Annotated in this window: 221 protein-coding genes, 4 tRNA genes, 3 pseudogenes and 1 riboswitch (2 of these 229 running past the window's edge); of the genes and pseudogenes, 117 read left to right on the top strand and 111 right to left on the bottom strand. The window is 62.6% G+C overall.

All coding sequences use genetic code 11. The annotated features are described in order from the left end of the window. The 4 genes from E5X88_RS03865 to E5X88_RS03880 form a co-directional block, all read left to right on the top strand. Window positions 1-45 carry the 3' portion of an ABC transporter ATP-binding protein gene (locus tag E5X88_RS03865; protein ID WP_292158441.1) on the top strand. The gene continues 894 nt to the left of window position 1, outside the view, so only the last 45 of its 939 coding nucleotides appear in the window; its start codon lies beyond the left edge, outside the window; it ends in the stop codon at window positions 43-45. Next, window positions 42-791, top strand: coding sequence for an ABC transporter permease (locus E5X88_RS03870; protein ID WP_292158443.1), 750 nt, complete (start codon window positions 42-44; stop codon window positions 789-791). The genes E5X88_RS03865 and E5X88_RS03870 overlap by 4 nt, the downstream gene beginning before the upstream one ends. A 49-nt stretch (window positions 792-840) precedes the next feature. Further along, window positions 841-1,245: a DUF2165 domain-containing protein gene (locus E5X88_RS03875; RefSeq protein WP_292158445.1), complete on the top strand. Its 405-nt coding sequence runs from the start codon at window positions 841-843 to the stop codon at window positions 1,243-1,245. A 221-nt stretch (window positions 1,246-1,466) separates the two neighbouring features. Further along, complete coding sequence (locus tag E5X88_RS03880) at window positions 1,467-3,608, top strand: sodium-translocating pyrophosphatase (protein ID WP_292158447.1); 2,142 nt, start codon at window positions 1,467-1,469, stop codon at window positions 3,606-3,608. A 254-nt stretch (window positions 3,609-3,862) separates the two neighbouring features. Here the strand turns inward: E5X88_RS03880 and E5X88_RS03885 are convergent, their stop codons facing one another. Then, window positions 3,863-4,393 (bottom strand): outer membrane protein assembly factor BamE, encoded by a 531-nt coding sequence (locus tag E5X88_RS03885; protein WP_292158449.1) that lies wholly within the window; start codon window positions 4,391-4,393, stop codon window positions 3,863-3,865. Between the two features lie 114 nt (window positions 4,394-4,507). Between E5X88_RS03885 and E5X88_RS03890 the strand changes: the two genes are divergently transcribed. From E5X88_RS03890 to E5X88_RS03920, 7 genes are all read left to right on the top strand, one after another. Continuing rightward, on the top strand, window positions 4,508-5,050 hold the full coding sequence (locus E5X88_RS03890; RefSeq protein ID WP_292158451.1) for a ubiquinol-cytochrome C chaperone family protein: 543 nt from the start codon (window positions 4,508-4,510) through the stop codon (window positions 5,048-5,050). A gap of 26 nt (window positions 5,051-5,076) precedes the next feature. Further along, complete coding sequence (locus tag E5X88_RS03895; protein ID WP_292158452.1) at window positions 5,077-5,625, top strand: DUF177 domain-containing protein; 549 nt, start codon at window positions 5,077-5,079, stop codon at window positions 5,623-5,625. Between the two features lie 130 nt (window positions 5,626-5,755). Further along, the gene (gene plsX, locus E5X88_RS03900; RefSeq protein WP_292158454.1) at window positions 5,756-6,826 is read left to right on the top strand and encodes a phosphate acyltransferase PlsX; all 1,071 of its coding nucleotides are present in this window, start codon (window positions 5,756-5,758) and stop codon (window positions 6,824-6,826) included. A gap of 9 nt (window positions 6,827-6,835) precedes the next feature. Beyond that, window positions 6,836-7,807, top strand: coding sequence for a beta-ketoacyl-ACP synthase III (locus tag E5X88_RS03905; RefSeq protein ID WP_292158456.1), 972 nt, complete (start codon window positions 6,836-6,838; stop codon window positions 7,805-7,807). 103 nt (window positions 7,808-7,910) lie between these two features. After that, window positions 7,911-8,234: an integration host factor subunit alpha gene (locus E5X88_RS03910; RefSeq protein WP_126041188.1), complete on the top strand. Its 324-nt coding sequence runs from the start codon at window positions 7,911-7,913 to the stop codon at window positions 8,232-8,234. A gap of 194 nt (window positions 8,235-8,428) precedes the next feature. Further along, a complete protein-coding gene (locus E5X88_RS03915) occupies window positions 8,429-8,971 on the top strand; it encodes a MerR family transcriptional regulator (protein ID WP_126041190.1) in 543 nt (180 codons plus the stop codon). 260 nt (window positions 8,972-9,231) lie between these two features. Continuing rightward, entirely contained in the window at window positions 9,232-9,570 is a 339-nt protein-coding gene (locus E5X88_RS03920) for a hypothetical protein (protein WP_292158458.1), read from the top strand. Between the two features lie 60 nt (window positions 9,571-9,630). Here the strand turns inward: E5X88_RS03920 and E5X88_RS03925 are convergent, their stop codons facing one another. Then, window positions 9,631-9,909 carry a hypothetical protein gene (locus E5X88_RS03925; protein ID WP_292158459.1) on the bottom strand — a complete coding sequence of 93 codons (279 nt, stop codon included), beginning with the start codon at window positions 9,907-9,909 and terminating at the stop codon, window positions 9,631-9,633. Window positions 9,910-10,254: 345 nt separating this feature from the next. On the opposite strand from E5X88_RS03925, the gene E5X88_RS03930 reads away from it, so the two are divergent. After that, window positions 10,255-10,572 carry a helix-turn-helix transcriptional regulator gene (locus tag E5X88_RS03930; RefSeq protein WP_292158461.1) on the top strand — a complete coding sequence of 106 codons (318 nt, stop codon included), beginning with the start codon at window positions 10,255-10,257 and terminating at the stop codon, window positions 10,570-10,572. A 779-nt stretch (window positions 10,573-11,351) separates the two neighbouring features. Here E5X88_RS03930 and E5X88_RS03935 read toward each other — a convergent pair. The 5 genes from E5X88_RS03935 to E5X88_RS03955 form a co-directional block, all read right to left on the bottom strand. After that, window positions 11,352-11,428: transfer RNA gene (locus tag E5X88_RS03935), tRNA-Pro, on the bottom strand. 36 nt (window positions 11,429-11,464) lie between these two features. Then, window positions 11,465-12,754 (bottom strand): O-antigen ligase family protein, encoded by a 1,290-nt coding sequence (locus E5X88_RS03940; protein WP_292158463.1) that lies wholly within the window; start codon window positions 12,752-12,754, stop codon window positions 11,465-11,467. Continuing rightward, window positions 12,751-14,286, bottom strand: coding sequence for an undecaprenyl-phosphate glucose phosphotransferase (locus E5X88_RS03945; RefSeq protein WP_292158465.1), 1,536 nt, complete (start codon window positions 14,284-14,286; stop codon window positions 12,751-12,753). The genes E5X88_RS03940 and E5X88_RS03945 overlap by 4 nt, the downstream gene beginning before the upstream one ends. 89 nt (window positions 14,287-14,375) lie before the next feature. Next, window positions 14,376-15,506 (bottom strand): glycosyltransferase family 4 protein, encoded by a 1,131-nt coding sequence (locus E5X88_RS03950; protein WP_292158468.1) that lies wholly within the window; start codon window positions 15,504-15,506, stop codon window positions 14,376-14,378. A gap of 5 nt (window positions 15,507-15,511) precedes the next feature. Further along, the gene (locus tag E5X88_RS03955; protein ID WP_292158470.1) at window positions 15,512-16,075 is read right to left on the bottom strand and encodes a polysaccharide biosynthesis/export family protein; all 564 of its coding nucleotides are present in this window, start codon (window positions 16,073-16,075) and stop codon (window positions 15,512-15,514) included. Between the two features lie 362 nt (window positions 16,076-16,437). Here E5X88_RS03955 and E5X88_RS03960 point away from each other — a divergent pair, with 362 nt between their 5' ends. Further along, window positions 16,438-18,684 (top strand): exopolysaccharide transport family protein, encoded by a 2,247-nt coding sequence (locus E5X88_RS03960; RefSeq protein ID WP_292158472.1) that lies wholly within the window; start codon window positions 16,438-16,440, stop codon window positions 18,682-18,684. A 46-nt stretch (window positions 18,685-18,730) separates the two neighbouring features. Here E5X88_RS03960 and E5X88_RS03965 read toward each other — a convergent pair whose 3' ends face one another. Beyond that, window positions 18,731-19,957 carry a GNAT family N-acetyltransferase gene (locus tag E5X88_RS03965; RefSeq protein ID WP_292158474.1) on the bottom strand — a complete coding sequence of 409 codons (1,227 nt, stop codon included), beginning with the start codon at window positions 19,955-19,957 and terminating at the stop codon, window positions 18,731-18,733. A 91-nt stretch (window positions 19,958-20,048) separates the two neighbouring features. On the opposite strand from E5X88_RS03965, the gene E5X88_RS03970 reads away from it, so the two are divergent. Next, a complete protein-coding gene (locus E5X88_RS03970; protein WP_292158476.1) occupies window positions 20,049-21,107 on the top strand; it encodes a polysaccharide deacetylase family protein in 1,059 nt (352 codons plus the stop codon). A gap of 9 nt (window positions 21,108-21,116) precedes the next feature. On the opposite strand, the gene E5X88_RS03975 is transcribed toward E5X88_RS03970, so the two are convergent. Further along, the gene (locus E5X88_RS03975; protein ID WP_292158478.1) at window positions 21,117-21,335 is read right to left on the bottom strand and encodes a DUF2842 domain-containing protein; all 219 of its coding nucleotides are present in this window, start codon (window positions 21,333-21,335) and stop codon (window positions 21,117-21,119) included. A gap of 152 nt (window positions 21,336-21,487) precedes the next feature. Between E5X88_RS03975 and E5X88_RS03980 the strand changes: the two genes are divergently transcribed. Further along, the gene (locus tag E5X88_RS03980; protein ID WP_292158480.1) at window positions 21,488-22,576 is read left to right on the top strand and encodes a COX15/CtaA family protein; all 1,089 of its coding nucleotides are present in this window, start codon (window positions 21,488-21,490) and stop codon (window positions 22,574-22,576) included. On the opposite strand, the gene E5X88_RS03985 is transcribed toward E5X88_RS03980, so the two are convergent. From E5X88_RS03985 to speB, 3 genes are read right to left on the bottom strand one after another with little or no spacing between them, the layout of a single operon-like run. Next, complete coding sequence (locus tag E5X88_RS03985; RefSeq protein ID WP_292158482.1) at window positions 22,566-23,405, bottom strand: aminoglycoside phosphotransferase family protein; 840 nt, start codon at window positions 23,403-23,405, stop codon at window positions 22,566-22,568. The two genes, E5X88_RS03980 and E5X88_RS03985, sit on opposite strands and share 11 nt — an antisense overlap. After that, window positions 23,406-24,338: an N-acetyl-gamma-glutamyl-phosphate reductase gene (gene argC, locus E5X88_RS03990; RefSeq protein WP_292158485.1), complete on the bottom strand. Its 933-nt coding sequence runs from the start codon at window positions 24,336-24,338 to the stop codon at window positions 23,406-23,408. Between the two features lie 30 nt (window positions 24,339-24,368). Next, window positions 24,369-25,376 carry an agmatinase gene (gene speB, locus E5X88_RS03995; RefSeq protein ID WP_292158487.1) on the bottom strand — a complete coding sequence of 336 codons (1,008 nt, stop codon included), beginning with the start codon at window positions 25,374-25,376 and terminating at the stop codon, window positions 24,369-24,371. A gap of 123 nt (window positions 25,377-25,499) precedes the next feature. Between speB and E5X88_RS04000 the strand changes: the two genes are divergently transcribed. Together E5X88_RS04000 and E5X88_RS04005 are read left to right on the top strand one after the other, a co-directional pair. Beyond that, window positions 25,500-25,691, top strand: coding sequence for a hypothetical protein (locus tag E5X88_RS04000; protein WP_292158489.1), 192 nt, complete (start codon window positions 25,500-25,502; stop codon window positions 25,689-25,691). Window positions 25,692-25,806: 115 nt separating this feature from the next. Next, window positions 25,807-26,856 (top strand): glycerophosphodiester phosphodiesterase family protein, encoded by a 1,050-nt coding sequence (locus tag E5X88_RS04005; RefSeq protein WP_292158492.1) that lies wholly within the window; start codon window positions 25,807-25,809, stop codon window positions 26,854-26,856. Window positions 26,857-26,907: 51 nt separating this feature from the next. Here E5X88_RS04005 and E5X88_RS04010 read toward each other — a convergent pair whose 3' ends face one another. Further along, the gene (locus E5X88_RS04010; RefSeq protein ID WP_292158494.1) at window positions 26,908-27,780 is read right to left on the bottom strand and encodes an aldo/keto reductase family oxidoreductase; all 873 of its coding nucleotides are present in this window, start codon (window positions 27,778-27,780) and stop codon (window positions 26,908-26,910) included. Between the two features lie 93 nt (window positions 27,781-27,873). Here E5X88_RS04010 and E5X88_RS04015 point away from each other — a divergent pair, with 93 nt between their 5' ends. Beyond that, window positions 27,874-28,782, top strand: a complete 909-nt coding sequence (locus E5X88_RS04015) for a LysR family transcriptional regulator (RefSeq protein WP_292158496.1) — start codon at window positions 27,874-27,876, stop codon at window positions 28,780-28,782. A gap of 107 nt (window positions 28,783-28,889) precedes the next feature. Here the strand turns inward: E5X88_RS04015 and rpsI are convergent, their stop codons facing one another. From rpsI to E5X88_RS04030, 3 genes are all read right to left on the bottom strand, one after another. After that, window positions 28,890-29,372: a 30S ribosomal protein S9 gene (gene rpsI / locus E5X88_RS04020; protein ID WP_292158498.1), complete on the bottom strand. Its 483-nt coding sequence runs from the start codon at window positions 29,370-29,372 to the stop codon at window positions 28,890-28,892. A 1-nt stretch (window position 29,373) separates the two neighbouring features. Then, entirely contained in the window at window positions 29,374-29,838 is a 465-nt protein-coding gene (gene rplM / locus E5X88_RS04025) for a 50S ribosomal protein L13 (protein ID WP_292158500.1), read from the bottom strand. A gap of 231 nt (window positions 29,839-30,069) precedes the next feature. Further along, the gene (locus tag E5X88_RS04030) at window positions 30,070-30,534 is read right to left on the bottom strand and encodes a PaaI family thioesterase (RefSeq protein ID WP_292158502.1); all 465 of its coding nucleotides are present in this window, start codon (window positions 30,532-30,534) and stop codon (window positions 30,070-30,072) included. A gap of 185 nt (window positions 30,535-30,719) precedes the next feature. On the opposite strand from E5X88_RS04030, the gene E5X88_RS04035 reads away from it, so the two are divergent. The 6 genes from E5X88_RS04035 to E5X88_RS04060 all read left to right on the top strand — a co-directional run bounded on the left by E5X88_RS04035 (window position 30,720) and on the right by E5X88_RS04060 (window position 35,078). Beyond that, window positions 30,720-31,541, top strand: coding sequence for an enoyl-CoA hydratase (locus tag E5X88_RS04035; protein ID WP_292158504.1), 822 nt, complete (start codon window positions 30,720-30,722; stop codon window positions 31,539-31,541). Between the two features lie 2 nt (window positions 31,542-31,543). Then, window positions 31,544-31,966 carry a VOC family protein gene (locus E5X88_RS04040; RefSeq protein WP_292158506.1) on the top strand — a complete coding sequence of 141 codons (423 nt, stop codon included), beginning with the start codon at window positions 31,544-31,546 and terminating at the stop codon, window positions 31,964-31,966. A gap of 12 nt (window positions 31,967-31,978) precedes the next feature. Next, complete coding sequence (locus tag E5X88_RS04045) at window positions 31,979-32,761, top strand: AAA family ATPase (RefSeq protein WP_292158508.1); 783 nt, start codon at window positions 31,979-31,981, stop codon at window positions 32,759-32,761. Then, the gene (locus tag E5X88_RS04050) at window positions 32,758-33,279 is read left to right on the top strand and encodes a CoA-binding protein (protein WP_292158510.1); all 522 of its coding nucleotides are present in this window, start codon (window positions 32,758-32,760) and stop codon (window positions 33,277-33,279) included. Before E5X88_RS04045 ends, E5X88_RS04050 begins: the two co-directional genes overlap by 4 nt. 146 nt (window positions 33,280-33,425) lie before the next feature. Next, window positions 33,426-34,706, top strand: coding sequence for an O-acetylhomoserine aminocarboxypropyltransferase (locus E5X88_RS04055; protein ID WP_292158513.1), 1,281 nt, complete (start codon window positions 33,426-33,428; stop codon window positions 34,704-34,706). 21 nt (window positions 34,707-34,727) lie between these two features. Continuing rightward, window positions 34,728-35,078 carry a cupin domain-containing protein gene (locus E5X88_RS04060; protein ID WP_292158515.1) on the top strand — a complete coding sequence of 117 codons (351 nt, stop codon included), beginning with the start codon at window positions 34,728-34,730 and terminating at the stop codon, window positions 35,076-35,078. Between the two features lie 11 nt (window positions 35,079-35,089). Here E5X88_RS04060 and E5X88_RS04065 read toward each other — a convergent pair whose 3' ends face one another. Together E5X88_RS04065 and E5X88_RS04070 are read right to left on the bottom strand one after the other, a co-directional pair. Continuing rightward, window positions 35,090-35,809 carry a transporter substrate-binding domain-containing protein gene (locus E5X88_RS04065; protein WP_292158517.1) on the bottom strand — a complete coding sequence of 240 codons (720 nt, stop codon included), beginning with the start codon at window positions 35,807-35,809 and terminating at the stop codon, window positions 35,090-35,092. A gap of 27 nt (window positions 35,810-35,836) precedes the next feature. Beyond that, a complete protein-coding gene (locus E5X88_RS04070; RefSeq protein WP_292158519.1) occupies window positions 35,837-37,084 on the bottom strand; it encodes a cytochrome P450 in 1,248 nt (415 codons plus the stop codon). A gap of 204 nt (window positions 37,085-37,288) precedes the next feature. Here E5X88_RS04070 and E5X88_RS04075 point away from each other — a divergent pair, with 204 nt between their 5' ends. Beyond that, window positions 37,289-38,392, top strand: a complete 1,104-nt coding sequence (locus E5X88_RS04075) for an FAD-dependent oxidoreductase (protein WP_292158954.1) — start codon at window positions 37,289-37,291, stop codon at window positions 38,390-38,392. A gap of 1 nt (window position 38,393) precedes the next feature. On the opposite strand, the gene E5X88_RS04080 is transcribed toward E5X88_RS04075, so the two are convergent. Further along, window positions 38,394-38,984 (bottom strand): hypothetical protein, encoded by a 591-nt coding sequence (locus E5X88_RS04080; RefSeq protein ID WP_292158521.1) that lies wholly within the window; start codon window positions 38,982-38,984, stop codon window positions 38,394-38,396. A 334-nt stretch (window positions 38,985-39,318) separates the two neighbouring features. On the opposite strand from E5X88_RS04080, the gene clpP reads away from it, so the two are divergent. The 4 genes from clpP to E5X88_RS04100 all read left to right on the top strand — a co-directional run bounded on the left by clpP (window position 39,319) and on the right by E5X88_RS04100 (window position 44,783). After that, entirely contained in the window at window positions 39,319-39,948 is a 630-nt protein-coding gene (gene clpP / locus E5X88_RS04085; protein ID WP_126041257.1) for an ATP-dependent Clp endopeptidase proteolytic subunit ClpP, read from the top strand. 293 nt (window positions 39,949-40,241) lie between these two features. Continuing rightward, window positions 40,242-41,516: an ATP-dependent Clp protease ATP-binding subunit ClpX gene (gene clpX / locus E5X88_RS04090; protein ID WP_292158525.1), complete on the top strand. Its 1,275-nt coding sequence runs from the start codon at window positions 40,242-40,244 to the stop codon at window positions 41,514-41,516. A gap of 282 nt (window positions 41,517-41,798) precedes the next feature. Beyond that, window positions 41,799-44,210: an endopeptidase La gene (lon, locus tag E5X88_RS04095; RefSeq protein WP_292158527.1), complete on the top strand. Its 2,412-nt coding sequence runs from the start codon at window positions 41,799-41,801 to the stop codon at window positions 44,208-44,210. A 300-nt stretch (window positions 44,211-44,510) separates the two neighbouring features. Beyond that, complete coding sequence (locus tag E5X88_RS04100; protein WP_006201846.1) at window positions 44,511-44,783, top strand: HU family DNA-binding protein; 273 nt, start codon at window positions 44,511-44,513, stop codon at window positions 44,781-44,783. 224 nt (window positions 44,784-45,007) lie between these two features. On the opposite strand, the gene E5X88_RS04105 is transcribed toward E5X88_RS04100, so the two are convergent. Then, window positions 45,008-46,030, bottom strand: coding sequence for an aldo/keto reductase (locus E5X88_RS04105; protein WP_292158529.1), 1,023 nt, complete (start codon window positions 46,028-46,030; stop codon window positions 45,008-45,010). A gap of 219 nt (window positions 46,031-46,249) precedes the next feature. Here E5X88_RS04105 and E5X88_RS04110 point away from each other — a divergent pair, with 219 nt between their 5' ends. Continuing rightward, complete coding sequence (locus E5X88_RS04110; RefSeq protein ID WP_292158960.1) at window positions 46,250-46,987, top strand: creatininase family protein; 738 nt, start codon at window positions 46,250-46,252, stop codon at window positions 46,985-46,987. 169 nt (window positions 46,988-47,156) lie between these two features. Here E5X88_RS04110 and E5X88_RS04115 read toward each other — a convergent pair whose 3' ends face one another. From E5X88_RS04115 to E5X88_RS04125, 3 genes are all read right to left on the bottom strand, one after another. After that, on the bottom strand, window positions 47,157-48,074 hold the full coding sequence (locus E5X88_RS04115) for a carbohydrate ABC transporter permease (protein WP_292158531.1): 918 nt from the start codon (window positions 48,072-48,074) through the stop codon (window positions 47,157-47,159). Window positions 48,075-48,087: 13 nt separating this feature from the next. Beyond that, complete coding sequence (locus E5X88_RS04120; protein ID WP_292158533.1) at window positions 48,088-49,209, bottom strand: carbohydrate ABC transporter permease; 1,122 nt, start codon at window positions 49,207-49,209, stop codon at window positions 48,088-48,090. A 101-nt stretch (window positions 49,210-49,310) separates the two neighbouring features. Then, window positions 49,311-50,975, bottom strand: a complete 1,665-nt coding sequence (locus E5X88_RS04125; RefSeq protein ID WP_292158535.1) for a sugar ABC transporter substrate-binding protein — start codon at window positions 50,973-50,975, stop codon at window positions 49,311-49,313. 291 nt (window positions 50,976-51,266) lie between these two features. Here E5X88_RS04125 and ugpC (E5X88_RS04130) point away from each other — a divergent pair, with 291 nt between their 5' ends. Genes ugpC (E5X88_RS04130) through rbsK form a run of 3 tightly spaced genes read left to right on the top strand, consistent with a single transcriptional unit; the run spans window position 51,267 to window position 53,745 of the window. After that, window positions 51,267-52,325 carry a sn-glycerol-3-phosphate ABC transporter ATP-binding protein UgpC gene (gene ugpC / locus E5X88_RS04130; protein WP_292158537.1) on the top strand — a complete coding sequence of 353 codons (1,059 nt, stop codon included), beginning with the start codon at window positions 51,267-51,269 and terminating at the stop codon, window positions 52,323-52,325. Window positions 52,326-52,358: 33 nt separating this feature from the next. Further along, on the top strand, window positions 52,359-52,811 hold the full coding sequence (locus E5X88_RS04135; protein WP_145720793.1) for an RbsD/FucU family protein: 453 nt from the start codon (window positions 52,359-52,361) through the stop codon (window positions 52,809-52,811). Window positions 52,812-52,815: 4 nt separating this feature from the next. Continuing rightward, the gene (gene rbsK, locus E5X88_RS04140) at window positions 52,816-53,745 is read left to right on the top strand and encodes a ribokinase (RefSeq protein WP_292158541.1); all 930 of its coding nucleotides are present in this window, start codon (window positions 52,816-52,818) and stop codon (window positions 53,743-53,745) included. A gap of 98 nt (window positions 53,746-53,843) precedes the next feature. Here rbsK and E5X88_RS04145 read toward each other — a convergent pair whose 3' ends face one another. The 4 genes from E5X88_RS04145 to E5X88_RS04160 all read right to left on the bottom strand — a co-directional run bounded on the left by E5X88_RS04145 (window position 53,844) and on the right by E5X88_RS04160 (window position 55,526). Further along, complete coding sequence (locus E5X88_RS04145; protein ID WP_292158543.1) at window positions 53,844-54,182, bottom strand: DUF190 domain-containing protein; 339 nt, start codon at window positions 54,180-54,182, stop codon at window positions 53,844-53,846. Window positions 54,183-54,185: 3 nt separating this feature from the next. Beyond that, window positions 54,186-54,674 carry a fluoride efflux transporter CrcB gene (gene crcB, locus E5X88_RS04150; RefSeq protein ID WP_292158545.1) on the bottom strand — a complete coding sequence of 163 codons (489 nt, stop codon included), beginning with the start codon at window positions 54,672-54,674 and terminating at the stop codon, window positions 54,186-54,188. Further along, the gene (gene crcB, locus E5X88_RS04155; protein ID WP_292158547.1) at window positions 54,671-55,072 is read right to left on the bottom strand and encodes a fluoride efflux transporter CrcB; all 402 of its coding nucleotides are present in this window, start codon (window positions 55,070-55,072) and stop codon (window positions 54,671-54,673) included. The genes crcB (E5X88_RS04150) and crcB (E5X88_RS04155) overlap by 4 nt, the downstream gene beginning before the upstream one ends. Before the next feature lie 189 nt (window positions 55,073-55,261). Continuing rightward, a riboswitch (Fluoride riboswitch) is annotated at window positions 55,262-55,323 on the bottom strand. Window positions 55,324-55,449: 126 nt separating this feature from the next. Then, window positions 55,450-55,526: transfer RNA gene (locus tag E5X88_RS04160), tRNA-Asp, on the bottom strand. Window positions 55,527-55,741: 215 nt separating this feature from the next. Between E5X88_RS04160 and E5X88_RS04165 the strand changes: the two genes are divergently transcribed. Further along, window positions 55,742-55,817 (top strand) — tRNA-Val (locus tag E5X88_RS04165). Between the two features lie 48 nt (window positions 55,818-55,865). Here E5X88_RS04165 and E5X88_RS04170 read toward each other — a convergent pair. From E5X88_RS04170 to E5X88_RS04205, 8 genes are all read right to left on the bottom strand, one after another. Then, entirely contained in the window at window positions 55,866-56,345 is a 480-nt protein-coding gene (locus E5X88_RS04170; RefSeq protein ID WP_292158549.1) for a gamma-glutamylcyclotransferase family protein, read from the bottom strand. Between the two features lie 323 nt (window positions 56,346-56,668). Further along, window positions 56,669-57,454 carry an SDR family NAD(P)-dependent oxidoreductase gene (locus E5X88_RS04175; RefSeq protein WP_292158552.1) on the bottom strand — a complete coding sequence of 262 codons (786 nt, stop codon included), beginning with the start codon at window positions 57,452-57,454 and terminating at the stop codon, window positions 56,669-56,671. Further along, the gene (locus E5X88_RS04180) at window positions 57,451-58,446 is read right to left on the bottom strand and encodes an ABC transporter permease (RefSeq protein WP_292158554.1); all 996 of its coding nucleotides are present in this window, start codon (window positions 58,444-58,446) and stop codon (window positions 57,451-57,453) included. Before E5X88_RS04180 ends, E5X88_RS04175 begins: the two co-directional genes overlap by 4 nt. Window positions 58,447-58,609: 163 nt before the next feature. After that, window positions 58,610-59,650, bottom strand: coding sequence for a sugar ABC transporter substrate-binding protein (locus tag E5X88_RS04185; protein ID WP_292158555.1), 1,041 nt, complete (start codon window positions 59,648-59,650; stop codon window positions 58,610-58,612). A gap of 40 nt (window positions 59,651-59,690) precedes the next feature. After that, entirely contained in the window at window positions 59,691-60,455 is a 765-nt protein-coding gene (locus tag E5X88_RS04190) for an ATP-binding cassette domain-containing protein (RefSeq protein ID WP_292158556.1), read from the bottom strand. Between the two features lie 17 nt (window positions 60,456-60,472). Further along, a complete protein-coding gene (locus E5X88_RS04195; RefSeq protein WP_292158557.1) occupies window positions 60,473-61,639 on the bottom strand; it encodes an ROK family transcriptional regulator in 1,167 nt (388 codons plus the stop codon). A gap of 326 nt (window positions 61,640-61,965) precedes the next feature. Continuing rightward, window positions 61,966-63,252 (bottom strand): M23 family metallopeptidase, encoded by a 1,287-nt coding sequence (locus E5X88_RS04200; RefSeq protein WP_292158558.1) that lies wholly within the window; start codon window positions 63,250-63,252, stop codon window positions 61,966-61,968. A 188-nt stretch (window positions 63,253-63,440) separates the two neighbouring features. Next, window positions 63,441-63,908 (bottom strand): peroxiredoxin, encoded by a 468-nt coding sequence (locus tag E5X88_RS04205; protein ID WP_292158559.1) that lies wholly within the window; start codon window positions 63,906-63,908, stop codon window positions 63,441-63,443. Between the two features lie 95 nt (window positions 63,909-64,003). Between E5X88_RS04205 and E5X88_RS04210 the strand changes: the two genes are divergently transcribed. After that, on the top strand, window positions 64,004-67,390 hold the full coding sequence (locus E5X88_RS04210; protein WP_292158560.1) for a DUF3971 domain-containing protein: 3,387 nt from the start codon (window positions 64,004-64,006) through the stop codon (window positions 67,388-67,390). A 93-nt stretch (window positions 67,391-67,483) separates the two neighbouring features. Here E5X88_RS04210 and tyrS read toward each other — a convergent pair whose 3' ends face one another. After that, window positions 67,484-68,737: a tyrosine--tRNA ligase gene (gene tyrS / locus E5X88_RS04215; protein WP_292158561.1), complete on the bottom strand. Its 1,254-nt coding sequence runs from the start codon at window positions 68,735-68,737 to the stop codon at window positions 67,484-67,486. Between tyrS and E5X88_RS04220 the strand changes: the two genes are divergently transcribed. The 5 genes from E5X88_RS04220 to E5X88_RS04240 all read left to right on the top strand — a co-directional run bounded on the left by E5X88_RS04220 (window position 68,724) and on the right by E5X88_RS04240 (window position 72,640). Beyond that, complete coding sequence (locus E5X88_RS04220; protein ID WP_292158562.1) at window positions 68,724-68,984, top strand: hypothetical protein; 261 nt, start codon at window positions 68,724-68,726, stop codon at window positions 68,982-68,984. The two genes, tyrS and E5X88_RS04220, sit on opposite strands and share 14 nt — an antisense overlap. Window positions 68,985-69,000: 16 nt before the next feature. Further along, window positions 69,001-69,729, top strand: a complete 729-nt coding sequence (locus tag E5X88_RS04225) for a glycosyltransferase family 2 protein (RefSeq protein ID WP_292158564.1) — start codon at window positions 69,001-69,003, stop codon at window positions 69,727-69,729. After that, entirely contained in the window at window positions 69,722-70,054 is a 333-nt protein-coding gene (locus tag E5X88_RS04230; protein ID WP_292158565.1) for a lipid-A-disaccharide synthase N-terminal domain-containing protein, read from the top strand. The genes E5X88_RS04225 and E5X88_RS04230 overlap by 8 nt, the downstream gene beginning before the upstream one ends. A gap of 84 nt (window positions 70,055-70,138) precedes the next feature. Continuing rightward, window positions 70,139-71,740, top strand: coding sequence for a glycosyltransferase family 39 protein (locus E5X88_RS04235; protein WP_292158963.1), 1,602 nt, complete (start codon window positions 70,139-70,141; stop codon window positions 71,738-71,740). A gap of 93 nt (window positions 71,741-71,833) precedes the next feature. Next, window positions 71,834-72,640, top strand: coding sequence for a phosphatase PAP2 family protein (locus tag E5X88_RS04240; protein WP_292158566.1), 807 nt, complete (start codon window positions 71,834-71,836; stop codon window positions 72,638-72,640). 6 nt (window positions 72,641-72,646) lie between these two features. On the opposite strand, the gene E5X88_RS04245 is transcribed toward E5X88_RS04240, so the two are convergent. Together E5X88_RS04245 and E5X88_RS04250 are read right to left on the bottom strand one after the other, a co-directional pair. Next, window positions 72,647-73,294, bottom strand: a complete 648-nt coding sequence (locus tag E5X88_RS04245) for an FMN-binding negative transcriptional regulator (protein WP_292158567.1) — start codon at window positions 73,292-73,294, stop codon at window positions 72,647-72,649. Window positions 73,295-73,306: 12 nt separating this feature from the next. Next, window positions 73,307-73,981: an alpha/beta hydrolase gene (locus tag E5X88_RS04250; protein ID WP_027154148.1), complete on the bottom strand. Its 675-nt coding sequence runs from the start codon at window positions 73,979-73,981 to the stop codon at window positions 73,307-73,309. A gap of 242 nt (window positions 73,982-74,223) precedes the next feature. Between E5X88_RS04250 and E5X88_RS04255 the strand changes: the two genes are divergently transcribed. From E5X88_RS04255 to sufA, 8 genes are all read left to right on the top strand, one after another. Next, window positions 74,224-75,402, top strand: coding sequence for a cysteine desulfurase family protein (locus E5X88_RS04255; protein ID WP_292158569.1), 1,179 nt, complete (start codon window positions 74,224-74,226; stop codon window positions 75,400-75,402). Between the two features lie 234 nt (window positions 75,403-75,636). Then, window positions 75,637-77,154: a Fe-S cluster assembly protein SufB gene (gene sufB / locus E5X88_RS04260; protein WP_292158570.1), complete on the top strand. Its 1,518-nt coding sequence runs from the start codon at window positions 75,637-75,639 to the stop codon at window positions 77,152-77,154. After that, window positions 77,154-77,324, top strand: a complete 171-nt coding sequence (locus tag E5X88_RS04265) for a hypothetical protein (RefSeq protein WP_292158571.1) — start codon at window positions 77,154-77,156, stop codon at window positions 77,322-77,324. The genes sufB and E5X88_RS04265 overlap by 1 nt, the downstream gene beginning before the upstream one ends. Before the next feature lie 37 nt (window positions 77,325-77,361). Further along, entirely contained in the window at window positions 77,362-78,117 is a 756-nt protein-coding gene (sufC, locus tag E5X88_RS04270) for a Fe-S cluster assembly ATPase SufC (RefSeq protein ID WP_292158572.1), read from the top strand. Window positions 78,118-78,142: 25 nt separating this feature from the next. Next, entirely contained in the window at window positions 78,143-79,411 is a 1,269-nt protein-coding gene (sufD, locus tag E5X88_RS04275) for a Fe-S cluster assembly protein SufD (RefSeq protein WP_292158573.1), read from the top strand. 105 nt (window positions 79,412-79,516) lie between these two features. Beyond that, window positions 79,517-80,758, top strand: coding sequence for a cysteine desulfurase (locus E5X88_RS04280; protein WP_292158575.1), 1,242 nt, complete (start codon window positions 79,517-79,519; stop codon window positions 80,756-80,758). Between the two features lie 5 nt (window positions 80,759-80,763). Next, the gene (locus E5X88_RS04285) at window positions 80,764-81,156 is read left to right on the top strand and encodes an SUF system Fe-S cluster assembly protein (protein ID WP_292158576.1); all 393 of its coding nucleotides are present in this window, start codon (window positions 80,764-80,766) and stop codon (window positions 81,154-81,156) included. 90 nt (window positions 81,157-81,246) lie between these two features. After that, window positions 81,247-81,627 (top strand): Fe-S cluster assembly scaffold SufA, encoded by a 381-nt coding sequence (gene sufA / locus E5X88_RS04290; RefSeq protein WP_006206001.1) that lies wholly within the window; start codon window positions 81,247-81,249, stop codon window positions 81,625-81,627. Window positions 81,628-81,647: 20 nt separating this feature from the next. Here the strand turns inward: sufA and E5X88_RS04295 are convergent. Then, window positions 81,648-82,144 (bottom strand): annotated as a pseudogene (locus tag E5X88_RS04295) (GFA family protein). 92 nt (window positions 82,145-82,236) lie between these two features. On the opposite strand from E5X88_RS04295, the gene E5X88_RS04300 reads away from it, so the two are divergent. Then, the gene (locus E5X88_RS04300; protein ID WP_292158577.1) at window positions 82,237-82,560 is read left to right on the top strand and encodes a TfoX/Sxy family protein; all 324 of its coding nucleotides are present in this window, start codon (window positions 82,237-82,239) and stop codon (window positions 82,558-82,560) included. A 24-nt stretch (window positions 82,561-82,584) separates the two neighbouring features. On the opposite strand, the gene E5X88_RS04305 is transcribed toward E5X88_RS04300, so the two are convergent. Next, entirely contained in the window at window positions 82,585-83,511 is a 927-nt protein-coding gene (locus E5X88_RS04305; RefSeq protein WP_292158578.1) for a carbohydrate kinase family protein, read from the bottom strand. A 276-nt stretch (window positions 83,512-83,787) separates the two neighbouring features. Here E5X88_RS04305 and recA point away from each other — a divergent pair, with 276 nt between their 5' ends. Continuing rightward, window positions 83,788-84,885 carry a recombinase RecA gene (gene recA, locus E5X88_RS04310; RefSeq protein ID WP_292158579.1) on the top strand — a complete coding sequence of 366 codons (1,098 nt, stop codon included), beginning with the start codon at window positions 83,788-83,790 and terminating at the stop codon, window positions 84,883-84,885. Between the two features lie 248 nt (window positions 84,886-85,133). Further along, entirely contained in the window at window positions 85,134-87,800 is a 2,667-nt protein-coding gene (gene alaS, locus E5X88_RS04315; RefSeq protein ID WP_292158580.1) for an alanine--tRNA ligase, read from the top strand. 288 nt (window positions 87,801-88,088) lie between these two features. Here alaS and E5X88_RS04320 read toward each other — a convergent pair whose 3' ends face one another. Together E5X88_RS04320 and E5X88_RS04325 are read right to left on the bottom strand one after the other, a co-directional pair. Further along, window positions 88,089-88,715 (bottom strand): glutathione S-transferase family protein, encoded by a 627-nt coding sequence (locus tag E5X88_RS04320; protein WP_292158581.1) that lies wholly within the window; start codon window positions 88,713-88,715, stop codon window positions 88,089-88,091. A 30-nt stretch (window positions 88,716-88,745) separates the two neighbouring features. Further along, the gene (locus tag E5X88_RS04325; RefSeq protein WP_292158582.1) at window positions 88,746-89,957 is read right to left on the bottom strand and encodes an NADP-dependent isocitrate dehydrogenase; all 1,212 of its coding nucleotides are present in this window, start codon (window positions 89,955-89,957) and stop codon (window positions 88,746-88,748) included. Window positions 89,958-90,176: 219 nt separating this feature from the next. On the opposite strand from E5X88_RS04325, the gene E5X88_RS04330 reads away from it, so the two are divergent. The 6 genes from E5X88_RS04330 (at window position 90,177) to E5X88_RS04355 (ending at window position 95,349) form a co-directional block, all read left to right on the top strand. Then, complete coding sequence (locus tag E5X88_RS04330; RefSeq protein ID WP_292158583.1) at window positions 90,177-91,019, top strand: RNA methyltransferase; 843 nt, start codon at window positions 90,177-90,179, stop codon at window positions 91,017-91,019. Between the two features lie 152 nt (window positions 91,020-91,171). Further along, window positions 91,172-91,984, top strand: a complete 813-nt coding sequence (murI, locus tag E5X88_RS04335; protein WP_292158584.1) for a glutamate racemase — start codon at window positions 91,172-91,174, stop codon at window positions 91,982-91,984. 115 nt (window positions 91,985-92,099) lie between these two features. Beyond that, on the top strand, window positions 92,100-92,288 hold the full coding sequence (locus E5X88_RS04340) for a DUF3008 family protein (protein WP_292158585.1): 189 nt from the start codon (window positions 92,100-92,102) through the stop codon (window positions 92,286-92,288). A 522-nt stretch (window positions 92,289-92,810) separates the two neighbouring features. After that, window positions 92,811-93,428 carry a 30S ribosomal protein S4 gene (gene rpsD / locus E5X88_RS04345; protein WP_127317332.1) on the top strand — a complete coding sequence of 206 codons (618 nt, stop codon included), beginning with the start codon at window positions 92,811-92,813 and terminating at the stop codon, window positions 93,426-93,428. A 210-nt stretch (window positions 93,429-93,638) separates the two neighbouring features. Beyond that, window positions 93,639-94,532 (top strand): tRNA 2-thiocytidine(32) synthetase TtcA, encoded by an 894-nt coding sequence (ttcA, locus tag E5X88_RS04350; RefSeq protein ID WP_292158586.1) that lies wholly within the window; start codon window positions 93,639-93,641, stop codon window positions 94,530-94,532. Beyond that, window positions 94,522-95,349 carry an inositol monophosphatase family protein gene (locus E5X88_RS04355; protein ID WP_292158587.1) on the top strand — a complete coding sequence of 276 codons (828 nt, stop codon included), beginning with the start codon at window positions 94,522-94,524 and terminating at the stop codon, window positions 95,347-95,349. Before ttcA ends, E5X88_RS04355 begins: the two co-directional genes overlap by 11 nt. Window positions 95,350-95,368: 19 nt before the next feature. Here E5X88_RS04355 and E5X88_RS04360 read toward each other — a convergent pair whose 3' ends face one another. Beyond that, window positions 95,369-96,901: a GMC family oxidoreductase N-terminal domain-containing protein gene (locus tag E5X88_RS04360; RefSeq protein WP_292158588.1), complete on the bottom strand. Its 1,533-nt coding sequence runs from the start codon at window positions 96,899-96,901 to the stop codon at window positions 95,369-95,371. 49 nt (window positions 96,902-96,950) lie between these two features. Beyond that, window positions 96,951-97,628 carry an FCD domain-containing protein gene (locus tag E5X88_RS04365; protein ID WP_292158589.1) on the bottom strand — a complete coding sequence of 226 codons (678 nt, stop codon included), beginning with the start codon at window positions 97,626-97,628 and terminating at the stop codon, window positions 96,951-96,953. Between the two features lie 205 nt (window positions 97,629-97,833). Here E5X88_RS04365 and E5X88_RS04370 point away from each other — a divergent pair, with 205 nt between their 5' ends. From E5X88_RS04370 to E5X88_RS04410, 9 genes are all read left to right on the top strand, one after another. Beyond that, the gene (locus tag E5X88_RS04370; RefSeq protein WP_292158591.1) at window positions 97,834-99,462 is read left to right on the top strand and encodes a choline dehydrogenase; all 1,629 of its coding nucleotides are present in this window, start codon (window positions 97,834-97,836) and stop codon (window positions 99,460-99,462) included. A gap of 291 nt (window positions 99,463-99,753) precedes the next feature. Then, on the top strand, window positions 99,754-100,905 hold the full coding sequence (locus tag E5X88_RS04375; protein WP_292158593.1) for a cupin domain-containing protein: 1,152 nt from the start codon (window positions 99,754-99,756) through the stop codon (window positions 100,903-100,905). Between the two features lie 80 nt (window positions 100,906-100,985). Continuing rightward, window positions 100,986-102,113 carry a hypothetical protein gene (locus E5X88_RS04380; protein WP_292158595.1) on the top strand — a complete coding sequence of 376 codons (1,128 nt, stop codon included), beginning with the start codon at window positions 100,986-100,988 and terminating at the stop codon, window positions 102,111-102,113. Window positions 102,114-102,120: 7 nt separating this feature from the next. Beyond that, complete coding sequence (locus E5X88_RS04385) at window positions 102,121-102,531, top strand: RidA family protein (protein ID WP_292158597.1); 411 nt, start codon at window positions 102,121-102,123, stop codon at window positions 102,529-102,531. A 25-nt stretch (window positions 102,532-102,556) separates the two neighbouring features. Then, window positions 102,557-103,177 (top strand): glutathione S-transferase family protein, encoded by a 621-nt coding sequence (locus tag E5X88_RS04390; RefSeq protein WP_292158599.1) that lies wholly within the window; start codon window positions 102,557-102,559, stop codon window positions 103,175-103,177. Continuing rightward, window positions 103,177-104,106, top strand: coding sequence for a 5-formyl-3-hydroxy-2-methylpyridine 4-carboxylate 5-dehydrogenase (fhmpcd1, locus tag E5X88_RS04395; protein ID WP_366664755.1), 930 nt, complete (start codon window positions 103,177-103,179; stop codon window positions 104,104-104,106). Before E5X88_RS04390 ends, fhmpcd1 begins: the two co-directional genes overlap by 1 nt. Window positions 104,107-104,230: 124 nt before the next feature. Continuing rightward, a complete protein-coding gene (locus tag E5X88_RS04400) occupies window positions 104,231-105,073 on the top strand; it encodes an ABC transporter ATP-binding protein (RefSeq protein WP_292158604.1) in 843 nt (280 codons plus the stop codon). Further along, entirely contained in the window at window positions 105,070-105,885 is an 816-nt protein-coding gene (locus E5X88_RS04405; RefSeq protein WP_292158606.1) for an ABC transporter permease, read from the top strand. The genes E5X88_RS04400 and E5X88_RS04405 overlap by 4 nt, the downstream gene beginning before the upstream one ends. A 29-nt stretch (window positions 105,886-105,914) precedes the next feature. Next, window positions 105,915-106,925 carry an ABC transporter substrate-binding protein gene (locus E5X88_RS04410; protein ID WP_292158608.1) on the top strand — a complete coding sequence of 337 codons (1,011 nt, stop codon included), beginning with the start codon at window positions 105,915-105,917 and terminating at the stop codon, window positions 106,923-106,925. 39 nt (window positions 106,926-106,964) lie between these two features. On the opposite strand, the gene E5X88_RS04415 is transcribed toward E5X88_RS04410, so the two are convergent. Next, complete coding sequence (locus E5X88_RS04415) at window positions 106,965-107,390, bottom strand: hypothetical protein (RefSeq protein WP_292158610.1); 426 nt, start codon at window positions 107,388-107,390, stop codon at window positions 106,965-106,967. A 98-nt stretch (window positions 107,391-107,488) separates the two neighbouring features. Between E5X88_RS04415 and E5X88_RS04420 the strand changes: the two genes are divergently transcribed. The 7 genes from E5X88_RS04420 (at window position 107,489) to E5X88_RS04450 (ending at window position 115,044) form a co-directional block, all read left to right on the top strand. Continuing rightward, entirely contained in the window at window positions 107,489-108,517 is a 1,029-nt protein-coding gene (locus E5X88_RS04420) for a BMP family protein (protein ID WP_292158612.1), read from the top strand. 80 nt (window positions 108,518-108,597) lie between these two features. After that, window positions 108,598-110,166 (top strand): ABC transporter ATP-binding protein, encoded by a 1,569-nt coding sequence (locus tag E5X88_RS04425; protein WP_292158614.1) that lies wholly within the window; start codon window positions 108,598-108,600, stop codon window positions 110,164-110,166. Then, entirely contained in the window at window positions 110,163-111,260 is a 1,098-nt protein-coding gene (locus E5X88_RS04430; RefSeq protein ID WP_292158617.1) for an ABC transporter permease, read from the top strand. The genes E5X88_RS04425 and E5X88_RS04430 overlap by 4 nt, the downstream gene beginning before the upstream one ends. Before the next feature lie 4 nt (window positions 111,261-111,264). Beyond that, window positions 111,265-112,200: an ABC transporter permease gene (locus tag E5X88_RS04435; protein WP_292158619.1), complete on the top strand. Its 936-nt coding sequence runs from the start codon at window positions 111,265-111,267 to the stop codon at window positions 112,198-112,200. A gap of 49 nt (window positions 112,201-112,249) precedes the next feature. Next, window positions 112,250-113,056 (top strand): 4-pyridoxolactonase, encoded by an 807-nt coding sequence (locus tag E5X88_RS04440; protein ID WP_292158621.1) that lies wholly within the window; start codon window positions 112,250-112,252, stop codon window positions 113,054-113,056. A gap of 24 nt (window positions 113,057-113,080) precedes the next feature. Next, the gene (gene ppaT, locus E5X88_RS04445; RefSeq protein WP_292158622.1) at window positions 113,081-114,259 is read left to right on the top strand and encodes a pyridoxamine--pyruvate transaminase; all 1,179 of its coding nucleotides are present in this window, start codon (window positions 113,081-113,083) and stop codon (window positions 114,257-114,259) included. A gap of 38 nt (window positions 114,260-114,297) precedes the next feature. Continuing rightward, the gene (locus E5X88_RS04450; RefSeq protein WP_292158625.1) at window positions 114,298-115,044 is read left to right on the top strand and encodes an SDR family NAD(P)-dependent oxidoreductase; all 747 of its coding nucleotides are present in this window, start codon (window positions 114,298-114,300) and stop codon (window positions 115,042-115,044) included. A gap of 7 nt (window positions 115,045-115,051) precedes the next feature. Here the strand turns inward: E5X88_RS04450 and E5X88_RS04455 are convergent, their stop codons facing one another. The 3 genes from E5X88_RS04455 to grxD all read right to left on the bottom strand — a co-directional run bounded on the left by E5X88_RS04455 (window position 115,052) and on the right by grxD (window position 117,397). Further along, on the bottom strand, window positions 115,052-115,450 hold the full coding sequence (locus E5X88_RS04455; RefSeq protein WP_292158627.1) for a hypothetical protein: 399 nt from the start codon (window positions 115,448-115,450) through the stop codon (window positions 115,052-115,054). 250 nt (window positions 115,451-115,700) lie between these two features. Continuing rightward, window positions 115,701-116,945, bottom strand: coding sequence for a multidrug effflux MFS transporter (locus E5X88_RS04460; RefSeq protein WP_292158630.1), 1,245 nt, complete (start codon window positions 116,943-116,945; stop codon window positions 115,701-115,703). A 116-nt stretch (window positions 116,946-117,061) separates the two neighbouring features. Continuing rightward, on the bottom strand, window positions 117,062-117,397 hold the full coding sequence (grxD, locus tag E5X88_RS04465) for a Grx4 family monothiol glutaredoxin (protein WP_292158632.1): 336 nt from the start codon (window positions 117,395-117,397) through the stop codon (window positions 117,062-117,064). A gap of 193 nt (window positions 117,398-117,590) precedes the next feature. On the opposite strand from grxD, the gene E5X88_RS04470 reads away from it, so the two are divergent. After that, window positions 117,591-118,352 carry a phosphodiester glycosidase family protein gene (locus E5X88_RS04470; RefSeq protein ID WP_292158634.1) on the top strand — a complete coding sequence of 254 codons (762 nt, stop codon included), beginning with the start codon at window positions 117,591-117,593 and terminating at the stop codon, window positions 118,350-118,352. Between the two features lie 21 nt (window positions 118,353-118,373). Here E5X88_RS04470 and E5X88_RS04475 read toward each other — a convergent pair whose 3' ends face one another. From E5X88_RS04475 to E5X88_RS04485, 3 genes are all read right to left on the bottom strand, one after another. Then, window positions 118,374-118,607 carry a BolA/IbaG family iron-sulfur metabolism protein gene (locus E5X88_RS04475; protein WP_023674714.1) on the bottom strand — a complete coding sequence of 78 codons (234 nt, stop codon included), beginning with the start codon at window positions 118,605-118,607 and terminating at the stop codon, window positions 118,374-118,376. Between the two features lie 86 nt (window positions 118,608-118,693). Then, window positions 118,694-120,934: a phosphoribosylformylglycinamidine synthase subunit PurL gene (gene purL, locus E5X88_RS04480; RefSeq protein WP_292158637.1), complete on the bottom strand. Its 2,241-nt coding sequence runs from the start codon at window positions 120,932-120,934 to the stop codon at window positions 118,694-118,696. A 149-nt stretch (window positions 120,935-121,083) separates the two neighbouring features. After that, window positions 121,084-122,493 carry a PLP-dependent aminotransferase family protein gene (locus tag E5X88_RS04485; protein ID WP_292158640.1) on the bottom strand — a complete coding sequence of 470 codons (1,410 nt, stop codon included), beginning with the start codon at window positions 122,491-122,493 and terminating at the stop codon, window positions 121,084-121,086. Between the two features lie 92 nt (window positions 122,494-122,585). Here E5X88_RS04485 and E5X88_RS04490 point away from each other — a divergent pair, with 92 nt between their 5' ends. Further along, window positions 122,586-122,831, top strand: a complete 246-nt coding sequence (locus E5X88_RS04490; protein WP_292158642.1) for a DUF1127 domain-containing protein — start codon at window positions 122,586-122,588, stop codon at window positions 122,829-122,831. 41 nt (window positions 122,832-122,872) lie between these two features. Here the strand turns inward: E5X88_RS04490 and E5X88_RS04495 are convergent, their stop codons facing one another. Genes E5X88_RS04495 through purC form a run of 6 tightly spaced genes read right to left on the bottom strand, consistent with a single transcriptional unit; the run spans window position 122,873 to window position 126,016 of the window. Then, window positions 122,873-123,535: a Pr6Pr family membrane protein gene (locus E5X88_RS04495; protein WP_292158644.1), complete on the bottom strand. Its 663-nt coding sequence runs from the start codon at window positions 123,533-123,535 to the stop codon at window positions 122,873-122,875. 4 nt (window positions 123,536-123,539) lie between these two features. Continuing rightward, the gene (locus E5X88_RS04500; protein WP_292158646.1) at window positions 123,540-123,956 is read right to left on the bottom strand and encodes a hypothetical protein; all 417 of its coding nucleotides are present in this window, start codon (window positions 123,954-123,956) and stop codon (window positions 123,540-123,542) included. A 43-nt stretch (window positions 123,957-123,999) separates the two neighbouring features. After that, on the bottom strand, window positions 124,000-124,668 hold the full coding sequence (gene purQ, locus E5X88_RS04505) for a phosphoribosylformylglycinamidine synthase subunit PurQ (protein ID WP_292158648.1): 669 nt from the start codon (window positions 124,666-124,668) through the stop codon (window positions 124,000-124,002). Continuing rightward, window positions 124,665-124,919 carry a hypothetical protein gene (locus tag E5X88_RS04510; protein ID WP_091591367.1) on the bottom strand — a complete coding sequence of 85 codons (255 nt, stop codon included), beginning with the start codon at window positions 124,917-124,919 and terminating at the stop codon, window positions 124,665-124,667. Before E5X88_RS04510 ends, purQ begins: the two co-directional genes overlap by 4 nt. An 18-nt stretch (window positions 124,920-124,937) precedes the next feature. After that, the gene (purS, locus tag E5X88_RS04515; protein ID WP_127852307.1) at window positions 124,938-125,180 is read right to left on the bottom strand and encodes a phosphoribosylformylglycinamidine synthase subunit PurS; all 243 of its coding nucleotides are present in this window, start codon (window positions 125,178-125,180) and stop codon (window positions 124,938-124,940) included. Window positions 125,181-125,221: 41 nt separating this feature from the next. Next, window positions 125,222-126,016, bottom strand: a complete 795-nt coding sequence (purC, locus tag E5X88_RS04520) for a phosphoribosylaminoimidazolesuccinocarboxamide synthase (RefSeq protein WP_126041403.1) — start codon at window positions 126,014-126,016, stop codon at window positions 125,222-125,224. A 275-nt stretch (window positions 126,017-126,291) separates the two neighbouring features. Between purC and E5X88_RS04525 the strand changes: the two genes are divergently transcribed. Both E5X88_RS04525 and E5X88_RS04530 read left to right on the top strand, forming a co-directional pair. After that, entirely contained in the window at window positions 126,292-126,612 is a 321-nt protein-coding gene (locus E5X88_RS04525; protein ID WP_292158654.1) for a DUF1476 domain-containing protein, read from the top strand. 222 nt (window positions 126,613-126,834) lie between these two features. Beyond that, the gene (locus E5X88_RS04530; protein WP_292158656.1) at window positions 126,835-127,608 is read left to right on the top strand and encodes an HpcH/HpaI aldolase/citrate lyase family protein; all 774 of its coding nucleotides are present in this window, start codon (window positions 126,835-126,837) and stop codon (window positions 127,606-127,608) included. Here the strand turns inward: E5X88_RS04530 and E5X88_RS04535 are convergent. Next, entirely contained in the window at window positions 127,605-128,153 is a 549-nt protein-coding gene (locus E5X88_RS04535; protein WP_292158658.1) for an alpha/beta hydrolase, read from the bottom strand. The two genes, E5X88_RS04530 and E5X88_RS04535, sit on opposite strands and share 4 nt — an antisense overlap. A 300-nt stretch (window positions 128,154-128,453) precedes the next feature. Between E5X88_RS04535 and E5X88_RS04540 the strand changes: the two genes are divergently transcribed. After that, window positions 128,454-129,266 carry a VOC family protein gene (locus E5X88_RS04540; RefSeq protein WP_292158662.1) on the top strand — a complete coding sequence of 271 codons (813 nt, stop codon included), beginning with the start codon at window positions 128,454-128,456 and terminating at the stop codon, window positions 129,264-129,266. A 16-nt stretch (window positions 129,267-129,282) separates the two neighbouring features. Here E5X88_RS04540 and E5X88_RS04545 read toward each other — a convergent pair whose 3' ends face one another. The 4 genes from E5X88_RS04545 to E5X88_RS04560 are packed head-to-tail and all read right to left on the bottom strand — an operon-like array spanning window position 129,283 to window position 132,462. Further along, a complete protein-coding gene (locus tag E5X88_RS04545; protein ID WP_292158664.1) occupies window positions 129,283-129,855 on the bottom strand; it encodes an alpha/beta hydrolase in 573 nt (190 codons plus the stop codon). Next, window positions 129,855-131,162, bottom strand: coding sequence for an adenylosuccinate lyase (gene purB, locus E5X88_RS04550; protein WP_292158666.1), 1,308 nt, complete (start codon window positions 131,160-131,162; stop codon window positions 129,855-129,857). The genes E5X88_RS04545 and purB overlap by 1 nt, the downstream gene beginning before the upstream one ends. Before the next feature lie 59 nt (window positions 131,163-131,221). After that, complete coding sequence (locus E5X88_RS04555; RefSeq protein ID WP_292158668.1) at window positions 131,222-131,740, bottom strand: hypothetical protein; 519 nt, start codon at window positions 131,738-131,740, stop codon at window positions 131,222-131,224. After that, a complete protein-coding gene (locus E5X88_RS04560; RefSeq protein ID WP_292158670.1) occupies window positions 131,737-132,462 on the bottom strand; it encodes a DUF2259 domain-containing protein in 726 nt (241 codons plus the stop codon). The genes E5X88_RS04555 and E5X88_RS04560 overlap by 4 nt, the downstream gene beginning before the upstream one ends. A 145-nt stretch (window positions 132,463-132,607) precedes the next feature. Between E5X88_RS04560 and E5X88_RS04565 the strand changes: the two genes are divergently transcribed. Further along, window positions 132,608-132,862 (top strand): DUF2171 domain-containing protein, encoded by a 255-nt coding sequence (locus tag E5X88_RS04565; RefSeq protein ID WP_029353687.1) that lies wholly within the window; start codon window positions 132,608-132,610, stop codon window positions 132,860-132,862. Between the two features lie 31 nt (window positions 132,863-132,893). On the opposite strand, the gene E5X88_RS04570 is transcribed toward E5X88_RS04565, so the two are convergent. Continuing rightward, the gene (locus E5X88_RS04570; RefSeq protein ID WP_292158965.1) at window positions 132,894-133,895 is read right to left on the bottom strand and encodes a P1 family peptidase; all 1,002 of its coding nucleotides are present in this window, start codon (window positions 133,893-133,895) and stop codon (window positions 132,894-132,896) included. After that, window positions 133,895-134,968: a branched-chain amino acid ABC transporter substrate-binding protein gene (locus E5X88_RS04575; RefSeq protein ID WP_292158673.1), complete on the bottom strand. Its 1,074-nt coding sequence runs from the start codon at window positions 134,966-134,968 to the stop codon at window positions 133,895-133,897. Before E5X88_RS04575 ends, E5X88_RS04570 begins: the two co-directional genes overlap by 1 nt. A 189-nt stretch (window positions 134,969-135,157) precedes the next feature. Between E5X88_RS04575 and E5X88_RS04580 the strand changes: the two genes are divergently transcribed. From E5X88_RS04580 to E5X88_RS04610, 7 genes are all read left to right on the top strand, one after another. Further along, window positions 135,158-135,652, top strand: coding sequence for a flavin reductase (locus E5X88_RS04580; RefSeq protein ID WP_292158675.1), 495 nt, complete (start codon window positions 135,158-135,160; stop codon window positions 135,650-135,652). A gap of 28 nt (window positions 135,653-135,680) precedes the next feature. Continuing rightward, window positions 135,681-136,610, top strand: a complete 930-nt coding sequence (locus E5X88_RS04585) for a MoxR family ATPase (protein WP_292158677.1) — start codon at window positions 135,681-135,683, stop codon at window positions 136,608-136,610. 4 nt (window positions 136,611-136,614) lie between these two features. Continuing rightward, window positions 136,615-137,865, top strand: a complete 1,251-nt coding sequence (locus E5X88_RS04590) for a VWA domain-containing protein (protein WP_292158679.1) — start codon at window positions 136,615-136,617, stop codon at window positions 137,863-137,865. A gap of 28 nt (window positions 137,866-137,893) precedes the next feature. Beyond that, window positions 137,894-138,232 carry an XdhC family protein gene (locus E5X88_RS04595; RefSeq protein WP_292158681.1) on the top strand — a complete coding sequence of 113 codons (339 nt, stop codon included), beginning with the start codon at window positions 137,894-137,896 and terminating at the stop codon, window positions 138,230-138,232. Between the two features lie 6 nt (window positions 138,233-138,238). Continuing rightward, window positions 138,239-138,976 (top strand): XdhC family protein, encoded by a 738-nt coding sequence (locus E5X88_RS04600; RefSeq protein WP_292158682.1) that lies wholly within the window; start codon window positions 138,239-138,241, stop codon window positions 138,974-138,976. A 66-nt stretch (window positions 138,977-139,042) separates the two neighbouring features. Beyond that, complete coding sequence (locus E5X88_RS04605; protein ID WP_292158684.1) at window positions 139,043-140,653, top strand: molybdopterin-binding/glycosyltransferase family 2 protein; 1,611 nt, start codon at window positions 139,043-139,045, stop codon at window positions 140,651-140,653. A 103-nt stretch (window positions 140,654-140,756) separates the two neighbouring features. Then, complete coding sequence (locus tag E5X88_RS04610) at window positions 140,757-141,608, top strand: alpha/beta hydrolase (protein ID WP_292158967.1); 852 nt, start codon at window positions 140,757-140,759, stop codon at window positions 141,606-141,608. On the opposite strand, the gene E5X88_RS04615 is transcribed toward E5X88_RS04610, so the two are convergent. Then, a complete protein-coding gene (locus E5X88_RS04615; RefSeq protein ID WP_292158686.1) occupies window positions 141,605-142,654 on the bottom strand; it encodes a DUF1176 domain-containing protein in 1,050 nt (349 codons plus the stop codon). The two genes, E5X88_RS04610 and E5X88_RS04615, sit on opposite strands and share 4 nt — an antisense overlap. A 123-nt stretch (window positions 142,655-142,777) precedes the next feature. Here E5X88_RS04615 and E5X88_RS04620 point away from each other — a divergent pair, with 123 nt between their 5' ends. Then, window positions 142,778-143,284 (top strand): DUF1993 family protein, encoded by a 507-nt coding sequence (locus tag E5X88_RS04620; RefSeq protein ID WP_292158688.1) that lies wholly within the window; start codon window positions 142,778-142,780, stop codon window positions 143,282-143,284. A 50-nt stretch (window positions 143,285-143,334) separates the two neighbouring features. Here E5X88_RS04620 and E5X88_RS04625 read toward each other — a convergent pair whose 3' ends face one another. After that, window positions 143,335-143,499, bottom strand: a complete 165-nt coding sequence (locus E5X88_RS04625) for a hypothetical protein (protein WP_023798224.1) — start codon at window positions 143,497-143,499, stop codon at window positions 143,335-143,337. A gap of 243 nt (window positions 143,500-143,742) precedes the next feature. Here E5X88_RS04625 and E5X88_RS04630 point away from each other — a divergent pair, with 243 nt between their 5' ends. Both E5X88_RS04630 and E5X88_RS04635 read left to right on the top strand, forming a co-directional pair. Further along, a complete protein-coding gene (locus E5X88_RS04630) occupies window positions 143,743-144,810 on the top strand; it encodes an aldo/keto reductase (RefSeq protein WP_292158690.1) in 1,068 nt (355 codons plus the stop codon). Window positions 144,811-144,864: 54 nt separating this feature from the next. Then, a complete protein-coding gene (locus E5X88_RS04635) occupies window positions 144,865-146,130 on the top strand; it encodes a cysteine desulfurase-like protein (protein ID WP_292158692.1) in 1,266 nt (421 codons plus the stop codon). A gap of 18 nt (window positions 146,131-146,148) precedes the next feature. On the opposite strand, the pseudogene E5X88_RS04640 reads toward E5X88_RS04635, so the two are convergent. From E5X88_RS04640 to E5X88_RS04680, 9 genes and pseudogenes are all read right to left on the bottom strand, one after another. Next, window positions 146,149-147,179: pseudogene (locus E5X88_RS04640) on the bottom strand (histone deacetylase family protein). Further along, the gene (locus E5X88_RS04645; RefSeq protein ID WP_292158694.1) at window positions 147,179-147,700 is read right to left on the bottom strand and encodes a GNAT family N-acetyltransferase; all 522 of its coding nucleotides are present in this window, start codon (window positions 147,698-147,700) and stop codon (window positions 147,179-147,181) included. Before E5X88_RS04645 ends, E5X88_RS04640 begins: the two are co-directional and overlap by 1 nt. A gap of 45 nt (window positions 147,701-147,745) precedes the next feature. Beyond that, a complete protein-coding gene (locus E5X88_RS04650) occupies window positions 147,746-148,675 on the bottom strand; it encodes a 3-keto-5-aminohexanoate cleavage protein (RefSeq protein WP_292158696.1) in 930 nt (309 codons plus the stop codon). Between the two features lie 2 nt (window positions 148,676-148,677). Next, entirely contained in the window at window positions 148,678-150,057 is a 1,380-nt protein-coding gene (locus E5X88_RS04655; protein WP_292158698.1) for an aspartate aminotransferase family protein, read from the bottom strand. Between the two features lies 1 nt (window position 150,058). After that, window positions 150,059-151,699: a N,N-dimethylformamidase beta subunit family domain-containing protein gene (locus E5X88_RS04660; RefSeq protein WP_292158700.1), complete on the bottom strand. Its 1,641-nt coding sequence runs from the start codon at window positions 151,697-151,699 to the stop codon at window positions 150,059-150,061. 8 nt (window positions 151,700-151,707) lie between these two features. Continuing rightward, entirely contained in the window at window positions 151,708-152,472 is a 765-nt protein-coding gene (locus E5X88_RS04665; protein ID WP_292158702.1) for an amino acid ABC transporter ATP-binding protein, read from the bottom strand. Further along, complete coding sequence (locus tag E5X88_RS04670) at window positions 152,469-153,128, bottom strand: amino acid ABC transporter permease (RefSeq protein ID WP_292158704.1); 660 nt, start codon at window positions 153,126-153,128, stop codon at window positions 152,469-152,471. The genes E5X88_RS04665 and E5X88_RS04670 overlap by 4 nt, the downstream gene beginning before the upstream one ends. 12 nt (window positions 153,129-153,140) lie before the next feature. Next, window positions 153,141-153,788, bottom strand: coding sequence for an amino acid ABC transporter permease (locus tag E5X88_RS04675; protein WP_292158706.1), 648 nt, complete (start codon window positions 153,786-153,788; stop codon window positions 153,141-153,143). A 71-nt stretch (window positions 153,789-153,859) separates the two neighbouring features. Then, on the bottom strand, window positions 153,860-154,642 hold the full coding sequence (locus E5X88_RS04680) for an ABC transporter substrate-binding protein (protein ID WP_292158708.1): 783 nt from the start codon (window positions 154,640-154,642) through the stop codon (window positions 153,860-153,862). 135 nt (window positions 154,643-154,777) lie between these two features. Between E5X88_RS04680 and E5X88_RS04685 the strand changes: the two genes are divergently transcribed. From E5X88_RS04685 to E5X88_RS04720, 8 genes are all read left to right on the top strand, one after another. After that, a complete protein-coding gene (locus E5X88_RS04685) occupies window positions 154,778-155,737 on the top strand; it encodes a LysR family transcriptional regulator (protein WP_292158710.1) in 960 nt (319 codons plus the stop codon). 66 nt (window positions 155,738-155,803) lie between these two features. Continuing rightward, window positions 155,804-156,052 (top strand): ParB N-terminal domain-containing protein, encoded by a 249-nt coding sequence (locus E5X88_RS04690; RefSeq protein ID WP_292158712.1) that lies wholly within the window; start codon window positions 155,804-155,806, stop codon window positions 156,050-156,052. Window positions 156,053-156,295: 243 nt separating this feature from the next. Then, a complete protein-coding gene (locus tag E5X88_RS04695; RefSeq protein WP_292158714.1) occupies window positions 156,296-156,781 on the top strand; it encodes an SRPBCC family protein in 486 nt (161 codons plus the stop codon). A gap of 26 nt (window positions 156,782-156,807) precedes the next feature. Then, window positions 156,808-157,764: an alpha/beta hydrolase gene (locus tag E5X88_RS04700; RefSeq protein WP_292158716.1), complete on the top strand. Its 957-nt coding sequence runs from the start codon at window positions 156,808-156,810 to the stop codon at window positions 157,762-157,764. Window positions 157,765-157,944: 180 nt separating this feature from the next. Beyond that, window positions 157,945-158,343: a GFA family protein gene (locus tag E5X88_RS04705; RefSeq protein WP_292158718.1), complete on the top strand. Its 399-nt coding sequence runs from the start codon at window positions 157,945-157,947 to the stop codon at window positions 158,341-158,343. A 117-nt stretch (window positions 158,344-158,460) separates the two neighbouring features. After that, window positions 158,461-158,682: a hypothetical protein gene (locus tag E5X88_RS04710; RefSeq protein ID WP_292158720.1), complete on the top strand. Its 222-nt coding sequence runs from the start codon at window positions 158,461-158,463 to the stop codon at window positions 158,680-158,682. Window positions 158,683-158,908: 226 nt separating this feature from the next. Beyond that, window positions 158,909-159,925, top strand: a complete 1,017-nt coding sequence (locus tag E5X88_RS04715; protein WP_292158722.1) for a GH25 family lysozyme — start codon at window positions 158,909-158,911, stop codon at window positions 159,923-159,925. Window positions 159,926-160,200: 275 nt separating this feature from the next. Continuing rightward, on the top strand, window positions 160,201-162,399 hold the full coding sequence (locus tag E5X88_RS04720) for an esterase-like activity of phytase family protein (RefSeq protein ID WP_292158724.1): 2,199 nt from the start codon (window positions 160,201-160,203) through the stop codon (window positions 162,397-162,399). A gap of 407 nt (window positions 162,400-162,806) precedes the next feature. Here E5X88_RS04720 and E5X88_RS04725 read toward each other — a convergent pair whose 3' ends face one another. The 13 genes from E5X88_RS04725 to E5X88_RS04785 form a co-directional block, all read right to left on the bottom strand. Then, window positions 162,807-163,577 carry a hypothetical protein gene (locus tag E5X88_RS04725; protein ID WP_292158725.1) on the bottom strand — a complete coding sequence of 257 codons (771 nt, stop codon included), beginning with the start codon at window positions 163,575-163,577 and terminating at the stop codon, window positions 162,807-162,809. A gap of 111 nt (window positions 163,578-163,688) precedes the next feature. After that, a complete protein-coding gene (locus E5X88_RS04730; RefSeq protein WP_292158727.1) occupies window positions 163,689-167,477 on the bottom strand; it encodes a vitamin B12-dependent ribonucleotide reductase in 3,789 nt (1,262 codons plus the stop codon). A 754-nt stretch (window positions 167,478-168,231) separates the two neighbouring features. Further along, window positions 168,232-168,720, bottom strand: a complete 489-nt coding sequence (locus E5X88_RS04735; protein ID WP_292158731.1) for an NUDIX hydrolase — start codon at window positions 168,718-168,720, stop codon at window positions 168,232-168,234. Between the two features lie 230 nt (window positions 168,721-168,950). Further along, window positions 168,951-169,451 (bottom strand): xanthine phosphoribosyltransferase, encoded by a 501-nt coding sequence (gene gpt, locus E5X88_RS04740; protein ID WP_292158733.1) that lies wholly within the window; start codon window positions 169,449-169,451, stop codon window positions 168,951-168,953. A gap of 145 nt (window positions 169,452-169,596) precedes the next feature. Continuing rightward, the gene (locus E5X88_RS04745; protein WP_292158735.1) at window positions 169,597-170,430 is read right to left on the bottom strand and encodes a universal stress protein; all 834 of its coding nucleotides are present in this window, start codon (window positions 170,428-170,430) and stop codon (window positions 169,597-169,599) included. A gap of 76 nt (window positions 170,431-170,506) precedes the next feature. After that, window positions 170,507-171,250, bottom strand: coding sequence for a competence/damage-inducible protein A (locus tag E5X88_RS04750; RefSeq protein ID WP_292158736.1), 744 nt, complete (start codon window positions 171,248-171,250; stop codon window positions 170,507-170,509). A 135-nt stretch (window positions 171,251-171,385) separates the two neighbouring features. Further along, on the bottom strand, window positions 171,386-172,294 hold the full coding sequence (locus E5X88_RS04755) for a carbohydrate ABC transporter permease (RefSeq protein ID WP_292158738.1): 909 nt from the start codon (window positions 172,292-172,294) through the stop codon (window positions 171,386-171,388). Between the two features lies 1 nt (window position 172,295). After that, window positions 172,296-173,234 (bottom strand): carbohydrate ABC transporter permease, encoded by a 939-nt coding sequence (locus E5X88_RS04760; RefSeq protein ID WP_292158740.1) that lies wholly within the window; start codon window positions 173,232-173,234, stop codon window positions 172,296-172,298. 105 nt (window positions 173,235-173,339) lie between these two features. Further along, a complete protein-coding gene (locus tag E5X88_RS04765) occupies window positions 173,340-174,665 on the bottom strand; it encodes an ABC transporter substrate-binding protein (protein ID WP_292158742.1) in 1,326 nt (441 codons plus the stop codon). Between the two features lie 38 nt (window positions 174,666-174,703). Continuing rightward, window positions 174,704-175,789, bottom strand: a complete 1,086-nt coding sequence (gene ugpC, locus E5X88_RS04770) for a sn-glycerol-3-phosphate ABC transporter ATP-binding protein UgpC (protein WP_292158744.1) — start codon at window positions 175,787-175,789, stop codon at window positions 174,704-174,706. Between the two features lie 404 nt (window positions 175,790-176,193). Then, window positions 176,194-176,433 carry a DUF2188 domain-containing protein gene (locus E5X88_RS04775; protein ID WP_292158746.1) on the bottom strand — a complete coding sequence of 80 codons (240 nt, stop codon included), beginning with the start codon at window positions 176,431-176,433 and terminating at the stop codon, window positions 176,194-176,196. A 31-nt stretch (window positions 176,434-176,464) separates the two neighbouring features. Further along, window positions 176,465-176,758 (bottom strand): DUF982 domain-containing protein, encoded by a 294-nt coding sequence (locus E5X88_RS04780; protein ID WP_292240919.1) that lies wholly within the window; start codon window positions 176,756-176,758, stop codon window positions 176,465-176,467. A 115-nt stretch (window positions 176,759-176,873) separates the two neighbouring features. Next, window positions 176,874-177,977: an NADH:flavin oxidoreductase/NADH oxidase gene (locus tag E5X88_RS04785; protein ID WP_292158750.1), complete on the bottom strand. Its 1,104-nt coding sequence runs from the start codon at window positions 177,975-177,977 to the stop codon at window positions 176,874-176,876. 470 nt (window positions 177,978-178,447) lie between these two features. Between E5X88_RS04785 and E5X88_RS04790 the strand changes: the two genes are divergently transcribed. Further along, entirely contained in the window at window positions 178,448-179,026 is a 579-nt protein-coding gene (locus tag E5X88_RS04790; protein ID WP_292158969.1) for an NUDIX domain-containing protein, read from the top strand. 344 nt (window positions 179,027-179,370) lie between these two features. Here the strand turns inward: E5X88_RS04790 and E5X88_RS04795 are convergent. Both E5X88_RS04795 and E5X88_RS04800 read right to left on the bottom strand, forming a co-directional pair. Beyond that, a tRNA-Leu gene (locus E5X88_RS04795) sits at window positions 179,371-179,456 on the bottom strand. Between the two features lie 73 nt (window positions 179,457-179,529). Continuing rightward, window positions 179,530-180,381 carry an alpha/beta fold hydrolase gene (locus tag E5X88_RS04800; RefSeq protein WP_292158752.1) on the bottom strand — a complete coding sequence of 284 codons (852 nt, stop codon included), beginning with the start codon at window positions 180,379-180,381 and terminating at the stop codon, window positions 179,530-179,532. 319 nt (window positions 180,382-180,700) lie between these two features. Here E5X88_RS04800 and ade point away from each other — a divergent pair, with 319 nt between their 5' ends. Beyond that, window positions 180,701-182,518: an adenine deaminase gene (gene ade, locus E5X88_RS04805; protein ID WP_292158755.1), complete on the top strand. Its 1,818-nt coding sequence runs from the start codon at window positions 180,701-180,703 to the stop codon at window positions 182,516-182,518. A gap of 31 nt (window positions 182,519-182,549) precedes the next feature. On the opposite strand, the gene E5X88_RS04810 is transcribed toward ade, so the two are convergent. The 3 genes from E5X88_RS04810 to E5X88_RS04820 all read right to left on the bottom strand — a co-directional run bounded on the left by E5X88_RS04810 (window position 182,550) and on the right by E5X88_RS04820 (window position 185,349). Further along, window positions 182,550-183,716 carry an alpha/beta hydrolase gene (locus E5X88_RS04810; RefSeq protein ID WP_292158757.1) on the bottom strand — a complete coding sequence of 389 codons (1,167 nt, stop codon included), beginning with the start codon at window positions 183,714-183,716 and terminating at the stop codon, window positions 182,550-182,552. A 125-nt stretch (window positions 183,717-183,841) separates the two neighbouring features. Continuing rightward, window positions 183,842-184,909: an alpha/beta hydrolase gene (locus E5X88_RS04815; RefSeq protein WP_292158759.1), complete on the bottom strand. Its 1,068-nt coding sequence runs from the start codon at window positions 184,907-184,909 to the stop codon at window positions 183,842-183,844. 248 nt (window positions 184,910-185,157) lie between these two features. Then, window positions 185,158-185,349, bottom strand: coding sequence for a hypothetical protein (locus E5X88_RS04820; RefSeq protein ID WP_292158761.1), 192 nt, complete (start codon window positions 185,347-185,349; stop codon window positions 185,158-185,160). Between the two features lie 22 nt (window positions 185,350-185,371). Between E5X88_RS04820 and ilvA the strand changes: the two genes are divergently transcribed. Next, the gene (gene ilvA / locus E5X88_RS04825; RefSeq protein ID WP_292158763.1) at window positions 185,372-186,628 is read left to right on the top strand and encodes a threonine ammonia-lyase IlvA; all 1,257 of its coding nucleotides are present in this window, start codon (window positions 185,372-185,374) and stop codon (window positions 186,626-186,628) included. Window positions 186,629-186,638: 10 nt separating this feature from the next. After that, window positions 186,639-187,193: a DUF1697 domain-containing protein gene (locus E5X88_RS04830; RefSeq protein ID WP_292158765.1), complete on the top strand. Its 555-nt coding sequence runs from the start codon at window positions 186,639-186,641 to the stop codon at window positions 187,191-187,193. A 10-nt stretch (window positions 187,194-187,203) separates the two neighbouring features. Here the strand turns inward: E5X88_RS04830 and E5X88_RS04835 are convergent. Together E5X88_RS04835 and gloA are read right to left on the bottom strand one after the other, a co-directional pair. Beyond that, window positions 187,204-187,497: pseudogene (locus tag E5X88_RS04835) on the bottom strand (DUF2218 domain-containing protein). A 29-nt stretch (window positions 187,498-187,526) separates the two neighbouring features. After that, window positions 187,527-187,967 (bottom strand): lactoylglutathione lyase, encoded by a 441-nt coding sequence (gene gloA / locus E5X88_RS04840; protein WP_292158766.1) that lies wholly within the window; start codon window positions 187,965-187,967, stop codon window positions 187,527-187,529. Window positions 187,968-188,206: 239 nt separating this feature from the next. On the opposite strand from gloA, the gene E5X88_RS04845 reads away from it, so the two are divergent. The 3 genes from E5X88_RS04845 (at window position 188,207) to E5X88_RS04855 (ending at window position 190,198) form a co-directional block, all read left to right on the top strand. Then, window positions 188,207-188,779, top strand: a complete 573-nt coding sequence (locus E5X88_RS04845; protein ID WP_366664750.1) for a cold-shock protein — start codon at window positions 188,207-188,209, stop codon at window positions 188,777-188,779. 112 nt (window positions 188,780-188,891) lie between these two features. After that, window positions 188,892-189,404 carry a DUF192 domain-containing protein gene (locus E5X88_RS04850; protein WP_292158769.1) on the top strand — a complete coding sequence of 171 codons (513 nt, stop codon included), beginning with the start codon at window positions 188,892-188,894 and terminating at the stop codon, window positions 189,402-189,404. A 20-nt stretch (window positions 189,405-189,424) separates the two neighbouring features. Continuing rightward, entirely contained in the window at window positions 189,425-190,198 is a 774-nt protein-coding gene (locus E5X88_RS04855) for an alpha/beta hydrolase (RefSeq protein ID WP_292158773.1), read from the top strand. Window positions 190,199-190,366: 168 nt separating this feature from the next. On the opposite strand, the gene E5X88_RS04860 is transcribed toward E5X88_RS04855, so the two are convergent. Next, window positions 190,367-190,966 carry a hypothetical protein gene (locus E5X88_RS04860; protein ID WP_292158776.1) on the bottom strand — a complete coding sequence of 200 codons (600 nt, stop codon included), beginning with the start codon at window positions 190,964-190,966 and terminating at the stop codon, window positions 190,367-190,369. A gap of 246 nt (window positions 190,967-191,212) precedes the next feature. On the opposite strand from E5X88_RS04860, the gene cysE reads away from it, so the two are divergent. After that, entirely contained in the window at window positions 191,213-192,061 is an 849-nt protein-coding gene (cysE, locus tag E5X88_RS04865) for a serine O-acetyltransferase (protein WP_292158777.1), read from the top strand. A 249-nt stretch (window positions 192,062-192,310) separates the two neighbouring features. Further along, window positions 192,311-192,514 (top strand): DUF3126 family protein, encoded by a 204-nt coding sequence (locus E5X88_RS04870; protein ID WP_019857879.1) that lies wholly within the window; start codon window positions 192,311-192,313, stop codon window positions 192,512-192,514. A gap of 56 nt (window positions 192,515-192,570) precedes the next feature. On the opposite strand, the gene E5X88_RS04875 is transcribed toward E5X88_RS04870, so the two are convergent. After that, window positions 192,571-193,302 carry a hypothetical protein gene (locus E5X88_RS04875; RefSeq protein ID WP_292158781.1) on the bottom strand — a complete coding sequence of 244 codons (732 nt, stop codon included), beginning with the start codon at window positions 193,300-193,302 and terminating at the stop codon, window positions 192,571-192,573. Window positions 193,303-193,452: 150 nt separating this feature from the next. On the opposite strand from E5X88_RS04875, the gene E5X88_RS04880 reads away from it, so the two are divergent. Next, window positions 193,453-193,797, top strand: a complete 345-nt coding sequence (locus tag E5X88_RS04880) for a hypothetical protein (protein ID WP_292158971.1) — start codon at window positions 193,453-193,455, stop codon at window positions 193,795-193,797. Window positions 193,798-193,816: 19 nt separating this feature from the next. Then, window positions 193,817-194,344, top strand: coding sequence for a gamma carbonic anhydrase family protein (locus tag E5X88_RS04885; RefSeq protein WP_292158783.1), 528 nt, complete (start codon window positions 193,817-193,819; stop codon window positions 194,342-194,344). A gap of 80 nt (window positions 194,345-194,424) precedes the next feature. On the opposite strand, the gene E5X88_RS04890 is transcribed toward E5X88_RS04885, so the two are convergent. After that, entirely contained in the window at window positions 194,425-194,667 is a 243-nt protein-coding gene (locus tag E5X88_RS04890; RefSeq protein ID WP_292236391.1) for a DUF1127 domain-containing protein, read from the bottom strand. Window positions 194,668-194,831: 164 nt separating this feature from the next. Here E5X88_RS04890 and E5X88_RS04895 point away from each other — a divergent pair, with 164 nt between their 5' ends. Next, window positions 194,832-196,844 (top strand): BTAD domain-containing putative transcriptional regulator, encoded by a 2,013-nt coding sequence (locus E5X88_RS04895; RefSeq protein WP_292158785.1) that lies wholly within the window; start codon window positions 194,832-194,834, stop codon window positions 196,842-196,844. 144 nt (window positions 196,845-196,988) lie between these two features. Here E5X88_RS04895 and E5X88_RS04900 read toward each other — a convergent pair whose 3' ends face one another. The 4 genes from E5X88_RS04900 to E5X88_RS04915 form a co-directional block, all read right to left on the bottom strand. Continuing rightward, on the bottom strand, window positions 196,989-197,549 hold the full coding sequence (locus E5X88_RS04900) for an ankyrin repeat domain-containing protein (RefSeq protein ID WP_292158787.1): 561 nt from the start codon (window positions 197,547-197,549) through the stop codon (window positions 196,989-196,991). A gap of 345 nt (window positions 197,550-197,894) precedes the next feature. Then, entirely contained in the window at window positions 197,895-199,130 is a 1,236-nt protein-coding gene (locus E5X88_RS04905; protein ID WP_292158789.1) for an MFS transporter, read from the bottom strand. 246 nt (window positions 199,131-199,376) lie between these two features. Beyond that, window positions 199,377-200,075 carry an amino acid racemase gene (locus tag E5X88_RS04910; RefSeq protein WP_292158791.1) on the bottom strand — a complete coding sequence of 233 codons (699 nt, stop codon included), beginning with the start codon at window positions 200,073-200,075 and terminating at the stop codon, window positions 199,377-199,379. 127 nt (window positions 200,076-200,202) lie between these two features. Further along, window positions 200,203-200,961: an SDR family oxidoreductase gene (locus E5X88_RS04915; protein ID WP_292158793.1), complete on the bottom strand. Its 759-nt coding sequence runs from the start codon at window positions 200,959-200,961 to the stop codon at window positions 200,203-200,205. A gap of 264 nt (window positions 200,962-201,225) precedes the next feature. On the opposite strand from E5X88_RS04915, the gene E5X88_RS04920 reads away from it, so the two are divergent. Genes E5X88_RS04920 through E5X88_RS04945 form a run of 6 tightly spaced genes read left to right on the top strand, consistent with a single transcriptional unit; the run spans window position 201,226 to window position 207,043 of the window. Continuing rightward, window positions 201,226-202,479 (top strand): sarcosine oxidase subunit beta, encoded by a 1,254-nt coding sequence (locus tag E5X88_RS04920; protein WP_292158795.1) that lies wholly within the window; start codon window positions 201,226-201,228, stop codon window positions 202,477-202,479. Further along, on the top strand, window positions 202,479-202,901 hold the full coding sequence (locus E5X88_RS04925; RefSeq protein WP_292158797.1) for a hypothetical protein: 423 nt from the start codon (window positions 202,479-202,481) through the stop codon (window positions 202,899-202,901). Before E5X88_RS04920 ends, E5X88_RS04925 begins: the two co-directional genes overlap by 1 nt. A 7-nt stretch (window positions 202,902-202,908) precedes the next feature. Continuing rightward, window positions 202,909-203,205, top strand: coding sequence for a sarcosine oxidase subunit delta (locus E5X88_RS04930; RefSeq protein ID WP_292158799.1), 297 nt, complete (start codon window positions 202,909-202,911; stop codon window positions 203,203-203,205). Then, a complete protein-coding gene (locus tag E5X88_RS04935) occupies window positions 203,202-206,195 on the top strand; it encodes a sarcosine oxidase subunit alpha (protein ID WP_292158802.1) in 2,994 nt (997 codons plus the stop codon). The genes E5X88_RS04930 and E5X88_RS04935 overlap by 4 nt, the downstream gene beginning before the upstream one ends. After that, on the top strand, window positions 206,188-206,760 hold the full coding sequence (locus tag E5X88_RS04940; RefSeq protein ID WP_292158804.1) for a sarcosine oxidase subunit gamma: 573 nt from the start codon (window positions 206,188-206,190) through the stop codon (window positions 206,758-206,760). Before E5X88_RS04935 ends, E5X88_RS04940 begins: the two co-directional genes overlap by 8 nt. Window positions 206,761-206,812: 52 nt before the next feature. After that, the gene (locus tag E5X88_RS04945; protein WP_292158806.1) at window positions 206,813-207,043 is read left to right on the top strand and encodes a hypothetical protein; all 231 of its coding nucleotides are present in this window, start codon (window positions 206,813-206,815) and stop codon (window positions 207,041-207,043) included. Between the two features lie 83 nt (window positions 207,044-207,126). Here the strand turns inward: E5X88_RS04945 and E5X88_RS04950 are convergent, their stop codons facing one another. The 4 genes from E5X88_RS04950 to E5X88_RS04965 form a co-directional block, all read right to left on the bottom strand. Beyond that, window positions 207,127-207,366, bottom strand: a complete 240-nt coding sequence (locus E5X88_RS04950; protein WP_292158809.1) for a DUF680 domain-containing protein — start codon at window positions 207,364-207,366, stop codon at window positions 207,127-207,129. 212 nt (window positions 207,367-207,578) lie between these two features. Beyond that, window positions 207,579-208,229, bottom strand: coding sequence for a TetR/AcrR family transcriptional regulator (locus E5X88_RS04955; protein WP_292158811.1), 651 nt, complete (start codon window positions 208,227-208,229; stop codon window positions 207,579-207,581). A 182-nt stretch (window positions 208,230-208,411) separates the two neighbouring features. Beyond that, entirely contained in the window at window positions 208,412-208,906 is a 495-nt protein-coding gene (locus tag E5X88_RS04960) for a MaoC family dehydratase (protein WP_280954153.1), read from the bottom strand. Window positions 208,907-208,935: 29 nt separating this feature from the next. Then, on the bottom strand, window positions 208,936-209,751 hold the full coding sequence (locus E5X88_RS04965; protein WP_292158815.1) for an SDR family oxidoreductase: 816 nt from the start codon (window positions 209,749-209,751) through the stop codon (window positions 208,936-208,938). Between the two features lie 121 nt (window positions 209,752-209,872). On the opposite strand from E5X88_RS04965, the gene E5X88_RS04970 reads away from it, so the two are divergent. Together E5X88_RS04970 and E5X88_RS04975 are read left to right on the top strand one after the other, a co-directional pair. Next, entirely contained in the window at window positions 209,873-210,910 is a 1,038-nt protein-coding gene (locus E5X88_RS04970) for a zinc-binding dehydrogenase (protein WP_292158817.1), read from the top strand. Window positions 210,911-210,974: 64 nt separating this feature from the next. Continuing rightward, a complete protein-coding gene (locus E5X88_RS04975) occupies window positions 210,975-211,433 on the top strand; it encodes a hypothetical protein (protein WP_292158819.1) in 459 nt (152 codons plus the stop codon). Between the two features lie 32 nt (window positions 211,434-211,465). Here the strand turns inward: E5X88_RS04975 and E5X88_RS04980 are convergent, their stop codons facing one another. The 5 genes from E5X88_RS04980 to E5X88_RS05000 all read right to left on the bottom strand — a co-directional run. Further along, window positions 211,466-214,597 (bottom strand): efflux RND transporter permease subunit, encoded by a 3,132-nt coding sequence (locus E5X88_RS04980; protein ID WP_292158821.1) that lies wholly within the window; start codon window positions 214,595-214,597, stop codon window positions 211,466-211,468. Further along, complete coding sequence (locus E5X88_RS04985) at window positions 214,597-215,751, bottom strand: efflux RND transporter periplasmic adaptor subunit (RefSeq protein ID WP_292158823.1); 1,155 nt, start codon at window positions 215,749-215,751, stop codon at window positions 214,597-214,599. Before E5X88_RS04985 ends, E5X88_RS04980 begins: the two co-directional genes overlap by 1 nt. Window positions 215,752-216,160: 409 nt before the next feature. Further along, window positions 216,161-220,852, bottom strand: a complete 4,692-nt coding sequence (locus tag E5X88_RS04990; protein WP_292158825.1) for an alpha/beta fold hydrolase — start codon at window positions 220,850-220,852, stop codon at window positions 216,161-216,163. A 417-nt stretch (window positions 220,853-221,269) separates the two neighbouring features. Next, entirely contained in the window at window positions 221,270-221,716 is a 447-nt protein-coding gene (locus E5X88_RS04995; protein ID WP_292158827.1) for a MaoC family dehydratase, read from the bottom strand. A 22-nt stretch (window positions 221,717-221,738) separates the two neighbouring features. After that, window positions 221,739-222,256, bottom strand: partial view of an NAD(P)/FAD-dependent oxidoreductase gene (locus tag E5X88_RS05000; RefSeq protein ID WP_292158829.1) — the end only. It continues 694 nt past the right edge of the window; only the last 518 of its 1,212 coding nucleotides appear in the window; its start codon lies off the right edge, out of view; it ends in the stop codon at window positions 221,739-221,741.

Below are 222,256 nucleotides of genomic sequence, written 5' to 3' on the forward strand. Positions count from 1 at the left end.
GTGACGGTGAACGGGCTGGTGAAACGCGCGGCGAGGCCGGCATGAAAGCCTGGCTTCCGTCGCTGCTCAGGCTTGTTCTGGTGGGGCTGCTGGTTGCCTTCGTGACCAATCCCGGCTGGTTCGAACCGCTGCTAAAGCCGCTGACCGAGAACAACGCGCCGGCGATCTACAACCAGGGCAGCCTGCTGACGCTGACGCTGCTGCATCTGAGGACCGTGCTGATCGCCACCGTGGCCGCCACCATCGTTGCCGTGGCGCTCGCCATCCTGGTCACCAGGCCGGCCGGCGTCGAATTCCTGCCGCTGTCGCGCAGCCTGGTCAATATCGGCCAGACCTTTCCGCCGGTGGCGGTGCTGGCTGTGGCCGTGCCGGCCGTCGGCTTCGGCGAGAAGCCGACTCTGATCGCGCTGTTTCTCTATGGCCTGCTGCCGATCTTCGAGAACGCGCTGACCGGCCTGACGACGCTGCCGGTCAATGTGGTCGAGGCGGCGCGCGGCGCCGGCATGACCGGCTGGCAAAGGCTGGTCAAGGTCGAGCTGCCGCTCAGTATGCCGATCATTCTCGCCGGCATCCGGCTGTCGGTGGTCATCGGCCTCGCCACCGCCACGATCGGCTCGACCGTGGCGGCCAAAACGCTGGGCGAAGTGATCATCGCCGGTCTGCTGTCGAACAACCTCGCCTTCGTCCTGCAGGGCGGCCTGATCGTCGCGGCCCTTGCCGTGCTGATCTATGACGGGCTGTCGGCGATCGAGCGCTACACGGCGCGCCGCATGGGGCGGGAGACGCGATAGCGTCTCGGGCGAAGTTCTCTGGTTTTCAGTGTCCGCCCGAACGGGCCGGGTGGTCGAGCGTCAGTTCGAGCTTGGTGCCCGTCTCGCCCGCGATCCAGCGGCGGCGGATCACTGCAAAATCATACTGTCTTCCAGCTTTCACAAAAGAAACCAGATCACCCACGGCGCAACCACTGTCGAGATCGAGGGCTTCGACAGTCTCCGCAATGCCTTGTGGCAGGCGCGCAATGCCAGCGGACAGGCTTTCAACGACGCCAAGAAGTTCGCGGTGATCGCCACCACCTTGGGTTTCCTGATCTGGTACTTTGGTTTCATGGTGGTGGGCGGCGAATGGTTCGCTATGTGGCAGTCCAGCGTCTGGAATGGTCAGCAAAAGGCATTCATGTTCTACATGACCATGCTGGCGGTGCTGATCTTCGTTGTCCAGCCTGACGGCGACCTGCGCAAAAGCTGACGACCGCCAGCCGATTTCAATCGATCTAATTAGGCGGCGGCGCTGGCGCACATAGCTTTTAGGCGAAAGCCGGGCAAAAACCGAACAATATCTTGACGTTCGCAACCCTGTTTCGCATAAGCCGGTGCGAAGGAAGCGGATTCCGCTTGGCGGAATCCGCTTCCCGTCTCAACGGCCCAGGGAGGGGTTCTTTTGGGCCATCAAGCGAGGAAAATTCGGCAATGACCATAATTTCCGCTGTCATCGCCTGCGGCCTGCTTTCAGTCCTTTACGCCATCTGGGCAACACGTTCGGTCCTTGCGGCCGATCAGGGCAATCAGCGTATGCAGGAAATCTCCGCGGCCATCCGCGAAGGCGCGCAGGCCTATCTGGCGCGCCAGTACACCACCATCGCCATCGTCGGCGTCGTGGTGCTGCTGCTCGCCTGGTGGCTGCTTTCGATCACCGCCGCCATCGGCTTCCTGATCGGCGCCGTTTTGTCGGGCGCCGCCGGCTTCATCGGCATGCACGTCTCGGTGCGCGCCAATGTCCGCACCGCGCAGGCGGCTTCCAACAGCCTCGCGGCCGGCCTCGAGATCGCCTTCAAGTCGGGCGCCATCACCGGCATGCTGGTCGCTGGCCTGGCCCTGCTCGGCGTCTCGATCTACTACATGATCCTGACCCAGTTCATGGGCCTTCAGCCCAACGACCGTGTCGTCATCGACGCGCTGGTTTCGCTCGGCTTCGGCGCCTCGCTGATCTCGATCTTCGCCCGTCTCGGCGGCGGTATCTTCACCAAGGGCGCCGACGTCGGCGGTGATCTCGTCGGCAAGGTCGAAGCCGGCATTCCCGAAGACGATCCACGCAATCCGGCCACGATCGCCGACAATGTCGGCGACAATGTCGGCGACTGCGCCGGCATGGCCGCCGACCTGTTCGAGACCTATGCGGTGACCGTCGTCGCCACCATGGTCCTTGCTGCCATCTTCTTCGGCGGCACCGCCGTTCTCGATGCCACGATGCTCTATCCGCTGGCCATCTGCGGCGCCTGCATCCTGACGTCCATCGTCGGCACCTTCTTCGTCAAGCTCGGCTCCAACGGCTCGATCATGGGCGCACTCTACAAGGGCCTGATCGTCACCGGCCTGCTGTCGATCGTCGGGCTCGGCGCCGCCACCTCGTTAACGCTGGGCTGGGGCGAGATCGGCACGGTCGCCGGCATGGCCATCAACGGCACGAACCTGTTCATCTGCGGCCTGATCGGTCTCGCGGTAACCGGCTTCATCGTGGTGATCACCGAATACTATACCGGCACCGACAAGCGCCCGGTGAACTCCATCGCCCAGGCTTCGGTCACCGGTCACGGCACCAACGTCATCCAGGGCCTTGCGGTCTCGCTGGAATCGACGGCGCTTCCGGCGATCGTCATCGTCGGCGGTATCATATCGACCTACCAACTCGCCGGCCTCTACGGCACGGCGATCGCAGTCACCACGATGCTCGGCCTCGCCGGCATGATCGTCGCGCTCGACGCCTTCGGCCCTGTCACCGATAATGCCGGCGGCATTGCCGAAATGGCTGGCTTGCCCAAGGAAGTGCGCCAGTCCACCGACGCTCTCGACGCCGTCGGTAATACCACCAAGGCGGTGACCAAGGGGTACGCCATCGGTTCAGCCGGTCTCGGCGCGCTGGTGCTGTTCGCGGCCTACTCCAACGACCTGAAGTTCTTTGCTGCCAATGGCGACAAATATCCTTACTTCCAGGGTATGGGCGAAGTCTCTTTCGACCTCTCCAACCCTTACGTCGTCGCCGGTCTTATCTTCGGCGGCCTGATCCCGTATCTGTTCGGCGGCATCGCCATGACGGCCGTCGGCCGCGCGGCGGGCGCGATCGTCGAGGAGGTGCGCAAGCAGTTCCGCGAGGATCCGGGCATCATGGCCGGCACCTCAAAGCCGAACTACGCGCGTGCGGTCGACCTTCTGACTAAGGCGGCGATCCGGGAAATGATCATTCCGTCGCTGCTGCCGGTGCTGGCGCCGCTGGTCGTCTATTTCGGCGTGCTGCTGATCTCGGGCTCGAAGGCGTCCGCCTTTGCAGCACTTGGCGCCTCGCTGCTCGGCGTCATCGTCAACGGCCTGTTCGTCGCCATCTCGATGACCTCTGGCGGCGGCGCCTGGGACAACGCGAAAAAATCGTTCGAGGACGGTTTCACGGACAAGGACGGCGTCAAGCACCTCAAGGGCTCCGAGGCGCACAAGGCCTCGGTGACCGGTGACACGGTCGGCGATCCCTACAAGGACACCGCTGGTCCAGCAGTCAACCCGGCGATCAAGATCACCAACATCGTCGCCCTGCTGCTGCTGGCCGTGCTCGCGCACGGCTGAGGCCGCTCGGCCTTTCCGGGGCCGAAATCCACAAACCAAACCCGCGGGAGAGATCCCGCGGGTTTTGTTTTTGATGCCTGTGATGGGTCCGGGCTGCATTCAAGCGTGCGAGGTCGAAACCTGCGGTGCTGCTGCTGTCTCAAAACAAAAACCCGCAGGATCGCTCCTGCGGGTTTTCGGTCGCCTGAGATGGGCACTGCTTCCAGCGAAGCAGGAAAGGAGAAGGGAAGAGGAGCCGATTCTGCCCGGATGGATCAGGTGCCGCCGGGCGTGCTGCCGCCGCCACCGGGGAGGCCGGGGGCCAGCTTGCTGGCGCCGTTGATGATCTGGCTGAGGAAGTTCTGGTCCTTGCCGCCGGTCGGCGTGGTCCGTGAGATGAAGTCGAACACCTTGCCGTCCTTCAAGCCGTAATTGGCGATCTGGCTGACGCGCCCATCCTCGCCGAAATAGACGGCGAGCACCTTCTGGTCGACCAGCCTCGGCTTGTCGAAGGCGACGTAGCGCTTGCGCGTCTGCGATATGTAATAGAAAGCCTCATTGTCGAACGTCGCCTTCGTCGACGGGGTGCCGAGCGCCAGAAGCACCTGTTCGCGGCTCGAGCCGACCGGCACCAGGTCGATCGCCTGCTGGTCGATGACATAGCCCTGCGTCAGCGTCTCGCTCGGATTGAGATCGCCGATCATCTTGGATGAGTTGCAGGCGGAAAGCGCCGAAGCGACCACCAGCAGCGAGACGACGCCGGCGGACCCGGGCAGAAAAGTCGATTTGAATTTCAGCGCGCGCAACTACAACTCCATTAGCTGGCCGCAACTTGCGCTGGGCCGCAAAACCGGTAAACCAGCTTGCTCGCCGATGCAACAAGGCCAATTCAACAAACGGTCCCCAGGAGACCACCCTCAATGTTCCAGCGCCTTTTCGGCCGCGAACGTCACGCCAACCGCGCTATCACCGAGGCGCTTTACGCACAAATCGTGGCAGCGGCGCGGCAAACTTTGTTTTATTCCGAGTGGAATGTACCGGACACCCCGCTTGGCCGCTTCGAGATGCTGTCGCTGCACATGTTCCTGTTCCAGCACCGGCTGCGTGGGGAGGGCGGTGTTGCCGGGGAGGTCGCGCAGGTGCTGATCGACGAGTTCTTCACGGATGTCGAGCATTCGCTGCGGGAACTGGGCATCGGCGACGTCGGCGTGCCGAAGCGCATGAAGAAACTGGCGAAGATGTTCTATGGCCGCACCGCCGCCTATGACGATGCGCTGGAACGACATGACCACGATGCACTCGCCGCTGCTCTTGCCCGCAATGTCAGGCCCGATGCCGGCGCCTGGCCGCAGGCCAAGCATCTGGCAGGCTACGTCGCCGACGCCTCCAGGCAACTCGCGGAACAGCCGACCGAATCGATTGTTTCCGGCACAGTGGCATTCCCCGTCGCCAAGACTATTTAGGGAAAACAAGACTATTTAAGGAAAAGATGAAACACGCCGATCTCAAAAGCCCCGTGTCCTTCGCGGCCAATGTCGCCCGGCTTCCGCAAAATGGGCTGCCGGTGGTGATCGAGGCCGACGCCGCGCAGCGTGCCGCGCTGGCAAGCGAGCACGAGTTGCTTTCGGTCGAGAGCTACCGCGCCGAACTGCTGGTGGCGCCATGGAAGCGCAACGGCGTCAAGGTCAGCGGCCGTGTCGAAGCCGACATCACCCAGGCCTGCATCGTCACCCTCGACCCGGTCGAGGCACATATCGACGAAGCGGTCGACGGGCTGTTCCTGCCGGAGCAGTCCAAGCTTGGGCGGCAGGGTTTCGAGGGCGGCGGCGAGATTCTGCTCGATGCCGAAGGGCCGGACAGCCCGGAGACATTTTCCGGCAATACGATCGATGTCGGGGCGCTCGCCGAACAGTTCTTTGGACTGGCGATCGATCCCTATCCGCGCAAGCAAGGCGTTTCGATGGAGGCTGCCGACGATGCCGGGACTGCGGAAAGCGAATTCCAGCAAAAGCTGCGTTCCCTGCTGGGAAAATCCTGAAACCCGACCCAATCGGAGAAAAGCCGGTTGTGCGGCAGCCCAAAACCGCTATTTTCGCCGAACCTTCGCGAGCCCCGAACCGTCGCAAGCGCCAAGCGCTCGCTCAAGCAAACTGTGAGATGATTACCGCGTGATCAGGATTTCCATCGATGCCATGGGCGGCGATCACGGACCAAGCGTGGTCATCCCGGCGCTCATGACGGTCGCGACCCGGCGTCCCGACATCCGCTTCGTCATATATGGTCGCGAGGAGGCGGTGCGCCCCGAGCTCGCAAAACTCCCCAAGCTGGCGGCAGTGAGCGAGTTCATCCACTGCGAGATAGCGGTCAGTATGGACGACAAGCCGAGCCAGGCGCTGCGCCATGGCCGCTGGAAGTCGTCCATGTGGAAAGCGGTCGAGGCAGTCAAGGCAGGCACTGCCGATGCCTGCGTCTCGGCCGGCAACACCGGTGCTTTGATGGCGATGTCGAAATTCTGCCTTCGCACCATGGCGACCATCGATCGCCCGGCGATCGCAGCACTCTGGCCGACATTGCGCGGCGAGAGCGTGGTGCTGGACGTCGGCGCCACCATCGGTGCGGATGCGCATCAGCTGATTGATTTCGCCATTCTGGGCACCGGCATGGCGCGCTCGGTTTTCGGCATCGAACGGCCGAGTGTCGGCCTGCTCAATGTCGGCGTCGAGGAGATCAAGGGCCAGGAAGAGGTCAAGGAGGCGGGCCGCATGTTGCGCGAGGCCAACATGGCCTCGATGAACTACCACGGTTTCGTCGAGGGCGACGATATCGGCAAGGGCGCTGTCGACGTGGTCGTCACCGAAGGATTTGCCGGCAATATCGCGCTGAAGACGGCGGAAGGCACGGTAAGACAGATCGCCAGTTACTTGCGCGCCGCGATGAACCGGACGCTGATGGCCAGGATCGGCTATATATTCGCCAAGGGCGCCTTCGATCGCCTGCGCGAAAAGATGGATGTCGGCCGCTCCAACGGCGGTGTTTTCCTGGGTCTGAACGGCATCGTGGTGAAAAGCCATGGCGGGGCTGATTCGGATGGCTTCGCGGCGGCGATCGAGCTTGGCTACGACATGGTGCGTAACAATCTGCTCGATCGCATCGAAGCCGATCTCGACCTGTTCCATGCGCGCAATCCGCATGCCCAGACATCCAGGAAATCCGACGTCGTTGCCGACGCAAAGGAATAGGAAAGAGCCTTGATCAGATCAGTCGTGCGCGGCACAGGCGCCGCGCTGCCCCGCCGCATCATGAAGAATGCCGATTTCGAAGGCATGGTCGAGACCTCCGACGAGTGGATCGCCCAGCGCACCGGAATCCGCCAGCGTCATATCGCTGCCGACGACGAGACGACGGCTTCGCTCGGCGAGGCGGCGGCGCGCGCAGCCCTAGACAATGCCGGCCTGACGCCTGATGACATCGATCTGATCGTGCTGGCGACCTCGACGCCCAACAACACGTTTCCGGCCACCGCCGTCGACATCCAGAACCGGCTCGGCATGCATCACGGCTTCGCCTTCGACCTGCAGGCGGTGTGCTCGGGCTTTGTCTACGCGGTGACGACCGCCGACCTCTATATCCGTGGCGGCCTGGCCAAACGCGTGCTGGTGATCGGCTCGGAAACCTTCTCGCGCATCCTCGACTGGAGCGATCGTTCGACCTGCGTCCTGTTTGGCGACGGCGCCGGCGCGATGGTGCTGGAAGCAGGAGAGGGGACGGGCAGCATTGCCGACCGCGGCGTGCTGGCGGCCAGCCTGCGCTCCGACGGGACCCACAAGGACAAGCTGTTCGTCGATGGCGGACCATCGACCACCGGAACGGTGGGCTATCTCAGGATGGAAGGCCGCGAAGTGTTCAAGCACGCGGTCGGCATGATCACCGACGTCATCGAGGCGACGTTCTCGGCTGCCGGCATCACCGCTGAGGATCTCGACTGGTTCGTGCCGCATCAGGCCAACAAACGAATTATCGACGCTTCCGCCAAGAAGCTCGGAATAGCAGAGCAAAAAGTGGTGGTTACGGTCGATTTGCACGGCAACACCTCGGCTGCTTCCGTGCCGCTGGCTCTGTCGGTGGCCGTCGCCGATGGCCGCATCAAGAAGGGTGACTTGGTGCTGCTCGAGGCGATGGGCGGGGGCTTCACCTGGGGTGCGGTTTTGGTTCGCTGGTAAGTGCCGAACTGACAGGTTCGGTCCTTGACCTTGCCGGATCAATTACTTAGGTTCTGCCTTTGCTTGTATCGATTTATGTTTTTGAGCTGATGGGACGGTTCGCATGGGGGGAAAGACACTTACGCGCGCCGACCTTGCAGAAGCCGTTTACCGCAAGGTTGGCCTGTCGCGTACTGAATCGGCGGAACTCGTCGAAGCGGTTCTGGACGAGATTTGCGAAGCGATCGTTCGCGGCGAGACGGTGAAACTGTCGTCGTTCGCGACGTTCCATGTCCGTTCCAAGAACGAGCGCATCGGGCGCAACCCCAAAACCGGTGAGGAAGTGCCGATCCTGCCCCGCCGCGTGATGACCTTCAAGTCGTCGAATGTGCTGAAGAACCGCATCCTGCGCGCCCATCAGAACAGCAAGGCCAAGGGCGGTAAGTAGCGCTTGCTTCAAGGCTTCGGTTGAAAACCGCCGCCCCCTTTGACGCCGGGCTTGAATATTGTTTCATAAACCGCTGAAATAAAGCCCGATTCGGCAGGACAGGCCGGATCGGAATGACTCTTTGTTGAGCGTGATCTTGTCCGAAAACCGATTCCCACTTTTCGGGATCATGCTCCAGCGTGAGGATTTCGCCCATGGACAAGAGCCCCGATGCTTTCCGCACCATCAGTGAGGTCGCAGAAGATCTCGACCTGCCGCAGCACGTGCTGCGTTTCTGGGAAACGCGTTTCAATCAGATCAAGCCGATGAAGCGCGGCGGCGGCCGCCGCTACTACCGGCCGCAGGATGTCGAACTGATCAAGGGCATCCGCCACATGCTCTACGACCAGGGCTATACGATCAAGGGCGTGCAGAAGCTGCTGCGCGAGAACGGCAACCATTTCCTGGTCGCCATCGGCAATGGCGACATGGCGGCCGTCGAAGCGATCGCGCAACGCCGGCAGGCCGATGCGGTGCCGCTGACGCCAGCTGCCCAGCCGCGCGGCGCGGATGACGAGATGCTGGTTGGCGAGCCCAAGGTGAAACCCAGTCGGCGCTTTTTCGGCATCGGCAAGACCGACGACGAAGGCCCGGTGCAACCGGGCACGTCGAAACTTTCGCGCGACAATCGCGCTTTGCTGCAGGAGGCGCTGTTCGACCTTCTGGAATGCAAGCGCCTGCTCGATCAGGTGCGCTAGCGCATGACCCCGAAATCGGAATCGATTTTCGGAAAGGATCATGCACGCGCGGCGCTGTAGTGCATGTCGCCCAAAAGCATGCCCTTTCTTGAACCGGGGTGCGCAGCGGTTTTGGGGCAACGACATGCATGAAACAAGAACTTAAAGCGGTCGCATGAATTTGTTCAGACGCGACACGCTTTAAGGGCCGATCGATCGCCGGCGGAAACCGGAACTGCTTTGGGAATCATGCGTTCTTCCGCAAAGGAAGGACGTACATCATGGCATTATTTTCGACCCTCTCCGACATCGACCTTGAAAAGCAGGTCGCGGCCCTTTCCAGGGAACTGGCGGCGCTGAGGAAAGCCGTGTCCAGGCGGGGCGGCTCCTACTACGAGGATGGGCGTGACGCCGCATCGGATTATTACTCGGATATTGCAGAGCGCTTCAGTGATGCTCTGCCTGCGATCAGAAGGCAAGGCAGGGCGATCGAGAAGACGGCGCGCGATCATCCGGCGACAGCGGCCGCTGTCGGGCTGGTTGTGGTCGGGCTTGTCGCAAGCCTGTTGCTCAGCCGCCAGCAGAAAACGTCGCGAGCGACATCGAAGTCAGCACGTTGAGACAAAAGAAAATGACGGTCGTCCCGCGGACGACCGCCGTTTCTTGTCAATGACAATTGATCAGCGCGCGAGCTTGAGCTTGTTTTTCGGGCTGACCTGCGCGGTCTGGCTGCATTTGCCGTAGACGGTGCCGTTGGAGTCGGTGGCGTCCGTGTATGTGCCCTTGCAGTCGAGTTGCAGCACCAGGCAGTGACCCGCGCCCTTACAAACCGCGCCGCCGTCACCGGTGGGATGCGTGCCGTTGGCGAAGGCCGAGCTCGGAGCGGAAATCGAGCCGAATGCCGAGACGACGATGGCAGCGGCGAGCGAAAGGCGCTTGAAGTTCGAGATATTGGTCATGTGAGCATTTCCTTCTCTGGATCGAGGATCGCCGTTCTGGCGTCCTTCTGGTTGGGGATCGCCTTCTTGGCGTCCATGCCATCTTGGTGCGGCTCACAGAGGAAAAGTTCACACGTGGGTTCAAAAAAATTTGCGACCCCCTGATACGTTTGCGCTTACATCAAGTTCCAGCCGCTGGTCCCTCAAAGCGGCTGGCGGCCAGTGACAGTCACTTGACGAGCGAGCGGCTCGGAACCGTCGAACAGGTCGACGATCAGCCAGTCGAAAGAACCTGGTCGGAATGGCATCCCGCGCCGGCGTCGCCGCGGCCCATGCCAAGCCTGCGCCGGTCGGTATCACGATGCCGTGACGGTTTTTTTGGTGCTTGGCAAATCGTTAATGACCGGGCATTCTCGCAACCGTCCCAGGCAACATCATTATTTGATCAAACTCTTTCAGCCCATGGAGTTGCCAATGCCCCACTTAGCAAAAAAAGAACCCTTCTCCGAACTGGCGGCAATCGAAGCTGCGCCTGATCAAAGCGCCCTCAGAGCCATGCGGGAAACCAGGGGATACAGCATGGAAGAGCTGTCTTTGACGTGCGGCCTGGCGGTCGATGAGATCGCGGACATCGAAAACGGGAAAACGGGAAGAATGCCGACCCGTCGAAGCTTCGGCGAATAGCCTCTGCGCTTCGGCTTCCGGAAAGCGCGTTGATCGATACAGCCGTGCTCGCACAATCCGCGGAAAATCGACCCGTCTCCTAGCCGCGGCACCCAAGAGTATCTGCTCAACACGGTCGGAGCGGCCGAATTCAAGCCGGCGCGCTCTCGACCCAAGCTCATGGCCGTTTTTTGTGGCCGGTCCGACGGCGGGGGCCGCCTTCGAGAAGGAGGCGGCCTGCGCGCCATGTCGATGGGATTGTGCTGCAGGTGAACCGGTACCGACAGCAAGCGAAATGGCGGAGAACGATGCGGTATCAAATCGCCGGGGTTCGAAACCGCGCGGCTCGAGCACCGATTCCTTGACTGCAGCGCATCCGTGTCCTCCACGCCCCTGGAAGCCCATGGGAAGCGAGAACAGCGGGTGACCGGCGCTGCAGGTGTAGGGGATGCCTGGCGGCGCCGGTCAAGCGAAAGTTAGACACTCCCGCGCCTAAAATGATAGCTGAGTCCTGACGTGCGTCATGCGTGCTCATGGGAGTATCTGCCGGCTACATTCGATGCCGGTTTCGAAGGGCCACCGCACCTCATCCCCCATTTGGTGTGTGGTATCGATCGGGTGTTGTATCAAAAAGACTGAGCTGGTGCTGGGCTTGACGCGAACTGATCGGCTGGAGGGCACGGCCCCAAAAAGTCACGGTGGCCGCAAAAGGAAAAGGCCCCCGAAAGGCCCCAATTTCCCGATCTCGCGTTGTTCCTAGTTCCCCGGATTTCAATAAGCCTTGGACTTCAAGGACTTAATGGTCGGAGTGGCCGGATTCGAACCGACGACCCCTTGACCCCCAGTCAAGTGCGCTACCGGGCTGCGCTACACTCCGGACCGGTCGCGATGTATCGTGATAACCCGGTTCCGGTCAACCGAATTCGGCGGCTTTTCTTCCAGATGGAATCGCAGCCGCCGGCATGGGCTGCGCCGCCGGCCGCAACTGCCGCTGATGGCGGTATTCGAGCGCGATGGCGCCCCAGATCAGTCCGAGCAGCAGATAGACATGGCGCCAGTGGTCGATGTCGATGAAGGTGCCCAGCCCGATATTGCCGATGAAGGCGACATAGGCGCACAGAAGATAGGGCTGCCACGGCCTGTCGCGCAGGAGAATGCGGAAACCAGCTGCTATCGTCCAGCAGGTCAGCGTCAGGAACGACACGAAGCCGAGCCAGCCATAGTCCATCAGCATCTTCAGCCAGATGTCGTGCGTGTCCTCGCCGAAGATCGTGCCGAAGACGAGCGGACCGATGCCGAGCGGATGCTCCAGCGCCATCTGGAAACCGATCGTATAGCGGGCGAAGCGGCCGAGGCGGGCCGTGTCATAGCTCTGCTCCAGCTGGGCGCGGCTGGAAAACATCTCCGAAACGCCCGGAAGCTGCAGGATGACAAGCATTGCGATGACCAGCAGCGAGACGGCAGCGATGGTCATGACGACGACGCGCAGCCGGAACTTGCCGCTGGCGCTCTGCAGGAACAGGGAGCCGGTGAGCAGGATTGCCGCAACGCCGAACATACCCCAGGCGCCACGCGAGAACGAGAAGAAGATGCCGGCCGTGATGATCAGCAGCGGCACCGCCAGCAACGGCATGCGTGAGACGGGGCCTGTCAGCAGGAGATAGAGCAGGTAGATGCCGGGCAGCACCAGGAACGGTCCGAACACGTTCGGATCCTGGAAGGCGCCGGCGGCGCGGTCGTATTTGGTGAAGATCTCCGCCCCCGGGAAGGCATGGAAATAGCCTGCTATGCCGAGCAGCGAGGTCAGCACCGCCGACATCACATAGGCCAGGAAGATCAGCCGGTAGAGATTGGGCTGGACTGATGTCACCGAGGCGAAGAACACCGCGGTGAAGGCAAGGAACAGCGACACGGAGAGATAGAGCGGGGTGCTGGCAATATCCGACATCTGGGTCATCGCGATCATGCCGCCGATGTTCATGATCACCAGCAGCACCAGCAGCGGTGCTGCCGCGCGCGATATGCGCAGGCCGAACAAGGCCCACACTGCCATCAGCCCGGCCATGTAGAGGTCGTATGGCGCCGGCTCGTCGATGACAAAACCGGACAGGAAGACGCCGAGGAAAACCGCGCCCGACGCAATCAGCGCGATCAGCTTGGCGTTGACCGCGGCCGGCGGCAGTTCACGCGTGACGGCGCTCAATAGGCATTTTCCGTGTTGAGCAGCCGGATCGGTGTCAGGAGCAGGATCCTCAGATCGAACAGCAGCGACCAGTTCTCGATATAGTAGAGGTCGTACTCCGTTCGCATGCGGATCTTCTCGTTGGTGTCCATCTCGCCGCGCCAGCCATTGATCTGCGCCCAGCCGGTGACGCCGGGCTTGACCTTGTGGCGTGCGAAATAGCCGTCGACCACCTCATTGTAGAGGAGGTTATGCGACTGGGCGGCAATGGCGTGCGGGCGCGGGCCGACCAGCGACAGCGAACCGAAAAGCGAATTGAAGAACTGCGGCAATTCGTCGATCGAGGTCTTGCGGATGAAGCGGCCGACTCGGGTGACGCGCGGGTCGTTCTTGGTTACCGTCTGCTTGGCCGTCGGGTCTGCCTTGTCCGTGTACATCGAACGGAACTTGTAGACCTCGATGATCTCGTTGTTGAAGCCATGCCGCTTCTGGTGGAACAGCACCGGTCCCTTGCTGTCGAGCTTGATGGCGATTGCGGTCACCAGCATGACCGGCGAGAACACGATGATGCCGATGATCGAGAAGACGATGTCGAAGGCGCGCTTGGCGACCGAATCCCAGTCGTTGATCGGTTTGTCGAAGATATCGAGCATCGGCACGGAGCCGATGTAGGAATAGGAGCGCGGCCGGAACTGCAGCGCGTTCGAATGCGCCGAGAGCCGGATATCGACCGGCAGCACCCACAGCTTCTTCAAAAGCTGCAGGACGCGCGATTCGGCGGTCAGTGGCAGCGACACGATCAGCATGTCGATGCGGGCGATTCGGGCGAACTCGATGAGCTCGGAAACGGTGCCGAGCTTCGGATAGCCGGCGACGATAGGTGGCGAGCGCTTGTCGCCGCGGTCGTCGAAGATGCCGCAGATGCGGATGTCGTTGTAGGGCTGCTTTTCGACGGAGCGTATCAGGACTTCCGCCGCCGTGCCGCCGCCGACGATGACGGCGCGGCGCTCCATGCGCCCGTCGCGCGCCCAGCGCTGGATCAGCTTGGACATCATGAGCCTGAGACCGAAGATCAGCACGAAACCGACGACGAACCAGGTGCCGAAAAGCAGGCGCGAGTAATCCTCCGACATCTTCATGATGAATGCCGTGAGCGCCATCAAGGCAAAGGTGCCGGCCCAGACCAGCAAGAGACGGCCGAAACTGGCGATCGGCCGCAGCAGCGAAACGATCTGGTAGCAGTCGGTGACGTCGAACAGCACCACGGCGAGGAACGAGGCGGCGGCGATCGTCAGCGGATATTGCCAGGCGAGATGGTTGAAGAAGCCGACATAATGGAAATAGAGGCTGAGACCGGACAGGAACAACAGCGCGAATTCGACCATGCGCAAGACGCCGCTGACCATGATCGGCGACATGGTATCGCGCCGGTACTGCGTCGCGACCTGACGGGCGACGTCATTCATGCCGCCGGACGTCGGGCTCTCGGCAGGACCGTCGAATTTGCGCACCGCGTCTATCGAAAAGCGGCGCGCGGGGTCGATTTCGTTCATGATGTATCCGCAAAGCTTCCCTCAGGTGAGTAGCAAAAGAGAGCTAAGAAACCCTTGAAACAACTGGTGGCTTTGGAGAAGCTTTGGGGTTAGCGCTTGAGCGCGGCGAAATAGGCCGTCTCGATCGCGCCGGCCATCACGTCGGCGCCGAATCGTGCCTTGAGGTCGATGGTATCGGGCATCAGCTTGCCGTAGCCCTTGAGGTCGGCCAGCGCCGCGCTCATCTTGTCGCCGAGTTCGCGCGGATCGGGCCGGATCAGCGCGGGAGAACCGATGCCTAGGATTTCGGGTATGCCGCCGACCGCGGTGGCGATCATCGATTTGCCGGCGGCGAGCGTCTCCAGCACGATATAGGGCATGGCTTCCGCGCGCGAGGGGACGACGACCAGTTCGGCCAGCGCGAAGGCTTCGCGCGCCGGCATCGGCGGCAGGAAGCGCATATGGCCTTCGAGCCCGAGCCGCTTCACTTGTGCATGGTAGCGCGGCAGGTCGTCGCCGTCTCCGACCATCACCGCTTTCAACGGGCGGCCAAGCCGCGTTCCGGCAAGGACCAGCGCGTCGATGAAGATGTCCGGTCCCTTGAGGTCGCGCATCATGCCGATATAGAGGACATCGGCCGCATTCTGCTCGACCCGCACCGGCTCGAACTCGGCGGCGCGCAGGCCGTTGTAGACAAGGTTGTTCGGGATGGGCGGTTCGCCGATCTTCCTGCGATATGTCTGCCTCTCATAATCGGAGACAAACAGAAGATAGTCGGTGAAACACGCCATGAACCGTTCGAGCGCGAAGAACAGCTTCCCCATGGCGGTCGTCTCGTCATAGTGAAGAGAGCCGCCATGAGGCGAATAAAGGCGGGCTACGCGAGACCTTGATACCCGCAACAATGAGCCGAACAGGCGGGCATAGGCGCCACCCTTGGCGCCGTGCCCGTGGAGCACGTCCGGCCGCAATTCCTTGATGATCCCAAAGGTGCGCCAGGCCGAGGCGAGGTCGCCCGGCCCGACATGTCGCTGCATCGGCGTGCGATGGATGCCGAGCGCCATTCTGCCTTTCATCTGTTCGAACAGGTGTTCCTCGAAGTCGCCTCCCGTCGTCGAATCGCAGACGATGCCGACGGAATGCCCGGCGGCGACCTGCGCCTCGGTCAGGTCGCGCACGTGACGAAAAATCCCTCCGACAGGTGAGCGAAAGCAGTGGACGATCCTGAGTGTGTCCGCCACGTGGTCTAGAACAGGCGTTCGCGAACGTAGATCGTGTCGCCGGGTAGAAGCGGGTCGGAGGTGGGCACGCGACCGGTCATGACCTTGCCGTTGATGTCGCGGGTGATGTCGACGCTTTCCTGGTTGGCGCGCGGGCTGAACCCGCCAGCGATCGCAATCGCCTTTTGCACGGTCAGGCCGGGAACATAGGAGTATTGGCCAGCGGCACCGACTTCGCCCATGATGAAGATCGGTCGGTACCGGTCGATCTCGACCGAAACGTCCGGGTCGCGCAGGTAACCCTGGCGCAATTTGTCGGCGATCTCGCCTTCGAGTTGCTGGGCGGTGTGGCCGCGCGCCGGCACGGCGCCGACGAGCGGGATGGACAGGTAGCCGGATTGGTCGACGCTGTAGATGTTGGTCAATCCTTCCTGCTCGAACACGGTGACGCGGACCCGGTCGCCGGCGCCGAGGCGATAGGGCTGGTCGAGCGTTTTATGAAAGGCTGCCGGCGCCGGCCGGTAGCTGGAGCAGCCGGCAAGCAACGACACGGCGAGCAGCGCGCGGAAGAGGGAAGCAGTGCTTTTCATGACCGGACACGTACCTTCGACTGGCCGCCGTTACACCGCGGCAAACGCTGAGGGATCGAGGTCCGTTATCATCCCGTTAGGGTTAATGGCCGGTAAAGGCACGCTGCCGAAGTGGCGGCAATGGACAAAAGATGGCCGGTTCTGGTGCTTTTGTTGCCACCTTGCGAATAAACCCTAACGGATGCTTACCGCGATATTAACGGCTGAGTTACCATAGTTGTTTACGGTGCAACCTGACCAATGCATGCCGCCCAAAAGTGCATAGCGGTTTTGGGACAACGACATGCAGGAAAACAAGAACTTAAAGCGCGTCGCATGAATCTGTTCAAACGCGACGCGCTTTAAGTACCGGAGCAGGATGCATGTCCGTTCAATCCGCGGCCGCAGATGTCGACGTCGATCTCAGGCAACTCTTCGCAAGCCTTGCGAGGAACTGGCTTCGCATTCTTGTCGTCGCGCTGGTGATAACCGGCCTGGCGTTAGCGCTCGCCTGGCTCGCCACGCCGCATTACAAGGCCGAAACACGGCTTTTGATCGAAACGCGTGAGTCGGTTTACACGCGCCCCGACGGCACCAACGACAACGATAAGCCGATTCTGGATGAGGAAGGCGTGACCAGTCAGGTCGAGGTCATTTCCTCGACCGATATCCTCAAGCAGGTGGCGCAGAAGCTCAATTTGTCGCGGCTTCCCGAGTTCGACGAGACGGCTGACATGCCGATGTTGAGCCGTCTGCTGGTCATCGCCGGCCTGAAAAGCGACCCCAACGAGATCCCGCCGGAAGAACGCGTGCTGAAGACGATGCGCGAGAAGCTCAACGTCTACCGCGTTGAAAAGTCTCGCGTTATCGTCATCGAATTCTCCTCGGAAAATCCCAGGCTCGCCGCCGAAATTCCGAACGCCATCGCCGACGCCTACATCTCCGTCCAGGGCAATGCCAAGACCGAATCGAATTCCGCCGCAACCGACTGGCTGGCGCCTGAGATCGCCGACCTGTCGAAGCGGGTAAAAGATGCCGAGGCCAAGGTGGCAAGCTATCGCGCCCAGTCCGATCTCCTGATGGGCGGCAACAATTCGGTGCTCGCCACGCAACAGCTGTCCGAACTGTCGAGCGAACTGTCGCGGGTGCGCGCCAATCGCGCCTCGGCGGAAGCGACTGCCGACAGCGTGCGCAGGGCGCTGCAAAATGGCGGCTCGCTGGATGCGGTGCCGGAGGTGCTGTCTTCCGATCTCATCCAGCGCCTGCGCGAGCGGCAGGTCGAGCTCAAGACCAACATCGCCGATCTTTCGACCTCCTTGCTCGACAACCATCCGCGCATCCGGGCGCTGAAGTCGCAGCTTGTCGATCTCGATCGCCAGATCCGCAACGAGGCGGAGAAGATCATGAAGGGGCTGATGACGCAGGCGCAGACCGCCCAGGCCCGCGAGAACCAGCTTGTCGCCGACGTCAACACGCTCAAGGCCGCATCGGCGCGCGCCGGCGACCAGCAGGTCGAACTGGACGCGCTGCAGCGCGAGGCGACCGCTCAGCGCCAGCTGCTCGAATCTTACCTGACCCGCTACCGTGAAGCGTCCTCGCGCAAGGACAGCAACTATCTGCCGGTCGACGCTCGTGTCTTTTCCCGCGCGGTGGCGCCGTCGGAGCCCTATTTCCCGAAGATCCTGCCGATTACCGGTGCGGCCTTCGTTGGCTCGTTGCTGCTCATGGCGATCGTGACGCTTCTGCAAGAACTGTTTTCGGGTCGCGCCATGCGGCCGGCCGCCGGCGCCCGCTTCGAGCGGATCGAACAGGTCGCGATGCCGGTCGTCCGCCAGGAACCTGCCGTCTTCCAGGAGACGGGGGAGCGTCAGGCTGAACCGGAGGCGGAACCCTACACCGCCGCGAGAGCCTATGGTGCCGCGGCGCCTGATACGGTCGCGACGGCCGAAGAGCCGAGCCCCCAAGAGTCGACTCCCGAAGAGCCGACAGAAGAGCGGGAGGTCGCCGAGCCAGAACCGGCGCGTGCCACCCTGGGCGAGATCGACATCGAGAATGCCGCTGAAAAACTGATCGCCAGTGGTGCCGCACGCGCCATATTTGTCTCGCCGGAAGGCGATGAGGCTGCCGCCTCGGCGGTCCTGGTGGCGCGCGAGGCCTCGGACGCCGGCCTGCGTGTGCTGTTGCTCGATCTTACCGCCTCCGGAGCTGCCTCGCGGCCGATGCTGGACAGCAGGCTTTTCCCGGGCATTACCAATCTGCTCGCCTCCGAAGCGGTGTTCAGCGACGTGATCCATCCCGATCTCTATTCGGACTGCCACGTCATTCCCGTCGGCACCGCCGATCCGGTCCGCGCCATGCGCGCCGCCGACCGGCTGCCGATCATCATGCAATCGTTGACCACCGCCTACGATCTGGTCGTGGTCGAATGCGGACCCACCGACGCGCAAGGCATCAGCCGCCTGGTGGGCGAGGGCACCGAGGTCTTCCTGTCGATGCTGGAGCCGGACGACGAGGTGGCGCAGGCCGCGATCGAGCTGATCGAGAGCGGCTATCCCGACCTGACACTGGTGACGCCGATCGGCCATCAGACGCCAGGGACGCCGGTGCCCGGGCGGCGCTCCGCCGCCTGAGACGGCTCGACAATTCTCTCAGAGGTCCCGGAATCCCGACAACCCGTCAGCTGTCGTCTTCGCCCGCGGCAGGTGTTGCCTGTCCGGCCGTCTTGCGGCGCAGCATCTTGGTCAGCTTCCAGATTGTCGGGCTGTTCTTGATGAAGGCTTTCAGGCGCGCGCCTTGGCGCAGGACAAGCGCCAGCGCGCGGCCCTTCATCGTCAGCGGAATCAGGAGCTCGAAATGCTGGGTCTCGATATCGCACCACAGCCGTTTGTAGGGTTCGTCGCCGACCGAGAAATCATAGACATCGAACCCCCTCTCGCACGCCTCCTGGATGTTGTCGAAGAACAGGAAGTCGCCGGGGCTGGTATGGGTGAGATCGTCCTCGGCGATCGCCCCGAACTCGCAGATCAGCCGCTTGCCGCAACGGCTCGATCCGGTAACGGCACGAAGCTTGCCCGCGACCTCGAGCCCATGCAGCAAAAAGGGCGGCTTGTCGTCGGAAAGCGCTTCGACGAACAACGCGCGGAAGAAAGCACGAACCTCCGGCTCGCCGAAGACATTGGCGATGCCCATTTTGCGGAAGCGGAATTCCTTCATCTCGAAAAACGCATCGAGCAGTCGGTTGACCTCGTCCGCCGTCCGGGCCTCGATGCGGCGATGGCTGCCGACGGCCTCGAACTTGCGCGTCTGCGAGCGGTGCTTCTTGCGCTTGCGCTTGCCGCTCGCGCGCGACAGCAGCGCATCGAAGCCTCCCGCCAAGTCGACGGCCAGCGACAGATTGGGGCTCGGAAAATGCGGAAGCGAGGCAAGCGGATTGGCGATGCCGTCGAGATCGGGCAGCAGCCGTTCCAGTGCGACGAGGTCGATGTCCGGCCGCGCCTTGGCGATCACCGCCAGGGTCGAGCGGATCGCCGCACCATCCGCCTTGGTCAGCCAAAGCGGGTCGGCGGCGGCGAAATTGCCGTTGGCATGGCGGCCGCCCATGAAACGGGCGACGCGGAACGGACCACTGCGGGTGACTTCCAGCACCAGCGAAAAAACCGGCCGGCCTTCGGCGTTCAGTGTCGCCAAAACGGCGTCCGCTTCGGCATGTCTGGCCCAGTTCAGGATCCAGGCCGGGCTCTGTGCGGGCGCGAACAGCGCCGAACGACAGAACTCGGCATAGGCTGCAAATGCCGCGCCGTCGGCGACCGAGACCGACAGGCCCGCGTGACCCGCAGGCAACGCGCGTGGCGCCTCCATGGCTTCGAGCTGATTGCCGTCAAATGACACGATGGCGTCAACCATACCTCAATCCTTTAGGGCGTATTCACCGCGATTGGGGGCTCGCCTAGGCGCATTCCATGCTTGAATGAGCCTAGGCGCAAAAGGTGAATGAATGATCGACGGGGGCGAGGCAATCCGGAAACTGGCGCTCAACGTCGTCCGCTATACCGGCCTTGCCCCGCTGGCAAAGCCGTTTGTCGGCGGCATCGGCGCCATCCTGATGCTGCACCGGGTCACCGCCACGCCGGAAAAACCCGATAGCGTCAACCGGCATCTCACCATCGCGCCTGAGTTCCTTGACGCTGTGATCGCCGACATGAAGGCGAACGGCTATGCATTCGTCACGCTGGACGAGGCGATCGAGCGCGTCAAGGCCGGCGGCAAGGGCGGTCAGTTCGCGGCGATCACCGCCGACGACGCATACCGCGATAACATGACCGAGGCGCTACCGGTGCTGGAAAAGCACGGCGCGCCGGTCACCATCTATGTCGCTCCGGGGCTGATAAACGGCGCCGCCGATCTCTGGTGGGAGGCGGTCGAGGACATCGTCAACGCGCGCGATGAGTTGACCCTGCCGACGCCGCAAGGCCGCATCAAGATCGACTGCTCGACCCCGGGCAAGAAACTCCAGGCCATTGCGCGCCTGCAGGCTTATCTGACGCTGGAGGTCCGCGAGGAGGACCAGCGGGCGGCGCTGCGTGAATTGGCACGGTCGAACGGTATCGAGTTGGACGGGCCGCGCCAGAGCACGCTGATGAACTGGGACGAGATCCGCGCCATGGCCGGGCATCCGCTGGTGACGATCGGCGCCCATACGGTCAACCATCGCAATCTGAAGCGGCTTTCCGAAGCCGATGCACGTCACGAGGTCGACGACGTCAGGCGCATGTTGCAGGCGGAACTCGGCGAGGAGCCGCGCCATTTCGCCTACCCCTATGGCTATGCCAGCGCCGTCGGCGGCCGCGAAGTCGGCTTTGCCCGCGACGCCGGCTATGCCTCGGCGGTGACGACACGCCACGGCGTGCTGCGCGCCGAACACGCCGGCTTCCTGCATGCGCTGCCGCGCATTTCGGTCAACGGCCGCTATCAGAGCGTTGCCTATATCCGCACGATGCTGTCGGGTGTGACGACGCCGCTGGCCAACGCCGGCAAGATGGTCGTCACCATTTGACGGCGAGCCTCAGTCCTTCGGCCGCGGGGGCTCCAGGATCAGCCATTTGATGATGCCCATGGCCGGCAGCACCCAGAGCATGCCGCTGAGAAGGAAGAACAGGAAATGCGTCCACGGTCCCGATTCCGCCAGTTGCGCAACCGCCACGACCGATGCGACCAGCGCATAGACGATGACCAGCGCCACCAGCAGGAACGTTCCGATCAGCTTCTTCAGGCGAATGGGCATTTCGCGATCTCGTTGATTGCTACCGCTTAGGCCCAACGGAAGAGGCACGCAACCCGCCAGATGCGGCGCGACGGCGTGCCGCGCTGGCCGGTCTTGCCAGTTGGGTTGCGATGGTTCACCAATCCGCGACACCAACCCGCCGGGACGAACCCATGGCTGCCATATCCGCTGCGCCTTATCTGGCCCGCGACCGCGACCTTCACAACCGGGCGCTGGTGCGCGGCTGGCTCTACGTCGTGCTTCTGGTGCTGGTTGCGCTGGTGCTGGTCGGCGGCGCTACCAGGCTCACCGAGTCCGGCCTGTCGATCACTGAATGGAAGCCGATCCACGGCATCGTCCCGCCGCTCAACGATGCCGAGTGGCAGGAGGAGTTCCAGCGCTACCAGCAGATCCCGCAATACGCCGAGCTCAACGAGGGCATGAGCATCGAAGCGTTCAAGTCGATCTTCTGGTGGGAATGGGTGCACCGGATCCTGGCGCGCGGTATCGGCGTGGTTTTTGCCTTGCCGTTGGTGTTTTTCTGGGCGACGCGCCGCATCGAACGCGGGCTTGGCCCAAAGCTGGTCGGTATCCTCGTTCTCGGCGGCCTGCAGGGCGCGATCGGCTGGTGGATGGTCGCGTCGGGGCTGGTCGACCGGGTCTCCGTCAGCCAGTACCGGCTGGCTATGCATCTGACGCTGGCCGCGCTGATCTTCACCGCGATCATGGTGGTCGCGCGAGGGCTGGCTCCCCATTCCGAGCCCGCCGCCGATCGTTCGACGCAGCGTGTGGCGGGCTTTCTGGTGCTGTTAGCGCTGATCCAGATCTATCTCGGCGGGCTGGTCGCCGGACTCGATGCCGGCCTGAGCTACAACACCTGGCCGCTGATGGACGGCAAGCTCATCCCCGGCGATCTGATGGTGCTCGAGCCGGCATGGCGCAACTTTTTCGAGAGCCCGAAGACGGTTCAGTTCATCCACCGGCTCGGCGCCTACATCATCTTCGTCACCGCACTTTGGCACATGATCGCGACACACCGCCACCAGCCCCAGACAACGCATGCGCGCCGCGCGACGTTGCTGTTTCTGCTGGTGCTGGTGCAGGCCGTGATCGGCATCGGCACGCTGCTGATGCACGTGCCGCTGCACATGGCGCTGACGCATCAGGCGTTCGCGCTTGTCCTGCTGGGTTTTGCCGCGGCGCATTGGCGGGCTACCCGAGGCCCGTATCCGCTGCCCAACGAGATCGCCGTCAGAGACTGAACCGCACCGTCCGGATCGCCATGGCGACGGATAATTCGCGGCTTTCCTCGACCGCGTTGGCATCCTCGTGATGCCATGAAGCCGACAGGCAGCCATAGGCGATGGCGTGATCCAGAATGGCGGACGGCGTCTGGCGGAGCGTCTTGGCGAAGATCTCGGCCATGTGGGCAATCCGCGGCGGATCACGGCAAAGGTCGTCGCGGTCGAGCGGATTGTAGAACATGTTCGCCGCATCGAAGCCGGGATCGCCGAGAACGCCCTTCGGGTCGATCGCCAGCCAGCCGCGCGGTCCGTGCATGATGTTGTCGTGATGCAGGTCGCCATGCAGCGGCAGCACGTCGACAGGATCGGCCAACAACCGTTCCGCTGTCGCAGCCGCTTCGACATAGAGGCTCTTTTCGCCGGCGTCGCAATCGGTCTTCGCCTTCTTGAACAGGCTGGAAAACCGTGCCCGCAGCGGCTGAAGATCAGATGGGGCAGGGTGCTTCGACGGCGAAAACAGCTTTGCCATCACCTCGGCCGCGATCTCGGTCGACGCAGTGTCGCCATGTTCGGCAAGGTCGTGCGACAGCATCCTGTCGCCGGCGTATTCGAGCAGCATGCGATTGCCGTCGCGGCCAAGCAGGCGGACGGCACCTTCGCCGCGCCGCCAGGCGAGAAAATGCTCGCCGCGCAGATCGTCTTCGACGTCATCGAAAGGTTTGAGCGCCTTGACGATCGCCGGCGAGCCGTCGTCGCGAAAAACCTTCCAGATGCGGCTGCTGAAGGTCTCTGCAATCAGTTCTGGCGCGCTGACTTTCCAGCGTTTTGGAAATGCCGGGACGTTCATTCAGGGCTTGAGGCCGAGCATCAAATCCATGTTCTGTACGGCCGCCCCCGAGGCGCCCTTGCCGAGATTGTCGTAGACGGCGAGCAGCAGCGCCTGGGCTCTGTCGTCATTGGCGAAGACATAGACCTTCATCCGGTTGGTGCCGTTGTAGATTTCGGGATCGATCTCCGGCACGCGCTCCAGATGCGCATAGGGCGCCACTTCGACCACGCCGCCCTCGATGGCGGCGAAATGGTCGGCAATCGCCGCATGAAGCTCGGCGCCGGTCGGCACATAGTCGAGGCCGCCGAGTTGCAGCGGCACCACCGTGATCATGCCTTGCGCGAAATTGCCGACCGCCGGCTGCATGATCGGATCATGCGACAGCTTCGCATAGGTCCTGAGCTCCGGCACATGCTTGTGCTGCAGGGTCAGCCCGTAGGGCAGGAATTCCGGCGCATCCTCGCCCTTGGCGACATAGTCCTCGATCATTGGGCGGCCGCCGCCCGAATAGCCCGAAATGCCGTTGACGGTGACTGGAAAATCCGGCGGCAACAGCCCAGCCGCCACCAGCGGCCTGAGCGTCGCGATCGGACCTTGCGGCCAGCAGCCCGGATTGGCGACGCGCTTCGCGTTGGCGATTGCCTTCGCCTGGTGCTTGTCCATTTCGGCAAAGCCATATTCCCAGCCTTCGGCCACGCGATGCGCGGTCGAGGCGTCGATGACCTTGGTGGTGTCGCTGGTGATCAGCGAAACGCTCTCTTTCGCGGCTGCGTCCGGCAGGCACAGGATCGCGATATCGGCAGCGTTGAGGAATTCCGCTCTAGCTGCCGTTTCCTTGCGGCGCTCAGTCGGAATGGAGATGATCTCCACGTCGCTGCGGTCGGCAAGCAGCGTCCTGATCTGGAGACCGGTGGTTCCGTGTTCGCCGTCGATGAAGATTTTCGGTTTCATTGGCTGCCTGAATTCCCTGGTATTTCAAATCTATATGCCGCTTGCCTGATTCAATCCGGCAGCACTGTGATTGCCGTTGTTCAGCTCTTCGAGCCGGGCCTTTCGTTCCGCCAGAAGCCCGAGATAGTGCATGGCCACCATCGAGCCGGCAATTGCCGTTATATCGGCGTGATCGTAGGCGGGTGCAACCTCGACGACGTCGGCGCCGACGATGTCGATCTGGGTAAGCTGGCGCAGCACCGACAGGATTCTTGCCGAAGACGGCCCGCCGGCGACCGGTGTACCGGTGCCGGGCGCGAAAGCGGGGTCCAGGCAATCGATGTCGAAGGTGAGATAAGTCTTCCTGCCGCCGGTGCGGTCGACGATGGCATAGGCGATGTCCGACGCTCGCATCTCCTCCACTTCGTGGCCGTAGATGATCTTGATGCCAAACGTGTCAGGCGCATGGGTGCGGATGCCGATCTGGATCGAACGGTCGGGGTCGATTATGCCCTCCTTGACCGCGCGGCCGACAAAGGAGCCGTGATCGATGCGCTTGCCGTCGTCCGGCCAGGTGTCCTGGTGGGCGTCGAACTGCACCAGGGCCAGCGGCCCATGAATGGCGGCATGCGCCTTGAGCAGCGGCCAGGTGACGAAATGGTCGCCGCCGAGCGACAGCAGGAAGGCGCCTGACTTCAGGATTCTTGCCGCTTCGCGCTCGATCGTCCCGGGCGTCTTCTGGTGATTGCCGCTGTCGAGCAGACAATCGCCATAGTCGACCACGGCGAGATGTTCGAACAGATCGCGCGAAAACGGATATTGCGGATCGTTGTCGAGGATGGTCGACGCACGGCGAATCGCCTGCGGCCCGAAGCGCGCACCCGGACGGTTGGTGACCGCGGCGTCGAACGGGATGCCCCAGACCACCGCATCCGCGCCCTTCACGTCCTTCGTGTATTTGCGTCGCATGAACGACAGCGCGCCGGCATAGGTCGGCTCGAAGGAAGCGCCCGTCTTGGAGCGGGCGGTGAAGGCGTGGTCGATGTTCCTATTCGGCATGAAGCGATCTCCTGTGCGTCGACGCGCAACCTTATTGGACATAATTCTCAGAAATGCGACCCCTTCCGAGGAGCATGGCCATTCGGGCCCGGTCACAAATTCTTGCTTGCCGGGCGAGCCCGCATGGCGGGCCCGGCAATTGCGCAGATAAGCACGAATACAACCGAAAGTAGCCAGCCGCCCCGCGAGCGGGGCCAGGTGTCGGCCGGGGAGCGGAACAGATATGGGCGCCAGGTCGGCCACATCGACCGCTACAGCGGCATCAATTTCGGCAATCTGATTGCCGGCAACCTGCCGATTGCCTTTATCGTGTGAGGTTCAGAAATGGCCGCAGTGACCTGACTTTCCGGCGTTTACGAAGCCGGCTTCGTTCACTGGGCTGTCACGTGCGTCGCTTAACCGGGTGTCGATCCGGTACGGAGCGATTCTCATGCGAACGACCTGGCTGAGCCTTCTGCTTTCCGCCGCGCTGACGGTTTCCCTTGGCCATGCATCGGCAGGTGAAACACGCGCCGGACAGATTCTCGACCGTTTCGAGCATGCCAACCAGTGGCGCGACCATGTGATGGTGGTGGCACACCGCGCCGGCAGCATGCAGGCCGGCAAGACGCTCTATGCGGAGAACTCGATCGCCGCCGTCGAGGCATCGATCGTGCTTGGTGCCGAAATCGTCGAGGTCGACGTCAGGCGGTCGAAGGACGGCCAGTACGTCGTCATGCATGACAGCTGGCTCGACCGCACGACGAATTGCAAGGGCGAGGTGATCAAGCGCACGCTGGCCGAACTCAAGACCTGCAGGCTTGTGATCGAAGGTACCGGCGCCGTCACCGATGAGCCGGTTTCGACACTGCGCGAGATGCTGATGGCGACCAAAGACAGGATTCTCGTCAACATCGACAACAAGCTCGACGTCGATAGCCTGGCCGGCATGATTGCGGTCGCCCGCGACCTCGGCATGGCCGAACAGGTGATCGTCAAGGAGAATCTATGGAATCCTGAGAGGATTGCCGCGGTAAAAGCCGCCATGAGCGCGATCGGCAGCGGTTTCCAGTTCATGCCGATCATCGCCGACGATGCGGTGCGCGACGCCGGTTTCGCCGAGAAAGTCGGCGGAGCCTTTTCGGCGCCCGCGATCGAATTGATCAACTGGCGGGCCGGGGCGGAGACGCTGACCGAGACCGGCGGGCCGCTGTTCAGCCCCCGCATGCGCGCGGCGGCGATAAGGGGCGACTGGCACATCTGGGCCAACACCTATGCCATCGTCAACAAGCCGGGCGGCTTCATCGCCGGCGGTCGCGGCGACGAACTGGCGGTGCTCGCCAGTCTACCGCGCGAGACCTATGGCTTCTGGGCCGAGCGAGGCGCCACCATCATCCAGACCGACGAGCCGAAATTGGCCATCGACTGGCTGGCGGCGAACGGCTATCGCGTGCCTTATCCTGATGAGGCGCGGCCGGCGAACACCGCAAGCATCAACTAGATGCGGTTTCCAGCGGGCGTGGGGATGCCCGCTACCTCGAATGTTGCGCCGTCAGGCGGCCATCGCCATGCCGTCCAGTTCCCTGACGGCGTCCTCCGGCAGATCGAGTTCGACTGCGGCGAGGTTCTCCCTGAGATGCGCGACGGACGAGGTGCCGGGGATAAGCAGGATATTGGGCGCGCGGCGAAGCAGCCAAGCCAGCGCGACCTGCATGGGCGTGGCGCCGAGGCGCAGAGCGACGCCGGATAGGGTGGACGACTGTAGCGGGTTGAAGCCGCCGAGCGGAAAGAACGGCACGTAGGCGATGCCGTCACGCGCAAGTTCGTCGATCAGGGCATCGTCGCTCCTGTGCGCCAGATTGTATTGGTTCTGCACGCAAACGATCTCGATGATCCGCCGTGCTTCTTTTATCTGCGCCGACGTGGCGTTGCTCAGCCCGATATGACGCACCAGGCCTTTTTGCTGCAGCTCGGCCAGCGCGGCGAGCTGTTCTTCGATCGACCCTTCGGCGGGGCCATGCACGTCGAACATGATCCTGAAGTTGACCACGTCCAGCACGTCGAGGCCGAGATTGCGCAGATTATCGTGCACCGCCTGGGTCAGCTCTTCGGGAGAGAAGGCCGGAAGCCAGGAGCCATCGACGCCGCGGCGGGCGCCGATCTTGGTGACGATGGTGAGGTCGTCGGAATAGGGCGCGAGCGCTTCACGGATGACCTGGTTGGTAACGTGCGGGCCGTAGAAGTCGCTGGTGTCGATGTGGTTCACCCCCTGCGCAACGGCTTCGCGCAGCACGGCCAAGGCTGCGTCGCGATCCTTGGGCGGGCCGAAGACGCCTGGTCCCGCGAGCTGCATAGCGCCGTAGCCGAGCCGCTTCACGGTGCGGTCGCCGAGAGTGAATGTGCCGGACTGGTCGATGCTGGACATGATCTTTCTCCTGAATGATGGGGAAGAAATAGACGCTGTCCGCTGTCCCGATAACCCGCTACTATCTGCACAGGTTGTGCAGGATAGCGAACAGTGAGTATCGAACTGGGTGATCTCAACGCCTTCCTGGCGGTGGCGCGTGCCGGTGGTTTTCGCGGGGGTGCGCGCGCAAGCGGCGGGAGTGCATCAGGTTTGAGCGAAGCCGTCCGCCGCCTCGAGACGCAGCTCGGTGTCAGGCTGCTCAACCGGACGACGCGCAGTGTCTCTCCGACCGAAGCGGGTGCGAGCTTGCTGGTCCGGCTCGGCCCAGCGTTGACCGAAGTCGAGGCAGCACTTGACGTGGTGAACGGCTTCCGCGATCGGCCGGCAGGTACGTTGCGCCTCAACGTGCCGGTCAGCGCGGCGCGGCTCGTCCTCCCCAGCATCGTCCCGAGGTTTCTCGCCGCCTATCCCGGCATCCGGCTGGAGGTGATCGCCGAGGAGAGCTTTGTCGATGTACTGGCGGAAGGGTGCGACGCTGGCATCCGCTACGACGAGCGGCTGGAGCAGGACATGATCGCGGTGCCGATCGGACCGCGCGTGCAACGCTTCGCCACCGCCGCCAGCCCTGCTTACCTCGATCGCCATGGCCGGCCTCAACATCCGCGCGACCTGCTCGGCCACGCCTGCCTGCGCGGCCGCTTCTCTGGCCGTACGCCACCGCCGTGGGAATTTGAGCGCGACGGCGAGGTTGTGCTGATCGATCCGACGGGGCCGCTTCTTGTGACCCTCGGCGGCGCGGCCGATCTCGCCGTCGATGCGGCCATCGCGGGCACCGGGATCGTCTGCCTGTTCGAAGACTGGCTTCGCCCTCACTTCGAGAGCGGTGCGCTCGAACCCATCCTCGAACCCTGGTGGCAGAGCTTCTCGGGACCGTTCCTCTATTATCCCGGCCGGCGCCTCGTGCCGGCGCCGTTGCGCGCGTTTATCGACTTCATCAAGATACCGGCCGATCACGCCTGATGCCTGTGTGAAGTCGCCAAAAGAAAAAGGCCGCCCGGAGGCGGCCTTTTCGATTGTGGGGAACTCGCAAACGCGTAGCGCTTCGAGAACTTGGCCCCAAGCGCTGTTTAGCGCTTGGAAAACTGGAAGCTGCGGCGGGCCTTCGCCTTGCCGTACTTCTTGCGTTCGACGACGCGGCTGTCGCGGGTCAGGAAGCCGCCCTTCTTGAGCACGGCGCGCAGCTCCGGCTCGTAGTAGGTCAGCGCCTTGGAGATGCCGTGGCGCACGGCACCGGCCTGGCCGGAAAGGCCGCCGCCGATGACCGTGGCGACGATGTCGTACTGGCCGGCGCGGTTGGTGGCGATGATCGGCTGGTTGAGGATCATCTGCAGGACCGGACGCGCGAAATATTCGGCGAACACCTTGTCGTTGACGACGATCTTGCCGGAACCGGGCTTCACCCAGACGCGGGCGATGGCGTTCTTGCGCTTGCCGGTGGCATAGGCGCGGCCCGACTTGTCGAGCTTCTGGACATGGACGGGTGCAGCCGGCTGCGCGTTGGTGTTGCCGGTGGCAGTTCCGAGTTCTGCGAGCGAGGAAAGCTCAGCCATTTTACGAAACCTTCTTGTTCTTGGCGTTCAGCTTGGCCACGTCGAGCACGACGGGCTGCTGGGCGACATGCGGATGTTCCGTGCCTGCATAGACGCGGAGATTCTTCATCTGGCGACGGCCGAGCGGGCCGCGCGGGATCATGCGTTCGACGGCCTTCTCGACGACACGCTCGGGGAAACGGCCTTCGAGCAGCTGGCGCGCGGTGCGCTGCTTGATGCCACCGGGGTGGCCGGTGTGCCAGTAATAGACCTTGTCGGTGAATTTCTTGCCGGTGAACACCACCTTGTCGGCGTTGATGACGATGACGTTGTCGCCGTCGTCGACATGCGGGGTGAAGGTGGGCTTGTGCTTGCCGCGAAGATGATTGGCGATGACAGTGGCGAGACGGCCGACGACGAGACCCTCGGCGTCGATCAGCACCCACTTCTTCACCACATCCGCAGGCTTCTGCGAAAAGGTTGCCATGGATTTCTGCTTTCGGTTCGGACCTTCCCCATTTCGAACAATAGGAGAAAGGCGTTTCTTGTTGCTTGGATTGAGGGAGAGCGCCTGCCCGCCGCCAATAACAAAACGGCGGCCTTTGCGGGCCGCTGCTTCGTGACGGCTTATAGGCGAAGGGGAGCTATGGCGTCAAGGCTGGTGAAAAGCCAGACGACAGGTAAAGTGAAGTAAAAACAAAGCTTTAGGTAAAAGGTATTATTTTACCACACTGTCGGCTCGCTTCGGTGGGATCGAATAGGTTCCCGTGGCGTGCGCTACGGTATGTCCCGCCGGTCCGGCGACGATGTCGATATCGAACACCATCAGGCTCTTGCCCAACTTCAGGATGCGGCAATGGCCGTCGATCGGCCCGGCCTCGGCCTTGCGGACAAAATTGATGTTGAGATTGGTGGTGACCGAAAGCGCATCCGGCCCGGCATGCGAAAGCACGCAGACATAGCCGCCAATGTCGGCAAGCGTGAACAGCGACGAGCCTGACACGGTTCCGCCGGGGCGCAAATGCCGCTCGCCGGCATTCAGGCGCACAGTGCAGCCGCCCGGGAACACGTCGATCGCCTCATAGAAGGTGAACTGGTCATTGAGCTGGGGATAGACGGTGGCCATCAAGGCGTTGACCTCCGCGGCAGTCAGCACCGGCTTGAGATTGTCTTGGGCGGGCATAGGCGGTTTCCTGTATATGGCGCCGGCATGGCCGGCGGTCTCAAGGCGGACGCGCTTGGCTGAGGTCGCGCCGCCGAGAAAACACGTCTCAAGGCTGTTCTTCAATCGGCAGCGTGCTAGTTCTTTTGTTCCATGGCCCGCGAATCCGATGCCGCCGGCCGATGAAGAGGTTGGAGAAACGACCCATGGCTGAAATCGTCGCCATCAAGCCGGCTGTTGCCGAAGGTCCGGTTGTCGCAAGGCTGGACGCGGGCGTCCTGCGCCTCACGCTCTCCAACCCGCCGGCCAATGCCCTGTCGCTGGCGGTCATGGCGGCTCTGACGGCGGAGCTTGACCGCGCGAAAGCCGACAGATCCGTCCGCGTCATCATCTTGGCGGCGGCCGGAAAGGTGTTCTGCGCCGGACACGACCTCAAGGAAATGACCGCGCGCCGCGCCGACGCCGACCGCGGCAGGGCATTTTTCGAGGAGACGTTTTCCGCTTGCGCGGCGCTGATGCAGGCGATCGTGCGTCACCCCAGGCCCGTGATTGCCGAGGTCGATGGGCTGGCAACGGCGGCCGGGGCGCAACTGGTCGCGAGCTGCGATCTGGCGATCGCCTCGCATGAGGCGACCTTCTGCACGCCGGGCGTCAACATCGGCCTGTTCTGCTCGACGCCGATGGTGGCGCTGTCGCGCAACGTCTCGCGCAAGCATGCGATGGAGATGCTTTTGACCGGCGAGACGATCGATGCGGCGACGGCCAAGGAGTTTGGCCTCATCAATCGTGTGGTGCCGCGCGAATATCTGAATCAGATTGTCACCAAATACGCGCAAACCATTGCTGCCAAGTCGTCTTTGGTCGTGAAGACCGGCAAGGAAGCCTTCTACGCGCAGGCCGAAATGGGGCTCGCCGAGGCCTATGCCTACACCGGCCGCGTCATGGTCGACAACATGCTGGCGCGCGACGCGGAAGAAGGCATCGGCGCCTTCATCGGCAAGCGCAAGCCGGAATGGACCGAGGAATAGACATGGAGCCCCGCGTCTCCATCATCACCATCGCCGTCGACGATCTTGAGCGTGCCACACGCTTCTACGAGGCGATGGGTCTGAGCCGGTATGCCGGGATCACCGACGGCGTTGCCTTCTTCCAGATGGGCGGTGTCATTCTCGGGCTGTTTCCGCGCGAAAGCGCCGAAGCGGATTCAGGCATCACTTTCGGCACGGCGCCGTCTGCCGTCTACCTTGCCTACAACACCCGCTCCGACAGAGAGGTCGATGACGTGCTCGCGATGGCCGAGAAGGCCGGTGGTCGTATCGTCAAGCCGGCCGGCCGTGCCTTCTGGGGCGGCTGGTACGGCTATTTCGCCGATACCGAAGGACATATCTGGGAAGTGGCGCACAATCCGGCTTTTCCGATTGCGGAAGACGGCAGCATCTCGCTGCCGGACTGATCCTTCTTCCAGATGGCATATCGCAAGCAACTGACGCGACTGAAGGCTCCCTATCTCAAGCGCATCCTGATCGAGCCAGCGCGGGTCGCGGATTGGGAAAAATATCCCTGGAATCTGCCGATCTTCCGCAGCCACGATTTCGGACTCGAATTCACCACGCCGATCACCATCATCGTCGGTGAGAACGGTACCGGAAAGTCGACGTTGCTCGAGGCGATCGGTGCTCTGGCCGGATACGATGAGGCCGGCGGCGGCAAGGGCTACATGCCCATCGACCACTCCCGCGCCATCGACAGGAGCGGCGCGGCATTGGCGGAAACGCTGCGCGGCCACTGGCTGCCGAAAGTCACCGCCGGCTGGTTCTTCCGCGCCGAATCTTTTTATTCCGTGGCCCGTTACCTTGACCAGGCGGCGCTGGAAGATCCCTTCAGGCCGCCGCCGCCCGATTTCCTGTCCTGGTCGCATGGCGAGGGCTTCATCCGCTTCTTCGAGGAACGCTGCCGCCGGCAAGGCATCTACATTCTGGACGAACCCGAAAGCGCTTTGTCGCCGACGCGCCAGATCGCGCTTCTCAAGATGCTGCGGCGGATGGATCTATCAGGCATGGCGCAAGTGATCATGGCGACGCATTCGCCGCTGCTGATGGCCTGTCCCGGCGCGCGGCTGTTTCGCATCAGCCGGTTCGGGCTCGACCCGACCGATTTCCATGACACCGATCATTTCCGCATGATGCGCAATTTCTGCAGCGATCCGGATGGTTTTCTCGCCGAAGCGCTGTATGAGGACGAGGCATGAATCACGACGCCTACGACAATGCCTATATCACCGGCATCCTCAATTCGGTGAAGACCATCGCCATGGTCGGCGCATCCGCCAACGATGTGCGGCCGAGTTACTTCGTGCTGAAGTACCTGCTGGGCAAGGGGTTTTCGGTGTTCCCGATCAACCCCGGCCAGGCCGGCAAGGAAATCCTTGGCCGGATGACCTATGCCCGCCTCGCCGATGTTCCCGAGCCGATCGACATGATCGATGTTTTTCGCAATCCTGCGGCAGCTCCGGCCATTGTTGACGAGGCTTTGCGGCTCGATCCGTTGCCGAAAGTCATCTGGATGCAGCTTGGCGTGCGCCATGACGAGGCCGCCGCGCGCGCCGAAGCCGCCGGCATCAAGGTGGTGATGAACCGCTGCCCCAAGATCGAGTATGGCAAGCTGTCGGGCGAAATCGGCTGGACCGGCGTCAATTCCGGCGTGCTGTCGTCGAAGAAGCCGCTGATGCGGCCGGGATTCCAGAGTTTCGGCGTTCGCCAGAAGTAGACGGAAAGTTTTTCCGGTAACCGGCACATTTTCTCGTGCCTCGATCACAGATCGTGCACTGAAGGGCATTTTCTTCTTTGCATTCGCGACCGGGCTTCGCCAAGAATGCCCGGCGCTTTTCAGAAGGTTCAAAAGGGAGGTATTCGATGACCCGCACGCCCGGTTTCAACACGCTCGCCATCCATGCCGGCGCCAAGCCAGATCCGGCGACGGGCGCGCGTGCCACGCCGATCTACCAGACGACCTCCTTTGTCTTCGATGATACCGACCATGCCGCCTCGCTGTTCGGGCTGAAAGCCTTCGGCAACATCTACACCCGCATCATGAACCCGACGCAGGCGGTGCTGGAAGAGCGCATCGCGGCACTCGAAGGCGGCACGGCAGCACTGGCCGTTGCGTCGGGCCATGCCGCGCAGGTGCTCGTCTTCCACAATCTGATGCAGCCCGGCGACAATTTCGTTGCCGCAACGAGGCTTTACGGCGGCTCGATCAACCAGTTCGGCCACGCTTTCAAGAATTTCGGCTGGCAGGTGCGCTGGGCCGATACCAATGACATCTCGACCTTCGAAAGCCAGATCGACGAAAAGACCAAGGCGATCTTCATCGAGAGCCTGGCCAATCCGGGCGGCGTCTTCGTCGACATCGAGAAGATCGGCGACATCGCCCGCAAGCACGGTCTGCCGCTGATCGTCGACAACACGCTGGCCTCGCCCTATCTGGTGCGGCCGATCGAGCATGGCGCCGACATCGTCGTGCATTCGCTGACCAAGTTCATCGGCGGCCACGGCAATTCGATCGGCGGCGCCATTGTCGACGGCGGCACCTTCGACTGGTCGAAATCCGGCAAGTATCCGATGCTGTCGGAGCCGCGCCCCGAATATGGCGGCCTCGTCCTGCACGAGACCTTCGGCAATTTCGCTTTCGCCATTGCCGCGCGCGTGCTCGGCCTGCGCGACATGGGCCCGGCGATCTCGCCCTTCAATGCGTTCCTCATCCTGACCGGACTGGAAACCTTGCCGCTCAGGATGCAGCGCCACTGCGACAATGCGGTCACCGTCGCCGCCTGGCTGTCCAATCACCCCAAGGTCGCCTGGGTGTCCTATCCCGGCCTGCCCAGCGACAAGAACAACGCGCTGCAGAAGAAATACGCTCCGCTTGGCGCGGGTGCGGTGTTCACCTTCGGCCTGAAGGGCGGCTATGCGGCGGGTATCAAATTCGTCGAGGCGCTCGAACTGTTCTCCCACCTCGCCAATGTCGGCGACACCAAATCGCTGGTCATCCACCCGGCATCGACCACGCACCGGCAACTGTCCGACGAGCAGAAGGTCGCGGCCGGAGCAGGGCCGGATACGGTCAGGCTTTCGGTCGGCATCGAGGATGTCAACGACATCGTTGCCGATCTGGAACAGGCCCTCGCCAAGGTTTGATCCATGCTGGAAGGAGCTTCCATGAGCGCGCCAAGATTTCTCTCCGTCGACGTCGGCAGCGTCGAACCGGAACTTGGCGCACCGGCGCCGGATCGTCTGATTTCAGGCGATCCGGTGTTCCGTACCTGGAATATCGAGGAACGCGACGGCGGGCTCTATGCCGGCATCTGGGAGGCGACGCCGGGCAAATGGCGCATTGAGTATGACGAGTGGGAGTTCTGTCACATCCTGTCCGGCGTCTCGGTGATATCAGAAGACGGCGGCGAGGCGCGCACCGTCAGGGCGGGTGACAGTTTCGTGCTCAGGCCAGGCTTCAAGGGAATCTGGGAAGTGCTTGAAACGACTCGCAAGGAGTATGTGATCCGCCTCTAGAGCCTCGGGCTTCACAGAAGGCGGTCGATGTCGGTACCGGAAAATCCGTATCCGCTCATCATGTCCCTGTGCCAGGGACTTCCAAGCAAACCATCGAGGCATGAATCGATGCGCTGCCGCAGGATCGCGTTGCCTTTGGCGAGCGCGAACGCGCCGGCTGCTGGCTGTCTTTCGGCTGCCGGAACGTCGATGACCTCAAGCGGTGCGTCGGGCCGCTCGGTCAGATAGCCTCGATGCGCCATGGCGACACTAGCATAGGCATGCACCACACCGGCAGCGACGGCATCGGCCGCGCCTCCTTGCGTGGCGAATATCCTTATCCGCTCGGGCGGAACGCCATTTTGCAGAGCCGTCTGATGTTGGATCTGGCCCGATATGACGCCGATCAAGGCCTCCTTATCTGCGGCGATGGATCGATAGCCCTTGAATTCGCGCGGATTGCCTTCCGCGACCAGCAACCCGTCCTGCAGCACCCAGATCGGTCGCGTGAAGTCGACGGATTTCTTGCGTTCGTCCGAAACGAACAGGCCGGTGGTCATGTCCCACTGACCCTTGGCCAACCCGGGAAGCAGTTTGGCGAACTCGGTTTTGATGGGCGAAAAGGCCCCCAGCCCCAACATTTCGCAAACCTTCCGCGCGAGCTCGACGTCGCAGCCTGAGACATCTCCGGAAGCGTCGGTGAAGCAGAAAGGAGGCTCCTGCAAGAAAGCGAATGTCATCTTTTCGGTCATGCGAACTCGGCCTGATGTCCGCTGTTCTCAAACGTGCACGGCGAGCGTTTCCAGCCCGTGGAAATGATAGGTGTCGCGGAAGCGCGGCTGTTCGGCAAGACGCAGCTGCGGCAGCCGGTCGAACAGGGTTTTCAGCGACACCTGCAATTCGAGCCGGGCGAGCGGCGCGCCGATGCAGAAATGAATGCCGGCGCCGAACGAGACGTTCTTCTGGTCCGCGCGATCCGGCCTGAAGGCGAGGGGTTCGGCAAAAGCCGCCGGGTCGTGGTTGGCCATGCCGAGCAGCAGGCCGACCGTCTCGCCGGGGTGCACGAGAATGCCTGGAGAGACCTCGATCTCTTCATAGGCATATCGCGTGAACATGTGCAGCGGCGCGTCGAAGCGCAGGCACTCCTCGACGGTCGCCGCGGTCGTTTCCGGCGCGGTGAAGAAGCGGCGCGGGTCGCCCCCTTGCGCGAGGATCGAGCGCACGGCATTGCCGGTCTGGTGGACTGTCGCCTCGTGGCCGGCATTGAGCAGCAGAATGGCCGAGGACACCAGCTCGTCCTCTGAGAGCTTCTGGCCGCCCTCCTGCGCCGCGATCAGCAGCGACAAAAGATCATCGCCGGGTTTTTTGCGCCGATCGGCAACATAGCCGCGCAAGAAGTCCGAGAAATCCTGTGCTGCGCGATTGGCCGTCTCTTCGGTCTCGCGTGTGCGGCCATACATGTACATGGCGACCATCCGATGCGACCAGTCGAGCAGTTGCGGCCCCATCTCGACCGGCACGCCGAGCATTTCGGCAATGATGGTGATCGGCAAAGGCGAGGCGAAAGCCGGCAGCAGGTCGACCTGGTCCGGTTCGAAACGGTCGATCAGTTCATTGGCGAGTGCCTCGACGCGCGGCCGCAGCCGCTCGACCTGGCGCGAGACGAAGGCGCGGTTGACCAGCGTCCTGAGCCTGGTGTGCACGGGCGGTTCCAGCTCCAGCATCGAATTGGCCTCGATGCCGTCGAACGCCTGGAGATGCGTGCGGTCCTGGCCGATGCCTCGACTGTCGGGGATGCCGGCCGGGTTCTGGCGGCCGAAGCGGCGGTCGCGCAGCAGCCGGTTGACGTCGTCGAAGCCGCCAAAGCAGCAGAAGCCGAACTCTTCCCAGAAGAAGGCGCTCGATGCGCCGTGCATGAAGGCATAGGTCTCGTAAGGATTCTGGAAGAAAGCCGGCTCGTGCGGGTTCAGTCGCAGGCGGCGCGTCGATGGATCGAAGGCAAGATAGGGCGGCATCAATTTGGTCATGCCAGACAATTAACGCATGACCCCGAAAACCGGAATCGGTTTTCGGAAAGGATCATGCGCAGATTCAAAGTGTTGGAGCGTCCTTTACGCGTCCATCGGACGCGCGGCGCTCCAAGGCTTGCCAGCTTGGTGCCAGACCGTATGTTGGCGCGCGACAGCCCAATGAGTTGAGCCAGCCGAAGCGGCTGCGGAAGGACTGACTTGATGAATGTGATTGTGGTTGGCGCAGGCATTGCGGGGCTTTCGACGGCATGGTCGCTGGTCAAGGCCGGGCACCGGGTCTCTATCGTCGAGCAAGGGCCGATACCCAATCCGCTTGCGGCCTCGGGCGATCATCATCGCATCATCCGCCGCGCCTATGGCGCAGCGGCGGGCTATGGCCGCCTGATCACCGAAGCCTATGAAGCCTGGGACGAGATGTGGGCCGATCTCGGCGAAAACCATCTCGATCCACGAGGTTTCATCTGCATTTCGCGCGAGGAGGGGGATGACGCCGAACAGATGCGCGACGGGCTGGTGGCCGGCGGTTTTCCCTTCGAGATGATCGAGCCGGGCGAGGCCGTTGCGCGCTGGCCGTTCCTCGAGACCGGAAGCTTTCGCTACGCTTGCTTCTCGCCGGAGGGCGGCGCGTTGTATTGCCGCAAGATCGCGGCGGGACTCGCCGAATGGCTGCGGGCGAACGGCGCCAATGTCTATGAAAATAGCAAGGTGACGGAAGTCGACGCCGAGGCCGGCCGCATCCTGCTTGAAGGCGGCGAAACGATGCAGGCCGACCGTATCGTCGTCACCGCGGGCGCCTGGGTGCTGAGACTGTTTCCGGAATTGGGCGGCGATCTGAAGACCTATCGCACCGCGCTTGCCTATGTCGAACCGCCGGCGGATCTGAAGGCGGCATGGCAGGCAGCGCCGGTCATCCTCGATGTCGGCGGCGCTGTTGACGGCTACGTGATCCCGCCGTCCGGCGGCGCCGGCATGAAGTTCGGCTCTGGGCTGCACCGGGTGCCGACCAGCGACGCCGACTGGAACCGCCAGCCGGTGGCGGGCGAGGGTGAGGCGATCCGCGACCTGTTTTCTCCGCCGATCGCCCGTGTCGAAGAATACAGGATAACCGAGGTCGTCACCTGCGCTTATACCTTCACCGCCGACGAAAAGTTCCTGGCGCATGAGAAGGGCAAATGCCTTGTTGTCTCGGCCTGCTCCGGCCATGGCTACAAGTTCGGCGCGGCGGTCGGCAGGCGCGTCGCGGCTTGTATCGGCAAGGGCGACGTCGCCGGTTTGAAGGCTTGGCTGCGCGCCGAAACGGCCTGATCTAATACCGGCAATGCCTCGGCATATGCACGCGCCGCCAGCCGGACGAGCCTTCCCGGACCACCACCCGGCGCGCCACTGTCTGGTAGGAGGCGGGAACGTCGATGATCCGCCGATATCCCGGCTTTACCAAAACCTCTTCGGCCACGCTCTCATACTCGGCGGGGATGACGACGCGCCGTCGGCGCTCCGGCTGCACCACCACGGTCTCGGCCACGCGTTCATAGCGCGCCGTGTGCCTGATCTTGCACAGCACCTTGCGGCCATGGATGACGCGCCATTCCCAGGAATAGCCGCCGTCATCGATCTTCACCTTGCGGTAGATGGTTCGGGTGACGGCAGGCACGATCTCGTAGCTGACACGCTGGGGCGCGATCTGCACAACGCGCTCGCGCGTCCCGTAGATCGCGGGATCATACTCCACCTGCTGGCCGGCCGGGCTGACGAGCACGTTTTCGTAGACGGTCTCATACACAGCCGGCCTGTTGACCTGCTGGTAGCATTCGACGGCGCGGCCGCCGGCCGCCGTTTCTGACGCCGTGCCGAGAACGGTCAGGCCGGCAATGGCCAAGGAAGCGGTTTTCCTGATCATGGCACTCCCCCTGTTTGAACTTCAAAACACAAGTTCAACGTTGAATTGTAAGGGAAGCCGGACCAGGGGAAAGCGATTTCAAGACATTTCGTTAAGCGACGCGGTTAAGAAACTGCTAACCGGCAGCGCGGCAGCACCGCTTCAAGAGCAGCCGGTGCCGCTTCGGGCGAATCCTGTGCAGAAGGCTTGATTCGACTTAACCAGATGGCTAGGAGGGGCGGCCTTGCGCTAGGGTGAGCCGACATCCTATTTACAGGACAACGATCCAGAACCGATTCTGCCCGACTTGCTCATCTCCCGGCGCCGGAATCCCACCTTTGAAAAGGGATAGTCCATGAAGAACCCCGTCGAAACCTACATGAACCTCGTTCCGATGGTGGTCGAACAGACCAATCGCGGCGAGCGGGCCTACGACATTTTCTCGCGGCTGCTGAAAGAGCGCATCATTTTCATCACCGGTCCGGTCGAGGACGGCATGGCGACGCTGGTCTGCGCGCAGCTCCTGTTCCTCGAGGCGGAGAATCCGAAGAAGGAAATCAACCTCTACATCAATTCGCCCGGAGGCGTCGTCACCTCGGGCATGGCGATCTACGACACCATGCAGTTCATCAAGCCAGCGGTGTCGACGCTGTGCATCGGCCAGGCGGCCTCGATGGGCTCGCTGCTCCTCACCGCAGGCGAGAAGGGCATGCGTTTCGCCACGCCGAATGCCCGCATCATGGTCCACCAGCCCTCTGGTGGCTTCCAGGGCCAGGCTTCCGACATCGAGCGCCACGCCCAGGACATCATCAAGCTGAAGCGCCGTCTCAACGAGGTCTATGTCAAGCACACCGGCAAGAGCTACGACGAGATCGAGAAGACGCTCGACCGCGACCACTTCATGACCGCTGACGAGGCGAGGGATTTCGGTCTCATCGACAAGGTCATTTCGTCGCGCGAGCCGGCTGAGGTTGCCGCCGCATAAGCCCGGTGGCAGTTGGATGGTGGGAAAACACGCTTTTGGGGCCGCTTGCAGCATTTCGGCCACAATTGGCTGTTCCCTCGACGAGAGCAATTGCCTACGTTAAGCCTATGTTGATTTTCGACGGCTTAGCTTCGTGTGGGGTTGGTGCGAATCATTGCGACGTTTTCTGATATGTGTTTCGTACGGAAGACGTTGCGGGAGCTGGGACACTGGCGGCGGCGATTTCCCGCGATAGATTGAATATGCGCCCTTTCAACCAGACCATCGGCGGGCGGCTATGAAAGGACATGAAAATGAGCAAGGTCGGCAACAACGGCGGTGATTCCAAGAACACGCTTTATTGCTCGTTTTGCGGCAAAAGCCAGCACGAAGTGCGCAAGCTGATCGCCGGCCCGACGGTGTTCATCTGCGACGAATGCGTCGAGCTCTGCATGGACATCATCCGCGAGGAGAACAAGACCTCGATGGTGAAGTCGCGGGAGGGCGTGCCGACCCCGCAGGAGATCCTCAAGGTTCTCGACGATTACGTCATCGGCCAGCCCTACGCCAAGCGCGTGCTGTCGGTGGCCGTTCACAATCACTACAAGCGCCTCGCGCATGCCGGCAAGAACAACGACGTCGAACTGGCGAAATCCAACATTTTGCTGATCGGCCCGACCGGTTGCGGCAAGACGCTGCTTGCGCAGACGCTGGCCCGCATCATCGACGTGCCGTTCACCATGGCCGATGCGACGACGCTGACCGAGGCCGGCTATGTTGGCGAGGATGTCGAGAACATCATCCTGAAGCTCCTGCAGTCGGCCGACTACAATGTCGAGCGCGCCCAGCGCGGCATCGTCTACATCGACGAGATCGACAAGATTTCGCGCAAGTCCGACAATCCTTCGATCACCCGCGACGTGTCGGGCGAAGGCGTGCAGCAGGCGCTGTTGAAGATCATGGAAGGCACGGTCGCTTCCGTGCCGCCGCAGGGCGGCAGGAAGCATCCCCAGCAGGAATTCCTGCAGGTCGACACCGCCAACATCCTGTTCATCTGTGGCGGCGCCTTCGCCGGGCTGGACAAGATCATCTCGGATCGCGGCCGCAAGACCTCGATAGGTTTCGGAGCCATCGTCGCTTCGCCCGAGGATCGCCGCACCGGCGATGTTTTCCGCCTGGTCGAGCCTGAGGATCTGTTGAAGTTCGGCCTCATTCCCGAGTTCGTCGGCCGTCTGCCGGTCCTGGCGACGCTGGAGGATCTCGACGAGCCGGCGCTGATCCAGATCCTGACCGAGCCGAAGAACGCGCTGGTCAAGCAGTATCAGCGGCTGTTCGAGATGGAGAATGTCGACCTGACCTTCCACGAGAACGCACTGTCGGCGATCGCCAAGCGCGCCATCGAGCGCAAGACCGGCGCGCGTGGCCTGCGCTCGATCATGGAAGCGATCCTGCTCGACACGATGTTCGAGCTGCCGGCGCTTGAAGGCGTGCGCGAAGTGGTTATTTCGGAAGAGGTGGTTTCCGGCAACGCCAGGCCGCTCTACATCTATTCCGAGCAGAAGGAAAAGAAAGGCAACGTCAGCGCCTGACGTGAGCCGGCAATGGACTTTGTTGAAACGGCGCCGCGAGGCGCCGTTTTGCTGTTGCGGACATGCCTCGTTGTGATGAACGGATACGGCGATTGGATGAACGGATTCGTGTTGACCCTTGATCTTTGCCCCCCGTGCCTCCAACTAACGGGGGAAGGCCGTGGTGCCGAATTCTGTGCTGTAAAACTCCCGTCACAAACGGTGGTAGGCGGAACGATCCTCGGTCGTTAATATGAGATTCGCGGCTGGCCGATTGGCGGCCGCGATATGAAAGGTTGGACAATGGCCAAAATATCCAAGGCTCCCAGCGACGGCGTTTTCGCAGTCCTCCCACTGCGCGACATCGTGGTGTTCCCGCACATGATCGTTCCGCTCTTTGTCGGGCGTGAAAAGTCGATCAAGGCGCTGGAAGAGGTGATGGGTCAGGAAAAGCAGATCCTGCTCGCGACCCAGATGAATGCCGCCGACGACGATCCCGAGTCCGATGCCATCTTTGACATCGGCACGCTCGCCAACGTGCTGCAGTTGCTGAAACTGCCGGACGGCACCGTGAAGGTGCTGGTCGAAGGCGCCTCGCGCGCGAAGATCGTGTCGTTCACCGACCGTCCCGACTTCCACGAGGCCCGCGCCGCGGTGCTGGTCGAACCGGAGGAGGAGGAGGTCGAGGTCGAGGCTCTGGCCCGGTCCGTCGTCACCGACTTCGAGAACTACGTCAAGCTGAACAAGAAGATCTCGCCCGAAGTGGTGGGTGCCGCCAGCCAGATCGACGACTATTCCAAGCTCGCCGATACGGTTGCGTCGCATCTTGCCATCAAGATCCCCGAGAAGCAGGAGATGCTGGCCACGCTTTCGGTCAAGGAGCGGCTGGAAAAGGCGATGGGCTTCATGGAAGCCGAGATCTCCGTCCTGCAGGTTGAGAAGCGCATCCGTTCGCGCGTCAAGCGCCAGATGGAGAAGACGCAGCGCGAATACTACCTCAACGAGCAGATGAAGGCGATCCAGAAGGAGCTCGGCGAGGGCGAGGACGGCCGCGACGAGGCCGCCGAGATCGAGGCGCGCATCAAGAAGACCAAGCTCTCCAAGGAGGCCCGCGAAAAGGCGGAAGCCGAACTGAAGAAGCTCAGGACGATGTCGCCGATGTCGGCTGAATCGACCGTCGTGCGCAACTATCTCGACTGGATCCTGTCGATACCGTGGGGCAAGAACTCCAAGGTCAAGCAGGATTTGGCCTACGCGCAGAACGTGCTCGACGCCGACCATTTCGGTCTCGACAAGGTCAAGGACCGCATCGTCGAATATCTCGCCGTGCAGAGCCGCCAGAAGAAGCTGAAGGGGCCGATCCTGTGCCTCGTCGGACCTCCCGGCGTCGGCAAGACCTCGCTCGGCAAGTCGATCGCCAAGGCGACCGGCCGCGAGTTCATCCGCATGGCGCTGGGCGGCGTGCGCGACGAGGCCGAGATCCGCGGTCACCGGCGCACCTATATCGGCTCGATGCCCGGCAAGGTCATCCAGTCGATGAAGAAGGCGAAGAAGTCCAACCCGCTCTTCCTGCTCGACGAGATCGACAAGATGGGCCAGGATTTCCGAGGCGACCCGTCGTCGGCCTTGCTCGAGGTGCTCGATCCCGAGCAGAACTCGACGTTCATGGATCACTACCTCGAGGTCGAATACGACCTGTCGAGCGTGATGTTCGTGACGACGGCGAACACGTTGAACATCCCTGCGCCCCTGATGGACCGCATGGAGATCATCCGTATCGCCGGCTACACCGAGGACGAGAAGGTCGAGATCGCCAAGCGCCATCTGATGCCCAAGGTGATCCGCGATCACGCGCTGCAGCCGAAGGAGTTCTCCGTCGGCGAGGACGCGATCCGTGGCATCATCCAGACCTACACCCGTGAAGCGGGCGTCAGGAGCCTGGAGCGCGAGCTGATGAAGCTCGGCCGTAAGGCGGTGACTGAGATCCTGAAGACGAAGAAGAAGACGATCAACATCACGGCGGACAATCTCGCCGATTACCTTGGTGTTCCGCGCTTCCGCTTCGGTCAGGTCGAGGCGGACGATCAGGTCGGTGTTGTCACCGGGCTTGCCTGGACGGAAGTCGGCGGCGAGTTGCTGACGGTGGAAGGCGTCATGATGCCCGGCAAGGGCCGCATGACGGTGACCGGCAATCTGCGCGACGTGATGAAGGAATCGATCTCGGCGGCGGCCTCCTATGTCCGCTCGCGGGCTATCGATTTCGGCGTCGAGCCGCCGCTGTTCGACAAGCGCGACATCCACGTCCACGTGCCGGAGGGGGCTACCCCCAAGGACGGACCGTCGGCGGGTGTGGCGATGGCGACGGCGATCGTCTCGGTGCTGACCGGCATCCCGGTCAAGGCCGATGTCGCGATGACCGGCGAGATCACGCTGCGCGGCAGGGTGTTGCCGATCGGCGGGCTCAAGGAGAAGCTGCTTGCAGCACTTCGCGGCGGCATCAAGAAGGTGCTGATCCCGGAAGAGAACGCCAAGGATCTGGCGGAGATTCCGGACAACGTGAAGAGCGGCATGGAGATCATTCCGGTCTCGCGAGTCGGCGAGGTGCTGCGTCATGCGCTGGTGCGTATGCCGGAGCCGATCGAGTGGGTCGAACCGGTCAATGCGCCGGCTACCGTGGACGCCGGAGATGACGCCGGCAAGTCGCTTGCTCATTAGAGCGCCGCGCGTCCAATTGGACGCGCAAAGGACGCTCTAACGCCTTTGGGTCTGCGCATGATCCTTTCCGAAAACCGAAACCGGTTTTCGGGGTCATGCGTTAGTTATTGCTAAAGTTGCAATGCACAAAGAGAGAGCCGGGCCCTGAGCCCGGCTTTTTCATGTGAAAAACCCCAGAATTCCGGGGTTTTTTCGATTTTTTTGACGCTTTTCGACTTGGTTGCAGAAGCGCTTCTTTCTAAAGTCCGTTTCCTGCCGGATGAGTCGTACGTTCCGGTTTTCTCATGGAAGGGAATTTTTATGAACAAGAACGAACTGGTGTCCGCTGTCGCCGATGCCGCGAGTATTTCGAAGGGTGACGCGCAGTCGGCGGTCGATGCGGTGTTTTCCGTGATCACCGGCGAACTGAAGAAGGGCGGCGATGTCCGGCTTGTCGGCTTCGGAAATTTCACCGTGTCAAAACGCGCCGCGTCGACCGGACGCAACCCGCAGACCGGTGCGGAAGTGAAGATTCCGGCGCGCACCGTGCCGAAGTTTTCGGCCGGCAAGGGCCTCAAGGACGCAGTAAACTAAGCGCCTTCTCACCCTTTTCAGAGATAAGGAAAGCCGGGCATGCCCGGCTTTTCTTTGCGTCCGTTCTGGGTGCTCGCAGTGTCGAGACGGGAGCGGCGGCTCTAAAGCGCGTCGCATCCAATGAGATTCACGCGACGCGCTTTTTGTTCTGACGCATGTCATTATCCCAAAACCGCTGCGCACCCTCGGTTCAAGACCGAGGGCATGCTTATGGGCGGCAGGCATCATGCCGTCGGCGCATCCGCGCGCATCAGCCCTTCCTTCTTGAGATCGGCCCAGAGTTCCGATGGCAGCTTTGCGTCGAGCAGCGACCGGTTGCTTTCGACCTCGCTCGGCCGCTGGCCGCCGGGGATCACCGACACGACCGACGGGTGCAGCAACGGAAATTGCAGCGCCGCCTCGATCAGGCGCACGCCGTGGCGTTTGCAGACGGCCTCGATGCGCGTGACGCGGTCGATAATGTCCTGCGGCGCTTCGGAATAATTGTAGAAGGCCCCGGGTTTCGGCCCGGTTGCCAGGATGCCGGAATTATACGGTCCGCCGAGAACGATGCCGATGCCGCGCTTCTGGCATAGCGGCAGGAAGGATTGCAGCGCTTCCTGCTCCAGCAGCGTATAACGCCCGGCAAGCAGGAAAAGGTCGAAGTCGCCACGCTCGGCAAGTGTCTGGGCAACGGGCCATTCGTTGATGCCGCCGCCGAACGCCTTGATGACGCCCTGGTCACGCAGGGCCAGCAGCCCATAATAGCCAGAGCGCATGAACTCTTCGATGCGTTGATCCGAGGCCTCCTTGCTGCCGTGAGTGAAGATGTCGACGTCATGCACGAACAGGATGTCGATGCGATCGACGCCAAGGCGTTCCAGAGAGGCTTCGAAGGAGCGCATGACGCCGTCATAGCCGTAGTCGTAGACCTCGCGGCGCGACGGCGTGTCGAAGAATTTGCCAATGCCTGTGCGTTCGTCCGGCGGGCAGGCGCGCATGATGCGGCCGACCTTGCTCGACAGCACATAGTCGTCGCGCTTTTTCGAGCGCAGGAACGGATTGAGCCGTGTTTCCGACAGGCCGAGCCCGTAGAGCGGCGCGGTGTCGTAGTAACGGCAGCCGACCCGCCATGCCGCCTCCAGCGTGGCATTGGCATCCTCGTCGGAGACGGCGCGGTAGAGGTTGCCGAGCGGCGCCGTGCCGAAGCCGAGTTCCGTGAACGCGATGCCGCCATTGCCGATGCGGTCGAAATGCCGTGTCTTCATGTCCTGCCGTTTCCTCATTTGCATTTGCCCCGACACTATCATGCCTGTGGCACATCAAAAGCATTCGCGGCCGTTGGACACGGATTTTCGCGGTGATAGCATGAGCAAAAACAAGCTGTTCGGGGAAGATGTGACCAAACAATCCAGATGGGTTTTGATGCCGGCAAGCTGGTGGCCTGCCATGACGAATACCAGCACAAGTCTGTTCAGGATTATGCCATGCGCTATGAACTGATGCTGCCGCACCAGATCCGCAAGGCGATCGCCGAGAATTGGCCGGTCGTGCTCCCGCTCGGCGTGCTCGAATACCATGGCGAGCACATGGCAGTCGGCATGGATACGCTGGCGGTCGCCAAGATGCTGGAGCTGTTCGAAAAGCAAGCCGACATCGTCATCCTGCCGCCGTTCTATTACGGCGCGGCGAGCTACGCGGTGGCGGTGCCGGAAGGCAACGGGTCGGTTCAGGTCGGCGGCAATGCGCTGGCGCCGTTCGGCGAAGAGCTGTTCTACAGCCTGCTGCGCATCGGCTTTCGCAACATCCACGCCATCATCCACCACCAGACCGAGAATTTTGCCGCCGGCATGCCGACCGACCTCGCCTTCAAGACCGCCGGCCGCCAGGCGATCTTCCGCTTCCTCGAGAAGGAGCGCGGCGAGGGCTGGTGGGGCTCGGAGACGATGGCCGACTACTATGCCGAGCTGGGCGCCAATTTCTTCAACTGGGTGCAGGTGCATCCGTTGATGCCGGCCGCGATGAACGGCCAGTATCCGTTCGATCATGCCGGCATCGGCGAGACGTCGCTGATGCTGGCGCTGTGCCCCGAAGCGGTGGATGCCGCTCATTTCGCAGACAACAAGAGCTGGTACACGGCGAGCGCGCCGGAAGCCTCGGCTGAACTTGGGCAAAAGGGCGTCGCCAGGATCCTCGAGCATTTGCGGGCGATATTGACGGCCTAGCGCGGTTGTTCCTTCTCCCCTTGTGGGAGAAGGTGGCCGAGCGAAGCTCGGTTGGATGAGGGGTGTTCCAGCTTGGCGCCATCACACCCCGTCCAGAACCCCTCAACCGTCTTGGCGCTACGCGCCAATCCACCTTCTCCCACAAGGGGAGAAGGGAAGGCCAGACCTGCTACTTCACCGCACCCGCGGTCATGCCCATGATCAGATAGCGCTCCAGCGCGATGCCGATGACGGCGAGCGGCGTGATCGCGGCGGTGGCAAGGGCGGCCATCGACCACCAGTTGATGCCTTGCGAGCCGGTCTGGCTCGCCACCATGACAGGAATGGTCTTGGCGTCGGTCGAGGTCAGCAGGGCGGCGAAGAAATACTCGTTCCAGCACAGCACCATTGCCAGGATGAAGGCGGCGACCATGCCCGGCAGCGCGATCGGCATGACGATGCGGAAGAAGGCCCCCCAGATCGACAGGCCGTCGACGAGGGCTGCTTCCTCCAGCTCGACCGGGATCGAATTGAACTGGTCGCGCATGATCCAGATGACGATCGGCAGCACCATCAGCGTGTAGAGCAGGATCAGCCCGATGCGTGTGTCGAGCATGCCGACTTCGCGGTACAGCACGAGGAAGGGCAGGGCGAGCACGACCGGCGGCAGGATCAGCTGCGACAGGAAGAAGAAGGAAATATCCTGGTTCTTGAACCAGCCGAATTTGTAGCGATAGCGGGTAAGGCCGTAGGCGGCGAGGCTACCTATGACGATGGCGAGGCTCGATGCGCCGACCGAGGTGATGACTGAGTTCATGAAGCGTTTGATGAACTCGTCGCGCACCGTCGAGGTCCTGAAGATCGAGTCCGGCGACAGGCCGAGCGAGCGCCAGCCTTTCCAGTCCGGCTGGAAGTCGACGAACGGGATGAGATGGCCCTGGGTGACGTCGACCGCCGTCTTGAACGAAGTGGTTATCGTCCAGTAGATCGGGAACAGGCAGATGAAGGCCCAGAAGACCAGCGCGCCATAGATGAAGACGCGGTTGGCGACAAAGCTCGCCGGCGAGCGGATTTCGGAAGCGGCATAGTCGGTGGTCTGAACACTCATGTCGCCGCCCCAATCAATTGACGTTACGCACGAAGCGGTTGGCTGCTTTCAACAGCCACGTCACGAACACGATGATGATGATGAGGTAGGCCATCGCCAGCATGGTGCCGTAGCCGACATTCGAACGGTCGCGGTACTCGCGGTAAATGAAGCTCGACACGGAATCGGTCGCGCCGCCCGGTCCGCCCGAGGTGACAGTGATGATGATGTCGGCGAGCTTCAGCTTGAAGATGATGCGCAGGATGATCGCCGTCACCGACACCGGCAGCATCAGCGGGAAGGTGACCTGCCAGAAGGTCTGCCAGGCATTGGCGCCGTCCACCCTGGCGGCCTCGAGCACTTCGCGCGACATCGCCTGAAGGCCGGCGAGCAGCATGATCATCATGAACGGGATGAAGGTCCAGGCATCGAGCACCATGATCGAGATACGTGCGGTGATCGGATTCGAGAAGAAGGCCGGGTTTTCCCAGCCAAGCTGGCGCGCCAGCGCCGCGGCCGGCCCGAACCGGTATTCCATCAGCGACTTGCCGATCATCCACGACACCGCGACCGGCGACAGCATCAACGGCATGAGGAAGACCACGCGGAAGAATTTGCGCGCCTTGATCTGTGCATTGAGAAGCAGTGCAAGGCCAAAGGCGATGACGTACTCGACCAGCACGGCGAGCACATAGAGCACCATGTTGAGCAGCGCGTTGCGGTAGTAGGGATCGGCCAGCATCTGCCAGAAATTGTCGAGCCCGTTGAATTTCCGGCCGGAGAAGGAGCTGAGGTTCCAGTCGGTGAGCGCGATGTAGAAGCCGAACAGCGTCGGGAAGATCACCATGGCTATGGTGAACAGCAGCGCCGGCAGCAGGAACAGCGCGCGCTGGCCGTCTTCGCCGCGCGTCAGCACCTGGCCGACGCCGAGCGCAACGCCCCACAGCACATACGCATAGACGACCGGCCGCCAGGTCTCGAAGCCGATGGTGTCGACCTCTGTCTTGTACAGGATCTGGATTGCAATCACCGCCAGCAGGCCGAGCGTCGCAATAGCCATCAACGCCCTGCCGAGCCGCTTGCTGCCCGGCGATATCAGATCGGATGGAGCGGCGTTTGCCGGCCACGCATTCGTGGGCAAAGTCTGGTCAGCCACGCGTCTCGTCCGTTCACTGAAGGCTTCCATGACCGGCTGGTCGGTCAAGCTGCGGTCCGGCGGCTTCGTGTCGCCGGACCACGGTTCACTGCGGTTTCAGCCTACATGCCGAGCGAGGCCTTGTAGAGCTTGATCTGGTTGTCGCGGCCGATCTGGTCGGTCAGCTTCTCCCAGGCGGCTGCGATGGCGTCGGCGCCTTCCTGCGCCGTCATCTTGCCGGCGAATGTGTTGGCAAGGACGTCCTCGGCGGCGCTGTAATATTGGAAGATGCCGGGAATGCGCGGCTCGATCGCGGCGTTCGGATGGTTGTAGCTGTCGGCCTCCGACTTCAGATAGGAGGTGATGAACGCCTCGTCATAACCGGCCGCCACCCATTCCGGAATGTCGAAATGCGAGTTGCGGTAGGGCTGGAAGCCGGACGGGTACATGGCCGTCCAGATCGACAGGTCCTTGCCGCCGAGATGGGCCGCGGCGGACCATGCCGCCTTCTTCTTCTTTTCGTCGCTATCGACGCGCGCCATGACGTAGACGCCCCAGCCGAGATAGGCGCAGTTCGGCGCATAATTCGGGCCGCTGGCGAGCTTGTCCCACTGGCCGGTCTTGGAATTGTAGACGTCGTCCGAGCCCGGCAGGATCGAGAAGCCGGTGACGTCGCCGACGACCGACGAGTCGTTGGTCTTGACGTTGGAACCGACGTCGCCCCACCAGGTGACCATCGAACCGGTGCCGGCCAGGAACTGCTGGAAGGCGGTGGTGTTCGGGTCGGCATTGATCTGGTCGGCAGGCTCGGAGGGCAGGGCGTCGATCACGTCCTGAATCGCCCGCACCCAGGCCGGATTGTTGATGCGCGGCTTCATCGTATCGGCATCGAACAGCCAGGCCTTGTCGTCGGGATGCTTCGCATAGGCGCTGGCGCGGCTGCCGAGGAAGTAGAAGCCGAAGCCGCCCCACGCCTTGGGCGCGTCGAGATAGCCGAAGACGTCCTGGCCCTGGAACTGCTTGCCCTTGAGGAACTTGGTCACGGCCTGCACCTGCTGCCAGGTCTTCGGCACGCCCCATTCACCCCCACCGCCGCTGTCCTTCCACGCCGCGGCGAGGTCGGCATCGGCGAACACGTCGGTGCGGTAGTTGAAGTTGTGCGCGTCGCCGTCGACGGTCACGCGGTACTGCTTGCCGTCCCAGGTGCCGACCGGCGGCTGCAGATAGGCCACGACATCGTTCATGTCGATCTGCTCTTTGACCCAATCCGGCATTTCGGAGGTCAGGCCCTTGCCACAGACGTCGCCTTCGAATGGCGCGCCCATCTCGATGATGTCGAAATCGACGGTGCCGGTGGCGATCGACTGCTGCAGGCGGGCGTTGTAATCCGCCTGTGCCAGGTCGATCCAGTTGATCTTGGCGCCGGTATAGGTCTCCCACGGCTTCAGGAAGCCGCGAAACAGCACATTGTGCAGGTTCTGGTTGTTGAGCCCCATGAAGGTGAGCTGGACGCCGGCGAATTCGCCTTCCTTGACGTTGGCCTTGGTCGCCTCCAGGCAAAGCTCGCCGACCTGCTGGAAGTCGGCATCGGTCGGCTGGCCCTTGCCGACACCGGGGATCTGCAGGATCTGCGCGCGCAGCTCGCTTGCGGCGGAAGCCGGGCGCGTCAGCGCGCCAAGCCCGGCGCCGGATGCCGCTGCGATCGCGGCCATGCTGGCCGCTCCCTTGAGGACATCGCGGCGCGTGGCTCCCGCGCGCATGAATTGGTTGTAAAGGCTGACTTTCATCTCGTTCCTCCCAGAATCTCAATGATGATTGTTTCGGATACAGAAGCGCTGATCGTGTTCCCCAAAAACAGCGGCTCCTGGAAATGGCGGCCCAAACTTTCCTCCCGCGACACTTCGATTTCCCTGTCCGGACAAGCGAGCCGGCGCACGGAACAGGGCCAGAACCTCAGCACTTTTCACTATTCTCACAACCAGGTGCCGTGTCAACGACAATTGGTTTTTTATCTATAAGAGACTGACTTGCCCTAGCCGTTCGCGTTGTTTAGCTTCACCGCAACGAAAGGGGGGCCAATGGCTCAAGTCGCGATCAGCAATGTGGCCAAGGCGTTCGGAACGGTCAAGGTCCTGCACGATGTCAGCGTCGACATCGCCGACGGGCAATTCGTGGTGCTGGTCGGTCCTTCGGGATGCGGCAAGTCCACGCTGCTCAGGATGGTGGCGGGACTGGAAACCGTTTCGGGCGGCACGATCGCCATCGGCGACCGCGTCGTCAACCATCTGCCGCCGGCTAAGCGCGACATCGCCATGGTGTTCCAGAATTATGCGCTTTATCCGCACAAGACGGTCGAGCAGAACATGGCCTTTGCGCTGAAGCTGCGGAAGACCGATCCGGCGGTGGTCAAAGAGCGGGTCAAGCGCGCCGCCGACATCCTCGACCTCAACCCGTATCTCAAGCGCTATCCGCGCCAGCTCTCGGGTGGCCAGCGCCAGCGCGTCGCCATGGGCCGCGCCATCGTGCGCAACCCGCAGGTGTTCCTGTTCGATGAGCCGCTGTCCAATCTCGACGCAAAGCTGCGCGTCCAGATGCGCACCGAGATCAAGGAACTGCACCAGCGGCTGAAGACCACCACCATCTACGTCACGCACGACCAGATCGAAGCCATGACCATGGCCGACAAGATCGTGGTGATGCGCGACGGCCGCATCGAACAGGTCGGCGCCCCGTTGGAACTGTTCGACCGGCCGGCCAATCTGTTCGTCGCCGGCTTCATCGGCTCGCCGTCGATGAACCTGCTCAAGGGTGTCGTGCGCAAGGCCGACAAACCTGTCGTCGAGATATCAGGAACGCCGTTCCCGATTGCCACGAACAGCAAGGTGGAGGACGGGCGCAATGTCGTCTACGGCGTGCGGCCCGAGCATCTCGAAATCCATCCCGACGGCGTGCCTGCGAAGATTTCGGTGGTCGAGCCGACCGGCTCTGAGACGCTGGTGTTCCTGCGCTTCGGCGACGGCGAGATGGTGGCGCTGTTCCGTGAGCGCCACGACTTCAAGCCCGGCGACACGCTGCACCTGAAACCCCGGCTTGACCAGGTCCATCTCTTCGACGCAGAGACCGGCCACCGGCTCTGATTTCACATCAAAAACCCGTTCGGGAGGAATGCCATGCTCAAAGGGATCGATCCGCTGCTCAACGCCGACGTGCTCCAGGCGCTGCGGGCGATGGGCCATGGCGACGATCTGATCATTGCCGACACCAATTTCCCGTCCGATTCGGTGGCGCGCCAGACCGTGCTCGGGCGGCTGCTGCGCATCGACGCGCCGGCCGCGGATGTGGTCAAGGCGGTGCTGTCGCTCTATCCGCTGGACAATTTCGTCGACGACGCAGCCGCCCGCATGGAGATCGTCGGGAAGCCGGACGAGATTCCACCCGTACAGACGGAAGTGCAAAGAGAGATCGACGCCGCGGAGGGCAAGGCCTGGCCGATGATCTCGGTCGAGCGCTACGCCTTCTACGAGCGCGCCAAGAAGGCCTATTGCGTCATCCAGACCGGCGAGCGCCGCTTCTATGGCTGTTTTGCGTTCCGCAAGGGCGTCGTGCCACCGGATGCGGAGTAGGCGCATGGCGTCCGGCAAGCCTGTCGTCATACTGGGCGTCTTCGTCGCCGACACCGCCTATCGCGCTGCCCGGCAGCCGCGCATGGGCGAGACGATCCTTGGCACGTCCTTCACGCTCGGCCCGGGCGGCAAGGGCTCCAACCAGGCGGTCGCGGCCGGCCGGCTCGGCGCCGACATCACCTTCCTGACGCGCCTTGGCGTCGATCCCTTTGCCGAGATGGCCAGGCAAACGTGGGCGCAGGCCGGCGTGAAGAGCGCCGTCATCGACACGCCGGAGAGTTACACGGGTGCGGCTTATATTTTCGTGGAGGAGACGACCGGCAACAACGCCATCATCGTCAGCCCCGGCGCGGCCATGCTGATTTCGCCCGAGGACATCGAGGCCCATGCCGGCCTGATCCGCTCGGCCGGCGTCTTCGTCACCCAGCTCGAACAGCCGATCGAGGCGGCGCTGCGGGCGCTGGAGATCGCGCGCGGGGCAGGGGTGACGACCATCCTCAATCCAGCGCCGGCGGCAAGCCTGCCTGACCGCATCTATCCGCTCTGCGACTACGTCACGCCCAACGAGACCGAGGCTGAGGAACTGACCGGCATCAAGGTGTCCTCCATCGACGACGCCCGCCGCGCCGCCGACAGTCTGCTGAAAAAGGGCGTCGGCGCGGTTATCGTGACGCTCGGCGAGAAGGGCGCGCTGTTGCATGCGGCCCAGCGCTCCGACCATGTCGGCGCGATCAATGCCGGCCCCGTGGTCGAAACAACCGGGGCAGGCGACGCGTTCAATGGCGGCCTGGCCGCAGCACTGGCGAGAGGGGTGGAACCGCTGCAGGCGGTCCGCTTCGCCTGTGCTGTCGCCGGCATTTCGGTCACGCGGCCAGGCACCGCGCCGTCGATGCCGACGCTGGAGGAAGTCGAGGCCTTGCTCGCCAGGGGTTGAGATCGGTCCTGGATCTGAAGCAGCACGGAACCAGTGCGGTCGATAGCGTATCCCGCACTATCGGACCCGAAGGGCACGTCCGCAGGTGCCGGAGCATGTCAATTTTCGTTCACACCATATTGCAGCACCTGGACCTTCTCCAGCGTCACCAGGCCGCTGCTCATGATCGTTTCGAGCACCGGCAGGAAGCCATTGATCTTGTCCTCGCTGTCGACGATCTCGACAATCAGCGGCAGGTCTTCCGAAAGCCTGAGGATTTTTGCCGTGTGCAGCAGGCTCGAATGGCCGAAGCCCATGGCGCCCCGCAACACCGTCGCGCCCGCCAGGTCCATTTCGCGGGCCTTGAGCACAATAGATTCGTAGAGCGGGTGACCGTCGTCCCTGTCATCCTCGCCAATGAAAATGCGCAGAAGCACTGCCTGTCTCGGTATCTGCATGGTTCAAACTCCTCCCAACCGGTTGAGGCGCGATGCGGCTATGTGGCCGAGCCACACTGCAACGAGCCAGGTCGTGATCGAGACGCCGACGTTCAGTCCTGCCATCGGCCAGTCGCCTTTCTGCACGAAGCTGAACGTCTCAAGGCTGAACATCGAAAAAGTGGTGAACCCGCCGCAAATTCCGGTCATGACGAACTGGCGCTGGTGCGTCCCGGCAAAGACACGTCCGCCCGGGCCGGTTAGGGTCGCATAGAAGCCGATGACGAACGAACCGATGACATTCACGAGCAAGGTGCCCCAGGGAAAACCGGGACCAAGCCAGGCAAGGGTACCGATCGAAGCGAGGGCGCGCAGAACACTGCCGATGACGGTGCCGGCGGAAACGATCAGGTAGAGCTTCACGGCCTCAGGGACTGCCCGCCATCGGGCCTTGCCTGGGTGCGATGATGGCAAGGACTGGTTGTCGGCCTGGATCTCCTCGGTTCGCTTCATACGCTGGCACCCAGCATGATAGAGCCGACCGCAGATCCGAGCGCCACCGCAGACAGGCAGAGAACAAGAGACAAGATCACGTTGCCGCCGGCCCGGAGGAATTGGCCATCGCGAACGAGTGCCAGCGTTTGCACGCTGAACGAGGACACGGTGGTGTAGCTGCCAAGAAATCCGGTGACGGCGAACTGCCAGGCGGCAGGCGTCGGCAACGTCCCGCCGATCGCCACTGCGGCGAGCAGCCCGATAGCGAAGGCGCCGCTGACATTGGTCACCATTGTGCCCCAGGGAAACGTCTCGCCGATGTGCCGGCCGACCAAACCGGACACGAAGTACCGGGCCGGACCGCCGATAGCGCTGCCCAGAATGACCCACATCAACCCTTCGAGAATGTCCTTCATGCTTCGGAATACCGATGGCTACGATGGTTTTGCTGGCGGCTCATCGCCGCGCTTCGAAACCAGCCAGACCTTCTCCATTGCGCACTCCTTCCGGCCGGACCGGGCAATTTCGGGTGCGTGGAGTTCGGGCACCAAAAAACCCGCGGCGCGGCGGGTCGGTCCAATCGTCCAACTCCCCCCGCGCGTCTCCACGCGGCAGGAGTCATCAGCCCTTGCGGGCGGTTTTGGGGGACTCCATCCCCTTGCAACTAGACATAAGGAGGTTGTGCGAGATCGGCAAGGCGGACCGGCGGCTGATCGGCAGACAGCAGCACTCCGAATTGCCGGCCCGGCATTCAGACGTCTTCACCCACCCAACTGGCCAAGTGATTGAGAAATGGCGCGAGTGACGGGGCTCGAACCCGCGACCTCCGGCGTGACAGGCCGGCACTCTAACCGACTGAGCTACACCCGCGCACAGACGAGCACGTATTGCCGTGTTCGTCGTTGGGCGGTGGATAAGGGGTTCGCCACTGGGTGTCAAGCGCGCCGTCACAGCATAACAGCAAACAGGAGAAGGTTTTTTGACAAGCCGAACTTTGTTGCCGAAACCAGTCAGCGGCGAGGGCATTGCGTGCTCATTTGGCCTTGCGAAGCCTGCCCTAACTGCTTAAAGGTCCGGCCCGGAGCGGGCGATTAGCTCAGTTGGTAGAGCGCTTCGTTTACACCGAAGATGTCGGCGGTTCGAGCCCGTCATCGCCCACCAATTGCCACCATTATGCGACCGCTTCGGGGCGTTCGCCTGCGTCAGCAGTCAAGCCTCTTGGCTTGAGGCCAGCGTCTCAAGCCAGGCCAAATAGTCATCCGGCAGCTTGTGATGTCTGGCGCCATCCCGAATATGCCGCAGGTAGGCCGTGTCCGGCAAAAACATCCCAGCTTGCGGTTCGGCGACGTAGATCTGCATTTCGGTTGCCACGCCATTCATTGTCACCATTACCGGGAGGCGAGTGTAGCTGTTCAGGTTCCGGTTCCGGCCGGGCTGGTAGCCCTCCTTCTGATCGAGCAGAGCCAGGTCGATGGCCGTCAAGCGGTAGACGGCGCCCCAGACCTCGGCTCCTTCCAGAGGTTCCACCGATGACACTCCGCAATTGCGTTTCACAGACATCCTGGGGAAACACAGGGCATGGCCTGGCAAATAACCCGTGCCCACGACTTCGGCGCCGGGACAGCGCTCCGTCATCTGTCGAATGTCCATGTTTGATCCGTAGGCGAAATAGAGAAACGTCTCGGTCACGCACCACACCTTTCACCGTCGTCAACGCCCAACTCGTCGCCACGGACGAGCCATTTCACGATGCCAATGATTGCAAAGCCGCATCCCAGTCGCGACCTGACGCTTCAAATTGGCCTTGCGGACTATCGATGTTTGGGCAGGGAATTGTCCACCGCTCATCCCAAGGCATCGTCAGGACGTGCAGTGGGTCGATCGCTTCGCTGGCGCAAAGGCAAGCCGCCTGGCGACATAGATGCAATCTCTCGGCAGTTGGGCGCATCGCCGGTCTTGAGGCAGATCAGGCAAGCGCTGCGCGATCGGCCGCCATTGCCTGGCGCAGGAAATCATGGCGGGAGCAACCGAAAATCCTTGCCTTCGGGCAGCAGCTGCCCGCCGTCGACGATGATGGTCGTGCCGGTGATGTAGCTGGCATCGTCCGAGGCGAGGAATAGGAAGGCATTGGCCACGTCGCGAGGACTGCCGAGACGACCGAGCGGGATGGCGTCTTCCATGTTCTTGATGAAGGCCGGGCCGCGATGCAGCTGGATTGCCTCGGTGAGGATATTGCCCGGCTCGACTCCGTTGACGGTGATGCCATAGCCCGAAAATTCGAGAGCGGCCGAGCGGATCAGGCCGTTGATGCCGGCCTTGGTCGCCGAATAATGACCGTGGCCGGGGCTGGTGACGTGCGGACCGGTGATGGAGGAGGTGAACAGCATGCGGCCAAAATGCTGCGTCTTCATCGGCACGAGCGCGGCACGGGCGGCATTGAAAGTGCCGCGCAGATTGACCGCCATGACACGGTCCCAGTCATCCGGACTGGTGTTTTCCAACAACTGCCAGGGGTAGATGCCGGCATTCTGGACCAGGATGTCGAGACGGCCGTGATGTTCGAGCGCCAGGGCGACGGCGGCCTCCGCATCCGCCATCTGCGAGATGTCGGTGCGGATGAAGGCGGCACCGAGCTCGCCCGCGGTCGCTTGCCCGGCCTCGACCTCAGTATCGGCCAGGACCAGCTTCGCACCCTCTTCGGCGAAGCGTTGTGCGATGCCCTTGCCGATGCCGCGGGCACTGCCGACGATCAGCGCGACCTTGTCCGAAAGTCTTCCGATCTCTGGACGGCCGGTCATGCCAGCCTCTGGCGAATGGTTTGCTTGAAAGCGTCGAGCAGCACGGCGGCAAGCACGAGCAGGCCGTGGATCACCTGGGTGAAGTTGGCCGGAAGGCCCATGAGGTTGATCGCCGTGTTGATGGCCGACAGCAACAGCACGCCGGCATAGACGCCGGGCAAGGTGCCGACGCCGCCCTTCAGGCTGACACCGCCGATGACGACGGCGGCGAAGGCGTTGAACAGCAGGCCGACGCCGAGATTGGCGGTGGCGCCGGAGGTGCGGATCGCCAGCAGCCAGCCGGCCAGGCCGGCGATGGCGCCAGCGAGAACGAAGGCAATGACGAGGTTGCGGTTCACGCGGATGCCGGCGCGGAAGGTTGCGGTCTCGTTGCCGCCAATCATGATGAGGTGCCTGCCGAATGGTGTCTTGGCCATGATCAGCGAGAAGATCACGAAACATGCAATGGCGATCCAGGCGGTGAGCGGCAGGCCAAGGAGGCGCTGTATGGCGAACCAGCGGATTGCCGGCGCAAGATCCTGTGCCGAGCGGCCGCCGGAAATAACCAGCACGAGGCCCCGCACCCAGATGTAGGACGCCAGCGTGATGATGAAAGCACTCATCTTCACCTTCACCACCAGGTAGCCGTTGATTACACCGATGATGCCGCCGACGATCAAAGCAATAAGCAGCGAAACCGGGACCATCAGCCATTCCGGGTGCAATTGGACACCAAGGCCGATACCCGACGAGCAGAACAGGATCCCGACCGCCATGGCACTGAGCGCCGCCACGGATTCGACCGACAGGTCCATGTGGCCGGTGATGATGACCAGCGCCAGGCCGATCGACATGACGCCAAGCACGCTCGATGCCTCGATGATGTTGGCGAATATGCCGAGCTGGAAGTAGTTCGGAACGAAGATGGAGAAGACCACCAGCACGAAGACCAGCATGAACCAGACAAGATTGTCGAGGACGAACTCAAGGGCGCGGCGCGTGCGGGGATTCATGTGCTGATCCGGCTGGCGCGTGGCCCCCGAAAATCAATTCGATTCCCGGAGCATCATGCGCGGATTGAAATCGCTGCAGCGTTCCTTGCACGTCCGTTCGGACGTGCTGGGCTGCGGAGGTCGAGCTCCGGGCCGGCGTGGCCCGGAGCCCCAGGCGACTTGGCTATTCGACCGGCTTCACGGTGTCCGAAGGCGGTTTCATATTGCCCCAGAAGGCCGGGTTGTCGACGTTTTCCTTGGTGATTGCAGCGCCGGGGATCTTGATGTTCGGCCCCCAGGCCTCAATGGTCACGGTCGACTTCAGGCCGAGCACGTCGTACTCGCCCGGCTTGATCTCCTGCTTGTTGACGACCTTGTCCATGAACATGGCGACGGCGGCGGCCTGAGCGTAGAGCGGCTGCTCGACTTCGACGTTGAGCCAACCCTTGCGGATCAGGTCGAGGCCGACCGGAGCACCGTTCGAACTCATCAGCATGACATCGCCCGGCTTCTTGCCAGCGGCCTCGAGCGAGGCGACGGCAGCGACCGAGAGATGGGCGGCGTGGCTGAAGATCAGGTCGATATCCGGGTTGGCGAGCATCTGGTCGGCAACGATGGTGCCGGCATTGCTGGCTTCCCATTGCATGGCCGGAACCGAGATGATCGTGACGTCCGGGAACGCCTTCATCTTCTCCTCGAAACCCTTCTGGATGTCGAGCGTGTAGGGGTCGCCGGGATCGCCGAGCACCTGGAGGACCTTGCCTTTCACCGACCCGTTCTTCGCCTTCAAGAGCGTCTCGGTCTGATCGGCGGCGACGTGGCCGATCTCGACGGTTCCCGCCACCGACGTGAAGTCGGAGGGCGTTGAGGTGATCTGGCGGTCGAATTCGACCACCGGGATGCCGGCGGCGCGGGCGGCCTCGATCGACGGCTTGAGCGCATTGAAATCGACGGCTGCGAGAATGATCGCCGACGGCTTCAGCGCGATGACGTCGTTCATCTGCGATTGCTGAGCGTCGGTCTTGTTATCGGCGTTCAGCGTCTTCATCTCGTAGCCGACCTGCTTCAGGAACAATTCCAGAGCGCTCACCGAGCCGGTCTGGAATTCGTCGAGCAGTGTCGGCACCATATAGTAGACGGTGCCCTTGGACTGGGCGAATGCCGGCGTGAGCGTGGCAAAGGCCAGTGCCAGGATACCGAAGACAGCAAGAAGTATTTTCTTCATGTCGTTCGCTCCTTTTGCGCCGGACCCCTCATTTTGTCCCTCAGCTTGCCGGTCCGGCACCGGCGAGCGTCTCGCCGGTGATCATGTCGATCACCGCATCGGGACTTGTTTTGTTGCGCGCGACATCGCCCGCCACGACACCTTGCCGGATCACCACGATCCGGTCGGCGACCTGGAAGGCCTGTTGCATGATATGGGTGATGATGACGACGCCGATGCCCTGGCCCGCCACCTGGCGGATCATGTCGAGGCCGCGCCGCGTCTGCTCGACGCCGAGTGCTGCGAACGGCTCGTCGAGAAGCACGAGCTTGCCGCCAAAATGCACGAACCGGTTGAGCTCGATCGCCTGCCGCTGGCCGCCCGAGAGGTGCTCGACGTTCGTGCGCAACGAGGGGATGCGCGTGCCTGCGCTGGCGAGGGCCTTTTTGACCACGTTCTCCATGGCGGGTTCGTCGAGCACGGGAACGCCAAGAAATTTCCTGGTGATCTCGCGGCCCATGAAGAAATTGGCCACCACGTCGACATTGGTGCAAAGCGAAAGATCCTGGTAGACCGTCTCGATCCCCGCGGCCTTGGCCTCGGCGGGAGACTTGGCCAGGAAGTCCTTCCCCTCGAACAGCATGCGGCCGGAGGTCGGCTCCAGCCCGCCGGCGATGATCTTGACCAATGTGGATTTGCCGGCGCCATTGTCGCCCAGAAGCGCCACCACCTCGCCCTTGCCGATCGAGAAGCTGATCCCCTTGAGCGCTTCGATCGCGCCATAGTTCTTGGTGACGTTGTCGAGCACCAGCAGGGGTTCGCTCATGCCAGGCTGAGCTCCGATCATGCCGCGATCCCCTTGCTATGCAGGAGATCGCGCCCGCGTCCGCGTTCGGTCGTGAATATCTGGCCGAAGCGCGGCGAAAGCACGCCGGAAACAACAAGGGCTGCGGCCCCGCGCAGCACCGCGTGCTGCCCGCCGTGTGCGACGGTGACGCGAGGCGTCGTGCGGTCTCCTCGCGCCGAAACCGAGTTGGGAAGGTTCGCAGCCGAGCCGGCCAGCCGTTCAAGCAGATCGGTGGACGCCAGTCCGCCGAGGATGATGGTTTCGGGGTCGAACAGATTCTCGACGATGGTGATGGCGTTGCGGAAGATCGGCCCGACTTCATCAACCCATTCGGCGTCGCTGACGTTCCGGCGCCGCAGCGCTTCGAGCGAGAGGTATCTTTCGAGGCAGCCGCGATTACCGCAGGGGCAAGGCTCGCCATCCTGCACCACAGGGATGTGTCCGATCTCGCCGGCATTTCCCCAGGCGCCGCGCAAGGCGCTTCCGTCATGAACCATGACGCCGCCAAGACCGACACCGAAATAGAGATAGTAGTATTCGGAATATCCCGCCCCGAGCCCGTACAGGCGCTCGCCCATGGCGGCAGCCGCCATGTCGGTTTCGAAAAACGCCGGCAGTCCGGTCGAGGCTTCCAGCCGTTCCCGAAGCGCCACGTCTTTCCAGCCGGCCATCGTCGTCGGGCCGATAAAGCTCATCGATTCCACGCCGAAAGGGCCGGGCAGCGCCATGCCGATGCCGAGAACGCGACCGCCGGGCCGCAGTCCGGTCAACTCAAGCACCATCGCGCCGATCAGTTTGAAGGCATGATCGGGCGTTGCGTTGAGGGCTTCGCGGTAGGTGCTCTCGATCACGTCTCCGCTCAGATTGATCAGCGCCGCATTGATTCCGAGGGGGGTGACGTGGATGCCGACGGCATAGCCGCCCTCCGGGTTGATCCGGAGGGTCGCCGGAGGCAGCCCGCGTCCTCGCGGCTCTTCGCGCGTGGACAGGACATAGCCGTGCTCCTCCAACTCGCGAACGATGGTCGATACCGTCTGGACGGTGAGCCCGACCCGCCTGGCAATGTCGCCACGGGCGGTCGGACCATGAAGGCGAATGGATTCGAGCACGATGCGCCTGTTGTAAGGTCGCCCGAACTCCTGATTGGTCCCCCGCAGTGCCATCTCTTGCGCCCCTAGGAGACATGAGGTTCGCACCAAAGATTTATTCAGTCAAATGGAATTCAAAAATAATATCGCGCGCGATCACGGTTATGTCGAGATCCTTCACGCCCCCCTCTGTCCTGCCGGACATCTCCCCCACAAGGAGGGAGATTGGCAGCTTTGGCGCGGCGCCCATTCATGAGACGTTGGCAATTGGCGAAAGCCGGGATAACCGCCGATCTCCCCCCCAAGCGGGGAGATGTCCGGCAGGACAGAGGGGGCGCTGTCCCGCCAGCGCCAAAAAAGCAGGTGCAGCCGATAGGCTGCAACTGTGCCAGGAAATTAGATCAAAGGTACTGCGCGACCTTCTTGCCGACTCTCAGGAAACGCAGCGGGTCGATGGCTTCGCCATTGTGGCGGATCTCGTAATGCAGATGCGGACCGGTCGAGCGGCCGCTGCTGCCGGTCTTGCCGATGACGTCGCCGGCGTTGAGCTTCGTGCCGACGGTCACGCTGATTTTGCTGAGATGGCCATAGCGCGTCGCAAAGCCATTGCCATGGTCGACCTCGACCATGCGGCCATAGCCGCCGTTCCAGCCGGCCTTGACGACCACGCCGGGCGCCGTGACCTTGGCAGGCATGCCGGTCGGCGCCCTGAAATCCATCCCCGAATGCAACGCGGCGGTGCCGAGGAGCGGGTCGGTGCGTACGCCAAACGGACTGGTGACGGAGCGGCCGGGGGCGGGATTGGCGAGCGGCAGCCGTCGCGCCTCCGTCTTCAGGCGGTCGAGTGCGTCCAGGGCCTCGTCGAGCTCTCTTACCTTGCTGTCGAACACCATCGAACTGTCGAGCGGTATGAGCGGGCCGCCGGCGTCGCTCCTGCCGAAGTCGCTGTCGACCGGCAGGCCAGCCGACTCGAGCGCCTGTGAAATCGCATCGGCGTTTCTGTAGGCGTTGTCGGCAAGCGCGGTGATGCGGGTGAGCTGCTGGCTTTCAATGGCCTCGAGCGACTCGTTGATCGACACGAAGAGTTTGTCGGCACGATCAGCCGCCGTGTCGCTCGGCGCCGGATCGGAGCGGGTCGACCACAAGGAGAACGGCTTGATATCGCCTGTGCCAAGGGCGCCGACGCTGGCAACCGAATACGCCTGCTGCTGGGCGTCGGTCGCGTCGGCGCGTTGGTCCGGCTTTGCGGACGCAGCGGCACCCGCGGCAGGCGTCGTTCCGACGTCGCTCCCGGCGCGTTCGAGGATCGGGGCGAGGCGGCCATGGCGCAGGCTGAGCTGGCTCTGTCGTTCCAGCAGTTCGCCAACCTTGGTTTCCATGAGCTGCTGGTCAAGGAGCTGGCGGCTGGTGATCCGATCGACCTGGGCTCGCAGTGCGGAGATACGGTCCTCATAGGCTTGCTGCATGCGCGCCTGCCGTGCCGTGGTCGCGCCGATCAGGTCGTCGCGCAGCACGAGGTAGGAGGTCGCCAGCAGATAGCCTATGGCGATCGCCGCCAGCGCGGAGCCGCAAAACGCGGCCACCCATGGCCGTATCGTGAAATGCCTTATCTCGTTGCCCCGGGCGATAATGACCGTGTGGGGCTCCTTGCGCCTGCCAAAGACCGTTGACTGACTGGCTGCGTTCACGGGACCAAGCTTTCGTTACGACATCAACGACAAGCCTCATTACACATCATTAAGGTTAACGGTCGGTTGCTTCAGCGCAATGCCTTGCAGCCCATGGGTTGCAGCCGAATCGGCGTGAGGACACGAGGTGCAGATTTCGGCGCCTGACGATTCACGTGAGGCTTTCAGGGCTTCTGCCGGCGTCACCGTCAAAGCGTGCGGACGGCCTCCAGCACCGCTTCGGCATGGCCCTTGACGCGGACGTTCCGCCAGATCCTGGCAATCCGTCCGTCGCTGCCGATCAGGAAGGTGGCGCGCTCGACGCCCATATAGCGGCGGCCATAGAGCTTCTTCTCGACCCACAGATGGTAGGCTTCGATCACCTTACGCTCCTCATCGGCGGCCAGATCGACGGTGAGGTCATACTTCGCCTTGAATTTGTCGTGTTTTTTGACGCTATCGGGCGAGAGGCCGATCACAATGGCGCCGGCCTTCTCGAATTCCGGCTTCAATTGCGAAAAGCCGATCGCCTCATTGGTGCAGCCTGTGGTGTCGTCCTGCGGATAAAAGTAAAGCACCACCGGCCTTCCCAGCAATGCCGCGAGGCTGAGCGATCCGCCGCCATCGCGGGGAAGGTCGAATTGCGGCGCCAGATCGCCCACGTCGAGATCAGCCATATCGATGCCCTTGTTGGTGGTTACGCGCCAAGCCGCATCGATATAATGTCAAACTGGGATTCGTCCACGGTCGAGTTCGTTCAACGGAAAATTGTGTGGATCAGGAGCAGCCGCAGCACGAGAAGATCAGATTCAGGCGTGATGAGATCACCGACCTGGGGGCCTTCCCGTCCGCGTGCCGCGTACCGCCGCTCGGCCAGGCGTCGATCGGCCGCGGCGTTCGTGTTCTTGCGCGGCTGTCTGCCGGCCTTGTTGCCCTTGTGCTGCTGGCCGCCGTCGCCGTGTATGCGATCGGCATGTCCGGTTTCGGCGCCGAGCGGCTACGGGCCGAAGCGGAAACGGCTATCGAGAAATTGGCCGGCGTCGACGTCGATGTCACGGTCGGACCGGCCGGTCTCACGCTCGACGGATCGAGCTTCATCGCACTACAGGTCAGCGACGTAAGCCTCAAGACCGCCGACGGCAAGCCGATGGCCAATGCCGGACGGGTCCGCTTCGGCATGAGGCTGATCCCGCTGCTTTCGGGCGAGGTGCGGCTCACCAGCGCCAGGATTTCCGACGCGCGCATCGTGATGGCGGCGATGCCGTCGGGCGGCGACTGGACAGTGGCGCTGCGCAATCAAGACGGCCTCATCGATCCGGAACGACTGGCCGATGCTATCTTCGGCAACATCAACCACGCGCTCGATACGGTTCAGGAGGATTCGATGCGCCGGATCGACCTCCGCAATGTCGACCTCGTTCTGCCTGAGGCCGGCTTGGTCGAACTGGTCAGGATCACCGATGCCACCGTTGCCCAGTCGGGACCGGGCGGCCTGAAGTTTTCATCGGATGCGGATGTCGACGGCAGGGCGCTCACCATCGCTGCCTCAGCCACCCGCGATACGACGACCCGACGCGTGGCGGCATTGGACGCCAGCGTCGAGGTAGCGGAGGCCGACGAGACTACGGGAGCTTCAGGCGGAAAAATGGGCGCGATTGCCTTGAAGCTGGCGGGATCGGAAGGATCCGGCGAGAACGCGTCGCGGCTGACGGCGTCGGTGTCGTTTGCCGGTTCCGTGCTCGATCTCGGCCCGCGTGCCGGCGAGCTTTCGGCCGACGTCGATCTCGATGCGACGCTTGTCGCCGGCGCCAACAAGATCCAGGTAGACCGGCTGCAGGTGAGGACGGGTCGCTCGACATTCGATTTCGCCGGTTCGATCGGGCCTAAGCCGGCGACTGGAACAGCGGGCGAGGAGCCGTCCTACCGTTACGACCTGACCAGCGACCGTTCGACGCTGGCACCATCGGAATCGTCCGAACCCGCGCTCAATTTCATCGCCCGCGTCGCCGGTGTCTACCAGACCAGGAGCCATAAGCTCGTGGCCGACCAGATCGGGATCAGGTCCGGGTCCACCAGCGAGGCGCTGGGTACAGCTTCGGTCGAGTTCGTCGAGGGCAAGGTGCCGGGCATATCTGTCGCCTTCAACGTGCACGACATGCCGGTCTCGCATGTCAAGCAGTTGTGGCCCTGGTTTTCCGCGGGCAAGGCCCGCCTTTGGGTGCTGAAAAACCTGTTCGGCGGCCGCGTCGTCGACGCCAGCCTGCAGTTCCAGGTCGTGCCGGGGCGCCTGGGCAATGGGATTCCGCTTTCCGCCGACGAAGTGTTCGGCCGGTTCCAGATCGAAGGATCGCGCTTTGACACGGCCGGCCACATTCCGCCGATACGCGATGCCGTGGGCGTTGTCGAATTCCACGGCAACGATGTCGACATCGCTTTGTCGTCGGGCAGCGTCTATATGGCCAGCGGCCGCACGGTGGCGGCAAGCAATGGCACGATGACGGTCAAGGCGGCAAACCGCCCGCCGGTGATCGGCGCGCTCGACATCGACGTTGCCGGCGAGGCGTCTGCAATCGCCGAGCTTGCCTCCTATGAACCGATCAACGCCATGCGCCATGTCGGCCTGCTGCCGGACGACCTGTCCGGCACGGTGACCGGCCACGTGAGGGCGGACATTCCGCTGCAGTCCGGCGTCGACCCGTCGAAACGAGATTGGCTGGTGGCGCTCGATTACAAGGGCCTGTCGCTGGCCAAGCCGTTCGAAGGACAGACGGTGACGGACGCCGACGGTTCGATCACGGTCGCGCCCGATCAGGCCGTGATCTCCGCCAAGACGCTGCTGAACGGCATTCCAGCCGAGCTCGACCTGATCGAGCCGCTCAACAAGGCCGGGCCGCCACGCAGCCGGAAAGTGGCGCTGGTGCTCGACGACAAGATGCGTGCAACCGCCATGCCTGGCTTGTCGGCCCTGCTTTCCGGAACCGTCAAGGTTGCGATCGACAAGAGCGGCGGCAACAGTGAGACTGTTTCGGCGGACCTGACCAATGCCAGGCTGAACATTCCCTGGGCAGGCTGGAGCAAGGGACCCGGCATTCCCGCCAACGTCACATTTGCCATGACCAAATCCGGCGGCACCACGACGCTGTCCGACTTCGACCTGAATGGGAAGACCTTTTCGATCGACGGCAACGTGGTGCTGGTCAACGGCGCCCTGTCCTCGGCGCGGTTCAGCAAGGTCACGTTGAACCGGGGAGACGACGTTGCCGTGTCGGTGAAACGATCGGGCAAGGGCTACGCGATCGACATCAGCGGCACCGCGCTGGATGCGCGCTCGCTGATCAGGCAATTCACGTCCGACGTCGACACCGCCACCAAGGCCACCGGGTCCGACGCGATTTCCGTCAGCGCCGATGTCAATTCCCTGACCGGCTTCCACAACGAGACACTGTCGAGCCTGAAGCTCGACTACAGCGCCGCCGGCTCCAGGGTGAACGGGCTCAAGGTGAGCGCCACGGCAAGTTCGGGTGCTGCCATAAGCATCAGCAATACGACCGGCGCCGGCAGGCGCGCGCTCAACATGACATCGGCCGATGCCGGCGCCATCCTGCGGTTCCTTAACATCTACGAGCATATGGAGGGCGGTTCGATAACCCTTGCGCTCGTCGGGGCAAGCGATGGGCCGATGAAGGGCCAGGTCGACGCAAGGAATTTCTTTGTGGTCAACGAGCCGAAACTCGCCTCGCTCGTGTCGACGACGCCGGCGGGCGACAGCCGCAGCCTCAACGAAGCTGTCAAAGCCGACATCGACACGTCGAGAGTGAAGTTCGAGCGCGGCTTTACCCAGATCGAGAAGGGCACCGGCTACCTCAAGCTGGCCAATGGCGTGCTGCGCGGCCCACGCATCGGCACCACCTTCCAGGGCACGCTTTACGACCAGGACAACAACATGGACATGACCGGCACGTTCATGCCGGTCTATGGTCTCAACCGCATCTTCGGCGAACTGCCTCTGTTCGGCGCGCTGCTCGGCAACGGTCGCGATGGCGGCCTGATCGGCGTGACCTACCGGCTCAGGGGCGACGCCAACAAGCCGAAACTGGACGTCAATCCACTGTCAGTGATCGCGCCCGGAATTTTCAGGTCGATCTTCGAGTATCGGTAGAACACGATCCCAAAACCTCCGGTTCGGAAAAAGATCATGATCAAACAAAACGGAATTCCATCCCGATTCTATCGGGGATGGGTCGGCCTCTGGTCAGACCGGCCGTACCAGAACGTGTTTTTTCTTGCCCAGTGAAAGCTTTATGACGTTTTCCGGACTCAAATCCTGAAGCGTCACCACCTGGCGGTCGTCGGACACAGGCCGGTCGTTCAGGCGCACGCCGCCGCCCTGGATGTGTCGCCGCGCCTCGCCATTGGACGCGGCAAGCCCGGCGGTGACGAACAGCGACAATATGCCGACGCCGCTTTCCAGATCGGCCTTGCCCACCTCGACGGTCGGCAGCGTTTCGGCGAGCGCGCCTTCCTCGAACGTCTTGCGCGCGGTTTCCTCGGCTTGCTCGGCTGCCTCGCGGCCGTGCACGATGGCCGTCGTTTCCGTTGCCAGGACCTTCTTGGCCTCGTTGATCTCCGAGCCGCCAAGAGCGGCGAGCCGTGCGATCTCGGACAGCGGCAGGCGGGTGAAAATCTTCAGGAAGCGCGTGACGTCGGCGTCCTCGGTGTTGCGCCAGTACTGCCAGAAATCATAAGGCGAAAACAGATCGCCGTTCAGCCAGACCGCGCCCTTGGCCGATTTGCCCATCTTGGCGCCTGACGATGTCGTCAGCAGCGGTGTGGTCAGGGCGTAAAGCTGCGGCGTGCCCATGCGGTGTCCGAGATCGACGCCGTTGATGATATTGCCCCACTGGTCCGATCCGCCCATCTGCAGGCGGCAGCCATATCGCCGGCTGAGCTCGACGAAATCATAACCCTGCAGAATCATGTAATTGAATTCGAGGAACGACAGCGATTGTTCGCGTTCGAGCCTCAGCTTGACGCTATCGAAGGTCAGCATGCGATTGACTGAAAAATGCCGGCCGACATCGCGCAGGAACTCGACATAGTTGAGCTTCATCAGCCAGTCCGCGTTGTTGACCATGATCGCGTCGCCCGCACCGTCGCCAAAACGCAGGATGCGGCCGAAGATGCGCTTGATGCCCTCGATGTTGGTGGCGATCGCCTCCCGCGTCAAAAGCTTGCGCTGCTCGTCGCGGAAGGAAGGATCGCCGATCATCGAGGTGCCGCCGCCCATCAGGGCGATCGGCCGGTGGCCGGTCTCCTGCAGCCAGTAGAGCATGGTCGCCGAAATCAGATTGCCGATATGCAGGCTGGTCGCCGTGGCGTCGTAGCCGACATAGGCGGTCACAGTTTCCTTGGCGAAAAGCTGGTCGAGGCCGGCATCATCCGAAATCTGGTGGATGAAACCGCGCTCGCTCATGATGCGCAGGAAATCGGACTTGAAGGCGGACATTTTATCTTTCCCGAAAGCGCCCCAACCGCTGCGGCTGGGGCGTGGTATGCGTGAACGCGGGCGTTTAGCATCCAAGCGCGATCAGCAAAAGGGGAATCCGGTTTTGCGGGCCTGCGTGGATGACATCCGGCATGCTTGCTTCATCGTTTCGGCTGGCGTAATGAAGCGCCGCGCCAGTGGGTTCTTGCAGCACCTGACCCGCTGGAACGGCACCGCACGGCATCGAATCGAATGCCATATCCTGTGACAGAGCCCGACGCGACATGCCGGAGATATCCATCGTCATCCCTTGCCGGAACGAGGCGGCGAACCTGCCGCTTCTGCTCGACGAGATCGGGGCGGCGATGGCTGGGCGCGATTTCGAGGTGATCGTCGTCGACGATGGTTCGACCGACGACACCGCTTCGGTGCTTGGCGCCCAGGCAGTACTTCACCCTTTTCCGCTTCGCCACCTGCGGCATGAGAAATCCGCGGGCCAGTCTCTCTCGGTGCGTTCGGGGGCATGGGCGGCCCGCGGCAATATCGTCGCCACGATCGATGGCGACGGCCAGAACGATCCTCAATATATTCCGATGCTGGTCGATGCTCTTCGCCAGGCCGGTCCCGGTTTCGGTGTTGCGCAAGGGGAGCGCCTGAAGCGCCGCGACAGCAAGATCAAGCAACTGGCGTCCCGTTTTGCCAACTGGCTGAGAAAGGCCATCCTGCATGACGAGACCCGCGACACGGGCTGCGGCCTGAAGGCGATCCATACCGACATCCTCAGGAAATTACCGTTCTTCGATGGCACGCACCGTTTTGTTCCGGCCCTCGTTATCCAGGAGGGGTACCAGGTCGTGCATTGCGACGTCGTCGACCGCTCCCGCCGCCACGGCAAGTCGAATTACGGGATTTTCGATCGCGGCCTGCAAGGGGTGCTTGATCTCGCCGGCGTCTGGTGGCTGCGCCGAAGGCGCCGGAGAATGCCAAAAACAGAGGAAATCAGGCATGGCTAACGTGCTTCAGGAATTAGCGACCTGGCTTCACGAAGTCTTCGTCAAGCAATTCGATGCGTGGGTTTTGCTCGGCTTCGTCGCCCAGTTCTTTTTTTCGATGCGCTTCGTCGTGCAGTGGGTCGCTTCGGAAAGAGCCAAGCGCAGCGTTGTGCCAATCGCCTTCTGGTTCTTTTCGCTCGGCGGCGGCTGCCTATTGCTGATCTACGCCATCCAGCGACAGGATCCGGTGTTTATCGCCGGCCAAGCCATGGGTCTGTTCATCTATATCCGCAATCTCTGGCTAATCGCCAACGAGCGTAAGGCGGCGATGACAAAGGTCGATTGAGCGCCTGCCTCCATAGCAAGCGAACGGGGAGGGGCCGACGTGGCGAGCAGGAACTACCTTTTTCTCTTCCTGTTCAGCCTGCTGATGACGGTTTCGGGGCTGGCGACCATGCCGCCGCTCGACCGCGATGAGCCGCGCTTCATGCAGGCCACCAAGCAGATGGTCGAGACCGGCGACTATGTCGACATTCGCTTCCAGGAGGGCTCCCGCTACCAGAAGCCGATAGGAATCTACTGGCTGCAATCCGCAGCCGTAGCGCTGAGCGGCGAAGGGCCAACAGCGCCGGTCTGGGTGTATCGGCTCGTCTCGGCCCTTGGCATCGCCATTGCCGTTGTGGCGACGGCGTGGACAGGAGCCAATCTTTTCGGCGCCAGCGCCGGTCTGGCCGCCGGCTTGGTCATGGCCGCGATCTTCGCGACAGCTTTCGAGGGGCGTGACGCCAAGACCGACGCGGTCCTGCTGGCCTGTTGTATCGCGGCGCAAGGCGCTCTGGCGCAGATCTATACGGCCTCGCGCCGGAACGAAGCCTTCGCCGGCCATTTGCCATGGATCTTCTGGGCAGCCCAGGGTGGCGCAATCCTCATCAAGGGACCGATCGCGCCGCTCTTGTCGGCGCTCACGGTCGCCGTGCTGTTCGCGTTCGAGCGGGACTGGCGCTGGCTGTCGAAGCTGAAGGCGGGTCGTGGCCTGGCTCTCGTGTTGCTGATCGTGCTGCCCTGGCTCGCGCTCATCACCTGGAAAAGCGGCGGCACCTTCCTGCAGCAAGCCGTCGGCAAGGATATGCTCGGCAAGGTCGCGGAGGGCAGGGAGTCCCATGGTGCCCCGCCCGGCTTCTATGTCTTGACCTATTCGCTGTTCATGTGGCCCTTCGGCCTGATCGCGCTCGGTGCCGGGCTCCAGGCCCTCAACCGCCTGCGCGACGATCCCCGGCTCCGCTTTTGCCTCGCCTGGTACATCCCGTTCTGGCTTTTGTTCGAGTTGATCCCGACAAAACTGCCGCACTATGTCCTGCCGGCCTATCCCGGCATGGCGCTGCTGGTTGGCTGGCTTTTGACGTTGAATCCAAAGGAGGCGAATGCGCCGCTCCTGCGCTGGCAGAAATGGTTGTGGTGGGCGACCGCCTTTGGCCTCGCTTTGGTCACGATAGGCCTTGCCGTGCTCTGCATTGCCGCGCCGCTCTATTTGAACGGCGCGTTCTCATGGTGGAGCGTTCCAGCGGCCGCCGCCACACTCGCGGCCGGCTATCTCGGCTTCTCGCGCCACCTGCGAGTGCCGCTCGGCCGTATCGGGGCAATCGCGATTTGCGCCGGTGTCACCTACGCTTTGCTGTTCGGTGTCATCGCGCCGTCATTGAAACCGATTTGGATGAGCCGCGAGATCGAGGCTGCGCTTCGCGCCAATCAACCTTGCGAGACGACAGTGCTCGCCTCCGCCGGGTATCACGAACCGAGCCTGGTATTTCTGGTGGGCACAAAAACGATATTGACCAATGTCGATGGTACTGTGCAACATCTGCTTGCCGATCCCGCCTGCGCGTTGGCGCTGGCGCCGGTCGGCGAAGAAAAGAGGCTGGACGACCTGCTGGCAGGGCAGGGCAGGTCGGCGAACCGCATCGCTCGGATCGATGGCGTCAATTATTCGTCGGGGGAGAAAATGTCGCTTGGTCTATACCGGATCGCCGACTGACTTCGGTTTCGCAATGAAAGACCGGGGTTTGGCATGAGCATTGGTCGCGGAGCTCCGGTTCTTGAGTTGCTTCGAAAGCTGCCGGCTCGGTCGGTGGGCAATCTCCAGCAAACGATAGCGATCGTTCGTGCCCGATTTGCGAGGCGACCGGCCAATTATTCCTGGATTCCGTGGCCGGCGTTGGCAGGTGCCTATCTGCTGCTGACGGTTGCTAGCATGGTTTTCCTGGATGGCGCTTTCGTCAGCTGGCGGGCGCACTTGCCGAGCGGGTTTATGGCAGTTGCCAGGGCTTTTACCAATTTCGGGTTGGGCGGGTGGTTTCTCCTCCCGCCCCTGGTGCTGTTCGTGCCGGTCAATCTGCTGGACTGGCAAGCCCTTTCGAGGCGTTGGCGCATGGTTGCATACAATTGGACCTGCTTCGCCTTCTTCATGCTGAGCGCGGTCGGATTGTCAGGGCTGACGGTGACGGTTCTGAAGTACGTCTTCGGCCGGGCGCGGCCAGCCTTGGATATAGGGTTGTTCTCGTTCCACCCATTCAAGTTCGACCCGTATTTCGCCAGTTTTCCCTCCGGCCATGCGACGAATATGGGCGCGGCCGCGGCAATGGTGATGCTTCTTTTCCCATCGTGGGGGAAATACGTTGTTTTGCCCATCACCGTCTGGATAGCGGCGACGCGGGTTGTGGTCGGCGCGCACTATCCAAGCGATACGATCGCGGGCTTCGGCCTCGGCATGGCTTGTGCCGTCATTGTGGCGCTGATCTTTGCCCGGCTCGGTTTCATCTTCCGCCACACGGCGGCGGGATTGCCGATCCGCAAGAAGACATTCAGGCTTCGCGCGACGTGGCGCAAGCCGGCACGCCCGTCGCAGGTGCTTTTCCCGGAGGCAGCCAGGCCCTGAGCGGGACTACTTGCAGTCCAGTCCGCCGTAGGATCGTACCAGCCGGATCATATCGAGTGAGTTCGCTTCGCTCTCGAGCCCTTCGGCAACACCGCTGCGGTCGGCGATGGGCCGATTCTGGCTGACCTTCCACTTGCCTTGCATGTCCGTGATCTCGATTTCCAGCCCGACAATGCCCTTGATCTGCGACTGGATGAAGGTGGCCGGCGCGTCGGTCACCGCCCAGGGTGCTTCGCGAGCGCCTTCCTGAGACACCGTCAAGTCGGAAATCTGCTGGGCCAGCCAGTCCTGGTCCTCGACCACCCTGACGGTGCCGCGCACCTGGACGATGGCGTAGTTCCAGGTCGGCACGACCTTTCCGGTCTCGCGCTTGGTCTCGTACCAGGACGGTGTCACATAGGCATCGGTACCCTGGAAGACGACGAGCACGGGCGATGCCGGGTTGTCGGCCAGCAGGCGCCATTGCGGATTGGCTCTCGCCAGATGAGCGCGCAGCCTGCCGTTCGGCGGTACTTCGGCGTCGAGCAGGAAAGGGATCGCGTTCGCGACCGGCCCCTCGGCTCCATTTGAAATCAGCAGGCCAAGCGGATGCGCCCGGATCAGCCCGTGCAGGACGTCCTGCCGCGTTTCCTGGAAATGAGGGGGCTGGTACATTTCTGTCGCCGGCTATCTCAACCGTTTCGGCCGCGGGTCGGACAATTCGCCGGCCAGACGGCGATCGAGATAGTCCGCGCATTCCTGGAGCAGGAGATCCGCGTCATTGGAGAAGAAATGGTTGGCGCCGGGCAAGGTCTTCTGGGTGATGGTGATGCCCTTTTGCGTGTGCAGCTTGTCGACCAGCCCCTGCACGTCCTTTGGCGGCGCGACCTTGTCGGCATCACCATGGATGATGAGGCCGGACGACGGGCAGGGCGCCAGGAACGAGAAATCATAGGTGTTGGGCTGCGGCGCGATCGAGATGAAGCCTTCGATCTCGGGCCGCCGCATCAGAAGCTGCATGCCGATCCACGAGCCGAACGAATAGCCGGCGACCCAGCAGCTCTTGGAGTCCGGATGCAGCGACTGCACCCAGTCAAGTGCCGCGGCCGCATCCGACAATTCGCCGGTTCCATGGTCGAATTCGCCCTGGCTGCGGCCGATGCCGCGGAAATTGAAGCGAAGCGTGGTGAAATCCCGCTTCTGGAACATGTAGAAGAGGTCGTAGACGATCTTGTTGTTCATCGTGCCGCCGAACTGGGGGTGCGGGTGCAGGATGATGGCAATCGGCGCGCTCTTTTCCTTGGAAGGCTGGTAACGACCCTCCAGGCGGCCGGCCGGACCGGTGAAAATGACCTCAGGCATAAAATACTCCACATGGCATATGAATGCGCGGCGCCCGGAACAACTCTTCCTCTGGCCTTGACGCAGGGCGAGCGTCTTCTTAGAAGCTAGTTTAGAATTGTTCAAAACTGGATGGCCAAAAATGTCATGGCTCGGCCACCCGCGCCGCAAGTGGCGTAAATAGGACGGCTTGCCTTGCAATTTCAAGGAAATAACGCGCTATCCTCGCGGAATGGCTGTTGAAGGGACCGATTGAAACGAAAATGGCCGGAAGACGCGCCTATCTCGACTATAATGCCAGCGCGCCGCTGCTTGCTACGGCACGCGCCGCAATGATTGCCGCGCTCGACGTCGCCGCCAATCCGTCGTCGGTCCATGCCGAGGGGCGCGCCGCGCGGCGGCTGATCGAGAATGCGAGGCGCGATGTCGCGGCGATGGCCAACGCCAGGGCCGAGCATGTCGTGTTCACCTCCGGTGCGACGGAAGCAGCTTCGACGCTGCTGACGCCGGATTGGCAGATGGGGCGCGGCACTGTGCGCATGAGCCGGCTCTATGTGTGCGAAGCCGACCATCCTTGTATGCTGAACGGCGGGCGATTTCCGGCAGCCCAGGTGACGCGCATCGGCGTCGACGCCGATGGCGTCGTCAGGCTGGACGCCTTGGCCGCGGCGCTCGCCGCGCATGACAAGTCGGACGGCCTGCCGCTGGTGGCGATCCATGCCGCCAACAACGAGACCGGCGTCATCCAGCCCGTCGAACGCGTCGCCGAAATCGTCAAGGCGGCGGGCGGCATCCTGATTGTCGACGCCGTGCAGGCAGCCGGTCGCATTCCGCTCGATATGTCGGCAGGTTTCGCCGATTATTTGATTCTGTCTTCGCACAAGATCGGCGGTCCCAAGGGCGTTGGCGCCATCGTCGCCGCCTCGGACCTGATGATGCCAAGGCCCTTGATCGCCGGCGGCGGCCAGGAAAAGGGGCATCGTGGCGGCACCGAAAACCCGGCCGCGCTCGCCGGTTTTGGCGCGGCGGCGCGCGAAGCCCTGATCGGATTGAAGAGCGTCGATGCGGTCGCTCGCCGCCGCGACGAGATCGAGGCCATCGTGAAAATGTTGATGCCGGATGCGGAAATCTTTGGAACCGGCGCGCCGAGGCTTGCCAACACGACATTCTTCGCTATTGCGGGCATCAAGGCTGAGACGGCGCAGATCGCCTTCGATCTGGCCGGCGTGGCGCTGTCGGCTGGGTCCGCCTGTTCGTCGGGCAAGGTCGGCCCGAGCCATGTGCTGAAAGCCATGGGGTACAATGACAGCCTTGGCGCTTTGCGCGTGTCCATCGGCCACGCAACGAGCGCCGAGGACATCGAACTGTTCCGCGCTGCGCTGGCAGATATTGCCTCGCGGCAAGCCGGTAGGGAAAAGGCGGGCAGGGAAGAGGCCGCCTGAGTGCGGCAGGGGCATCGAACCGAAAAGTGTTCGGAAAATTCGATGCTCGAAGAAAAATGAACGCAGGCCTTCTGGCCTGGTAGAGCCGTGCGTTTCATCGTGGCCGGGTGAATTTCCGGTGGGAACGCACTATATGGAACTTACGCCGCCTCGATTGCCTCACGGCTACTCGTTTTGCGGTGCCATAGTTTGAAAACTGCCGGGCCTTGACCCCGGCGTGGATGGAGAACGCCTATGCCTGCTGTGCAGGACACGATCGATCGGGTCCGAAAGATCGACGTCGACCAATACAAATACGGATTCCAGACCGAAATCGCGATGGACAAGGCCCCCAAGGGCCTGAGCGAAGACATTATCCGCTTTATTTCGGCGAAGAAGGACGAGCCGTCCTGGATGCTGGAATGGCGTCTGGAAGCCTATCGGCGCTGGGTGACGCTGGACGAGCCGAAGTGGGCGCGCGTCCATTATCCGAAGATCGACTTCCAGGACCTCTACTACTACGCGGCGCCCAAGAGCACGCCGGGGCCGACCTCGCTCAGCGATGTCGATCCTGAGCTCTTGAGGGTCTACGAAAAGCTCGGCATTCCGCTGAAGGAACAGGAAATCCTCGCCGGCGTGCAGAAGACCGACGCGTCGGAACTCGAGGAACCCAGCGACAATGTCTACAAGTCGGGCCGCGTCGCCGTCGACGCGGTGTTCGATTCGGTGTCCGTCGTCACCACCTTCAAGAAGGAGCTGGCGCAGGCCGGCGTCATCTTCTGCTCGATCTCGGAAGCCATCCGCGAGCATCCGGAACTGGTGCAGAAATATCTCGGTTCGGTCGTGCCGACCTCCGACAATTTCTACGCCACGCTGAATTCCGCCGTGTTCACCGACGGCTCCTTCGTCTTCGTGCCCAAGGGCGTGCGTTGCCCGATGGAACTGTCGACCTATTTCCGCATGAACGAGAAGAACACCGGCCAGTTCGAGCGCACGCTGATCATTGCCGAGGAGGGGGCCTACGTCTCCTATCTCGAAGGCTGCACGGCGCCGCAGCGCGACGAGAACCAGCTTCACGCAGCGGTGGTCGAGCTGATCGCGCTCGACGATGCCGAGATCAAATATTCGACGGTGCAGAACTGGTATCCCGGCGATGCCGAAGGCAAGGGCGGCATCTACAACTTCGTCACCAAGCGCGGCGACTGCCGCGGCGATCGCTCGAAGATTTCGTGGACGCAGGTCGAGACCGGCTCGGCCATCACCTGGAAATATCCAAGTTGCATCCTGCGCGGCGACGATTCCAGCGGCGAGTTTTATTCGATCGCCGTGTCGAACGGCTATCAGCAGGTCGATAGCGGCACCAAGATGATCCATCTCGGCAAGAACACGTCGAGCCGCATCATCTCCAAGGGCATCGCCGCCGGCTTCTCGCAGAATACCTATCGCGGCCAGGTCTCGGCGCACCGCAAGGCGACCAACGCCCGCAACTTCACCAACTGTGACTCGCTGCTGATCGGCGACCAGTGCGGCGCGCACACCGTGCCCTACATGGAAGCCAAGAACGCGACGGCGCAGTTCGAACATGAGGCGACCACCTCGAAGATCTCCGAGGACCAGAAGTTCTACGTCATGCAGCGCGGTATCCCGGAAGAAGAGGCGATCGCGCTGATCGTCAACGGTTTCGTCAAGGACGTCATCCAGCAACTGCCGATGGAATTCGCCGTCGAGGCGCAGAAGCTGATTGGCATCAGCCTCGAGGGGAGTGTCGGCTGATGAGTGCTGCTGAGTTTATCGACAAGGTTCTGACTCCTGTAGGAGGGGGCGTTGGCGTTTTCCTTGCATTTCGCTGGTCGCCGCAACTGAAAACACAGCCAATGTCAGTGGCTTTGCTTGGCGCGGTTTCGGTGGCTTTGATCCTTGCGGCGTTGAAGTGGCTCGCCTGACGGCCGGATAAGACCTCTAGTTTGTTTGGAAGAAAAAATGCTTGAAATCAGAAACCTCCACGCCCGCATCGTCGATGACGGCACCGAGATCATTCGCGGCCTGAACCTGACGGTGAAGGCCGGCGAGGTCGCCGCCATCATGGGACCCAACGGCTCGGGAAAATCGACGCTGTCCTATATTCTCGCCGGGCGCGAGGACTATGAGGTCACCGAAGGCGATATCCTCTACAACGGCCAGTCGATCCTCGAAATGGATCCGGCCGAGCGCGCCACAGCAGGCATCTTTCTCGCCTTCCAGTATCCGATGGAGATACCGGGCGTGGCGACGATGGAATTCCTGAAAGTGGCGATGAACGAGCAGCGCAAGGCGCGCGGCGAGGAGCCGTTGAAGATTCCGGAATTCCTGAAGCGCGTGAAGGACGCCGCCGCCCTGCTCAACATGGATATGGCGATGCTGAAACGGCCGCTCAACGTCGGCTTCTCCGGCGGCGAGAAGAAGCGCGCCGAGATCCTGCAGATGAAGCTTCTGGAGCCGAAGCTGTGCGTGCTCGACGAGACCGATTCCGGCCTCGACATCGATGCGCTGAAGATCGTCTCGGAAGGCGTCAACGCATTGCGCGCGCCAGACCGCGCCATGGTCATCATCACCCACTACCAGCGCCTGCTCGAATACATCGTGCCGGATAGCGTGCACGTGCTCTACAGAGGCCAGGTGGTCAAGTCCGGCGACAAGTCGCTGGCGCTCGACCTCGAAGCCAACGGCTACGCCGGCGTGATCGGCGAAGCCGCGTGAGATGCCAGAAGGCGGGTTGAAACTGATGAATATACACACCACACCCCAGCGAACGCCGGCCGAGACGGCGCTGATCGACGCCTTTGACGACCGGCTGTCGCTGCTGCCGGGCGACGGCACGGTGATGCTGAAGCGCGACGACGCCATCGAGGCGATCAAGGCCGGCCTGCCGACGCGGCGTATCGAATCCTGGCATTACACGGACCTGCGCCGATTGTTGACTTCGGTGCCGGACTTCGATCCCGCAGCCGCCCCGAACGCCATTGCGCCAATCGTCGAAGGCTCCGCCGTCTTGCCGGTCCTGAATGGCGTGTCGAGCACGAAAATGCCCGATATCGAGGGCATCGCCGTGCAGCGCCTGTCGGAAAAGCTGACCGACGGCAGCATCGCGCCGGGGCTCGATCGCTATGGCACCGACGATGCCATCGGCGCGCTGAACACCGCTTTCGTTGCTGACGGCTATTTTGTCGACATCGCCGACGGCACCGAGCTGGACAAGCCGATCGAACTGCAGAACCTGCAATCCGGCGGCCAGACGCATGTGCGGCTGGCTGTGCGCGTCGGTGCCGGCGCCAAGGCTGTGATCGTCGAGCGCCAGACGGGCGAGGGCGCGGCGCTGGTGAGTTCGGTTAGCCAGCTTCTGCTTGGTGAGGGCGCCGACGTGACCTGGCTGATCGTGCAGGAGCAACCGGATACGGCGACGCATCTTGCCCAGTTCAAGGCGCATCTCGGCAAGGGTGCGAAGCTGACGCTGTTCGTGATGAATGCCGGCGGCAAGCTGGTGCGCCAGGAGATCGTGGTGAAGACCACCGGCGAAGGCGCCGACTTCACGCTGCGGGGCATCAACCTGCTTGCCGGCGAGACGCATACGGACGTGACCATGGTGCTCGACCATGCCGTGCCGCACACGGCATCGACGGAAGTGATCCGCAACGTGGTGACCGGAAGGGCGCGCGGCGTCTTCCAGGGGCGCATCAACGTCCACCAATATGCGCAGAAGACCAACGCCAAGATGGCCTGCAACACGCTGCTTCTGTCGGATGATGGCGAGTTCTCGACCAAGCCGGAACTCGAAATCTTCGCCGACGACGTCGTCTGCGGCCACGGCGCGACCGTTACCGAAATCGACCACAGCCATCTGTTCTATCTGATGGCTCGCGGCATCGACGAGAAGACCGCGCGCGGCCTGCTGGTCAAGGCCTTCGTCGCCGAGGTGATCGAGGAGCTGGACGACGAGGCGATCGTCGAGGCGCTGGAAGCAAGGCTCGACGGCTGGTTCGTCGCGCACGGGTAACGCGCTTAACCTTCTCCCTTGTGGGAGAAGGTGGATTGGCGCGAAGCGCCAAGACGGATGAGGGGTGTTGGAACGAACGCGGCACAGTGCGGCAAGGACTTCGAGATGGACCAGAAAGTCGAAAACATCCCCTACGACGTCGAGGCTATCCGCCGCGACTTCCCGATCCTATCGCGGGAGGTCTATGGCAAGCCGCTGGTCTATCTCGACAACGGCGCCTCGGCGCAGAAGCCGCAGGCCGTGCTCGACGCCATCCAGCATGCCTATTCCCAGGAATATGCCAACGTTCATCGCGGCCTGCATTTCCTGTCGAATGCCGCGACCGACGCCTATGAGAAGGCGCGCAAGATCGTACAGAGGTTTCTCAACGCGCCTGATACCGACAACATCGTCTTCACCTCGAACACGACCGCGGCGATCAACACCGTCGCCTATGGCTTCGGCATGCCGAATATCGGCGAGGGCGACGAAATAGTCCTTTCGATCATGGAGCACCATTCCAACATCGTGCCGTGGCATTTCATCCGCGAGCGCCAGGGCGCCAAGCTGGTCTGGGTGCCGGTCGACGATCTCGGCGTCTTCCATATCGAAGAGTTCGAAAAGCGGCTGACTGATCGCACCAAACTGGTCGCCATCACGCACATGTCGAATGCGCTGGGCACGGTGACGCCGATCAAGGAGATCGTCCGCATCGCGCACGCGCGCGGCATTCCGGTGCTGGTCGACGGCAGCCAGAGCGCCGTGCATATGCCTGTTGACGTGCAGGATCTCGACTGCGATTTCTTCGTCTTCACCGGCCATAAGGTCTACGGTCCCTCGGGCATCGGCGTGCTCTACGGCAAGAAGGACATGCTGGAGCGCATGCGACCGTTCATGGGCGGCGGCGAGATGATCGAGGAAGTGACTGAAGACATCGTCACCTACAATGATCCGCCGCACCGCTTCGAGGCCGGAACGCCGCCGATCGTGCAGGCGATCGGGCTCGGTGCTGCGCTCGAATACATGGAAAAGATCGGACGCGAGCGCATTGCCGCCCATGAGGCCGATCTGAAGAATTATGCCCATGAGCGGCTGCGCGCCATCAATTCGCTGCGCATCTTTGGCGATGCGCCTGATAAGGGCGCCATCATCTCCTTCGAGCTGCAGGGCATTCATGCCCATGACGTGTCGATGGTGATAGACAGGCAAGGCGTTGCAGTCCGCGCGGGCACGCATTGCGCGCAGCCGCTGTTGAAACGTTTCGGTGTAACGTCCACATGCAGGGCATCGTTCGGCATGTATAATACCAGGGCCGAAGTCGACGCTTTGGCCGATGCGCTGGAAAAAGCGCGAAAATTCTTCGGGTGACGATCATGGATGATGTAGGCCATACCGCTGAGACCACTTCGGAAACGGCCACCGACGAGGCGGTTTCCGCCTCGGCCATCCCCGCCGACGAACTGGCGCGGCTGACCGACGATATCGTCTCGGCGCTGAAGACGGTCTACGATCCGGAAATCCCGGCCGACATCTACGAGCTTGGCCTCGTCTACAAGATCGACATCGAGGACGACCGTTCGGTCAAGATCGACATGACGCTGACCGCGCCCGGTTGCCCGGTGGCCGGCGAAATGCCCGGCTGGGTGGAGAATGCCGTGGGCGCCGTCGAAGGCGTTTCCGGCGTCGAGGTCAACATGACCTTCGATCCGCCGTGGTCGCCCGACCGCATGTCGGAAGAGGCGCAGGTCGCGGTGGGCTGGTATTGAGGTGCACTTGCGCCAGGCAGAAAACTTCACCATTTTAGGTGAGGAATCATTCGGCAGGCCTTGAACCTGCAGAGAATGGAGAAAGAAAAGATGGGACGCTTCGCCGTCATCACGATGACCGAAAAGGCTGCCGACCGGGTGCGCGAGATCGTCGCGACCCGTGAGAATGCGCACGGCATTCGCCTTGGCATCAAGAAGGGCGGCTGCGCCGGCATGGAATACACGGTCGACCTGGTGACCGAGCCCAACACCAAGGACGACCATATCGAGCGCGACGGCGCCCACGTCTATGTTGCGCCCGAGGCAGCGCTTTTCCTGTTCGGCACCGAGATGGACTTCGAGCAGACGACGCTGCGCACCGGCTTCACCTTCCGCAACCCGAACCAGAGCTCGGCCTGCGGCTGCGGCGAATCGGTCGAACTGAAGCCGGCCGATCTGAAGGCACTGGCCGAGGCGCGCGCGTCGGCCTGACCTTCCGCTTTCCCGTAGATCTAATCCACCCACATTCCCGTTCGTTTGTGCCAACTGGCGATCGAATCCTCGGGATAGAGGTCGAACGTCTTGTCGCCCTCGCCGATTTCGGGCTCGACCCAGTTCGCCTTGTATTTCAGCATGAGATGCACCTTGCTTGGCGGCTTCGGCAGGTCTGTGTCGATCGCCGAGGCGAAGGGATGAACCAACTCCGGCCACGTAGGATCGTAGAGCCAGAGTGCCGATCCGCATTTCCTGCAGAAATTTCGCTCGCCTGACGAGATCTCGCATTGCGGATGCTCGTCGTCCTCGATCTCGGCTGGTAGACGCCAAGATTGCGCTTGCCCTTGATTTTCAGCGTATCGAAATCGGCCCCGAGATTAATGGCGAAGCCGCCGCCGCCCTGCTGCTTGCGGCAGATCGAACAGTAGCAAAGCATGAACGGCACCGGCGTGTGGCTTTCCACCTCGAAGCGGACGGCATTGCACCGGCAGGACCCTTTGAGCAGAAGCGGCATGGAAAAACTCCGACGAATTTGGCTTTTCAACTTGTCAGCATGGTTTTGGTTGCGGCGATGACAAGGGGAAATCCGGATGACATGATCGTGGTATGGACAATGAACGCATCGCTGAACTTTTCGAAGGGCTCGGCCCGGTCAGCATTCGCAAGCTGTTCGGCGGCAAGGGCATCTATTTCGACGGCGTCATCGTCGCGATCGTGCTTCGCGGCGAGCTTTTGCTGAAGGCCGACGCCGAAAGCGCGCCCGAGTTCGAAGCGGCTGGCTGCACGCAGTGGACGTACACCGGCTCGAGGCACGGCAAGCTGGTGTCCATGCCATATTGGAGCATTCCCGACAGCGCTTTCGACGACCCGGACGAGATGGCGGTGTGGGCGCGCCGGGCCTATGAGGCGGGCCTGCGGGCCGGAAAATAAGCTGCCTCTCCGCTGGTCATCGCCTTACGCCACTTGCTGCGCCTCGGGCACAAGCGCCACGGCCTCGCCAAAACTTGCCGATGTGAAGGCTGGCGCAAGCCCTGGACTCTCGAGCATTGCCGCGGCGACGCCTTCGCGCAGTGCCGCCCGCAGCGTCAGGCCGCGCAGCAGGGCGGCGACCGTTGCGCCCGCCAGCGCATCGGCAGTACCGTCCACGACCTTTCCTGGTGGTAGGATCGAGAAGGCGCCAGCTTCGTCGAACCCCAGCACTGGACCGTCATCCGCCGTCACCACACCGCCTTTGAGGCCGGCTCGCCTCAGGCCGTCGACGATAGCTTGCTCCGTGGCGCCGATACCGTCATCGGCGAGTGCAATGGCCTCGCTCCGGTTCATGAAGACCAGCGCCAGATTGCCGAGCACCGGCGCGAGCCGCGCGACCTTGGCCGGCGATATGGCGAGGGCGAAAACCGGCTTGCCGGCGGCGAGCGCCACCAGCCGCTCAAGTGCTGCCGGCGGCAGGTTGGCGTCGCACAGGACCGCGTCGGCAATGCCGATCGCCTCGCGCACCTTGGCACGGCGGATCTGCTTGGGAAGCGCCAGATCGTAGAGCGCCATGTCGGCAAGGCCGATGATCAATTCGCCGTCGCGATCGACCAGCACCGTGTTGGTTGGCGTCGTGCGATCGAGGAACACCACGGAGAGATCGGCAATGCCAGCAGCAAGGATGGCGCGCGCGACCGTGTCGGCCAGAACATCGCCGCCGCGCACCGAAAGCAGCGAGCCGGAGACGCCGCGCCGGACCGCGCTGCGTAGCGCATTGAAGACGCCGCCGCCGACATCCTCGCGCATCGTGCCGGGATTTGACGCCGCCGGCACGAAGGCGCTCGAAACCTGGCCGCGCCGGAATATATAGGTGGCGCCTACGCCCAGGATTGTCGGCGACTTCATCATGCCGGCGAGATGACCTTTGCTGATTGCCCGGGTGGAGCCTAGGTTGTCCGGCGGAACCCGGCAACCGAAGGCGCGATTCGGAAGATGGCAGCACAATCCTGCGAGGGAAGCGGGATATATCTTGGGTTGAAAACGCGAAACAAAAAAAGAACAAATCCGGATATTGTTTGTTTTTCAGGCATTTGTCTCCCCTTGCCAAACGAGAACAAAAAAGGTACAAATTGATAAGGATTACGGATGGTCCGGCCTTCATTGACGACCAAGGGGTGATGTATCATGGCTCAGAACACGTTGCGGCTTGTAGAGGACAAAGCAGTGGACAAATCAAAGGCTCTGGATGCGGCGCTGTCGCAAATCGAGCGCGCCTTCGGCAAGGGCTCGATCATGCGGCTCGGCGCAAACGAGCAGGTCGTCGAGATCGAAACGGTGCCGACGGGTTCGCTTGGCCTCGACATAGCGCTTGGCGTCGGGGGGCTGCCGCGCGGCCGCATCGTCGAGATCTACGGGCCGGAAAGCTCGGGTAAGACGACGCTGGCGCTGCATACGGTGGCGGAAGCCCAAAAGAAGGGTGGCATCTGCGCCTTCGTCGATGCCGAGCACGCGCTCGACCCGGTCTATGCCCGCAAGCTCGGCGTCGATCTCGAAAACCTCTTGATCTCGCAGCCCGATACCGGCGAGCAGGCTCTGGAGATCTGCGACACGCTGGTGCGTTCCGGCGCCATCGACGTGCTGGTGGTCGATTCGGTCGCGGCGCTGACGCCGCGTGCCGAAATCGAGGGCGAAATGGGCGATTCGCTGCCCGGCCTGCAGGCTCGCCTGATGAGCCAGGCGCTGCGCAAGCTGACCGCCTCGATCTCGCGCTCCAACACCATGGTCATCTTCATCAACCAGATCCGCATGAAGATCGGCGTCATGTTCGGCTCGCCCGAGACCACGACCGGCGGCAACGCGCTGAAATTCTATGCTTCGGTGCGCCTCGATATTCGCCGCATCGGCTCGGTCAAGGACCGCGACGAGGTCGTCGGCAACCAGACCCGCGTCAAGGTGGTCAAGAATAAGCTGGCGCCGCCCTTCAAGGTGGTGGAGTTCGACATCATGTATGGCGAGGGCGTGTCCAAGACCGGCGAACTGGTCGACCTCGGCGTCAAGGCCGGCGTGGTCGAAAAGTCGGGCGCCTGGTTCTCCTACAATTCTCAGCGTCTCGGCCAGGGCCGCGAGAACGCAAAATTGTTCCTGCGCGACAATCCTGACACGGCGCGCGAGATCGAGCTGGCGCTGAGGCAGAATGCCGGGCTGATCGCGGAGAAATTCCTCGAGGATGGCGGCGCCGAGAGCAGCGATGACGGTTTCGAGGACGAAGCGGGCGCGATGTAGACTGTGCCAGCCGGAGCACCCGTTTGAATTCGCGTATCCCGAATTGAGTTGGTGTAATCGATGTGTCATGCCGCCGGCCTTGGGCCGGCGGTTTGCTTTTTTGGCGGTGGCTCTGGCCGCCCTGAACAGCCGGCGAACGCCGCGATTTGGACCAATTCCGTGTTTCTGGACAGGGTGCGGTGCGACCGCTAAAAGGCCATGTCTATTTTCCGCCGGCAATCGGCGGTTCTCACGAAAAGGCAGTATTCATGAGTGGCGTCAACGAGATCCGGTCGGCATTTCTCGACTATTTCCGCAAAGAGGGGCATGAGATCGTCGCCTCGAGCCCGCTGGTGCCGCGCAACGACCCGACGCTGATGTTCACCAACGCCGGCATGGTGCAGTTCAAGAACGTCTTCACCGGCTTGGAAAGCCGTCCCTATTCGCGCGCCACGACCTCGCAGAAATGCGTGCGCGCCGGTGGCAAGCACAACGACCTCGACAATGTCGGCTACACTGCCCGTCACCACACCTTCTTCGAGATGCTCGGCAATTTCTCCTTCGGCGATTATTTCAAGGAGCGTGCCATCGAGCTCGCCTGGAACCTGATCACCCGCGAGTTCGGCATCGCCAGGGATAGGCTTCTGGTGACCGTCTACCATACAGACGACGCGGCCGCGGGCTTCTGGAAGAAGATCGCCGGACTGCCGGAGGACAGGATCATCCGCATCGCCACCAGCGACAATTTCTGGGCGATGGGCGATACCGGCCCCTGCGGCCCCTGCTCGGAAATCTTCTACGATCATGGCGACGACATTCCGGGCGGCCCGCCCGGCAGCCCGGACGAGGACGGCGACCGCTTCATCGAGATATGGAACCTCGTCTTCATGCAGTTCGAGCAGGTGACGAAGGCGGAGCGGATCGAATTGCCGCGCCCGTCGATCGATACCGGCATGGGGCTGGAGCGCATCGCCGCCGTGCTGCAAGGCGAGCACGACAATTACGACATCGACCTGTTCAAGGCGCTGATCCGTGCCTCGGAAGAGGCGACCGGCGTCAAGGCGGAAGGCAAGAACCGGGCGAGCCACCGCGTCATTGCCGACCATCTGCGCGCATCGAGCTTCCTCATCGCCGATGGCGTGCTGCCGTCGAACGAAGGTCGCGGCTATGTGCTGCGCCGCATCATGCGCCGCGCCATGCGCCATGCGCAGCTTTTGGGCGCCCGCGATCCGCTGATGTGGCGGCTGGTGCCGGCGCTGGTGCGCGAGATGGGCCAGGCCTATCCCGAACTGGTGCGCGGTCAGCCGCTGATCACCGAGACGCTGAAGCTCGAGGAGACGCGCTTCCGCAAGACGCTGGCGCGCGGCCTCGGCCTGCTTGCCGACGCAACCGAAACGCTCGGCAGCGGCGACCGGCTCGACGGCGAGACGGCGTTCAAGCTCTATGACACCTATGGCTTCCCGCTCGATCTCACCCAGGATGCCTTGCGCCAGCGCGGCGTTTCGGTCGACCTCGACGGCTTCAATGCGGCGATGGAGCGGCAGAAGGCCGAGGCGCGGAAGAGTTGGGCCGGCTCGGGCGATGCGGCCACCGAAACCGTCTGGTTCGCTGTCCGCGAGAAAGCGGGCGCGACCGAGTTTCTGGGCTACGACACCGAGCAAGCGGAGGGTATCGTCCAAGCTCTGGTCAGGGATGGTGCCGCGGTGGAGAGCGCCACTGCCGGCGAGACTGTCGGCGTTGTCGTCAACCAGACGCCATTCTATGGCGAGTCCGGCGGCCAGATGGGCGATACCGGCGTGATTTCGGGCGAAGGTTTTACGATCGACGTCACCGACACGCAGAAGAAGGGTGACGGCGTGTTCGTGCATTTCGGCAAGGTCAGCAAGGGCACCGTCAAGACCGGTGAAGCGGTCGAGCTCAAGGTCGACCATATCAGGCGCACGCGGCTGCGCTCCAACCATTCGGCGACCCATCTTGTCCACGAGGCGCTGCGTGAGGTGCTCGGCACCCATGTCGCGCAGAAGGGCTCGCTGGTTGCGCCGGAACGGCTGCGCTTCGACTTTTCCCACCCGAAGCCGATTTCAGCCGAGGAGTTGGAACGCGTCGAGGCGATGGCCAACGAGATCGTCGTGCAGAACAGCCCGGTGACGACGCGGCTGATGAGCGTTGACGACGCGATCGCCGAGGGCGCCATGGCGCTGTTCGGTGAAAAATATGGCGACGAGGTCCGCGTCGTGTCGATGGGCACCGGGGTTGCCGGTGACAAGGCGGGCAAGCCTTACTCGGTCGAGCTGTGCGGCGGCACCCATGTTGGCGCCACCGGCGATATCGGCCTGGTCCGGCTGGTGTCGGAGGGCGCGGTCGCCGCCGGTGTACGCCGCATCGAGGCGCTGACCGGAGAGGCGGCCAGAAAGCATCTCGACGAGCAGGACAAGCGGCTGAAGGCGGTCGCCGCTACGCTGAAGATTTCGCCGGCCGACGTGCCGGCCCGCGTCGAGGCGCTGCTCGACGAGCGCAAGAAGCTCGAGAAGGAGCTGACCGAAGCGCGCAAGAAGCTGGCGCTGGGTGACCGCTCGCCGACCGGTGTTCCCGCCGAGAACGAGACCATTGCCGGTGTCGGTTTTCTCGGCAAGGCGGTATCGGGCGTCTCGCCAAAGGATTTGAAGCCGCTGGCCGATGCCGGCAAGAAGTCGCTCGGCTCCGGCGTCGTCGTCTTCGTCGGAGCCGGCGAGGACAACAAGGCAAGCGTCGTGGTGGCCGTCACCGACGACCTGACCGGCCGCTTCAACGCCGTCGATCTGGTCCGCGTGGCGTCCGCGGCGTTGGGCGGGCAGGGCGGCGGCGGCCGCCCTGACATGGCCCAGGCCGGCGGCCCGGATGCCTCGAAGGCCGAGGACGCGATTGCTGCGGTGAAGGCGGCTCTGGAAGCTGCCTGATCAGCGCGAGCTTTGTCGGGCAACCGCTTCAGTCAGGATGCTTCTACTTTCTTTTCGAGGGTGGCGCCGCCCCTCATTGTCCTGCCGGACATTTCTCCCCGTATAGCGACGGGGAGAAAGACGCAGCCATCGATGGTTTCGCCAATCGCCGGCGTTGCAGAACAAGCGCCGACGTTGCGGCCAGTCCCTTCTCCCCGTCCCTATACGGGGAGAAGGGACTGGCAGGCGGATGAGGGGCGGCTCCGACATCGACAATTGGTCTCTGGAAGTCTTAGCTAGCGTCGCAGGTCAACCGGCCTGTTCGGTATTGGCGAAGCTCGATCGTCCTGAGACCCGCGTCCACCAAGCATGAATATCGGAGAACTCGGCCAGCAAGTTCCGCCCTTCGGCGACCTTGACGAAATAGCTGATGATCGGCGCGGCGTGCAGGTCGGCCAGCGTCAGCTGATCGCCCAGCAACCACGGCCCGGCGGCTTTCAGCGAGGAGAGCGCCCTCAGCGCCGTGCTCGCCCGCCGAAGCCCGTCGGCAATCAGCGCCTCATCCGGCGCTTCTTTCTCCAGCCGCTCAACGGCGACATCCCAGACCATCGCCCGATAGGCATAGGCGTCGAGCATGCCGATGATCTGGTTCATGGTTGCGCGAGGCCGGACTTCGACCGGTTGCAACGCCGGGCCGTCGAAAGCCTCGTCGACATATCTGGCAATCGCGCTGGTCTCGTAGAGACGAAACCCGTCATGCGCGAAGGCCGGGATGCGGCCGAACGGATGATGCTCGAAATACCAGGCCGGAATGCCGTCCGCCGCAAAGATGTCGACCGGCACAAGTTCGTAGTCGATGCCCTTTTCCTCGAGCGCGAGGCGGACGATGCGCACATAGACGCTGTAGTCCGCCCCGTAGACGACGGGCCTGCTCATGCCGCTCGCCTGATCACTCTACTCGTATGCTCAGGCCATCGCCTTCTGCAGATTCTCGTCGATCTTGTCGAGGAAGCCGGTGGTCGAAAGCCATGGCTGGTCGGGACCGATCAGCAGCGACAGGTCCTTGGTCATGAAGCCGGCCTCGACGGTCTGGATGCAGACCTTTTCCAGCGTGTCGGCAAAACGAGCCAGCTCGGCATTGTCGTCGAGCTTGGCGCGGTGGGCGAGACCGCGGGTCCAGGCGAAGATCGAGGCGATCGAATTGGTCGAGGTTTCCTCGCCCTTCTGGTGCTGGCGATAGTGGCGGGTGACGGTGCCATGCGCGGCTTCCGCCTCCACTGTCTTGCCGTCCGGCGTCATCAGCACCGAGGTCATCAGGCCGAGCGAACCGAAGCCTTGCGCCACCGTGTCGGACTGCACGTCGCCGTCATAGTTCTTGCAGGCCCAGACATAGCCGCCCGACCATTTCAGGCTTGAGGCGACCATGTCATCGATCAGCCGGTGCTCATACCAGAGCTTCTTGGATTTGAACTCGGCTTCGAACTCGGCCTCGTAGACTTCCTGGAAAATGTCCTTGAAGCGGCCGTCATAGGCCTTAAGGATGGTGTTCTTGGTCGAGAGGTAGACCGGATAGTTGCGCAGCAGGCCGTAGTTCAGCGAGGCGCGGGCGAATTCGCGGATCGACTCGTCGAGATTGTACATGGCCATGGCGACGCCGGCGCCTGGCGCATCGTAGACGTCGTGCTCGATAACCGTGCCGTCCTCGCCGACAAACTTGATGGTCAGCTTGCCCTTGCCGGGGAAGCGGAAGTCGGTGGCGCGGTACTGGTCGCCGAAGGCGTGGCGGCCGACGATGATCGGCTTGGTCCAGCCGGGCACCAGCCGCGGCACGTTCTTCATGATGATCGGCTCGCGAAAGATGGTGCCGCCGAGGATGTTGCGGATCGTGCCGTTCGGCGACTTCCACATCTTCTTCAGCTTGAATTCCTCGACGCGCTGCTCGTCGGGCGTGATCGTCGCGCATTTCACGCCGACGCCGTATTTCTTGATGGCATTGGCCGAATCGATGGTCACCTGGTCGTTGGTGGCGTCGCGGTGCTCGATGCCGAGGTCGTAATATTCGAGCTTGAGGTCGAGATAGGGGTGGATCAGCTTATCCTTGATGAACTGCCAGATGATGCGGGTCATCTCGTCGCCGTCGAGTTCGACGACCGGGTTCGCCACCTTGATCTTCGCCATGGAAAGAATGCCTCATTGTTGGGGATCGGAACGGCCTTGCCCGCATGGCTTTCGGCCGGGGATGCGGCCCGTATATCAAAGCATTTTTGGCCGCGCAAACGGCGATCCGCGCGGGCGGGTTCGGCCGTGGCGTTTGGGCGTTCCTTGCGAAAGCTTCATTTTCCCGGCTGGATATGGCAGGGGACGCTGAAATGCCGCAAACAGCAGTTCATTGACGCTATGCAAGCCAGCAACGACGACATCCTTCCCGCCCCTGCGATCATCCTGGTCGAACCGCAGCTCGGCGAGAATATCGGCATGGTCGCGCGCGCCATGGCGAATTTCGGCCTTGCTGAGCTGCGCCTCGTCAATCCGCGCGACGGCTGGCCGAGCGAGAAGGCGCGCGCCGCCGCGAGCCGCGCCGACCACGTCATCGATGCCGCTAGAGTATTCGACGATCTGGCCTCGGCGGTCGCCGACCTGAACTTCGTCTTCGCCACCACGGCGCGCGCGCGCGATAATTTCAAGCCGGTGCGCGGACCGGTCGAGGCGGGCAGGGCGCTGAGAGCGCGCCAGCAAGCCGGACAACGCACCGGCATCCTGTTCGGCCGCGAGCGGTTCGGGCTCTACAATGACGAGGTCGGCCTGGCTGACGAGATCGTCACCTTCCCGGTTGATCCCGCCTTTTCTTCGCTCAACATCGCCCAGGCGGCCCTGCTGATGTCCTATGAATGGATGAAGTCGGGCTTGGAAGATGAGACGAAAACCAATTTTTCCAGCCCTGACATGATGCCGGCGACGAAGGAACAATTGCACGGCCTGTTCGCGTATCTGGAAGGCGCGCTCGAAGCACGCGGCTATTTCCGCCCGGCACCGAAGAAGCCGAAGATGGTCGACAATCTTCGCGCGGTGCTGACGCGCGCCGGCTTTGCTGAGCCGGAGCTCAAGGTGCTGCGTGGTATCATATCATCGTTGGACAGGTTCTCGCCGGCCATGCCGCGCGGCGACGGATCGCCGGGCGATGATCCAAGACGGCTTCCGGCAGCGGCGGCGCGCGCCGGCAAGGCGACAGACAAAGATTAGGACCAATCGTTGGGCAATCACTAGTAACCGAATGTTATTTCGGATGAGTGACCATCTTGTCTCTTCAAGACCATGATGGCGCCAGCATCATTGGCCAAAGCATCAGACAGCCTCCTCACGTGGTCCCGGGCCTCCTCTCGCAATCGATGACAATGACCGACCCCTCAAATGCCCGCCCGATCCTGATGTTCGATTCCGGCATCGGCGGCCTGACGGTGCTGCGCGAAGCGCGCGTGCTGATGCCCGACCGCCGCTTCGTCTATGTCGCCGACGACGCGGCCTTCCCCTATGGTGCTTGGGAAGAACCGGCACTGAGGACACATATACTGGAGCTGTTCGGCAAATTGCTCGACCGGTTTTCACCGGCCATTTCGGTCATCGCCTGCAACACCGCCTCGACGCTGGTCATCGATGCCTTGCGCGAAAGATTTCCCGGCCATCCTTTCGTCGGCACTGTGCCGGCGATCAAGCCGGCGGCGGAACGCACGCGCTCCGGGCTGGTTTCGGTGCTGGCGACGCCAGGTACCGTCAAGCGCCAGTATACGCGCGACCTGATCAGCAAATGGGCTCAGAAATGCCACGTCCGGCTGGTTGGCAGCGACAATCTGGCGGGACTGGCCGAAGTCTATATGCGCGAGGGCTTTGTCGACGAAGAGGCCGTGCGTGCCGAGATCACGCCATGCTTCGTCGAGCATGATGAACTGCGGACCGATATCGTCGTGCTTGCCTGCACTCATTACCCTTTCCTGGCCAACCGCATGCGCAAGACAGCACCCTGGCCGGTCGATTGGCTCGACCCCGCCGAAGCGATCGCGCGGAGGGCGCTCTCGCTTCTCACGGACATCGAGGCCACAGGTCGCGACGAGACGCTGGTGGAAGGCGCCGACCTTGCTGTCTTCACCTCGAAGAGAGCCGATTTTCCGATGCGCCGCCTGATGCAGGGATTTGGGCTGGCGATTTCCTGAAGTCTTTCTTCTGCATGCCGTTGTCCCAAACCGCTGAGCACTTTTGGGCGATATGCATTGGGAACATCAACTGGACCGGTGCGTTTTTCCCTCACTGCAAACGGGAGAAACGATCATGCCAGCCACATCAAAGGCCCAGCAGAAAGCCGCCGGCGCGGCATTGTCCGCCAAGCGTGGCGAGACGAAGAAAAGCGAACTCAAAGGCGCGTCGAAGGGAATGTACGAATCCATGAGCGAAAAGCAACTCGAGGAATTCGCCGAGACCAAGCGCAAGGGCTTGCCCGAGAAGAAGTCGAAGCACTAGCCGCCGCTTCCGACTGGGCATACCCCGCCGGGCGGTCGGTTCCGATTTCGCGCGACCAACAACGGTCACAAAGCCCGCGGCCGAACCGCGAGCTTTGAATAGAAGTGTTGATGTCGCCCCTCGGCAGGCGTGGCGCCGCTGCCAAGCCGCGCGGCAACGCCGTACCTTTAAGCGGATGACCTTGCGATGACCATGCCCCCACACCATCTTCCTCTTGAACGTCGAGGACCGCATCCGTCTGCCGCCACCGACGCCGCCGCAAGCTTGACACCGGCTAAATCTCCGTTTAATCAGCCCATCAACACCGGGCCGCAACGCCCGGTGGTTTCTTTATGTGCGCAAGACGTTTTGGAAGCCGATCTATTCTTCCTCAGGTCTTGTCTAGAATGACGTGTCCCGTGGGTTTTCCGCCGCGTTGCGTGGGAAAACCCTGTCAGGTCTCGAAAACGGAGGCCAGAGGAGGGCGCGTTTCCTTCACCCGGACCATGAGGTTCCGGGTGTGTTGTTTTGAAAGGGAATGCGATGAGCAAGCGCGAATCTGCGAAATACAAGATCGACCGCCGTCTCGGCGAAAACATCTGGGGCCGCCCGAAATCCCCGGTTAACAAGCGCGAATACGGTCCCGGCCAGCACGGCCAGCGCCGCAAGGGCAAGCTTTCCGATTTCGGCCTGCAGCTACGCGCCAAGCAGAAGCTGAAGGGTCACTACGGTGACGTTTCGGAAAAGCAGTTCCGCAAGGTCTATGAAGAGGCGAACCGCCGCAAGGGCGACACCTCGGAGAACCTGATAGGCCTGCTCGAATCGCGTCTCGACGCGGTCGTCTACCGTGCCAAGTTCGTGCCGACCATCTTTGCCGCCCGCCAGTTCGTCAATCACGGTCACATCAATGTCAACGGCAAGCGCGTCAACATCGGCTCGTACCGCTGCAAGCCGGGTGACGTCATCGAAGTGCGCGAAAAGTCGAAGCAACTGGTGATCGTCCTGGAATCGGTGGGCTTGGCCGAGCGCGACGTGCCTGACTACATCGAGGTCGACCATAACAAGATGACTGCGACCTTCGGGCGTATCCCCGGCCTGTCGGATGTTCCCTTCGCCGTGCAGATGGAACCGAACCTGGTCGTCGAATTCTATTCGCGCTGATCGAACGTGTCGTCTGCGATATCATCGAAGGCCGCCCATCGAGGCGGCCTTTTCTTTGTCTGCTACGCTAGAGCGACGTGCGTCCGCTTGGACGCACAAAGTACGCTCTAGTTCTTTCTATTTGCACATCGTGCTTTCGAAAATCGATTTCGATTTTCGGGCCGATGCGCTAATCCGGGGCGGCAACAAGGACTTTGGGGCCGACGCGCCATGAACATGCTGCCGAACGCCGAAACACTTGAACCGATCGCCGATGCCGAAGGCGGCTTTCATCCGCTGTTTGCCGATGTGCCGTCCTCCGTCGAGTTCAACAAGCTGCGCAAGCGGCTGCTGCGGCTCGCCCGTCAGGCGCTCGACGACTTTTCGATGGTGAGGCCTGGCGACCGCTGGCTGGTCGCCTTGTCAGGCGGCAAGGATTCCTACGGCCTGCTCGCCGTGCTGCTCGACCTCAAATGGCGCGGGCTGCTGCCGGTCGAACTGTTGGCCTGCAATCTCGACCAGGGCCAGCCGAATTTTCCGAAACGCATCCTGCCCGACTATCTCAATAGCCACGCCATTCCATACCGCATCGAATATCAGGACACCTACTCGGTGGTGACCGACAAGCTTCCCGAGGGCAGCACCTACTGTTCGCTGTGCTCACGGCTCAGACGCGGTCATCTCTACCGGATCGCCCGGGAGGAGGGCTGCTCGGCTTTGGTGCTCGGTCACCACCGCGAGGACATACTGGAAACCTTCTTCATGAACCTGTTCCACGGCGGTCGCCTCGCTGCCATGCCGCCAAAACTGCTCAACGACGACGGCGACGTCATGGTGCTGCGGCCGCTCGCCTATTGCGCCGAGGCCGATCTCGAAAAATTCGCCGGCGCCATGAAGTTCCCGATCATCCCGTGTGATCTGTGCGGCAGCCAGGATGGGCTGCAGCGCAATGCGATGAAGGCGATGCTCGACGACTTGGAAAAGCGCATGCCCGGCCGCAAGGACACGATGATCCACGCCATGACCAATGTGCGGCCCTCGCACCTGCTCGACAGAAAGCTGTTCGATTTCGCCGCCCTCAACGAGACTCTCACCACAAGGCAAGACATTCCCGATGATATTTGACGATACCGAGATCGACTGGCTTGCCAACCTTCTGTCCGACACCGCCATTGCCGAGATCATGCCGCGCTTTCGCCGGCTGGATGAGGGCGAGGTCCGCCAGAAGACCTCGGCGGCCGACCTGGTGACGGAGGCCGACGTGAATGCCGAGCGGCTGATCACCGTCAGGCTGCGTGAGCGCTACCCCCAGGCGATGATCGTCGGTGAGGAGGCCTGTTCCGACGATCCGGCGCTGCTCCAAGGCCTCGGCGAAGCCGATCTCGCCTTCGTCATCGATCCGGTCGACGGCACCTTCAATTTCGCCTCCGGCGTGCCGCTGTTCGGCGTCATGCTGGGCGTCGTGGTGAAGGGCGAGACCGTCGCCGGCATCATTCACGATCCCATCGGCAAGGACTGGCTGATTAGCGCCAAGGGTGCCGGCAGCCACATACGGCACGCGCATGGCACTCTGGAGAAGGTACATGTCGCCGAGCCTGCACCGATCTCGCAAATGACCGGCGCGGTTTCCTGGCAATACATGCCCGAGCCGGAACGGTCACGGCTGGCGCGCAACCAGACGAAATCCTTGTCGCAGTTCGGCTATCGCTGCGCGGCTCACGAATACCGTCTGCTGGCGAGTGGCCACGCTCATTTCGTCGTCTACAACAAGCTGATGCCGTGGGATCATCTGGCGGGCGTGCTGATCCACGCCGAGGCCGGCGGTTACGCCGCGCATTTCGACGGCAGCGCCTATCTGCCTTCGCACGTCGGAGGTGGCTTGCTGGTCGCACCGGACAAGGAAAGCTGGCGCGAACTGCGCCGTGAACTCTGGGCGGAATAGACCGTCAGGGATTTTCGGGTCATGCGCCGGGTGGAGCTGACGCCCAGCTTTCCGCGATGGCGACTATCGCGGCGTTGATCGGTCCGCTCGGGATCGTCGGCATCACCGACGCGTCGACGATGAAGATGTTGTCGAAGCCGTTCAGCCGCAAATCCGGGTCGACGACGGCGTCTGCATCCCCACCCATCCTGCACGTACCGGCGGGATGATGATGTGTGGAGGCAGCGCTCGCGATGAAAGCGTCGAGGTCGTCGTCCGACTGCACCGGTGGTCCCGGCAGAATTTCGACGTCGCGCCACTCGTCGAGCGCCGCATGATGACCAATCGCGCGCGCCGTCCGCAAGGCCGTCCTGAACACCGCCCGATCGTGTTCGGTTTCGAGGTAATGCGGGTCGATGATGGGCGCATCGCCGCTGTCCGGCCCGCTCGGCGCGATGCGCCCACGGCTGGTTGGGTGGGTGACGCCGCATAGAATCGTGAAAGCCGAGCCGTAGGGCGGTGCCCTCAAGCCATCCGCGGCTGATGGAGCGACGACGCAGGCGAGCACGATGTCGGGGCTTCCCGTCGAACGGGTCGGATCGCTGCCGTGCAGGTACATCAGCGATTCGGAATGCTGCAGGCGGGACGGCGGCACCGGCTTTTTCGTGCTGTAGACGTTTCCAAGAGCCAGCAGATGGTCCTGCAGATTGCGGCCCACATCGCTTCGGTCGGCCAGGCAGCGTATTCTCGCGCGCTTCAGCGTATCCGGATCGCCAACGCCCGACCGCATGAGGATGAGCGGCGAGGTCACCGCGCCGGCGCAAAGAACGATCCTGTCGGCGGAGACCGTTACGGTCTCTCCTTTGCATGTAGCAGTCACACCGGTTGCCCGGTGGCCATCCAGCAGGAGGTGCTCGACCTCATGCGCCGTGAGCAAGGCGAGGTTCGGTCGCACTATCACCTCCGGCGGCAGATAGGCGTCGGCGACGCTCAGGCGCTTGCCATCGCGGATGTTCAGCGAATTGGGGCTTGTGCCGGCCAACTCGCCGCTGTTGTGGTCGGTCAGGACAGGGATGCCGTTGGCCCGCCCGGCAGCCATATAGGCGCGGACGACGGGGCTGACCTCCGCATCGGGCAGATAGACGTCCAGCGGTCCGCTGCGGCCGCGCGACGGCGCGTCGAAGGCCGTGAAAGCTTCGCTGCGGATAAAGCCCGGCAACAGCCCCTGATAGGACCAGCGCTCGCCGCCGGCTGCCGCCCAGGGTTCAAAATCCGCTGGATGACCACGCACATAGGCCATGGCGTGCAGGCAGCTCGAACCGCCGACGATCTTTCCGCGTGGCCATTCATGCACGCGGTTCGCGGTAAAGGGCTGCGGCACCGTCCTGTAAGCCCAGTCATAGGCGCGGCCTTGCAGCATCGTCCATTTCAGCGGGTCGGCGATATCGGGATCGGACGGCATGGTCCCGGCTTCGATCAGGCCGACCTGGCACGATCCGTCCTCGCTTAGCCGGCTGGCCACAACCGAGCCGGCGGATCCTGCGCCGACGACAAGCACGTCGAAATGACGCATCAAATTGAAAGTCCCCACGAGCAGGCAGGCTGGCTAGAACGCGAAACGATCATGCGGCAAAGGCGCCGGCATTAGACCGTTCCGTGATCTGCCTTTGCACGGACAGCAGATGCGCGCGCATAGCCGCCTCGGCTGCTTCCGGGTCGCGGTTCGAGATCGCCTCGGCAATCAGCCGATGTTCGCCGTCGCGCTCGGCGATCCGCTTGGGGCAGGTGGGTGCCGCGGTACGTGCGATCTTCACCCGCGCATCGACCCCGACCTGACGCAGCATCTTGTAGAATTCAGCTGCAAGATGGTTGCGGGCTGCTGCAACGATAGCGAGATGAAAAGCGAAATCGACCGCCCCCGACGAAGCATTCTCCGGCGTGGTTGCCGCATCGAGGATCCGGGCCGTCTCGAACGAGGAGGCGCGCAGCGATGCCAACCGGGCAAGCCCCGGCTCCATGAGCAGGCGCAACTCCAGGACTTCGATGGGGTTGGTTACCCTGACAAGTTCTTCGCCATATCGGGGTAGGGCAGTGGGCGCACGCCTGGCGCGCGCCGGCTTCAAGTCGCCTGACCGACGCAGCAGCTCGAGCGCCTTGCGAAGCTGATGGCGCTTCACGTTCAGATGTTCGGCAAGATCACGCTCGGAAGGAAGCTTGCCGCCGCCCTGCTGCAGCTGGCGGATCGCTGCAATGATGTCATCGAGATCCGATGGTACGATCTGCGGCTCGAATGCGCTCAAAACCAAATCTCCTGTCCGATCGGCAGCGCCGACTCAACGTCCGATTGTCACATTGTGACACGAAACTGCTGGAACGGCACTCAACCAACTCAACCAATTTACATCTGCATGCGATGGTTGACAACATCAGTTGCGCAGTGGTTGAGTGCCGCAGTTGTTTTGACGGCTCTCATGCGGCGGGCCGTCCTTGTCTCGAGGACCGTGCATGCCGTTTGGGGAAACCTTTGACTATGTCATTGTCGGAGCCGGGTCGGCCGGCTGCGTGCTTGCACACCGCCTGAGTGAAGATCCTGCGGTTTCCGTGCTGCTTCTGGAAGCAGGGGATTGGGATCGCGATCCGATGATCCACATCCCGCTCGGCTGGGGCAAGATCCTGACCGAGCGCCGTCACGACTGGATGTATTTCTGCGAGCCCGAGGCCAATGTCGGCGGGCGCAAGGTCGAATGCGCGCGCGGCAAGGTTATCGGCGGCTCCTCCTCCACCAATGCCATGGCCTATGTGCGCGGCAATCGCGGCGACTACGACCGCTGGGCAGCGAGCGGCCTGACCGATTGGTCGTTCGACAAGGTGCTGCCTTATTTCAAGAAGCAGGAGCGCTGGGAAAAGGGCGCGAGCCACTATCGCGGCGGCAGCGGGCCGCTGAACACCCAGTTCTGCCGCTACAAGGACGAACTGATCGATGCCTTCGCCACGGCCAGCCGTGACGCCGGATACCCGCAGACCGACGACTACAATGGCGCCGTGCAGGAAGGCTTTGGCCGCCTGCAAATGACGATCGCCAACGGCCGCCGCTGCTCGACCGCGTCCGCCTATCTGCGTCCCGCCATGCGCCGCAGCAATGTCAAGGTGCTGACAGGCGCGATGGCGACGAGGGTTCTCCTGAAGGATGGGCGCGCGACGGGCATCGCCTACACCAGAGGCGGTGCGGCCCACCAGGTACTGGCGCGGCGTGAGGTTCTGCTTGCCGGCGGCGTCATCAATACGCCTCAGCTGCTGATGCTGTCGGGGATCGGCGATAGTGGCGAGCTCGCGGCGCATGGTATCGGGACGAAAGTCGAGCGTCCGCAGGTCGGCAAGAATCTGCAGGACCACGTTTCGGTCATCTTGATGTATCGGCGCAAGCAGCCGGGACCATTCCTCAAGATGATGCGGGCCGATCGTATTGGGTTGGATTTCGTCAAGACCTATTTCACCGGAAAAGGATTTTCGGGAGATGTGCCTGGCGGGGTCGTGGCGTTCCTGAAAAGCGATGCAAGCCGGCCGTTGCCGGACGTGCAGCTGCTTTTCACGGCTGCACCGCTTGCTGCGTGGCCTTACATGTCGCCATTCAAGGCGCCCTTCGCCGACGGCTTTGCGACCCGCATCGTCGCCGTCCAGCCGGAGAGCAGGGGGAGCGTGAGACTGGCGTCGAACGACCCGTTGGCCGCACCACTGATCCACCAGAATTTCCTGTCTTCGCCACGTGACTGGCAGTCGCTCCGCGCCGGCTTCCGCATTGCCCGAAACCTGGCCGCGCAGCCGTCGATGGCGCCTTTCGTCGGGGCGGAATTCTTCCCAGGCCCCAAATGCGAAAGCGATGACGAGATCGACGAGCATATCCGCAAGACATCGATCACCGTGCATCATCCGGCCGGCACCTGCCGCATGGGTGTCGACGCCGAGTCGGTGGTCGATCCGCAACTGCGGGTGCGCGGCGTTGCCGGCCTTCGCGTGGTGGACGCTTCCGTCATGCCGGATCTCGTCTGCGGCAACATCAATGCGGCGGTCATCATGATCGCCGAAAAGGCCTCGGACCTGATCCGCAGCCATGCCGAACAAAGCATGGTGGCCTGACCGGCGTCGCCCGGGTTCAACCACTAATCCTTTGGTTGAATATAAAAATTCGGGTTTGGTTGGGCTGCCGCGTGCTTGCCGCGGTCGCCGTGGATCGATCTGCACCTGCCGGATTGGGCGGTTTTTCGCACATTTTCGATCCTTTGTGCCATTTTTCAGGGCATTTGCCGTTCAAAAAAGCATCCAACCAAAAACTTCAAAAATTCTCAGTTTTGGGATTGTCGAGCAAAACCAATCCGAATACGGTTGAGTTGGTTAAACGCATTTTCTTCGTGAAGAGGGGTGTCAAACATGTCCGTGGCGCAACCAGCAGACCTTACCGTCACCAACAAGAAGGCGGCGCTGAAGGGCCTTTACGACGCCCTCTACGAAAAGAACATGTTTCCGTTTTGGGCGACGTCGGAAGGCGTTGATCACGACGAGATCAAGCAGCTCATGGCGACGTCAAAAGCAATTCCCTTCGTCTGGTCCTATACCGACATCGAGCCGCTGCTTCAGCGCGCCGCGGAACTGGTGACCATGGACGACAGCGAGCGCCGGTCGCTGATCCTGGTCAATCCGGGCCTCGCGCCCAAGCGCGCATCGGTCAGCACCATGTACACCGCTTACCGCCTGAATGATCCAGACGAGATCATGCCGCCCCACAAGCATTCGCCGAGCGCCATCCGTTTTGGCCTGACAGGCAAGGGCAACTTTACCGGCGTCGAGGGCGAGGATGTGGTTTTCGGCCCTGGCGACATGGTGCTGACGCCCAACGACGCCTGGCACAATCACGGCACGGTCGGCGGCGAACAGGCGGTCAACCTTTCGGTTCTCGACCTGCCGCTGGTGGAGACGCTGCACGCCGTGCATTTCGACCACAAATACACCGAGATGGTCGACGGCAAGGAAGTCGAGAGGAAGGTACAGACCGCCCGTTTCCCGGCCGATTATTCGCAGCGAATCTATGGTGAAGGCGGCCTGATGCCGCGCTTCGTCGATCACAAGCGCGGCGGCGGCCTGTCGTCGCCGATGTATGTCTATCGCTGGGAAAAGATGGAAGCGATCCTTGACGCGCACAAGGATTGGGACGGCGATCCGCACGAAGGCATCGTCATCGACTATGTCGACCCCACCACTGGCGGCCCGGTCTTCCGCACGATCAACTTCTACGTCCAGATGCTGCGGCCGGGCGAAAAGACGCTGCCGCAGCGCGAGACCGCCAGCCTGCTGTTGGCGCCGTTCCGCGGCAATGGCCATTCGATCATCGAGGGCAAGCGCTACGACTGGAACCAGTTCGACACGATCGCCATACCGGGTGGTTCCTGGGTCGAGCATGTCAACGGCTCCTCTACGGAACCGGTCATATTCTTCGGCGCGACCGACGCGCCGACCCAAAAGGCGCTGCTCCTCTACAAGCGCTGGGGCCGCAACCAGGCCGGCGATCTGCTCCGCATCGTCTGATCTCGCGGCGAAGAATGTCCACGCCGCCCCATCGCGGCGTGGACACCGAATAGACCTTTCAGCAGCAAGGGCGTACGCATTTGGTTTCGGCGTTCAACACCAAGCAGATCGGCCATGTCGACTGTCCGGGCGGAGGTCAGGTCTGGGTCGACGGCAATGTCCTCTATATCGGCCATATGCGACCGCCGAGCGGCACGACGCTGGTCGACATTTCAGACCCGCGCAATCCGAAGAAGATCGCGACGATCGACGTTCCGCCGGGCTGGCACTCGCACAAGGTGCGCGCGCAGGACGGCTTGATGATCATCAATCACGAGCGCTTCGGCAATGCGGGCCCGGCCGATTTCGGCGGTGGCCTGGCGCTTTACGACACGACCCGACCGTCGGAGCCGAGGCTCATCTCGAAGTGGATGACCGGCGGTCACGGCGTGCATCGCTATGACTATGACGGTCGTTACGCCTATATCTCGCCAACCGCCGACGGTTATGTCGGCAACATCGTAATGATCCTGGACCTGATCGATCCGGTGAATCCGGTCGAGGTCGGGCGCTGGTGGATCCCAGGCCAGTGGACCGGCGGCGGCGAAGAGTACCCGTGGCATGATTATGTCACGCCGCGCTGCCACCATCCGTTGCGCATGGGCGACCGGCTCTATGTCAGCTACTGGCATCACGGCCTGTTCATCCTCGACATTTCCGACATTTCGAAGCCGAAGCTTGTCTCTCACGTCAATTCGAGCCCGAGCTTTCCGCACCCTACGCATACCTGCCTGCCGATCCCGCAGCCGCTCAAGGGCCGCAAGATCATGGTGGTGGCGGACGAGGATGTAGCCAAACTTCGGCCTTCGCCGCCGGCCTTCACCTGGATCTACGACATCACCGACGACACCAACCCGCTGCCGATCTCGACCTTCCAGGTGCCTGGCCTCGACACCGACGGCGCACCGCAACCGCCGATGACGGGCTGCCATCAGCCCTCCGAGCGGTTCAAGGGCACTATCATTCCCTTTGCTTGGTTCGCTCAAGGGCTGCGGTTGGTCGACATCGCCGACCCGTTCGCACCCAAGGAGGTTGGCCATTTCACGCCCGATGCGCCGGAAGGCGCCGAGCGGTCCTCTTCCAACGACGTCACCATCGACGACCGCGGTATCGTCTACCTGATCGACCGCATCCGTGGCGTCGACATCATCGAAACCAGCGTTCTCTAAGGGGGGCATGTTGAGCGACAGCACGCGAAAATCCGACAGCCATTACGCCATCGGCAAGAAGAATCCGAACCTGCCGTTTCATCCGGCGGTGCGTGCCGGCGATTTCATTTTCGTCTCCGGTCAGGTGCCAAAGGACGAGAACAACAACATGATCAGCGGCACAATTGAGGAAGAAACGCTGGCCACGCTGAAGACCATCGCGCGTGTCATAGCGCATGAGGGCGCGACGCTCTCCGATGTCGTCCGGATTACCACCTATCTCGAGGATACGCGCGACTTCGGCCGCTACAACAAGGCGTTCCTCGAAGGGATCGGCGACGCGGTGCTGGCACGCACGACGGTCGAGGCAAAGGCCGTCATCAACACCAAGATCGAAATGGACGCCATCGTCTACAAGCCGCTGCCGGCCGGCAAGTAGGCCACGACACAATCGAGGAGACGACATGTACAAGCTCTTAGGTCGCCAGACATCGGGCAATGTTCAAAAGGTGCTCTTCATGCTCGAGGAGCTTGGCGCGCCGTACAAGCGCGAGGATTATGGACGTCAGTTCGAAAACACCCAGACGGCTGAATACAAGGCGCTCAATCCGACGTCGAAAGTCCCGACGCTGGTCGACGGCGACACCGTGATCTGGGAGTCCAACACCATCCTGCGCTATCTCGCGGCATCCGGCGGCGAACAGTTGCATGGCGCCACGCCGGCGGAGAAGACCGAGGTCGAGCGCTGGATGGATTTTCTGCTGGCAGCGGTCAATCCCGGTTATCTGGCAGCCTTCAAGGGCGCGAAGCTGGCGCCCGAGGAGCACACCGCCGAATACAAGGAGCAGGTGAAGGATCTGGTGGCGCAGCTCAAGATCGTCGACGGGCATCTGGCCGGCAAGGATTTCCTGGCGCTCGGTAAGCTGACCATAGCCGATATCGCCTGCGCGCCGATCCTGAAACGCTGCATCGATTTCAGGATCGACCGGCCGTCAATGCCTAATCTCGAACGCTGGGTGGCCGCCATCGCGGCGCGCCCGGCCTTCAAGACGGCGACTGCCGCCGCACCCGCAAAGGCCGCATGATGATCAAGCGCGCCGCCCTCATCGGACTGGGAACGATGGGTCCGGGCATCGCCGCGCGGCTGTCGCGCGGTGGGCTCGATGTGGCGGCGTACGATGTTTCCGATGTCGCGGTCGAACGCGCCCGCGGCATGCTCGACATGGCCGGCGGGGTTCTGGACCGCCTCGACATCAAGGCGCCCGCGTCGGGGGTAGGCGCGGTGCGCTTCGTGGGGACCATCGCCGAGGCTGTCGATGCGGCGGAATTGGTCATCGAGAATGTGCCTGAGAATATCGATATCAAGGCCGAGACCTATCGCGCCATCGACCCGCTGATCGGCTCTTCGGTCATCGTCGCCTCCGACACGTCCGGCATCCCGATCACCAGGCTGCAGGCCCATATCTCCCATCCCGAGCGGATGGTCGGCATGCACTGGTCGAACCCGCCGCACATCATTCCGATGATCGAGGTGATCGGCGGCGAGAAGACCGCGCCGGAAACCGTGGCGACGATCCGCGACCTGATCCGCTCGATCGGCCTGTTGCCGGTGGTCGTGAAGAAGGATGTCCCCGGCTTCGTCGAAAATCGCGTGCTCTACGCGCTGCTGCGCGAGGCGGTCGACCTCGTGGAGCGCGGCGTTATCGAACCGGAGGATCTCGACACCTGCGTCTCATGGGGCATCGGTTTCAAGATCGCCGTCATCGGGCCGATGGCGCTGCTCGATATGGCGGGCCTCGATATCTACAAATCCGTCTCTTCGTTCCTGAACGCCGACCTTTCCAATCGGGATGACGTTGCCCCGGTCGTGTTGGAGAAGACCGGGGCGTCGAAGTTCGGCATCAAGTCGGGCGAAGGCATGTTCTCCTACACGCCCGAGCAGATAAAGGCGCTGCAAGGCGAACGGGCGCGCAAGCTCGTCACGGTGCGCCGCATACTCGAGGGCCGGGAATAGACGATGGCACAAGTTGCGCACGAGGCTGGCCGTGTTGGGGATTTCACCCGGTCGGCTGCTTGTGTGGACTGTACCATCAAGACCACGCGGCTGCGGCCAACGACAATGCATGGGGTGACCGACCATGCAGGTTGAAACCATTCGACCCGCCGGTGGCAGACCGGCCCATATGCGCCACGCCGACCTCATCTCCGCCAAAGGCGTTTCGGTGGTCATGGGCACGGATCAGAACCGGCAGCTGATCCTCAGGGATATCGACCTTTCGGTTCCGCAAGGTTCGTTCGTTTCCCTGATCGGCCCTTCGGGTTGTGGCAAGAGTACATTGCTCAAAGTGCTGGCTGGGCTGGTCAGTCCAAGCAGCGGTAGCGTCTCGATCGCCGGAGCTTCGCCAGGCGAGGCGGCGCGCAAGCGGATGATCGGTCTCGTCTTTCAGGATGCCAACCTGCTTCCGTGGAAAAACGCCGTCGACAATGCCTCAATGCTGCTGGGTATCGCCGACAAGTCGATGTCGCGCTCAGCGTTGCGAGCGCGTGGGCAGGAGATGCTGGAGCTGGTGGGACTTGGCGATGCCGCCCACAAGCGCCCAAACGAATTGTCTGGCGGCATGCGTCAGCGGGTCGCCATCGCCCGGGCCCTCGCGCTCGATCCGGCGGTCTTGCTGATGGACGAGCCGTTTGGCGCCCTCGACGCGATCACCCGCGATTCGATGGGCCAATCGCTGCTGGAGATCTGGCAGAGGACCGGCAAGACGATTGTCTTCGTGACGCATTCGATCGACGAAGCCATTCAGTTGTCCCGCCAGGTTCATGTGCTGGGAATCAAACCGGGCCGCATTACGCAAAGCTTGGATGTTCCTCTGCCCTACCCACGCGACGCTTCCGTGGCCGAGATCCCCGAATTTGTCAGGCTGGTGCTTCAGCTTCGAGGGATGCTGCGCTCCAGTCATCAGCCGGGAGACGCGTCTTGAGCAAGCAATCCGTTATCGATACCTCCACGTCGCAGCCCGTTTCCGGCTGGAACGCGGCGACAAGCAGTTGGCTTCCGGCGGTCATCCTTCTGCTGGTGACGATCGTGTTGTGGGAAGCCGCGGTGCGGATATTCTCCATATCCTCGTTTATCGTTCCTGCCCCTTCCGAGATTGCACGATCCCTGGTCGCGCAATGGGACACGCTCGCGCAGGCAACGGTGGTCACGGCAGGCGAAATCCTGTTTGGCTTCCTTGTCTCGGTCGTGGTCGGCATAGCGCTGGCTCTCGTCATCGTGCGTTTCGACTGGCTGGGGCGCGCTCTGTATCCGCTCGTGGTGCTGTTCCAGAACGTTCCGAAGGTCGCGCTCGCTCCGATCTTCATCCTCTGGTTCGGCTATGGGCTCGCACCGAAGATCGGCCTGATCCTGGTCATCGCCTTCTTCCCGGTGACGCTGTCGATGCTGGCCGGCATGCAATCAGTCGACCGTTCGCTTCTTTCGCTGATGCATTCGGTCGGTGCCAGCCCGACCCAGATCCTGTTCAGGATCCGTGTTCCCCACTCTCTGCCGAGCCTGATGGCCGGGACCAAGATAGCCGCGACCCTGAGTGTGATTGGCGCCATCGTCGGCGAATTTGCCGGAGCCTCGGACGGGCTCGGCTACGTGATCCAGTTCGCGTCGACCCAGCTCGACACGCCCCTTGTCTTCGCGGCGCTGCTGCTCGTTTCCGTGCTCGGCATCGCGTTCTACTACGCAGCCGAATTTCTCGAACGCATCGTCGTGCCCTGGGCGCCGAAATTCAGCCAGGCCTAGGACAACCAAGATAAAAGAAGGGAACAACAATGCTGAGACGCTCTCTTATCAAGGCAGCCACTTTTGCGGCGTTTGTCGGCGCGCTTGGCTTCTCGAACGCGTCCCTTGCGGCGGACACCGTCAACGTCCAGCTCGACTGGGTGGTGCGCGGCAATCACGCTATGTTCTTCGTCGGCAAGGAAAAGGGCTTTTTCGCCAAGAATGACATCGATGTGGCGGAGGTCCGCAAGGGGTCCGGTTCGCCGGATGCCATGCGCTTCGTCGGCAACGGTAACGCCGAGTTCGGCTTCGGGGATCTTCCCACGCTTGCCGTGGCAAGGTCGCAGAATGTTCCCGTCGTGGCGCTGGCAGCGGTCAATCAGCAGTCCCCGCTGGGCATTATCTCGCTCGCCAAGACGCTCAAGCTGACCAAGCCTTCCGACCTCAAGGGCCTGACCATCGGCATCCACCCGGCAGGCTCCACTTACATCTTCTTCAGGGGCTTCCTGGCCGCCAACGGCATGAGCGAGAAGGACATGACGCTCAACAGCGTCTCGCCGCCTTACGAGAGCTACCTGCTGCTCGGACGTGTGCAGACGGTGGTCGGTTATCTCGACGCCGAAGTTCCCGAACTTGAAGCCAAGGCCGGCGGTCCCGGCTCCCTGAGCATCATGCTCGGCGCGGATCACGGCTGGAAGGCCTATGGCTCGGGGCTGTTCACTTCTGAAGCGATGATCAAGGACAAGCCCGATGTCGTGCGGCGCTTCGTGAAGGCGTACAGGGAAGCCTTCGACTATGTCGCGGCGCATCCGGAAGAAGCTGCCGAGATCACGGCCAAGGCCGTTCCGGGCTACACGGAAAAGAAGGATGTCCTGCTGGCCCAGCTCAAGGCCGACATCGCCTCGACGTTCAACAGCCCGGCGACGAAGGAACACGGCCTCGGCTGGATGACGAAGGCGCAATGGGAAGAGACCTTGAAGACGTTGACGGACCAGGGCGTGCTCAAAACGGCCCTGTCGGCAGACGACGTCTTCACCGACAAATTCCTGGCGGCAGAGTGAAGGCCGGGGGCGGTGTCTGACTTGGCAAAAAGCGAGCGTCTACTTGCAGGCCAGCCTGTCGTCCGCGCTGCTGCACGTCACGGCCAGATGCCCCTTTGCGGCACTGGCGCGGTCGAGCGCGATCTGCACGCGCGTGGCGTATACCTGGCTGGCCAGGCCGCACCACAGCCGCTCGACGGGCAGGTTTTCGCGCTTGTCGTTGAGGATTGTATACGTCCCGGTTTCGGGATCGAACCACAGCTCGACACGAGCGCTCTTGCCAGGCGCCGCGGAGGCGATCGTGGCCGAATACCAGTGGGCGAAGTCGGCATTGCAGGAAAGCGCCTCGCGCCCGGCATTCGAAATCGTCAGCGGCACGGGATCGAGTCCGTCGGTGCCGGTCCGGACAGTCACGTGCCGCAATTCAACCGCGTTGGCGAACGACGTGAACGCCAGCATTACCGGAAGGATGTATCGCACAACCACCTTGCCTGAAATCCTGATATAATTGTTCAGGTAGTATACCTCGCTTATGCGCAATAACAATAAGAATATATTGGGTCAACCGAACCAGAGAGGGTAACATGTCAAAGTTTCTGAAGAGCAGCGTAAGCGCTTTTATATTAAGCAGTCTCTTGCTTGGCAACGCACTTGCCGCCGAAGTCAAGTCGATTGCCATCCTGGCGCCGGAAGAAGGCACCGACTATGGCTGGAACCAGCAAGGCATCGACGCTGCAAAAGCGGCGGCCAAAGCGGCCGGCATCGAGATCGTGGTGGCGCAGGGGCTCGGCTATGGCGACGTGCGGCCGACATTGCGCGAATTGGCGTCCGACGGCGCCAGCCTGCTGATCGCCCATGCCAGCGGCTACAATACCGCGGCTCCCGAAATCGCCAAGGAAACCAAGGTCCCGGTGGCGATCGTCGACACGCCGACCGGTCTCGAGAAGGGGCTCGTCGCCGACTACACGCTGAGCGGCCACGAAGGTGCGTATCTTGCCGGCCGTCTCGCCGCCAAGATGTCGCGCTCCAAATCTGTCGGCATCGTCGTTTCGGGCGAGCCGCCATCGTGGAACTCGCAGTCGGCGGCGTTCGCGCAGGGCGTGAAGGCCGAGAACCCGGACGTCAAGGTCACCTATGCGGTGATCGGACCGGCCGCCTACAGCGATGCGGCCGGCGGCAAGCGCGTCACTGAAAGCGTGATCGCATCGGGCGCTGACATCATCTTCGGCCAGGGCAACGGCTCGAGCTTCGGAATGCTGCAGGCGGTCGAGACGACCAAGGCCGGTGATGGCGGCAAGGTCTATTTCATCGACGTCATCGGTGACAAGACGCCGATCGACAAAGGCTTTCTGCTGTCGTCGGTGGTCTGGAACATCGAGCCGGTTTATGCGGCGATGATCGCCGACCTGAAGGCGGACACCTTCGGCACCAAGAGCTACTCGATCGGCCTCAAGGACGATTCGGTCAAGCTTCTGAAGACCGCTGCTATCCCGGACGATGTCTGGGCGAAGATCCAGGCGCTGCGCGAGGACGTCATTTCCGGCAAGACCAAGGTCGAGCCGGTCTATGATGCAGCAGCCGTCAGGGCGCTGATGACCAGCGTCGCCCAGTAAGGCGATCAAAGGCAGACTTCCGGAGGGGTGACCAGTTCACCCCTCCGGACCGATTTCATGTTTTCAAGGCCGAGTCTTGCATGAGCATTGCTTCCTCATTGTCGGTCGACAAGCGCGACATCGTCGCGCTTGAGGGCGTGACCAAACGGTTCCCAGGGGTGGTCGCCAATGACGGCGTCGATCTGGCAATCCGCCCCGGCGAGGTGCATGTGCTGCTCGGTGAAAATGGCGCTGGAAAATCCACCTTGATCGGCATGCTGTCGGGCCTGCAGCAGCCGGACGAGGGGCGCATACTGGTCGATGGCGAGCCTACCGCGATCACGTCGCCGCGCCATGCACTGGCGCTCGGCATCGGAACCGTATTTCAGCATATGATGCTGGTGCCGACGCTGACGGTGGCGGAAAACCTGTTGCTCGGTGGACCGTGGTGGCAGCGCCCCAAGACCGAGGAGCTGGAAGCACGCGTTGCCGAAATCACCAGGACGCTCGGCATTACGGTCAGGCTGCATGCTAAAGTGTCCGAGCTTTCGCTCGGCGAGCAGCAGCAGGTCGAGATCCTGCGCGCGATGGTGCGCAACACCCGGCTTCTGATCCTCGACGAATCGACCTCGATGCTGACGCCGAAGGGCATCGAGGAGCTGGGCGCGCTGATGCGCCGCCTGGTCGGGCAGGGGTTGGCGATCGTCTTCATCACCCACAAGCTCAAGGAGGCGGCTGCCTTCGGCGATCGCATCTCGGTGCTGAAACTCGGCCGCAAGGTCGGTGAAATCCCGCCTGAGCGATTTCGCGCGCTGGGCGAGCAGGCGATCATTTCGGAGATCGTGGAATTGATGTTCGGCAAGCGGAAGGACGACCCGGAAGCGGCCGAGCGTCCGGTTCGCGTCATCCACGCCGAAGCGGCTCCGCTGCTTCAGGTCCACGATCTTGCGGTTGCGCCGACAGACGAGGCGCCGTGCCTGTCGTCGATTTCGTTCGATATCCGTCCGGGCGAGATCTTTGGCATCGCCGGCATCGACGGCAATGGCCAGAAGCAACTGGCGGAGGCGCTGGCTGGCCAGCGTGCGACGATGGGCGGTTCGGTGCGGCTGGAGGGAGCGCCCATCGAGGCGCTGAGCGTCGGCGAACGCCGTGAGCGAGGCCTTCGCTACCTGACCGACGACCGGCTCGGCGAGGGCACGGTCGGAACCTTCCCGGTTTCGATCAACTTCTTCCTCAAGCAGGTGGGCGCGGCGCCTTTCTGGCGCAAAGGCGTCGAGCAGCGCGCTGAAATCGACAAGCGCGCCGCTCAAATCGTCCGCGAATATGACGTGCGCACGCCAAGTCTGAAAACGCCGGTCGCCCGGCTCTCCGGCGGCAATATCCAGAAGGTGCTCTTGGCGCGCGAACTTGCCGAAGGCGCAAAGGTGGTGATCTTCAACAAGCCGACATATGGGCTCGATCTCGCCAACACATTGGCTTCGCGCCAGCGAATCCGCGACACGGCGGCACGCGGCCTTGCCGTACTGCTCATCTCCACCGACCTCGAGGAGTTGCTCAGCATGTGCGACCGTATCGCCGTCATCTCGAACGGATCGCTCGTCGGTACCGTCGAGAATGCCGACGATGCCCGCACCAAGGTCGGTCGCTTGATGATTGGGCTCGCCGCATGAGCATCGAGACCGCCCCCTCCGCGGGCGCAACCGCCCTCGACCCCACCGCCGCGGTGGCAACGCGCCGCGATATCCAGCATCGGCTGCTGATGACGCTCGGCCCCATCCTGGCCGCACTGATCATCGCCGGCTGCATCTTGCTTGCTGTCGGCGTCGATCCGCTTGCCTACTACGGCTTTGTCCTCGAGAAAGGGCTTCTCTCGCCGCTCGGCATCCAGCAGACGCTGACGCGCATGGCGCCGCTGCTGTTTCTTGCCGCCGGCCTGATTGTGGCCTTTCGCGCGGGCATGTGGAATCTCGGCGGTGATGGCCAGTTCCTGCTCGGTGCGGTAACGGCCGCTGCCAGCGCTCCGGTTTTCGTGCAGATCATGCCGGCCTGGCTGGCGCTCGTCTGCTCGTTCCTGATCGCCATGGTGGTCGCGATGATCTGGTCGCTGGTGCCGGCCTTGCTGCGCGCCTATCAGGGCGTCAACGAGATCATCACCACGCTGATGATGACGTTTCTGGGCACCTCGCTGGCCAACGTGCTGGTCAAGCTGGTGTTTCGCGATCCGGGCACAACCGTGCCGCAGACCCGCACCTTGCCGGTCGAGGACAGGCTGCCGCGGCTGTTCGAAACGACCATAACCAGCGGCCTGCTTCTGGGATTGGCGGCGATCATCATCGTGCATCTGGTGATGACGCGCACGGCGTTCGGGCTGAAGCTGCGGATCGTCGGCGCAAACCCCCGCGCGGCAATCCATTCGGGACTTGGCGTGCCGAAGCTCACCATTGCCGTCTTCGCCATTTCGGCCGGGCTGGCTGGCCTTGCCGGCGCGGTCGATATTCTCGGCGTCCAAGGTAACGTTCGCGCCGACTGGAACCCTGCCTATGGTCTGGCCGTCATCCCCGTGGTGTTCCTCGCCCGCATGAACGGTTTTGCCGCCATCGGTTTCGTCTTTCTGCTCTCGGTGCTTTCGATCGGCGGCGAGAGTGCGGCCCGACGGCTCGGCGTGCCCAATCATTTCACGCTGGTGCTGGTCTCCATCGTGCTGATCGTGCTCGCGCTCGCCGAATACATTGATCACCGCTACAACCAGTCGCGGAGGGTCTGAAGCCATGACCGGGCTCTTCAGCGAAGTCTTTCTCAGCGCGCTTTTGTTCGGCGCGGTCACCGCGGCGATCCCGCTGCTGCTCGCCGGCCTTGGCGAACAGATGTCGGAAAAGGCCGGCGTGCTCAACATCGGCATCGAAGGCATGATGCTGGCCGGCGCTTATCTCGGCTTCGTCGGCGCCTTCTATTCCGGATCGCTGTGGCTCGGCTTTTTCACCGGCGCTGCCGGCGGCATCGCGGTGGCGCTTGTCATGGCGCTGCTGTGCGTACGCATCGGGCTGAACCAGATCGTCATCGGCATCGCGCTGACCCTAGGACTCGAAGGCCTGACGGCACTGCTCCACCATTTCCAGTTTTCGCGCAGCTATCCCCGCCTGCCGGCGGTGGACGTCACGGTCATTCCGTTGCTGTCGGACATTCCGGTCATCGGCCCGGCGCTGTTCAGGCAGCATTTGATCGTCTATCTGGCGATCGCGCTGGTTTTCGCCATGGGCCACATCTATCGGCGCACGCAGCTCGGCCTCAACCTGCAGGCCGCGGGCGACAAGCCGGCAGCACTCGATGTTGCGGGCATCGACGTCATGCGAACCCGTACCATCGCCGTGCTGACGACCGGAGCGCTGGCCGGACTTGGCGGCGCCTTTCTCGCCAATGTCGGGGCCGGCCTGTTCATTCCCTTCATCACCAATGGAGCGGGCTTTCTCGGCATCGTGCTGGCCATGCTGGCGCGCGGCCGCCCGGTCTGGGTGCTGTTCGGCGCGTTGCTGTTCGGCGTCTGCCTGTCCTTGACGACCGCCATGCAGGTGGCCGGCATCAACATACCAACCGACATCATCCAGATGCTGCCGTTCCTGGCGGTGATGATCATGCTGGTGCTGTTCGGCCGGCGGGCCAGTCTGCCGGCGGCGCTCGGCATTCCATACGAGCGCGGCGCGCGCTGATCACAGTTCAAGCGCGGACGGGACCCGCGCCAAAGAAGAGGAGACAAAAATGTCGGATACCAAAGTCTACCTGCTCGACGGCGGCTCGCTCGTTCTCGACGGCTATCACGTGTTCTGGAATCGCGGCCCCGGCGGCGAAGTGCGCTTTCCCGTCTATTCGATCCTGATCGAGCATGCCGAGGGCCGGTTTCTCATCGACACCGGCTACGACTACGATCACGTGATGAAGGTGCTGCCTTTCGAAAAGCCGATCCAGGAAAAGCACCAGACCATCCCCGGCGCCCTTGCGCTGCTCGGCCTCGAGCCGAAGGATATCGACGTCGTCGTCAACTCGCATTTCCACTTCGACCATTGTGGCGGCAACAAATATTTTCCGCATGCCAAGAAGATCTGCCACCGGACCGAGGTGCCTCAAGCCTGCAATCCCCAGCCTTTCGAGCATCTCGGCTATTCCGATCTGAGCTTCTCGGCGGAAGCTGCCGAAGCGCGTGGCGCGACCGCGCAATTGCTGGAAGGCACGACGCGGGCCAACTCGACCTTCGAGGGCATCGACGGCGATGTCGAGCTTGCCAGGGGCGTCAAGCTGATCTCGACGCCCGGTCACTCGATCGGTCACTACAGCCTGCTGGTGGAGTTCCCCAAGCGCAAGCCGATCATGTTCACGATCGATGCGGCCTACACGCAGAAGAGCCTTGAAACGCTGTGCCAGGCGTCCTTTCACATCGACCCGGTGGCAGGTGTCAACTCGATGCGCAAGGTGAAGAAGCTCGCTGAGGACCATGGCGCCGAGCTGATGTATTCGCACGACATGGAAAACTTCAAAACCTACAAGACCGGCACGCAATTCTACGGCTGATCGCCACCGACCGGAGACAAGACCATGCGCTATTTCGAACATGCCGAACCGGTCATCACGCTGACCGCGGGGCCGGTGAACGCCTATCCCGACGTGCTGCGCGGCCTCGCCCGTACCGTGCTCTACGACTACGACCCAGCGTTCCAGCTCTTCTACGAGGGTGTGGTCGATAAGGCGCAGAAGGCGATGCGGCTGTCGAACAAACCGGTCATTCTTCATGGCGAACCGGTTCTTGGCCTGGAGGCCGCCGCAGCCTCCCTGATCGCGCCCGACGATGTCGTGCTCAACCTTGCCTCCGGAGTCTACGGCAAGGGGTTTGGCTATTGGGCGAAGCGCTATTCGCCGCATCTGCTCGAAATCGAGGTGCCCTACAACGAGGCGATCGACCCGCAGGCGGTTGCGGAGATGCTGAAAGCGCATCCGGAAATCACCATCGTCTCCGTCTGCCACCACGACACCCCGTCGGGCACCATCAACCCGATCGACGCCATCGGCGCGCTGGTTTCGGCGCATGGCGCCTATCTGATCGTCGATGCCGTTTCGTCCTTCGGCGGCATGAAAACGCATCCACAGGACTGCAAGGCCGATATCTATGTCACCGGCCCGAACAAATGCCTGGGTGCGCCTCCCGGCCTCACGATGATGGGCGTCAGCGAGCGGGCCTGGGCCAGGATGAAGGCAAATCCATTGGCGCCGCGCGCGTCGATGCTCAGCATCGTCGACTGGGAACATGCATGGTCGAAGGACCAGCCGTTTCCGTTCACGCCGTCCGTCGCGGAGATGAGCGGGCTCGACGTCGCGCTCGACCTCTACCTCAACGAGGGAGCGGAGGCGGTGTGGGCGCGCCACGCGCTCACCGCCAGGGCCATGCGCGCGGGCGTTGCCGCCTTGGGCCTGTCGATCTGGGCCGCCAGCGACACCATCGCGTCGCCCACCACGACCGCCGTGCGGACGCCCGAAGGCATCGACGAGAAGGCGCTTCGCCAGGCCGCGCGCGCCCGCTACGGCGTGGTGTTTTCGTCTGGCCGCGGCGAAACATTGGGCAAGCTGACGCGCATCGGCCATATGGGCCCTACCGCCCAGCCGATCTATGCGATCGCGGCGCTGACAGCACTTGGCGGCGCGATGAATGCTTTGGGCCAGAAACTCGCGGTCGGCAAAGGTATCGACGCGGCGCTGGCCGTTATCGACGCCGACGATTGAGATGATTTCACAGCATCACAAATCCATGGAGTACGGAAATGACTGAACGGCTTGGGGGAAAGACGGCCCTGGTTACCGGGGCCGCACAGGGCATCGGCAAGGCGATCGCCGCGCGGTTGGCCGCCGATGGCGCGACCGTCATCGTCAGCGACATCAACGCGGAAGGCGCCGAGGCGGCGGCGGCCGCGATCGGCGGAAAGGCGAAGGCGATTGCCGCCGACATTTCCGATCCTGCTTCGGTCAAAGCGCTCTTCGCCGAGATCCAGGCGCTGACCGGGGGCATCGACATTCTGGTCAACAATGCCAGCATCGTGCCGTTCGTCGCTTGGGATGATGTCGATCTCGACCATTGGCGCAAGATCATCGACGTCAATCTGACTGGCACCTTCATCGTCAGCCGCGCGGGAACGGACCAGATGCGTGCAGCCGGCAAGGCCGGACGGGTGATTAACATCGCCTCAAACACCTTCTTTGCCGGCACGCCGAACATGGCCGCCTATGTCGCGGCCAAGGGCGGTGTCATCGGCTTCACCCGGGCACTCGCCACGGAACTCGGCAAATACAACATCACCGCCAATGCGGTGACGCCCGGTCTGATCGAGAGCGACGGCGTCAAGGCGAGCCCGCACAATGAGGCGTTCGGCTTCGTCGAGATGCTTCAGGCGATGAAAGGGAAGGGCCAGCCGGAACATATTGCCGATGTGGTGTCGTTCCTTGCCTCCGACGATGCGCGCTGGATCACAGGCCAGACGCTGAATGTCGACGCCGGCATGGTGCGCCACTAAACCCAAGCTAGCTCGAGCTGCGCTCGATACGCTCGACAAATGAGTCGACCCGGACTGCCAACCATCGCGGACGCGTGGAACCACCATCGCTACCCGCGCCGGCGTTCGAACCTCCCGGAGTTACCGGGCCTGGTCGAGGACCCAGCGGACCGTTGCATCCGCAACGGGCCAGTTTGGAAGGCGTATCCGGCCTTTTGCCTGCCAGCTCTCGTGCCCTGGCCTCGGCGATGGCTCCGATCGACCTGACAGGCTCGAAGCTCATGAGCACTTTATCGCAGCCGTGAGCTCTCAGCTGTTGTTCGACCTCATCCCACAGATTGTACTCTGCGATCACTCTCAGGAATTTGGAGAGCTGGCGCACTGGCACTTCGGCCAGCCCTTCGAGATCCAAGTTTTCTTTCTCCATAATGGCCTCCATGTTCACGACAAGGCTGATCGAAGCTGGCGACCCAGTCGGCGTTGTCAGCTGATTGGGTTGTCAAGATGGAGGTTCTTCGACCGCAGCTTACGGATGGCTTACGGTTAGGAGTTCAGTGCCGTTCTCGGGAACGGCCTCGCCAGGGGCAGGCTGCATCGCGGAGAAGGCAGGTCTTCGCCGTCCGATCGACCGTTCTTTCGCAGCACGAATCGTCTTCTGTCGCCGCCGTCTGCCGGAACTAGACCGGCGGGTTCTGCGGCTGGAAGAATTTGCCGCGCTCGGCGATCAGCACCATCACCAATGCGCCGAGCGACACGCTGCAGAAGCCGGCGGCCAAGGGCGTCACCGTGCCGTTGAAAGCCTGGCCGATCAGCGTGCCGAGCAGGCCGCCGAGGAAGGTCTGCATGAAACCCAGAATGGACGATGCCGTGCCAGCCAGCTGGCCGAGCGGCTCCATGGCAAGCGCGTTAAAATTCGCGCCGAGTGCGCCGAAGGGGACCATCGCGCAGGCAAAGAAGGTGATGAAAAGCCAAAGCGGCATCTTCATTTGGATGGAAACGATCAGCCAGGCGAGACTGATGGCCAGAAACAAGAGCAGCGCGCTCTGCGACAAGCGGCGCATGCCGATGCGGCCGACAAGGCGCGAATTCAGATAGTTGGAAAAAGCAAGCACCCCGGCTATCCCTGCGAAAATCACCGGGAACATCTCGCCGACGCCGAAGACGCCGACATAGATCTGCTGCGCCGAGTTGATGAAGCCGAACATCGCGCCGAAGGCAAAAGTGCTGGCGAAGGCATAGCAAAGCGCCATCCGGTTGGTCAGCACGATGCGGAAACCACCGACGATGGATGAGACCGTCAGCGGCCGGCGATATTCGGGATGCAGCGTTTCGGGCAAGCGTAGCAGCGCCCACGCCGCCACGATCAGGGCTCCTGCCGCCATGGTGATGAAAATCACGTGCCAGGTCGCGAACAGCATGATGAGCTGGCCGATGCCGGGGGCCACCACCGGGATGGCCATGAACACCATGAAGATCAGCGACATGACTTCGGCCATGCGCCGGCCATCGAACGTGTCGCGCACGATCGAGACGGCGATGACGCGTGTGGCCGCGGCGCCGATGCCTTGCACGACCCTGCACAGGATAAGAGTGGCGAAAGTCGGGGCGATTGCCGCAGCACCCGCCGCCGCGACATAGATCACCAGTCCGGCGACGAGCGGAGCACGGCGTCCGAAACGGTCCGAGATTGGTCCGAAGAAGAGCTGCCCGCCGCCAAAGCCCAGAATATAGGCGGCAATCACATATTGGCGGTGGTTCTCATTTTCCACGCCCAGCGAGGCGCCGATCTGCTGCAGCGCCGGCAGCATGATGTCGATGGCCAGCGAGTTGAGCGCCATCAATGCCGCGCACAGCGCGATGAATTCCCAGCGCGGAATAGGCAAGGTGCTTGCCTGTTGCGGCGCTTGTGCATGCTGGTCCACGGCAAAGTCCGATCTTCAAACGAAAATGCGCCGGCGCGCCGGCGCATTCATTCGTCTTGTCTCCCGATACCAGGGAGGAAACTTTTTGCCGAGGTGGGGGCTCCCCGGCGTGTTCGTCAGGCGGCGCCTTTGACGCTCACGCCCTTTTCGATGAGGAACGTCTGAAGTTCGCCTGCCTGGAACATCTCGCGGATGATGTCGCAGCCGCCAACAAACTCACCCTTGACGTAGAGCTGAGGGATCGTCGGCCAGTTGGAGTATTCCTTGATACCTTGCCGCAGCTCGGCCGAGGTCAGCACGTCCACGCCCTTATAGTCGGCCCCGATGTAGTCGAGGATCTGCACGACCTGACCGGAAAATCCGCATTGCGGGAAACCGGGCGTGCCCTTCATGAAGAGAACGACTTCGTTGCCCTTCACTTCGCTGTCGATGTAGTCGTTGATACCGCTCATGGAGAATCCTTTCATGCCCGCGAGAGTCAGGCTCGAAACATACCCTTCAAATAAACCCATAGGTTGCCCGAAACAAGACGTTTGCCGCATCGTCACGCAAATGGCGCAAAGGATGGCCTGATATTGGGCCAAGAGCATCGGCCAGCAAATTCCCCGGGGAGCGATGAAAAGACGACACTGCGCGGCAGTCCTGATGGGTGTCCTGCTTGTTACGCTGGCCTTGATCTGGTGGTTCAGACCATCCGCGCGACCGCCTCTCACCGTCGGCGGCGACCTGCCCGGACCCTGCCGGGATTTCAGCTTCGAGGCGGTTCCCTACGTAGTCTGCGAGATCGATCTTCGCAGTTACGACGTCGCTGTCTTCCACGCCGGCGCAGATGGCAAGGCCTTTGGGTCGCTGGAAAAATTCGACACGGCGATGTCGGGCGAGGGCAGGCCGCTGCTCGCCATGAACGCCGGCATGTATCATGAGGATCTGACGCCGGTCGGGCTTCTCGTCAAAAAGGGTCGCGAGGTGGCGCCACTCAACCTCGCTGACGGCGAAGGCAATTTCTTCCTGAAGCCGAATGGCGTGTTCCTGATCGGCAAGGACGGCAAGGCGGCGATCATGGAAACGAATGCCTATGCCGCCGCAAAGCCGGATGTGGCGTTCGCCACGCAATCCGGCCCGATGCTGGTGATCGACGGAGGAGTTCATCCTCGCTTCGAGGCGAACGGCACCTCGCGCTATGTCCGCAATGGTGCCGGCGTGCGCGATGCCGACACGGTCGTGCTGGCGATCTCACGCTCGGAGGTGAGTCTCGGCAGCTTTGCACGCCTGTTTCGTGATGCGCTGCATTGCCCCAACGCGCTTTTCTTCGACGGGGTGGTCTCGGCGCTGTCGAATGGCGAGAGGATGATCGTCGGTGGAAAATACCCGGCAGGGCCGATCATAGCCGTCTCGGCGAAAAGGTGAGAGAGGGGTGGACGTGGAAGCTCAGTCCGGCACGCTGGTCTGTAAAGCGAGCGCGTGCAGCACGCCGCCCATGTTTCCTTTCAGCGCGTCGTAGACCATCTGATGCTGCTGGACCCGGCTTTTCCCGCGAAAGCTTTCGGCCACTACCTCGGCGGCATAGTGGTCACCGTCGCCAGCCAGGTCGCGAATCGTCACCTTGGCGTCCGGAATGCCTTCCTTGATCAGCCGTTCGATGTCGTGCGCGTCCATTGCCATGCGAGGATTCCTTGTTCCGGTCGTGATCTCATAGATATGGTCGAAATGGCCGATAAACCACAGCGAAACGGCGCAACTCGATCATATCACGGGTCCACGACCTCGTTTGCCATGAAGCGAGGAAACCAGGATTCGTGGGCAGCGGTCAATTCGCCGACAGGGATCGCCCGTGCCTCGCCGAGTTTCAGGTCAGTACCGCCGGTCGAGCCGATCCACGGCGCGAAGATGCCGAGCTTGCTTTGCTGTTCGCGAATGGCGTCCCATTCGTCGCTCTGCGGATCGATCGACAGCGTCAAGAGATAGCGACCCTGATCCTCGCCGAACCAGACCGGGATCGGATCGGTCCCGACCAGGCCGGGGACGGTCGCACCGATGCCGGACGCCATCGCCATTTCGGCCAGCGCGACAGCAATGCCGCCATCGGAAACGTCATGCGCAGCGGTAACGACGCCGGAGTCGATCAGGGCGCGCACATGGTCGCCGACGCGCTTCTCATGGTCGAGGTCGACCGGCGGCGGCGGGCCGTCGGTGCGGCCATGAATGTCGCGCATATAGGCCGACTGGGCGAGATGCGTTCCCCACATTGACGGCGCGCCGACCAGTACAATCATCTGGCCCCCAGCGGCAAAGCCGATCCGCGCCATCTTGGACCAGTCGGCGATCAGTCCGACGCCGCCGATGGTCGGCGTCGGCAAGATGCCTTGTCCGTTGGTTTCGTTGTAGAGCGAGACATTGCCGGAGACGATCGGAAAGCCGAGCGCGCGGCAGGCATCGCCGATGCCTTTCACGGCGCCGACCAACTGGCCCATGATCTCGGGCCGTTCCGGATTGCCGAAATTGAGGTTGTCGGTGGCAGCGAGCGGCAGGGCGCCGGTGGCGGTAAGGTTGCGCCAGCATTCGGCCACCGCCTGCTTGCCGCCTTCGTAAGGGTCGGCCTCGCAATAGCGCGGCGTTACGTCGGAGGAGAAGGCGAGCGCCTTGGTCGGATGACCATCGACGCGCACGACGCCGGCATCGCCGCCCGGAAGCTGCAGCGAATTGCCCTGGATCAGCGTGTCGTATTGCTCCCACACCCAGCGGCGCGACGAAAGGTCCGGTCCGCCAAGCAGTTTCAGCAAGGCCTCGGCGACATCCGCCTGCGGTGCATCGCTGGCCGCCAGCGGCGCCGGCTTCTTCGCCCCGGTCCAGGGGCGGTCATATTCCGGCGCCTGGTCGCCAAGGTCCTTGATCGGCAGGTTGGCGACTTCGTCGCCTTGGTGTAGCACGCGAAAGCGCAGATCGTCGGTGGTCTTGCCGACGATGGCGAAGTCGAGGCCCCATTTGTGGAAGATCGCCTCGGCTTCCTTTTCCTTTTCGGGGCGCAGCACCATCAGCATGCGCTCCTGGCTCTCCGACAGCATCATCTCATAGGCGCTCATGCGCTCCTCGCGCACCGGCACCTTGTCGAGGTCGAGTTCGATGCCGAGATCGCCCTTGGCGCCCATCTCGACCGCCGAGCAGGTGAGGCCGGCAGCCCCCATGTCCTGGATGGCAATGACGGCGCCGGACGCCATCAGTTCGAGGCAGGCTTCAAGCAGGCATTTTTCGGTGAAGGGGTCGCCGACCTGAACGGTAGGCCGCTTCTCGTCGATCTTGTCGTCGAACTCGGCCGAGGCCATGGTGGCGCCGCCGACGCCGTCGCGGCCGGTCTTGGCGCCGAGATAGACGACGGGCAGCCCGACGCCCTTGGCTTCCGACAGGAAGATGGCATCGGTCTTGGCGAGCCCCGCCGCAAAGGCGTTGACCAGGATGTTGCCGTTGTAGCGCGCGTCGAAATTGACCTCGCCGCCGACCGTTGGCACGCCGAAGGAATTACCGTAGCCGCCGACTCCGGAAACGACGCCGGCAACGAGGTGTTTGGTCTTGGGATGGTCCGGCGCACCGAAGCGCAGCGCGTTCATCGCCGCGATCGGCCGCGCGCCCATGGTAAAGACATCGCGCAGGATGCCGCCGACCCCGGTCGCCGCCCCCTGATAGGGTTCGATGTAGGAGGGGTGGTTATGGCTCTCCATCTTGAACACGACACAGTCGCCGTCGCCGATATCGACCACGCCGGCATTCTCGCCCGGACCCTGGATGACCCGGGGCCCGGTGGTCGGCAGCGTGCGCAACCACTTTTTCGAGGATTTGTAGGAGCAATGCTCGTTCCACATCGCCGAGAAGATGCCGAGCTCTGTAAAGCTCGGCTCGCGCCCGACCAGGTCGAGGATGCGCTGATATTCATCGGGCTTCAGCCCGTGCGCGGCGATGAGTTCCGGAGTGATCGGCACGGAATTGGAAATGGTCATGGGCGGCAATTCGTATCCTTGGGATCGAGTCCCCTCTTATCGCAAGCGCGAAGGCCGATACACCCCATCAAGCGACGAAAACGATGGAAAGCCACCGGGTGCAGCAAGTAGCGAAAGATCGCTACGCGACTTGTCGGTTTCAAGTCGGTTCAGGAGAAGCTGTCGTAGCCGGCGCGGCCTTCATCCAGAAGCCGCCGGATTATACCGACACCGCCCGCGATGTCCTCTCGCCGCTGCGGCTGTGAAACGCCAAAACGGACGCCATGGAAAACCTGCTCGGAACGGCCCGCCTTGAACTCGTCCTCGTCGTCGATGAGCACGCCATGCTCGAGACAGGCATTCTTGAAGGTGCCGGAAAGCCATGGATCAGGCAGGGTGAGCCAGACGAAGGGCACATTGTCCACCGCCTTGAAGTCGAACCCGGCCAACGTCGCGCGCACGATTGCGATGCGTGCGTTGATTTCGACGATGCTGCGCTTGCGCATCTCGCTGGCCTGGCCGGACAGCACCAGCCGGGTGCACACTTCCGCCAGGAGGAAGGGCAGGCCGCCCGTCAGCATCTTGTGAGCGACCCGGATCCGGTGGCGATAGGCCGGCGGACAGGCGAGCCAGCCGCCGCGAACACCTGCTGCGACCGACTTCGACAGGCCGCCGGCAACGATGGTCCGCTCCGGGGCATATTCGGCCAATAGCGGCGTCGGGTCGTCGGTCAGATCGCCATAGAGATCGTCCTCGATCAGGACGACATTGTATTCGCGCGCGACCCGCGCGATGGCCTCGCGGCGCGTTGCCGACAGCGTCACCAGTGTGGGGTTCTTGGCGGTCGGCATCAGGAACATCATTTTCGGGTGCTTTTGCGCGCAGACGCGCTCGAAATCCCCTGGATCGATGCCGTCCTCGTCCGACGTCACCAGCGCGGTCCGGCGGCCGATCAGGCCGGCGCTGCGTGAAATCTGCGAGTAGGTGAGGTGCTCGAAGGCGATAGTGTCGCCGGGCGTGGTGAGCGCGGCAATCGCCGCCATAACCGCGGCATGGGTGCCGAGCGTCGGAACGATGCCGTCAGGGGTAGGGCGAAACGAATTGCGCGAGAGCCAGCGGCTGCCGGCTTCGAACCAGCGGTCGGGAAAATCTCGCGTATAGCTTGAAATCTCATAGGGATGGTCCTGCGCCGTACGCGAGAGCACATCGGCGATAATATCGCCCTGGCCGATGTCAGGCGCAGCCGTGCTGTCGAAGCGCAGCTTGCCGCGAGGCGCATCGATATAGCGCGTGCCTTCCACGTGCGGGTCGGATGGCAGCAGATCGGTTTTGGTGTCATGCCGGCCCAGGACATAGGTTCCGCGTCCGACTTCGCCGCTTACCAGCCCCCGCTCGCGCAACAATTGATAGGCCCGACCGACCGTGCCGACGGTCGTGCCGATGTCGTATGCCAGATCACGTTGCGGCGGCAGTTTCGCCCCGGCATCGATCACGCCGCGGTCGATGTCCGTTTCAATCGAATCCGCCAGCCGTTGATAAAGAGGGCCGGAGCCCGTGAGGTCTGGAAGCCAATTTGTCATGGTGACAATTCTCTACATTGCACCGATTTGAGAGTCAATGCATATGAGATGTGCGAAAAAGAGGCACAATTTCGAGTTTTGGCAGCAAGAAAATGAATACAATCGGGTCAATCCACCATTCGAGAGCTGAATTGGTCGGAGCGCGTCCTTCGGGCCGGCGAAGCTATGTCGGGCGCCTGGTGCATATGGTCAGGTCGCTCGCGAGCCGGATTGGCAGCATGCTGGAACGCCGGCGCAGCCGGCTGGCATTGCTGGAGATGACGGACGATCAGCTCAAGGATATCGGGATCTCTCGCTGCGACGCCCATCGTGAAGGGCTGAGGCCGTTCTGGGATTGAAGCCGAGTGCTTGTATGCATCTTTGGGAAGGCGACACGGTTTCAGGGCGCCTTTTTCGTGCCTTGGCGGACGCCGGGACTCCTGATCCGTGAGACGCCGTGGTCTACAGACACGGCGATGATGCACAGCGCGAGAAAAAGCCCGGTGATGCCGAGCGCCGAGACGGCGACGCTGGTCGCGCCGTTCTTGGCGACGTCGAGGAACGGGTAGGGCACTTCGCCTGATATCGGCGCCCGCGCCAGTACGTAGGCGAGGTAGGCGACCGGATAGATCATCCACCAGGAAATATCGCGCCACCGCGTCGAGCCATCGGCGCCTACCACAAGCCACCACAGTACGAACAGAACCGGCGTCACATAGTGCAGCAGGACGTCGCAGAGCAGGAACAAGCCCTGCGGCTGCCAAAGGCGCGCCAGAACCGTCGCGTAGACGATGAAGACCAGGGTTATGGCAACCGCTACGCCCGCCCGCATCCGCGGCCCGGCAAAAGCGGGGAACCAAGCGTAGCCACTGGGTGACAGCAGCGAAACATGCACCAGCACCGCGCCGATGTTGGTCAGGATGGTGAAGAAGCTGAAGTAGAAGACCAGCGAGCCAACAAAACTGCGGCCGGCTTCCATCGATGCCGGAACGGTGATGCAGATTTGCAGGACAAGCGCGGCCAAACCTATGACCAGACCGGCGATCTGCAGGAAGCGGCTCACAGCCCTATGCGGCCGCGCCGCAGGCCGAGTTGCCTGTCTGCCAGCGGGCAATGTCCGAGCTTATGCGCGCGCCAAGCGGCTCGGCCATCAGCGGACCGAACACATCGATGCGGCGTGAATTGCCTTGCGCCTGCACGACCAGCAACGGTTTTCCGCCATAATGCTTGACTGGGACCAATAGGAACCGCGGTGTGCCGGTGAACGAATTCAGCTCATTGGCCATCTGATAGGGCTTGAAGGCAGGGTCCTTGCTGGCGATCCAGCATTTGTGGGCGGCGATTGCCACCTGTTCCATGGCAAGCAGCGCCGCGCTCTTGCCCGAAGGCGTCAGCGCGCTCTTCGGCTTAGATTGGCAGGAGGCGAGCACAAGGCCAGCGGTGGCGACGAGAGCGAGGCGGGCGATCGTCTGTCTCAGGCTCATGCGGCGCCTATTCGAATTCGAAAAAAGATGAGTGCTGAAGATATCAAGCGGCGATGCCGAGAGCACTTTCGAACAGCGCCCGGCCGTCGCTGCCGCCATGTGCTGCTTCGATCAGGTTCTCGGGATGCGGCATCAGGCCGAGCACATTGCCCTGGCTGTTGATGATGCCGGCAATGTCGTTGATCGAGCCGTTGGGATTGGTGCCTTCGGCATAGCGGAACACGACCTGGCCTTCGCCTTCGAGCCTGCGAAGCGTCTCGGCGTCGGCAAAATAATTGCCGTCGTGATGCGCCACCGGCGAGCGGATGATCTGGCCCGGCTGATAGCGGCGGGTGAACATCGTGTTGGCGTTGGTGATTTGCAGCTTGACCTGCCGGCAGACGAATTTCAGCGACGTGTTGCGCATCAGGGCGCCCGGCAAAAGGCCGGCCTCGACCAGGATCTGGAAGCCGTTGCAGACACCGATGACCATGACGCCCTTGGTCGCCTTTTCGGCGACCGCCCGCATAACCGGCATGCGCGCGGCAATGGCGCCGCAGCGCAGATAATCGCCGAAGGAAAAGCCGCCCGGAATGGTGATCAGGTCGACGTCGGGGATTTCGGTGTCGGTCTGCCAGACGGTGATAGGCGGCGTTCCCGAAATCTTGGTCAGCGCCGCGATCATGTCGCGGTCGCGGTTGAGGCCAGGCAAGAGGACGACGGCTGATTTCATTTTGGTTCGTAAGGCCTCTGGGCTTCGGCGAGTTCGCGCAGGTCTAAGCGGCGTTCAATATGTTCCAGGCGCTCGTCCTGGCGAGCCAGTACGCCATAGATGTTCTTCACGTCTCCCTCGGTGGCGATGAGGTGACCACGGATGGAACCCAGCTCGGACTTTACCTCTCCAAGCGTCAAATCCATCCGGTCCAGCCGCGACTGAATGGACTTGAGGACTTCAAATATCAAGCTTCCATCAATCTCGGCCATCTGCCCTCCGGCACAACCTCAGGTAATCGCCACACTATAGTTCTCAATCACCGTATTCGCCAGAAGCTTGTCGCACATCGCTTTAAGGTCGGCCTCGGCCTTGGCCTTGTCGCTCTCCGCAAGTTCGACGTCGAAAACCTTGCCCTGCCGCACCTGGCCGACGCCGCCGAAACCCAGCCCGGACAACGCGTGTTCGATCGCCTTGCCTTGTGGGTCGAGCACGCCGTTCTTGAGGGTTACGGTTATGCGGGCCTTGATCACGCTGAATATGCTCCTGTTGAACGTGTTGAGCGGCACAAACGTCAGTGCGGCTTGCCTCTGACACCATCGGTCGAGGCGACAAGCACTGGCCCGGCGGGCCGCGGCGGCTCATTCTCGTTCATGATGCCGAGGCGGCGGGCGACTTCCTGATAGGCTTCGACCAACCCGCCCATGTCGCGGCGGAACCGGTCCTTGTCGAGCTTATCCTGCGTCGCCACGTCCCACAGCCGGCACGAGTCCGGCGAGATCTCGTCGGCGACGACGATGCGCATCATGTCGCCCTCGAACAGGCGGCCGCACTCGATCTTGAAGTCGACGAGCTGGATGCCGACTCCCATGAACAGGCCGGAAAGGAAGTCGTTGACGCGGATGGCGAGCGCCATGATGTCGTCGATCTCCTGCGGGCTTGCCCAGCCGAAAGCCGTGATGTGCTCCTCCGATACCATCGGATCGTCGAGCGCGTCGGCCTTGTAATAGAACTCGATGATCGAGCGCGGCAGCACGGTGCCTTCCTCGATACCGAGGCGCTTGGCCAGCGAACCGGCGGCGACATTGCGTACCACCACCTCGAGCGGGATGATCTCGACTTCCTTGATCAACTGCTCGCGCATGTTGAGCCGGCGGATGAAGTGGGTCGGAATGCCCATCCGGTTGAGATGGTTGAAGATGTGCTCGGAAATGCGGTTGTTGAGCACGCCCTTGCCATCGACGACTTCGTGCTTTTTCTTGTTGAAAGCGGTCGCGTCGTCCTTGAAGAACTGGATCAGCGTTCCCGGCTCAGGTCCCTCATAGAGGATCTTGGCCTTGCCTTCATAAATGCGGCGGCGATTTTTCATCTGATTTTTTCTCTGGATTTCCGGGCAGGCGGCAAACGACCAGTTCCTGTCCGTCTGCCTAAATTAGTGCGGCAACGGTAGGGTTCAATGCCGGTGTCTATCCCAATCCCACTGTTTGCTCAATCGGCAATCCTTTCAATCAACCGCTTTCCGGAATGAAATGCCGCAGCGCAGCACGCGACGTAGCATATTGACCGGCCTGCGGCCTTTTGGTTTGTGCTGCGGCAACACACATATTCAACTACCAGCGAATCGGAATTGACCGGAGGGATGCCATGAGCAGCATGAAAGATCGCGAAGAGGGCTTCGAGCGCAAATTCGCATTCGACGAGGAACTTCGGTTCAAGGCTTCGGCGCGCCGCAACAAGGCGCTCGGCATGTGGGCCGCCGAAAAGCTGGGCAAGTCTGGTGCCGACGCCGAAGCCTATGCCAAAGAGGTGGTTGTCGCCGACATCGAGGAATCTGGCGATCACGACGTTTTCCGCAAGATCCGCAAGGACTTCGACGAAGCCGGGGTCGAGCAGTCGGACCATCAGATTCGTCGCACCATGGACGATTTGATGGCGCAGGCGATTGAACAGATCAAGAACACCTGATCTTTCTCTGACCCAATCGACTTTCTGGACCAATCGACCGCCCGGCCTATCCGGGCGGTTTTTCTTTGCCTTTGCGGCCGTTTCCGGCTGAAACTGTATTTGAGCGTCGTGCGTCCATTCGAACGCGCATACGCTCCAACACCTTGAGTTTCGCATCGTGCCCTTCCGGAGAATCGATTCCGATTTCCGGGCCGGTGCGAGAGCCAATGAGGAAAGGCGCCCATGTCCCTGAAGTCACGCCTGGCAGCGGATGAAACGCTATGCACCGCATGGTCCGGCGTGCCGGATGCCTTGACTGTGGAAATCCTCGCCAGACAGGGTTTCGACGCCGTCACGCTCGACATGCAGCATGGCGGACACCACGAGGACAGTGTGCTGCGCGGCCTTGGACCTGTGCTGGCCGCCAACAAACCGGCGCTGGTGCGCATTCCGGTCGGCCGCTTCGACATGGCCAGCCGCGCGCTCGACTTCGGCGCCGAGGCAGTGATCGCGCCGATGGTGAATTCGGTGGCGGACGCGCGACTGTTTGCCGCCGCCATGAAGTACCCGCCGCTCGGCGAGCGTTCCTGGGGTCCGACCTATGCCTTTCCGCGCCATGGCAAGGGCGACCATGCCGACTGGCTGCGCGACAGCAACGAGCGCACCATGGCCTTCGCCATGGTCGAGACGCGCGCCGCCCTCGATGCGCTCGACGGCATCCTCGACACGCCGGGCATCGACGGGATATTTGTCGGCCCATCGGATTTCTCGATTGCCTGGTCGAACGGCACCACCGTCAACTCGACGCTGGAAAGCATGATGGAAACTGTCGCCTCGATCGCCGAGCGGACACGCAAGGCCGGCAAGCATGCCGCCATCTACGTCGTCGAGCCAGCCATCGCCGGCCGTGTGGTGTCTATGGGTTATCGGCTGCTGGCCATGGGCTCCGAACACGCGCTGATCGGTCTGGGGGCAAAGACCCTGTTGAAAAGCGTGAGGGACTCGATCGGGTCCTAAAGATCCGTCAGGAACTTGGCGAAGGTCATCGATCCTTCGGGCCACGGGCCGAAGCCGGAATCAGCATTGAGATGGCCGGCCTCGCCGGCGTCGATGAACAGCGAGCCCCAGGCTCCGGCAATGTCCTCGGCAACGTCGAACGTGCAGAACGGGTCGTTGCGGCTGGCGATCACCACGGAAGGAAATGCCAGCGGCTCGCGCGGGTAGGGGCCGAAGGTCATCAGGTGCCTGGGCTTAATCTTGGGATTGGCAACGTCGGGAGGCGCCACGAAGAAGGCTCCGGCGACCGGGCGCTGGAACTGCGGCATTGCCTGGATTGCCGTCGCGACGCCGAGCGAATGCGCGACGATGACGACCGGCCGCTCGGCCTCGTTGACCGCCTTCGCCACGCTCGCCGTCCAGTCCTCGCGCACCGGCTTCGACCATTCCGCCTGCTCGACGCGGCGCGCCGTCGACAATTTCGATTGCCAGCGGCTCTGCCAATGGTCGGGGCCGGAATTGGTGTAGCCCGGCACGATGAGAATGTCTGCATCCCTGACTTTCATGACGCGCATGTAGCGGGCGATGTTATGTGGTGCAACCGCGCATGATCCCAAAAGATGTGAAGCGGTCTTGGCCAGCGCCAGGCGCGATTGGGTCTGATCCGTGCGATTCGCCCAAAATAGTGAACACCATGTTCGCTTCTTGCCATCTTGTGTGAACGATCGCGATCGACGATCTGTCATCGGAAAGAAACAGCCGTGTATGAGAACCAGGACTTGGAACTGACACGACGTACAATGGTAGGTGGCGCCGCGCTCCTGGCTTTGGGGATCTCGTCGAAGGCCGCCCGAACGGAGACTTTGATGAGCGAACTGCCTTTTGCCGCCACGACCCCGGTCAGCGTTGCCCGAGTCGGCTTGCGCGCACGCGACGCCGAAAACCTGGCCGCCTACTATCGCAATGTCGTCGGTCTGCGGGAATTGAGCCGCGCCGGCGGCGCGATCACGTTAGGCGCCGGTAACCGCCCCTTGCTCGACATCGAGGCGGATACCTCGGCGAAACCCGACGATCCGCGCAGCGCCGGCCTCTTCCACACTGCCTTCCTGCTGCCCAGCCGGGCCGATCTCGGCCGCTGGATCAACCACGCCGTCGCCAACAAGATTGGCATCGAGGGCGCGTCCGACCATCTGGTCAGCGAGGCGCTTTACCTGACCGACCCTGAAGGCAACGGCATCGAGATCTATGCCGACCGCCGTCACGAGGACTGGAAGTGGAATGGCGACAAGGTGGCGATGGCGACCGAACGACTGAACATTTCGTCCGTCGTTGCCGAAGTGCCAGCCGGCGATGCCGGTTGGCAGGGCACGCCGGACAACAGCATCATCGGCCACGTCCATCTGCGCGTCGGCAGGCCGGAAGACGCCGAAGCCTGGTGGCATCAGGAATTCGGCTTCGACACGGTGGCGAAATATGGCAGCGCGGCGGTGTTCCTGTCGTCAGGCGGCTACCACCACCACATCGGCGCCAACGCCTGGCAGAGCTCCGGCGCCGGTCGCCGCGATCCTTCCCGATCCGGCCTCGCGTGGGTCGAAATGCGATCGGACAATGTGACCGCGACAACGACCCGCGAAGACCCATGGGGAACAGTGATCAGGACTGTTCCCGGCAAGGCTTGAGCGTTTCGGAAGCCTGTTAGAGGCGGGCCTTTTCCAGCAGGCGGCCGAGCATGAGCAGGCCCGCCGGCCAAAGGCCGAGGCGGGTCTCGTTCCCCATATGGCCGAGGTCGCCGGCGTCGGCGAGGTCCGCGCCCCAGGCCGCTGCGAAGGCAGTCGCCTGGTCGAAGGTGACGCGCGGATCCGTTCGGCTGGCCACCACCAGCGTCGGAAAGGGTAAGCGTTTCAGCGGCATCGGCGCGAAGGGACGAACCAGATCGAAGGACGGATCAGGGTCCTCGACATTGGTCGCCGCAACCAGCAATGCCCCTGCAACCTTGTTGAGTTGGCCTTCGCTGGCACTGGCGGCCCACTTCACCGCCGTCGCCACCGCCAGCGAATGCGCAAGCAGCACCACGCGCCGAGGTGCCCTGGCAATCGCAGCGTCCACCCGGCCAATCCAGTCCTCGGGGTTCGGCCTGTCCCATTCGGCCTGCAGCACGCGGCTCGAATTGGGGAACGCCCGGCACCAGTGCGACATCCAGTGGTCTGGCCCGGAATTGCCACGCCCCGGCAGGGCGAGAAAATCGAAATCTCCGGCTGCCGAAATCATCACGCTTCTCCGAACACGCGCTTGAAGATCGTGTCGACATGCTTGGTATGATAGCCAAGGTCGAACTTCTCACGGATCTCGGCTTCGGGCAAGGCTGCTGTGACCTCCTTGTCGGTGAGCAGTTCCTCAAGGAAATCAGCACCTTGCTCCCATACTTTCATGGCGTTTCGTTGCACCAGCCTGTAGGCGTCCTCACGGCTGACGCCCGCTTGGGTCAGCGCCAGAAGCACGCGCTGCGAATGCACGAGGCCGCGGAACTTGTTCATGTTCTTCAGCATGTTGTCGGGGTAAACGAGCAATCTGTCGACCACGCTGGTCAGCCGCGACAGCGCGAAATCGAGCGTCACCGTGGCATCCGGCCCGATCATGCGCTCGACCGACGAATGCGAAATATCGCGCTCGTGCCAAAGCGCCACATTCTCCATCGCCGGCAGCGCAAAGGACCGCACCATGCGCGCAAGCCCGGTGAGGTTTTCGGTCAGTACCGGGTTGCGCTTGTGCGGCATCGCCGACGAGCCCTTTTGTCCGGGCGAAAAATACTCTTCCGCCTCCAGCACCTCGGTGCGCTGCAAATGGCGGATCTCGATCGCCAGCCGTTCGATCGACGAGGCTATGACACCGAGTGTCGCGAAGAACATCGCATGACGGTCGCGCGGGATCACCTGCGTCGACACCGGCTCCGGCTTCAATCCGAGTTTCTTCGCCACATGCTCTTCGACATAGGGATCGATGTTGGCGAAGGTGCCGACAGCACCGGAGATCGCGCAGGTCGCAATATCCTCTCGCGCATGCACCAGCCGCTCGCGGCAGCGCGAGAATTCGGCATAGGCCTGCGCCAGCTTGACGCCGAAGGTCGTCGGCTCGGCATGGATGCCGTGGCTGCGCCCGATCGTGACAGTGTCCTTGTGTTCGAAGGCACGACGCTTGAGCGCCGCAAGCAGGCCGTCGATGTCGGCCAGAAGGATGTCGCTGGCGCGGGTGAGCTGCACGGCAAAGCAGGTGTCGAGAACGTCCGAGGATGTCATGCCCTGATGGATGAAGCGGGCATCCGGTCCGACGAATTCACTGAGATGGGTGAGGAAGGCGATGACGTCGTGCTTGGTCACGCGCTCGATCTCGTCGATGGCATCCACGTCGAACTTCGCGGCCCCGCCCTTTTCCCAGATGGTCTTGGCGGCCTCCTTCGGGATCACGCCGAGCTCGGCCAGTGCGTCGCAAGCGTAGGCCTCGATCTCGAACCAGATGCGGAACCGGGTTTCGGGCGACCAGATGGCCACCATTTCCGGCCGGGAGTAGCGAGGGATCATCGGTCAGTCCTGACGTGCGAGGGCGTTCGCCCGCGTCCTAACAGAGGCAGACAAAATGCTCAACGCTGCCGCCACGCAAACCAGATGCTGGCGAGAGCGAGCGCGATGAAACCAAGCGGAAAATAAAGCCGGATGCCCAGAACGACGAATTGATAGAACGCTGTCGCCACGGTGTGCACGAACTGGATGGACCAGGCGATGGTCAGTGGAGGTGCATGCCATTGGACATAGTAGGAACGGTAGTGCAGCGCAAAGAGCCCGCCGGTGAAGCCTATCGTAGCGGCGAGAAGGCAGACGAACGCGGCCGCCAAGGCGACCTCCCAATGCCGTCCGACCGAGACGAACCGCGCCAGGAACAGGCCAACCGGAAAGGCGAGCGCACCGCCGGCCGCATAGAGCAACGAGACGAAGCGGATCCTTGCCGGCGTCTCCCAATCGTCCAACAGCAGATTGACAAGCGCGCTGGCGCCCATCGCCGCAGCCCATAACAGGGCGCCGCAAACCGCAGCGCCTGGCGACGGCAAGGCTTTGCGGATACGACCCAGGACCCGGCCGCGTATGACGGGGAGCGGCGTCACAGCCGGCCGGTCACCGCGATCCAGCGATAGTCCGGCCCTTCGAAGCCGTATTGGCGCACCGCGATCAGCACGGCATAGGCGCTGAGGCCCTGCAAGGAGAATGTCTGCACCGCTCCGATCCGATAGCCGTTCGGGCAGCCTCTGCTTTTGGGGATCGACTTGTCTTCATGCAGAAGCTCAGTCTTGCCGCCGTCTTTCGCCTCGATGCGCAGCAGGCGAAAGCCGTTGATCTCGCCCAGGCTCTGGCAGCTTTCGGTGTTGTTCAGGCCGATCTCGTCGAGCCGGAACTCGAGCGGATCGTCGACCGGCGAAAAGATCGGCCGCGGGTTAACCGCCATGCGGAACGGATCGGCCGACAGTTCGGTCACCGGGTTGAAGCCGGCGGTGATGCCGCGGTTCGCGGCCAGTTCCGCCTGTTTGACGATCGCTTCGCCTTTTTGCCGGGCCGCAAGGCGCGCCGCGTCGAGCGTCGCGCTCTCGTCGTCAAGCCGAACCTTGATCGGCGTGCCCTTGAGAAAACTGTCGTTGGTCGTGTCGATATAATAGCGATTGGCGTAGGGAAATCCCGATCCGTCCTGGACGCCATATTCCTCGAAGGCAAAGACGCCGCCATCTCCGGTGAAGCCGAGGATTTCAAGCTCGGCGACATCACCGGCATGGGCGGCGATCGAGGTTGCAAACTGGGCAAGGAGGAAAGCGACAAACAGGACAAGGATTCGCATGCTTTTTTCCAATCCGGCGGCAGAGCTCGTTTCAATCCCCTATCACGATGCGGTCAAAACGTCGTGCGGTATGAAACGCAATGCCGATGCATCCAATCATGCCGTCATTTGTTATTGTCGGCAGCTTCAAATGGAGACCCCACCCATGACCGATGCAGCCAGGATTCGCGAACATATGGAAGTGATCGGCGCCGATGGCGTCCATGTCGGCACCGTCGATAAAGTTGAAGGACAACGAATCAAGTTGACCAAGCGTGACAGCGGCGAGGGCGCTCACAGAGGGCATCACCACTTCATTCCTCTCAGTCTCGTTGCCGAGGTCGAGGGTCAGAAAGTGCGGCTGTCCGCAAACTCGGATGTCGCGGTCACCTTCGAGGAAGAAAAATCCGACCCGACCTGATCACGGCCCATTTGGGTACGGCGTCGCGCATTCAGCGGGACGACCAGACCGGAAACAGGTCGCCGTCGGCTGGCGTCGCGGCAAAGACGCCACGGCTGATGGCGCGCGCCATGGTGGCGCCGGCCGCTGCGTAGAGGTCGATGGCGTCGTTGGGCGCGAGCTCGATGCCGCTCTTGCCCGTCGCCAGCGCGAAAACCAGATCGCCGTCGGCCGGCGTATGCGTCGGCCAAATGGCGCGCACGAAACCGTCATGTGCCGATACGGCAAGGCGTTTTGCGGCGGCCTTGGTGAGAACGGCATCCGTGGCGATGACGGCGATGGTCGTGTTGCCGCCCACCTGCTTGTCGCGGAACTTCAGCAGGATCCTTCTCGCGTCCTCCGGCATCGGAAAGGGATAGCCAAGCCCGCCGAACTCGTCGCCGATCTCGAAGGGCGCCGCCCAGAAGTGCCTGCTACGGGCAATCGTCACCGAGCCGGTCGGATTGACGGCGGCAAGTGCCCCGATGGTGACGCCGCTGTCGAGCACCGTCGAGGCCGAGCCGAGACCGCCCTTCAGGCCGGAACTCAGCGCACCCGTGCCCGCGCCGACCGTGCCCAGCGGAAAGTCGATGCCGACTGCCTGTGCCGCCTCATAACCAAGCTCACGGTATGGCGGATAACGGCCCCAGTCCTTGTCGCCGCCATTGCGAAGGTCGAACAGGATCGCCGCCGGCACGATCGGCACCCGAAAGCCGCCGACTTCGACGCCGATGCCCCTTTCGCGCAGTGCCGCCTGCACGCCGGAGGCGGCGTCGAGGCCGTAGGCCGAGCCGCCGGAAAGCACCACGGCATGGATCGCCTCGATCGAATTGTGCGGCTCGAGCAGGTCGGTTTCGCGGGTGCCCGGCGCGCCGCCCAGGACCTGGACACCAGCCACCGCCGGTTCGTCGCATAATACGGTCGTCACGCCCGACTTCAGCCCCACATCGGAAGCGTTGCCAACACGCAGGCCGGCGACATCGGTTATGAGATTGCGCGGCCCTGTACGAAACATCATCTGGTCTCCGCCGGTACGAATTGCGCGCCGTTGAAACGGAAGACCCGATAGAGGTTTTCGGTCAAGTCTCCCTTGCCGTCAAAGCGGATCGACCCGATAGCGGTGCTGAAGTCATGCGCGGTGAGCGCATCGGCCAGTGGCTTGCCGGAGGTTTCCGCCAGGTCCGCGGCCGCCTTGGCGATCTCGACCGCCGCGTAGGCCGGCAGCGTGTAGCCGTCCGGCTCGATCTTTTGTGCGGCAAAGCTTTCGAGCACTTTGGGTCCGGCAACATCGGCCCATTCGGGCGGCGCAATCATCAGCGTTCCCGTCGCATAGGGCACGTCGCCGGGTGGAGCGCGCAGCGCTTCGCCACCGGCAAAGGTGATGCCGGCATCGAGCTGGGCCGCGTCGCGGCCCATGATGGCGATGTCGTCGCCATCGCCGCCGGCGAAGACATGCGTGGCGCCGGCTCTCTTCAGCCGCCCGATCAGCCCGATCTGGTTGTCGAGCTGCGGCCGGAACGTGTCGACGAACACTGGTTTCAGCGCCGCCTGTTCGGCCGCTGCCCGAAGCGTCTCTGCGATCTCGCGGCCGTAGATCGTGCCGTCGTCGACGATGGCGAACAGGTCGTTCTGCCATTGGCGGGCGAGGATGGAGGCAACGGCGTTCCGTTCGTCATCGCCGCGCGGCCCGAGACGAAAGACCGGCCAGCCGGTCTTGGCGCGGCGGTCGGTCAGGCTTTCGGTGCGCACGCCGACGGTGATGACCGGTATGTTGGCGTCCTTCAGGATCGGAAGCGCCGCCTCGATCGCCTCGGTGCAGAGGAAGCCGACGACCACGCCGACTTTCGCCGCGGCGAATTCCCTCGCTGCGGCAGCGCCGCCATCGGCCGTGCAGGCGTCGTCGACAGTCTTGATCTCGGCGCCGTTCGCCTCTGCCGCCAGGCCGGCGCCCGCCTCGATCTGCTTGCCGAGGAGAGCCGACGGACCGGACAATGGTGCTGCGACGCCGATCAGCAGCGTTTCAGCGCCCGCATTGCCGGCGAGAGACAGCCAGGCCAGCACCGCTATTGTCGTTGTCCTGGGTAGCATGCGAGCGAAGAAATCCTCCGCGCCGGTCGCGTGTTTGCCGGCACTATTTCCCGCCAAGACCTAAAGGCTGGTTAGCTTCCACGCAACACGCGAAATTCAGGATGCATGTCAACCACTTCGCTTGTGCATGCAATATGCCGCCATATATAACGCGTGGGTTCATCTCGCTTCAAACCATGGAAATCGCCGGTGCTGAAGAAGAACGACATAGGGCCGCAGGCCTATCGCGACGCGATGAGCCATTTTGCCGGCCACGTCCATGTGGTCACCACCGATGGTCCCGCCGGCAGGCGTGGTGCGACTGTTATTGCGGCCTGTTCGGTCTCGGACACGCCGCCGACCGTCCTGGTTTGTCTCAATCGCGAAAATCCCAAGAACGAGCCGTTCGTGAAAAACGGCAAGTTCGCCTTGAACACGCTGGCTTCGCATCAGGAGGCGCTGTCGGTCGGCTTTTCCGGCCTCACCGGCCTGCCGGTCGAGGAACGTTTCGCGTTGGGCGAGTGGGATGTGATCTCGACCGGTGCGCCGACGTTGAAAGACGCGCTCGCCGTATTCGACTGCGAACTGGTCGACACCAAGGATCTGGCTACCCATCGTGTGCTTTTTGGCAAGGTGACAGGCCTGCGCATCGGCGATAATTTGCGGCCGCTGATCTATCACGACCGCGGCTACCACGTTCTGTGATAGGTATGGTTGCACTCACGGAGAGAGAATGATCGAGTTGAAACCGCGCCCTGCGCCGCGGACGATCGACGAGACGCTCGATCTCCTGACCGGCGCGGACTATGTGGCGGACCGGTCGCTGGCGACCGTGCTGTTTTTATCGCTGCGCATGAAGCGGCCGCTGTTCCTCGAGGGCGAGGCCGGCGTTGGCAAGACCGAGATCGCCAAGGTGCTGGCGCAAGCGCTCGGCCGCCGGCTGATCCGCCTGCAATGCTATGAAGGTCTCGATGTCTCGTCCGCCGTCTACGAGTGGAACTACGCCGCGCAGATGATCGAGATCCGCATGGAGGAGGCGGCCGGCAAGGTCGATCGCTCCGATATGGAGCGCAACGTATTCTCCGAAAAATATCTGATCCGCCGCCCGGTGCTCGACGCGCTGACCGGCAAGGCGGGCGCCGCCCCGGTCTTCCTGATCGATGAGCTCGATCGCACCGACGAGGCCTTCGAGGCATTCCTGCTCGAAATCCTGTCGGACTTCCAGGTGACGGTGCCCGAACTCGGCACGATCAAGGCGGAGGAGCCGCCGATCGTCATCATCACCACCAACCGTACACGCGAGATCCACGACGCGCTGAAGCGGCGCTGTCTCTATCACTGGGTCGACTATCCGAATGCCGAGCGCGAACTGGAAATCGTGCGCAGAAAGGTGCCGCAGGCCAACAGCCGGCTGTCGGCCGAGGTGGTTTCGTTCATCCAGAAGCTGCGCCAGATCGAGCTGTTCAAGGTCCCGGGCGTCGCCGAGACCATCGACTGGGCCGGCGCGCTGACCGAACTCGACAAGGTGGCGCTCGATCCGGAAACCGTTTCAGACACGATCGGCGTGCTGTTGAAATACCAGGACGATATTGCCCGCATCGAACAGGGCGAAGGCCGGCGCATCCTCAACGAGGTGAAGGCCGAGCTTTCGGCGGCGGAGTAGGGCGATGACAGCGCCGCGTCCCGAACCGAAAGAGGCGACGCCGGACGGGCGGATCGCCGACAACATCGTCTATTTCGCCCGCACCTTGCGCAAGGCCGGCATGCGGGTCGGGCCAGCTACGGTCAAGGATGCGATCGAGGCGGTGCTGGCTGCCGGCATCGGTTCCCGCGACGATTTCTACTGGACGCTGCATGCCGTGCTGGTGTCGCGGCACGAGGACCATCCCACCTTCGACGAGACTTTTCGGCTGTTCTGGAAATCGCACGAGCTGATCGAAAAGATGCTGGCGATGTTTTCGCCGGTGGCGCCCGATAACAAAGAGAAGCAAAAACCCCGCGCTGCCGAAAACCGCGTCAGCCAGGCGATGTTCGAGGGCCATGAGAGAAACCAGCCGGTACGGGAAGTCCCCGAGATCGAGGTCGACGCGCGCTTCACCTTTTCCGGTAACGAGGTGCTGAGGGGCAAGGACTTTGCCCAGATGAATGCCGCCGAGATGGCCGACGCCAAGAAAGCGATCGCCGAGTTGCGACTGCCCTTCGACATGGTCAGGACGCGGCGCTTCAAATCCGACGCGCATGGCCGCCGCATCGATCCGCGCGCCATGATGCGATCCGCCGCGCGCACTGGCGGCGAGCTCATCCTGCCGAAATTCCGGTCGCCGCGCGAGGTTCATCCGCCGCTGGTCGTGCTTGCCGACATTTCCGGCTCGATGAGCCAGTACACGCGCATCTTCCTGCATTTCCTGCATGCGCTGACGGAAAAGCGCCGGCGCGTGCATGCCTTCGTCTTCGGCACCAGGCTCACCAATCTGACGCGGCAGATGCGCCATCGCGATCCCGATGCGGCACTCGCCGACTGTTCGGCAGCGGTGAAGGACTGGTCGGGCGGCACCCGCATTGGCGACACGCTAGCCGAATTCAACCGGCTATGGTCGCGGCGCGTGTTGGGACAGGGCGCCGTGGTTCTCCTGATCACCGATGGGCTGGAGCGCGACGACGTCGCCGGACTGTCGGAGGAAATGGAGCGCCTGCACAAATCCTGCCGGCGGCTGATCTGGCTGAACCCGCTGCTGCGCTTCGATGGCTTCGAGGCCCGCGCCCGAGGCGTCAAGGCAATGCTACCGCATGTCGACGAATTCCGTTCGGTGCACAATCTCGATGCGCTTGCCGATCTGTGCGCCTCGCTGGACAAGAAGTCGACGCGGTCGGTCGATCCACGCCGGTGGATCGAGGGTGGCGCGAGAGACGCCGCATAGCCATATGTTTTCTCCAGGAGAAACCGTGATGGAAAACAGCATTTATCTGGATGAGGCCCGCGATCCGCTGATCGTCGCGGAAGGCTGGATGCAGGATGGCAAGAACGTCGCGATCGCTACAGTGGTCGAGACCTGGGGCTCGGCGCCGCGTCCGGTCGGCAGCCATCTTGTCATCGACGCGGAAGGCAATTTCCAAGGTTCCGTCTCTGGAGGCTGTGTCGAGGGCGCGGTGGTGGCCGAGGCGGTCGATGTGATCGAAAGCGGCAAAGCGAAGATGCTGGAATTCGGTGTCGCCGATGAAACCGCCTGGCGGGTCGGCCTGTCCTGCGGCGGCCGTATCAAGGTCTATGTCGAGCGGTTGGGTTAATCTCAGATGGATCCTTATGCGCTGAAGACGCTGAACACCGAACGCCGCGCCCGCCGCGCGGCGATCCTGGTCACCGATCTTGGCGATGGCCGCGACCGCATCGTGCGTGAAGGCGATCAGGTCGCCGGCGAATTGGGCGCTGCGATCGCGAAGGCGTTTCGCACCGGCAATTCCGGATCGGTCGAGGCGGAGGGGCGAACCTTCTTTCTCAACGCCTACCTGCCGCAGCCGCGCCTTTTGGTGATCGGCGCCGTCCACATCAGCCAGGCATTGGCGCCGATGGCCAAGATCGCCGGCTATCCCGTGGAGATCGTCGATCCGCGTACGGCCTTCGCAACGTCAGATCGCTTTCCCGATGTCGCGCTGCATGCCGAATGGCCGGAGGATGTGCTTTCGCGCCAGCCGCTCGACAGCTACACGGCGCTGGCCGCCGTTACCCATGATCCGAAGATCGACGACTTCGCACTGAAAGCGGCGCTCGACGCCAACTGCTTCTATGTTGGGGCGCTCGGCAGCCGCAAGACCCATGCGAAGCGCGTCGAGCGCCTGCTGGCATTGGGCGCGACCGCCGACCAGATCGCCCGCATCCACGCGCCGATCGGCCTCGACATCGGCGCGGCCAGCCCGGCCGAGATAGCGGTCGCTGTGCTGGCACAGGCGATCCAGGCATTTCGCTCGCGTGGGCTGGAAGCTACCGCATCGGCCCGAAAATCGGAATCGATTTTGGAGAAGCACGATGCGTAGACCTGAAGTAGTAGAGCGTCCTTTGCGCGTCCAAAAGGACGCGCGGCGCTCTACGGACGCTGCAGCGTGAAATTCGGCTCGATCCCCATCGACGCGGCCGAAGGCGCAGTGCTGGCGCACGCCACAACCGCCGGAGAACGGCGCCTGCGCAAGGCGCACAGGCTGAGTGCCGACGATGTGTCGTTGCTCAAGGCGGCCGGCGTGTCGGAGGTCGTCGCGGCGGTTCTGGCTGCCGATGATCTCGGCGAGGACGCTGCCGCTGAAAAGATCGCCGAAAGCATGATCCATCGCAACATCGAGGCCAAGCCCGCCGCGACCGGCCGGGTCAACCTTCACGCCCAGGCCGCCGGCATATTCACCGTCGATGCGGCGATGATCGACGCCATCAACGCTGTCGATCCGACCATCACCATCGCCACGCTGGCGCAGCACGCGCCGGTCGAAAAAGGCCAGATGGTCGCGACTGTGAAGATCATTCCCTTCGCGGTCGGCTCCGCTCTGGTCGATGCGGTGACAAGGATTTGCGCCGGCGGCGAGATCTTTGCCGTCAATGCCTATCAGCCGGTGCGTGTCGGCGTCATCCAGACGGTCCTGCCAGGCATCAAGCCGAGCATGCTTGACAAGACGCTGCGCGTCACCGAAGCGCGCCTGGCGCGCTCGGGCGGCCGGCTGACGGCAGAGCGCCGCACGCCGCACGAAATTGCGCCTGTAGCTGACGCTGCGGCCGCGCTGGCGCGCGACAACGATATGGTGGTGATCTTCGGCGCCTCGGCGATGAGCGATTTTGGCGACGTCGTCCCGGCGGCGATCGAGAAGGCTGGCGGCACCGTCATCCGTGCCGGCATGCCGGTCGATCCCGGCAATCTGCTGGTGCTCGGCACGCTTGGCGGCAAGCGCGTCATCGGCGCGCCGGGCTGCGCCCGCAGTCCCAAGGAGAACGGCTTCGACTGGGTGCTCGACCGGTTGATCGCCGGTCTCGACGTGACCGCCAAGGACATCGCCGGCATGGGTGTCGGCGGGCTGTTGATGGAAATCCCGACGCGGCCGCAGCCGCGCGAGCCGCTGCCTGCCAGGGCCGAGTTGAAGGTCGATGTCGTGCTGCTGGCCGCCGGCCGCTCCAGCCGCATGGGTGGGCCGAACAAGCTTTTGGCGCTGTTCGACGGCAAGCCGCTGGTCCGCCGCACCGCCGAACGCGCGCTCGGCGCGAAAGCCTCTGATACAATCGTCGTCACCGGCCACCAGCGTGAGCGGGTACGCGCGGCGTTGTCGGGCTTGGATGTGACCTTCGCCGACAATCCGGATTTCGCCGACGGCCTGTCTTCGTCGCTGAAGGCCGGCATCGCGAGGGTTGCCGGCGACGCTGCCGGTGCCATGATCGTGCTTGGCGACATGCCTGGCGTCTCGTCGAACGACCTCGACAGGCTGATCGATGCATTCCGCAAATCCGAGGGCCGATCGGTCGTGCGCGCCTCACATGAGGGAAAGCGTGGCAACCCGGTGCTGCTGCCGCGTTCGCTGTTTGCAGCGATCGCTCATCTCGAAGGTGATACCGGCGCGCGCCATCTGGTCGAGGCCGAGGGGCTCGATGTCGTCGATGTCGAGATCGGCAAGGGTGCGTCCATCGATGTCGACACGCGCGAGGCGCTGGAAGGCGCCGGCGGCCTGCTGCAGGATTGACAAACCGAAGCTGAAAAACGATGCCTTTGGCATGGCTTTCCGCTTCCTTTCACCCCGCTTTACGCATTTACACCAGAGGGGCTCCCGTGCCCTTCTGATTTCAATATTTTTCCTGTTTTCTTGTGCCGCTTACGCCGACGTTCTCACGCTGAAGCCGTTCAAGGATGATCTGTTTGCCTATCCGGCCACGCTCTCATCCCAGGACAACGGCGCCTATACGGTCATCGACTATCGCGAGCTGCGCGATATCAACGCTCGCGACAAAGTGCCTGAGCGCCGCGCGCATGCGCGGTATGTCGACACTGGTGTGCGCAAGGCGCAGCAGGATTTGCTGCTGAAGAGCGACGCTGGCAATATCCGCCACGTCGCCGTCGGCCGCACGCAAGGCGCCGGCATCATCGTGCTCTATTTGCATGGTCAGGGCGGCAGCCGAAAGCAAGGCGTCGACGATTTCACTTTCGGCGGCAATTTCAACCGTATCAAGAACCTGATGGCCGGCAATGGCGGGCTCTATCTGTCGCCGGACTTTTCCGACTTCGGCGATACCGGCGCGGCCCAGATCGCCGCACTGATCGGCCACTATGCCGAACGGTCGCCGGGCGCGAAGATATTCGTTGCCTGCGGCTCGATGGGCGGCGCGCTGTGCTGGAAGCTCTCCGCCCGCAAGGATATGGGCGGCCGCATCGACGGGTTGCTGCTGCTCGGCTCGCTGTGGGATGAGAGTTTCTTCTCGAGCCCGGCTTTCAAGCGGCGTATTCCGGTCTTTTTCGGCCAGGGCAGCAAGGACCCGGTTTTTCCAGTCGAGAAACAGGAAGCTTTCTTCCGTTCGATCCTGGCCAGATCGAAAGCCTACCCGGCCCGCTTCGTCCGTTTCGAGACCGGCACGCACGGCACGCCGATCCGCATGACGGACTGGCGCGGCACGCTCAACTGGATGCTGTCGAAGGCCCCTTAAGGCGCGGTGTTGTAGTCCACCACCGTCTCCGGATTGATCTCGCCGTCATAGGAGGCGTCGACGTCGTACTGTACCAGCGAGAAATTGCCGTTGCGAAACAGATAGGTCCCGGCCGACGAGGCATCGCCGACGCCGCGCCACTTGTTGAGGGACGAGATCGTCTTGGTGGCGTCGTCATATTCGGAATTGATCAACTGGTCGTCGGTCTCGAAGCCGATGACGTTGATCGCCTCGACCTTGCCTTCGCTGTTGTTGTTCTCATAATGAATGTCGAGTTCCGGCGAGGCGAACTGTAGCTGCCGGACGCCCGATACATCGTCGGCGATGTAATAGACGGCACTCTCATTGTAGGCGGCCATCGAACAAAAGAAGCGGAACAGCCGCGTCTCGCGTTCGGGCTCATCGGCCTCGGCGCTCGCATCCTTATAGCGGAGCGAGTAGGCGTCCGGCTCTCCCATGGGATCGCCGCCAGGCATTTCCTTGTCGCATTGTTCGCCATAGGTGGCCGCAAACGCCTTCTTGGCCTGCTCCAGCGCCGCATCCTTCTTCGGCGGCGGCGGGCCGTCACCACAGCTTTCCGGCACGGCGTCCTCGAAATCGGCCTTAGCCGGCCTCAGCGCGCCCTTGTCGATGAAGATCGAGCGGAACGGCGGTTCCTGGATCGAGGCATTGATCTGGCTTAGCGTGTAGCAACCGGCAAAGACATGTTCGGCTCCGTCCTTCGCCGTCGCCCGGATGGCGACGGGAACATTGTAGTAGATGCTGCCGGCCGCGCCGTCTTCGGACACGCCGCCGGTTTTGACTTCGACCTTGTCCGTCCCGTCATAACCCTTGACGAAGGCATCGAAATCCTTCGCCGGCTTGGTGTCGCCGAAATAGTCCCAGGCGCGCGCGAATTCTTGCCGGTTGATAGCGCTGTAGAGCGAGCGAATGACCGCTTCGGCGTCCGACCGGTCATCGATGTAGGGCGCTTCGGCAGCGAGCACTGATTGGCCTGTCACGGCAAGGGAGAAAAAAGCGGTCGCTGCAAAGAAGGCGCTTCTCATCGGGAATCTCCACCTGACGAGGAACTCTATCATACCGATTGCGGCGACGCGGTGACGCTTGAAGAATCGCCTGGGAAGGCGCTACGTCCCGCGGTCGGCGCTCCCGCCGGATAGGAGATTCACGTGACCATATCGATGTACGAAGCGTCCGTGCCGGTGTTTTCGGCCAGGCTGAAGGCGCTTTCCAATGTGCTGGACATCGCCGAGCAGAATGCGCTCGACCGCAAGATCGATCCGCAGGTGTTTTTGACGTCGAGGCTGGCGCCGGACATGTACGCGTTGACCAGGCAGGTGCAGATCGCCACCGACCACGCCAAAGGAGCGCCATCGCGGCTGGCCGGCCGTGAGGTGCCCAAATACGAAGACAACGAGGCGAGCTTCGCCGATCTCCAGGCGCGCATCGCCAAGACCGTCGACCATCTGGCGACATTCTCGGCTACCGATATGGACGGCTCCGATGACAGAATGATCGCGCTGAAGCTTGGCCAGCGCGAATTCTCGATGGCCGGCATGCAGTATCTGCTGCATCTCGCCATGCCCAATTTCTATTTCCACGTGACCACCGCCTACGACATCCTGCGCCACAACGGCGTGCCGCTGAGCAAGGCGATCTTTATGGGATCGCGTTGAAGAATTGGGTAGGAGATATCCCGGTCGAGCCGGGATATCTCACGACCTGACTAGCGTGAGGACATTTCGCGGGCGACGCGCGGGAAGTCGGCTGGTTTGATGCCGATGTCCGCACGGTCGGCATTGCTCATCGAATGAAGCAGCGCCAGAGCCGCGCGATAGCGCAGATGTTCCTGCGGACGCGGACGGGCGAACATTTCAGTGAGGAAACCCATGATTCAAGCCCCTGGTTGGTCCTCCCCGAGCCTCAATATAAGCAAATGATGACAATTGTGCAGTGCAGCATTTGCATGGCAGCCATGCCACATTGATTTTTGACTGCATCGAGCGCCCCCCTGGTTCTGCGTCTCGGAAAGTCGCTGGCCCACTGGCGCGGGGCTTGGAGATGGCCGGCGTCTTCCTGTATGCTGAAGCTTCTCCCCGCGCAGCCGCACAAAATTCCCACCGGAGAAAGTTCCATGCACAAACGCCGCCTCGGTCGGACCGATCTTCTTGTTTCCCAGATTTGCCTGGGATCGATGACATGGGGCCAACAGAATACCGAAGCGGACGGCCATGCCCAGATGGACATGGCCTTTTCACGCGGCGTCAATTTCATCGACACCGCCGAGCTTTACCCGATCCCGCCCAAGGCGGAAACGCAAGGCCGGACCGAGACGATCATCGGCAGCTGGATGAAGGCGAAGCGCAATCGCGATCAAGTGATCCTCGCCTCGAAGGTGGTTGGCCGCACCGCCAATGCATGGTTCCGCGGCGGGCGCCCCTCGAAGCTGGTGCGCGCCGACATCTTCGATGCCGTCGAAAAATCGCTGACCAGGCTCAATTCCGATTACATCGATCTCTATCAGATCCACTGGCCGGAGCGTGCCGTGCCGTGGGGCGCCAACCCGAACCGCGTCGGTGCCGTAGCGCTACGAGCCGATTCCATCGGCGCGCCGGCCGGCGAGACGCCAGTCACCGAGACGCTTGCCGTCTTCGACGAACTGGTGAAGGCAGGCAAGATCCGCTATTTCGGTCTTTCGAACGAGAGCTCCTGGGGCGTCATGCGCTTCATCGCCGAAGCCGACAAGGGCCTCGGTCCGCGTCTGGTGTCGCTGCAGAACGCCTATAATCTCGTTAACCGCAGCTTCGAGGTGAACCTCGCCGAAGTCTGCGAGCGCGAACAGGTTTCGTTTCTCGCCTATTCCCCACTGGCGCAAGGCTATCTGAGCGGCAAGTACGATCATGGCGCGCGGCCGCAGGGCTCGCGTTCTCAGCTTTTCAACCGCGGCCAGCGCTATGAGACGCCGAATGCCGCGGAAGTGCTGCTGGAATACAACGAGCTGGCGCGGTCTTTCGGCATGGAGCCGGCATTGTTCGCCAACGCCTATGTCGCGAGCCGGCCTTTCGTCACCTCGAGCATCATCGGGGCGACGACCATCGCGCAGCTCGAAATGGCGCTGTCTTCCGCCAATGTCGTCTGGACCGAGGATATGCAGAAGGCGGTCGATGCAATCCACCAGCGTGTCGGCAACCCGTGTCCGTGAGCAATACGGCCGGAAGCGAAGTTATAAAATGATTACAAAGGGAAGGGGGCAGAAGTGAATTTTCCGATCGAGGCTGTGCGCGAGAAATTTCCGGCACTGTCGCTGACCGACAAGGGCCGCCGCCGCATCTACCTCGACAACCCTGCCGGCACGCAGGTGCCGCAAGCGGTCGCCGACGCGGTGTCACGCTGCCTGCTGACCACCAACGCCAATCTCGGCGGCTTCTTCGAAACCACGATCGCGGCGCAACAGATCGTCGATGAGACCCATGCGGCGATGGCCGATTTCCTCGGTGCTGTGAGCCCGCAGGAAATCGTCATCGGCGCCAACATGACGACGCTGACCTACCACATGTCGCGCACGCTCGGCCGCACGATGAAACCCGGTGACGAGATCATCCTCACCCGCATGGACCACGAAGGCAATGTGTCGCCATGGCTGCAATTGGCCGAAGACCTGGGCCTCGTCGTGCGCTGGCTGCCGTTCGACCAGCAGAGCTGGCAGATCGAGGAGGCGGCGCTTGCTACGCTGCTCACCGACAGGACGCGGCTTGTGGCCTTGAACTATGCCAGCAATCTGACCGGCTCGATCAATCGGGTAAAAGCGCTGACCCGCACCGCCAGGCAGGCCGGCGCGCTGGTCTATGTCGACGCCGTGCAGTTCGCGCCGCACGGCCTGATCGACGTCAGGGATATCGGCTGCGATTTCCTGATCTGCTCGGCCTATAAATTCTTCGGCCCGCATATGGGCATATTGTGGGGCAGGCTGGATGTCATCGACAGGCTGAAACCGTACAAATGCCGCTGTTCGTCCGACGCTCTGCCGGAACGGTTCGAGCTTGGCACGCCGCAGATCGAACTGATGGCCGGACTGACGGCCGCGATCGATTATTTTGCGGAGTTGGGCGCGGCGGCAGGCGGCGGCGGTTCGCGCCGCACCAGGATCACCAAGGCGTTCGAAAGATCAATCGCTTACGAAAATCCGTTGGCGCAAAGGCTGATCGACGGCCTGTCGGACATTTCAGGCCTGACGATCCACGGCATCACCGATCCGGCGCGTGTCGGGGAGCGCGTGCCGACAGTTTCGTTCACCGTCGACGGCATCGTACCGGAGACGATCGTGCGGCAGATGAATGCGGAAAACATCTTCCTATGGTCAGGCCACAACTACGCCTGGGAGATCGTCCACCAGCTTGGCATTCCGGCCGAGCAAGGCGTCGTGCGCATCGGCATTGCCCACTACAATACCGCTGCCGAGATCGACGAGACGCTGGAGAGTGTGCATCGCGTCACCGCCATGCTACGGCAGGAACGATCCTGACGCGACGAGCCACGAAAGCTACCGCTTCATGCCGTCGCCGAAGCCGGTGAGGAAAGCGGTAAGGTTGTCACCGAGTTCGTCGCAGAGATAGCCGCCTTCCTGGACGATCACCGCCGGCAGGCCGAGGCCGGCGATGGCCTCGCCGATGCGCGAGAAGCCCGGTGTCGTCACCGATAGCCCGCCGAACGGATCGCCTTCGAAGGCGTCAAGGCCGAGCGCCACCACAAGCGCTTCCGGCGCAAAGGCACGGATGCGCTGGAACGCCACATCCAGCACTTCGAGGAACGCGGCATCCCCGGTTTGCGCGCCAGCGGCAGGTTGAGATTGTAGCCGAGGCCGGCGCCTTCGCCGCGTTCGTCGGCATGACCCCAGAAGAACGGATAGAAGCGTACCGGATCGGCATGCAGCGAGACGGTGAGCACGTCCGGCCGCGCGTAGAAAATGCCTTGCGTGCCGTTGCCGTGATGCAGGTCGACGTCGAGGATCGCCACCCGCGCTGATTGCCTGCGCAGCGTCTGCGCGGCGACCGCCGAATTGTTGATGAAACAGAAGCCGCCGGCCACGTCGGCAAAGGCGTGGTGGCCAGGCGGACGGCACAGCGCGTAGGCGGCCGGCGCGCCCGCCATCACCGCCTCGGCGGCCTCGACCGCGCTCCACGCGCTCCACAGCGCGCTAGCCCAAGTCTCGCCGGAGATCGGGCAGGCGGTGTCAGCCATGTGGTATCCCGCCTGGCCGACCGCCGAGGCCGGATAAGAGCCGTTCCGCGCGATCGGATGGATATTGGGGATCACTTCCGCCGAGGCGCCTTCGATGCGCTGCCAGCGCGTGAAGATATGCTCGAGAAAATCAAGATACTCGGGCGTATGCACCGCAGCAATCGGTCCGAGTCCATAATCCCTCGGCCGCTCGATGGTGCAGCCGGCGGCCTTCGCACCGGAGAGCAGCCGTTCGACGCGTTCCGGCTTTTCCGGATTGGGTTGCTGGGCACCGCTGGAGAGGAATGCATTGGGATCGTGACGCTTCTGTTCTTCGGCATAGAAGGCTTTCATTATTTCCCCTCGTCCACTGGCGCATCGGCGAAAGCGAAGAAGGCCTCGCCGACTATTTTCTGCACCTGCTCGTAGTTCGACCAGGCAATGCCCAGCCTTTCGTAAAAGGCCCTGGCAGTTACATTGTCGGTGTCGACGGACAGTCTGAGGTAGACGCCGCCATCTTTCCGGCATTCTCGCGCGACACGCCGCAGCAGGTGTTCGCCGATCCTGCGGCCGCGAAACCGGTCCTCGACATAGAGGTCCTGCACATAGACGCCGGGCCGCCCCATCCAGGTCGAAAAGATCGGAAAATGCAGGCACAGGCCGGCAAACTCACCGCCGACTTCGGCTATCAGCGTCGAGAAAGAAGGCTTTTCGCCAAAGCCGTAGGTGCGCAGATCGTCGGCCGTCGAAACGATCTCTTCCGGCGCGCCGATATGAGTGCCAAGCCGCAGGATCGTGGCATGGATGGTTTCGACGTCCTCGACTGTGCCGGGCCGGATGAGAATGTCTCTTGACGGTGGGTTGGTGACTGTCACGGCAGCCAGGGCGCCAAAAGAGGGGTGGGACGGAGAGCAAACATCTCAGAACGCTACCCTATCCCCACCCTTGAGCGCCAGCATCTCCCGCGCCTCGGCGGGCGTGGCGACGTCCAGCGACAGCCCATCGAGCACGCCGCGGATACGGCGCACCTGGTCGGCATTGGAATTCGCCAACCGGCGGCCGTCATAGAGGCTGTCCTCCAGCCCGACGCGGACATTGCCGCCCATCGCCGCCGCAATCGAGATCATCGGCATCTGGTGGCGTCCGGCGGCCAGCACCGAAAACTGGTAGCTGTCGCCGAACAATTTGTCGGCGATGCGCTTCATGTGGATCAGGTTCTCGGGATCGGCGCCGATACCGCCCAGTATGCCGAACACGAACTGGATGAACAGAGGTCCCGACACCAGCCCTCGATCGCGAAAATGCGCCAGCGAATAGAGGTGGCCGACATCATAGCATTCGAATTCGAAGCGTGTGCCGCAGCCCTTTCCAAGTCTTTCGAGCACGGTCTCCATGTCGGCAAAGGTGTTCTTGAAGATCGTATCGCGTGTGGCTTCCAGCAGCTTGGACTCCCACTCGTGCTGCCATTGCCTTGGCCGGTCGAGCATCGGAAACAGCGCGAAATTCATCGAGCCCATGTTGAGCGAACACATTTCGGGTTCGGCCCTGAGCGGAGCCGCCAACCGCTGGTCGAGCGTCATCAGCGACGAGCCGCCGGTGGTGATGTTGATCACCGCGTCGGTCGCCTGCTTGATGCGCGGCAGGAACTGCATGAACACATCAGGATCGGCGGTCGGCCGCCCGTCCTTCGGATCGCGAGCGTGAAGGTGCAGGATCGAGGCGCCGGCTTCCGCCGCGGCGATCGCCTCCGCGGCGATCTGGTCCGGCGTCACCGGCAGATGCGGCGACATAGATGGCGTGTGCACCGACCCGGTGACGGCGCAGGTGATGATGACTTTTCGTGGCGCCATTTTCAGCCTTCGACCGGCAGGTCGAGCTCGCCCGCCAGCACCTGCAGCGAGTCACCGATGATGGCGACGATCTCGCCGATCTGCTCGGCGGTGACGATCATCGGCGGCGCCACCATGAAATTGTCGCCGTCGACGCCACCTTTGACCTTGCGCCCATAGATGATCAGGCCGCGCTCATAAGCGAGGTCGAGCAGGCGCTGGGTGGCCTTCTTCGCCGGCGCGATCGGCCTCAACGTATCGGGGTCGGCGACCATTTCGGCACCTAGGAGCAGGCCCTTGCCGCGCACGTCGGCGATAAACGGAAACCGCTTGGCCAGCCCCTTCAACTCGCCCATCAAAAGGTCGCCCTTGTCAGCGGCATTGGCGATCAGGTCGAGACGGTCCATTTCGCCGAGCACGGCGAGCCCGGCGGCGCAGGCGAGCGGATTGCCGGCATAGGTGTGGCCATGCTGGAAGCCGCCGGAGGCAAGCAGCGGCTGCACCAGCCGCATCGGGGCCGCCAGCGCGCCGAGCGGCGCATAGCCAGATCCCAGCCCCTTCGACAGCGCGACGATATCGGGCTTGCAGTTCCAATGGTCGCCGCCGAGGAATTTTCCGGTACGGCCCGCGCCGCTCATCACTTCGTCATGGATGAGCAGGATGCCGTAGCGATCGCAGATTTCGCGGATGCGCGGGTAGTAGCTGTCCGGCGCCACCAGCGCCGCCGTGGCAGCGCCGCCGACCGGCTCCATGATGAAGGCGAGCGCGCTTTCCGGTCCCTCGGCGAGGATTTTTTCCTCCAGCATGTCGGCGTAGCGGATGCCGCGCTGTTCCATCGATAGGTTGTCGCGATCGCGCCAGGCGGCAGGCGCCGGCACGGCAGGCATGACCTGCATCATCGGCGCAAAAGTCTCGGCCAGCGCGTCGTCGCCGGTGACGGCGAGTGCCCCGAGCGTGCCGCCATGATAGGAAGGAAAGCGCGTGATCACTTTCCAGCGACTGGCCTGGCCGGTGGCGACAGCCCATTGCCGCGCCAGCTTGACGCAGGATTCCGTCGCTTCCGAACCGCCCGAGACGAAGAATATCCGGTCCAAGCCTTCTGGGAGTTTGGCGGCCAATTGCCGCGCCAGTTCCTCGGCCGGTTCGTTCTCGAAATGCAGCCGGTAGGCGAAGGTGGCGCGGTCCATCTGCCGCTTCATCGCATCGAGCACGTTGCGGTTGGAATGACCGATATTGGCGACCATCGGTCCGCTCGATCCGTCGATGAAGCGACGGCCGTCCTGTGTCCAGATGTAGATGCCTTCGGCGCGGTCGACCAGCGGCCGGCGCAGGCTGGACAGATAGAACAGATGCGATGGCGGGCGCGCCTCGGTTTCCGGGGCAGGGGTCTGGGACTTCAGCATGTCAGGACTTTCCAAGATAACGATCGAGAACATTTTTGGTGACGCGCTCGACCATCGCGTCCTGTCTTAGCAGGCCGGCGACCCATTCGCAGCTTCCGGCGTGGAACACCTCGCCCTTGCCGCGCGGGAAATTGACGATCATGCCGTTGCCGCGCTTGACCTTGTCGAGATTGGCGTCGCTCGCCTCGCCGAACAGCGTCTCGGCGGTGAAACGGCCGTCTTCGTCGCCAAGGAACTGATCCTCGAACGCGATGTCGGCGCTCTCCTCGACTTGGGCAGCCATGCCGACCGCAAGAATCTGCAGTCCGTCCGGTGCGCCGCTGTCAGGGGTGGGGTAGGGCAGGCCGCCGCGGATCTCGTGGTCGAGCCCGTCGACCTCGTAGCCATAGACATGGCTGTCGGCGCCGAGCAGGTCGCCGTAATAGATGCCGGTGCCGGCGAAGGCCCAGTGCTCCGGCCGGTAGACCGGGAAGCCGCGCACGCCGCGCGGCGCGCAACCGCCCCACCCGGCATAGAGGCCCCTGGTCGCATTGAGCCCGAAGGTCATGGCACCCGGCCGGCCGATTTCCGGCGCTTCCCAGGAGTTGGTAGCGCGGGTCACGTCGCCGCCTCGATAGACCGGATCCTCGGCGCGGGCGCGGTATTTGTAGCAGACCTGCCGGCGGCCCTCGTCCTCTAGCCTGGTCTGCCACATGAAATTGCCGGCGAAGCGTGCCGCGTGGCCGCCGCGCTCGATATAGGCATCGACCGCGTCGCGCATCTCCCAGGTCCAGTATTCGTCATGGCCGACGAAGACGACGCAGTCGTAACCATCGAGGATTTCGGGCGAGAAATGCAAATCGTGCTGGCTGGCGAGGTCGACGGCATAGCCGGAACGCTCGGTGAAGCGAAAGAAGTGGCTGTCATAGCTTGCCCAGCCGGACGAGGCGTATTTCTTCGAATGGCCCGTGGCGAAGGCCCACTCCATATGCGGATAGCGCGGCACGGTCCTGGGCGGCACGGTGACCTCGAGCGGCACCCGCGGCGCTTCCCTCGGCAGGACAACAAAGCCGCGGCACCATGGCCGCTGCGTCGACACTTCAGGCGCATACTGGTCGCGGTTCGGGCCGGTGATGCCCTGATAATGGTTCGATCCGCCCCAGGTGTTGTAGGAAAGCCATGTGCCCGTGGCTGCAACCTGCAGCACACGACCGCGTTTCTTGCCGGGCTGTGGGCTGACGATGAAAAGATGGTGGCAGCGGATCGGCTTGCCGTCGCGGCCGTCCCCCGTCAGCGTGACGCGGTAGGCTCCGGACGGCCAGTCGTCACCAATGCGGAATTCAAACGACGCGTCCCAGCCGCAGCCCACGACCGAACATTGGTCGGGCGTATCCTGCCAGCGAGCCGCGATATCAGCCTTCTCGAACATTTGCGTTTCGGTGCCGCCGTCGCGGACGATCGACATGCTGAAGCTGGAGGCCGTCGAGCTGACATGCAGCGCCACCGTCTCGCCCCGGCGGTACGAAAAGCGGTCGCTGTAGCACCAGATTTCGCCGCGCTCGCCATCCATCCCCGGCCATTCGTAATAATGGCCGCGCACCGCTTGCCGGCGCTGGTGGGGCGTCAGGCCGAAATCGGGGAACTTGTCGATTGTGCTGTTCATGGTTTGGCTCACGCGGAAAGATATTTCTTCAGGAACGTGCGGGTCCGCTCCTTTTGCGGAGCGCGGAACATTTCGGACGGCGGACCTTCCTCCACCACCACGCCGCCGTCCATGAACAGCACCCGGTCGGCCACTTCGCCGGCGAAGCGCATTTCGTGCGTGACGATCAGCATGGTCATGTGTTCGGCAGCGAGCTGTTTCATCACCGCATTGACCTCGTCGACGAGTTCCGGGTCGAGCGCCGAGGTGGCCTCGTCGAACAGCATCACCTTGGGCTGCATGGCGAGCGCGCGCGCAATGGCCACGCGCTGCTTCTGGCCGCCTGAAAGCCGCGAGGGATAGTCGTCGATCTTGTCGGCCAGTCCGACCTTGGACAAGAGGCCATGCGCAAGCGCATGCGCTTCGCTCTTCGACATCCCTTTCAGGATCACCGGTCCCATGGTGATATTGTCGAGTACGGTCAGATGCGGGAACAGGTTGAAGTGCTGAAAAACCATGCCCATCTGCTGGCGCACCTTGTTGATATGCCGCTCGAAGGCCTGGCCGCGCAGTGGCTGGTTGACCTGCACGCCGTCGAGCCAGACTTCGCCGCTGTCCAGCGCCTCCAGATGGTTGATGGACCGCAGCAACGTGCTCTTGCCCGAGCCGCTCGGTCCGATGACCGCCACGATCTGCCCGCGATCGACCGACAGGTCGATGCCCTTGAGGACTTCCACGGCGCCGAATGATTTCCGTGCGCCGCGGACCTTCACCATCGGCTGCCGCGTGCTCATCGAGAAACCTCCACATGCCGCTCGAACCGGCGCAAACCCGCTTCGAGCACGAGGTTCAGAATGTAATAGAGCGCGGCCGCCGTGACGTAGAATTCAAACGGCCGGAACGTTTCGCTTATCGCCAGTTGGGCCGAATGAACCAGTTCCGCGATGCCGATGACCGAGACGATGGAGGATTCCTTCAACAGCGCGATCATGTTGCTTCCGATCGGCGGAGCGGTGTTGCGGACGGCCTGTGGTATCACGACATAGCGCAACGTTTGCCACTTGCCGAACCCGATACTGCGCGCCCCTTCGGTCTGGCCGATATCGACCGCCACGATGCCGGCGCGGATGACGTCGGCATTGTAGACGGCAAAATGCAGGCCAAGTCCGACGATGCCGGCGCCGAGGGCAGGGATGTCGATGCCAATCTGCACCAGGCCGAAATAGATCAGGAAGAGCTGCAGCAGCAGCGGCGTGCCCATGAACACCCACATGAAGACGCGCACGGGGTAGGCGACCATCGCCGGCGCGTAGAGCACTGTGACCGCGAACAGGATACCGAAGACGAAGCTGAGTGCTCCCGCCGCGACCGTGAGCAGCGCGGTCCACCAGGCGCCAATCAACAAAAGGTCCCAGTAGGGCAGGACGACGGTGAAATCGAGACCTTGCATCGCGCTCTCCGGTCAGACGATTGCGAAGCGCTTGTCGAGCAGATCGACGACCCGGACAACGGCGTAGACCATGGCCATATAGAGCAAGGCCGCGACACCGAAGATCTCGAATGGCTTGTAGGTGGAGCCGATGAAGCGCTGGGCCGTGTAGGTCAATTCCACGACCGAGATGGTGGAAACCAGAGCCGACCCCTTCAACAGCGCCACCGTGTTGACGCCGAGCGGCCGTATCATCAGCCGCGCGGCTTGTGGCAGCACGACCTTGCGCAGCGTTTGGAAACGGCTGAAGCCTATTGTGCGCGCAGCCTCTGTCTGGCCCCGGTCGACGGCAACCAGCGCACCGCGGATCGATTCCGCCATATAGGCGCCGATATTGAGACCGAGGCCGATGACGCCGGCCGCAAACGGCTCCAGATTGATGCCTATCTGCGGACCACCGAAATAAAGCACGAAAAGCTGGATCAGGCAGGGCGTGCCGCGGAAGAGGCTGACATAGAGAGTGCCGATTGTCCGCACCGTTGCGGATCTCGACATCTTGGCGGCCGCAGCCAATGCCGCGGCCGCCAGACCCAGAACCAGGGCAAGCGCCGTAATCTCGATCGTCACAAAGGCGGCTTCCACGAAGAACGGGAAGACACGCTGCATCAGGGAGAAATCCATTCCGACATCCAGCAGGAGTGATGCTCGACCTCAGCCGCTCCTCTGGCGGCAGGAACCTTGGATGGTCAGGATCAGCGGATGTCGCTGCCGACCCATTCCATCGAGATCTTCTCGTAGGTACCGTCCGCCATCATGTCGTCCAGCGCCTTCTGCATGGCAGCCTTCAGCTCCGGATTGTCCTTGCGTATGGCGATACCGATGGCGACGCTGCCGCCTTCGATACCGGGCGTATCGAGCCTGCGGATCTTCTCGCCTGTTTCCTTGATGGCGACCATGACCGGAATGTTATCGACGACAATAGCGTCGACGCGGCCCGCTTTCAGCTCCAGCATCAGTTCCGGCAGTCCCTTGTAGGTGCGGAGTTCCCAGCCGCCCTGTTCGCGCGCCCACTTCTCATGCGTCTCGCCGAGCGTGACGCCAAGGGTCTTTCCCTTCAACTCGTCGAGGCTCTGCACCTTCGAGGCCTCGTTCACGAAGACAGCGCGGCCGGCGTGGTAGTACGGGCCGACGAAATCGACCACCTTCTCGCGCTCCGGCGTGATGGTCATGGAGCCGACAACGGTGTCATATTTGTTGGCGAGCAGGCCCGCGATGATGCCGTCCCAGGCTGTCGTGATGATGGTGCCTTTGACGGCCATGCGCTCGGCGATGGCCTTGCCGATGGAAGCGTCGAAGCCGACCACCTCGTTCTGGTCGTTGACGAAGTTGAAGGGCGGATACTGCCCGCTCATGGAAATCTTCAGCTCGCCCGCCGTCTTGATCTTCTCAAGGTCGTCGGCCTTGGCTGAAACGGCCGTGAAGGTCGAGGCAAGCAGCAAGGCTGCGACCGCAATGCCGGAAAATACTCTGTTCATCTGGTTTCTTGTCCTCTGGATGGAGCGCAAAGTCTTGTTTTTGGGACGCATCGAGGTGCCGTCCGGATTTCATGATTGCCTTTGCGATAGCATTGCGCAAATAGATAATAGGAATAGAGAGCATAGATATCAGGAATGGATTCGCCGCGCCCCGAAAGGCTGGTCTGGGATCTGGACTGGAACCTTCTGAGAACTTTCGTGGTCATCGCGGAAGTGAAGAGCATCACCCGCGCGGCCGAACGGCTCAATCTGAAACAGCCGAGCGTCAGCAATGCCTTGCGCCGGCTGGAGGATCGGGTTGGTCGGCGACTGATCGAGCGCGATGCCACGCGCTTCGAGCTCACCGAGGTTGGACGCCTGCTCTACGAGCAGAGCATCGAGGTGTTTGGCACCATATCGCAATTGCCGCTGCTGATGCGGGGCGTCAGCGATGATGTCACCGGCCACGTCAACATCGCCATGGCCAGCCACGTCGTCTCGCCGCTGTTCGACCGGGCGCTGTCGCAATTCCACAGCGACTATCCGCGCGCCAGCCTTACCATCTCGGTCGCGGCAAGCACCGAAGTGGCCAAGCAGGTGCGAGAGCGTCGCGCCTCTTTCGGTATCTGCCTAGTCAGTCAGCGCGATCCGGCGCTCGAATACACCATGGTTTATCGCGAATTCTTCGGCTTCTTTTGCGGGCCGCAGCACAGGCTCTACGGGCGAGCCGGCCTGACACTGACCGATCTCAGGGGCGAGCCTTCCGTATCGTTCCAAACAGACAACATTTCGGACGCATTGCGGCCGGTCGCGCTGCTGCGCAGCGAGGCCAAGCTCGACGCCGACGTTGTCGGTGTATCCTCGAGCCTGGAGGAGGTGCGCCGCATGATCGTTGCCGGGCTCGGCATCGGGCCGCTGCCGCTGCATGTCGCGCGGCGCGATGTGGCCGATGGATTGCTGTGGCGGCTGCCGCCTTATCAAGCGCCGCCCGCCATCGACATCTTCCTGCTGGTGAACCCCGACAAGACGATGAATCGCGCCGAAAAAGCGCTGCTCTCGGGGCTGCAGGCCCTGATCGCCGCGACGCCGCTTGAAGATCGCATTTACAATGGTTGAAGACGCACTTGGCCCTCTTCGCCAAACGGACTATCACAGGCGGCCTTTTCTGCCACGGGAGTCGACATGCTGAGAGTGCAAAAGGTCAAGGTGGACGACATCTATGTGCCGGCCGCGCGCAGGAAGACGCTGCATCCCGAAACCGTCCGTCACCTGGCCGAGGACATTCTGGAAAACGGCATGAAGATGCCGATCCAGGTGCGCCATGACGGCAAGCGCCATGTCCTGGTCGAAGGCCTGCACCGGCTGGAAGCAGCGAAGTGGCTCGGCGAGACCGACATCGACGCCTATCTGGTGCAAGCCAAGCGCCACTAAACTCTTCATTCAGCCGTCCGCCTGGTCGGCCTAGAGCATTTTGCAGCCAAGTGATTCCACTTGGCGTCGCAGAAATGCGGCTAAAACAAATAGATAGAGCGGGATGCCCAGTTCAATTTTGAACGCATCCCGCTTTAGCGAAATTTTTCGCGGGACCCTGTCGGGCCGCGCGTTGCCCGCTCGTCCTTGAGACGGAAACCAGAATCCAAGCCAACTCTTTTGCAAGCAAGTGAGGAGACCACCATGACCACCAAGCTCGACATCGCCCCCAGCTCCGACCGCGAACTGGTTCTCGCCCGCATCATCGATGCGCCGCGCGAGAACGTCTATCGCTGCTGGACCGAGCCGAAGCTCGTGACGCAATGGTTCGCCCCAAAGCCGTGGACGACGCCGCGCGCCGAAATGGACGTGCGCACCGGCGGCTCCAGCCTGGTCGTCATGGCGGGACCCGACGGCAATGAATTCCCGAACCCCGGCGTGTTCCTCGAAGTCGTTCCGGGCAAGAAGATCGTTCTCACCGACGCCTATACAAAGGCGTGGGAGCCGTCCGAAAAGCCATTCATGACGGTCGTGCTGACCTTCGAGGATGAGGGCGAGGGCAAGACCCGCTACATCGCCCGGGTTGCGCATTGGTCCGTCGCCGATCGCGAAGAGCACGAGAAGATGGGCTTTCACGAGGGCTGGGGCCAGTGCGCCGACCAGCTCGAGGAAATCGCCAAGGCGCTTTGATGTTAGCGGGACGCAAGGAGACCGACATGTCCAGATCGATGTTTTTCGCCATTTTCGCCTCGGCTGCAGCGCTCTTCGCCGCGCCGGGCTCCACCAAGGCCGAGGAGGCAAAGCCTGCCATGGTCGCCGAAACCACGGCCCTGCCGAAGCCGGCTAAATCCGGCCTGCTGCCGATCAACGGCCTGAATTACTACTACGCCATCTACGGCCAGGGTGAGCCGCTGCTTCTCTTGCATGGCGGGCTCGGCACCACCGATATGTTTGCGCCGATCTTGCCGAAGCTTGCCGAAAACCGCACCGTCATCGGCGTCGACCTGCAGGGGCATGGCCGCACCGCGCTCGGCGACCGGCCGCTGAGCCTTGAGGCTATGGGCGACGATATGGCGGCGATCGTCAAGGCGCTCGGCTATGAGCAGGTTGACGTCATGGGTTATTCGCTGGGCGGCGGTGTCGCCTTCCGTATGGCGGTCCAGCATCCCGAGGCCGTGCGCCGCCTGGTGCTGGTGTCGGCGGGCTATGCCTCGGACGGTTTCTATGCCGATATGCGCGCCCAGCAGGCGCAGGTTGGCGCGGCGATGGCCGACATGATGAAGGACACGCCGATGTACAAATCCTACGTAGCGGTCGCGCCGCATCCGCAGGATTTTCCGAAGCTGCTCGACCAGCTCGGCGCCTATATGCGCAAGGACTATGACTACTCCGCCGATGTGCCGAAGCTGAAGATGCCTGTCATGCTGGCTTTCGGCGACAGCGACATGTATCGGCCAGAGCACGAGATCAAGTTCTATCAGATGCTCGGCGGCGGACTGAAGGACGCCGGCTGGATGCGCGAGAACCTGTCGCAGAACCGCCTTGCCATCCTGCCGAACCGCACCCACTACGACATGTTCTTTGCGCCGGAACTGGTGGCCACGGCGCTGCCCTTCCTCAATGGCGAGACCAAGGTCAAGACCTGGGACGAGATCGTCAACGAAACGAACTGACCGCCCGGTATCTGCCTGCCGGCCGTCTCCCGCGAGATGGCCGGCGACGCTCGTTGCGCGTCGCGCCTGACGAGGCCGGCACAGCCATCACGCCAACAGATGGCGCCATCAAGGCTTTTCAATTGACGCCGCTACGTCGGCGGCTACCTTGCCGCTAATCTCAGGAAAAAGGGCGCAGGCATGGTGAAATATCAAGGCGGCTGCCTGTGCGGCGCGGTACGCTACCGTACTGATGTCGCGCCGATCAACGAGCGCGTCTGCCATTGCCGGCTTTGCCAGAAGGCGCTGGGCGCGGCGTTCAACGCACGTGTGCTGTTCCGCATCGACGACGTGACCATCGACGGGCCGGTGGCGACGGTGAATTCCTCGCCAGATCTCAAGCGCGGCTTCTGCCCGGGCTGCGGCACGACGATGTTCTCCCGGCGCGATTCCGCCGGCATCATCGGCATCACCTCAGGGTCGCTCGACGACCCTTCGATGTTCAAGCCGCAGATGCACATATGGACCGCCTCGAGGCAGCCCTGGGTACAGCTCGACGACGGACTGCCGCAATATGAAGGCGCCCCGCCGCCGAACTGAAGCGCAGGGTGCCCAATTTTTTTCATCCGGGACACGAGATAGCCGACAAAGCGTCATTGGCGAGCCATCATTGCCACCTATCTTTTGCTGGCGGGTCGGCAGTCGAGGAGGCGACGGATGAATGACAGAATCAACACCCTGGACGAGCTTTTGAGTGATCCGATGGTCAAGCTCGTGATGGAACGCGATCGCGTGCGGCCGGCCGAGCTTCGCACGCTGCTTGAAGAAAAGGTTCGCCGGGCGGAAGATGATGCGCCGGTCAGCCCCGTCAATGATCGCTTTGTGCCGCCGGCCCACATGATAGCCAGGACCTGCGACAAGCTGTGGTTGTGCAGCTAGGCGTTGGTGCCTGACAGGGTCAGCGATCCTCCGCACCTCGTCTGTCCCGCCGAACATCTCCCCACCGGTGGGGAGATTGGTGTCACCCGGGGCGCCGTCGTTTCGATGAAGACTCCCTAACAATTTGATTCAAACTTTGTTGGTAATTTCTCGTTAGTAATCTGGACTGGTTGTCCGGCGGCGTTGTCTTGCCATCGGTCTGTTGTGTTTTTGCGTACAGGTCCAGATGCGGTTACCAGGCGTCGTCATCTTCTCGATCGCATCCCTGTGCCTCGCCGGCTGTACATCCACGTCCGGCGTCGACGCGCTGCAAATTCCGTCCAGCGAGACGACCAGCTCGGTTGTGCGGCCGCCCGCGCCGGTGGCCTCGGTCGATACGGCCGATGCCGTACCCGCCTTCGCGCAGGAAGAGGCGATGGAGCAGACCGTGGCGATGGCCGCTCCGGAGCCTGCGGAACGCATCGACCCACCCGCCGAGCCAATTGCCCTGGTGGCGCCGAAGCGGCCGGCACGGGCAGCAGCAATCCTTGCCGAGCCGGTCCAGCGCTATCGTTTTCGTGACGCCAAACCGATCAATTTCGGCAAGGTATCGCCGAGACATCTCGCCGTTCACGGCGTCGATGTCTCGCGCTGGCAGGGCAACGTCAACTGGAACAAGCTGCGCGCGCAGGGCGCGAACTTCGCCTATATCAAGGCGACCGACGGCGGCGACCATCTCGACCCGATGTTCAGGAAGAACTGGCGCAATGCCGACGCCGCCGGCCTGAAGCGCGGCGCCTACCATTTCTTCTACTGGTGCCGCACCGCCAGCGAGCAGGCCGACTGGTTCATCCGCAACGTGCCGAGGGTGGAGGGCGCCTTGCCGCCGGTGATCGATGTCGAGTGGAACGGCGAATCGAGATGCAAGCGGCGGCCGTCGCGGCAAAAGGTGCTGGAGAAGATGCAGGTCTTCATGGACAGGCTGGAACGGCACTACGGCCAGCGGCCCATCATCTACACCGCGCCTGATTTCTACCGCGACAATCTGCGTGGCGCTTTCCCCGATTATCCGTTCTGGCTGCGCGCGGTGGCGCAGCACCCGTCAAAGGTCTATCCCGGCCGCAAATGGGTGTTCTGGCAGTATTCCGGCTCCGGCCTGTCGCACGGCGTGAGGGGGCGCATCGACCTCAACGTCTTCAACGGCGACGAGAGAGCGTGGCAAAACTGGGCAGGCGGACGGCAGATGGTGGCCGAGGCGGAGTAGGGGATCTCCTTCCTCCTTTTTCTTGCGTGTGACGCCGGGATTTCTCGGCCTTCGTCTGCTGATCTGGCTCACCTTCGGGGACTGGAGCTTCCTGCTCGCGCGCCTGCGGCGGCGGCGCTGATCGCGGTCGCACAAAGCCGCCGTTTGCAGGCCGGCATGATGTGGATATCGACGGACCCTGACCGCCTGTCGCGGAACTGTCATGGATCCGTCATCGCTTTGAAATGTCGTTCCCCCAAAGCAGGTGGCTTCCATTCGAACAGGAGACGCCACCCGTGCCCCGCCATTCCGCGCTTTTCGTCCTGACGGCAGCGCTTGCTGCCTCCGTTTCGCTGCCGGCCTACGCCGACATGATGTTCAACCGGGTCGCGAGCTTCGCGGTCGCCGGAAACCTCCCGGCGGACGTCAAGAAGACTACGCCGACTTCGTCCGAGATCATCGCGGCCACCGAAGACGGCATGACGCTGGTCTATTCCGACAGCCCGCTCGGTGCGGTCGGCTTCATCGATCTTACCGATCCCAAGGCGCCCAAGGCCGGCGGCATCGTCAAGATCGACGGCGAGCCGACCTCGGTTGTGGCCATCGGCGCCAAGGTGCTGGCCGGCGTCAACACGTCGGAGAGCAAAGCCAAACCTTCGGGCAACCTCACCGTCATCGACCTTGCCTCCAAGGCGATCGAAAGCACCTGCGACCTCGGCGGCCAGCCGGACTCGCTGGCCTTCAGCAAGGACGGCAAGTTCCTGGCCATCGCCATTGAGAACGAGCGCGACGAGGATCTGAACGACGGGGACATTCCGCAGATGCCGGCAGGCGACCTCAAGATTTTCACGCTTGCCGAAGGTCAGCCCGACTGCGCGACGATGAAGACCGTGAACCTGGCGGGCATTGCCGAAGTCGCGGGGGAAGATCCGGAGCCGGAATTCGTTTCTTTCAACAAGGCCGGCGAGATAGCGGTCACGCTGCAGGAAAACAATCACATCGCCATCGTCAACGTCGAAACCGGCGCGATCGTCACCCACTTCTCCGCGGGCTCCGTCACGCTGGACAAGATCGACACCAAGAAGAACGGCGCCTTGTCCTTCGACGGCAAGATGGAAAACGTCGCGCGCGAACCCGACGCCGTGAAATGGCTCGACAATGACCGTCTCGTCGTCGCCAACGAAGGCGACTACAAGGGCGGCTCGCGCGGCTTCACAATCTTCAGCAGGAAGGGCGAGGTTCTCTACGAATCCGGCCCGTCCTTCGAGTACGAGGTCGCCAATGCCGGCCATTATCCCGACGATCGCAACAAGAAGGGCATCGAGCCGGAAGGTCTCGAGACCGGCACGTTCGGCGAAGACAAGCTTATTTTCGTCGCTTCGGAGCGTGGCTCCGTTGTCGGCGTCTACAAGGACACGGGTGCGGAACCTCGGTTTGTCCAGATCCTGCCGTCCGGCATCGCTCCGGAAGGCCTGGTCGCGATCCCGTCGCGCAATCTCCTGGTCACCGCCAACGAGGCCGACCTGGTCGAGGACGGGCTCGCCCGCTCGCACGTCATGATCTACGAGCGCTCCGAGGGTCCCGCCACGTACCCGATGATCACGGCAAAGCTCACGGAAGACGGCACGCCGCTCGGCTGGGGCGCGCTTTCGGCGCTCGCGGCCGGCGACGCGGCCGGCAAGCTCTTCGCGGCCTCGGACTCGTTCTACGCCAACGCGCCCTCGATCTTCGAGATCGATGCCACGCAGACCCCGGCGCTGATCACCGGTAAGACCATCGTCACGCGTGCCGGCCATCCCGCACAGAAGCTCGACATCGAAGGTCTTGTCGCCGACGGTGAAGGCGGCTTCTGGCTGGCCAATGAAGGCGATCCGGCAAAGCTCGTCCCGCACGCCATCCTGCGCGTCGACGACAAGGGCGAGATCAAGCAGGAGATCGGCTTCCCGATGGAATTGCTCGCCCACCAGACCCGCTTCGGTCTCGAAGGCATCACCATGATCGGCGAGGGCGACGACCTGACGCTGGTGATGGCGGTGCAGCGCGAATGGGCCGACGATCCAAAGGGCCATGTCAAGCTTCTGGCCTACAAGCCGAAGGCCAAGGAATGGTCGGCGGTGCGCTACCCGCTCGAAGCGGCCGAAGCTGGCTGGATAGGCCTGTCGGAGATCACCGCGCATGACGGCAAGCTCTACATCCTCGAACGCGACAACCTGATCGGCGACCTGGCCAAGGTGAAGCGCGTCTATTCGGTGGCGCTCGAGGCCTTCAAACCGGCCAAGCTCGGTGGCGAACTGCCCGTGGTCGAAAAGACGCTGGTGCGCGACATCCTCGGCGACCTGAAATCAGCCACCAACGGCTATGTCGTCGACAAGGTCGAAGGTTTCACCATCGACAAGAACGGCGACGTCTTCGTCGTCACCGACAATGACGGCGTCGATGATTCTTCCGGCGAAACGCTGTTTCTCCGCTTGGGCAACATCAGCGCCGTGAACTGACGGTGAGGGGGTAGTTCTTCCCTTGAGGGGAGGGGTGATCCGAGCGGCAGATCGGGGTGGGGCCGCTTCGGCCGCGCGGGCTTCCTCCCTGACGGACAATCCGAAAACAGCCGCGACATCCTTGCTGCGGCTGTTTCGTTGGCGAGATCGCGACGATTTTCGCGAAATCCAAGCCAGCACATCGGTCGCGATGGCTTTGCACCGTATCGATGAAGACCACGTCGACCATGGCGAGGAGAAGGTCTGGCGGACCGGCGGCGGAAGTAGAATGAGGAAGTCGCGTCACTTGCGATTAGCTGCCGGCTCCCTTTCGTTATCGCAGTGCGAACGCGAAGCGGAACGCAAACTCGAGGATCCACGCCATGACGTGGGAAACGAAACGTGCGGTGGGTTGCCAACTCGCGGTTCTAACCAACCTGTATGCCGACACCACAGCCAGCCATACGACTACCTTCGAGTGTCATACCGCCGAATTGGATGTTGCGTTCGTTGAACTTGATGGGCAGTGGTGCAGGCATTTTTCCTGTAAAGAAGCAGAAGACGACGTTTTCTTTAGTAGGAATTCCAAATTCGGCAGAGATAGCCTGCTCATCTGGGCTCAACATTTTTCGATCTTTAAATTCGATTCTGACGTCAACCTGATGAATGGCCGATTTGAACACGAGTGTTCGTGCTGATGGCGGTGCCTCGATATCATCTACATTTATTCTCGCGATCCAATCATTCATTCGCATAGCAAAAATTCTATTCATGCAAACGTCATATATGTTTAACGATAATGTATCACATTCTGAATCGTCTTTTTCAAAATAAACAACATCTATTCCTCCTATGCGAAGCATACTCCCGCATCGATAGGCATAATTCCCACCGCAAGCGAATACGGTGTGTTTCCTTCGCCATTGAAAGCTACTTTGTACAGAAGCATGGTTGGCCTGCTTCAGACTCAAAAGTTGGTCGTTTGTGAATGCACCTGAGTCAGCGGCAGCGTGATGCACAGCACACAATGCGATCATGCCCTGTTGATCGTGGTGCTTTTGCTCAGCCCAAGTAGGGTTGAAATGGTGATATTCCAAGTGCGGAGAGCCGCACATCGGACATCCAAAGCCGACTTCCGCTCTAAGCCGCCGCCGAACTTCCGCCGGCGGTGTTCTTGAGATCGATTTGACTTCTGACATTTGACGCCTCTGGCTGGCTATGAGTAATGTACCCTCTTTGTTCTTGCTACCATTTCGGCCCGATCTTACGACCGGGCCGATGATGTTACGTTTTAGCGATGCAGATTTTCCTCAACTGCACCCGCTCGTAGCCCCGCACGTGTCGCACTTCTCGCACGTCCCGTTCCGCACCATGGTGAAGTTGTGGCATTCCGAGCATTCGTTGCCGGTGTAGCCCTGCATCAAGGATTGCTGACGCCGGTTGGCGGCAAGCGCCTTTGCCTCGGCGGCCTCCTGCGCGGCGGCGTCGGTGAACAGCGCCGAAGCCCCCGAAGCCTCGTCGGACGCTTCCTCGTAGACGATGTCCTCGACCAGCTCCCTGGCCCGCTCCTCGTAGTCACGCTTGTAGGCGATGGCCTCGTCGCTGGCCGGCTTCAGCGCCAGCACGTTGGAGCCGGCGAAGGCGGTCGGCGCAGAGCGGACAGGGATGGTAGCGGGAGAGGGACCTGAACCCCCGCCAAAGCCCTTGGGCTCGGCACCCATGCCCGACACCAGCTTGACCGGCGAGGCGCCGCGGGTCAGCCCCTTCGAGAACGGCGTCGCCTTGCCTTCGTTGATGCCGCGCCCCAAGGCGGTCTTGTCGAAATCCGACTGGTCGACATGGGCGAGGTCGTGGCGTGCGAGATAGGACACGGCAAGTTCGCGGAACACGTAGTCGAGGATCGACGTCGCGTTCTTGATCGCGTCATTGCCCTGCACCATGCCGGCCGGCTCGAACTTGGTGAAGGTGAAGGCCTCGACATATTCCTCGAGCGGCACGCCATATTGCAGGCCGAGCGAGATGGCGATGGCGAAGTTGTTCATCATCGCCCGGAAGGCAGCACCCTCCTTGTGCATGTCGATGAAGATCTCGCCGAGACGACCGTCATCGAATTCGCCGGTGCGCAGATAGACCTTGTGGCCACCGACAACCGCCTTCTGCGTGTAGCCCTTGCGGCGGTTCGGCAGCTTCTCGCGGTCGCGATAGAGGCGTTCCACGACGCGCTCGACGATCTTTTCGGTCACCTGCACGGCGCGCTGTGAGGCTGGCGCCGCGATCAGCTGCTCGACGGCATCGTCCTCGTCGTCCTCGACGTCGGCAAGCAGCGAGGCGTTGAGCGGCTGGGAGAGCTTCGAGCCATCGCGATAGAGCGCGTTGGCCTTCAGCGCCAGCTTCCACGACAGCATGTAGGCGCCCTTGGCGTCTTCCACCGTCGCGTCGTTCGGCATGTTGATGGTCTTGGAAATGGCGCCCGAGATGAAGGGCTGCGCCGCCGCCATCATCTGGATGTGGCTGTTGATCGACAGCGAACGCTTGCCGATCTTGCCGCATGGGCTGGCGCAGTCAAACACGGGCAGGTGTTCGGCCTTCAGGAACGGCGCGCCTTCCAGCGTCATCGCACCGCAGACATGGATGTTGGCGGCCTCGATGTCCTTCTTCGAGAAGCCGAGCGCCGGCAGCATCTCGAACGAGAAATCGTTGAGCTGCTCGTCGGTGAAGCCAAACGTCTCCTTCACCCAGTCCGCCCCCAGCGTCCACTGGTTGAAGACGAACTTGATGTCGAAGGCCGACTTCAGCGCTGCATTGAGTGCCGCGATCTTGTCGTCCGTAAAACCCTTTGCCTTGAGCGAGCCGGGGTTGACGGCAGGCGCCTGGTTGAGATTGCCGTGGCCGACCGCATAGGCCTCGATCTCGGCGATCTGCGCTTCCGAATAGCCAAGCGTGCGCAGCGCCTCCGGCACGGCGCGGTTGATGATCTTGAAATAGCCACCGCCGGCCAGCTTCTTGAACTTGACCAGTGCGAAGTCGGGCTCGATGCCGGTGGTGTCGCAATCCATGACCAGGCCGATCGTGCCGGTCGGCGCGATCACGGTTGCCTGCGCATTGCGGTAGCCATGCTCCTCGCCGAGTTCGATGGCGCGGTCCCAGGCCGCCTTGGCATGGGCGGCAAGCTCAGGCTGCTTCAGGTCGGAGGCGACGAGCGGCACCGGGTTGACCGCCAGCTTCTCGTAACCGTCCCTGTCGCCATAGGCAGCACGGCGATGGTTGCGCATGACGCGCAGCATGTTCTGCGCATTGCGGTCGTAATCGGGGAAGGCGCCGAGTTCGGAGGCCATCTCGGCCGAGGTGGCATAGGCCGTGCCGGTCATAACAGCGGTGAGTGCTGCGCAGATAGCGCGGCCCTCGTCGGAATCATAGGGAATGCCCGAGGTCATCAGCAGGCCGCCGATATTGGCGTAGCCGAGACCGAGCGTGCGGTATTCGTAGGAGAGCTTGGCGATCTCCTTCGACGGGAACTGCGCCATCATGACCGAGATTTCCAGCACGATGGTCCACAGCCGGACCGTATGCTCGTAGGCTGATATGTCGATGGTGCCGTCCGCGTTGCGGTAGGGCAGCAGATTGATCGAAGCGAGGTTGCAGGCCGTGTCGTCGAGGAACATGTATTCCGAGCACGGATTGGACGCCCGGATCGCACCGGCCGAAGCGCAGGTGTGCCAGTCGTTCATCGTCGTGTTGAAGTGCAGGCCCGGATCGGCCGACGCCCATGCGGCATAGCCGATCTTTTCCCACAGATCCCTGGCCTTCAGCGTCTTCAGCACCTTGCCGTCCTTGCGGGCGGTGAGGTGCCAGTCGGCGTCCTGCTCGACGGCGCGCAGGAAATCGTCCTTCAGCGAGACCGAATTGTTGGAGTTCTGGCCCGAAACGGTGAGGTAGGCATCCGAATCCCAGTCGGTGTCGTAGGTCTTGAACGACATCGAGGTGTAACCCTGCTTGGCGAACTGGATGACGCGGTAGATGTAGTTCTCCGGCACCCCGTCCTTCTTGGCCGCCTTGATCTCACGCTTCAGCGCGGTGTTGATCGCCGGGTCGAAGCAATCGTCGTCCTGGCCTTCGCAGTTGATGCAGGCCTTCATGATCGCTTCGAGGTGCTTTTTCACGATCTTGGAGCCGGTGACCAGCGAGGCGACCTTCTGCTCCTCATTGACCTTCCAGTCGATGAATTCCTCGATATCGGGATGGTCGGCGTCGACGATGACCATCTTCGCGGCGCGGCGCGTCGTGCCGCCCGACTTGATGGCGCCCGCCGCGCGGTCGCCGATCTTGAGGAAGCTCATCAGGCCGGACGAGCGGCCGCCGCCCGACAGCTTTTCGCCTTCGCCGCGCAGGAACGAGAAGTTGGAGCCGGTGCCGGAACCATATTTGAACAGGCGCGCTTCACGCACCCACAGGTCCATGATGCCGCCTTCGTTGACGAGATCGTCCTGCACGCCCTGGATGAAGCAGGCATGCGGCTGCGGATGCTCATAGGAAGACTTCGACTTGGTCAGCTTGCCGGTGAACGGGTCGACATAGAAGTGGCCCTGGCTCGGACCGTCGATGCCATAGGCCCAGTGCAGGCCGGTGTTGAACCATTGCGGCGAATTCGGCGCGACGCGCTGGGTGGCCAGCATATAGGCGAGCTCGTCGCGGAAGGCGCGCGCGTCTTCCTCCGACTTGAAGTAGCCGCCCTTCCAGCCCCAATAGGTCCAGGTGCCGGCGAGGCGGTCGAAGACCTGGCGGGCATCGATCTCGGAGCCGTAGCGCTCGGCCTCAGGCAGTTTTGCCAGTTCCGCCTCGTCGGCAACGGAGCGCCACAGGAAGGAGGGGACGTCATTCTCCTCGACCTTCTTCAGCCGCGCCGGCACGCCGGCCTTGCGGAAATATTTCTGCGCCAGGATGTCGGCGGCAACCTGGCTGAACTGCGCCGGCACATCGATATTGTCCAGGCGGAACACCACCGAGCCGTCCGGATTCTTGATCTCCGAAAGCGCCTTGCGGAATTCGATCTCCGCGTAAGCTGATTGTCCTGGCTTGGTGAAGCGACGCTCGATGCGCATTGGCCCTATTCCTTTTGTCTATATATAGCGCTTTTCCCCAGGGATTTCTGCCCCCAATGCGAAACGCGCATGTCCGCCGTCTGCCGGCGTTCGAAAACAGCCGGCTCCCTTTCACAGCCTCCGCCCGCCTTGCTGGTCGAACTCCTTGCGGAGTACTGTCCAACGCGCCGACGAACCCTGCGGGTCCCTCAAAAACTGAAACTTTTTGCGACTCCCTCAATCGAGGGAACTTCACACTATCTAGCGTCGAACCTACCTGCAAACACTAAATATAGTGTTAACAGACAATTTATTCCAGTCCGACATTTTTCCCTTTCGCCCCCAAAAAACCCCACAATCCCAACGCTCCCGCCGGCCTCGTAACCAGGCGGAAATGCGGCCAAAACGCACATAATCCGGGAAAAAGACCGGGCTCATAACTTTCCGGTCGCACTCTCAACAGGAGCGCATGGCCTATAAAAGGCGACTCGTTTTGCGCCGTCAAGGATTCGTTTGCGTAGCTTTTGTGACCCCCAACATCTTGTGTGTCACACATGTGGATAACGGGGATAGAAAGCGGCCCGCAGGATTTCGATTTTGCCCGCGCCGGAGTGGCCAAATCGATTCTTTGACGCCGCCAAAAGCACAATGCCGGCGATGCACGGCAGGTTTGTCGCCTTGGCCGGTAAGCCTGAGGCATCGGACCCAAAGGTGGGCACCGGTTTTGGGAGCGGTGGGACGATCCGATTTGAAAGTCCGCCGCCCTATGTCTCGCTCAGGAGAATTGGTGCGGGTCGGCACAGAAATAGGCGATGATCTGGCAAAGGTCCGGCTCGTTGACCATGCGCACGGCCTCGGTGGAACTGACCCATTTGCGGGTGCGCGACCGCTTCTCCTTCCACCGGTCGGCGATCTTGTCGACCTGCAGCGGAAACACCAGGACCTCGCAAGGCACTTCCTCGCCGGAAGACAATGCCTTGGCATAGAAGTAGCGGCCGGCTTCAACGTGGGAGATCGTGCCGCGCAGTCCGGCTTCCTCGCCCGCCTCGCGCGCCGCCGCCTCGCAAAGCGGTTCCTTGGCCTCGGGCCAGCCCTTGGGAAGCACCCAGCGGCCGGTATCGCGGCTGGTGATCAGCATGATCTCGATGCCGCGCTCAGTATCGCGCCAGGGCAGTGCCGCAACCTGCAGGCGGCACGGCGCCGTGCCGAAGAGCCGCTGGACCCTTTCGGCCAGATGGTTGTGCGTTGCTGGCCTCGTCAACATCGGAGAAGCTTGCCCCAACTTCCAGAATCATTCGCCGTCTTGCGAATCTTACGGCTAATCATAGGCAATAAAAGTAAAAAACCTCATGTGGACTGGTTAACCACGCCAAGAGGTCTCGATTCAGGAAATATCGGGTGCCGCGGCACTCTTTCAAGAAGTGCTCGCGGGCAAGAAGTGCTCGCCGGCAAGAAGTGCGCGCCGTGACTTCCGGGGGAGCGGCTTTGCGCGAATCAGCTGATGTGGTCGTCGGCGATCGGCTTCTGGTAGGTGAAGCCCATATCCCACGGAAAATAGATCCAGGTGTCCTGGCTGACCTCGGTGACGAAGGTGTCGACCAGCGGCCTGCCTTTCGGCTTGGCGTAGACGGTGGCGAAATGCGCCTTGGGCATCATGGCGCGCACGATGCCCGCCGTCTTGCCGGTGTCGGTGAGGTCGTCGATGATCAGCACGCCGGCGCCGTCGTCGGCAAGCAGTGCCGGCGTGATCTCCTTCAGCACCTGCAACTGCCCTTGGCTGGTGTAGTCGTGATAGGAGGCGACGCAGACCGTCTCGATGACCCGAATACCGAGTTCACGCGAGATGATGGCGGCCGGAACCAGGCCGCCGCGCGTGATGCAGACGATCGCTTTCCATTGGCCTTGGCCGGCGCCGGCAAGCCGCCAGGCGAGCGCACGCGCATCGCGGTGGAACTGATCCCAGGAGACAGGAAAGGCCTTTTCGGGAAGGGACATTTTTCGCGCACTCCGCAGCGCGCGAGATCGCGCGCAGACACTTGAGGGAATGCGCGCGGAATTAACTGGAAAGCCTTGGCCTTGGCAAGGGCGGCGGCAAGCGATCCTTGTGGACTTACCCTTTGTCGATCTGGCCCTTTTCGACTTACCGCGACAGGAAAGCCGCTACCGGCACGGTGCGCAGCACCGTGCGCGTCACCCCGCCGAACAGAAGCTGGCGCAGCCAGGAATGGCTGTAGGCGCCGAGCACGAGCAGGTCGGCGCCGGTTTCGACAACCCTGGTCTGGATCACGTCGTCGACCGAGAGGCCGCCTGATTGCAGCACCGAGACGCTGACCGTGGCGCCATGCCTGGACAGGGCGGCTGCGATTTCGGCGCCGGCTGCCTCAGGCGCCTCGTCGAGCGTATCCGGTGGGTCGATGACGACGACATCCGTCTTCTCGGCCTCGATGATGAAGGGCAGGGCGTCGAAGGCGGCGCGGGCGGCTTCCTTGCTGCCGTTCCAGGCGAGCAGCACATGCTTGAAACTGGTGACGAGCGGACCCGAATGCGGCACGACCAGCACCGGCCGGCCCGCATCGTAGACCAGTGTGTCAACGTCGGCGCTCGGATCGCCGCCAGATTCGCGCTGCGCTGCGATGATCAGGTCCGCGGTACGAACGGTTGAGATGCCGGACAGCGCGCTGTCTCCGGAAAAGCTCTCGAGGCTGCGCCATTCGAAGGACAGGCCGGAATCCTCGATATGCCTGAGGAAGATCGCCCGCAATTTCTCGGCACGCTCCTTGTTCATGTCGGCCGAAACCTGCAGGAACTCGGTGTCCGGAAAGCCGGTGGCCGAGGTGTAGGGGACGGGAAGCGCTTCGGCATGAATGCCGATGAGATGGCTCTGGAACCTGTCGGCAAGCGGAATCGCGCATTCAAGCACGCGCTCCGCGTCCTCTTCGTTCTGCAGTATCGCGACAATGGTCTTGAATCGCATGGTAATCCCTCATTTTACGGCGATCGGAACTCGCCCGCGAGGAACGTTATAGCACCATGCTTGGTTCCGGCCTGGATCAACTGGCCGTGCTGGCGATCCCAGCGACCATCGCTTCGACATCGGCGCGGGCGGCATCCAGCGCTTCCTGGCTGCGGGCGCGGACGACCAGCTCGGTCCAGAACTTGCCGTCGCCATATTTCGGGTAGGATCCGATGATCGTATCCGGATGCGCCTTCTGAATGTCGCCCAGCGGTCCGCCGACCAGGCCTTCGCCGAACGGGCAGTGCACAGTGGCCGACAGCATTCTGGTGCCAGCCCTCAGCGTCGGCACCACATTGTCGAGCATGGCCTGGAAAATCGACGGCACGCCGGCCATCACATGGACGTTGCCGATGCGAAAGCCCGGCGCGATGGAGACGGGATTGTCGATATGGTCGGCACCGCGCGGCATCCGCGCCATGCGCTTGCGCGCCTCGGTGTATTCGATGCCGCGCGCGGCGTAGCTCGCTTCCAGCATGGCATAGGCCTTGGCGTCGTATTCGCAGGGCACGCCGAAGGCCTTGGCGATCGCATCCGCGGTGATGTCGTCATGCGTGGGGCCGATGCCGCCGGTCGTGAAGACATAGGTGTAACGGGCACGCACGGCATTCACCGCGGCGACGATCTCGTCTTCCTCGTCGGGAACGATGCGCACCTCCTTCAGGTCGATGCCGATCGCCGTCATGATGTCGGCGAGGTGGCCGATATTCTTGTCCTTGGTGCGGCCGGACAGAATCTCGTCGCCGATGACGAGCATGGCGGCGGTGACGATTTCGGGCATGGGAGGCTCCGGCAAAAGGTCACCTGAGATAGCGCGGAGGATGGCCGGCGGCAATGCGGTATTGATTGCCCTGCTGCAGCAGGGCAATCGCTTCAGGTTCGCGGCGCATCGCCGGCCGCGCGTTTGCGGCAGGCGCTATTCCTTCACCGCGCCGGTCATCGAGGACACGTAGTGCTCGACAAAGAACGAATAAAGCACGACCACCGGCAGCGAGCCGATCAGTGCGCCGGCCATCAGCGCTCCCCATTCATAGACGTCGGAGCGGACAAGCTCCGTGAGCACCCCGACGGGTACGGTCTTGTTTTCGGACGACTGGATGAACGTCAGGGCATAGATGAATTCGTTCCACGACAGGGTGAACGCGAATATGCCGGCGGAAATCAGGCCGGGCACCGACAGCGGCAGCACGATCTTGGTGAGGATCTGCCACCGGCTCGCCCCGTCGATGAGCGCGCATTCTTCCAGTTCGAACGGGATGGAGCGGAAGTAACCCATCAGCAGCCAGGTGCAGAAGGGCACCAGGAAGGTCGGGTAGGTGAGGATGAGGGCGAAGGGCGTGTCGTAAAGCCCAAGGTTGAAGACCATCACCGACAGAGGGATGAACAGGATCGAGGGCGGCACGAGATAGGCGAGGAAGACCGCGAGGCCGACCTGCCGCGCCCCGGAAAACCTGAGCCGCTCGATCGCATAGGCCGCGAACACCGCAGCCAGCAGCGAAAGGAATGTCGCAGCGGTCGAGATGATGATCGTGTTGAGCAGCCAGCCCGGATACGACGTGTCGAAGAGGAGATAGCGGATATGCTCCAGGGTCGGGTGCACGACCCAGAATGGGTTGAAATTGGCGTAGTCGGTCATCTCGTGATTGGGCTTAACCGCCGTGATCGTCATCCAGTAGAACGGGAACAACAGCACGATCACGAACACCAGCAACGGCAGATAGACCGTCACCACGCGCCGAGGCAGGCTCTGAAGGTAGCCCATGCCGCCTTCGTCGAGTTCCGGACGTTTCGTTTTTTTGATCTCGGCCTCCTTGATCATAGCCATGTCAGTCTCCGCCGCCCTGCTGCCATTTGCGGCGTTGCAGGCCGAAATAGCTGAACAGGATCGCCGCAAGCAGGAACGGGATCATGGCGACCGCGATCGCTGCGCCCTCGCCAAGCTGACCTCCGGAAATGCCGCGTTGAAAAGACAACGTCGCCATCAAATGGGTTGCATTCACCGGTCCGCCGCGGGTCAGCACATAGATCAGCTGGAAATCGGTGAAGGTGAACAGCACCGAAAACGTCATGGTGATGGCGATGATCGGCGTCAGCAGCGGCAGCGTCACAAAGCGGAACAATTGCCAGCGGCTGGCGCCGTCGAGCGTGGCGGCCTCGTAGAGTGACTGCGGAATCGTCTGCAGGCCGGCAAGCAGCGTGATGGCAACGAACGGAATGCCGCGCCAGACATTGGCCGCGATGACCGAAGCGCGCGCGTTCTCCGGATCGCCGAGGAAATTGATGCGATGGTCGATCAGGCCCATTTCCATAAGCGCCCAGGACAGAATGGAGAACTGCGAATCGTAGATCCACCAGAAGGCGATGGCCGACAGCACCGTCGGGACCACCCACGGCAGCAGGACGATCGCGCGGAAGAACGATTTGAAGGGAAGGTTTTGATTGAGAATAAGCGCCAGCCAGAGGCCGAGCGCGAACTTCAGGATCGAGGCGCTTATCGTGTAGAGCAGTGTGTTGAAGACGGAGAGCCAGAAGACGGCGTCATCCCACAGATATTGATAGTTCTCGGTGCCGATGAAGATACCGGGGCGGCCGATGCGGGTATCCGTGAAGCCGAGCCAGACGCCGAGCCCGAGCGGATAGGTCAGGAAGACCAGCAGCAGCGCTGCCGCTGGCAGCATGAAGCCGAAGCCAAGGGCGTTCCGGCTTTCGGCCAGGCGAGACAGGATCGACGGACGCGGCTGAACGGCAACGGACGGCACGGCCATGGGATGGTCCTCATGAGGTCTGGTGGCGCCGCGGCCCGAGCGGCCGCCACGCGATTGCGAAACCGGACCGGGCAGCGCGGTTGCGGCTGCCCGGCTGCGCTGCGATCAGACGCGATAGTACCGGTTCGCGCGCTTCTCCGCTTCTTCCATCGCCTCCTGGGGCGTGGCCTGGCCGGTCACGGCCTTGGCGAACATGTCCACTAGGACGTAGTCGGCCATGGTCGCCGCCGAGGCATAGCCGAGCGGTCCGGCATAACCGTTGGGACGCAGCGTCGCGGAGGCCTTGGCGTAGGCGGCGTTGTTCGGATCGGCCGTCCACACGGGATTGTTGTCGAAGGCTTTGAGTGTCTGGCAGCAGTAGCCGGCCGAGGAGGTGACCCACTCCGCCATTTGCTGTTCCTCGAACATGAACTGCAGATAGGCTTTGGCCGCATTGGGGTAGGGCGTGTAGTCGAAGATCACGGCCGTGGTCACCTGGAACAGCTCGACGGATTTGCCGACGGGACCGATCGGCAGGTTGGTCGTGCGTGTGTCCTTGGCGATTTCAGTCAGTTTCGGATCCTTGTCCTTGTTGATCTTGGCCGTGTTGTAGGCGGAAATGCCGTTGGCGATGACGCTCAGTTCGCCGGCCAGGTAGGCGCGGTTGTTGTTGACGTCGAGCCAGCTCTCGGTGCCGGGAATGAAAGTTTTGTAGAGTTCCTGCGCGTATTCGATCGCCTTCAGGGTCTCGGGACTGTTGATCGTCACCTTGCCGCTCTCGTCGACCATCTGGCCGCCGTGACTCCAAAGCAGCCAGTGCGCGTAGTTGTTGCCGTCGCCGACGCCATGGCCGTGCGTGAAACCGGCCGGATGCCCCTTCGCTTGCAGCGCCTTGCAAAGCTCGAGGAAGCCTGCCGTGTCCTTCGGAAACTCCGAGAAGCCAGCTTCCTTCACCCAGCTTTCCCGGTAGACGATGGCATTGCCGATGGTGGCCAGAGGCAGGCCGAGGAATTTTCCCTCCCGCGTCGCATATTGCTTTGGTCCATCGTGCCAGCCGCCGTATTTCGTGCCCAGATACTCGCCCAGTTCCGTGACGTCGTGCAGCTTGTCGGGATACTGGTGCGGGTCGTCGAACCAGACCAGCATGAGATCCGGGCCGGAGCCGACATTGGCGGCTACCGCCGCCTTGGGGCGAATGTCCTCCCAGCTTTCCTTGTCGACGCGGACCTCGACGCCTGTCGCCTCGGTGAACCGTTTGGTGTTGGCCAGCCATTGATCCTCATCGCCCTGTACGAAGGGCGACCAACGCAGCAGCCGCAGCTTTGCGCCGTCCTCGGGCTTGTATGTCAACCCCTCCTGGGCAAAGGCGGAAGAGCCGACGAACCGGCTTCCCAAGGCTCCCGCCGCCACGCCGGCGGTGGTGCGGATCACGTCACGTCTGGTGAATTTCATGCTCGTTCCTCCTGTTTATTGTCTTTGCCGTGTGGTCCTTACTGATCGGTACGCGTAGCGAATCGCTGTCCGGTTTGGCCGTGGAAGAGATGAATGAGGCCGGGCTCGGCCGTAAGATGGATGGTTTCGCCTGGCGTGAAGGAATGGCGTTCCCGGAAATTCGCGACGATCTCTTCGCCGCCGGCTGTCCGGCCGATGAGCTGCACTTCCGACCCCGTCGGCTCGACCACCACCACGGTGACCGGAATGCCCTGATGGTCGGACAGGCGCAAATGCTCGGGCCGTATTCCCAGTACCACCGGCTCGCCATTGCCGACGGAAAGTGCCGTGGCCAACGGGACTGAAATTCCCCCGGAGCCACGAAACGACGGCGAGCCGTCGATAACGATTTCGCCCCTGAGCAGGTTCATGGCCGGCGAGCCGATAAAGCTGGCGACAAAAAGATTGTTCGGCCGGTCGTAGAGTTCCAGCGGCGGCCCGATCTGCTCGACCAGGCCGTCATGCATGACGACGATCTTGTCGGCCATGGTCATGGCCTCGATCTGGTCGTGGGTGACATAGACCGTCGTGGTCTTCAGGCGCTGGTGCAGTTCCTTGATCTCGGCGCGCATCTGCACCCTGAGCTTGGCGTCGAGATTGGACAGCGGCTCGTCGAACAGGAAGACTGCCGGATCGCGCACGATCGCCCGGCCCATGGCGACGCGCTGGCGCTGGCCGCCGGAAAGTTGCCGGGGATAACGCGACAGCAACGGCACCAGCCCCAGGATTTCGGCGGCGCGCTGAACGCTGGCGCCGCTCTCGGCCTTCGAAACACCCTTGAGCATGAGCGAGAACGCCATGTTCTCCGCGACGGTCATGTGCGGGTAGAGCGCGTAGTTCTGGAAGACCATGGCGACGTCGCGCTCTTTTGGCGCGACATTGTTGACGACACGCTCGCCAATCGCGATCTGACCGCGCGAAATCTTTTCCAGGCCGGCTATCATCCTGAGAAGGGTCGATTTTCCGCAGCCCGACGGTCCGACCAGCGTGACGAACTCGCCGTCGTCTATATCCACGCTGACGCCATGGAGAATCTCGACGGTTCCGAATGATTTATAGACATCGCCAATCGCGACAGACGCCATCGATTTCCCTCCCGAATGCTTCCTGCGACGTCTTCGAAGGAAACCGCTTTCCAAACTGGCCGCGGCAGCTCCCAAGCTCCTCCCTGGTCACGCGCGATGATGAAACGGTAGCGCTACCAAGCCTGCCTGTAAAGCCGCCGCGTGGCAAGCGCTCGTCTCGGTCGCTCATGACCTCTGGCGTTCCCGCCAGGGACTGAAATTAGCCATGTCCGTGATCGGAGCAAGAGAATGGCTTGCCAGGCCCAATTCTTAAAACTGGAGGCGCCAGAAGCCATCAGCAACGAGACCAGCCTGAGGTACGTTGAAATCCAGGTGACGCCAGCCTGCAAACGGCTGATACCTGCACTTCCGGTGCTCTCATACCCAAAAGCACGCTCCGCTCCGGTTTTCGGAAGCAACATACCTTAATCGGAAACTTCGGTTTGCGGCCGGTCCCGGCCATCGGCGAGCTCGTCGTGCCATTTGCCGTCGGCGTCCTCGTACTGGATGCCGTCCGTGGTGCCGGCGACCTGCTGCTCGGCCGAAGCGATCTCGGCGGCGCGCAGCGCGTCATCGTGAGTGGGGAAGGTTTCCGAGAATGTCGAGCCGACCTTGTAGGCCCAGCCCCCATCATGCTCGACGATCTTGTAGGTCAGCTTCGCCATGAAATCCTCCGGTGGAAAAAGCTCGGTCCGCTCAATGCAGTTTGTCTTCAGGCAGTTTGTCTTCGGGCAGCCTGTCGTCGGGAACCAGCACGTCCGATTCCTTCGCGGCTTCGACCAATGCCCGGCGCGCATCCGCTGTCGAACGATAACCTTCCAGCACTTTTAAGCAAGTGTCGAGGGCATCGCGATGCCGAGGGCCGCGATTGAGCGGCCAGACCGTCATCAGGCACTCGGCCGCTTCCTGGGTGCTGCGGATTTTACGGTATTTGCCGACATGGCCAAGTTCGACCACGACCGGCTTTTCAAAAGGCTTGTTGTCCATCATCGCCGCCAACGCGGAGCGGCCGATTTGGTTGCAAGGCCTCGGCGTGGAAGGACTCAAGGGCTGTGAGTCACTGGGGCCGCGGCCTTGGGGGTCGCAGCCATTTTAAACGGGCCGGTCAGCCGGCCGCCTTCATCCAGTGCTGCATCGTCGTCACCGAGCGGGCAAGCTGCGGCGCCGGGTGGATCTTTTCGCCGAAAGTGGCCGCGGCGCGCCACGCCCAGCGCGGGTCGGCGAGGAAGGCGCGGGCCAGAGCCACCATGTCGGCGCGGCCCTCGGCGACGATCGCCTCGGCCTGCTTCGGGTCGTCGATCAGGCCGACGGCCCGCGTCGGAATGCCGGCGCCCTTGCGCACGGCTTCCGCCAGATGCACCTGGTAGCCCGGACCTGTCGGCAGCTTCTGCAGGGGCGAATTGCCACCGCTCGAACAGCAGAGATAGGCGACGCCCTCTGCCTTCAGCGCCTTGGCCACTTCGATCGCGTCCTCGACATCGAAGCCGCCATCGACCCATTCCTTGACCGACAGGCGCGCCCCGAGCATCAGCTTGGGGACTGCCTTTCTCACCGCCTTGGCGATCTCGACGCCAAAACGCATGCGGTTTTCCAGCGAGCCGCCCCAGCGGTCGGTGCGCTGGTTGGAAAGCGGCGACAGGAACTGGAAGATCAGATAGCCGTGTGCCGCGTGCAATTCGATGAAGTCGAAGCCGGCCCGCTCGGCCCGCCGTGCCGCATCAGCGAAGCGTTCGATGATGTGCAGGATCTCCTCGTCCTCCAGCGCTCGCGGCACCTGCCAGCCTGTATCGTAGGCTATTGCCGAGGCAGACACGATCGGCCACGGATCCTGATCGGCCTTCAGCGGTCCGCCGCCTTCCCACGGCTTCTGGTTGGAGGCCTTACGGCCGGCATGGGCAAGCTGCGTGCCGAACTTGGTGCCGGGGCCGGCGACGCGCTTGGCGGCATCCAGCGTGCGCCGGGCGGCTGCCTCGTTGTCGTCGGAATAAAGGCCGAGGCAGCCATGCGAGATGCGGCCGCGCCGCTCGACGTCGGTCATCTCGACGGTGACCATGCCGGCACCGGACATCGCCAGGTTCATCCAGTGGTACAGGTGCCAGTCGCTGGCGGAACCGTCATCGGCGGAATACTGGCACATTGGTGCGACCGCGATGCGGTTGGGAAAGGTGAGGCCGTCAAGCGTGATCGGCTGGAACAGGGATGCGGTCATGAAAAAACTCCGGGGAGGGATTGTCGCTATTTAGGCAATGGATTGTACCGGCGCCAGACACGAGGCGGTGAAGCGGTGCCCCTCTGCCTGCCGGGTAACTCAAACGCAGCAGGCGCGGTCGACGAAGCTGCCGATCTCCCCCCTTGCGGGGGAGATGCCCGGCAGGGCAGAGGGGGGTGCTGTCCCGCCGACCTGTCAACCAATTGCAATTGCGCCCTCAAGCTGATTCCAGTTGCAACACGCCAAGAAGTCAAAGGCCAGCGATCCTTCCCACCCCCCTCTGGCCTGCCGGCCATCTCCCCCGCAAGGGGGGAGATCGGATGCCGCTTCGGCTTTCGCCAACCGCCAACGTTGGAACGCAGGCGGATGGGCAGCGCAAAACTGAAACGATTGCCCTGGACCAATTGCTGTCGGGATTGCGCAAAGGCCGGTTCGCGGCTACCCCTCGCGCCGGCAACATGGAGCTCATCATGGAAGACCGCATTCGCATCCGTTCGGAGGAAGTCCTTTCCGATGACTGGGCCGTTCTGAAAAAGACCGTCCTCGATTATCGCCGGCGTGACGGGCAATGGGAGACGCAGATCCGCCAGACCTACGATCGCGGCGACGGGGCGGTGATCCTGCCTTACGACCCGGAGCGCTCTACCATTCTGCTCGTGCGGCAGTTCCGTTACCCGGCCTACGTTACCGGCCACCGCGAGCCGCTGATCGAGGCCTGCGCCGGCCTGCTCGATGAAAACGATCCGGAAACCTGCATCCGCAAGGAGGCGGAAGAGGAGCTCGGCTACCGCCTGAAGGACGTCGAACGGCTGTTTGCGCCCTATATGAGCCCTGGCAGCGTGACCGAGCGGCTCTGGTTCTTCGTCGCGCGCTACTCGCCCGCCGACCGCATCTCCGACGGCGGCGGCGCGCCTGACGAAGGCGAGGACATCGAGGTTCTGGAAATGCCGCTCGACGAGGCTTTGGCCGGTATCGCCGACGGCCGCATTATCGACGCCAAGACGATCATCCTGATCCAGCATCTGAAGCTGAATCCGATCGGAAGGTGAGGGTGGTGGAGCTGGAATTCGCCGTGCCTGGTGGTGATCACGAAAGCAAAACCGAGGGCACACCCATGGTTTTGCTTCTCAACGTGAGGCCGCCGACCAGGCTGGCAACGCGCGCCCGCGGGGAAGTCGGCGGCCCATCTTTCGATGGGCATTGCCTGAACCCGCCGACCCCGCGTTGCCAGTGGCCTCGCGATTCGGAGCTTTGCGGAAAAGAAGGCGCGCCGCCACCAATGTAGGCGTGTAATCGGCGCCGCCGCAATTCGGATGCGAGTGACACGGCGGCTCGATCAGCATGAGCGAGAAGGCTCACCGCCGAAAGCCCTTTTTATTCAATAACTTCAAATTGGTGCGGACGGCGGGGATCGAACCCGCACGATCAGAGATCGAGGGATTTTAAGTCCCTTGCGTCTACCAATTCCGCCACGTCCGCAGGCCAGCCCTTTTCAGACGCCAGACAAGGACCGTCAAGCCGTCTTCTGCGATCCGTGGCTTGGACGATGCCCTTACTTCGCGTCGATGAAGTCAAGCACCGACTGGTTATATTCGTCCGGCGCCTGCAACGAGGCGAAATGGCTGAGGTTGGGCAGGATGATGAGCTTGGCGCCGGGTATCGCCGCAGCCATGTATTCGGTGTGCTCGCGCTTGATCGCTTCGTCATGGTCGCCGGCGACGATCGCCGTCGGGGTGGTGATGGTGCCGAGCTGCTCCTTGGTCCACGCCGGCTGCGTCTCCCACATATGACTCATCTGCGCCACGAAGGCGTCGTATTCGCCGGGCGTCTTGGAAAGCCGGGCATAGTCCTTGCCGCTGCGCACGATATAGGCGCCGAAAGTCTTGTCGGTCATGACGCCCGGATCGACGCCGTCGGTGGTCACGTTGGCGGCCTGCGCATAGAGCCTTGTCAGCCGCTCGGGATGGTGGAGCGCGATGTCGATGCCGATGATGCCGCCGTCGCTCCAGCCCACAAGCGCGGTCTTGTCGATCCTGAGGTGGTCGAGCAGCGCCAGATAGTCCGATGCCATCAAACTGTAGCCGTAGGGCTGATCGGTGCGGGTGGAGCGACCGTGGCCGCGGCTGTCGGCGACGATCACCTTGTGGGTTTTGGACAGCGTCGCGACCTGGCTTGCCCAGATGTCGGCATGGCCAAGGCCGCCATGGATGAGCAGCACCGGATCGCCGGCACCGAAGACGGCATAGTACATCTGGATACCGTTGACCGGTGCGTAGCCGCTTTGGTCAGGCTTGGGCATGGCCGCCGGCTCAGGCAGGGTCTGCCAGCGCTCTTCAGCGGAGGCAGACCCTGCCATGACCAGAAACAGGGTGACGAAACCGAGCGCTCTCCAGAAACGTGTCATGTGTTCCCCCCAAGGATTTCGGATTGTCGATCCAACATCTTTTTGAGACGTGAAGTCAACGGTGGCGGCAGGGCCTCTGAAGAACGGCGCCGCAGCTTGAAACAAAAAACCCGCCTCGGTAGGCGGGTCGTTGGCGCAATAAGCACCATGTGGAAGTTGTTAGCATATCTGCCGGCACAAAGCAAGAACAGATATGCTGTGCAGGCTAATCGCGTTATGGGACGCAAAAGCCTTGGCCGAGCGGCCACGTACGCCCCACAGTTCCACGCTGGTCAAAACCTCTGCGGCTTGGCACAGTCGGGAAAACAGGAGTCTCTTCATGGCGAAGACCGCGAATGCGACCAAACCCAAACCCTGGGCCGAGATGGCGACGCATCTGGTCGATGTCGCGATGGGCAGGAAGCCTGCCGACCTCGTCATCCGCAACGGGCGCTGGGTGAACGTTCATTCCGGCGAGATCATCGCCGGCACCGACATTGCCATTGCCGGCGGCCGTTTCGCTTATTGCGGGCCGAATGCCGGTCACGCCATCGGGCAAGGCACCAAGGTGGTCGACGCCGGTGGGCGCTATCTCGTGCCGGGCCTTTGCGACGCGCACATGCATGTCGAGAGCGGCATGGTGACGGTGACGGAGTTCTGTCGCGCGGTCATCCCGCATGGCACCACCTCGATGTTCATCGACCCGCACGAAATCGCCAACGTGCTCGGCCTGCCGGGCGTGCGGCTGATGCATGACGAGGCCGTCGCCATGCCTGTTAACGTGCATGTGCAGATGCCGTCCTGCGTGCCCTCCGCGCCTGGGCTGGAGCATGCCGGTGCCGAGCTGACGGTCGCCGATGTCGCCGAAGCAATGACGTGGGAAAACATCATCGGGCTTGGCGAGGTGATGAACTTTCCCGGCGTCGCCGCCAACGATCCGGTGATGGCGGGCGAGATCGCCGCGACGGTGAGGGCGGGCAAGACCGTCGGCGGCCATTACGCCTCGCGTGATCTCGGCCTGCCGTTCCACGGCTATGTCGCCGGCGGACCCGAGGACGACCACGAAGGCACGCGCGCCGAGGATGCGATTGCCCGCGTCCGCCAGGGCATGAAGGCGATGCTCAGGCTGGGCTCGGCCTGGTACGACGTCGCCTCGCAGATCAAGGCGGTGACGGAGGGCGGGCTCGACCCGCGCAACTTCATCCTGTGCACCGACGACAGCCATTCCGGCACGCTCGTGCATGAAGGCCATATGGACCGGGTGGTCCGGCACGCCATCAGCCAGGGGCTGAAGCCGGTGACGGCGATCCAGATGGCGACGCTCAACACCGCCCAGCATTTCGGGTTGGAGCGCGAATTGGGTTCGATCGCGCCGGGGCGGCTCGCCGATCTGCTGATCATCTCCGATCTGGCCGCAATGACCATCGACGAGGTCTATGGCCGCGGTGTCAGGCTGGCCAAGGGCGGCAAGCTCGAAATCGACATTCCAGCCTATGATTATCCGAAGACGGCGAAGAACACCGTCAAGCTCGGCAGGAAGCTCAAGTCACGGGATTTCGACATCGTGGCACCCAAGGGCGCCAACGAGGTGCGGGTGCGCGTCATCGGCGTGATCGAGAACCAGGCGCCGACGCGCGCGCTGGAGGCCGATCTTCCGGTCGAGGACGGGCTGGTCGCCATGGACCGCCGCAACGACGTCTGCCAGATCGCGCTGGTCGAGCGCCATCGGGGCACCGGCGGCGTCACCAATGCCTTCGTCTCCGGCTTTGGCTATATGAGCGATTGCGCCATGGCTTCCAGCGTGGCGCATGACAGCCACCACATCATCGTCGTCGGCACCAACAAGCAGGACATGGCATTGGCGGTCAACCGGCTGGGCGAGGTCGGCGGCGGCGTCGTGCTGTTTTCCAAGGGCAAGGAGCTGGCGCTGGTCGAAATGCCGATCGCCGGGCTGATGTCGGACGAGCGCGCCGAAATCGTCGCGGCCAAGGCGGACAAGCTCACCGAGGCGATGCGCAAGATGGGCTGTTCGCTGAACAACGCCTACATGCAGCACTCGCTGCTGGCGCTGGTCGTCATTCCGGAACTGAGGATTTCAGATGTCGGACTGATCGACGTGACGACGTTCCCGTTCCGGAAGGTCGATTTGTTCGTCTGACATCGACCAAGGCGCGAGCCCACACGCCTGCTCATCCGCCGGTGGCGATGGTCAGCACCCTGAACGGCGTGGTGATGACGATCTCGGCGACGGAGCCGACGGCCTTGCCGAGGCCCTGGCCGAGATTGTCGATCGGCTGCGCCGGATTGGCTTCTTCCGATGCCAGGCCGGCCGGCGCGCGCAGCCGGTCGCCGAGCAACTGCACCAGGAACGGATTGTCGGCGAATTTGGCGTGGTTCAGGCGGTCGCCGCCTTTCGTCTTGGTCAGGTCGATCACCGACACGCCATAGCTGGCGAGGTCGGCCGCATCGCCGTAGTCGCCGACGCGCGGCTTGTCGCCGGAAATCAGGGCCGAGAGCTGGAGGGCGCGATCGTCGCCCGAAAGCAGGATGGCGAAAGGCTTGTCGGGCTTGCCGTAGCGGATCATCTGCTTCTTGAACACATCCACGTCGATGTCGGGCGAGGCAAGGATGACGTAGCCAAGCTTGTCGTCAAGATCGCGATCGCCGGTGATGGCAAGCTGGCGCAGCGCCTCCATCGTCACCCAAGTGCCCATCGAATGGGCGATAATGTCGATGCTCTTGACCTTCGTCTTGGCCAGCATGCGCAGCGTCTCTTCGAGATCGTCGCGCGCGGCGTTGGCGCTTTCCTTATCGTAGATGTAGCCCGTGGTCTTGCCGCTCGACGCCCATGAGAACAGCACCGGCGTGCCGGGATATTTCGTGTCGTGCGCGATCTGCGTCAGCCGGTAGATACCGTCGTCGAAACCGTTGTTGAAGCCGTGCACGAAAACCAGCGCGCGGTCGCCGCGCATGGCGATGTCGGCGCCGACCGCCTTGGCGAATTGCGGAGCGCCTTCATAGAAGGCGACGTTCGTCGCGGTGAAGTCCTTCGCCGGGTTGCTGTTGGCGGCCCCTTTGACCCGCTCGATGGCGCCGACCTGATGAACTTTCGGGACCGTCACGTCGACGCGGGCGAAGCTGGTGGTCAGCGAGCGATTGCCATCGAACACCTGCCGCGGATCGGTTGTGGCTTTCTTCCGGGTGGTGGCGACGAAGATCTCATGCTTGGCAGCGATGTCGGAGGCAGGCACCGTGACAGCCGTCGTGTTGAGAAGGTCGTGTGTCTTCCGACCGGCGCAGCCGGTGACAGCGAGCGCGAGCGCAACGACGAGGAAGATCTTCGAACGCACGGTCACGCAGGCTCCCGAACGGACGTCAACCGTATGACGTCTTTGGCTATTTCGATAGAGGCAGAGGCCGGCCCGGTCCAGTTCAAAATGATCCGACGCCGCTGCAATCGTGGACCTGCACGACGAACACCTTACTGCCCGAGCAGGCTGATGCGGTCGGTCACCTCGCGGTCGCTGGCAAATCCGTCATCCTCGCGCAGCCGCTGGCCGATCATCTTTACCAGCTCGGGGTTGTCGGCGAATTTGGTGTGGTTGAAGCGATCCGATCCCTTGACGCTGGAGAGATCGACGACGCTCACGCCGTAATCGGCGAGGTCGGCCGCGTCCTTGTAGTCGCCGACGCGCGGCCGCGAGCCAGCGATCAGGCCGGAGAGCCGCAGCGCCCGGTCGTCGTCGGACAGGAGCAGGATGAAGGGCTTGTTCGGCTTGCCGTAGCGGCGCATCTGGCTCTTGAACACGTCGACATCGATATCGGGCGAGGCCAGCACCACGTCGCCGAGCTTCCCGCTGAGATCGCGGTCGCCGTTGATGGCAAGCTGGCGCAGCGCTTCCATGGTGACCCAGGTTCCCAGCGAATGGGCGACGATGTCGATGCGCCGCGCGCCGGTCTGCGCCAGCATCCTCAGCGTCACTTCCAGCTGGTCGCGGGCAGCACTGGCGCTTTCCCTGTCGTAGACATAGTCCCTGGTCTTGGCGCCCGACGCCCAGGAAAACAGCACCGGCGTGCCCGGGTAGCCGGAATCATGGGCGATCTGGGTGACGCGGTAGACGGCGGCGTCGAAGCCGGTGTTGTAGCCATGGACGAAGACCATGACGCGGCCGCCGCGCGCGGCGATGTCGGCGCTGAGCGCGCTGGAGAATTGCGGCGCGGTGTCGTAGCCGACGACGTCGGAGGCCATGAAGTATTTGGCCGGGTCGTTCGACTTGCCGCGCGAGCGCCGCTCGATCCGACCGGTTTCGTGGATTCCCGGCACGGTGACGTTGGCGCGGGCATAGTTCAGCGTGGCCGAGCGCTCGCGGTCGAAAACCTTGTTGGGGTCTTCGGAGCGCTTACGCGTTGTGGCGATGAAGATGCTGTGGTTGCCGGCGATTTCCGTCACCGGCGCGGACACCATGGCGCTGCCGAGCAGTTCCTCGGTTTGCCGGCCGCCACAGCCGGCAACGAGCAAGGCAAGGACAAGGATGCAAATCTTCTTCAACTCTGACATTCCACTCCGGCCGAAAGGCCTATCCAACCTCCGCGACCCCTCCCGGACAGCCGAAGTGCGGCAGAAGTAAGTCGTGTCCAGCCGAAATCTGGTCAGCGCCTCGCGACAGCCATCGCACTGTTGCGCGAAAGCCAGAACGGCGGCAGGAAGGCGGGGATGTTTGAGAAGGGCAGCACCTCCGGCTTGAGAGGGATGCCGAGCACGTCCGTCATGAAGGCGCGGCGCGCCTTGATGCGGCGTCAGGCTTCGGGGTGACGCGCGGCGATTTCCTCGCGCAAAGCCTGGTCGGCGAGCGCGATGCCGTCCTGGTGCGCCGACGAGGCATCGGTGGCCGCAAACGACGAATTATGCAATAGGCTTCGGCTTGCGTTCGGATTCAAACGTCGCCGGCCAAGGAATCCGTTGGCGCGATGGCTGCCTGCCAACATCATGCGACCTGAGGTGATTCTTCCGATGACCAGTTTTTCCTCCCGCGTCGCTGCCGCCGCCGTCGCGATCCGGCAGATCTTTCCGGAGACGCCGCTGCAGGAAAACGACTATCTGTCGAAGAAGACCGGAGCGCGCGTGCTGCTGAAGCGCGAGGATCTGTCGCCGGTGCGCTCCTACAAGATCAGGGGTGCCTTCAACTTCTTCCGCAAGGCGCTGGAAGCCGGCAACGATGCCGAACTGTTCGTCTGCGCTTCCGCCGGCAACCATGCGCAGGGCTTTGCCTTCGTCTGCCGCCATTTCGGAAAAAAGGGCGTCGTCTTCATGCCGGTGACGACGCCGCAGCAGAAGATCGACAAGACGCGGCTGTTCGGTGGCGAATTCGTCGAGATCAAGCTGGTCGGCGACTTTTTCGACGACTGCTACCGCGCCGCCTTCGAGTTCACCGAAAGCGCCGGCGCACATATGGTGCCGCCCTTCGATCACAAGGACATCATCGAGGGGCAGGCGACCGTCGCCTACGAGATATCAGACCAGATGCCCGGCGCGCGCATGCCCGACATCATCATGCTGCCGGTCGGCGGCGGCGGTCTGGCCGCGGGTGTGACGCATTATTTCGCCGACCAGCGCCGCGACACGCGCTTCGTCTTCTGCGAGCCGGCCGGCGCGCCAAGCCTGAGCCAGAGTCTCGCCACCGGAAAGCGGGTCAAGCTCGCCAAGGTCGACAATTTCGTCGATGGCGCGGCGGTGGCCGAGATCGGCCGCGAACCGTTGCGGCATCTCCGGGCATTTGCCGCTGATACGGTGCGCCTGATCCCGGAAAACCGGCTCTGCGCGACCATGATCGAGATGCTGAATGTCGAAGGCGTGGTGCTGGAGCCGGCCGGCGCACTGGCGATCGACGCGTTGAAGGATTTTTCGAAGAAGGAGATCAGGGGCAAGACCATCGTGGCGGTGGTTTCGGGCGGCAATTTCGATTTCGAGCGGCTGCCGGACGTGAAGGAAAGGGCGCTACGCTTCGAGGGGCTGAAGAAGTACTTCATCATCCGCTTTCCGCAGCGGCCGGGCGCGCTGCGCGACTTCCTCGAAATGCTGGGGCCAGACGACGACATCGCCCGCTTCGAATATCTGAAGAAATCGGCGCGCAATTTCGGCTCGGTGCTGATCGGCATCGAAACCAAGGACCGCCGCAATTTCGAGCTGCTCAACGCCAATTTCGAAGCCGAGGGCGTCCAGTATCAGGACATCACCGACAACGAAACGCTGGCCGGGTTCATCATATGAGCGCCCGAATATGAGTGCCCAGGCCAAAACCTTCATCGCGCTGTTTTCCGGTATCAATGTCGGCGGCAACCGCATCGTCAGGATGGCGGAACTGAGGGCATTCTTCGAGCAGCTCGGCTTTACCGATGTCGCCACCTATGTGCAGAGCGGCAACGTCGTGTTCCGGTCGACAAAGGGCGGTGCGGCCACGCTCACCAAACAGCTGGAAGCGGCCTTCGAGCGGAAGTGGGGATTTCATTCGCGCATCATGGTGCGCGATCTCGGCTGGTTCGAGCGGCTGGTGGCTCAAAATCCCTATCCGGAGGTCGCCGGGGAGCCAACCAAGCTCCACGCCTTTGCCCTGGAACGCGCGCCGACCGCCGACGAGATCGCCCGGCTGGCCGAAAAATGCACCGGTCCCGAACGCTTCAAGATCAAAGACGATGTGCTTTATCTGCACGCGCCGGAAGGCCTCGGCAAATCGGTGTTTGCCAACCTCATCCCACGCACGCTGAAAGTGCCCGGCACCGCGCGCAACTGGCGCACGGTGCTGGCGCTGCTGGAGATGGCCGGCCGAGGCGGCTGAACGCAGTCGCTTACGCTGCCGGAGCGTGCTTCCAATCGAAGGTCAGCTCTTCGCGGAAAGCGAAGCGCTTGATGTGGTCGGCGACCACCGTTTCCAGGCGCTCCAGCGAGCCGGGCTCATCTTATGTCACCGCGATGTGGAGCGCTGCCGCATCGGCGTCCAGAACCGTGCGACCCAGTGAGAGATCGATTGTCCCGTGGTTTGGATCGAATTCGACGGGAAATTTGTGCGCCCAATGCTTGCAAAGCTGCTGCAGATAACGGCTCGCATGTTCGGTGGCGACATCGACATGGCTGGTCGGCATGAGCGGATTCTTCCCGATAATGCGACTGGCTACCAGCTTCCGGTGTTCGCCATCGACGCCCAGGGTTCGGCCTTGGCCTTGGGCGGGCCTTTTTGCAAAAGCTCGATCGAGATACCGTCCGGCGATTTGACGAAGGCCATGTTGCCGTCGCGCGGCGGCCGGTTGATGGTGACGCCCTTGTCCATCAGCTGCTGGCAGGTGGCGTAGATGTCGTCGACCTCATAGGCGAGGTGCCCGAAATTGCGGCCGCCCTTGTAGTCTTCCGGGTCCCAATTGTAGGTGAGCTCGATCAGCGGCGCCTTGTCGGCGATGCCGCTTTGCTCGTCTTCGGAAGCGGCGAGGAAGATCAGCGTGTAGCGCCCCTGTTCGTTTTCGTGGCGGCGCACCTCCTTGAGGCCAAGCTTGTTGCAATAGAAATCGAGCGATGCATCGATGTCGGCGACGCGGACCATGGTGTGGAGATAGCGCATGTGATTTTCCTCGAAATGTTGCGTTGCGGCGGAACATAGGGGCCACCCGGCCAAAGGGCAATTGCCGATAACCGGCCGCGCCGGCAAACAACAAATCCGGTATTCCCGCAATGAACCGTGAAAAAAGGCACGTCAGGTCTTGCACACACCGGAAACCGCAGTGTTAATCTGACGTCAAGAATCAGTTGCGGTATTCTTGGAAAAAGGGGGGCGTTCTTATGGGGGAAAAGGCCTCTTTCATGGGGCGGGACGGAACCGGTAACGCGTTGAATCGAGACGAGGGCGGCGACGCGGCCGAGCTTGTCGAGATTGCGGGCGCCATCAAATGGTTCGACGTGGCCAAGGGCTACGGTTTCATTCTTCCCGATGACGGCTCCTCCGGCGATATTCTCCTCCATGTGACGTGTCTTCGAAAGGACGGTTTCCAGACCGCCCTGGAGGGTGCCCGCGTCGTCTGCCTCGTCAAGCAGGGCGAGCGTGGATTGCAGGCGTTCCGTGTGCTCTCCATGGATGTCACCACGGCGACCCATCCGGCGGAGATGCAGGAGCAGCGCACCCATGTGTCGGTGACGCCGGAAAGCGGCCTTGAGCGGGCGCTGGTGAAATGGTTCAACCGCACCAAGGGATTCGGTTTCCTGACCCGGGGCGAGGGCACCGAGGACATTTTCGTCCATATGGAGACGCTGCGCCGCTATGGCATCACCGAACTCAGGCCGGGGCAGGTCGTTCTGGTCCGCTTCGGGCGCGGCGACAAAGGCCTTATGGCTGCCGAAATTCACCCGGATATGGGCACCTTGCCGGTCTCGCATTAGGTCCATCCCGATCGAATCGCGACGGGACCTGGTGCTTTTGCTTGACCATGATCTTTTCCGAACCATAGGTTCGGGATCATGGTCTAGGACGATTTCCGGCCGAGGATTTTGAATGACTCACAGGAATTGGCTGACAACGGGCGTAGTCTGCGCCGCGATCGCCTTTGTCGTCGCCACAGGCGCTTTCCTCCATTCGCAGCAACCGGCTTCGGCGGACAGCCGGGCGATGATCCTTCCCGTCGATCCGCAGCCCCTGGTCGCCGTGACGAAATCCGGTGAGCGCTCGTTTTCCATCGAAATCGCCGACACCTTCGCAGAGCGCGAGGCCGGCCTGATGTTTCGCGAGGAGATGGCCGACGATCATGGCATGCTGTTCGTATTCGAGGAGACGCGGGATGTGGGCTTCTGGATGAAGAACACGCCGATGCCGCTCGACCTGATTTTCGTCGACCAGGACGGCAAGATACGGGCGATCGAGCAGGGCAAGCCGCAATCCGAAGCGATCATCTCGCCCGGCGAGCCGGTTCGTTTCGTGCTCGAGCTCAAGGCGGGCACCGCCGCCAGGGGCGGCATCGAGGACGGCGACCTGCTGCGCCACCCGGCAATCGGCACTGCGCACAACTGAACGCGCAGGATCCGTCGCAGATGCAGTTCTTCTCCCATGACGGTTTTGACCTTGCCTTCCTCGACCGCCAGCCGGCATCGGGGCAGGGCGATCCGGTGCTCATGATCCATGGCTTTGCTTCGACCCATTACGTCAACTGGGTGTCGCCCGGCTGGTTCAAGGCGCTGAACGATGCCGGCTACCGTGCCATCGCCTTCGACAATCGCGGCCATGGCGCCTCGTCGAAGAGCTATCAAGAGGCCGATTATACGCCCGCAAAAATGGCTTCCGACGGGGCGGCGCTGCTGAACCATCTCGGCATCGAACGCGCCCATGTCATGGGCTATTCGATGGGCGCGCGGATATCGGCGTTCCTGGCGCTTTCCGACCCGGACAAGGTGGCGACGCTGGTGTTCGGCGGTCTCGGCATCGGCATGGTCGACGGCGTCGGCGACTGGGACCCGATCGCCGCCGCCCTTCTGGCCGACGATCCCGACACCACCAGCCATCCGCGCGGCCGCTCGTTTCGCGCCTTCGCCGACCAGACCCGCAGCGACCGCCGCGCGCTGGCCGCCTGCATCGCCAACTCGCGGGAATTGCTGGCCGAGGCCGACATCGCGCGCATTGCCCAGCCGACCTTGATTGCCGTCGGCACCAAGGACGATATCGGCGGTTCGCCCGACGAACTGGCCGCCTTGATGCCGAACGCCAAGGCATTTCACATCGAGGGCCGCGACCACATGCTGGCCGTCGGCGACAAGACCTTCAAGCAGCGCGTGCTGGAGTTCTATGCGGAGAACCCGCTTTGGGTGTAGGTGCGCCTCTCCTTTCTCCCCTTGTGGGAGAAGGTGGCCGCGAAGCGGCCGGATGAGGGGTGTTCCAGCTTGGCACCAACAGCGCTCCGGCCAACACCCCTCATCCGTCTTGCCGCTTCGCGGCAATCCACCTTCTCCCACAAGGGGAGAAGGAAGAAGCCTTTCAGGTCATGCCTCAAGCGCTTCGATCGACCGTGCGATGTTCTGCCTGGCCTGTGCTTCGAACCGCTGCCGGAATTCCTCGGTGTGAAAGATGTGCGGGCGGGCGAGGAAACTCTTTAGAACGGCACTGCGGCCGGCACGCCACATCGGCTCCTCCACCCAGCCGTACTCGCGGCGGACCGCCTGTTCATAGGCGTCGAAAGCATCCGGCGCCGCACCCAGGATCGCCAGGTCCATATCGAGGAACAGGGCTGCGTCGCGGATGGCATTCTCATCGCCAAATTGCGGTAACTCATGCGTCGCGGTGGCGATGATCATCGCCGTGATGCGGCCGAGGCGCTGCGCATCGGTGCGGCCGGCGAGCTTTTCCTCGGCAAGGGCGGCACTCCTGGCTTCGTTGTCCTTGGCCCGGCTGTCATAGATGGCGTCGTGGAACCAGATCGCCGCCTCGACCGCCTCGGCGTCGTGCAAGGATGCCCGATAGCCGCCGGCCAGCGCCAGCATGGCCTCGATATGGGCGAGGTTGTGATAGTGGCGGCCTTCGGCCCGGTAAAGCGCGGAGAGCTCGCGCTTCAGCGGCTCGTCGATCAAGGGTTCGTTTTCCATGGCCGCTTGAATTTCCGTGAACCAAATCCATTTGACAAAGCACTAAGGAAAATTGAGTTCAACCCTGCTATGATTTGGCTTATAGAGCATGTCGCCCAAAAGTGCGCAGCGGTTTTGGGACAACGACATGCTCAAAACAGACACTTAATGCGCTTCGCCTGAAGCACTTTGATCGCGATGCGCATTATGCGGCCGGAGAATAGGCAAGCCGCCAAGCCGGAGACATTAGATGGCCGGAGAATATCGATGAACAGCGTTACGATTGCCCGCCCCACCTCGGTGAAGCCGATCGACCCGATCTGGCGCTCGATCCGCGACGAAGCTATGGAGGCGGTCAATCGCGATCCGCTGCTGGCGGCATTCCTCTATGCGACCATCCTCAACCAGGAAAGCCTGGAAGAAGCGGTCATCCATCGGCTGGCCGAGCGGCTCGATCATCAGGACATAGGTTCCGATCTCATCCGCCAGACCTTCAAGGCGATGCTAGCCGATGACAAGGACTGGTCGGCAACGGTGCGCGTCGACATCCAGGCCTATTACGACCGCGATCCGGCCTGCGACCGCTTCATCATGCCGGTGCTCTATTTCAAGGGCTTTCATGCCATCCAGACCCACCGGTTGGCGCATTGGCTGTGGAACCAGGGTCGCCAGGATTTCGCGCTCTACCTGCAGAGCCGGTCGTCCTCGGTGTTCCAGACCGATATCAATCCGGCCGCCCGCATCGGCAGGGGCATCTTCCTCGACCACGCCACAGGTCTTGTCGTCGGCCAGACGGCGGTGATCGAGGACGACGTGTCGATCCTGCACGGCGTGACGCTGGGCGGCACCGGCAAGGCCGGCGGCGACCGCCATCCCAAGATCCGCTACGGCGTGCTGATCGGCGCCGGCGCCAAGATCCTCGGCAACATCGAAGTCGGCCATTGCTCGAAGATCGCGGCAGGCTCGGTGGTGCTGTCGCCGGTGCCGCACAACAAGACGGTTGCCGGCGTGCCGGCCCGCGTCGTTGGCGAGACCGGCTGCGACCAGCCCTCGCGGCAGATGGACCAGCTTCTGCCGTCGCAGACGATGGATCACGTCGTCAGCTTCGATATCTGACTCAAGTCTGCGGGACGGGCGACCGAACTCCGTTTGCCGGCTTTGGCGCCTGTCGGTTCTCGCATATCCGGTCGGCTTGCCTTTACATCGCCATTGTCGACGTGCCAGAAGCGCGCTCACTTATGCATGTCGCCCAAACGTGCGCAGCGGTTTTGGGATAACGACATCATCAAACAAGATTTAAAGCGCGTCGCATGGGTCTCTTCCGACGCGACGCGCTTTAGCAAGACCGACGATCGGAGAAAACTTTTGAAGCCTGACGAAATCAGAAAGCTGGACGCCTATTTCAAGCGCGTCTTCCAGAACCCCAAGCTTGAAGTGAAGGCGCGGCCGCGCAAGGAAGATTCGGCCGAAGTCTATGTCGGCGACGAGTTCCTCGGCATCGTCTTCAAGGACGAGGACGACGGCGACTACAATTTCTCGATGGCGATTCTCGACATCGATCTGGGCTGAGCCAGGGATTCGCGGTTGGGGCCTGTGGCCCCATCCTGATCGGAATGGATCAGGCGCTAATGCCCGGTCCTCAGCATACGCGCAGCCTCGGCTGCGATGGCTGAGTCGAGCGCCTGCCAGTCCTCCAGGAACTCCCTGGGAAAGCGGTAGGTGAGGCTGAGATTGTCGCCGAGCTGGATGTCGCGTTCGCATGGCGCCAGCGATTGCGCGGCATTTGGGCCGCTCAGGCAGCGGGCCACGAACGGGTCCTTGCCGGGGCGATTGCCGACTGCCAGCACCTCGTTGAGATAGCCTGATTTTTCGGTGAAGCCATAGAGCGTCGTGCCGCCCGGGCCGGGTGTGCCGGGCTGGACGATCAATGCGCCGTAGATCGGCGCGAAGCGTCCGCTCATGTCCCGCGACATGATCTGCCGTTCGAACGACAGGAAGATGATGTCCTTGCTGGGTCCAGTGTGGTTGAAATCATCGCGGGCGGCCTCGCTGTAACCGTCCATCTCGGGATAGCGCAGATAGAGGTCGAGGCGCGAGGCGATGCCGTCGCGCCGGGCCTGATCGAAACGGATGACATTGGCCGGCACGGCGATGACATTGTTGCCGATCACGATCTCGTGGATCGTCGTGTCGTCGGTGTATCCGGCCATGGCGATCGAGCGGCCGAACCATTTGCCGCCAAGGCTTATCGCCACCGAAAGCACAGCCAGCGCCGAAAACACGTAGAACACCCGCTTCATCAGCCTGGAATCGACGACAGTGAGTTGCGGGCCGTGGGCGGTGGCTGCCTGCTTCATCGCGATCCTCAATATCGGCCGCCCGTCAAAGATATCCCATGGGGCGCGTCCCCTTGGGTGTCCCTGAGCGGCACATGCGGCGTGGCGCGGCTCTTGCATCACGCCTTATCGTACACGACTGTGCGATTTCATGGTAAATGGAAGGTAAAGATGGGTCCGGTCGAACACACACTCTTCGCTTTTATGTTTGGGCTGACGGCGTGCGGCCTGGTCGGATCGGCGATGGAGCTGATATCGGGCCGCCGGCTTGCTTTTGTCGAGCCCTATGTGTCGCCAGCGCACATCCTGCGCTCGCTGGTTGCTACGGCATGCGCCGGGCCCTTGATGTTCGCCAACGAAGCCCTGGATGCCTGGCGGCAAGGCCGCATTTCCGCACCGGCGCTGATCTCTTGCGGTTGCACCGCGACGATCTGGGCATTGGTGTTGGGCGTCGCGCTGCTCGACATTGCATCCAAGGCAGGCATTCTCCTAGGGTCGGCTGATTTTTCAGCGTGAGACGATTCGGAGGCGAAAAATGCCGCTCTATGCGATCGACGGAAAAGCCCCCGGCTTCGAGGACGAGGACAGCAACTGGATCGCGCCCGACGCCACTCTGATCGGCGACATACAGATCGGCCGCAACGCTGGCTTCTGGTTCGGCGTCGTCATTCGCGGCGACAACGAGCCGATCGTCATCGGCGCCGACACCAATGTGCAGGAACACACGGTCATGCACACCGATGTCGATTTTCCCCTGACCATCGGACAAGGCTGCACGATTGGCCATCGCGCCTTGCTGCATGGCTGCACGATCGGCGACAACAGCCTGATCGGCATGGGCGCCATCGTGCTGAACGGCGCGAAAATCGGCAGGAATTCGCTGGTCGGTGCCGGCGCCCTGGTCACCGAAGGCAAGGAATTCCCCGACAATTCGCTGATCATCGGCTCGCCCGCTCGTTTGATGCGAGAGCTCGACGATGCCGCGGTCGCAGGGCTGCGCGCTTCGGCCGCGCACTACGTCGCCAACGGCAAACGCTTCAAGGCAGGGCTGACGAAGGCGTAGCGGTGAAAGTCCAGGAGCGGACGACCAGGAGGAAGTCCCACCAGGCAAAACCGATGACCTAATTCGGCAGTAAGCCGATCTTACCTCATCGACATCAAGTTCGTGATCAGACCTGCCTTAATGGTGAGCACGGCGCGATGGGCCTCCGGATGACCGATGTCGTTCAGCTGATCGGGCGTCAAATCGGCTAGCGCCCTGCGTCTTGCGACGATCCTACGCCACTCCCTGAAGGCGGCGATCATGATTGCTACGCTTTTCAGGCTCGATCCAAACAAGTGTCTTTTCGACGCGCTCCTGCCGGTGCGAATTTCCGTGTCAGCCATTTTTGGTCTCCCATTTCGAGATTTGCGGGCGGGAGCGTGCCATGCGGGTGTTTTCGGGCTGTTCGGCTGTGCGTGAAAAGTCCGACGAACCGCCGTTAAATCGGTGTTAAATCTGGCTACCGAGATGCTATTCTGCCGCGGCGGTCGAAATCTGGAGACGATCTGTGCGGATCAGGTTGCTGGGCGGCCTCGAGGTTACTTCCCCGGAGCGCCGGCCTGTCCGTTTCGCCACGCGCAAGACTTCGCTTCTTTTTGCTGCCCTGGTCCTCGCGGGCCGCCGCGGCCTTCGTCGCGAGCAGCTTTCCGAAGCCTTTTGGCCGGGGCGAAGCAACGGGCAGGCCCGCAATAGTCTGCGGCAAGCGCTGGTCGACATCCGGCGCTCGTTCCCGACCAGCAAAGATGCCAGTGTCTACATCGATGGGGATCAGGAAGCCGTCGCGCTGATTGCCGGTCCGGATGAAGCCGACATTGCGATCTTCGACCGGAAACTGGAGGAGGGCCGAGCGGCCGATCTCGCCTTCGCGGCGGACCTCTACCGCGGCGGTGTGCTTGCAGGGGAAGCCATTCCCGAGGAACTGGATGAGTGGTTTGGACCTTATCTGAACAGGTATCAGCGCAAGGCGCTGCAGTTGGTGGATCGGCTGAGCCTCGCGCTGCCCATGCCCGGCTCCGCGGAAGAGACAGCCTGCGAAGGGCTCGCGGAGAGGTTGCTCGCCTCAGATCCTACCGCGGAGGCCGCCCATCGGGCGCTGATCCGGATCCACGCTCATCGGGGTCACGAAAACGCGGCCTTGCGCCAGTTCGAGCTCTGTCGGACGGCTCTGAAAAAGCATCTGGATGCGGAGCCGGAGGCGCAGACAAGCTCACTGGCGGCTTCTCTGCAGTCCCGCGAACGAACTGGACATCAGCGGTCCGGGCTAAGCCCTGGCGTCGCGGCGCCGGCGCAGGTGCTGGCAGTCCCAACGAGACACGACGACCAGCCATCAATTGCGGTGCTGCCGTTTCAGAATCTAAGCGGTGATATAGAGCAGGAATATTTTGCCGACGGTATGGTGGAAGACATCGTCACCGCCCTGGCTCATTTCCGCCACCTGTTCGTAGTCGCACGGAATTCGAGCTTCGCCTACAAGGGACGATCCATAGACATAAAGCAGGTCGGGCGTGAGCTGGGGGTGCGCTATGTGGTCGAGGGAAGTGTCCGCCGGGCGGGTGACCGCCTGCGCATAGCCGGGCAGCTCATCGACACCTCGACGGGGGCCTACCTCTGGGCCGATCGTTTTGACGGAACGCTCGCCGAAGTGTTCGATCTGCAGGACCAGGTCGCCTCGAGCATAGTCGGTGCAATCACGCCGAAGGTGGAGGAGGCTGAGATCGAGCGTGCCAAACGCAAGCCGACAGAAAGCCTGGACGCTTACGACTACTACCTCCGCGGGCTCGCCGTTTTTGACCGCACGGTCAACGATCAAGTGGCCGTTGACGAGGCGTTGCGACTCTTCATGGCGGGGATCGCCCGTGATCCGCAGTTTGCTGCAGCCTATGCGCGGGCTGCGCGATGCTACGCCACTCGAAAGAGCAACGGCTGGATGGTTGATCGCGCGGAAGAGATTGGCGAAGCCATCCGATTGGCCAGGCGAGCGGTCGAACTCGGCAGGGACGACGCGATTGCGCTTTCCCATGGTGGATACGTCCTTGGTTATGTTGGGGGCGAACTCAAGACCAGTGCGGTCTGCATCGATCGCGCGCTCATTCTCAACCCGAATTTGGCGGCTGGCTGGGGCCTGAGCAGCTGGGTGAGAGCTTGCTTTGGTGAGCCGGACAAAGCCGTCGAACACGCTGCGGGCGCCATGCGCCTGAGCCCGCTGGATCCACGTCTGTTTGCCTGGCAGTTCTGCACGGGGCTCGCTCACTTCTGCGCTGGCCGCTACGATGACGCCGCCGAATGGGCAGAAAGCTCGTTGCGATCCCAGCCGAATTACGCAAGCGCGATGCGTGTTGCGGCCGCAGGTCATGCGCTAGCGGGGCGGCTTTTGGAAGCGCAGCAAATGATGGCCCGGCTATGCGAGTTCGATCCCTTGCTGCGGCTTTCGAATCTCGCCGAGGTGCTGCCGCCCTTTTATCGACCGGACGATCGCAGCAGATATATCGAAGGCCTTCGCAAGGCAGGCCTGCCGGACTAACGCATTTGATGCGAGAGCTGGACGATGCCACGGTCGCAGGGCTGCGCGCCTCGGCCGCGCACTACGTCGCCAACGGCAAACGCTTCAAGGCAGGGCTGAGGAAGGTCTAAGGTTGCGACCGAAATCGGCCATCGCCCGCGCCCGTCACCGCTGAATTCCGTCTCGCCTGTTCATCGCCTCACGCAGGAGCGAGGCGCCGGCTTCGAAGCCAGCATCCTCGGCGCCCTCGAGTGGTGTCGCATAATCGTCGATGCGGGTTTCGAGCGACGGGTCTGCACCGGCGGCAAGAAGCAGGCGGATCGCCTCGGCGTCGCGTATGGCCACGGCGTAGTGAAGCGGCGTCCAGTCGTTGACGCCCCGCATGTCGGCGTCGGCACCGTGATCGAGCAGGATGCTGATGATCTCGTGCCTGTCCGCGCGCTCGGTGGACAGCGCCGCAATGATTGAAGGAAAGCCGTCAGGATCCTCATAGTTCGGGTTTGAGCCGGCATCGAGCAGCGCCGAGACGAAGGCGACGGGACTCCAGTAGATCGCATATTCCAGCGGATGGCCAAGGCTGAGCTCAAACGGCATGCGTTCGTCGAACCAGCGCGGCGAACCGCCCAGGGCCTTGCCGAGGGCATCGAAATCGCCGGCCTTGAAGGCATCGTCGATGGCCTTGAACAGGCGGTGGCGCTCGCATCGATCGTTGGGAACTTCTAGCATGGCACGACCCAGAGGGTGAAATTGAAGGCTAACATTGCCTCGATCTCCGTCCGTGGGAAGGCGAGTCGGGGCTGTTCCAATGTGCTTGGCGGCCAGCGTTCACTACCGTTCTGGAGGGCGTTGCTTGGCGTCCTTGCTGGCATGGCCTTGGAGCGTCGCCTTTCAAGAAGGCGAAGGCAAGACGACACCATCCGAACTCAGGCGACTGATTGAGAAACTCGTGGACAAGCCCACGGCGGCGCAATAGCTCGCTGTATGTTTGCTGCGCGACCTTCTGGCTTTGGCAAGTTGGACTACGACATAGCTCCTAGTCTAGGGCATCGTCTGCTGGAAAACGGCCGTCCGCTAGGAATCCGGCCTGGAGGCACGCCGATCGACGAAAGCCGCGTAAAGGGCCGCCAGCAATGCGAGCGATGCCGTTAGCAGCATCATGCCGAGCAGCGCGTGGATTGCACCTGACTGCGCAAGAAACAGACCGGCGACAGAGGCTATGAGCGCTCCGCCGGCAATTGTCAGCGCGGCGGCCAGCCCCGCGGCGGTGCCGGCGAGATCGGCACGCACGGACAGCACGCCGGTGTTGGCGGCGGGCATGGTCAAACCATTGCCTATGCCGACAGACATGCAGGGTCCAAAGAACGCAAGAACGTGGGTGATGCCCAACATGGATAGGATCAAGCCAACCGACAGGCCTATGCACGTCAGGAGACGCCCAAGAATAAGGGTGGTGTTCAGCGCGAGCCGAGAGGCATAACGGCCAGCCAAATAGCTGCCCAGGATGAAGCCCGCCGGGGCCATCCCCATGTAGAAGCCCAGTTTCGCGCTTGATCCGCCGAGCGAGTTTTCGACAGCCAACGGGGCCCCTCCTAGGAAGACATAGAGGGTCCCCATGGAGCAGGCCATGCACAGGGTGTAAGCCCAGAACCGTGCCGAACTCAGGAGCTGCCCGTATGAGGCAAGATGGTTCCCGTTCGATCTCGACGAGCGCGGGGCGGTTTCTTTTAAATCGCGCATGGACAAAACGAGGACGGCCGCGCCGAGGATGGCAAAGGCGACGAAGATCGCCCGCCATCCGAACAACTCGTCCACCAACCCGCCAAACATAGGCCCGAGCATTGGTGCGATCGCCCATCCCATGGCGAGGTAACCAATTTTGCTTGCGGCTTTGTGTTCACCGGACGTTTCCTTGATGACGACCAGCGCGATGGAAAAGCAGGCGGCAATGGACGCTTGCAGCGCTCGAAACAGAAGGAAAGCGCCAATACTGGTAGCCAAAGCGCAGCCAATGGACGCGACAATGAAGATGGAGATAGCCATCAACGCGACCGGCCTGCGCCCATACCGATCCGAGATCGCGCCTGCGACGATTTCTGTCAGGGCGGTGGCGATCGCATAGCCGGCAACCGAAAGATTGACGAGCGCGAAATCCGCCTGGAACGTCGCGGCAATGTTCGGCAGCGACGGCAAGATCATATTCACCGGCAGCACTGCGAGTGCCGAAAGCAGGATGAGAGTCGTCAGCCGGGGCGGAGCAGTCGTCGGGCTGGTTTGAGCACACGAACTCTGAATGGGATTGTCGTCCATGGTGGTTTCTTGTCAGCGGGATCGTGAAAGTCTGACGAGGCGTGGCCCGATCTCCGGGCATAAAAAAGGCCCCGTCAGTCAGGAGCCTGCTTACCGCGCATGGGTGCTTTCGCCGGATGGTTACACCATCCTGCCCATGCGCTCAGTTACCACGACAAGAACCATTGCTATGTTCATGACATTGCACGCTAAGCGGAAACCGGCACGCCGTCAACGCATCCCCTTTGAGGGCAGCCAACACCGAAGTCACGCATACTCCGTCACGGATCGCTGGAGAGCTGCTCGTGCGAGCAGCCGTGTGGAGTCCAGCGTTGGGAGCGGTGAATTGCTGTCGTTTATGATCAGCGGTATCTCTGTGCAGCCGAGTATGACCGCGTCGCAGCCTTCGCCCTTCATCCGCTCTATGACCTGTTGGAAGGTGCGAATGCCTTCCGGCTTGAAGATACCACCGACCAGCTCGGACATGATGATGCGATCTATCGCGTCGCGTTCCTCCCTGGACGGTCGCATGAAGTGCAAACCGTGGTCCGAGAGCTTGGAAGGGTAGACCTCACTGTCCACCAGCCATCGTGTCCCCGTAATGGCAAGGCGACGATAGCCGCGCGCCGCTGCTTCCTGTGCAACGACTTCGGCGATGTGGAGCCAGGGCAACGGGGATCGTCGCTCAACATAGTGCATGGCCTGGTGGATGGTGTTGTCGGGGCAGATGAGAAAATCGGCACCGGCGGACGCGAGCTTGCGGGCCGACGAAAGCATAAGCTCACCAACCCCGTCCAGATCGTCATTGTCGAGGCACGTCACGTAGTCGGCCAGCGAGTGCGTGTGCATTGAGACTTCGGGATGGGCATGACGGCCGAGGAGGCGAGCACCCTCGATGCAGATCGTCTTGTAACAGAGTGCGGCCCCTTCGGCGGAGCATCCGACAATGCCGATATGCTGGGTCATACGAACGCATTATGGCACGATCGGATATGTCCGCAACGGGCGCGATCTTCTCGTTGTGTCGGTCCGTTCTAACATCCCATCGCCCGGCGTCTGTTTCTTGCTCGCCTACGCCCGGTCGCGAAACGCCTCACGTTCGGTTGATCGAGACGCCGCCATCGGCGAACAGTGCCGTCCCGGTGGTGAAGCTCGATGCGTCGGACGCCAGATAGAGCGCCGAGCGGGCGATCTCTTCCGGCTGCGCCATGCGTTTCAGGGCATGGATACCCTCGACGAAGGCCCGCGCTTCCGGCGTGGTCGTCGTCGCCCCCGGCGTGTCGGTGCCGCCCGGCAGCAATGCGTTGACGCGCAGCCCTTGTGCTCCGTATTCGGCCGCCAGAACCTGCGTCAAACCGATCAGGCCGGCCTTGGCAGCCGCGTAAGCGGCCATGCCCGGCATGCCGGCGGTGCGGCCGACAAAGCTGGAGGTGAAGATCAGGGAGCCGCCGCCGCGCCCCAGCAGCGCTGGCACCTGGTATTTCGCCCCGATAAAGGCGCCGGTCAGATTGGTGTCGATGGTCTGGTGCCACGTCTTCAGCAACATGTCGGGAACCGGTCCCATCTGACCCACGGAGCCGGCGTTGTTGAATGCGATGTCGAGCCCGCCGAAGCTGCCCACCGCAAGATCGACAAGGGCCTTGGCATAGGCTTCATCCCTGACGTCGCCGGCAAGGGCGATTGCGGCGCCGTCGACGTCCGCGATCTCGGCGACAAGCAAATCAAGCTCGGCCTGACGGCGGCCGGCGACGACCACCTTGGCGCCTTCCTCGGCAAAGAGTTTTGCGGTGGCGCGGCCGATGCCGGAACTGGCACCGGTAACGATGGCGACCTTGTTGGTGAGTGCGAACATTTTTTCATCCTTGTCTTCGCGCCAGCGTCGCCGGCAATCGGATGCTTGGTCGCAGATCGCGGCGGTGCGAGCCACCCGATACCTGCGAAGACCTCGCGCCAGGGCTTGATCGTTCGTCACTTCCGATGCGGCTTTTTTGTCGCGGCGCAAAACGGCAAGCGCCGTCGCAAACAGCGCAAGGGTGGCAGCGCGGTTTCGCTAGTGATACACCTCGCGCGCCGGGGCTCGATTGGATGCCCGGCCGGTATCTGCGAGGCCAGAACGTTGAAAAAATATTCGGTATTCGCCATCGCCCGGGAGGCCATGCGCGGTCACAAGGGCTGGGAGGAACAGTGGTCCTCGCCGGAGCCGAAGAAGGAGTACGACGTCATCATCGTTGGCGCCGGCGGTCATGGCCTGGCCACCGCCTACTATCTCGCCACGGTGCATGGCATCACCAATGTCGCGGTGCTGGAAAAGGGCTGGCTCGGCGGCGGCAACACCGGCCGCAACACCACCATCATCCGCTCCAACTATCTCTATGACGAGAGCGCCGGTATCTACGACCATGCGCTGAAGCTGTGGGACGGGCTCAGCCAGGAGCTCAACTACAACGTCATGTATTCGCCGCGCGGCGTCATGATGCTGGCGCACAACGTCCACGACATCCAGGTCTTGAAGCGCCACGTCCATGCCAACCGGCTGAACGGCATCGACAATGAGTGGCTGACGCCGGAAGCGGCCAAGGAATTCTGCCCGCCGCTCAACATTTCGCGCGATGCGCGCTATCCCGTGGTGGGTGCGGCCTTGCAGCGCCGCGGCGGCACCGCGCGCCACGATGCCGTCGCCTGGGGCTATGCGCGCGGCGCTTCGGCGCGCGGCGTCCACATCATCCAGAATTGCGAGGTCACCGGCGTCAAGCGGGCGCCAAATGGTGCGGTCACGGGCGTCGAGACGACGCGCGGCTTCATCGGCGCCAGGAAGGTGGGCGTCGTTGCCGCCGGCCATTCCTCTGTCATCATGAACATGGCCGGCGTGCGCATGCCGCTGGAAAGCTATCCGCTGCAGGCGCTGGTGTCGGAGCCGGTCAAGCCGGTATTCCCCTGCGTGGTGATGTCGAACACCGTGCACGCCTATATCTCGCAGTCCGACAAGGGCGAGCTGGTCATCGGCGCCGGCACCGATCAATATGTCTCCTATTCGCAGACGGGCGGCCTGCACATTCTTCAGCACACGCTCGACGCCATCTGCGAGATGTTCCCCATCTTCACGCGCATGAAGATGCTGCGGAGTTGGGGCGGCATCGTCGACGTGACGCCCGACCGCTCGCCGATCCTGGCCAAGACGCCGGTGCCCGGCCTCTATGTCAATTGCGGCTGGGGCACGGGTGGCTTCAAGGCGACGCCGGGTTCGGGCCATGTCTTTGCCCACACCATCGCCAGGGACGATCCGCATCCGATCAACGCGCCCTTCACCATCGAGCGCTTCCGCACCGGCCGCCTGATCGACGAGGCGGCAGCGGCGGCGGTGGCGCACTGATGATGGCCGAGATAGCTGTCGCCATGCCGTTGATGCTCGCGGGCGAGCAGGGCCTGTTCCACGTTCCGTCGCCGGACGAGGTGCGTGTACAGCCGATCAGCCGCGCCGAAAACGAGACGGAATGGCCGTTTTCCGTCGACGGCGGCATTCTGGCCTGCGTCTGGAGCGGCGGCCAAAGGATCGTCTCGTTCTTTGAAGGCCGGCCATCCGATCTGGACGAAGACGAGCCATTCGAGCCGCGCGGCGTCATCGTCACGACGGATCCGATCCAACTCACCATCGGCAACATGGCGAACCGCGCGCTTTTTCGCGCCGCGGCAAGCGTCGAGGAGCGCATCCGGCTCGTCGCGCCCTTCGCGATATTAGGCCAGAGGCTTTGCGATCAACCGGCCGGCGCCCGCGTCGGCCACGGCGAATTGTAGGAAAACCATGCTTCTCATCCGCTGCCCCTATTGCGAGGAAGAGCGTCCGGAACTCGAGTTCCGCAACGCCGGCGAGGCGCATATCGCGCGTTCGGCAAACATGGCCGGCGAGACCGATGACGACTTCGAAAAGTTCTTTTTCATCCGTTCGAATCCCAAAGGCATCATCTATGAGCGCTGGCGGCACATGCATGGCTGCGCGCGGTTCTTCAACGCCGTGCGCGACACCGTCAGCGACAAATTCCTGATGACCTACAAGGCCGGCGAGCCGAAGCCCGCGAAACTGCCGGGAGCCGCCAAATGATCGCAGCGTTCCGCATTCCCGGCGCCGGGCGCCTCAAGCAGGCAGAGACGGCCCGCTTCAGTTTCGACGGCCAGTCCTATAGCGGCGTCGAGGGCGACACGCTGGCCTCGGCTCTGCTCGCCAACGGCGTCCATCTGGTCGGCCGTTCGTTCAAATACCACCGGCCGCGCGGCTTCCTGTCGGCTGGCGCGGAAGAGCCTAATGCGCTGGTCGAGATCAAGCGCGACGCGGCGCGCAAAACGCCGAATGTGCGCGCCACGGTGCAGGAGCTCTATGACGGGCTGACGGCGCAGTCGCAGAACCGCTGGCCGTCGCTTTCCTTCGACGTCGGCGCCGTCAACGACATCGCATCGCCGCTGTTTTCGGCCGGTTTCTACTACAAGACCTTCATGTGGCCGAAGGCCGCCTGGAAGAACTTCTACGAACCCAAGATCAGGGCGGCGGCCGGCCTTGGCGTTGCCCCCGACCAGCCCGATCCCGACCACTATTCGGCGCGCTTCGCCCATTGCGACGTGCTGGTGCTTGGCGGAGGTGCTGCGGGCATCGCCGCCGCCCTTGCAGCGGCCGAGACCGGCGTGCGCGTCATCCTTGCGGACGAGCAGGCGGATTTCGGCGGCAGCCTTCGTTTCGAGAGCGGCGCGCAGATCGAGGGGCAGGACGGTTTTGCCTGGGCGCAGGCGGCGGTCGCGAAGCTCAGGGACATGGACAATGTCCGCGTTCTCTCCCGAACCACGGCCTTCGGCTATTACGCGCAGAACTTCGTCGGGCTGGTCGAGCGTGTCAGCGACCATTTGCGGAACCCCGGCGGCGAGCTGCCGCGCGAGCGGCTGTGGCAGGTCCGCGCCAAGCGCGTGGTGCTGGCGACGGGCGCCATCGAGCGCCACATGGTGTTCGCCGACAACGACCGGCCGGGCATCATGCTGGCGTCTGCGGCGCGCACCTATCTCAACCACTATGGCGTCGCGGTCGGCAGGAATGTCGGCGTCTATACGGCCAATGATTCCGCTTATGCGGCGGCGATCGACCTGAAGAAGGCCGGCGTCGACGTGGCGGCGATCATCGACCTGCGCGACAATCCGACCGGACCGGTGATCGACGAGGCGAGGGCGCTCGGCATCGAGGTCAATTTCGGCCGCGCGGCGATCCGCGCCGGCGGCAAGTTGCGCGTGTCGTCGATGACCGTGCAGCCGAAGAATGGCGGCGGCGAGCGCACCATTCCCGTCGACGCGATCCTGATGTCGGCCGGCTGGACGCCGTCGGTGCATCTGTTCTCGCAGTCGCGCGGCAAGGTCGCCTTCAACGACGAGACCAAGCGCTTCGTGCCCGGCACCTATGCGCAGGACTGCGTCTCCGTCGGCGCCTGCAACGGCACCGATGGGTTGTCGGCGACGATCGACGAAGCCTATGCGGCGGGCGCCAAGGCGGCGAAAGATGCCGGCGCCAGCGTGGTCAAGGGAACCAAGCCGAAGGTCGACGCCAGCGAGAGCTGGTCGCGCGGCATGCTGGGTGCGGCGCCCGGCGCCGGGCCGGATACGACGGTCAAGGCGTTTGTCGATTTCCAGAACGACGTCACCGCCAAGGACATCCGCCAGGCGGTGCATGAAGGCATGCACTCGATCGAGCACGTCAAGCGCTTCACCACCAACGGCATGGCGACGGATCAGGGCAAGACCTCCAACATGCACGGGCTGGCCATCGCCGCCGAGACGCTCGGCAAGCCGATCCCGCAGGTCGGCCTGACGACGTTCCGGGCACCCTACACGCCGGTGACGTTCGGCTCGATCATCGGGCACGCCCGGGGTCCGCTGTTCGACCCGACGCGCAAGACTGCGATCCATCCCTGGGCCGAGGCTCAAGGCGCGGTCTTCGAGGATGTCGGCCAATGGAAGCGCGCGTGGTATTTCCCGAAGGCGGGCGAGGACATGCATGCCGCCGTGGATCGTGAGTGTGTCACGGTGCGCAAGACGGCCGGCCTGTTCGATGCCTCGACGCTGGGCAAGATCGAGGTGGTCGGGCCGGATGCGGCGAAGTTCATGGAACTGCTCTACACCAACCCGTGGGAGAAACTGGAGCCCGGCCGCTGCCGCTATGGCATCATGCTGCGCGAGGATGGTTTCATCTATGACGACGGCGTGGTGGGCAGACTGGCGCCGGACCGCTTCCATGTAACGACGACGACGGGCGGCGCGCCGCGTGTCATGAACCATATGGAGGATTACCTCCAGACCGAGTTCCCGCATCTCAATGTCTGGCTGACCTCGATCACCGAGCAGTGGGCCGTCATCGCCGTTCAAGGGCCAAAGTCACGCGACATCATCGCGCCCCTGGTCGAAGGCATCGACATGTCGGACGAGGCGCTGCCGCATATGTCGGTGCGTGAGGGCAGGATCTGCGGCGTGCCGACAAGGCTGTTCCGCATGTCGTTCACCGGCGAGCGCGGCTTCGAGGTCAACGTGCCGGCCGATTACGGCCAGGCCGTCTGGGAGGCACTGTGGGCCGAGGGCCAGAAGCACGGCGCCTGTGCCTATGGCACCGAGACGATGCACGTGTTGCGCGCCGAAAAGGGCTACATCATCGTCGGCCAGGACACCGACGGTACGGTGACGCCGAACGATGCCGGGCTCGACTGGGCGGTCGGCAAGAAGAAGACCGATTTCGTCGGCATTCGCGGCATGGCGCGGCCGGACCTCGTCGCCAAGGGCCGCAAGCAGCTTGTCGGCCTGAAAACCAAGGATCCCAAGGTGGTGCTGGAAGAAGGCGCACAAATCGTCGAGGATCCGAAGCAGGCGATCCCGATGAAAATGATTGGCCATGTCACCTCCAGCTACTGGTCGGAAAATTGCGGCCGCTCGATCGCGCTGGCTCTGGTTGCCGGCGGTCGCGATCGGATGGGCGAGACGCTCTATGTGCCGATGCCTGACGGAACGATCGAGGTGGAGGTCACCGGCATGGTGTTCTTCGACGAGAAGGGGGAGCGCCTCAATGGCTAAGGCTATCAAAATTGCTGCTCCCGCGCCGGCCGAACGCCGCGCCGCGCTCGCCGGCCAGGAGCTTTCCGCCGCTGGTGTCACGCTTGCTGTGTTGCCACCGGCGGAGCGCATTTCGCTGCGCGCGCCGGACGCTTCGATCGCTGCGCTTTCGAAGGCGCTCGGCGTGACCCTGCCGCGAAAGCCGAAGACCTCGGCGTCAAGGGCAGGGCGCACGGCCTTGTGGCTTGGGCCGGACGAATGGCTGGTCATCGACGAGGCCGAAAAAGACCCGCTCGCCGACTGCGCCAAGGTCACAGTGCTGCATTCGGCGGTCGGCATCTCGCATCGCAACGTCGCCATATCGGTCACTGGCCCAGCGGCAGCGACGACGATCAATTCCGGCTGTCCGCAGGACCTGTCGCTTGGCGCCTTTCCCGTGGGCGCGGCCTCGCGCACCATTCTGGGCAAGGTCGAGATCGTGCTGTTGCGCACAGCGGCAGACACTTTCCGGGTCGAATGCTGGCGTTCCTTCTCCGACTATGTTTTTACTTTCCTGTCTGAGGCAGCAGGCGACGCGGCGGCTTAGGAACATTCGCTGCGCTCGACCGTTTGCCCGAGCAAGTCGAGGGAGAATATCGATGCCGTCGAAATCCCCGCCGAAGTCACCGGTCCAGAAGACGTCGGCCGTGCGCTCTCTCGAACACGAGCAACATCAAGAACCGAACATTGAAGAGGAGCTTGAGGAAGGGCTCGAGGATACGTTTCCCGCCAGCGATCCGGTGTCGATCACCGGGACTTCGATTTCCGGCGCTCCCGCAAAGCCCGGCAAGGCCAAGATTGTGGCCGGAATGAAGAAGCGCAGGAAATAGCTTCCACCAGGTCCAGCGGGCCGGCTGAAATGGCCACGAGAACGGGCGGTCAGGATTTCCTGCCGCCCATCTGTTTTCGAACCTCAGAACGTGCTGGGCACGATCCACGGATCGATGTCGATGCCGAGCCGCGGGCCCTTGTTTTCAGTCGAGCCCTTGGCCGTGTCTGTCTTTTCGACCGATCCGGTCGCACCGCAATCGAGCTTGACGCTGGCGTCGACGCAGGCCGCGGCCGGCGCCTGCTTGCCGGGCTGGTTCTGGCCAGCGTAGGCCGCGCCCGAGAATGCCAGTACGGCGGCGAGAGCGAGCATTGTCTTTTTCATGGTCTGTCTCCGGTTTCGGCGGCTGAATTGAGTTCGTACATGTACGGCATAACGTACAGATACGGCCGGCGAATGCGGAGTTCAAGCAGGAATCGTACATGTACGATGATTTTTGAAAGGCTAGGTTCGAAAGACGGGAAAGGCATGCGAGCCGCAGGAACATGGCGGGCGAGACTGTTAATCTCGCCCTTCGCCCAGGGGTGATCGTCGGTTTACGGGCAGCAGTTGACCGGCGCCTCCGACAGCGGGGGCACGTCCTGCGTCGCCAGCGCGGCAAGCGCGAAATCGCACATCCGCGTCACGAAAGCCTGCTGGTCGCCGAACGGATAGAAGGGAAAGGTGATCAGCAGCGAGATCGTGCCGTGGCCGACCGCCCACAGCATGGTGGCGATAGCGCGCGGATCGCCCTTGAGCCTGCCGGCGGCAACACAGGCCTCAACCCTTTCGATCAGCACTTTCATCAACGGGTTCCCCTCTTGCATCTCGGCGAAGGTCTTGCCTTCCGGGGGCTTGACCCTTTCGGTCATGAACACCGTGCGATATTCGTTGGGATTGCCAAGGCCGAAGGCCGCGTATTCGGCCATGATCACCTTTAGCGCCTCGATCGGATCGTCGGCCGGGTGATCCTTAATACGCTTGGCCAAAGTCTGGAACGCATCCTCGGCCAGCGCGAACAAGATGTCCTGCTTGTCGGCGAAATAGGAATAGACCGACATCGGTGCATAGCCGACGCGCTTGGCCAGCTTGCGGATGGTGAGGCCCTCATAGCCTTCCTCCTGCACGAGCTTGTGCGCCGCATCGACAAGTTCGGAGCGCAGTTTGGCCTTTTGTTTCTCGCGGCGTGTCTGGACGCTGAGCGGCAATTTTCGCCTGCCTTGGTTTGTTGGCGGTGTCGGTTGGTGGCTGGCTAATTTATATACGCTGTACGGAATTGGACAAGGCGATCGCCCCAACAGGGTTACCGGTGCCGCCCTGCTTCCCCTCGTCGATCAGCCTCGCCGCAAGGCCCGCGAGCAACTTTCGCCGCCTCGCCATTTCGCGCCAATCACGCCGCCTCTGGCTGACGTTCGATCAGCGTCAGCGTCAGCCAGCGCGCGGTCAACGCAGGCTTTTTCGAGCCTTCGATCTCGATGGTCACGTCATGCGCCGTCTGCACCCAGCCCGACGGCCTGACCTTGACGTCGGCAAGCACGAAACGGGTGCGGATGCGCGAGCCGGTCTTCACCGGCGCCAGGAAGCGCAGCGAATCGAAGCCGTGGTTGACGCCCATCTTGCTGTTTTCGAGCGGCGGCATGGTCTCGAAGGTCATCGCCGACAAAAGCGAAAGCGACAGGAAGCCGTGCGCGATGGTGCCGCCGAACGGCGTCTCGCGCTTGGCGCGCTCCGGATCGCAATGGATGAACTGGTGGTCGTCGGTGGCATCGGCGAACTGGTCGATCATGCGTTGCGAGACCACTCGCCACGGCGACACGCCGACTTCCTTGCCGACGCTGGCCAGAAGCACATCGAGACTGATCGGTTCCACGCTGATGTCCTCCATTAAACCGCCCGGAGCGCGAGCGGCTTCATTCATTCCTTGAACAGTGTCAGCCCATGCTGCACCGATTGCCCGCCATCGATCGGCAGGATGGCGCCGGTGATATAGCTGCCAGCACGGCTGCACAAATAGAGCGTTGCGCCGGCAATGTCATCCGGCGCGCCGATGCGACGAAGCGGAACATGGTCGCCGACATGTCTTGCCTGCTGCTCGGTCGCGGTGGCGAAAGCCGTCATCCGGCTCTGAAAGGGGCCGGGGGCAAAGGCGTTGACGGTGATGCGGCGGGCTGCGAACTCGATCGCCAGAATGCGCGTCAGATGGTGAACCGCAGCCTTCGAGGCAGAGTAGGAATATGCGTCGTCGGCCAGCGGCTGGGTGCCCATCACCGAGCCCAGATTGATCACCCTGGCCGGATCGGCATCGCTTGCGGCGGCGTCAAGCAGCGGCAGAAGCTCACGCGTCAGATGGAACACAGCGGTGACGTTGACGCCGAACACCTTGGCCCAGGCGTGGTAGGGGAAGCTTTCCAGCGGCGCGCCCCAGGAAATGCCGGCATTGTTGATCAGGATGTTCAGCCGCTCCGTGCGCGCCTTGACCTCGGCGACCAGTGCCGCGATACCGGCCTCGCTGGAGACATCGCCGGCAAACCCCTCGGCCCGGCCGGAGCCGCCGAGGCCGTTCAATTCGCCGGCAACCCTAGTGCAATCCTCGCCCTTGCGCGAAGCGATCAACACGGTGGCGCCGGCCCTGACCAGTGCGGTCGCCGCCATGCGGCCGATGCCGGTCGCAGCCCCGGTCACCAGCGCGGTCTTGCCGGCGACAGAAAACAGCTCGTCGACATAGCTCATAGCAACTCCTCCGCGCCTTCTCGCCATCCGGGTGAGGAACTCGCGTTGACAAGGCTACCCGAAGTACGGTCATCCTTGCCACGGGTAAAGTGCCCACGCGTTCGTGAGGGGGTGAAGAGCAATGGACGTTCCATCAGAGATGAAGGCGCTCCTGCTCGTTGGCGACGGCTACACCAGGACACCTTCCGGCAGCGCGCTGGAAGCGATGGAGCCCTATGTGCAGCCGGGCGCGGTCGCGGTGCCGGCGCCCGGCCAAAGCCAAGTGCTGATCAAGGTCAGCCTGGCTTCGATCAACCCGTCCGACGTCGCCTTTATCAAGGGCCAGTATGGCCAGCCGCGCGTCAAGGGCCAGCCGGCTGGCTTCGAGGGCGTCGGCATCGTCGTCGCCGGCGGCGACGAGCCTTATCCCAAAAGCCTGGTCGGCAAGCGCGTCGCCTTCGCCACTGGCGTCAGCAATTGGGGCTCATGGGCCGAATACGCCGTCGCCGAAGCGGTCGTCTGCATCCCGCTGCTCGACACGGTCCGCGACGAGGATGGTGCAGCGATGATCGTCAATCCGCTCACCGCGCTTGCCATGTTCGACATCGTCAAACAGGAAGGCGAGAAGGCCTTCATCATGACCGCCGGTGCCAGCCAGCTCTGCAAGCTGATAGCAGGCCTGGCCAAGGAGGCAGGGTTCCGGCCGATCGTCACCGTGCGCCGCGACGAGCAGATCGCGCTTTTGAAGGAGAGTGGTGCAGCCCATGTCCTCAACGAGAAGGCGCCGGACTTCAAGGCGATGCTGCGCGAAGTGATCAAGACCGAACAGCCGCGCATCTTCCTCGACGCGGTGACCGGGCCGCTGGCCTCGGCCATCTTCCACGCCATGCCGAAGCGCTCGCGCTGGATCATCTATGGGCGGCTCGATCCCGACACGACCGTCATCCGCGAACCCGGCCAGTTGATCTTCCAGCACAAGCGTATCGAAGGCTTCTGGCTGAGCGAATGGATGCGCCAGTTCCGCGACCGCCGCGGACCGGCGATCATGGAGGCGCAGAAGCGCTTTTCCGACGGCCGCTGGTCGACCGATGTGACGGCGATCGTGCCGCTGGACGAGGCGATCGGGCGCGTGCCGGCGGAACTGGCCAAGCCGAATGGCAAGGTGTTTATAAGGCCCTGAATCAGAATAGCTCAAGGTTACGCCCATGCGGTTACAACGGTTTGTCGGGGTTGTCCTTGTGTCGATGGCAAGTACAATTTTCGCCGAGGCTGCAGACAAGTTCCCGCCCTTTTGGCGCAAGTCGATGACCAACGATCCGAGTACGAACTATTTTCTCAAGAAATATTCGACCCCTTTGGATGATCCAGCCGCGACCGCAGTTAGAAATATCATGCTGGCGCGGGTTATCGGCGCCGAATGCCAGTCGTCCAAGCTCAATAAGGCCAAGGTCAAAGCCTATCGCGATAGGATGATTGACCCGCTCACGCCTGAGCAACTGAAAGCAGCCGCATTCGAAGGTGGTAGTGCGCTGCGTAGTTTTAACTACCAGGATCTTGCCCACCTTTGCGCCGGCATCGACTATCAATTTGGACCGAAAGGGGTGCTGATCGCGGGTGCCGTTTCAGCGGGCAAGGGTGAGCCAAAGTATCCCTTTGATCCGCGAAGGCCATATTTTCGACTGCCGGATTTCACAGGCAATTAGTCAAACGGTATCCCCTCCGCAAACGGAAGGGCCTACTCCGCCGGCTCGACATTAGTGTAGGCGGCTTCCTCGAGCTCGCGCTTCAGCCGTGATGCTTCTTCCACCTTCGGCGTCACGAAGCGGCCGAGCAGCAGATAGGCGACCGGCGTCAGGAACAGTGTCGAGACGGTGGCAAGCCCCAGGCCGCCGACGATCACCCAGCCGAGCGCGATGCGCGCCTCGGCGCCGGCGCCGCTCGCCAGCACCAGCGGCACGCCGCCAAGCACGGTGCAGATCATCGTCATCATCACCGGCCGCAGGCGTATGGTGGAGGCTTGCTCGATCGCCTCGCGCACGCCGAGCCCGCGGTCGCGCAACTGATTGGCGAACTCGACGATCAGGATGCCGTTCTTGGCCATGACGCCGACCAGCAGCACCAGGCCGATCTGGCTGTAGGCGTTGAGGCTGGTGCCGCTGAGCAAAAGGGCGAAGATCGCGCAGGCCAGGCCGAGAGGCACCGTTGCCATGATGATGATGGCGCTGACGAAGCTCTCGAACTGGGCGGCGAGCACCAAAAGGATGATGACCAGCGAAAAACCGAAGATGGTGATCATGGCGCTGTTGGTCTCGCCCAGCGTCGCCGCCTCGGCCAAAGGCACGATGCGGCTGCCCGGCGGCAGAAGCGGCGTGGCGATTGCCACGGCGCGGGTGAGCGCCTGGCCGAGCGCGAGATCGCCGCTCAGGTTCGAGGTGATCGCCACCGACGGCTGTTGCTGCTCGCGGGTCAGCGAGGGCGGCACGGCGCGCTCGGTCAAGGTGGCGATGGTCGACATCGGCACGAAGCGGCCGTCGGCCGTCTTCAGGAAGATGTTCTCCAGATCGGTCGGATCGTTGATCGGATTGGTCGTCGAGACGAGTTTCACCCCGTAGCTGCGGTCTGCGATATAGACGTCGACAACATCATTGCCGTCGAGCATGGCCTGCAAGGTGTTGGCAAGCCCGGTGATGTCGATGCCGAGGTCGGAAGCGCGCTCGCGGTCGATGGCCACGGAAAGCTGGGGTTGCGTCGGGTCGACGGAGAGCCGGGGCGACTGGAAGCCAGGATCCTTCTGCATTTCGGCGATGATCTTCCCCGCGGCCTCGCCGAGCGCCACGCGGTTGTTGCCGACCAGCGCGAACTGCAGGCCGTTGCCTGCGCCGCGAATGCCGAGGCTGTTGGCCTGCATCGGAAAGACGCGCACGCTCGGCACCTGCCGGGTGAGCCGGCTGATGTCGGCCATGATCTGCTGCTGGCTGCGGGTGCGCTCATCCCATGGCGCCAGCGTCATCACCATGAAGCCGGCATTGTAGGCACCGTTCCGGCCGGCGCTCTCGAACGTGTTGCGGATTTCGCCGGAGTCGCGCAGCGGCTGGATCAGTCTTTCGATCTTCTGCATCTGCTCGGCCGTGTAGTCGAGGCTGACGCCTTGCGGCGCGTCGACGCGCATGAGCACGACGGCACGGTCCTCGGTAGGCGTCAGTTCCTGGCGGATCGTGCCAAAGAGCGTGAAGGCGGTGGCTGCAAACAGCGCCGCGACCAGAAGCACGATCCACGGCGCGTCAAGACAGATGCGCAGGCAGCGCCGGTAGAGCGTGTTCAGCGCGCCGCCGATGCGGGCGCCGACGCCATTGCCGCCTTCGTGGTGGAGCGGCGCAGCCGACAGCATGCGCGAGGCAAGCATCGGACAAAGGGTCAGCGCCACGATGGCGGACAGAAGCACCGATATGGCGAGCACGAAGCCGAATTCGCGGAACAGGCCGCCGGTCTGGCCCGGCAGGAAGGAGATCGGCACGAAGACGGCGACCAGCGTCAGCGTCGTGGCAATCACGGCGAAGAACACTTCCTGGGCGCCAAGTACAGCTGCGGCGCGCGGTCCCATGCCTTCGTTGCGTCGTCGCACGATGTTTTCCAGGACGACGATGGCGTCGTCGACGACCAGGCCGGTCGCCAGCACCAAAGCGAGCAGCGTCAATATGTTGACCGAGAAGCCGGCGAGATAGATCGCGGCGATCGTTCCGATCATGGCGACCGGCATAGCCAGCCCCGGAATGAGCGTTGCGCGCCAGTCGAGGAGAAACACGTAGATGACGATCAGCACGATGGAGACGGACAGGCCGAGCGCGATCTCGACCTCATGCACCGCACCGTTGACGAAGACCGCATCGTCGCTGGTAACCTTGATCGTCATGCCCTGGGGCAGATCCGCTTGCAGCTTGTCGACAGCGGCCTGCACGCCGGTCGAAATATCCAGCGTGTTCGATTCCGCCTGGCGGATGATGCCGAGACCGATGCCGTTCTTGCCGTTCGACCGCAGCGAGGTCTGGCCGATGTCGGGGCCGAGCGTGACCGTGGCGACGTCGCGGATGCGCGTCGTACCGCCGATGATGAGGTTTTCGAACTCCTCCGGCGTGGTCACGTCCGCCGTCGTGCGCACGATGAGATCCTGGTTGGTCGAGGTGATCGAGCCCGCCGGAGAGTCGAATGCGACCGAGGCCAGCGCTGTCCTGAGATCGGCGACGGTGAAGCCCAGGCTGGCGAGCTTGTTCTGGTCGACATCGATGCGGAAGATCTTGTCACGGTCGCCATAGACCTGGACGTCGGCAACGCCAGGCACGGCGGCAAGCGTGTCCTCGATCTGGTCCTGGACCAGCACCGTCATGTCCTGCACCGGCATGGTGTCGGAGGTGACGGCCAGCCGCATCACCGGATCGGAATTGGCGTCGGCCTTGACGATGCGCGGCGCGTCCGCCGTGTCCGGCATCTGGTCGGCGACGCGGCCGACGGCATCGCGCACATCGGAGGCGGCGACATCGAGGTCGACGCCGTCGTTGAACTCGATGGTGACGCGGTTCGAGCCGAAGGACGAGGTGGACGAGATCGACTTGACGCCGGAGACGCGGGCAACCGCTCCTTCGATCGTGTCGGTCAGCTCGCGATCGACGGTCTCGGCCGCGGCGCCGTCGAAGGCCGTGGAAACGGTGATGACGGCGCGGTCGACATCAGGCAGTTCGCGAACCTCGACACCGTAGAAGGCGGCAAGGCCGGCAACCGCTATCAATGTGTTCAGGACGAAGGCCATCACCGGCCTGCGGATGAACAGCGCGGTGAAGCCCGTGTCGCTGGCGGCATTGTTGGTTGTGGTCATCAGCCGTCGGCGTCCGCGGCGCGCTGTTCTTCGCCGGCGATGCGGACCTCGCCGCCTTCGCTGACGCTCTGGGTGCCTTCGGTCACCACCATGTCGCCGCTGACGATCGGGGCGTCGATCAGCACGGTCTCGGTGTTGCGCTGGATGATGCGCACGGCCACCCGCTTGGCCTTGCCGTCCTCGATGGCCCAGATATAGGCACCGTCCGAACCCCACTGGATCGCCAGCGGACTGACTGCCGGATAGCTGTCGCCGGGGAACTTCATGGTGATCTGGAAGGACATGCCGGCACGCAGCGAATCGGCCGGATTGGCGATCTTTGCCTTGACCAGAAGGGTACGGCTGGCTTCGTCGATGTGGTTGTCGATAGCGGAAACCGTGCCGGTATAGGCTTTGTTGGGATTGGCGATGGGCGTCGCCGACAACTGCGCGCCGACCTTGACGGCGGCGGCGAAGCGCTCCGGCACCCAGAATTCAACCAGTATGCTGGAGCGGTCGTCGAGCGTGGCGACCGCCGACTGGCTGGTCACATAGTTGCCGGCGGCGATCGGCAGGATGCCGACGACGCCGGCGATCGGCGCGACGATCGAGCGGCGCTGCAAGGCCAGTTCCGCGTCGCGAAGCGCCAGCTTGGCATTGGCCAGCACCACTTCGGCATCGGCAACCGCGACCGCTGTCGCGGCGTTGGAAGCCCGCAGTGATTTGACCCGGTCGAGCTTGGCTTGCGCGTCCTGCAAAGCAACCTTGGCGCGGTCCTGTGCGATCTCCTCCGTGTCGGAATCGAGGGTTGCGATCACCTGTCCCTTTTCGACATGGGCGCCGGACTCGACCAGGAACTCGATGAGACGGCCGGTACTGTAGGGATTGACCGTGACCGAGGCGTTGGCGCGGCCGGTGCCGATCGCCTGCAAGCGATCGTTGATGATGGCCGAGGCCGCCGGCAATGCGACGATCGTCACCTGCTGGCCGGCGCCGTTGCGGCCGCCTGCTTGCCCGGTCTTGTCGACCGCCCCGGTCGGAGGCGTCGCGGCATAAGCCCAGTCGATGCCCCAGCGCGCCAGCACATCCGGCGCGCCTGGAAAAAAGCGAAGCCAGGCGGCCGCGGCCGCGACGAGGATCACAAGTGCAAAAACGATCTGTTTCCAGGCGGCCATCGGCACTCCGGTTGGCAAGGATACCGTCTACGGTTCCCAAGTTGAGTAGACGAGACGGCACGATCCGAGACTTGGGATGATATCAAGGCTTTATGGCAATTCTCCCGCTCGCTTGCACATTAAATCGGCGTAAGGTTGGCGGATCGGCTACGCCAGGGGGCAAGCTCGATCAGCTGGCTGCTGCCAATGGTTCAAGGCCCTTCAGCCGTACTTCATGAGATTTACCACGACGTTCTCGTCTAGCTTCGCAAAATCCTGTGACCGCTAACCTATTGAAATTGTCCGCCTCTGTGAACCAAACGTGCAGGGTTCATGGCCTTGGGGAATTTCAGGCTAGAGAAGGCTTGCTCAGCCGCAGTGGCGGGCGGCGCGGTCGCTGGGCACACGTCACGTAGCCACGTTGGCTAGATTAGAAGAACTCACGCGCCGCGCGCGCATCCTGGCTGTCATCGAGCTTACCGACAAGCTCGCGGTGAGGCGCGATAAGTTCACGCGCTTTCTCGACATCTCCACGGCTTCGAAGACAGCGAGCGAGTTCCAAAGCGATACGCAGTTGACCAATCGCGGAACGCTGCAAGGTAGCGACGTTCGCAGCCATGTGGAGCATCCTCTCGATCTCGTCAGATCCGCCATCGCTCTTTTCGTGGATACAGGCTTCGATCCTGAGGACTTCAGCGAGCTGGAAATAGGTTCCATTGTAGCGGCCGAGCTCGAGGGCAGCTTCAACCGACTTGCGAGCGCTGTCCAGCCTGCCGCTGTCGCTCAGCGCTTCTGCGTAAAGGCCTATCAGATAGGGCAGCCCCATTTCGGCGCCGGTCCGGCGAATGGCGGATATGGCTTCCTCCATGCCGCGCAGGCCGGCCTCCCGTTCCCCAAGCCGGAATTGCCCCCATCCAACCTGGAACGCGGCTTGGCCGACAAGGAGCGGCAACTGGAACTTCTCTGCTATCTGCAGCTCGCTTTCCGCTGCCCGAAGCGCGGCCTCAGGGTCCCCTGCGAACATATGGAGGTAACTGGTCCCCCAATACGCAAGCGCCATGCTCAGCGGATGCTCGAAACGTCCGGCGAGTCCGATTGCGTCTTGGCACCGTAGCCTTGCCTTATCCGGCTCGCCGGCCAGCCAGGCTGACAACCCCGCGAAGCAGCGGCAGCAGACGCCTGGGTCATGACCGGAGTACTTGTACGTCAGATAATGATCGCGATCGGGGTCGTAGAGGCCGATGGCGCGTTCCGCATGGTTCTGGGCCGCCGCGGTCTCCCCAAGGAAAAAATTGTTTGTCCAGAACATGTGCTCGGTCTCGATCGCGAGACCGAGATCGCTGTCGTCCTTAACCATGCCAGCCCATCGGCACGCCAGTTCCTGCGCCGCTGCGGGCTTACCGCTAAGCATATAGTATTGAGCTCTCCCGCGCAGTGCCGTGAACAGACGCGCCTGGTCGCCGATCTTACCGCAAAGCTCCTCGGCACGCTCGAACGCGGCGAGCACTTCGGTCGCACCCCAACCGCGAGCCGCCATGAGGGCCACGCCCCTCGCGAGCTGGAACTCGATCTCTTGCTCGTCGGCGTCGGCAACATCGTTTTTCCTCAGCAGCCGAACCCCGAGGTCCAACTGGTCAAGCGCAGTGGCGTGTGCCGACCGCCTGATCGCCTTGCGTGCCGAGATCAAGAGATAGCCGACGGCTTCGTCCCAAAGGTGAGCCTGTTGCGCGTGTCTGGCCAGGCGCTCGCTGTGTTCCTCAAGCCTGTCCGCGTAATAGGTCTTGAGTTCGGCGAGCGCAGCCCTGTGAAGCTCGACGAGCGCGGACGATACGATGCGTCCTGACACTGCGGCTCGGATGAGGACGTGCTTGAAACGGATGAAAGCCTCGGGAAAAACCTGGAGCTCCACCAGGAGATCGGCCTTCTTCAAATTCTGTAGGGCGGCATCGAAGCGAAGGCTCGACAGCGCCGCCATCTTTTGTAGCAAAAGCACCGGAATCTCTCCGCCGAAGATCGAGGCGACCTCGGCGACCCGCTTCGCATCCTTGTCGAGACGTTCGAACCGGGCCTCGACGATCGTCTGGATACTCGCCGAAACGACGATCTCGTCGACGTCGGCCGAAGCCCGGTAGCGGCCCGGCTGCCCTTCCAGCTTGCCGGTCTCGGCGAGGGCGTGGATGGTCTCTTCCAGGAACAACGCATTGCCTTTGCATGCATCCGAGACTGCGCCGCAGAGCCGCTCAAGCTGGGGGTCCCTGCCGACCAGGTAGTCAAGAAGTGCTGCTGCTTCGGCCGTGTTGAGCGCAGGCAGGCGGATTTCGGAAGTTCCTGCAGCGGCGAAGGCACTGCGATCGTATTCAGGTCGACAGGTCAGGATAAGCAGGCAGCGAACAGTGGGGACTGCCTGCGCCAGCCGCACCAGGACCCCCTCACTCTCGGCGTCTATCCAATGGAGATCCTCGACCAGGAGAACGACGGGCTTCCCGCGACCAAGGAACAATAAAAGCCCAACCGCTGCCTCCTGCATACGCCGCGACCGTTCCTGGCCGGAAATAGTGGCCCAACTCGAGCTCTGAACGGGCAGTTCCATGATTGCCATGATCGGATCGAGGAGCCGCTCGTCGAATCCCCGCGCGCTTTGCACGGCCAGCACCTTTTCGATCGCGATCGCCGGCGCTTCGGTGTCGCCCACGCCGAACAGAGCCTGCAGCAGCTTCCGAACCACGACGAAGCCACTGTGCAGGTCCGTTTCCAGCGCGCCGACTTCCAGGTTCTCGGCGTCATCATGGGGGATGGCGCCAACGAATTCATGTGTGAGGCGCGACTTGCCGAGACCGGGATCGCCCACCACGAAAATCGTCTGGCCTTCGCCGTCGGACGTGTCATGCCAGGCCCTGTTCAGAAGCTGCAGCTGCATCTCGCGGCCGACAAAGGGCGACAGTTGCGTTTCGGCACGCAACTGCCAGCGCGAGCGGCCCCGTTTGATCTCGGTCACTTCAAAAAGCCGCTGGTCCTTCGGGTATTCCGACAGAAGTGGCACTGCCAGCGCTTGCATGCCGACGAAGCCGCCAGCCGATGCCCGGGTCCTGGCGGTTGCCACCACGAGATCGCGCCCCAACGCCTGGCTCAGCGTATGGGCCACGGACACCGGCCCGCCGCGCACCTCCAAAGCCCGGTCAGGTGCCGGGCCGACGATCACGATGCCTGTGTCCAGTGCAGCACGGACGCCGGTCATCCAATCGGCGTGACCGAGCGCGAGCTCGCGCAGCGCGAGTGCGGTCCGGCAGGCAAGTGCAGCATGTCCTTCGAGCGGCTCAGGCGCGCCAAACGACGCGACGAGCTCATTCTCGGAAATCGTCAGAACCGTTCCTCCGTTGTCGCGCACGAGGGCGGTGGCCTGCATGAGGAAAGGATCGACCCGCTCGAGCGCAACGTCGGGAGGCAGGCTCTCCATCACCTGTTCCGCATATCGGAAATCGGCGCACAGGATCGTTGCCTGTCGCCGGGTCCTCGGATCGACCGTAACTGCCGTTCGCGCCTGAAGCACTTCGTTCGCAAATGCCGACGCCTCGAGGAGGAAGTCGCGGAACGCGGGTTCCTCGGCAAGCAGGATGTGATTGGCGCTGTCCAGTTCGATGAACCGGGCACCGGGGATCGTTCTCCCGAGCTCCAGACCTTCCGAGAGGGGGGCGACACGGTCGCCGTTGGCATGCAGGACGAGCGCTGGCACATGCAGCCTCTCAAGCGATCGCGATATGTCAATGTCGGCAAAGACATAGCTCAACCGCATCGCGTTTTCCGGCGTGAGCGTCCGGCGCTGCAGCTCATTGAACCAATCCATCTGCACGCGATTAGCACCCGGTATGAACAGATTGGTGAACATTTGGCGGAACAATGGGTCGTCCTGACCCCAACCCCGGCGCATCAACGTCGAGATTGCTTCGCGCCTGGCGATCTCCGCCGCATTTCCGCGCGCTCGCCACCCACGAACATATCCCCCCCAAATCAAGAGACCCGCGACCTTCTCGGGATGGCGAATGGCGTATTCGACCGAGAGGGCACAGCCTTGCGATATTCCAAGGAGGACGAAACGGTCGAGGCCCACAGCCTCTACGACGCATTCGAGATCGTCCACGAATGCATCGAAAGACACATCCTCACAGACTGTGTCGGAAAGGCCGTTCAGGCGCCCATCGTAGCGTACAAGCGTGAAGCCGCTGGACAGGCCGTCGATCCAATGTCCCCAAACCGGGCTTTCCCAATCAAAGTCGAGATGGGACATCCAGTGCGAGGCACGCACGATCGCTGGCCCGGATCCACTGATGGCATAGGCGATCCGGGTGCCATCGCGGGCATTGACGTAGCGTATATGCTGCTTACCCGACGAAACCTCCGTCGAAGGCGACAGGACGGGGTCGGGCGCAGGTCCCGTCACCGGAGGTTCGGGGGCCGGCCGGCTAACAGGTCCAGCCGTCGTGCCACTTCGGATCGGGGCAGCGGCGACGGTCAGTCGAGCCTGATCGTTAATGCGGGCGATCTCGTCAGCGAGATCATTGTCCGGAAGAAGTGACTGCAGCGTGTGCAAATGGGCAAGCGCCCGCTCCGGCTCGTCGCCGTAGCGACCGATAAGGGCGCGCACCGCCTTAAGGCGCAGGATCTCGGTCTCATTCGAACAATAGACGCGCCAAGCCTCGAACGCCTGGCAGCGCGGCAGATAGAGGTCCGACAAGAACGGACCGGCGAAAGCCGCAGCGATCGCTTCCAGACGCTCTGTAGGCAGCGAACCAACCGCATCGGCCGACAGGCCCCTGATCAGATCGTAGTCGAGCCAGATCGATCCCGGCTTCAGTTGAACCACGTTGCGGTCGGCCATAAGCCGTGTCTCGCCGTCGGCGTTTAGAATCTGGCGCAGCTTCGAGAGACTCCAACGCAGCGCGCCTCTGGGATCATCGGGGACGTCCCAGAACATCTCGCAAAGCCGCTCGCGGCGCTGCTGCTTTTGCTGCACGGCCAGGTAGGCGAGTAACGCCCGCGTCTTGCGCGATTGCGTTAGCGCCACAGGCTCGCCGTCACAGCGAACCGTGAAGTCGCCGAGAACCCTCACTTCGAATGCCGAGCTCAATCCGGCTGTCCTAACCGTATGGTCGGCCTTACATTAGCATCTTATGGTCGGCGTTACATTAGCGACGAAGCGTTTGCAGCATCCTAACCGACGGCGGGTGTGTGTCTTCACGCCCGCCATCGCATTCGACCCGGACTCCGTCACCGGACCTCAGCCCTGCGAGCGATCTCGCTAAGGCGTCTGAAGTCAACCACCCGGTCGAGGTGCTCCCGGACTGCCTCGAGCGGCGGACCTTTGCGGATGTCCTTCCACAGAGTGGATGGCGGGGTTGCATAGATACCGAATGAGATGTTCATAAGTTGACTCCTTGGTTTGCAGCGGACCATTCCGCCAAGTTTCTCGAACATGCGGTCCGCCCGTTGGAGACAGCGTGTGGGAGAGCATGGAAATGCGTCGCCGCCCGTCAGCCTATGGCGGCTAATCGAGCGGCACGGTGTAGGTCGTTGCCGTGCCGGACAGGCAAACCTCGCCTGCCGAGTTTGCGATGGTGGTTGACAGCGTGCAGATCGGCTTGTCTTCCCGCACGCTAAGCACCTCCGCGCGCGCGATGATCTCCTCGCCGATTCCGACAGCCTTGAGGAACTTCCACTCGACGCCAAGAAAGACGCTGCCGGGTCCCGGCAAGTCCTCGGCCACCAGCGCGTTGAGAAGGCCGGAAGTGACACCGCCCTGAACTATGAGACGGCCGAATACGGTGCGGGAAGCCAGGATATCATCGTAGTGGAGTGGGTTTCTGTCGCCGGTCATGTCACTGAAGGCAATGATGTCGCTGGCCCGAGTGACGCGCCTTCGCTCTGCACTGGCTCCGACTGCCGGTTTTCCGAAGCGGACTCCGGACCATCCGGATCGTATGATCGTTTGCATAGCCTTGTTCCTTGGTTGTGTTTCAGATTGCCTCTAGCTGCGACGTCACTAGCCCTTGCGGGATGGGCGGAACCTGGCGATCGCGCGCCGCCCGGGCCAAGAGCACAGCGACCTCGGATTTCATCGCCTCGCTGAAGCGCTTGTGACGTTCAGGTAGCTCTTCGAGGGACCAGTCGAACGCACTGATGGCGTCCGTGGTCTCAAGGATGGGCAGTGCGAGGCTATCGCGTATTTCTTGGAACTCCCGCAATGCGGACTCGCGACAGGAAAGGATTGCCGTCGCGGCCCCCTCGGCATCACGCAGGGCGTCGGAAATACCATGCGAGGTCAGCGGGTCGCGGAAGAAGCCGGCATCCCCGACCAGCATCCAGCCAGGGCCGTATGCCTGCCGCAATCGGCCGGGCGTGCCGCGGAAGGCCTTCAGACGTTCGCCACCATTGCCGAAGACCCGCGATCCCAATCCGGGTGCCAGCGCTGCCAGGGCACGCTGTGCGGCGGAAAGATCGAAACGGAACTCTGCGTCAAACCGCTCGGTCGGAA

This window comes from Mesorhizobium sp. (genome assembly GCF_004962245.1).
Classification (GTDB): Bacteria; Pseudomonadota; Alphaproteobacteria; order Rhizobiales; family Rhizobiaceae; genus Mesorhizobium.

What these genes read in the sequence shown, in the direction of transcription:
- E5X88_RS04145 (WP_292158543.1), bottom strand. Translation starts at nt 54,182, where the DNA reads ATGCAGATACCGAGACAGGCAGTGCTTCTGCGCATTTTCATTGGCGAG.
- E5X88_RS04060 (WP_292158515.1), top strand. Translation starts at nt 34,728, where the DNA reads ATGAGCGCGCCAAGATTTCTCTCCGTCGACGTCGGCAGCGTCGAACCG.
- E5X88_RS04355 (WP_292158587.1), top strand. Translation starts at nt 94,522, where the DNA reads ATGATATTTGACGATACCGAGATCGACTGGCTTGCCAACCTTCTGTCC.
- E5X88_RS04400 (WP_292158604.1), top strand. Translation starts at nt 104,231, where the DNA reads ATGCAGGTTGAAACCATTCGACCCGCCGGTGGCAGACCGGCCCATATG.
- E5X88_RS04660 (WP_292158700.1), bottom strand. Translation starts at nt 151,699, where the DNA reads ATGAACAGCACAATCGACAAGTTCCCCGATTTCGGCCTGACGCCCCAC.
- grxD (WP_292158632.1), bottom strand. Translation starts at nt 117,397, where the DNA reads ATGAGCGGTATCAACGACTACATCGACAGCGAAGTGAAGGGCAACGAA.
- E5X88_RS04420 (WP_292158612.1), top strand. Translation starts at nt 107,489, where the DNA reads ATGTCAAAGTTTCTGAAGAGCAGCGTAAGCGCTTTTATATTAAGCAGT.
- gloA (WP_292158766.1), bottom strand. Translation starts at nt 187,967, where the DNA reads ATGCGCTATCTCCACACCATGGTCCGCGTCGCCGACATCGATGCATCG.
- E5X88_RS03955 (WP_292158470.1), bottom strand. Translation starts at nt 16,075, where the DNA reads ATGAAAAGCACTGCTTCCCTCTTCCGCGCGCTGCTCGCCGTGTCGTTG.
- E5X88_RS03925 (WP_292158459.1), bottom strand. Translation starts at nt 9,909, where the DNA reads ATGACCAATATCTCGAACTTCAAGCGCCTTTCGCTCGCCGCTGCCATC.
- E5X88_RS04530 (WP_292158656.1), top strand. Translation starts at nt 126,835, where the DNA reads ATGTCCCTGAAGTCACGCCTGGCAGCGGATGAAACGCTATGCACCGCA.
- E5X88_RS03880 (WP_292158447.1), top strand. Translation starts at nt 1,467, where the DNA reads ATGACCATAATTTCCGCTGTCATCGCCTGCGGCCTGCTTTCAGTCCTT.
- E5X88_RS04830 (WP_292158765.1), top strand. Translation starts at nt 186,639, where the DNA reads ATGAGTGCCCAGGCCAAAACCTTCATCGCGCTGTTTTCCGGTATCAAT.
- E5X88_RS04855 (WP_292158773.1), top strand. Translation starts at nt 189,425, where the DNA reads ATGCAGTTCTTCTCCCATGACGGTTTTGACCTTGCCTTCCTCGACCGC.
- lon (WP_292158527.1), top strand. Translation starts at nt 41,799, where the DNA reads ATGGCCAAAATATCCAAGGCTCCCAGCGACGGCGTTTTCGCAGTCCTC.
- E5X88_RS04695 (WP_292158714.1), top strand. Translation starts at nt 156,296, where the DNA reads ATGACCACCAAGCTCGACATCGCCCCCAGCTCCGACCGCGAACTGGTT.
- E5X88_RS04135 (WP_145720793.1), top strand. Translation starts at nt 52,359, where the DNA reads ATGCTCAAAGGGATCGATCCGCTGCTCAACGCCGACGTGCTCCAGGCG.
- E5X88_RS04985 (WP_292158823.1), bottom strand. Translation starts at nt 215,751, where the DNA reads ATGGCCGCCTGGAAACAGATCGTTTTTGCACTTGTGATCCTCGTCGCG.
- E5X88_RS04110 (WP_292158960.1), top strand. Translation starts at nt 46,250, where the DNA reads ATGCGCTATGAACTGATGCTGCCGCACCAGATCCGCAAGGCGATCGCC.
- E5X88_RS04595 (WP_292158681.1), top strand. Translation starts at nt 137,894, where the DNA reads ATGGAAAACAGCATTTATCTGGATGAGGCCCGCGATCCGCTGATCGTC.
- E5X88_RS04360 (WP_292158588.1), bottom strand. Translation starts at nt 96,901, where the DNA reads ATGCGTCATTTCGACGTGCTTGTCGTCGGCGCAGGATCCGCCGGCTCG.
- E5X88_RS04890 (WP_292236391.1), bottom strand. Translation starts at nt 194,667, where the DNA reads ATGGCTGACACGGAAATTCGCACCGGCAGGAGCGCGTCGAAAAGACAC.
- E5X88_RS04975 (WP_292158819.1), top strand. Translation starts at nt 210,975, where the DNA reads ATGGCAAGTACAATTTTCGCCGAGGCTGCAGACAAGTTCCCGCCCTTT.
- E5X88_RS03910 (WP_126041188.1), top strand. Translation starts at nt 7,911, where the DNA reads ATGGGGGGAAAGACACTTACGCGCGCCGACCTTGCAGAAGCCGTTTAC.
- crcB (WP_292158545.1), bottom strand. Translation starts at nt 54,674, where the DNA reads ATGAAGCGAACCGAGGAGATCCAGGCCGACAACCAGTCCTTGCCATCA.
- E5X88_RS04000 (WP_292158489.1), top strand. Translation starts at nt 25,500, where the DNA reads ATGGCGGGCCCGGCAATTGCGCAGATAAGCACGAATACAACCGAAAGT.
- E5X88_RS04570 (WP_292158965.1), bottom strand. Translation starts at nt 133,895, where the DNA reads ATGTTTCGTACAGGGCCGCGCAATCTCATAACCGATGTCGCCGGCCTG.
- E5X88_RS04410 (WP_292158608.1), top strand. Translation starts at nt 105,915, where the DNA reads ATGCTGAGACGCTCTCTTATCAAGGCAGCCACTTTTGCGGCGTTTGTC.
- E5X88_RS04685 (WP_292158710.1), top strand. Translation starts at nt 154,778, where the DNA reads ATGGATTCGCCGCGCCCCGAAAGGCTGGTCTGGGATCTGGACTGGAAC.
- E5X88_RS04510 (WP_091591367.1), bottom strand. Translation starts at nt 124,919, where the DNA reads ATGGCCGAGATTGATGGAAGCTTGATATTTGAAGTCCTCAAGTCCATT.
- ilvA (WP_292158763.1), top strand. Translation starts at nt 185,372, where the DNA reads ATGACCAGTTTTTCCTCCCGCGTCGCTGCCGCCGCCGTCGCGATCCGG.
- ttcA (WP_292158586.1), top strand. Translation starts at nt 93,639, where the DNA reads ATGAACATGCTGCCGAACGCCGAAACACTTGAACCGATCGCCGATGCC.
- E5X88_RS04905 (WP_292158789.1), bottom strand. Translation starts at nt 199,130, where the DNA reads ATGGACGACAATCCCATTCAGAGTTCGTGTGCTCAAACCAGCCCGACG.
- clpP (WP_126041257.1), top strand. Translation starts at nt 39,319, where the DNA reads ATGAAGAACCCCGTCGAAACCTACATGAACCTCGTTCCGATGGTGGTC.
- E5X88_RS04325 (WP_292158582.1), bottom strand. Translation starts at nt 89,957, where the DNA reads ATGGCGAAGATCAAGGTGGCGAACCCGGTCGTCGAACTCGACGGCGAC.
- E5X88_RS04070 (WP_292158519.1), bottom strand. Translation starts at nt 37,084, where the DNA reads ATGACCAAATTGATGCCGCCCTATCTTGCCTTCGATCCATCGACGCGC.
- E5X88_RS04960 (WP_280954153.1), bottom strand. Translation starts at nt 208,906, where the DNA reads ATGGAGGACATCAGCGTGGAACCGATCAGTCTCGATGTGCTTCTGGCC.
- E5X88_RS04650 (WP_292158696.1), bottom strand. Translation starts at nt 148,675, where the DNA reads ATGGCGCCACGAAAAGTCATCATCACCTGCGCCGTCACCGGGTCGGTG.
- E5X88_RS04065 (WP_292158517.1), bottom strand. Translation starts at nt 35,809, where the DNA reads ATGACCGAAAAGATGACATTCGCTTTCTTGCAGGAGCCTCCTTTCTGC.
- E5X88_RS03890 (WP_292158451.1), top strand. Translation starts at nt 4,508, where the DNA reads ATGTTCCAGCGCCTTTTCGGCCGCGAACGTCACGCCAACCGCGCTATC.
- E5X88_RS04560 (WP_292158670.1), bottom strand. Translation starts at nt 132,462, where the DNA reads ATGCGAATCCTTGTCCTGTTTGTCGCTTTCCTCCTTGCCCAGTTTGCA.
- E5X88_RS04665 (WP_292158702.1), bottom strand. Translation starts at nt 152,472, where the DNA reads ATGAGCACGCGGCAGCCGATGGTGAAGGTCCGCGGCGCACGGAAATCA.
- fhmpcd1 (WP_366664755.1), top strand. Translation starts at nt 103,177, where the DNA reads ATGATCAAGCGCGCCGCCCTCATCGGACTGGGAACGATGGGTCCGGGC.
- sufC (WP_292158572.1), top strand. Translation starts at nt 77,362, where the DNA reads ATGCTTGAAATCAGAAACCTCCACGCCCGCATCGTCGATGACGGCACC.
- E5X88_RS04190 (WP_292158556.1), bottom strand. Translation starts at nt 60,455, where the DNA reads ATGAGCGAACCCCTGCTGGTGCTCGACAACGTCACCAAGAACTATGGC.
- E5X88_RS04750 (WP_292158736.1), bottom strand. Translation starts at nt 171,250, where the DNA reads ATGCCCGAAATCGTCACCGCCGCCATGCTCGTCATCGGCGACGAGATT.
- E5X88_RS04995 (WP_292158827.1), bottom strand. Translation starts at nt 221,716, where the DNA reads ATGCAAACGATCATACGATCCGGATGGTCCGGAGTCCGCTTCGGAAAA.
- E5X88_RS04425 (WP_292158614.1), top strand. Translation starts at nt 108,598, where the DNA reads ATGAGCATTGCTTCCTCATTGTCGGTCGACAAGCGCGACATCGTCGCG.
- E5X88_RS04820 (WP_292158761.1), bottom strand. Translation starts at nt 185,349, where the DNA reads ATGATGTTGGCAGGCAGCCATCGCGCCAACGGATTCCTTGGCCGGCGA.
- E5X88_RS04800 (WP_292158752.1), bottom strand. Translation starts at nt 180,381, where the DNA reads ATGACACGTTTCTGGAGAGCGCTCGGTTTCGTCACCCTGTTTCTGGTC.
- E5X88_RS04715 (WP_292158722.1), top strand. Translation starts at nt 158,909, where the DNA reads ATGCGGTTACCAGGCGTCGTCATCTTCTCGATCGCATCCCTGTGCCTC.
- E5X88_RS03965 (WP_292158474.1), bottom strand. Translation starts at nt 19,957, where the DNA reads ATGGTTGACGCCATCGTGTCATTTGACGGCAATCAGCTCGAAGCCATG.
- E5X88_RS04630 (WP_292158690.1), top strand. Translation starts at nt 143,743, where the DNA reads ATGCACAAACGCCGCCTCGGTCGGACCGATCTTCTTGTTTCCCAGATT.
- murI (WP_292158584.1), top strand. Translation starts at nt 91,172, where the DNA reads ATGACCGACCCCTCAAATGCCCGCCCGATCCTGATGTTCGATTCCGGC.
- E5X88_RS04765 (WP_292158742.1), bottom strand. Translation starts at nt 174,665, where the DNA reads ATGAAATTCACCAGACGTGACGTGATCCGCACCACCGCCGGCGTGGCG.
- E5X88_RS04710 (WP_292158720.1), top strand. Translation starts at nt 158,461, where the DNA reads ATGAATGACAGAATCAACACCCTGGACGAGCTTTTGAGTGATCCGATG.
- E5X88_RS04435 (WP_292158619.1), top strand. Translation starts at nt 111,265, where the DNA reads ATGACCGGGCTCTTCAGCGAAGTCTTTCTCAGCGCGCTTTTGTTCGGC.
- E5X88_RS04385 (WP_292158597.1), top strand. Translation starts at nt 102,121, where the DNA reads ATGTTGAGCGACAGCACGCGAAAATCCGACAGCCATTACGCCATCGGC.
- E5X88_RS04950 (WP_292158809.1), bottom strand. Translation starts at nt 207,366, where the DNA reads ATGAAAAAGACAATGCTCGCTCTCGCCGCCGTACTGGCATTCTCGGGC.
- ugpC (WP_292158537.1), top strand. Translation starts at nt 51,267, where the DNA reads ATGGCTCAAGTCGCGATCAGCAATGTGGCCAAGGCGTTCGGAACGGTC.
- crcB (WP_292158547.1), bottom strand. Translation starts at nt 55,072, where the DNA reads ATGAAGGACATTCTCGAAGGGTTGATGTGGGTCATTCTGGGCAGCGCT.
- E5X88_RS04700 (WP_292158716.1), top strand. Translation starts at nt 156,808, where the DNA reads ATGTCCAGATCGATGTTTTTCGCCATTTTCGCCTCGGCTGCAGCGCTC.
- E5X88_RS04100 (WP_006201846.1), top strand. Translation starts at nt 44,511, where the DNA reads ATGAACAAGAACGAACTGGTGTCCGCTGTCGCCGATGCCGCGAGTATT.
- E5X88_RS04485 (WP_292158640.1), bottom strand. Translation starts at nt 122,493, where the DNA reads ATGACAAATTGGCTTCCAGACCTCACGGGCTCCGGCCCTCTTTATCAA.
- E5X88_RS04255 (WP_292158569.1), top strand. Translation starts at nt 74,224, where the DNA reads ATGGCCGGAAGACGCGCCTATCTCGACTATAATGCCAGCGCGCCGCTG.
- purL (WP_292158637.1), bottom strand. Translation starts at nt 120,934, where the DNA reads ATGACCATTTCCAATTCCGTGCCGATCACTCCGGAACTCATCGCCGCG.
- E5X88_RS04655 (WP_292158698.1), bottom strand. Translation starts at nt 150,057, where the DNA reads ATGCTGAAGTCCCAGACCCCTGCCCCGGAAACCGAGGCGCGCCCGCCA.
- E5X88_RS04370 (WP_292158591.1), top strand. Translation starts at nt 97,834, where the DNA reads ATGCCGTTTGGGGAAACCTTTGACTATGTCATTGTCGGAGCCGGGTCG.
- E5X88_RS04265 (WP_292158571.1), top strand. Translation starts at nt 77,154, where the DNA reads ATGAGTGCTGCTGAGTTTATCGACAAGGTTCTGACTCCTGTAGGAGGG.
- E5X88_RS03985 (WP_292158482.1), bottom strand. Translation starts at nt 23,405, where the DNA reads ATGAACGTCCCGGCATTTCCAAAACGCTGGAAAGTCAGCGCGCCAGAA.
- E5X88_RS04185 (WP_292158555.1), bottom strand. Translation starts at nt 59,650, where the DNA reads ATGAAGAAAATACTTCTTGCTGTCTTCGGTATCCTGGCACTGGCCTTT.
- E5X88_RS04585 (WP_292158677.1), top strand. Translation starts at nt 135,681, where the DNA reads ATGATCGAGTTGAAACCGCGCCCTGCGCCGCGGACGATCGACGAGACG.
- E5X88_RS04545 (WP_292158664.1), bottom strand. Translation starts at nt 129,855, where the DNA reads ATGATTTCGGCAGCCGGAGATTTCGATTTTCTCGCCCTGCCGGGGCGT.
- E5X88_RS04730 (WP_292158727.1), bottom strand. Translation starts at nt 167,477, where the DNA reads ATGCGCATCGAGCGTCGCTTCACCAAGCCAGGACAATCAGCTTACGCG.
- E5X88_RS04280 (WP_292158575.1), top strand. Translation starts at nt 79,517, where the DNA reads ATGGACCAGAAAGTCGAAAACATCCCCTACGACGTCGAGGCTATCCGC.
- E5X88_RS04125 (WP_292158535.1), bottom strand. Translation starts at nt 50,975, where the DNA reads ATGAAAGTCAGCCTTTACAACCAATTCATGCGCGCGGGAGCCACGCGC.
- E5X88_RS03975 (WP_292158478.1), bottom strand. Translation starts at nt 21,335, where the DNA reads ATGCCCATTCGCCTGAAGAAGCTGATCGGAACGTTCCTGCTGGTGGCG.
- E5X88_RS04375 (WP_292158593.1), top strand. Translation starts at nt 99,754, where the DNA reads ATGTCCGTGGCGCAACCAGCAGACCTTACCGTCACCAACAAGAAGGCG.
- E5X88_RS04225 (WP_292158564.1), top strand. Translation starts at nt 69,001, where the DNA reads ATGCCGGAGATATCCATCGTCATCCCTTGCCGGAACGAGGCGGCGAAC.
- E5X88_RS04500 (WP_292158646.1), bottom strand. Translation starts at nt 123,956, where the DNA reads ATGAGCCTGAGACAGACGATCGCCCGCCTCGCTCTCGTCGCCACCGCT.
- ugpC (WP_292158744.1), bottom strand. Translation starts at nt 175,789, where the DNA reads ATGGCGTCTGTCGCGATTGGCGATGTCTATAAATCATTCGGAACCGTC.
- E5X88_RS03870 (WP_292158443.1), top strand. Translation starts at nt 42, where the DNA reads ATGAAAGCCTGGCTTCCGTCGCTGCTCAGGCTTGTTCTGGTGGGGCTG.
- E5X88_RS04475 (WP_023674714.1), bottom strand. Translation starts at nt 118,607, where the DNA reads ATGGCAATGGACGCGCACGACATCGAACGGCTGATCAAGGAAGGCATT.
- recA (WP_292158579.1), top strand. Translation starts at nt 83,788, where the DNA reads ATGGCTCAGAACACGTTGCGGCTTGTAGAGGACAAAGCAGTGGACAAA.
- E5X88_RS04230 (WP_292158565.1), top strand. Translation starts at nt 69,722, where the DNA reads ATGGCTAACGTGCTTCAGGAATTAGCGACCTGGCTTCACGAAGTCTTC.
- E5X88_RS04680 (WP_292158708.1), bottom strand. Translation starts at nt 154,642, where the DNA reads ATGAACAGAGTATTTTCCGGCATTGCGGTCGCAGCCTTGCTGCTTGCC.
- E5X88_RS04320 (WP_292158581.1), bottom strand. Translation starts at nt 88,715, where the DNA reads ATGAGCAGGCCCGTCGTCTACGGGGCGGACTACAGCGTCTATGTGCGC.
- E5X88_RS04175 (WP_292158552.1), bottom strand. Translation starts at nt 57,454, where the DNA reads ATGACCGGCCGTCCAGAGATCGGAAGACTTTCGGACAAGGTCGCGCTG.
- ade (WP_292158755.1), top strand. Translation starts at nt 180,701, where the DNA reads ATGGCGAAGACCGCGAATGCGACCAAACCCAAACCCTGGGCCGAGATG.
- E5X88_RS04455 (WP_292158627.1), bottom strand. Translation starts at nt 115,450, where the DNA reads ATGGAGAAAGAAAACTTGGATCTCGAAGGGCTGGCCGAAGTGCCAGTG.
- E5X88_RS04675 (WP_292158706.1), bottom strand. Translation starts at nt 153,788, where the DNA reads ATGGATTTCTCCCTGATGCAGCGTGTCTTCCCGTTCTTCGTGGAAGCC.
- E5X88_RS03970 (WP_292158476.1), top strand. Translation starts at nt 20,049, where the DNA reads ATGATCGACGGGGGCGAGGCAATCCGGAAACTGGCGCTCAACGTCGTC.
- E5X88_RS04670 (WP_292158704.1), bottom strand. Translation starts at nt 153,128, where the DNA reads ATGCAAGGTCTCGATTTCACCGTCGTCCTGCCCTACTGGGACCTTTTG.
- E5X88_RS04615 (WP_292158686.1), bottom strand. Translation starts at nt 142,654, where the DNA reads ATGAGAAGCGCCTTCTTTGCAGCGACCGCTTTTTTCTCCCTTGCCGTG.
- E5X88_RS03895 (WP_292158452.1), top strand. Translation starts at nt 5,077, where the DNA reads ATGAAACACGCCGATCTCAAAAGCCCCGTGTCCTTCGCGGCCAATGTC.
- sufA (WP_006206001.1), top strand. Translation starts at nt 81,247, where the DNA reads ATGGGACGCTTCGCCGTCATCACGATGACCGAAAAGGCTGCCGACCGG.
- E5X88_RS04935 (WP_292158802.1), top strand. Translation starts at nt 203,202, where the DNA reads ATGATCGCAGCGTTCCGCATTCCCGGCGCCGGGCGCCTCAAGCAGGCA.
- rbsK (WP_292158541.1), top strand. Translation starts at nt 52,816, where the DNA reads ATGGCGTCCGGCAAGCCTGTCGTCATACTGGGCGTCTTCGTCGCCGAC.
- E5X88_RS04535 (WP_292158658.1), bottom strand. Translation starts at nt 128,153, where the DNA reads ATGAAAGTCAGGGATGCAGACATTCTCATCGTGCCGGGCTACACCAAT.
- E5X88_RS04440 (WP_292158621.1), top strand. Translation starts at nt 112,250, where the DNA reads ATGTCGGATACCAAAGTCTACCTGCTCGACGGCGGCTCGCTCGTTCTC.
- E5X88_RS04590 (WP_292158679.1), top strand. Translation starts at nt 136,615, where the DNA reads ATGACAGCGCCGCGTCCCGAACCGAAAGAGGCGACGCCGGACGGGCGG.
- E5X88_RS04845 (WP_366664750.1), top strand. Translation starts at nt 188,207, where the DNA reads ATGGGGCGGGACGGAACCGGTAACGCGTTGAATCGAGACGAGGGCGGC.
- purQ (WP_292158648.1), bottom strand. Translation starts at nt 124,668, where the DNA reads ATGAAATCAGCCGTCGTCCTCTTGCCTGGCCTCAACCGCGACCGCGAC.
- rpsI (WP_292158498.1), bottom strand. Translation starts at nt 29,372, where the DNA reads ATGGCTGAGCTTTCCTCGCTCGCAGAACTCGGAACTGCCACCGGCAAC.
- purC (WP_126041403.1), bottom strand. Translation starts at nt 126,016, where the DNA reads ATGAAAAATCGCCGCCGCATTTATGAAGGCAAGGCCAAGATCCTCTAT.
- E5X88_RS04900 (WP_292158787.1), bottom strand. Translation starts at nt 197,549, where the DNA reads ATGCTAGAAGTTCCCAACGATCGATGCGAGCGCCACCGCCTGTTCAAG.
- E5X88_RS04075 (WP_292158954.1), top strand. Translation starts at nt 37,289, where the DNA reads ATGAATGTGATTGTGGTTGGCGCAGGCATTGCGGGGCTTTCGACGGCA.
- E5X88_RS04910 (WP_292158791.1), bottom strand. Translation starts at nt 200,075, where the DNA reads ATGACCCAGCATATCGGCATTGTCGGATGCTCCGCCGAAGGGGCCGCA.
- E5X88_RS04860 (WP_292158776.1), bottom strand. Translation starts at nt 190,966, where the DNA reads ATGGAAAACGAACCCTTGATCGACGAGCCGCTGAAGCGCGAGCTCTCC.
- sufD (WP_292158573.1), top strand. Translation starts at nt 78,143, where the DNA reads ATGAATATACACACCACACCCCAGCGAACGCCGGCCGAGACGGCGCTG.
- E5X88_RS04040 (WP_292158506.1), top strand. Translation starts at nt 31,544, where the DNA reads ATGGAGCCCCGCGTCTCCATCATCACCATCGCCGTCGACGATCTTGAG.
- E5X88_RS04980 (WP_292158821.1), bottom strand. Translation starts at nt 214,597, where the DNA reads ATGACCACAACCAACAATGCCGCCAGCGACACGGGCTTCACCGCGCTG.
- E5X88_RS04880 (WP_292158971.1), top strand. Translation starts at nt 193,453, where the DNA reads ATGGGTCCGGTCGAACACACACTCTTCGCTTTTATGTTTGGGCTGACG.
- argC (WP_292158485.1), bottom strand. Translation starts at nt 24,338, where the DNA reads ATGAAACCGAAAATCTTCATCGACGGCGAACACGGAACCACCGGTCTC.
- E5X88_RS04625 (WP_023798224.1), bottom strand. Translation starts at nt 143,499, where the DNA reads ATGGGTTTCCTCACTGAAATGTTCGCCCGTCCGCGTCCGCAGGAACAT.
- E5X88_RS04965 (WP_292158815.1), bottom strand. Translation starts at nt 209,751, where the DNA reads ATGAGCTATGTCGACGAGCTGTTTTCTGTCGCCGGCAAGACCGCGCTG.
- E5X88_RS04780 (WP_292240919.1), bottom strand. Translation starts at nt 176,758, where the DNA reads ATGATGGACAACAAGCCTTTTGAAAAGCCGGTCGTGGTCGAACTTGGC.
- E5X88_RS04690 (WP_292158712.1), top strand. Translation starts at nt 155,804, where the DNA reads ATGCTGAGAGTGCAAAAGGTCAAGGTGGACGACATCTATGTGCCGGCC.
- E5X88_RS04705 (WP_292158718.1), top strand. Translation starts at nt 157,945, where the DNA reads ATGGTGAAATATCAAGGCGGCTGCCTGTGCGGCGCGGTACGCTACCGT.
- rpsD (WP_127317332.1), top strand. Translation starts at nt 92,811, where the DNA reads ATGAGCAAGCGCGAATCTGCGAAATACAAGATCGACCGCCGTCTCGGC.
- ppaT (WP_292158622.1), top strand. Translation starts at nt 113,081, where the DNA reads ATGCGCTATTTCGAACATGCCGAACCGGTCATCACGCTGACCGCGGGG.
- E5X88_RS04250 (WP_027154148.1), bottom strand. Translation starts at nt 73,981, where the DNA reads ATGCCTGAGGTCATTTTCACCGGTCCGGCCGGCCGCCTGGAGGGTCGT.
- E5X88_RS04525 (WP_292158654.1), top strand. Translation starts at nt 126,292, where the DNA reads ATGAGCAGCATGAAAGATCGCGAAGAGGGCTTCGAGCGCAAATTCGCA.
- E5X88_RS04790 (WP_292158969.1), top strand. Translation starts at nt 178,448, where the DNA reads ATGGAAGACCGCATTCGCATCCGTTCGGAGGAAGTCCTTTCCGATGAC.
- E5X88_RS04235 (WP_292158963.1), top strand. Translation starts at nt 70,139, where the DNA reads ATGACGGTTTCGGGGCTGGCGACCATGCCGCCGCTCGACCGCGATGAG.
- E5X88_RS04245 (WP_292158567.1), bottom strand. Translation starts at nt 73,294, where the DNA reads ATGTACCAGCCCCCTCATTTCCAGGAAACGCGGCAGGACGTCCTGCAC.
- E5X88_RS03920 (WP_292158458.1), top strand. Translation starts at nt 9,232, where the DNA reads ATGGCATTATTTTCGACCCTCTCCGACATCGACCTTGAAAAGCAGGTC.
- E5X88_RS03945 (WP_292158465.1), bottom strand. Translation starts at nt 14,286, where the DNA reads ATGAACGAAATCGACCCCGCGCGCCGCTTTTCGATAGACGCGGTGCGC.
- E5X88_RS04050 (WP_292158510.1), top strand. Translation starts at nt 32,758, where the DNA reads ATGAATCACGACGCCTACGACAATGCCTATATCACCGGCATCCTCAAT.
- E5X88_RS04305 (WP_292158578.1), bottom strand. Translation starts at nt 83,511, where the DNA reads ATGATGAAGTCGCCGACAATCCTGGGCGTAGGCGCCACCTATATATTC.
- purB (WP_292158666.1), bottom strand. Translation starts at nt 131,162, where the DNA reads ATGATCCCTCGCTACTCCCGGCCGGAAATGGTGGCCATCTGGTCGCCC.
- E5X88_RS04080 (WP_292158521.1), bottom strand. Translation starts at nt 38,984, where the DNA reads ATGATCAGGAAAACCGCTTCCTTGGCCATTGCCGGCCTGACCGTTCTC.
- E5X88_RS04785 (WP_292158750.1), bottom strand. Translation starts at nt 177,977, where the DNA reads ATGACCGCATCCCTGTTCCAGCCGATCACGCTTGACGGCCTCACCTTT.
- E5X88_RS04055 (WP_292158513.1), top strand. Translation starts at nt 33,426, where the DNA reads ATGACCCGCACGCCCGGTTTCAACACGCTCGCCATCCATGCCGGCGCC.
- E5X88_RS04390 (WP_292158599.1), top strand. Translation starts at nt 102,557, where the DNA reads ATGTACAAGCTCTTAGGTCGCCAGACATCGGGCAATGTTCAAAAGGTG.
- E5X88_RS04105 (WP_292158529.1), bottom strand. Translation starts at nt 46,030, where the DNA reads ATGAAGACACGGCATTTCGACCGCATCGGCAATGGCGGCATCGCGTTC.
- E5X88_RS04300 (WP_292158577.1), top strand. Translation starts at nt 82,237, where the DNA reads ATGGACAATGAACGCATCGCTGAACTTTTCGAAGGGCTCGGCCCGGTC.
- E5X88_RS04575 (WP_292158673.1), bottom strand. Translation starts at nt 134,968, where the DNA reads ATGCTACCCAGGACAACGACAATAGCGGTGCTGGCCTGGCTGTCTCTC.
- E5X88_RS04775 (WP_292158746.1), bottom strand. Translation starts at nt 176,433, where the DNA reads ATGGCGAAGCTGACCTACAAGATCGTCGAGCATGATGGGGGCTGGGCC.
- gpt (WP_292158733.1), bottom strand. Translation starts at nt 169,451, where the DNA reads ATGTCCCTTCCCGAAAAGGCCTTTCCTGTCTCCTGGGATCAGTTCCAC.
- E5X88_RS04875 (WP_292158781.1), bottom strand. Translation starts at nt 193,302, where the DNA reads ATGAAGCAGGCAGCCACCGCCCACGGCCCGCAACTCACTGTCGTCGAT.
- E5X88_RS03980 (WP_292158480.1), top strand. Translation starts at nt 21,488, where the DNA reads ATGGCTGCCATATCCGCTGCGCCTTATCTGGCCCGCGACCGCGACCTT.
- E5X88_RS04755 (WP_292158738.1), bottom strand. Translation starts at nt 172,294, where the DNA reads ATGGCTATGATCAAGGAGGCCGAGATCAAAAAAACGAAACGTCCGGAA.
- E5X88_RS04285 (WP_292158576.1), top strand. Translation starts at nt 80,764, where the DNA reads ATGGATGATGTAGGCCATACCGCTGAGACCACTTCGGAAACGGCCACC.
- E5X88_RS04725 (WP_292158725.1), bottom strand. Translation starts at nt 163,577, where the DNA reads ATGTCAGAAGTCAAATCGATCTCAAGAACACCGCCGGCGGAAGTTCGG.
- clpX (WP_292158525.1), top strand. Translation starts at nt 40,242, where the DNA reads ATGAGCAAGGTCGGCAACAACGGCGGTGATTCCAAGAACACGCTTTAT.
- E5X88_RS04850 (WP_292158769.1), top strand. Translation starts at nt 188,892, where the DNA reads ATGACTCACAGGAATTGGCTGACAACGGGCGTAGTCTGCGCCGCGATC.
- E5X88_RS04205 (WP_292158559.1), bottom strand. Translation starts at nt 63,908, where the DNA reads ATGGCTGATCTCGACGTGGGCGATCTGGCGCCGCAATTCGACCTTCCC.
- E5X88_RS04970 (WP_292158817.1), top strand. Translation starts at nt 209,873, where the DNA reads ATGGACGTTCCATCAGAGATGAAGGCGCTCCTGCTCGTTGGCGACGGC.
- E5X88_RS04470 (WP_292158634.1), top strand. Translation starts at nt 117,591, where the DNA reads ATGGGTGTCCTGCTTGTTACGCTGGCCTTGATCTGGTGGTTCAGACCA.
- E5X88_RS04930 (WP_292158799.1), top strand. Translation starts at nt 202,909, where the DNA reads ATGCTTCTCATCCGCTGCCCCTATTGCGAGGAAGAGCGTCCGGAACTC.
- speB (WP_292158487.1), bottom strand. Translation starts at nt 25,376, where the DNA reads ATGCCGAATAGGAACATCGACCACGCCTTCACCGCCCGCTCCAAGACG.
- E5X88_RS04915 (WP_292158793.1), bottom strand. Translation starts at nt 200,961, where the DNA reads ATGTTCGCACTCACCAACAAGGTCGCCATCGTTACCGGTGCCAGTTCC.
- E5X88_RS04490 (WP_292158642.1), top strand. Translation starts at nt 122,586, where the DNA reads ATGAATACAATCGGGTCAATCCACCATTCGAGAGCTGAATTGGTCGGA.
- E5X88_RS04030 (WP_292158502.1), bottom strand. Translation starts at nt 30,534, where the DNA reads ATGCCCGCCCAAGACAATCTCAAGCCGGTGCTGACTGCCGCGGAGGTC.
- E5X88_RS04005 (WP_292158492.1), top strand. Translation starts at nt 25,807, where the DNA reads ATGCGAACGACCTGGCTGAGCCTTCTGCTTTCCGCCGCGCTGACGGTT.
- E5X88_RS04600 (WP_292158682.1), top strand. Translation starts at nt 138,239, where the DNA reads ATGGATCCTTATGCGCTGAAGACGCTGAACACCGAACGCCGCGCCCGC.
- E5X88_RS03960 (WP_292158472.1), top strand. Translation starts at nt 16,438, where the DNA reads ATGTCCGTTCAATCCGCGGCCGCAGATGTCGACGTCGATCTCAGGCAA.
- E5X88_RS04745 (WP_292158735.1), bottom strand. Translation starts at nt 170,430, where the DNA reads ATGCGATTCAAGACCATTGTCGCGATACTGCAGAACGAAGAGGACGCG.
- E5X88_RS04045 (WP_292158508.1), top strand. Translation starts at nt 31,979, where the DNA reads ATGGCATATCGCAAGCAACTGACGCGACTGAAGGCTCCCTATCTCAAG.
- cysE (WP_292158777.1), top strand. Translation starts at nt 191,213, where the DNA reads ATGAACAGCGTTACGATTGCCCGCCCCACCTCGGTGAAGCCGATCGAC.
- E5X88_RS04925 (WP_292158797.1), top strand. Translation starts at nt 202,479, where the DNA reads ATGATGGCCGAGATAGCTGTCGCCATGCCGTTGATGCTCGCGGGCGAG.
- alaS (WP_292158580.1), top strand. Translation starts at nt 85,134, where the DNA reads ATGAGTGGCGTCAACGAGATCCGGTCGGCATTTCTCGACTATTTCCGC.
- E5X88_RS04330 (WP_292158583.1), top strand. Translation starts at nt 90,177, where the DNA reads ATGCAAGCCAGCAACGACGACATCCTTCCCGCCCCTGCGATCATCCTG.
- E5X88_RS04035 (WP_292158504.1), top strand. Translation starts at nt 30,720, where the DNA reads ATGGCTGAAATCGTCGCCATCAAGCCGGCTGTTGCCGAAGGTCCGGTT.
- E5X88_RS04195 (WP_292158557.1), bottom strand. Translation starts at nt 61,639, where the DNA reads ATGGCACTGCGGGGGACCAATCAGGAGTTCGGGCGACCTTACAACAGG.
- rplM (WP_292158500.1), bottom strand. Translation starts at nt 29,838, where the DNA reads ATGGCAACCTTTTCGCAGAAGCCTGCGGATGTGGTGAAGAAGTGGGTG.
- sufB (WP_292158570.1), top strand. Translation starts at nt 75,637, where the DNA reads ATGCCTGCTGTGCAGGACACGATCGATCGGGTCCGAAAGATCGACGTC.
- E5X88_RS04115 (WP_292158531.1), bottom strand. Translation starts at nt 48,074, where the DNA reads ATGAGTGTTCAGACCACCGACTATGCCGCTTCCGAAATCCGCTCGCCG.
- E5X88_RS03915 (WP_126041190.1), top strand. Translation starts at nt 8,429, where the DNA reads ATGGACAAGAGCCCCGATGCTTTCCGCACCATCAGTGAGGTCGCAGAA.
- E5X88_RS04180 (WP_292158554.1), bottom strand. Translation starts at nt 58,446, where the DNA reads ATGAATCCCCGCACGCGCCGCGCCCTTGAGTTCGTCCTCGACAATCTT.
- E5X88_RS04450 (WP_292158625.1), top strand. Translation starts at nt 114,298, where the DNA reads ATGACTGAACGGCTTGGGGGAAAGACGGCCCTGGTTACCGGGGCCGCA.
- tyrS (WP_292158561.1), bottom strand. Translation starts at nt 68,737, where the DNA reads ATGTCCGCCTTCAAGTCCGATTTCCTGCGCATCATGAGCGAGCGCGGT.
- E5X88_RS04430 (WP_292158617.1), top strand. Translation starts at nt 110,163, where the DNA reads ATGAGCATCGAGACCGCCCCCTCCGCGGGCGCAACCGCCCTCGACCCC.
- E5X88_RS04945 (WP_292158806.1), top strand. Translation starts at nt 206,813, where the DNA reads ATGCCGTCGAAATCCCCGCCGAAGTCACCGGTCCAGAAGACGTCGGCC.
- E5X88_RS04760 (WP_292158740.1), bottom strand. Translation starts at nt 173,234, where the DNA reads ATGGCCGTGCCGTCCGTTGCCGTTCAGCCGCGTCCGTCGATCCTGTCT.
- E5X88_RS04565 (WP_029353687.1), top strand. Translation starts at nt 132,608, where the DNA reads ATGACCGATGCAGCCAGGATTCGCGAACATATGGAAGTGATCGGCGCC.
- E5X88_RS04735 (WP_292158731.1), bottom strand. Translation starts at nt 168,720, where the DNA reads ATGTTGACGAGGCCAGCAACGCACAACCATCTGGCCGAAAGGGTCCAG.
- E5X88_RS04010 (WP_292158494.1), bottom strand. Translation starts at nt 27,780, where the DNA reads ATGTCCAGCATCGACCAGTCCGGCACATTCACTCTCGGCGACCGCACC.
- E5X88_RS04340 (WP_292158585.1), top strand. Translation starts at nt 92,100, where the DNA reads ATGCCAGCCACATCAAAGGCCCAGCAGAAAGCCGCCGGCGCGGCATTG.
- E5X88_RS04540 (WP_292158662.1), top strand. Translation starts at nt 128,454, where the DNA reads ATGAGCGAACTGCCTTTTGCCGCCACGACCCCGGTCAGCGTTGCCCGA.
- E5X88_RS04940 (WP_292158804.1), top strand. Translation starts at nt 206,188, where the DNA reads ATGGCTAAGGCTATCAAAATTGCTGCTCCCGCGCCGGCCGAACGCCGC.
- E5X88_RS04885 (WP_292158783.1), top strand. Translation starts at nt 193,817, where the DNA reads ATGCCGCTCTATGCGATCGACGGAAAAGCCCCCGGCTTCGAGGACGAG.